Origin of the sequence: Sphingomonas sp. GC_Shp_6 (assembly GCF_026540835.1) — a bacterium.
GTDB lineage: Bacteria > Pseudomonadota > Alphaproteobacteria > Sphingomonadales > Sphingomonadaceae > Sphingomonas.
Genome location: NZ_JALNUO010000004.1, coordinates 165,601 through 353,689, shown reverse-complemented (window position 1 = coordinate 353,689; position 188,089 = coordinate 165,601). Strand labels below are relative to the sequence as shown.

The 188,089-nt window shown below is 67.7% G+C and carries 199 protein-coding genes and 6 tRNA genes (1 of these 205 cut by a window edge); 123 read left to right on the top strand and 82 right to left on the bottom strand.

The features are described from left to right. The coding region (locus OXQ95_RS08140; protein WP_267381105.1) for a hypothetical protein at nt 1-779 on the top strand (779 nt) is incomplete at its 5' end. Between the two features lie 341 nt (nt 780-1,120). On the opposite strand, the gene OXQ95_RS08135 is transcribed toward OXQ95_RS08140, so the two are convergent. The 3 genes from OXQ95_RS08135 to OXQ95_RS08125 form a co-directional block, all read right to left on the bottom strand. Beyond that, the gene (locus tag OXQ95_RS08135) at nt 1,121-1,300 is read right to left on the bottom strand and encodes a hypothetical protein (protein WP_267381104.1); all 180 of its coding nucleotides are present in this window, start codon (nt 1,298-1,300) and stop codon (nt 1,121-1,123) included. A 103-nt stretch (nt 1,301-1,403) separates the two neighbouring features. Next, nucleotides 1,404-2,615 (bottom strand): S1/P1 nuclease, encoded by a 1,212-nt coding sequence (locus OXQ95_RS08130; protein ID WP_267381103.1) that lies wholly within the window; start codon nt 2,613-2,615, stop codon nt 1,404-1,406. A gap of 324 nt (nt 2,616-2,939) precedes the next feature. Next, nucleotides 2,940-3,377, bottom strand: coding sequence for an HIRAN domain-containing protein (locus OXQ95_RS08125; protein WP_267381102.1), 438 nt, complete (start codon nt 3,375-3,377; stop codon nt 2,940-2,942). A gap of 170 nt (nt 3,378-3,547) precedes the next feature. On the opposite strand from OXQ95_RS08125, the gene OXQ95_RS08120 reads away from it, so the two are divergent. From OXQ95_RS08120 to OXQ95_RS08100, 5 genes are all read left to right on the top strand, one after another. Continuing rightward, a complete protein-coding gene (locus OXQ95_RS08120; RefSeq protein ID WP_267381101.1) occupies nt 3,548-3,730 on the top strand; it encodes a hypothetical protein in 183 nt (60 codons plus the stop codon). Between the two features lie 322 nt (nt 3,731-4,052). Next, nucleotides 4,053-4,238: a hypothetical protein gene (locus OXQ95_RS08115; protein ID WP_267381100.1), complete on the top strand. Its 186-nt coding sequence runs from the start codon at nt 4,053-4,055 to the stop codon at nt 4,236-4,238. A gap of 106 nt (nt 4,239-4,344) precedes the next feature. Then, entirely contained in the window at nt 4,345-4,983 is a 639-nt protein-coding gene (locus tag OXQ95_RS08110; RefSeq protein ID WP_267381099.1) for an SOS response-associated peptidase family protein, read from the top strand. Next, the gene (locus tag OXQ95_RS08105; protein WP_267381098.1) at nt 4,980-5,360 is read left to right on the top strand and encodes a hypothetical protein; all 381 of its coding nucleotides are present in this window, start codon (nt 4,980-4,982) and stop codon (nt 5,358-5,360) included. The genes OXQ95_RS08110 and OXQ95_RS08105 overlap by 4 nt, the downstream gene beginning before the upstream one ends. A gap of 63 nt (nt 5,361-5,423) precedes the next feature. Next, nucleotides 5,424-6,008, top strand: a complete 585-nt coding sequence (locus OXQ95_RS08100; protein WP_267381097.1) for a glutathione S-transferase N-terminal domain-containing protein — start codon at nt 5,424-5,426, stop codon at nt 6,006-6,008. Between the two features lie 114 nt (nt 6,009-6,122). Here OXQ95_RS08100 and OXQ95_RS08095 read toward each other — a convergent pair whose 3' ends face one another. Together OXQ95_RS08095 and OXQ95_RS08090 are read right to left on the bottom strand one after the other, a co-directional pair. Next, nucleotides 6,123-6,311, bottom strand: coding sequence for a hypothetical protein (locus tag OXQ95_RS08095; protein ID WP_267381096.1), 189 nt, complete (start codon nt 6,309-6,311; stop codon nt 6,123-6,125). A 77-nt stretch (nt 6,312-6,388) separates the two neighbouring features. Continuing rightward, nucleotides 6,389-6,727, bottom strand: coding sequence for a low affinity iron permease family protein (locus OXQ95_RS08090; RefSeq protein ID WP_267381095.1), 339 nt, complete (start codon nt 6,725-6,727; stop codon nt 6,389-6,391). Between the two features lie 211 nt (nt 6,728-6,938). On the opposite strand from OXQ95_RS08090, the gene OXQ95_RS08085 reads away from it, so the two are divergent. After that, nucleotides 6,939-7,775 (top strand): flagellin, encoded by an 837-nt coding sequence (locus tag OXQ95_RS08085; RefSeq protein WP_267381094.1) that lies wholly within the window; start codon nt 6,939-6,941, stop codon nt 7,773-7,775. Nucleotides 7,776-8,257: 482 nt separating this feature from the next. On the opposite strand, the gene OXQ95_RS08080 is transcribed toward OXQ95_RS08085, so the two are convergent. Next, on the bottom strand, nt 8,258-8,866 hold the full coding sequence (locus tag OXQ95_RS08080) for a hypothetical protein (protein ID WP_267381093.1): 609 nt from the start codon (nt 8,864-8,866) through the stop codon (nt 8,258-8,260). A gap of 35 nt (nt 8,867-8,901) precedes the next feature. On the opposite strand from OXQ95_RS08080, the gene OXQ95_RS08075 reads away from it, so the two are divergent. Beyond that, nucleotides 8,902-9,066: a hypothetical protein gene (locus OXQ95_RS08075; RefSeq protein WP_267381092.1), complete on the top strand. Its 165-nt coding sequence runs from the start codon at nt 8,902-8,904 to the stop codon at nt 9,064-9,066. Between the two features lie 21 nt (nt 9,067-9,087). Here OXQ95_RS08075 and OXQ95_RS08070 read toward each other — a convergent pair whose 3' ends face one another. The 3 genes from OXQ95_RS08070 to umuD all read right to left on the bottom strand — a co-directional run bounded on the left by OXQ95_RS08070 (nt 9,088) and on the right by umuD (nt 11,742). Beyond that, nucleotides 9,088-9,612, bottom strand: coding sequence for a TspO/MBR family protein (locus OXQ95_RS08070; RefSeq protein ID WP_267381091.1), 525 nt, complete (start codon nt 9,610-9,612; stop codon nt 9,088-9,090). Between the two features lie 439 nt (nt 9,613-10,051). Then, nucleotides 10,052-11,320: a Y-family DNA polymerase gene (locus OXQ95_RS08065; RefSeq protein ID WP_267381090.1), complete on the bottom strand. Its 1,269-nt coding sequence runs from the start codon at nt 11,318-11,320 to the stop codon at nt 10,052-10,054. Continuing rightward, entirely contained in the window at nt 11,317-11,742 is a 426-nt protein-coding gene (umuD, locus tag OXQ95_RS08060; RefSeq protein WP_267381089.1) for a translesion error-prone DNA polymerase V autoproteolytic subunit, read from the bottom strand. The genes OXQ95_RS08065 and umuD overlap by 4 nt, the downstream gene beginning before the upstream one ends. 115 nt (nt 11,743-11,857) lie before the next feature. Here umuD and OXQ95_RS08055 point away from each other — a divergent pair, with 115 nt between their 5' ends. The 3 genes from OXQ95_RS08055 to OXQ95_RS08045 all read left to right on the top strand — a co-directional run bounded on the left by OXQ95_RS08055 (nt 11,858) and on the right by OXQ95_RS08045 (nt 14,074). Next, nucleotides 11,858-12,094, top strand: a complete 237-nt coding sequence (locus OXQ95_RS08055; protein ID WP_267381088.1) for a hypothetical protein — start codon at nt 11,858-11,860, stop codon at nt 12,092-12,094. Nucleotides 12,095-12,449: 355 nt separating this feature from the next. Beyond that, on the top strand, nt 12,450-13,592 hold the full coding sequence (locus OXQ95_RS08050; protein WP_267381087.1) for a transposase: 1,143 nt from the start codon (nt 12,450-12,452) through the stop codon (nt 13,590-13,592). Between the two features lie 218 nt (nt 13,593-13,810). Then, nucleotides 13,811-14,074, top strand: coding sequence for a hypothetical protein (locus tag OXQ95_RS08045; RefSeq protein ID WP_267381086.1), 264 nt, complete (start codon nt 13,811-13,813; stop codon nt 14,072-14,074). On the opposite strand, the gene OXQ95_RS08040 is transcribed toward OXQ95_RS08045, so the two are convergent. Next, a complete protein-coding gene (locus OXQ95_RS08040; protein WP_267381085.1) occupies nt 14,058-14,306 on the bottom strand; it encodes a helix-turn-helix transcriptional regulator in 249 nt (82 codons plus the stop codon). The two genes, OXQ95_RS08045 and OXQ95_RS08040, sit on opposite strands and share 17 nt — an antisense overlap. Nucleotides 14,307-14,441: 135 nt before the next feature. Between OXQ95_RS08040 and OXQ95_RS08035 the strand changes: the two genes are divergently transcribed. From OXQ95_RS08035 to OXQ95_RS07995, 9 genes are all read left to right on the top strand, one after another. Next, on the top strand, nt 14,442-14,717 hold the full coding sequence (locus tag OXQ95_RS08035; protein WP_267381084.1) for a hypothetical protein: 276 nt from the start codon (nt 14,442-14,444) through the stop codon (nt 14,715-14,717). 4 nt (nt 14,718-14,721) lie between these two features. Continuing rightward, on the top strand, nt 14,722-15,015 hold the full coding sequence (locus tag OXQ95_RS08030) for a hypothetical protein (protein ID WP_267381083.1): 294 nt from the start codon (nt 14,722-14,724) through the stop codon (nt 15,013-15,015). Between the two features lie 4 nt (nt 15,016-15,019). After that, a complete protein-coding gene (locus OXQ95_RS08025; protein ID WP_267381082.1) occupies nt 15,020-15,610 on the top strand; it encodes a hypothetical protein in 591 nt (196 codons plus the stop codon). Between the two features lie 3 nt (nt 15,611-15,613). After that, entirely contained in the window at nt 15,614-16,258 is a 645-nt protein-coding gene (locus OXQ95_RS08020) for a hypothetical protein (protein WP_267381081.1), read from the top strand. A 1-nt stretch (nt 16,259) separates the two neighbouring features. Further along, on the top strand, nt 16,260-16,520 hold the full coding sequence (locus OXQ95_RS08015; protein ID WP_267381080.1) for a hypothetical protein: 261 nt from the start codon (nt 16,260-16,262) through the stop codon (nt 16,518-16,520). 1 nt (nt 16,521) lies between these two features. Next, nucleotides 16,522-16,755 (top strand): hypothetical protein, encoded by a 234-nt coding sequence (locus OXQ95_RS08010; protein WP_267381079.1) that lies wholly within the window; start codon nt 16,522-16,524, stop codon nt 16,753-16,755. Then, the gene (locus OXQ95_RS08005; RefSeq protein ID WP_267381078.1) at nt 16,755-17,021 is read left to right on the top strand and encodes a hypothetical protein; all 267 of its coding nucleotides are present in this window, start codon (nt 16,755-16,757) and stop codon (nt 17,019-17,021) included. Before OXQ95_RS08010 ends, OXQ95_RS08005 begins: the two co-directional genes overlap by 1 nt. Nucleotides 17,022-17,127: 106 nt before the next feature. Then, the gene (locus tag OXQ95_RS08000; RefSeq protein WP_267381077.1) at nt 17,128-17,598 is read left to right on the top strand and encodes a hypothetical protein; all 471 of its coding nucleotides are present in this window, start codon (nt 17,128-17,130) and stop codon (nt 17,596-17,598) included. Between the two features lie 331 nt (nt 17,599-17,929). Then, nucleotides 17,930-18,280 carry a hypothetical protein gene (locus OXQ95_RS07995; protein WP_267381076.1) on the top strand — a complete coding sequence of 117 codons (351 nt, stop codon included), beginning with the start codon at nt 17,930-17,932 and terminating at the stop codon, nt 18,278-18,280. A gap of 234 nt (nt 18,281-18,514) precedes the next feature. Here the strand turns inward: OXQ95_RS07995 and OXQ95_RS07990 are convergent, their stop codons facing one another. After that, nucleotides 18,515-18,751: a hypothetical protein gene (locus OXQ95_RS07990; protein ID WP_267381075.1), complete on the bottom strand. Its 237-nt coding sequence runs from the start codon at nt 18,749-18,751 to the stop codon at nt 18,515-18,517. A gap of 335 nt (nt 18,752-19,086) precedes the next feature. Here OXQ95_RS07990 and OXQ95_RS07985 point away from each other — a divergent pair, with 335 nt between their 5' ends. Both OXQ95_RS07985 and OXQ95_RS07980 read left to right on the top strand, forming a co-directional pair. After that, nucleotides 19,087-21,552 (top strand): FecR family protein, encoded by a 2,466-nt coding sequence (locus tag OXQ95_RS07985; protein WP_267381074.1) that lies wholly within the window; start codon nt 19,087-19,089, stop codon nt 21,550-21,552. Between the two features lie 166 nt (nt 21,553-21,718). Next, nucleotides 21,719-22,174: a hypothetical protein gene (locus tag OXQ95_RS07980; protein WP_267381073.1), complete on the top strand. Its 456-nt coding sequence runs from the start codon at nt 21,719-21,721 to the stop codon at nt 22,172-22,174. 28 nt (nt 22,175-22,202) lie between these two features. Here the strand turns inward: OXQ95_RS07980 and OXQ95_RS07975 are convergent, their stop codons facing one another. From OXQ95_RS07975 to OXQ95_RS07960, 4 genes are all read right to left on the bottom strand, one after another. After that, a complete protein-coding gene (locus OXQ95_RS07975; protein WP_267381072.1) occupies nt 22,203-22,877 on the bottom strand; it encodes a hypothetical protein in 675 nt (224 codons plus the stop codon). Between the two features lie 195 nt (nt 22,878-23,072). Then, nucleotides 23,073-23,148, bottom strand: a tRNA-Thr gene (locus OXQ95_RS07970). 19 nt (nt 23,149-23,167) lie between these two features. Next, a complete protein-coding gene (locus OXQ95_RS07965; RefSeq protein ID WP_267381071.1) occupies nt 23,168-24,040 on the bottom strand; it encodes a hypothetical protein in 873 nt (290 codons plus the stop codon). Further along, nucleotides 24,037-25,353, bottom strand: coding sequence for a replication-associated recombination protein A (locus OXQ95_RS07960; RefSeq protein ID WP_267381070.1), 1,317 nt, complete (start codon nt 25,351-25,353; stop codon nt 24,037-24,039). The genes OXQ95_RS07965 and OXQ95_RS07960 overlap by 4 nt, the downstream gene beginning before the upstream one ends. A gap of 145 nt (nt 25,354-25,498) precedes the next feature. Here OXQ95_RS07960 and OXQ95_RS07955 point away from each other — a divergent pair, with 145 nt between their 5' ends. After that, the gene (locus tag OXQ95_RS07955) at nt 25,499-26,101 is read left to right on the top strand and encodes a PadR family transcriptional regulator (protein WP_267381069.1); all 603 of its coding nucleotides are present in this window, start codon (nt 25,499-25,501) and stop codon (nt 26,099-26,101) included. Then, on the top strand, nt 26,098-26,388 hold the full coding sequence (locus OXQ95_RS07950; RefSeq protein WP_242096851.1) for a DUF2218 domain-containing protein: 291 nt from the start codon (nt 26,098-26,100) through the stop codon (nt 26,386-26,388). Before OXQ95_RS07955 ends, OXQ95_RS07950 begins: the two co-directional genes overlap by 4 nt. Before the next feature lie 7 nt (nt 26,389-26,395). On the opposite strand, the gene OXQ95_RS07945 is transcribed toward OXQ95_RS07950, so the two are convergent. The 3 genes from OXQ95_RS07945 to OXQ95_RS07935 are packed head-to-tail and all read right to left on the bottom strand — an operon-like array spanning nt 26,396 to nt 28,959. Continuing rightward, nucleotides 26,396-26,995, bottom strand: coding sequence for an isoprenylcysteine carboxylmethyltransferase family protein (locus OXQ95_RS07945; RefSeq protein WP_267381068.1), 600 nt, complete (start codon nt 26,993-26,995; stop codon nt 26,396-26,398). 27 nt (nt 26,996-27,022) lie between these two features. Next, nucleotides 27,023-27,277 (bottom strand): hypothetical protein, encoded by a 255-nt coding sequence (locus OXQ95_RS07940; protein ID WP_267381067.1) that lies wholly within the window; start codon nt 27,275-27,277, stop codon nt 27,023-27,025. Then, nucleotides 27,274-28,959 carry a M1 family metallopeptidase gene (locus OXQ95_RS07935; RefSeq protein ID WP_267381066.1) on the bottom strand — a complete coding sequence of 562 codons (1,686 nt, stop codon included), beginning with the start codon at nt 28,957-28,959 and terminating at the stop codon, nt 27,274-27,276. Before OXQ95_RS07935 ends, OXQ95_RS07940 begins: the two co-directional genes overlap by 4 nt. 92 nt (nt 28,960-29,051) lie before the next feature. Between OXQ95_RS07935 and lon the strand changes: the two genes are divergently transcribed. From lon to OXQ95_RS07920, 3 genes are all read left to right on the top strand, one after another. After that, complete coding sequence (gene lon / locus OXQ95_RS07930) at nt 29,052-31,451, top strand: endopeptidase La (RefSeq protein WP_267381065.1); 2,400 nt, start codon at nt 29,052-29,054, stop codon at nt 31,449-31,451. Nucleotides 31,452-31,595: 144 nt separating this feature from the next. Continuing rightward, nucleotides 31,596-31,868 carry an HU family DNA-binding protein gene (locus OXQ95_RS07925; protein WP_242096856.1) on the top strand — a complete coding sequence of 91 codons (273 nt, stop codon included), beginning with the start codon at nt 31,596-31,598 and terminating at the stop codon, nt 31,866-31,868. Nucleotides 31,869-31,931: 63 nt separating this feature from the next. Further along, nucleotides 31,932-32,006: transfer RNA gene (locus tag OXQ95_RS07920), tRNA-Val, on the top strand. 48 nt (nt 32,007-32,054) lie between these two features. Here OXQ95_RS07920 and ppk2 read toward each other — a convergent pair. Next, a complete protein-coding gene (gene ppk2 / locus OXQ95_RS07915) occupies nt 32,055-32,816 on the bottom strand; it encodes a polyphosphate kinase 2 (RefSeq protein WP_267381064.1) in 762 nt (253 codons plus the stop codon). Nucleotides 32,817-32,982: 166 nt separating this feature from the next. Here ppk2 and OXQ95_RS07910 point away from each other — a divergent pair, with 166 nt between their 5' ends. The 21 genes from OXQ95_RS07910 to OXQ95_RS07810 all read left to right on the top strand — a co-directional run bounded on the left by OXQ95_RS07910 (nt 32,983) and on the right by OXQ95_RS07810 (nt 50,356). Then, nucleotides 32,983-33,819, top strand: coding sequence for a type II secretion system protein N (locus OXQ95_RS07910; protein WP_267381063.1), 837 nt, complete (start codon nt 32,983-32,985; stop codon nt 33,817-33,819). Nucleotides 33,820-33,860: 41 nt separating this feature from the next. Beyond that, nucleotides 33,861-36,062 carry a type II secretion system secretin GspD gene (gene gspD, locus OXQ95_RS07905; protein ID WP_267381123.1) on the top strand — a complete coding sequence of 734 codons (2,202 nt, stop codon included), beginning with the start codon at nt 33,861-33,863 and terminating at the stop codon, nt 36,060-36,062. Nucleotides 36,063-36,258: 196 nt separating this feature from the next. Then, entirely contained in the window at nt 36,259-37,764 is a 1,506-nt protein-coding gene (locus OXQ95_RS07900) for an ATPase, T2SS/T4P/T4SS family (protein ID WP_267381062.1), read from the top strand. After that, nucleotides 37,757-38,983, top strand: coding sequence for a type II secretion system inner membrane protein GspF (gene gspF, locus OXQ95_RS07895; RefSeq protein ID WP_267381061.1), 1,227 nt, complete (start codon nt 37,757-37,759; stop codon nt 38,981-38,983). The genes OXQ95_RS07900 and gspF overlap by 8 nt, the downstream gene beginning before the upstream one ends. A gap of 18 nt (nt 38,984-39,001) precedes the next feature. After that, nucleotides 39,002-39,484, top strand: a complete 483-nt coding sequence (gspG, locus tag OXQ95_RS07890; protein WP_267381060.1) for a type II secretion system major pseudopilin GspG — start codon at nt 39,002-39,004, stop codon at nt 39,482-39,484. Between the two features lie 61 nt (nt 39,485-39,545). After that, the gene (locus OXQ95_RS07885; RefSeq protein ID WP_267381059.1) at nt 39,546-40,064 is read left to right on the top strand and encodes a GspH/FimT family pseudopilin; all 519 of its coding nucleotides are present in this window, start codon (nt 39,546-39,548) and stop codon (nt 40,062-40,064) included. Next, nucleotides 40,054-40,428 carry a type II secretion system minor pseudopilin GspI gene (gene gspI, locus OXQ95_RS07880; RefSeq protein ID WP_242096861.1) on the top strand — a complete coding sequence of 125 codons (375 nt, stop codon included), beginning with the start codon at nt 40,054-40,056 and terminating at the stop codon, nt 40,426-40,428. The genes OXQ95_RS07885 and gspI overlap by 11 nt, the downstream gene beginning before the upstream one ends. Before the next feature lie 2 nt (nt 40,429-40,430). Further along, entirely contained in the window at nt 40,431-41,063 is a 633-nt protein-coding gene (gene gspJ / locus OXQ95_RS07875) for a type II secretion system minor pseudopilin GspJ (RefSeq protein WP_267381058.1), read from the top strand. Further along, nucleotides 41,053-42,033, top strand: a complete 981-nt coding sequence (gene gspK, locus OXQ95_RS07870; RefSeq protein WP_267381057.1) for a type II secretion system minor pseudopilin GspK — start codon at nt 41,053-41,055, stop codon at nt 42,031-42,033. Before gspJ ends, gspK begins: the two co-directional genes overlap by 11 nt. After that, nucleotides 42,030-43,100, top strand: a complete 1,071-nt coding sequence (gspL, locus tag OXQ95_RS07865; RefSeq protein ID WP_267381056.1) for a type II secretion system protein GspL — start codon at nt 42,030-42,032, stop codon at nt 43,098-43,100. The genes gspK and gspL overlap by 4 nt, the downstream gene beginning before the upstream one ends. Continuing rightward, complete coding sequence (gene gspM, locus OXQ95_RS07860) at nt 43,097-43,573, top strand: type II secretion system protein GspM (RefSeq protein WP_267381055.1); 477 nt, start codon at nt 43,097-43,099, stop codon at nt 43,571-43,573. The genes gspL and gspM overlap by 4 nt, the downstream gene beginning before the upstream one ends. Continuing rightward, a complete protein-coding gene (locus tag OXQ95_RS07855; protein ID WP_242096866.1) occupies nt 43,570-44,289 on the top strand; it encodes a type II secretion system protein N in 720 nt (239 codons plus the stop codon). Before gspM ends, OXQ95_RS07855 begins: the two co-directional genes overlap by 4 nt. A 48-nt stretch (nt 44,290-44,337) precedes the next feature. Continuing rightward, nucleotides 44,338-44,414: transfer RNA gene (locus OXQ95_RS07850), tRNA-His, on the top strand. A 37-nt stretch (nt 44,415-44,451) separates the two neighbouring features. Continuing rightward, the gene (locus OXQ95_RS07845) at nt 44,452-45,501 is read left to right on the top strand and encodes a Glu/Leu/Phe/Val dehydrogenase dimerization domain-containing protein (protein ID WP_242096867.1); all 1,050 of its coding nucleotides are present in this window, start codon (nt 44,452-44,454) and stop codon (nt 45,499-45,501) included. Between the two features lie 79 nt (nt 45,502-45,580). Further along, the gene (ccmC, locus tag OXQ95_RS07840; RefSeq protein WP_242096868.1) at nt 45,581-46,306 is read left to right on the top strand and encodes a heme ABC transporter permease CcmC; all 726 of its coding nucleotides are present in this window, start codon (nt 45,581-45,583) and stop codon (nt 46,304-46,306) included. Further along, entirely contained in the window at nt 46,303-46,431 is a 129-nt protein-coding gene (locus OXQ95_RS07835) for a hypothetical protein (protein WP_267381054.1), read from the top strand. The genes ccmC and OXQ95_RS07835 overlap by 4 nt, the downstream gene beginning before the upstream one ends. Beyond that, a complete protein-coding gene (ccmE, locus tag OXQ95_RS07830) occupies nt 46,428-46,862 on the top strand; it encodes a cytochrome c maturation protein CcmE (protein WP_267381053.1) in 435 nt (144 codons plus the stop codon). Before OXQ95_RS07835 ends, ccmE begins: the two co-directional genes overlap by 4 nt. Beyond that, nucleotides 46,859-48,775, top strand: a complete 1,917-nt coding sequence (locus tag OXQ95_RS07825) for a heme lyase CcmF/NrfE family subunit (RefSeq protein ID WP_267381052.1) — start codon at nt 46,859-46,861, stop codon at nt 48,773-48,775. Before ccmE ends, OXQ95_RS07825 begins: the two co-directional genes overlap by 4 nt. Beyond that, the gene (locus OXQ95_RS07820) at nt 48,772-49,299 is read left to right on the top strand and encodes a redoxin family protein (protein ID WP_267381051.1); all 528 of its coding nucleotides are present in this window, start codon (nt 48,772-48,774) and stop codon (nt 49,297-49,299) included. Before OXQ95_RS07825 ends, OXQ95_RS07820 begins: the two co-directional genes overlap by 4 nt. 38 nt (nt 49,300-49,337) lie before the next feature. Continuing rightward, a complete protein-coding gene (locus OXQ95_RS07815; protein ID WP_267381122.1) occupies nt 49,338-49,718 on the top strand; it encodes a cytochrome c-type biogenesis protein in 381 nt (126 codons plus the stop codon). Continuing rightward, the gene (locus tag OXQ95_RS07810; protein WP_267381050.1) at nt 49,718-50,356 is read left to right on the top strand and encodes a hypothetical protein; all 639 of its coding nucleotides are present in this window, start codon (nt 49,718-49,720) and stop codon (nt 50,354-50,356) included. Before OXQ95_RS07815 ends, OXQ95_RS07810 begins: the two co-directional genes overlap by 1 nt. Here OXQ95_RS07810 and OXQ95_RS07805 read toward each other — a convergent pair whose 3' ends face one another. Together OXQ95_RS07805 and ald are read right to left on the bottom strand one after the other, a co-directional pair. After that, complete coding sequence (locus OXQ95_RS07805) at nt 50,357-50,575, bottom strand: DUF3072 domain-containing protein (RefSeq protein WP_242096873.1); 219 nt, start codon at nt 50,573-50,575, stop codon at nt 50,357-50,359. Nucleotides 50,576-50,610: 35 nt separating this feature from the next. Next, a complete protein-coding gene (gene ald, locus OXQ95_RS07800; RefSeq protein WP_267381121.1) occupies nt 50,611-51,717 on the bottom strand; it encodes an alanine dehydrogenase in 1,107 nt (368 codons plus the stop codon). Nucleotides 51,718-51,941: 224 nt separating this feature from the next. Between ald and OXQ95_RS07795 the strand changes: the two genes are divergently transcribed. From OXQ95_RS07795 to OXQ95_RS07785, 3 genes are all read left to right on the top strand, one after another. Continuing rightward, nucleotides 51,942-53,816 carry a potassium transporter Kup gene (locus tag OXQ95_RS07795; protein ID WP_242097060.1) on the top strand — a complete coding sequence of 625 codons (1,875 nt, stop codon included), beginning with the start codon at nt 51,942-51,944 and terminating at the stop codon, nt 53,814-53,816. Then, nucleotides 53,813-54,331 (top strand): 2'-5' RNA ligase family protein, encoded by a 519-nt coding sequence (locus OXQ95_RS07790; protein ID WP_242096874.1) that lies wholly within the window; start codon nt 53,813-53,815, stop codon nt 54,329-54,331. The genes OXQ95_RS07795 and OXQ95_RS07790 overlap by 4 nt, the downstream gene beginning before the upstream one ends. Before the next feature lie 53 nt (nt 54,332-54,384). Further along, a tRNA-Met gene (locus tag OXQ95_RS07785) sits at nt 54,385-54,461 on the top strand. Here the strand turns inward: OXQ95_RS07785 and fdhD are convergent. The 3 genes from fdhD to OXQ95_RS07770 form a co-directional block, all read right to left on the bottom strand. Continuing rightward, nucleotides 54,418-55,134, bottom strand: coding sequence for a formate dehydrogenase accessory sulfurtransferase FdhD (gene fdhD / locus OXQ95_RS07780; protein ID WP_267381120.1), 717 nt, complete (start codon nt 55,132-55,134; stop codon nt 54,418-54,420). The genes OXQ95_RS07785 and fdhD overlap by 44 nt on opposite strands. Nucleotides 55,135-55,253: 119 nt before the next feature. Then, nucleotides 55,254-55,769, bottom strand: a complete 516-nt coding sequence (locus OXQ95_RS07775; protein ID WP_267381049.1) for an NTP transferase domain-containing protein — start codon at nt 55,767-55,769, stop codon at nt 55,254-55,256. Next, entirely contained in the window at nt 55,766-58,051 is a 2,286-nt protein-coding gene (locus OXQ95_RS07770) for an FdhF/YdeP family oxidoreductase (RefSeq protein ID WP_242096876.1), read from the bottom strand. The genes OXQ95_RS07775 and OXQ95_RS07770 overlap by 4 nt, the downstream gene beginning before the upstream one ends. 121 nt (nt 58,052-58,172) lie before the next feature. On the opposite strand from OXQ95_RS07770, the gene trxB reads away from it, so the two are divergent. After that, on the top strand, nt 58,173-59,141 hold the full coding sequence (gene trxB, locus OXQ95_RS07765) for a thioredoxin-disulfide reductase (protein WP_242096877.1): 969 nt from the start codon (nt 58,173-58,175) through the stop codon (nt 59,139-59,141). Between the two features lie 10 nt (nt 59,142-59,151). Here the strand turns inward: trxB and OXQ95_RS07760 are convergent, their stop codons facing one another. The 3 genes from OXQ95_RS07760 to OXQ95_RS07750 all read right to left on the bottom strand — a co-directional run bounded on the left by OXQ95_RS07760 (nt 59,152) and on the right by OXQ95_RS07750 (nt 60,910). Next, nucleotides 59,152-59,919 (bottom strand): hydrolase 1, exosortase A system-associated, encoded by a 768-nt coding sequence (locus OXQ95_RS07760; RefSeq protein ID WP_267381048.1) that lies wholly within the window; start codon nt 59,917-59,919, stop codon nt 59,152-59,154. Beyond that, complete coding sequence (locus tag OXQ95_RS07755; protein WP_267381047.1) at nt 59,907-60,572, bottom strand: hypothetical protein; 666 nt, start codon at nt 60,570-60,572, stop codon at nt 59,907-59,909. Before OXQ95_RS07755 ends, OXQ95_RS07760 begins: the two co-directional genes overlap by 13 nt. A gap of 65 nt (nt 60,573-60,637) precedes the next feature. Continuing rightward, nucleotides 60,638-60,910 carry an acyl carrier protein gene (locus OXQ95_RS07750; RefSeq protein ID WP_267381046.1) on the bottom strand — a complete coding sequence of 91 codons (273 nt, stop codon included), beginning with the start codon at nt 60,908-60,910 and terminating at the stop codon, nt 60,638-60,640. Between the two features lie 85 nt (nt 60,911-60,995). On the opposite strand from OXQ95_RS07750, the gene OXQ95_RS07745 reads away from it, so the two are divergent. The 12 genes from OXQ95_RS07745 to OXQ95_RS07690 all read left to right on the top strand — a co-directional run bounded on the left by OXQ95_RS07745 (nt 60,996) and on the right by OXQ95_RS07690 (nt 76,275). Continuing rightward, nucleotides 60,996-62,498, top strand: coding sequence for an AMP-binding protein (locus OXQ95_RS07745; RefSeq protein ID WP_267381045.1), 1,503 nt, complete (start codon nt 60,996-60,998; stop codon nt 62,496-62,498). Beyond that, on the top strand, nt 62,495-63,724 hold the full coding sequence (locus OXQ95_RS07740; protein WP_267381044.1) for a pyridoxal-dependent decarboxylase, exosortase A system-associated: 1,230 nt from the start codon (nt 62,495-62,497) through the stop codon (nt 63,722-63,724). The genes OXQ95_RS07745 and OXQ95_RS07740 overlap by 4 nt, the downstream gene beginning before the upstream one ends. An 86-nt stretch (nt 63,725-63,810) precedes the next feature. Beyond that, nucleotides 63,811-64,458, top strand: a complete 648-nt coding sequence (locus OXQ95_RS07735) for an XrtA/PEP-CTERM system exopolysaccharide export protein (RefSeq protein WP_267381043.1) — start codon at nt 63,811-63,813, stop codon at nt 64,456-64,458. 10 nt (nt 64,459-64,468) lie between these two features. Beyond that, the gene (locus OXQ95_RS07730) at nt 64,469-65,980 is read left to right on the top strand and encodes an XrtA system polysaccharide chain length determinant (protein WP_242096884.1); all 1,512 of its coding nucleotides are present in this window, start codon (nt 64,469-64,471) and stop codon (nt 65,978-65,980) included. Further along, nucleotides 65,977-66,915 (top strand): AAA family ATPase, encoded by a 939-nt coding sequence (locus OXQ95_RS07725; protein ID WP_267381042.1) that lies wholly within the window; start codon nt 65,977-65,979, stop codon nt 66,913-66,915. Before OXQ95_RS07730 ends, OXQ95_RS07725 begins: the two co-directional genes overlap by 4 nt. Then, the gene (locus OXQ95_RS07720; protein WP_242096886.1) at nt 66,912-68,513 is read left to right on the top strand and encodes a hypothetical protein; all 1,602 of its coding nucleotides are present in this window, start codon (nt 66,912-66,914) and stop codon (nt 68,511-68,513) included. Before OXQ95_RS07725 ends, OXQ95_RS07720 begins: the two co-directional genes overlap by 4 nt. Nucleotides 68,514-68,524: 11 nt before the next feature. Beyond that, nucleotides 68,525-69,826: an AAA family ATPase gene (locus OXQ95_RS07715; RefSeq protein ID WP_267381041.1), complete on the top strand. Its 1,302-nt coding sequence runs from the start codon at nt 68,525-68,527 to the stop codon at nt 69,824-69,826. Nucleotides 69,827-69,830: 4 nt separating this feature from the next. Further along, the gene (locus OXQ95_RS07710) at nt 69,831-70,658 is read left to right on the top strand and encodes an XrtA system polysaccharide deacetylase (RefSeq protein ID WP_242096888.1); all 828 of its coding nucleotides are present in this window, start codon (nt 69,831-69,833) and stop codon (nt 70,656-70,658) included. After that, nucleotides 70,655-71,683: a FemAB family XrtA/PEP-CTERM system-associated protein gene (locus OXQ95_RS07705; protein ID WP_267381040.1), complete on the top strand. Its 1,029-nt coding sequence runs from the start codon at nt 70,655-70,657 to the stop codon at nt 71,681-71,683. The genes OXQ95_RS07710 and OXQ95_RS07705 overlap by 4 nt, the downstream gene beginning before the upstream one ends. Continuing rightward, complete coding sequence (locus OXQ95_RS07700) at nt 71,680-72,855, top strand: TIGR03087 family PEP-CTERM/XrtA system glycosyltransferase (protein WP_267381039.1); 1,176 nt, start codon at nt 71,680-71,682, stop codon at nt 72,853-72,855. Before OXQ95_RS07705 ends, OXQ95_RS07700 begins: the two co-directional genes overlap by 4 nt. Nucleotides 72,856-72,857: 2 nt before the next feature. Next, on the top strand, nt 72,858-74,387 hold the full coding sequence (xrtA, locus tag OXQ95_RS07695; RefSeq protein ID WP_267381119.1) for an exosortase A: 1,530 nt from the start codon (nt 72,858-72,860) through the stop codon (nt 74,385-74,387). A 1-nt stretch (nt 74,388) separates the two neighbouring features. Next, nucleotides 74,389-76,275 (top strand): XrtA/PEP-CTERM system amidotransferase, encoded by a 1,887-nt coding sequence (locus OXQ95_RS07690; RefSeq protein WP_267381038.1) that lies wholly within the window; start codon nt 74,389-74,391, stop codon nt 76,273-76,275. 7 nt (nt 76,276-76,282) lie between these two features. Here the strand turns inward: OXQ95_RS07690 and yihA are convergent, their stop codons facing one another. From yihA to OXQ95_RS07660, 6 genes are all read right to left on the bottom strand, one after another. Further along, the gene (gene yihA, locus OXQ95_RS07685; RefSeq protein WP_242096892.1) at nt 76,283-76,918 is read right to left on the bottom strand and encodes a ribosome biogenesis GTP-binding protein YihA/YsxC; all 636 of its coding nucleotides are present in this window, start codon (nt 76,916-76,918) and stop codon (nt 76,283-76,285) included. Beyond that, complete coding sequence (gene yidC, locus OXQ95_RS07680) at nt 76,915-78,615, bottom strand: membrane protein insertase YidC (RefSeq protein ID WP_242096893.1); 1,701 nt, start codon at nt 78,613-78,615, stop codon at nt 76,915-76,917. Before yidC ends, yihA begins: the two co-directional genes overlap by 4 nt. A gap of 16 nt (nt 78,616-78,631) precedes the next feature. Continuing rightward, nucleotides 78,632-78,844, bottom strand: a complete 213-nt coding sequence (gene yidD, locus OXQ95_RS07675) for a membrane protein insertion efficiency factor YidD (protein ID WP_242096894.1) — start codon at nt 78,842-78,844, stop codon at nt 78,632-78,634. Further along, the gene (gene rnpA, locus OXQ95_RS07670) at nt 78,841-79,161 is read right to left on the bottom strand and encodes a ribonuclease P protein component (RefSeq protein WP_267381118.1); all 321 of its coding nucleotides are present in this window, start codon (nt 79,159-79,161) and stop codon (nt 78,841-78,843) included. The genes yidD and rnpA overlap by 4 nt, the downstream gene beginning before the upstream one ends. Before the next feature lie 2 nt (nt 79,162-79,163). Continuing rightward, the gene (gene rpmH / locus OXQ95_RS07665) at nt 79,164-79,298 is read right to left on the bottom strand and encodes a 50S ribosomal protein L34 (RefSeq protein WP_242096896.1); all 135 of its coding nucleotides are present in this window, start codon (nt 79,296-79,298) and stop codon (nt 79,164-79,166) included. Nucleotides 79,299-79,387: 89 nt separating this feature from the next. Continuing rightward, on the bottom strand, nt 79,388-79,687 hold the full coding sequence (locus OXQ95_RS07660) for a hypothetical protein (RefSeq protein ID WP_242096897.1): 300 nt from the start codon (nt 79,685-79,687) through the stop codon (nt 79,388-79,390). Between the two features lie 99 nt (nt 79,688-79,786). On the opposite strand from OXQ95_RS07660, the gene OXQ95_RS07655 reads away from it, so the two are divergent. The 4 genes from OXQ95_RS07655 (at nt 79,787) to OXQ95_RS07640 (ending at nt 82,812) form a co-directional block, all read left to right on the top strand. Further along, nucleotides 79,787-81,295 carry a YifB family Mg chelatase-like AAA ATPase gene (locus OXQ95_RS07655; protein WP_267381037.1) on the top strand — a complete coding sequence of 503 codons (1,509 nt, stop codon included), beginning with the start codon at nt 79,787-79,789 and terminating at the stop codon, nt 81,293-81,295. A gap of 275 nt (nt 81,296-81,570) precedes the next feature. After that, nucleotides 81,571-82,092 (top strand): 50S ribosomal protein L10, encoded by a 522-nt coding sequence (gene rplJ, locus OXQ95_RS07650; RefSeq protein ID WP_242097064.1) that lies wholly within the window; start codon nt 81,571-81,573, stop codon nt 82,090-82,092. Nucleotides 82,093-82,156: 64 nt separating this feature from the next. Continuing rightward, nucleotides 82,157-82,534 carry a 50S ribosomal protein L7/L12 gene (gene rplL, locus OXQ95_RS07645; protein WP_242096911.1) on the top strand — a complete coding sequence of 126 codons (378 nt, stop codon included), beginning with the start codon at nt 82,157-82,159 and terminating at the stop codon, nt 82,532-82,534. A gap of 193 nt (nt 82,535-82,727) precedes the next feature. Continuing rightward, nucleotides 82,728-82,812 (top strand) — tRNA-Leu (locus OXQ95_RS07640). Between the two features lie 9 nt (nt 82,813-82,821). On the opposite strand, the gene OXQ95_RS07635 is transcribed toward OXQ95_RS07640, so the two are convergent. Next, entirely contained in the window at nt 82,822-84,066 is a 1,245-nt protein-coding gene (locus OXQ95_RS07635) for a TetR/AcrR family transcriptional regulator (RefSeq protein ID WP_242096912.1), read from the bottom strand. Between the two features lie 154 nt (nt 84,067-84,220). Here OXQ95_RS07635 and OXQ95_RS07630 point away from each other — a divergent pair, with 154 nt between their 5' ends. Genes OXQ95_RS07630 through OXQ95_RS07610 form a run of 5 tightly spaced genes read left to right on the top strand, consistent with a single transcriptional unit; the run spans nt 84,221 to nt 89,221 of the window. Next, entirely contained in the window at nt 84,221-85,504 is a 1,284-nt protein-coding gene (locus OXQ95_RS07630; RefSeq protein ID WP_267381036.1) for an acyl-CoA dehydrogenase family protein, read from the top strand. Continuing rightward, complete coding sequence (locus tag OXQ95_RS07625) at nt 85,504-86,586, top strand: Zn-dependent alcohol dehydrogenase (protein WP_267381035.1); 1,083 nt, start codon at nt 85,504-85,506, stop codon at nt 86,584-86,586. The genes OXQ95_RS07630 and OXQ95_RS07625 overlap by 1 nt, the downstream gene beginning before the upstream one ends. Then, the gene (locus OXQ95_RS07620) at nt 86,583-87,638 is read left to right on the top strand and encodes a phosphotransferase family protein (RefSeq protein ID WP_267381034.1); all 1,056 of its coding nucleotides are present in this window, start codon (nt 86,583-86,585) and stop codon (nt 87,636-87,638) included. The genes OXQ95_RS07625 and OXQ95_RS07620 overlap by 4 nt, the downstream gene beginning before the upstream one ends. Before the next feature lie 3 nt (nt 87,639-87,641). Continuing rightward, nucleotides 87,642-88,412: an SDR family oxidoreductase gene (locus OXQ95_RS07615; RefSeq protein ID WP_267381033.1), complete on the top strand. Its 771-nt coding sequence runs from the start codon at nt 87,642-87,644 to the stop codon at nt 88,410-88,412. Nucleotides 88,413-88,423: 11 nt separating this feature from the next. Next, nucleotides 88,424-89,221 (top strand): SDR family oxidoreductase, encoded by a 798-nt coding sequence (locus OXQ95_RS07610; RefSeq protein ID WP_267381032.1) that lies wholly within the window; start codon nt 88,424-88,426, stop codon nt 89,219-89,221. Nucleotide 89,222: 1 nt separating this feature from the next. Here the strand turns inward: OXQ95_RS07610 and OXQ95_RS07605 are convergent, their stop codons facing one another. The 6 genes from OXQ95_RS07605 to OXQ95_RS07580 form a co-directional block, all read right to left on the bottom strand. After that, nucleotides 89,223-89,630 (bottom strand): BLUF domain-containing protein, encoded by a 408-nt coding sequence (locus OXQ95_RS07605; RefSeq protein ID WP_242096918.1) that lies wholly within the window; start codon nt 89,628-89,630, stop codon nt 89,223-89,225. Nucleotides 89,631-89,705: 75 nt separating this feature from the next. Further along, nucleotides 89,706-90,584, bottom strand: coding sequence for an acyl-CoA thioesterase II (locus OXQ95_RS07600; protein WP_267381031.1), 879 nt, complete (start codon nt 90,582-90,584; stop codon nt 89,706-89,708). A gap of 11 nt (nt 90,585-90,595) precedes the next feature. Beyond that, entirely contained in the window at nt 90,596-91,723 is a 1,128-nt protein-coding gene (locus tag OXQ95_RS07595) for an acyl-CoA dehydrogenase family protein (RefSeq protein WP_267381030.1), read from the bottom strand. 99 nt (nt 91,724-91,822) lie between these two features. Then, nucleotides 91,823-93,007 carry an acyl-CoA dehydrogenase family protein gene (locus OXQ95_RS07590; protein WP_267381029.1) on the bottom strand — a complete coding sequence of 395 codons (1,185 nt, stop codon included), beginning with the start codon at nt 93,005-93,007 and terminating at the stop codon, nt 91,823-91,825. Beyond that, complete coding sequence (locus tag OXQ95_RS07585) at nt 93,004-95,019, bottom strand: 3-hydroxyacyl-CoA dehydrogenase NAD-binding domain-containing protein (protein ID WP_267381028.1); 2,016 nt, start codon at nt 95,017-95,019, stop codon at nt 93,004-93,006. Before OXQ95_RS07585 ends, OXQ95_RS07590 begins: the two co-directional genes overlap by 4 nt. Before the next feature lie 22 nt (nt 95,020-95,041). Next, entirely contained in the window at nt 95,042-96,262 is a 1,221-nt protein-coding gene (locus OXQ95_RS07580) for a serine hydrolase domain-containing protein (RefSeq protein WP_267381027.1), read from the bottom strand. A 164-nt stretch (nt 96,263-96,426) separates the two neighbouring features. On the opposite strand from OXQ95_RS07580, the gene OXQ95_RS07575 reads away from it, so the two are divergent. From OXQ95_RS07575 to OXQ95_RS07565, 3 genes are all read left to right on the top strand, one after another. Beyond that, nucleotides 96,427-98,148, top strand: a complete 1,722-nt coding sequence (locus OXQ95_RS07575; protein WP_267381117.1) for a class I adenylate-forming enzyme family protein — start codon at nt 96,427-96,429, stop codon at nt 98,146-98,148. A gap of 233 nt (nt 98,149-98,381) precedes the next feature. Further along, nucleotides 98,382-99,506 carry an AI-2E family transporter gene (locus tag OXQ95_RS07570; RefSeq protein WP_242097066.1) on the top strand — a complete coding sequence of 375 codons (1,125 nt, stop codon included), beginning with the start codon at nt 98,382-98,384 and terminating at the stop codon, nt 99,504-99,506. A 44-nt stretch (nt 99,507-99,550) separates the two neighbouring features. After that, a tRNA-Asp gene (locus OXQ95_RS07565) sits at nt 99,551-99,627 on the top strand. Nucleotides 99,628-100,025: 398 nt separating this feature from the next. Here OXQ95_RS07565 and OXQ95_RS07560 read toward each other — a convergent pair. The 4 genes from OXQ95_RS07560 to OXQ95_RS07545 all read right to left on the bottom strand — a co-directional run bounded on the left by OXQ95_RS07560 (nt 100,026) and on the right by OXQ95_RS07545 (nt 101,522). Then, nucleotides 100,026-100,232: a DUF2842 domain-containing protein gene (locus OXQ95_RS07560; protein ID WP_267381026.1), complete on the bottom strand. Its 207-nt coding sequence runs from the start codon at nt 100,230-100,232 to the stop codon at nt 100,026-100,028. After that, on the bottom strand, nt 100,229-100,762 hold the full coding sequence (locus OXQ95_RS07555; RefSeq protein ID WP_267381025.1) for a 5-formyltetrahydrofolate cyclo-ligase: 534 nt from the start codon (nt 100,760-100,762) through the stop codon (nt 100,229-100,231). Before OXQ95_RS07555 ends, OXQ95_RS07560 begins: the two co-directional genes overlap by 4 nt. A gap of 191 nt (nt 100,763-100,953) precedes the next feature. Then, nucleotides 100,954-101,262 (bottom strand): cell division protein ZapA, encoded by a 309-nt coding sequence (locus OXQ95_RS07550; protein WP_242096926.1) that lies wholly within the window; start codon nt 101,260-101,262, stop codon nt 100,954-100,956. Beyond that, nucleotides 101,262-101,522: a hypothetical protein gene (locus OXQ95_RS07545; RefSeq protein ID WP_267381024.1), complete on the bottom strand. Its 261-nt coding sequence runs from the start codon at nt 101,520-101,522 to the stop codon at nt 101,262-101,264. Before OXQ95_RS07545 ends, OXQ95_RS07550 begins: the two co-directional genes overlap by 1 nt. Before the next feature lie 144 nt (nt 101,523-101,666). Here OXQ95_RS07545 and gap point away from each other — a divergent pair, with 144 nt between their 5' ends. The 3 genes from gap to OXQ95_RS07530 all read left to right on the top strand — a co-directional run bounded on the left by gap (nt 101,667) and on the right by OXQ95_RS07530 (nt 104,333). Further along, nucleotides 101,667-102,674, top strand: coding sequence for a type I glyceraldehyde-3-phosphate dehydrogenase (gap, locus tag OXQ95_RS07540; RefSeq protein WP_267381023.1), 1,008 nt, complete (start codon nt 101,667-101,669; stop codon nt 102,672-102,674). 61 nt (nt 102,675-102,735) lie between these two features. After that, nucleotides 102,736-103,146 (top strand): MOSC domain-containing protein, encoded by a 411-nt coding sequence (locus OXQ95_RS07535; protein ID WP_267381116.1) that lies wholly within the window; start codon nt 102,736-102,738, stop codon nt 103,144-103,146. Beyond that, nucleotides 103,143-104,333, top strand: coding sequence for a phosphoglycerate kinase (locus OXQ95_RS07530; protein WP_267381022.1), 1,191 nt, complete (start codon nt 103,143-103,145; stop codon nt 104,331-104,333). Before OXQ95_RS07535 ends, OXQ95_RS07530 begins: the two co-directional genes overlap by 4 nt. 1 nt (nt 104,334) lies before the next feature. Here OXQ95_RS07530 and OXQ95_RS07525 read toward each other — a convergent pair whose 3' ends face one another. Beyond that, on the bottom strand, nt 104,335-104,832 hold the full coding sequence (locus OXQ95_RS07525; protein WP_242096930.1) for a TlpA disulfide reductase family protein: 498 nt from the start codon (nt 104,830-104,832) through the stop codon (nt 104,335-104,337). A 142-nt stretch (nt 104,833-104,974) separates the two neighbouring features. On the opposite strand from OXQ95_RS07525, the gene OXQ95_RS07520 reads away from it, so the two are divergent. From OXQ95_RS07520 to OXQ95_RS18705, 28 genes are all read left to right on the top strand, one after another. Continuing rightward, entirely contained in the window at nt 104,975-105,874 is a 900-nt protein-coding gene (locus OXQ95_RS07520; protein WP_267381021.1) for a fructose bisphosphate aldolase, read from the top strand. A 6-nt stretch (nt 105,875-105,880) separates the two neighbouring features. Further along, nucleotides 105,881-106,243, top strand: a complete 363-nt coding sequence (locus OXQ95_RS07515) for a hypothetical protein (RefSeq protein ID WP_267381020.1) — start codon at nt 105,881-105,883, stop codon at nt 106,241-106,243. Then, nucleotides 106,240-106,368 carry a hypothetical protein gene (locus OXQ95_RS07510; RefSeq protein ID WP_267381019.1) on the top strand — a complete coding sequence of 43 codons (129 nt, stop codon included), beginning with the start codon at nt 106,240-106,242 and terminating at the stop codon, nt 106,366-106,368. Before OXQ95_RS07515 ends, OXQ95_RS07510 begins: the two co-directional genes overlap by 4 nt. Nucleotides 106,369-106,377: 9 nt before the next feature. Next, entirely contained in the window at nt 106,378-107,058 is a 681-nt protein-coding gene (gene thiE, locus OXQ95_RS07505; protein ID WP_267381018.1) for a thiamine phosphate synthase, read from the top strand. A gap of 72 nt (nt 107,059-107,130) precedes the next feature. After that, entirely contained in the window at nt 107,131-108,183 is a 1,053-nt protein-coding gene (locus OXQ95_RS07500) for a L,D-transpeptidase (RefSeq protein WP_242096934.1), read from the top strand. Between the two features lie 4 nt (nt 108,184-108,187). Then, a complete protein-coding gene (locus OXQ95_RS07495; protein WP_267381017.1) occupies nt 108,188-108,799 on the top strand; it encodes a M23 family metallopeptidase in 612 nt (203 codons plus the stop codon). Between the two features lie 64 nt (nt 108,800-108,863). Next, nucleotides 108,864-109,427 (top strand): elongation factor P, encoded by a 564-nt coding sequence (efp, locus tag OXQ95_RS07490; protein WP_242096936.1) that lies wholly within the window; start codon nt 108,864-108,866, stop codon nt 109,425-109,427. Nucleotides 109,428-109,570: 143 nt separating this feature from the next. Then, nucleotides 109,571-110,383: an inositol monophosphatase family protein gene (locus OXQ95_RS07485; RefSeq protein ID WP_242096937.1), complete on the top strand. Its 813-nt coding sequence runs from the start codon at nt 109,571-109,573 to the stop codon at nt 110,381-110,383. Nucleotides 110,384-110,497: 114 nt separating this feature from the next. Continuing rightward, a complete protein-coding gene (ndhC, locus tag OXQ95_RS07480) occupies nt 110,498-110,872 on the top strand; it encodes an NADH-quinone oxidoreductase subunit A (RefSeq protein ID WP_242096938.1) in 375 nt (124 codons plus the stop codon). After that, nucleotides 110,863-111,411 (top strand): NADH-quinone oxidoreductase subunit B, encoded by a 549-nt coding sequence (locus OXQ95_RS07475; RefSeq protein WP_242096939.1) that lies wholly within the window; start codon nt 110,863-110,865, stop codon nt 111,409-111,411. Before ndhC ends, OXQ95_RS07475 begins: the two co-directional genes overlap by 10 nt. Then, nucleotides 111,408-112,259: an NADH-quinone oxidoreductase subunit C gene (locus OXQ95_RS07470; protein WP_267381016.1), complete on the top strand. Its 852-nt coding sequence runs from the start codon at nt 111,408-111,410 to the stop codon at nt 112,257-112,259. Before OXQ95_RS07475 ends, OXQ95_RS07470 begins: the two co-directional genes overlap by 4 nt. A 32-nt stretch (nt 112,260-112,291) precedes the next feature. Further along, nucleotides 112,292-113,527, top strand: coding sequence for an NADH-quinone oxidoreductase subunit D (locus OXQ95_RS07465; RefSeq protein WP_242097068.1), 1,236 nt, complete (start codon nt 112,292-112,294; stop codon nt 113,525-113,527). Next, nucleotides 113,527-114,195 (top strand): NAD(P)H-dependent oxidoreductase subunit E, encoded by a 669-nt coding sequence (locus OXQ95_RS07460; protein ID WP_267381015.1) that lies wholly within the window; start codon nt 113,527-113,529, stop codon nt 114,193-114,195. Before OXQ95_RS07465 ends, OXQ95_RS07460 begins: the two co-directional genes overlap by 1 nt. Beyond that, on the top strand, nt 114,195-115,499 hold the full coding sequence (gene nuoF / locus OXQ95_RS07455; protein ID WP_267381014.1) for an NADH-quinone oxidoreductase subunit NuoF: 1,305 nt from the start codon (nt 114,195-114,197) through the stop codon (nt 115,497-115,499). The genes OXQ95_RS07460 and nuoF overlap by 1 nt, the downstream gene beginning before the upstream one ends. After that, entirely contained in the window at nt 115,499-117,493 is a 1,995-nt protein-coding gene (nuoG, locus tag OXQ95_RS07450) for an NADH-quinone oxidoreductase subunit NuoG (RefSeq protein ID WP_267381013.1), read from the top strand. The genes nuoF and nuoG overlap by 1 nt, the downstream gene beginning before the upstream one ends. After that, entirely contained in the window at nt 117,490-118,536 is a 1,047-nt protein-coding gene (gene nuoH, locus OXQ95_RS07445) for an NADH-quinone oxidoreductase subunit NuoH (protein ID WP_242096944.1), read from the top strand. The genes nuoG and nuoH overlap by 4 nt, the downstream gene beginning before the upstream one ends. Then, nucleotides 118,533-119,015 carry an NADH-quinone oxidoreductase subunit NuoI gene (nuoI, locus tag OXQ95_RS07440; RefSeq protein ID WP_242096945.1) on the top strand — a complete coding sequence of 161 codons (483 nt, stop codon included), beginning with the start codon at nt 118,533-118,535 and terminating at the stop codon, nt 119,013-119,015. The genes nuoH and nuoI overlap by 4 nt, the downstream gene beginning before the upstream one ends. Nucleotides 119,016-119,058: 43 nt before the next feature. After that, nucleotides 119,059-119,670: an NADH-quinone oxidoreductase subunit J gene (locus tag OXQ95_RS07435; protein ID WP_242096946.1), complete on the top strand. Its 612-nt coding sequence runs from the start codon at nt 119,059-119,061 to the stop codon at nt 119,668-119,670. Beyond that, the gene (gene nuoK / locus OXQ95_RS07430; protein ID WP_242096947.1) at nt 119,667-119,972 is read left to right on the top strand and encodes an NADH-quinone oxidoreductase subunit NuoK; all 306 of its coding nucleotides are present in this window, start codon (nt 119,667-119,669) and stop codon (nt 119,970-119,972) included. The genes OXQ95_RS07435 and nuoK overlap by 4 nt, the downstream gene beginning before the upstream one ends. 5 nt (nt 119,973-119,977) lie before the next feature. Then, nucleotides 119,978-122,116: an NADH-quinone oxidoreductase subunit L gene (gene nuoL, locus OXQ95_RS07425; protein ID WP_267381012.1), complete on the top strand. Its 2,139-nt coding sequence runs from the start codon at nt 119,978-119,980 to the stop codon at nt 122,114-122,116. Then, nucleotides 122,113-123,636, top strand: coding sequence for an NADH-quinone oxidoreductase subunit M (locus tag OXQ95_RS07420; protein ID WP_267381011.1), 1,524 nt, complete (start codon nt 122,113-122,115; stop codon nt 123,634-123,636). The genes nuoL and OXQ95_RS07420 overlap by 4 nt, the downstream gene beginning before the upstream one ends. Continuing rightward, on the top strand, nt 123,636-125,081 hold the full coding sequence (gene nuoN, locus OXQ95_RS07415) for an NADH-quinone oxidoreductase subunit NuoN (protein ID WP_267381010.1): 1,446 nt from the start codon (nt 123,636-123,638) through the stop codon (nt 125,079-125,081). The genes OXQ95_RS07420 and nuoN overlap by 1 nt, the downstream gene beginning before the upstream one ends. A 2-nt stretch (nt 125,082-125,083) precedes the next feature. Next, the gene (locus OXQ95_RS07410; protein ID WP_267381115.1) at nt 125,084-125,797 is read left to right on the top strand and encodes a biotin--[acetyl-CoA-carboxylase] ligase; all 714 of its coding nucleotides are present in this window, start codon (nt 125,084-125,086) and stop codon (nt 125,795-125,797) included. A 73-nt stretch (nt 125,798-125,870) separates the two neighbouring features. Further along, nucleotides 125,871-126,668: a type III pantothenate kinase gene (locus OXQ95_RS07405; protein ID WP_242096951.1), complete on the top strand. Its 798-nt coding sequence runs from the start codon at nt 125,871-125,873 to the stop codon at nt 126,666-126,668. A 39-nt stretch (nt 126,669-126,707) separates the two neighbouring features. After that, on the top strand, nt 126,708-128,342 hold the full coding sequence (locus tag OXQ95_RS07400) for a ribonuclease J (RefSeq protein WP_267381009.1): 1,635 nt from the start codon (nt 126,708-126,710) through the stop codon (nt 128,340-128,342). 16 nt (nt 128,343-128,358) lie between these two features. Then, nucleotides 128,359-128,640, top strand: coding sequence for a DUF1467 family protein (locus tag OXQ95_RS07395; RefSeq protein ID WP_242096953.1), 282 nt, complete (start codon nt 128,359-128,361; stop codon nt 128,638-128,640). A gap of 258 nt (nt 128,641-128,898) precedes the next feature. Continuing rightward, nucleotides 128,899-129,162, top strand: coding sequence for a hypothetical protein (locus tag OXQ95_RS07390; protein ID WP_242096954.1), 264 nt, complete (start codon nt 128,899-128,901; stop codon nt 129,160-129,162). Continuing rightward, a complete protein-coding gene (locus tag OXQ95_RS18705; RefSeq protein ID WP_276588930.1) occupies nt 129,159-130,793 on the top strand; it encodes a methyl-accepting chemotaxis protein in 1,635 nt (544 codons plus the stop codon). Before OXQ95_RS07390 ends, OXQ95_RS18705 begins: the two co-directional genes overlap by 4 nt. Here the strand turns inward: OXQ95_RS18705 and OXQ95_RS07380 are convergent. After that, entirely contained in the window at nt 130,769-133,033 is a 2,265-nt protein-coding gene (locus OXQ95_RS07380; protein WP_267381008.1) for a hypothetical protein, read from the bottom strand. The genes OXQ95_RS18705 and OXQ95_RS07380 overlap by 25 nt on opposite strands. A 112-nt stretch (nt 133,034-133,145) precedes the next feature. Between OXQ95_RS07380 and OXQ95_RS07375 the strand changes: the two genes are divergently transcribed. The 4 genes from OXQ95_RS07375 to OXQ95_RS07360 all read left to right on the top strand — a co-directional run bounded on the left by OXQ95_RS07375 (nt 133,146) and on the right by OXQ95_RS07360 (nt 137,207). Next, the gene (locus tag OXQ95_RS07375; RefSeq protein ID WP_242096956.1) at nt 133,146-133,439 is read left to right on the top strand and encodes an Hpt domain-containing protein; all 294 of its coding nucleotides are present in this window, start codon (nt 133,146-133,148) and stop codon (nt 133,437-133,439) included. Nucleotides 133,440-133,517: 78 nt separating this feature from the next. After that, the gene (locus tag OXQ95_RS07370) at nt 133,518-134,711 is read left to right on the top strand and encodes a hypothetical protein (protein ID WP_267381007.1); all 1,194 of its coding nucleotides are present in this window, start codon (nt 133,518-133,520) and stop codon (nt 134,709-134,711) included. A gap of 34 nt (nt 134,712-134,745) precedes the next feature. Further along, nucleotides 134,746-135,825 (top strand): DUF2336 domain-containing protein, encoded by a 1,080-nt coding sequence (locus OXQ95_RS07365; protein WP_267381006.1) that lies wholly within the window; start codon nt 134,746-134,748, stop codon nt 135,823-135,825. Continuing rightward, on the top strand, nt 135,822-137,207 hold the full coding sequence (locus OXQ95_RS07360) for a HAMP domain-containing sensor histidine kinase (protein ID WP_267381005.1): 1,386 nt from the start codon (nt 135,822-135,824) through the stop codon (nt 137,205-137,207). The genes OXQ95_RS07365 and OXQ95_RS07360 overlap by 4 nt, the downstream gene beginning before the upstream one ends. Here the strand turns inward: OXQ95_RS07360 and OXQ95_RS07355 are convergent. Genes OXQ95_RS07355 through gltX form a run of 3 tightly spaced genes read right to left on the bottom strand, consistent with a single transcriptional unit; the run spans nt 137,172 to nt 140,100 of the window. Continuing rightward, nucleotides 137,172-137,378: a hypothetical protein gene (locus OXQ95_RS07355; protein ID WP_267381004.1), complete on the bottom strand. Its 207-nt coding sequence runs from the start codon at nt 137,376-137,378 to the stop codon at nt 137,172-137,174. The two genes, OXQ95_RS07360 and OXQ95_RS07355, sit on opposite strands and share 36 nt — an antisense overlap. Next, nucleotides 137,378-138,661 carry a citrate synthase gene (locus tag OXQ95_RS07350; RefSeq protein WP_267381003.1) on the bottom strand — a complete coding sequence of 428 codons (1,284 nt, stop codon included), beginning with the start codon at nt 138,659-138,661 and terminating at the stop codon, nt 137,378-137,380. The genes OXQ95_RS07355 and OXQ95_RS07350 overlap by 1 nt, the downstream gene beginning before the upstream one ends. Before the next feature lie 20 nt (nt 138,662-138,681). After that, complete coding sequence (gene gltX, locus OXQ95_RS07345) at nt 138,682-140,100, bottom strand: glutamate--tRNA ligase (RefSeq protein WP_267381113.1); 1,419 nt, start codon at nt 140,098-140,100, stop codon at nt 138,682-138,684. 85 nt (nt 140,101-140,185) lie between these two features. Here gltX and OXQ95_RS07340 point away from each other — a divergent pair, with 85 nt between their 5' ends. Continuing rightward, entirely contained in the window at nt 140,186-142,381 is a 2,196-nt protein-coding gene (locus OXQ95_RS07340; RefSeq protein WP_267381002.1) for a ComEC/Rec2 family competence protein, read from the top strand. Here OXQ95_RS07340 and lexA read toward each other — a convergent pair. Genes lexA through OXQ95_RS07310 form a run of 6 tightly spaced genes read right to left on the bottom strand, consistent with a single transcriptional unit; the run spans nt 142,372 to nt 147,105 of the window. Then, entirely contained in the window at nt 142,372-143,040 is a 669-nt protein-coding gene (gene lexA / locus OXQ95_RS07335) for a transcriptional repressor LexA (protein WP_242096963.1), read from the bottom strand. The genes OXQ95_RS07340 and lexA overlap by 10 nt on opposite strands. A gap of 55 nt (nt 143,041-143,095) precedes the next feature. Next, nucleotides 143,096-144,277, bottom strand: coding sequence for a gephyrin-like molybdotransferase Glp (glp, locus tag OXQ95_RS07330; RefSeq protein ID WP_267381001.1), 1,182 nt, complete (start codon nt 144,275-144,277; stop codon nt 143,096-143,098). After that, nucleotides 144,274-144,741, bottom strand: coding sequence for a cyclic pyranopterin monophosphate synthase MoaC (gene moaC, locus OXQ95_RS07325; RefSeq protein ID WP_267381000.1), 468 nt, complete (start codon nt 144,739-144,741; stop codon nt 144,274-144,276). The genes glp and moaC overlap by 4 nt, the downstream gene beginning before the upstream one ends. Continuing rightward, nucleotides 144,738-145,514 (bottom strand): indole-3-glycerol phosphate synthase TrpC, encoded by a 777-nt coding sequence (trpC, locus tag OXQ95_RS07320; RefSeq protein ID WP_242096966.1) that lies wholly within the window; start codon nt 145,512-145,514, stop codon nt 144,738-144,740. The genes moaC and trpC overlap by 4 nt, the downstream gene beginning before the upstream one ends. Continuing rightward, nucleotides 145,511-146,506 (bottom strand): anthranilate phosphoribosyltransferase, encoded by a 996-nt coding sequence (gene trpD / locus OXQ95_RS07315; RefSeq protein ID WP_267380999.1) that lies wholly within the window; start codon nt 146,504-146,506, stop codon nt 145,511-145,513. The genes trpC and trpD overlap by 4 nt, the downstream gene beginning before the upstream one ends. Further along, nucleotides 146,503-147,105: an aminodeoxychorismate/anthranilate synthase component II gene (locus OXQ95_RS07310; protein WP_242096968.1), complete on the bottom strand. Its 603-nt coding sequence runs from the start codon at nt 147,103-147,105 to the stop codon at nt 146,503-146,505. The genes trpD and OXQ95_RS07310 overlap by 4 nt, the downstream gene beginning before the upstream one ends. Before the next feature lie 30 nt (nt 147,106-147,135). Between OXQ95_RS07310 and OXQ95_RS07305 the strand changes: the two genes are divergently transcribed. Then, nucleotides 147,136-147,666 carry a hypothetical protein gene (locus tag OXQ95_RS07305; RefSeq protein WP_346731925.1) on the top strand — a complete coding sequence of 177 codons (531 nt, stop codon included), beginning with the start codon at nt 147,136-147,138 and terminating at the stop codon, nt 147,664-147,666. Nucleotides 147,667-147,681: 15 nt separating this feature from the next. On the opposite strand, the gene trpE is transcribed toward OXQ95_RS07305, so the two are convergent. Both trpE and OXQ95_RS07295 read right to left on the bottom strand, forming a co-directional pair. Beyond that, on the bottom strand, nt 147,682-149,187 hold the full coding sequence (gene trpE / locus OXQ95_RS07300) for an anthranilate synthase component I (protein WP_267380998.1): 1,506 nt from the start codon (nt 149,185-149,187) through the stop codon (nt 147,682-147,684). Further along, nucleotides 149,168-151,123: a peptidylprolyl isomerase gene (locus OXQ95_RS07295; RefSeq protein WP_267380997.1), complete on the bottom strand. Its 1,956-nt coding sequence runs from the start codon at nt 151,121-151,123 to the stop codon at nt 149,168-149,170. The genes trpE and OXQ95_RS07295 overlap by 20 nt, the downstream gene beginning before the upstream one ends. A gap of 112 nt (nt 151,124-151,235) precedes the next feature. Here OXQ95_RS07295 and tpiA point away from each other — a divergent pair, with 112 nt between their 5' ends. Next, on the top strand, nt 151,236-151,985 hold the full coding sequence (tpiA, locus tag OXQ95_RS07290; RefSeq protein WP_267380996.1) for a triose-phosphate isomerase: 750 nt from the start codon (nt 151,236-151,238) through the stop codon (nt 151,983-151,985). A 19-nt stretch (nt 151,986-152,004) separates the two neighbouring features. On the opposite strand, the gene OXQ95_RS07285 is transcribed toward tpiA, so the two are convergent. The 3 genes from OXQ95_RS07285 to rimO form a co-directional block, all read right to left on the bottom strand. Continuing rightward, nucleotides 152,005-153,372, bottom strand: a complete 1,368-nt coding sequence (locus tag OXQ95_RS07285) for a leucyl aminopeptidase family protein (RefSeq protein ID WP_267380995.1) — start codon at nt 153,370-153,372, stop codon at nt 152,005-152,007. Nucleotides 153,373-153,374: 2 nt separating this feature from the next. Continuing rightward, the gene (locus OXQ95_RS07280; protein ID WP_267380994.1) at nt 153,375-154,844 is read right to left on the bottom strand and encodes a serine hydrolase domain-containing protein; all 1,470 of its coding nucleotides are present in this window, start codon (nt 154,842-154,844) and stop codon (nt 153,375-153,377) included. Between the two features lie 1,070 nt (nt 154,845-155,914). Then, a complete protein-coding gene (gene rimO, locus OXQ95_RS07275; protein WP_267380993.1) occupies nt 155,915-157,243 on the bottom strand; it encodes a 30S ribosomal protein S12 methylthiotransferase RimO in 1,329 nt (442 codons plus the stop codon). Nucleotides 157,244-157,396: 153 nt separating this feature from the next. Here rimO and OXQ95_RS07270 point away from each other — a divergent pair, with 153 nt between their 5' ends. Next, nucleotides 157,397-158,482, top strand: a complete 1,086-nt coding sequence (locus OXQ95_RS07270; protein ID WP_267380992.1) for an anhydro-N-acetylmuramic acid kinase — start codon at nt 157,397-157,399, stop codon at nt 158,480-158,482. A 43-nt stretch (nt 158,483-158,525) separates the two neighbouring features. Here the strand turns inward: OXQ95_RS07270 and OXQ95_RS07265 are convergent, their stop codons facing one another. The 4 genes from OXQ95_RS07265 to OXQ95_RS07250 all read right to left on the bottom strand — a co-directional run bounded on the left by OXQ95_RS07265 (nt 158,526) and on the right by OXQ95_RS07250 (nt 162,734). Beyond that, nucleotides 158,526-158,897 carry a hypothetical protein gene (locus tag OXQ95_RS07265; protein ID WP_267380991.1) on the bottom strand — a complete coding sequence of 124 codons (372 nt, stop codon included), beginning with the start codon at nt 158,895-158,897 and terminating at the stop codon, nt 158,526-158,528. 86 nt (nt 158,898-158,983) lie between these two features. Beyond that, a complete protein-coding gene (locus OXQ95_RS07260; RefSeq protein WP_267380990.1) occupies nt 158,984-160,162 on the bottom strand; it encodes a VWA domain-containing protein in 1,179 nt (392 codons plus the stop codon). 4 nt (nt 160,163-160,166) lie between these two features. Further along, nucleotides 160,167-162,107, bottom strand: coding sequence for a CocE/NonD family hydrolase (locus OXQ95_RS07255; protein ID WP_267380989.1), 1,941 nt, complete (start codon nt 162,105-162,107; stop codon nt 160,167-160,169). A 63-nt stretch (nt 162,108-162,170) separates the two neighbouring features. Further along, on the bottom strand, nt 162,171-162,734 hold the full coding sequence (locus tag OXQ95_RS07250; protein ID WP_242096981.1) for a CHAP domain-containing protein: 564 nt from the start codon (nt 162,732-162,734) through the stop codon (nt 162,171-162,173). A 179-nt stretch (nt 162,735-162,913) separates the two neighbouring features. On the opposite strand from OXQ95_RS07250, the gene OXQ95_RS07245 reads away from it, so the two are divergent. After that, nucleotides 162,914-163,090, top strand: a complete 177-nt coding sequence (locus OXQ95_RS07245) for a hypothetical protein (RefSeq protein ID WP_267380988.1) — start codon at nt 162,914-162,916, stop codon at nt 163,088-163,090. A gap of 15 nt (nt 163,091-163,105) precedes the next feature. Here OXQ95_RS07245 and OXQ95_RS07240 read toward each other — a convergent pair whose 3' ends face one another. Next, nucleotides 163,106-163,960, bottom strand: a complete 855-nt coding sequence (locus tag OXQ95_RS07240) for a MoxR family ATPase (RefSeq protein ID WP_267380987.1) — start codon at nt 163,958-163,960, stop codon at nt 163,106-163,108. 73 nt (nt 163,961-164,033) lie between these two features. Further along, nucleotides 164,034-164,699, bottom strand: coding sequence for a hypothetical protein (locus tag OXQ95_RS07235; protein WP_267380986.1), 666 nt, complete (start codon nt 164,697-164,699; stop codon nt 164,034-164,036). Between the two features lie 208 nt (nt 164,700-164,907). On the opposite strand from OXQ95_RS07235, the gene OXQ95_RS07230 reads away from it, so the two are divergent. From OXQ95_RS07230 to OXQ95_RS07215, 4 genes are all read left to right on the top strand, one after another. Continuing rightward, the gene (locus OXQ95_RS07230) at nt 164,908-167,163 is read left to right on the top strand and encodes a S9 family peptidase (RefSeq protein WP_267380985.1); all 2,256 of its coding nucleotides are present in this window, start codon (nt 164,908-164,910) and stop codon (nt 167,161-167,163) included. Between the two features lie 7 nt (nt 167,164-167,170). Beyond that, a complete protein-coding gene (locus tag OXQ95_RS07225; protein ID WP_267380984.1) occupies nt 167,171-167,887 on the top strand; it encodes an MgtC/SapB family protein in 717 nt (238 codons plus the stop codon). A 62-nt stretch (nt 167,888-167,949) separates the two neighbouring features. Next, nucleotides 167,950-168,975, top strand: a complete 1,026-nt coding sequence (locus OXQ95_RS07220) for an aspartate-semialdehyde dehydrogenase (protein WP_242096987.1) — start codon at nt 167,950-167,952, stop codon at nt 168,973-168,975. Between the two features lie 109 nt (nt 168,976-169,084). Then, a complete protein-coding gene (locus tag OXQ95_RS07215) occupies nt 169,085-169,840 on the top strand; it encodes an alpha/beta fold hydrolase (RefSeq protein WP_242096988.1) in 756 nt (251 codons plus the stop codon). Between the two features lie 150 nt (nt 169,841-169,990). Here the strand turns inward: OXQ95_RS07215 and OXQ95_RS07210 are convergent, their stop codons facing one another. The 7 genes from OXQ95_RS07210 to OXQ95_RS07180 form a co-directional block, all read right to left on the bottom strand. Then, complete coding sequence (locus OXQ95_RS07210; RefSeq protein WP_267380983.1) at nt 169,991-170,515, bottom strand: hypothetical protein; 525 nt, start codon at nt 170,513-170,515, stop codon at nt 169,991-169,993. Nucleotides 170,516-170,574: 59 nt separating this feature from the next. After that, complete coding sequence (locus tag OXQ95_RS07205) at nt 170,575-172,011, bottom strand: AMP nucleosidase (RefSeq protein ID WP_267380982.1); 1,437 nt, start codon at nt 172,009-172,011, stop codon at nt 170,575-170,577. 81 nt (nt 172,012-172,092) lie between these two features. Beyond that, nucleotides 172,093-172,572, bottom strand: coding sequence for a peroxiredoxin (locus OXQ95_RS07200; protein ID WP_242096991.1), 480 nt, complete (start codon nt 172,570-172,572; stop codon nt 172,093-172,095). 121 nt (nt 172,573-172,693) lie between these two features. Then, the gene (cysS, locus tag OXQ95_RS07195; protein WP_267380981.1) at nt 172,694-174,136 is read right to left on the bottom strand and encodes a cysteine--tRNA ligase; all 1,443 of its coding nucleotides are present in this window, start codon (nt 174,134-174,136) and stop codon (nt 172,694-172,696) included. Nucleotides 174,137-174,243: 107 nt separating this feature from the next. Continuing rightward, nucleotides 174,244-175,140 carry an intradiol ring-cleavage dioxygenase gene (locus OXQ95_RS07190; RefSeq protein ID WP_267380980.1) on the bottom strand — a complete coding sequence of 299 codons (897 nt, stop codon included), beginning with the start codon at nt 175,138-175,140 and terminating at the stop codon, nt 174,244-174,246. Between the two features lie 93 nt (nt 175,141-175,233). Next, nucleotides 175,234-176,643, bottom strand: a complete 1,410-nt coding sequence (locus OXQ95_RS07185; RefSeq protein WP_267380979.1) for an ATP-binding protein — start codon at nt 176,641-176,643, stop codon at nt 175,234-175,236. Further along, the gene (locus OXQ95_RS07180; RefSeq protein WP_242096995.1) at nt 176,627-177,358 is read right to left on the bottom strand and encodes a response regulator; all 732 of its coding nucleotides are present in this window, start codon (nt 177,356-177,358) and stop codon (nt 176,627-176,629) included. The genes OXQ95_RS07185 and OXQ95_RS07180 overlap by 17 nt, the downstream gene beginning before the upstream one ends. Before the next feature lie 239 nt (nt 177,359-177,597). Here OXQ95_RS07180 and rpsU point away from each other — a divergent pair, with 239 nt between their 5' ends. After that, entirely contained in the window at nt 177,598-177,804 is a 207-nt protein-coding gene (gene rpsU / locus OXQ95_RS07175; protein ID WP_088331195.1) for a 30S ribosomal protein S21, read from the top strand. A 102-nt stretch (nt 177,805-177,906) separates the two neighbouring features. Beyond that, nucleotides 177,907-178,509, top strand: coding sequence for an FKBP-type peptidyl-prolyl cis-trans isomerase (locus OXQ95_RS07170; RefSeq protein WP_242096996.1), 603 nt, complete (start codon nt 177,907-177,909; stop codon nt 178,507-178,509). A 236-nt stretch (nt 178,510-178,745) separates the two neighbouring features. On the opposite strand, the gene wecC is transcribed toward OXQ95_RS07170, so the two are convergent. Continuing rightward, nucleotides 178,746-180,032 (bottom strand): UDP-N-acetyl-D-mannosamine dehydrogenase, encoded by a 1,287-nt coding sequence (gene wecC, locus OXQ95_RS07165; protein ID WP_267380978.1) that lies wholly within the window; start codon nt 180,030-180,032, stop codon nt 178,746-178,748. Beyond that, entirely contained in the window at nt 180,016-181,143 is a 1,128-nt protein-coding gene (gene wecB / locus OXQ95_RS07160) for a UDP-N-acetylglucosamine 2-epimerase (non-hydrolyzing) (protein WP_267380977.1), read from the bottom strand. Before wecB ends, wecC begins: the two co-directional genes overlap by 17 nt. A gap of 110 nt (nt 181,144-181,253) precedes the next feature. Between wecB and galU the strand changes: the two genes are divergently transcribed. Continuing rightward, complete coding sequence (gene galU / locus OXQ95_RS07155) at nt 181,254-182,123, top strand: UTP--glucose-1-phosphate uridylyltransferase GalU (RefSeq protein WP_267380976.1); 870 nt, start codon at nt 181,254-181,256, stop codon at nt 182,121-182,123. Here the strand turns inward: galU and moeB are convergent. The 7 genes in view from moeB to OXQ95_RS07120 are tightly spaced (at most 16 nt apart) and all read right to left on the bottom strand, a layout consistent with a single transcriptional unit that may run on beyond the window. Beyond that, complete coding sequence (moeB, locus tag OXQ95_RS07150; protein WP_267380975.1) at nt 182,120-182,878, bottom strand: molybdopterin-synthase adenylyltransferase MoeB; 759 nt, start codon at nt 182,876-182,878, stop codon at nt 182,120-182,122. The two genes, galU and moeB, sit on opposite strands and share 4 nt — an antisense overlap. Then, nucleotides 182,875-183,294, bottom strand: a complete 420-nt coding sequence (locus tag OXQ95_RS07145; RefSeq protein ID WP_267380974.1) for a hypothetical protein — start codon at nt 183,292-183,294, stop codon at nt 182,875-182,877. The genes moeB and OXQ95_RS07145 overlap by 4 nt, the downstream gene beginning before the upstream one ends. Continuing rightward, on the bottom strand, nt 183,291-183,734 hold the full coding sequence (dut, locus tag OXQ95_RS07140) for a dUTP diphosphatase (protein WP_267380973.1): 444 nt from the start codon (nt 183,732-183,734) through the stop codon (nt 183,291-183,293). The genes OXQ95_RS07145 and dut overlap by 4 nt, the downstream gene beginning before the upstream one ends. Next, on the bottom strand, nt 183,731-184,909 hold the full coding sequence (gene coaBC / locus OXQ95_RS07135) for a bifunctional phosphopantothenoylcysteine decarboxylase/phosphopantothenate--cysteine ligase CoaBC (protein WP_267380972.1): 1,179 nt from the start codon (nt 184,907-184,909) through the stop codon (nt 183,731-183,733). Before coaBC ends, dut begins: the two co-directional genes overlap by 4 nt. A 9-nt stretch (nt 184,910-184,918) precedes the next feature. Then, nucleotides 184,919-186,037, bottom strand: a complete 1,119-nt coding sequence (locus OXQ95_RS07130) for a hypothetical protein (RefSeq protein WP_267380971.1) — start codon at nt 186,035-186,037, stop codon at nt 184,919-184,921. 16 nt (nt 186,038-186,053) lie between these two features. Then, nucleotides 186,054-187,601 (bottom strand): 2-polyprenylphenol 6-hydroxylase, encoded by a 1,548-nt coding sequence (gene ubiB / locus OXQ95_RS07125; protein WP_267380970.1) that lies wholly within the window; start codon nt 187,599-187,601, stop codon nt 186,054-186,056. A gap of 16 nt (nt 187,602-187,617) precedes the next feature. Beyond that, nucleotides 187,618-188,089 carry the 3' portion of a class I SAM-dependent methyltransferase gene (locus OXQ95_RS07120; protein WP_267380969.1) on the bottom strand. The gene runs 272 nt beyond the window's last position, so the window shows 472 of its 744 coding nt (coding positions 273-744); its start codon lies beyond the right edge, outside the window; the stop codon is at nt 187,618-187,620.

Here is a 188,089-nt window from a genome sequence, read left to right as displayed (position 1 = left end):
GTGAGGTGGATCGTATCAATCCCGCGTATCGAGATGCGCGCAATGCTTATGCGGGCCCGGTGCAGGCGCGGGATGCCATGGGGCGTGGGCAGGACGCGTTTTCGTTGAACCCAAACGAGCTTGGCATTCAGGTCGCGGGCCAAACCCCGGAGCATCTATCGCAGATGCAGCTTGGGTATCGAAGCGCCCTTATGGATGCCGCTGACCGCCTGCGCTACAGCAGCAATCCGTTCGACGCTACGCTTGGCACGCCGGCCGCAGAGCAGCGTCTTGGGACGCTTTACCCGAATAATCCGGGTGTCTCAAACTTGCTGCGTCAGCGGGACCTCGAAAGCGGGATGCAGCAGACCACGAACGCCATCCTAGGCAATTCCCGGACCGCCCGTAATCAGATTGCAGATCAGGCATTTGCATCGAATCCGCTTATCGACGGCGCAATGCACGCTGGCACGGCAATGATCACCCACGGCGCGTCACTGCCCGCAACCGCGACTCGCTTTGCCGGCACCGGTATTCGCGACGCACTGAATTTTGGCATCGGCAGCCGTGCTGTTGCGAAGGCGGACGACATCGCCCCAATGCTCATGACGCCCGACCCAGCGAACGGGCTCGCCACGGTCCGCGACTTGTTGGATCGCGATCAGGCTTATCAAGCGTTTGTCGCTGCAACTCGACCCAAGCGCCTGGGCATGTTCGGCACGGCGTTTGGCAGCCAAGCGGCGACCGCACCGTTCACCTATTCGGCACCATCACCGTCCAGCCAACCGCCATTCCAGTGACAATCAGGACTATGATCGCAAACCAAAGCACTCGCTCGGTGCGGATGATCATTAGATCCGGCACGTAAAGCCCGCGCCAGTTTCTGCGGGCGACTCGCGTTCTCGGCCCAATCTTCCATGTGCGGTAGTTCCGCAGCGCAGGCTCCACAAGCGCGCGGAAAAGCGCGATGCCGATTGAAGTTGCGACGATAGATGCGATATTCACGGACTTGGAATACACCATGATGGTGATCCGCGCCACGGTATCGCTGACTAAGATTTATCGAGCAAATATGACGCGGCGGTGCTCGCATCAGGCATCATATCACTGGCCGCCGCTTGTCGGCGGCCAGTGATCATCACTATTGGTGCGACCCATAATGGTGGCTGCCAGTGCGGCTGGTATAGTGGCCGCCTTTATGGCTGGAGCCACCATAGCCACCCGAATAATGCCCGCCATGGCTACTGGTATGATCGCCACCGCCATAGTGCGGGCCGCCTCGCGCATCAGCTGCGCCAGCAAGCAGCGACACGGCTGCCATGATGATCAATGCCTTCATTTTTCTGTCCTCCCGTTCGACTCGGCTTTCGCCGGCCAACTGGGAGTGAGCCATTGTAAGCGTCCAATGACAAGCAGCTAACGGTTCATTCTGACACAAGACCGCTGCTGCGTTTCCTGATACATCCCCGGCGGAACCGCTGCCGGTCTTTACCATGCAACCTCTTGGCATCAGCCTCGGCGGAACATGCCAGTGACTCCGGTGTGCGTCCGGCTTGATGCTCCCGCGACATAGGCGCCGGTGCACTTGTCGGGCCTGCCGAAACGACGGTGCTTACTGGCACGGTGACATGGGCAAGGGCCGCGTTCAGCACGGCCGCCAGCCGCACGCCAGCCTTCTCAAGCTGAAGCGATGCAGCAGCTTCAGCCTTGGCCGCATATCCGTCGGGAAGCGCGATCGGGGCCACGTCGCTTTGACAACCAGGCGGCGAACCGATGGTGTAGGCCGTCGAGCGTGCGACCTGGAACGCCTCGTTCGCCCATGTCGCCGGATCATTACTCCGCCATTGTGTCCGCTCGGCTGGCGTGATCCGGGCGCGCAACGTGGCTGCCGCAGCTTCCGCATCCTTGCCAAGTGCGGCCTCTACGACTGCGGTATCCCAATAGGAATGAAGGTTCACAGTGCGGGTGCCGCCCAAGCTGATCAGCACGCAGTTGCCGCCACGGTCGTGGTTATCCGATGAATGAAGCGGCTGGTGCACATCGCCGACGAAATGAAGCAGGTATTTGAGTGCGAGCAGGCGTTCCGAGGGCGTCGTGGTCGGTGCGGACAGCTCTGCGGTGAACTCGCGGATCGTGTCGACGACGCAGTCCTTCGCAGGACCAGTGCTCGCAGGCTGATTCGGGGCAGGATGGTCGAAACATGCTGTGTCGACGCCGGCTGAGCCATCCAGTTCGGTGTCGACGAAATGCCACTGCGCGGTCTCGCGGTGGCCGGCGCTACGCCAGGCATCTGCCCAAGTGGCTCGCGAGACCATGTCGGGACCGGTCAGCGTGTCACTGTCGCTGGCGAGGATGGCATCGACCTTGGTGCGGACTTGCGGCGTCATATCCGCGCGAGCGATCGCCGCCACGATCTGATGGCCCTCGTATCCCCAGGCGAATGCAGGCGAGGCGAGCAAAATTGCCGAAGCGGCAATGGCGCGAGCAGGGAGATTGTGACGCATGCCGACGCATTGCCACGACGACGAGCGCGGTAAAAGAAGCCATGGCACAGCTCCGCGCCGATCCTCTCGCATGTGCGCCAGACCGGTTAAACGAAACTTTAGCCGCCTGTGCGAGTGCGGCGTGATGAGCATGCACGATCTTCGCGGCTTCAAGCCCGCTCCGCTTGCGATCGAGGAACGCCGGGACAGCCGCTCACCGCTCCACCTCCCGGCGTTCCTACTAAGCCCCGGGGGCATCCGTGAAGCCGTTCTGGTCACGGACATTTCCACGCTTGGATGCAAGATCGTGGGTGCCGCCCCGGTAAAAGTCGGCCGCTATCTCGGCCTTCATGTCCCAGGAATGGCGCACTACGCCGGTTGGGTCGCGTGGCAGTCACGCGAGGAATTCGGCTTGGACTTCAGCAACCCGCTACCCGCAGCCGTCGTTGATCACATAACGCGGCTGGGGCTCGCGGATCACGCTCCCCAAGCCGGTCCATCTTCGTCCGGATAGAAGGCATCTTCATCCATGACCGGCGTTCGTCGTGCAGGACACGGCCGGGCGGGCGGAAGCGCGCTTAGCGGAGCCGGCGGAAGTGTTGGCGCACCACCACCGAAGCGGATCCGGACATAGCCGGCGTCGCCATAGAGCCCCTGGAAAATGACCTCGTGTTCCTCGCCGCTGCGAATCCGGCCTCCGATCCAGCCGGCTCGTTCGGCTGACAGGTACCCGAGCTGCACGTTTCTGGCGCTCCAAACGCTGATGGCATTCGGATCATGCGGGTTCTTCGGCTCGAGCTGTAGCCGCACCGGCTCGCCCGGCGGGCAGAGCAGCAGTTCCATACGGCGATTGCTTTTCGACTTGTCGTCGTTGGCAAAGTCGATGCCGACGACGGTGAGTGTCAATTCCTGCATAGATCGAGCGGTAGCCTCTTGTCGCGCCCGTCGGAAGCCGGATGCTGTCGTGAACAGGCGGCACGACACGGTGTCGACGCCGTAGGTAGCGCCGACGCGTTATTGATACCGGAAGGGAAATTCTTGACTCAGGCTTCGTTGCGGCTGCGAATGAACCGGGGAGACCATCCATGAACCTAAAGAGCCTGCCGCCTGCTGTCCGCGCACTTGTTGAAGCGCTCAGCGAACCAGCGACCGAGGAAAAGTATGAGATCGTCGACGTCGAAGAGGATGGCGATACCGTCACCGTGACATTCAGCCGCGACATCGGCTTTGATGATGGCGAGCCCGGCGGCGACGACGACGACAGCTAAACAGGACAAGGGCCCCGCCAAGCTCGCAACGGGGTGATTAAAGGACCGCCTCGCTCTCGCCGATTGTCATCCGCCGCCAATCACGCCGGGGATGGACGAGTCGATTGTTCCGCGTCACGTTGCCCGCCACAGGAGTAAACGATGCCTATGACCCCCGATGAAGCCGAGCCCGGCATCCCGGAACCCGGCCCTGAGAAAGCCGCGGTCGAGGATCCCGAACGACAGGACGGTGCGTTCTGATCACCGTCCAGATCATGCGGTCAGCCATGCTTCTTTCCAACCGTAGCTCCGCAATTTGCCCCGATGGACGGCATCCACCGCAATGACCGAAGATCAGGAACGATGGGCCGAGGCGCTCGCGGTCATCAAGCAGCACGGCGACGAGGCGCCAATTCACGTTGCCGTTCGCGTGGGCGAAGTCGCGCGAGCTGGCGACCAGCTTGGGATCGATCGGTGGAAGGCGATCGCATACCGGCTGGACCAGTTGATGCAGGCGCAGATGCAATGACCCGGATCCGTCACGTGCTCCGACGCGTCGAGATGGGGATCGTTGCCATTCTCGTCGCAGGCAGCCTGCTAGGGCTTCTCGATGGCTTCGTGGGCCTGTTCCGCTGATGTGCAATCGTGCGCGAAATAGAGGCGAGCCGGAGACACTGTTCGAACGCTTCAGCGCGAATTGGGCCGAGGACGTCGTCCGGCCGAACGCCGATCCGGTCGAGCTATACCCCCGCTCCAAAGCCTATGTGGTTCGGACAGAGCGCGACCGACGTGTGCTTGATGTCATGTCTTGGGATGTGCTGGGCGGCCAGGCCGCGTGGCCGATGACCAACGTCCGCAATCTCGGCCTGCCGCAGTGGCGGCGTCTGTCGGCGCTGCCGGCGAACCGTTGCCTCATCCCACTCACCGAGTTTTGCGAATGGACGCCCGACAAGCATCAGGTCGGTGAGGGCAAGCCGGTCAAGGGAGAGATGTGGTTCGACGTCACTGACCAGTCAGTCTTCGCGGTAGCGGGCTTCTGGCAGCAGACGGCAAAGGGTGCTGGGTTCACGATGGTGACCTGCGATCCAAACGAACTAGTCGGGCCGATCCACCCCAAAGCCATGATCACCATCTTGAAGGAAGCCGACTGGGATCGATGGCTCGGCGGATCGTATGAAGAAGTGATCGGTTTACAGAAGCCCTACGACGCCTCGGCCATGACGGTCCGGGGGCCAGTCTTTCCGACCCGCGACCCGCAAAGGACCTTGCTGTGACCGACACCACGCCGATCGATCAGGATTTCGCTGGACTCCCGGATGCCGTGCGGGCCGAGATCGAAGGCGCACAGGGCGTCGGGCTTCATCATGCACCCGCACAAGGCGAGGATCCTGATCCGGCGGTTGCCGGCGCAGCCTTCCACCATCCAGAGACGGATACGGCCGGCACGACCTGGGAGCCGAACTGGGAGCCAATCGACACCTACGCGGAAGGCGACGTGGTGATGCTCGACGATGGCGAACGCAAGATTCTTGGTCGCCGCGAGATGGGCATGTGGATGGAACTGGCTGCCGGCGAGGAAGTGGCTCAGCCGGACTTCTTCCCCATGCTTTGGGCCGTCGCACCCGAGCAGGTGAAATATGATCTGATGTAGGCCGGGACGTCGATACGCTGACCAACCATAGACCCTCTGTGCAACCTCCAAGGTATTCCTATCATGAAGCTTTACTATTCGCCCGGCGCATGCAGCCTGTCAGACCACGTCGCTCTTCATGAGACTGGCCTGTCGTTCGATCACGAGAAGGTCGACCTGAAGACCAAGCAGACCGAAAGCGGTGCCGATTTCCTGGCCATCAATCCCAAGGGCTATGTGCCTGCGCTGACGCTCGACAGCGGCGAGACGCTTAGCGAGAACGTCGCGATCCTCGATTGGATCGCGCATCAGGATGGTGCGCTGAAGCCGAAGGGCGCGCTCGGGCACACGCACCTGCTCGAGGCGCTGGCGTTCATCTCGACCGAGATTCACAAGGCTTTCAAGCCCTTCTTCGCCGGTGCGAGCGACGAAGATAAGGACAAGGCCGGCCAGATGATCCTGAAGCGAATGGGTTATCTCGCTGACACGATGCAGGGCGACTATCTGTTCGGCGCCGACCTCAGTGCCGCTGACTGCTACTTGTTCGTGATGTTGCTGTGGGCACGCAAGAACGGGCTGGACGTGCCGACGAAGCTCGCCGCCCTTCGTGATCGCATGCTGGAGCGCCCTGCCGTGCAGAAGGCGATGAAGCACGAAGGACTGATCTGAACGGGGTTTCAGCTTGGGCGAGGCGGCTAGCGGATCGCCAGTCGCCCAGGCTGGTGCCGCCTTACCATCCCGGCCGAACGTTGCGGGGTCACAAGCTGAACCCCGCGCCGTCGTTCACATCGGCTTTGCGCCGGCCGATCCGCACTTCGCGAACTGACCCTTGGCGTTCTTGCAGCGGATCGGCTTGGCAGCGGCCTGCGGGCATTTGGCGAAGTGGCCCTTGGCGTCGCGGCAAGGAGCGGCAAACGCGGGGGTGGTCGCGATGGCGACCGACGCAGCAGCCAGAAGCAGATTGCGGATCATGTTCGTCTCCACGGCCGGTGAGTCGGCGATGTCAGGCTAGTCCGAGCACAGCCCGCGGTCGAGCGGCTGCATCAGCTTTACTCGTCCGAGTGTCGCTCTGCCCGTAAACGGTCGATCTCCTCCTCGGCCGCATGCTCGACGCCAGCGACTTCGTTGCGGGCACCCTGCATCGCAACGATCAACTCGTCGATCTTCAGGTGTAGCGCATTGTCCCGTCGGCGCTGTTGGTTCAGCACCATCTGCGTAAGCACGAAGCCGCCGATCGTCAGCGCGGATGCCAGACCGTCCTCGGTGCCGCCGACCACGAGCCAAACGACGCAGCCGACCAGCACGCCCAACTGAACCAGCGGGTTGGCCGCGAAGTCGGATGCCGCGGTGGAAATCGTGACCAATCGGTGGCGGAGTTCGTTCAGCATACCGGCTTCCAGCTCCACAGGGTGCTACCAGTTAGGCCAATCGCGCCAGGCCGGTGCGGCTTGCCCATTGGCATTATCATTCATGATCTCAATGCCGAAGCGGTCGGCAGAATCTTTCCGGCAGCGGCTAAAGTCTGCCGGCGGAGTGCCGTTTTTGCATACAGCGGCTCGGCTTCCGGTGGGATGCACGAGGCTGAAACGGAGATCCAACATGACTGTCATCGGCACCAACATCGCAGCACTGCGCGCCACCAACGCTTCGACGAGCGCCCAGATGGCCCTGTCCACGTCGATGCAGCGCCTGTCGACCGGCAAGCGCATCAACAGCGCGAAGGACGACGCCGCCGGCCTCGCCATCAGCGCGTCGATGACCGCACAGATCACGGGCATGAACCAAGGCATCCGCAACGCGAACGACGGCATCTCGATGGCGCAGACTGCGGAAGGCGCGCTGGACGAAGTCACGAACAACCTGCAACGGATGCGCGAACTGGCGGTGCAGAAGACCAATGGCACCTATTCGGCTAGCGACATCACCAACATCACAGCCGAGCAGAACGCGCTCGCCGCGCAGATCACCAACACGCTGACCAACACCCAGTTCAACGGCCAGAACCTGTTCACGGGCACCGCCGGCACGAGCGGGGCTGTGAATATCCAGGCCGGCGCGAACGCCTCCGATGCAATCTCGCTTAATCTCGGAAGCAACCTGAACACCGACAGCACGATGGCGGCGGTCGTCACCGACACGGCCGGCGTCGGCACCGCCAACGCGTCGGCCACGCTCGCCAATTTCGACTCGGCGATCGCCACGATCTCCAACCGCCGCGCGAACCTCGGCGCATCGCAGAACCAGCTCCAGTCGGCGGTCAACAACCTGACCAGCAATGCGACCAACCTGTCGGATGCGCGCAGCCGGATCGAGGACACCGATTTCTCCTCGGAGACGACCGCGCTCGCCAAGGCGCAGATCCTGAGCCAGGCCTCCACCGCGATGCTGAGCCAGGCCAACCAGAGCTCGCAAAGCGTCCTGAAGCTCCTGCAGTAATCCCAGGGATCTGATCCCGGCACCGCCCCCCCCATATGGGTGCCAGGATCGGACATCACGCGGCAACGCGTTGGCAGAATGCCCCCGGCAATGGTCTCGCCGGGGGCATTTTCATGTCAAATCTCGGAAAGTTTGGATTTGGCTTCAGCTATCTATCACCGGCGTTTCGTCAGGCCGTGGCTGGGAACGACGGGCGGTAAGCCACGCGTAACATTTTCGGTGTAGGGCGCCTATGTCAGGTCGGTGCCTCGCCCGCCGTAAACGGACAGCACGGGCGGGGCACTGGTCTGCTTGACCTCACGCCAAGATCAATCATCATGCAGGCGACCCTCCGGGTGTCGCAACGGGGTGGCCCGTGTCTCGTCACGAACGCGGGCCATTTGCGTGTTCTCAGTCGTCGACGGCCGCGCGTTTCAGCCGCGATGATGCTGAACAGATTAAGATGAAGAACTCATCATGCGTGAATTAAGCGCCCGGTCCTATCACCTCTTAGAATTCCAAAGTCGCATTGCTTTGTCATATGCGCGACGCAGACGATCCACATCTTCTGTTAGGTGCCCGACCTCTTCTTCATGGGCGGCATCGATCTGCCGCCGCTCCCGATCCAGAGCCTCTTGTCGCTTCCGCCATTGGCGGTCGTCGTCGTCGTGGCGTGATCGCGCCTCCTCGATCGCCTTTTCGGCCGCATCGAGCGCTGCGCGGTTCGGTAGGGGCGGGCGCGGTGGCTCCGCGGCCTTCGGCGTCACAGCCGACCGCGACCGCCGTCGTTGGTCGGATTCCTCATCTTGATCGTCGCGCGACCTCGCCCCTTCCCGCTTCGGCATCTTTGCCGCTTCCAACTGCTCGTCGGCCGTTCCACGCAGCTTCCTGATGACCACGCCAGGAGATGCTAGCGGCTCAGTCGTGAGCGCCTCGTCGGTGACGACTTCAGCGATACCACGCGCGAACAGATCTGCATCGCTCCCCCAGGCCTGGAGTGCCGCCTTCTGGCTCGATGCGGCGACATAGGCGTCGTGGAAACCGATCGGGGTGCGATAGACCTTCAGCTTGGGCACGCGCGGGACTTTCAAGCTGACGAGGTTGGAACGCAAGCGATCTGTTAACCCGTGACATCGAAGGCATCTGCATGACCAATTGCGACGAACTCATCGACGATCTGCACGCTAGCGTTCGGACCCATGTCCACCTGGCCGCGATCGCTGAGGCAGCCCCGGTGGCCGAGATGCACATCGATCTGGCGCTCTTTAATGAGATGCAGGCGCGCGTCGCCGAGGAGATTTGCGAAGATTGACGATGCTGGGCGCTTCAAACGCTACACGGGCTCGTCTGAGTGATTGCGGCGCCAGATCTCCTCCGACAGCAGCGTTGCAAAGCTCACCCACGCTACCAGCGGCATGCCAGTTCGCGCTGCGGTTTCGTCCACGCGACTGGCAGCAGCGACGTAGCCCATCGCGTTAGCGCCGAGCGCAGCCGATGCGATCGTTCCCCAACCCGGCGCACGGTTGCCGAAGAACACCTTGCTCCACCCGCCGACGCCGATCTGGTTCCCTGACCAAAGGGTCAGTGCCGTGGTTCGGGCAGGCGAGGGTTCAGCCCGGAGCAGCTTGTAGCCGCCATATGCCAGCGCCGCCTGGATGCCCGCCCATGCGATGCCGTAGGCAGGTGCGGGAGGCGTAAAGCCCGGCTTGTCGAGACGCTTATACCAGCGCCGCGTATTTGAATGGTCAGGTGTCGGACTTGAGCGGCGCCCTATCAGCGCGGCGGCTGTAACGGCTCCGATCGCCAACCCTGCCGCGAGCACCGGAGACATACCGCCTCGTTCGTCCAAATCAGCCATGCCGCAATCTCCTTCATCGCGACCAGCACCTCACCCGTGCTTTGGGTTCCGCGGCAGGCCAAATTGATCCGCCGGTGCTCGTCTCTACCTGCTGCTGGATGGTCGCATTCTTGCACGGGCCGGTGCTAGAACCGAGCAGTGGGAGCGAGACGGGTGACACAATGTGGCAAAGGCATTCTTGATGGCAGTCGACTGCGACGGCTGCAGCTACTCCAGCGTGATTGCGCTTGGATAGCGATAACGGTGCGGTGTTCATTGGCTCTGCCGCGGGCTGGCGCCACGAGACAATGAAGCGCCCGGCTGGCTTGTGGATCTACATGTTGCGCGGTGCAGCGATGATCATCGCCTCCGGGGTCTCGCTGCTGTTTCGACGACGGCGATGATAGTCGGCGTCGAGGAGAACCGCGGATCGGCAGCGCGTAGCGGACGCTGACATCACCTATCGTGCGATTACGACCGGCACCTCGTCCAGCCGCGTTGTCCATGCCGGCGACTTGTTCTCGGATCGCGCCTTCCAGCCCCGCTTGAAGCCCTGCACCGCAGGAACAGCGGAGAACGTGCCGAAACGGTCGTTGACTGCATCTAGCGCTGTCATCAGCCGCTCGCGCCTAGCCACATCGCCTTCGAAAAGCGTGCGGGGCCGGAGATCCGCCGCGATCAGATCGTCGAGCAGGATCCCCGCCTTGCTGAACTCGTACCCGTCCCGCCAGGATGCTTCGACGCCGCGGCGGGCAGCCGCCAGCAGCTCCAGCGAATCGGCTGTCATGGGTTGCAACGATACCCGTCTCGCCGCGCTGTATTGCGGGCGATCACGCTTGTGCTTGTTGGTGTGGAAGAACACCGTCAGCTGCCCGGCCACGAGCCCGTGCGATCGCAGCTTCTCGCCGGCCCGCATCGCATATTGCGCGACCGCACCCATCAGCGCCTCCATATCGCGGATGTAGGTGCCGAACGACCGGGTGACGGCCATGCCCTTGCGCTGTGGCTCCACCATCTCGACCGCGCTCGCCGGCACACCCTGAAGCTCGGCTACGAGGCGCTCGAGCACCACGGTGCCGACGCCGCGTGCCTGCTTCATCTGCATGTCGCGCAGGTGACCCGCCGTCGTCACGCCGAGTGTCGCGAGCTTGCCGGCGGTAGCGCGTCCTACGCCCCACACGTCGCCGACGGGAAAGCGGTCGAGAACCCAGTTCCGCATCACGTCCTCGCGCAGATCCGCCACGCCGTCGAACAGCGGGTTCTTCTTCGCCGCCGCGTTCGCGAGTTTCGCCAGCGTTTTCGTCGGGCCGATGCCGACGCAGGTGGGGATCGTGGTCCAGCGCCGGACCTGATCCCGCATCCCGTTGGCATGGTTCACCAGATCGCGATCGGCGAAGGCGGTCAGGTCGACGAAGCTCTCGTCGATGCTGTAGATCTCCACCTCGCTCGCGAAGTCCTCCACCGCAGCAAGCACACGGCGCTGCATGTCGCCGTAAAGGGTGTAGTTGCTGCTCATGACCCGCATACCGTGCCGATCAAGCCGATCGCGGATCAGGTGGATGGGATCGCCCATCTTCACGCCGAGCGCCTTGGCCTCCGCTGACCGAGCGATGGCGCACCCGTCGTTGTTACTGGCGACCACCACCGGCACACCGACCAGCGCGGCATCGAACGCGCGCTCGCAGCTGACATAGTAGTTGTTGCAGTCGATCAGCGCGATCGCACTCATGCCCGGTATCTACGCGCCAAGCCGACCACCACGCCCCAGATCTCGACATGCTCGTCCACAATGATCGCGGGGAACCCGTCCGCTTCCGGCACGAGCCACATCCGATCACCGCGGCGGCGGAGGCGCTTCATCGTGCGGTCGCCATGGACAAGCGCCACCACGATGTCGCCGGACCTTGCTTCGACCGCCCGGCTGACGACGACCAGATCGCCGTCTGCGACACCAGCCCCAACCATCGACTGCCCCGACACGCGCATCACGTAGCTGGCGGCCGGATGATCTATGAGCCACGAGCCCAGGTCGATCGGCTCTTCCATGTCGTCCTGGGCGGGGGAGGGGAAGCCAGCCGGTGTCCTGCACGTGAGGAAGCGCACCTCGGAGGGGACGACCTCGAACGGAACGTCGTGGAGAATCAGTGACATTCGAATGGCCTCTCGTCGTGACCCCTAGCTAAGCCGGCAAGCGGTCGTTCCGCAAGAACATTGCGAGAACATCGGTTGCGTGCGATGGCTTGGTGCGCAAACTGAGGAGCCTGTGATGACCGATTCTGACAACGACGTAGCTGCTCCCCATGTAGCATTCGGCCGGTGGCTGCTCGCCCAGCGCGATCGGGGAGATTGGGTCGATGGGATCGCTGACGCCGCCAGAGCAGACCGCAACTTCCCCAAGGAGGGTGACCCTGAAGCCGTTCGCAAGCACCTGCGCGGTCAGCAGGCCGATGGTGATGCTTTCGCGGCTGTTGATGACGCCGAGAATGACTGGATGGCGATCTGAGATCCTGATTTGATCGCAGCCGTCCAGGCTGTCGGCAATTCAGCCAATCGTAACGAGAACACCGTCTTAATCGGTGTGCAGATACGTTGCTCCAATGACGGCGCCCTTTCTGCCAGCGACTTTCAGCCTTGATCGGGCACACCCGCTTGGCCGCGTGCGCCGTCTTGACGTTACTCTAATCACCCGCCCGCCATGTCCGCAGTGCGGACTGCACGGTCGGATCCACAGCCGCGGTTTCCTCCATGGCGATCCGTGGCTCGTCCGCGATTTGCCTCACGGCGCACCTGTAGAACTGCATGTGCGCCGACGGCGATACGAGTGCGCGGTCTGCAAAAGCCGGCCCGGCGGCCCTACGGTGCAGACGTTCACCGAGCGCGGGCCTGACACGCATCCCCGCTATGACATGACAAACCGGCTCTACGATCACGTTGTCGGGCTTCTGCCGCGCGAGCCTTTGAAGGACATTGCCTTTCGGACCGGTGTTCCGGCCGGAACGCTCTGGCAGATGGCTATCGAATTGAGCCAGCGCCTTGATCGCGGGCATCGATTTCCGACGCCTGCCGTGCTCGCCATGGATGGCATCAAACTTCGCCACATCGAATATATGGTCGTTGCGGACGGGCTTACCGGGCAGCCAATCGGGCTCATCAAATCCATGCAGGCGGAGCCGGTCCGCGCGTGGGTCGAGGACCGCCTCAACGTTCCCTCAGTGAAGACGTTCGTTGCCGATCTCCATTGCACCAATACCAGCGTTGCGCGGCTGAAGCTGCCGAATGCCCTGTATGTTGCCGACAAGTGGCATGTGGTTCAGCGCTTTCAGAAGGTGCTGTCACAGGTCATCAACCAGGAAATCGACCGGTTGCGGAAGTCGGGGAACGCGGCGGCGGCCAGCACGATCTACGATTTCAAACCCGGTCTGATGGCAGTGAACAAGAAGCTGCGACGCAGTCGGCGGATAGCCAAGGGTGGCGCTCACACGCTGAATTTCTACGATGACCTTCTGCCGATCCTCAAATCGCAGCCTCGCATACGGCGTGCGTTCTGGGCGCGCTACGATTTCATTCGGTTCTATCAGGCACCAAGCCTCCAGCATGCGCTTCCCTGGCTCGCTCAGTTCCGCCGCCATACGGAAGGGTTCGCCGGGTTGAAAAGCTACAAGACGTTCATGGCTCACCTCGACTCGAACTGGGATCTGATCGTCAACTATTTCCCGACGGTTACGCTGCGCTCCGATGGGCGGTGGCGCGGGGTAACCACTAACGCGCTCGAACAGCACAACGGCCTGATCAGGAAGCGCGTGCGTGCTCGCAACGGGGTGCAGAATATGGATCTGCTGCGCCTCATCAGCGTCTATGGCAGCCGCCGGATCGGCCAAGACATACTGTTGTGCGCAAACGCAGCGTGCGATGTGGCGATCGGTCCTGTTTATGGCCCACCGGCTTCATGGGAGATGCGGGCAGCAGCAGGGGTGCATTGGCGCTGCCCCGCCTGCCGTTAACCATTTACCCCACAGCGGGGTCGCGCGCGCGGGGGGCTGCTCCCACCGTAGCACTGTGGGGTAGACGGTTAACAAGAAGCTCTCCGTTCGCATCTGCAATGACGGATATGGACGCTGCCAGAGCCGGGTGTCAGCCACCAGGCTTATGGCCTGCAACAGCAAGAATATTGAGGAGGAAAGGTGGTGGTTGGTAACCACTGAAGAAAGGAAAAATAGAGATGAGCAATCCAGTAGATTGGCGTGCGAAGCCCCGCACGACGAAGCCGAATGCCAGGCAGAAGCGGAACGGTCTGTTCCTTGATGCGCATCCGATCTGTCAGCACTGCGGACAGGAGAAAGCCGACGAGGCGCATCATCTGATGAGCCACGGACATCCTGATCGGTATGACTGGAAACACATGCGCGCGCTGTGCGCACCCTGCCACGTCGAGGTTCACCGTCCGACGGTGACCATCTCGATCGTAGTCACTCCGGAAAAGTAGGAGCTATCCGGACGCCTTCACCGCCTTCTAGCGACATGTCGCCAGCAGCGATGAAGGCGATCCCGGCCGCCATCAACGTTGAGTGGATCGCGCCGAGCGTGGCCCACGTTACCGATTGGCCGCTTTCGAAGCGCTTCACCGTCGCAATTCCGACCTTTGCCCGCTTTGCGAGTTCGACCGCAGACATCCCCGCCAGGATGCGAGCGGCGCGGCATTGGTCATGAGTAATCATCTGATGCTCATAGCATCGGCGAACGCTTGCGAACCACCACGAACAGTGATACCGATAGCATCAGTCAGCAGCCGGACATGGAGATTGAGCCCTCCACGCCCGGCCTGACCACAACCGTCTGTTGAGGAGACGACAATGGCTATGCAGACCCTACCAGCCGACGTGCGCCCGGCCAAGATCGCACACACCTCGTCGAGCATGAGCGAATCCACAGCCCTAGCGGTCGAGATGGCGCGCTTGCACCTCCGTACGGGCAATCCCGGCGCCTACGCCCGCGCCTTGGCCGGCGTGCACCGCGCATCGACCACGCGCCAGCAGGACAGCATCGAAGCAGTGATCGCTGCGGATGGCTGCGAGCGCCTGTTCACCACGCATGCCGTCAACGGCTGCCTCATGGCGCGGGAGGGCTGAACCGATGGCCAATATCGTATCTGCATCTTTCGCCACATTACTGACCCGCTTCCGACGGCAGTGTGAAGACCTTGAAGCCGCCGAGGATGAGCGCGACGTCGATCTGCTCGCCAACGCCAGCCAAGAGACGCTGGTCGAGCTGTCCCGCACTCGCGCGGCAACCGCTGCCGACATGGCCGCCAAGATAACGGCGGTGCTCGATCGTCAAGGAGACTTCGGCGTCGTGCCGCTCTCCTTCGTCCGTGAGATGCTGCTGGACGCGAATGCGCTTGCGGCAAACGTTGCTCAGGAGGGCTGATCCTATGGCCATCACCAAAACCCGCCGCTCGTTCCTTGGCGCTGCTATGGCCCTGCCAGCCGTCGCCATTGTTGCCCCGGCGCTCGCCACGAAGCCCGTTGCCAATACCGCCGAATGGGATCGGTTGTGCGCCATGCTCCAGGAGGCGCGGGATGCATACTTGTCGGTTTCGGCGGAACATAGCCGGTGCGAGACGCGGAAGTTTGCAGCGTTGGCGGCAATGCGTCCCGTGCCGAGCGAGCCCGAGGCCGATGCCTTTGATATGGACGAACCGCTGGCCGCGTACATCGCGCGAACGAAGACGCCCGAAAATCAGGCTGCGTGGCAGCAATACGAGGAAGCGAAGAAGGCTTGGAACGACGAGCGGGCCGCCGTCGCTGCCGGTGTCATGGGGGGCGCCGATCAACGTTGGGAAGCGGCGATCGAGCGGCGGGACAAGGCGATGGCCGCTATTTGGGACTATCCCGCCACCAGCCTTTCGATGCTGCGCGCCAAAACGGAATTGCTGGCGCGGGAATACGATGGCCAATTCGAAGAACGCGAGATTGCCGCGCTGGTCGCCGACATTCGCCGCCTTGCCGATCGGGAGGGCTGAGCCATGCAGACCGAAACTACCCGCCGCGCGCTCCTCGGGGGCGCTGGTTTAGCCGTTGCAATCGCCGCTACTCCCGTCGCCGCTGCCGGCCTGACCGGTGGCCTTGGACGCAGTGCCATGCGGCCCGAGTTTGTCGCGGCTCACTCCGCCATCGCGACGGCGGAAGCTGAGATGCAAGCGCATCATCCGACGTTCGACGCAGCCCGCGAACGCTACCTAGTGGCTTTGGAGGCTGTCCCACACGTCAAGTTTTACCATGGCGCCGGCTTGGACGGATCGGGCATCGGCACCCTCTACACGACCGCCGACGAGTCCATGACGCGTGTGTGCGCGAATCTCGTGGACACGTATGGTCGGGCTACGAGCCCGCATGTTCGAAAGCTGGTGGCTGCGAAGACGTGGCGCGATCGCAAGATCGAACGCCTATCGCGCCAGACGGGCATGGACGCGGCATACGATCGCGACGGTGAGCTAGGCAACGCTGTGACCGCTGCCGAGGATCGGTTTGCCGGCATGCGGCCCATGTCGATCGCCGAGCTGCGTTTAATGCTCCAGACGGCCAACGATCGGGACATGTGGGCCAATACCGGCGTGCCCCAGCTTCTTTCGGCAGACGTGTTGCGTCTTACCAGCCCGGAGGGCCTCTAACATGGGCGCTGACATGCAAATCGCCCGGCGCTTCCTCGCAGCCGGGGGTCGCTTCATCGTCACCCCCGATGGCAAGCCCGGCTTCGGGATGGATATGGCGCCGCTTGTGTCGCCAAAGACGCCTGAGCGGGAACGTCGCCGCCTCAAACGCATCGCCCGCGCTGCGTGCAATTTGGTCGAGAGGCGTGACGTCCAAGTCGTGGCCATGGTTCGGCAGGCGGGCACCCCGTTTGGCGCTTGGATCGTCTGGGAGGGCTGCTGACATGGCGACGCAGCTTCACGCACCGAGCACGTTCGACCCCGCAGCCTGGCTGTCGTCGCTGGTGAATATCGGCGGCGGCTACGCCCTCGCATCCGGCCGCAAGCTCTGGCTGGTGGTGGAGCATTGCCCGGCAGACGAGCTCACCGACGTCATGGCCCAGGTCGTTGGCCACCCCGGCCGGATCGAGGCGGTGCGCACCACCATCGAGCGCCGGCAGAACGGGGAGGCGATGTGATGGGCCAGCTGTCCGCACCATCGCCGTTCCCGCGCCGCGCACCAAAGCCGTGGCCGCGGTCATGTCAGCGGCGATGGGCGCGCCCGAACCACGGCGCGTCGGCGGTGCATCTGCTGACGATGATACCATCGCTGCCCCGCCCGCTGCTTGCTCGGCTCACCACAAGCATGATCGACCGGATGGACGCGATCGACGGTGATCCAGACCTCGAGTCGCTGCGTGACGACGACGAAGACACTGCCGATCAGGAGAATGTCCACGACTAGCCCCCACGCGCAGCATGCGCGGCCAACACCCGCACAAGCCTATATGCCCTCGGTTCGTCGAGCCGGGGGCAGCAGGCGTGTCCATGCCTTCAACGACAGCTTGGCGGTGGCCGATGCGTTTGTGGAAAGCGGATGGTGGATCCCGATCTATCGCCGGGCCTTCCCGTCGCTCGTCAGCGCTGTCGCCGTCAAGCAGGACGGTTGGGCGCAGCGTGGCGGCATCGACCGCCTGCTGACGCTCGAATGCGGGCGGACCTATACCGTCGACGAGAAGGTGCGATCGTCCGACTGGCCCGACGTGTTGCTCGAGCGCTGGTCCAACGAGCGGATGAAGACGCCGGGCTGGGTGCAGAAGCCGTTGGCGGCAGACTTCATCGCCTATGCGTATGCGCCGGCCGCGACGTGCGTGCTGTTGCCCGTGCCAGCGTTGCAGCGTGCTTGGCGGCAGCATGGCAGGCAGTGGATTGGGCTCTACGGGACTCGGCGGGCGGCAAACGAGGGGTATGCGTCGGTCAGCGTCCCGGTGCCGCGTGGGGTGCTGATGCAGGCCATAGTCGAAGCCATGTTCGTGTCGTAATCGGTGATTTGCGCTGGGGGAGGGCACAATGCGTATCAAATCTGTTTCCGGGATGATCCAGGCGATTCCTCAAGCGATGCCCGCAACCTGATCGTTAATCTGGGTTGGCGGGACGTTCACCGCAGCGAGCAGCGTCATACGCTTCTGCCAGAAGCGCGCTCACCAGCGTATGATCTGCCGCCTCGGCCAGCCGTAGCGCCGTCTCAATCGCGGCACATAAACCGCTGGCTACAGCGTGGGGTTCTCGGTTCATGTGTGCGACTTACATCCAAACTGAATGTTTGTGGTGATTAATAGCGACGATCGAGAATTTTCGATTTAGACCTCCATCATGTTTGGCGACCAGCGGCGCGGCGACATCGCCCGCAACCTCTTACGTGTCCGTGCCGAGCGAAGGAATTCGTTCCCGTCGGAGCTTTTCGATGAGCATGCGTGGAACCTGCTCCTCAATTTATTCGCCGCGCTGACCGAAAATCGGACGGTGTCTGAATCCGAACTTATGCGACGATCGTCAGTGTCGGAAGGGGCTGGCCGCAGGTGGATCAGGCACCTTATAAAGGACGGGCAGATCGAAGATCGTGACGATGGGAAGGATGTCGCTCTCACGCCGGTGGCGGTCGAGAACATGAGGACGTTTCTTGATCGAGCCCAAGTGATCCACGGAACACCCGTAGCGTCCTGATCTGGCTCGCAAGTCCCTGTTGGTGAGCAAAAATTGATGCAGGCGATCGCAAAGGCGTTGTTTGTGAGCTAATGCTCAACCCCTGTCGCTCCGCCTTCTTCGCGTTCTTGCCATGCCTTGGAAGTTCTGCGCGATTCACCCAATAGGCTTCGTAGACCATCGAGCGAGCAGCCTAAGCGGCGGCACGCTGATTGGTAGGTGACGTTGGCCACCGGTGGCTCCGACGTCGGATCGTCAGCTGGCATGCGCCTGAACGCCCGCTGCGCCAAAGACATCTGGCTGACAGGGAAAATCGTTCCCCAAAGACGAGTTGGTAAACTTCGCTTCTCGCACACCCTCTTCACAACAATGCGCGAAGATAGCGGCTCGGTTCAGGTGAGCTTTCCGCTCAGCATCGTCAGCTGCTCGATCCGCTGCCGCCAATTCCAAATCGACCTGACGTTCACAATCGCCAATCGTAAATTCGCTCATTGGACCTGCTCCGCGACGTCCCAGTGTGACGGCCAGATTTACGATCGTTGCCGACATTTAGATGCAACCTAGATTGCCAAGGTGCTCGCGTGATCCGGCGTTCCAACCGTTCTGGCGACTTCATCTGATCTCGAAGCTACGATTAAGGCTTCAGCGACTTTATTGGAGCGTGGGGCCTGCTAACGGGGACATGCGAGACCCGAAGCAGCTGACCGGGCGGCCGATACAGCCGCCAGCACCTAACAGCCTGTTAACCATTCTCCCAAGTCGTTGAGAAACCCTGTCCTTCTATCCAGCACGCTTGGTCCGCCTCGCGAGCCACGTAAGGGGATCCAATGCAGTTTCGCTGGCTCATCACGACAGCCATCCTGGTGCCTGCGGCTGCATCTGCCACGCCGCCGCGCTGGGTATTTAGCGAGGCTTCGGGCCCCGTCACGATCCTACACGCTGGTGTCACAAAGGTGGCATCGCGAAGCGGCTCGATCGAACCAGGCGACATTGTTCGCACTGGGCCAGGTGGTCGGGCCGTGATCGCTCGCGGCCAGGAATATGTGCTCGTCGCCCCCGCCTCGCAGGTCCGCCTGCCCGCCGTCGAGCAGAAGGGTGCGATCGCCCAGCTGGTGCAGGATGCGGGCGACGTCGTGTTCATGATCCGTAAGATGGCAACGCCCCATTTCGAGGTGAAGACGCCTTATCTCGCCGCTGTGGTGAAGGGGACAACGTTCAGCGTCAGCGTCGGCGAGAGCGGCGCATCCGTGAAGGTTTTGGAAGGCGCGGTGGATGTGGGCACCAATAACGGCGGCGCACATGAGTTGCTTGGTCCAGGCGGCAAGATCACTGTAGATGCGAGCCGACTGACGGCGCTTCGAGTGATGACGGCGGGTATCGAGCGTATCGTGCGCAGCAAGGACGATACAGGTCCGGCAGTTCCCACGATTACGGCTCGCAAGGCGACCGCCACGACCAAGCAAGCTGACCGACCGATCGTCACCACGATCAGTGAACCCGCCGTCTCGCTCAGCTCCCTGACTGGCGGTCTTGTCAGCGACGACTCACCTAACGTCATTCCTGTAAATCGCAGCACAAGCGCCATCCCAACGGTCGCATCAGCCAATGTGAAAACGGCGGGTTCGGTCACCCCTGACATGGTGATGGCGGTATCCCATTCTGCAAACGTGGACGCCGAAGTGGCCGTTAACACGGCAGTCGCGCAGGAAGCCGTTGCACAAGAGGCTAAGGTGCTTGCCGCTCAACGGCAGGCGCAAGCCACGACTGAAGCCGCTGCCGCGCAACAGGCGCTTGCACAGCAGCAGGCGGCTGATGCTGCCGCAAGGCAGGCTGCCGCCGACGCAGCAGCACGCGCGGCAGCAGCGAGCCAGCAGGCTGCCGCCGCTCAAGCGGCAGCGGCTCAGCAGGCTAGTGCGCAAGCAGCGGCACAAACAGCGGCAGATCAGGCTGCGAAGGCAGCTCAAGCCGCCGCGGCACAACAAGCAGCGGCGCAGGCTGCCGCAGCCCAACAGGCGGTGGCTGACCAGGCCGCCAAGGCAAACGCGGACGCTGCAGCGGCGGCTGCTCAGGCCTCGGCAGTGCAGCAGGCAGCAGCGCAGGCTGCCGCGTCGCAGGCAGCCAAGTCGGCCGCAGACGCTGCAGCGCAGGCGGCTGCCGTTCAGGCTGCCAACGCTCAACAAGCGGCCGCACAGGCTGCGGCGACTCAGGCCGCCCAAGCAGCGGCCGAGGCAGCCGCACAGCAGGCGACCGCCCAAGCTGCCGCTGTACAACAAGCTGCTCAACAGCTCGCAGCGGCGCAAGCTGCTCAGGCGGCGGCAGCGGCGCAGCAGGCAGCGACGGCTCAAGCTGCTGCCGCACAACAGGCCGCCGCTCAGGCAGCCGCTTCGGAGGCGTCGAAGGCCGCCGCGGATGCAGCTGCACAAGCAGCGGCCGCACAAGCCGCGGGCGCACAGCAGACTGCAGCGCAACTGGCAGCGGCACAGGCCGCTAAAGCCGCAGCTGACGCGGCAGCCCAGCAGGCTGCTGCTCAAGCCGCGGCCGCGCAACAAGCCACTCAGCAAGCCGCGGCGGCGCAGTTGGCGCAGCAGGCCGCAGCCGCACAGCAGGCCGCTGCTGCCAAGGCGGCCGCCGAACAGCAAGCCGCAGCGCAGCAGGCAGCTGCCCAAGTGGCGAAGGCAGCCGCGGATGCGGCTGCTCAGGTTCAGGCCGCACAAGCTGCAGCCGCACAACAAGTAGCGGCACAACAGGCAGCTGCAGAGGCAGCGAAGACAGCCGCCGACTTGGCGGCCAAGCAAGCTGCAGCCCAAGCTGCAGCCGCTGCTCAAGCCGCTCAGCAGGCGGCCGTTGCACAGGCTGCTCAGCAGGCCGCAGCTGCTCAACAGGCCGCTGCAGTTCAGGCCGCCGCGCAGCAGGCTGCTGCCGCTCAGGCTGCGGCGCAACAAGCGGCTGCCCAACAAGCTGCCGCTCAGCAGGCTGCCGCTCAGCAGGCAGCGGCCTCACAAGCTGCAGCTCAACAAGCTGCGGCCCAAGCCGCTGCGGCCCAACAAGCAGCAGCAGCGACTGCCGCCGCGCAAAAAGCTGCCATCGCTCAGGCTGCCGCGGCTCAGCAGGCGGCACAACAGGCTGCCGCCGCTTTGGCAGCTAACGTTCAAGCCGCTGCGGCCGCTGCTGCAGCGGCGGCCGCTCAGACGGCTAGCGCGATCACCAACGGCATCCTTGGTCCTGGAAAGGACAACGGCAACGGCAATGGTGGGGTCGGCAATATGAAGGGCATTGGTAACCAGAAGCACTGAGCACGCTTAAAGGCTCACCAATCCGCCGGGGCGCCCGGCTAAAATTTTAACTGGCCGCCGCAAGGCGGGGAGATATGCGGGCGCTCCATCTGAACCGTGGACGCGCAATTCGTCATGCTTTTGGCGGTTGACGGGTCTACACGACGAACGGTTTCGGGGTTTCCAAATGGTCGATAAAAGCTGGGGTGGGGCCGCAACGGGCGACTTCCGGGAGCGGACGAACGAGAGCCCGGCGGAACGCGCTGCCAAGCGCGCTCAGGACCGCCAAGCACGTGCTGAGGAGCGGGCGGGGCTGGTGTCGCAGCGGCTGGAAGCCCGGGCCACGATTCGCGAAGCGGATATGGTGGCCCGCGAGCAGATCCGCATCGAACGTCGCGAACGAGAGCAGCAGACTGCCTCAGGTGATCCGCATGCTGCCGCCGCCAAGCGCCACCGGACTTCCGGCCGCAAGGACGTCGTGAAGGAGCAGCGCGACACCCGATCCTATTCGACCGTCGTTGACGAGGGCAGGATCCGAGAACTGGCAAAGCGTGGCGCGTCGGCGTCGGGGCTGGCGGGCGCGTTCGGCATCACCGAGGCTCAGGTAGCGGCCATTTTGTCCGGTGAAAATGATCAGGCTTGATCGTTTTCGCCCGCGCGGGGAACGGGCTTCAATCGCGCTCGGCGCTGACGCCCGCAATCGCCATGATGCTCGCGACTTCGATTCGCACGCCGCCATCGATCGTCTTGCGGACGAGCCGGCCGCTCTTCATCAGTTCGTTGACCTTTGTGCGGCCGATACCGAGAGCGGCTTGGGTTTCAGCAATCGTGGCCAGCAGCGCGCCAGGACGGATTGCTGAAGTCTGCGGCGATCGCCGTTTCGGTTGCTCCGGCGCAACGCTGACGGGCACTTCGATCGTCTGATCGACGACCACCTGGCCAGCTGGTGCGGGCGGTGTGGGGCGCGCAGGAGCAATACTCATCGACGGCCGTCCGCAATGCGCGTCGATGATGCGCTGCAACCCAGCGAGGTGAAAACTAACATCGGTAATGATCACCCCGGGGTGGCCGCCGATCAATCCGGACGCGGCGAGACGCACCGCGCCGCCAGTCCACACGTCGTCGTCAGCTCCCTCGCAGATGATCCGTTCCCAAAGATCCATGGGTATGACACCCCCGCGGACGGCTGGTGGACCTTTGAGTCCAACGATCTGGATCGATGCCGCGTAGGATTTCAACAGATCCGCTCTGGCGTGGTCGCGAATCACTCGCTTCGCATGCGGGATGCCGGCTTCTTCCAAAAGCGAGGCCGCTTTGCGGGCCGGGGTCGAATAGGGCGCTGCCACGAGATTTTTGCTCCACCGGCTGAGAGACCGACGATGCCCGGCAACGGTGAAGATGATCTATACAGCCTCGAAAAGGTGCGCCTTTGTTCGCCGATGTTCGGAGATCACCGCATCAAAACGTGGGAACGATCGGCGAAAAATCTAGTGGCACAGGGGAGAAAGCCTAGAAAAAACAACGCAATAGCATGTGAGAGATGGTGCCGGTTGCAGGAATCGAACCCGCGACATCCAGTTTACAAAACTGGCGCTCTACCAACTGAGCTAAACCGGCATCCGTGCGTCTCCATGCTTCACCGCACGCCGAAGGTCCAGCCCTCCGTCTGCGCGATCGCGTCGGTCATGCCGGGCGGCGCCCAGAGCCGGGGATCGGCGGCGTTGGCGCGCAGCCAGGTCGCGGTAAGGATCGCGTCGGTCGAATGATCGTCATAGCGTGCCAAGGCGGCGTGGGGCGTCGTGCCGAACGCGGCCAGCGCCGCGTCGAGCGCAGCGGCGTCGCGGATCTTGCTGCGGCCCTTGCGCATGCCCGACGCGCGCGCGGCGATCGCGGTGTAGATCTCGACCACGACGAGGCCGGCATCCGGGACGCGGTCGAACGGCCAGACGGCGGCCCGGTCCGCCAGATGGTGGAGCAGGCGCATGCCGGCGAAGCTCGCCTTGGCCACCTGCGCCGCGCCGATCGCATCATAGACGGTGGAGGGCTTGCGCGTGCCGTCGGTCGCGCGTTCGCAGGCGCGCCAGTGGAGGAAATCGGCCTTGGGTCCGTCCGCCGCGCCCAGATAGAAATGGCGTCCGCGCTGCGCTTCGAGGAACGTGGCCGCGCCCAGATCGGCATCGTCGCTCGCGCGGTCGACGAACGCCCATAAGGCCCGCGCGTCGCGCGTCGGCGGTTCGCCCGGCAGGTGCGCGCCGCGCTCGACGAAGGGCGCGGAGAAGCTGAAGTCGAAGCCGACGAGCATCGGTTCACCCGCATGCGCGACGAGCCAGTCGAGAATGGCGGTGCGCGACCAGGCGCGATCCGGCGGCGGCACCAGCATGGGCGCGGCGCTGCCCGCGGTGCAGGTCGCGAGCGCGATCCCCTTGTGTCGGCTGCCCTTCGCGCCCGACCAGTCGATCGCGGCGAAGCGGGTGAAGCGGCCCTGCGGCGGGCGGACGCCCGTGATCACCGCTCGCGCTGCCGCAGCGACTGCCAATGCGCGAGCCGCTCGGCGATGCGGCGTTCGTGGCCGCGGTCGGTGGGTTCGTAGAAATGCTGCGGGGGAAGTTCGGCCGGCCAATAGTTCGCGCCCGAAAACCCGTCCGCCGCATCATGGTCATAGGCATAGCCCTTGCCATAGCCGATATCGCGCATCAGCTTGGTCGGCGCGTTCAGGATGTTGTCGGGCGGCATCAGCGATCCGGTTTCCTTCGCCGATCGCCACGCCGCCTTCTGCGCCTTGTACACCGCGTTGGATTTGGGCGCGACCGCCAGATAGACGCAGGCCTGCGCGATCGCGAGTTCGCCTTCGGGGCTGCCGAGAAAGTCGTAGCAATCCTTGGCGGCGAGGCACTGGACCAGCGCCTGCGGGTCGGCCAGCCCGACATCCTCGATCGCGGCACGCGTCAGGCGGCGCAGCAGATAGAGCGGCTCCTCGCCCGCGGTGAGCATCCGCGCGAGATAATAGAGCGCGGCGTCGGGATCCGAGCCGCGGATCGATTTGTGGAGCGCGCTGATGAGGTTGTAATGGCCCTCGCGATCCTTGTCGTACACCGCCACGCGGCGCTGGAGAAAGGCGGAGAGGCCGGCCGAGTCGAGCGGCTCGGGCAGATCGACCGAGAAGAGCGTTTCGACCTGGTTGAGCAGGAAGCGCCCGTCGCCGTCCGCGCTGGCGACCAGCGCGTCGCGCGCGGCGGTGTCGAGCGGCAGCGGGCGCTCCATCTCGGCCTCGGCGCGATCGATCAGCAGTTCGAGCGCGGCGCGGTCGAGCCGGTGGAGGATCAGCACCTGCGCGCGGCTGAGCAGCGCCGCGTTCAGCTCGAACGACGGATTTTCGGTGGTCGCGCCGACGAGCGTGACGGTACCGTCCTCGACATAGGGCAGGAAACCGTCCTGCTGCGCGCGGTTGAAGCGGTGGATCTCGTCCACGAACAGCAATGTGCGCTTGCCCATCCGCGCATGGTCGCGCGCCTCGGCGAACGCCTTTTTCAGCTCCGCCACGCCCGAAAACACCGCTGAGATCGCGACGAAACGCAGATCGACCGCATCGGCGAGCAGCCGCGCGATCGTCGTCTTGCCCGTGCCCGGCGGGCCCCACAGGATCATCGACGACAGCCGCCCCGCCGCGACCATCCGCCCGATGGCGCCCTCGGGCCCAGTGATGTGATCCTGCCCCACGACCGCGTCCAGCGCGCGGGGCCGCAGGCGATCGGCGAGCGGTGCGTTCTCGTGGAGCGGTTCGGCGGGAGCGGCGGGTTCGAAGCCCGCGAAGAGATCGGCCATGCCCTCATGTAACGCTTTTCGACGGCGCGGGGAGGGGGACGCATGACGCTCCGGTCGGCTAGCTCAAAGATATATCTAGAGGGATCTTGACTCTTATTAACGGAGATATATCTTGGAGCCATCACGATACATGGAAGGAAAGACGATGTTTCACATGCACGGCCGCGATGGCGGCCCACGGGGCGGACGCTTCGAGCGCGGGCCCTTCTCGATGAGCTGGGAAATTCATGGCGAGCGCCATGGCGGCCGGCACGGTGGCGGGCGCGGCGATGGCGGCGGGCGCAGCCGGCGGATGTTCGACGGCGGCGAGCTGCGGCTCGTTCTCCTGAAGCTGATCGCCGCCGCGCCGCGCCATGGCTATGACCTGATCCGCGAGATCGAGACGATGACCGGCGGCGCCTATGCGCCCAGTCCCGGCGTGGTCTATCCGACGCTGACGTTGCTGGGCGACATGGGGCTGATCGCCGAACAGGCGTCCGAGGGCGCGAAGAAGCTTTTCGCGGCGACCGAGGAGGGGCGCACACATCTGGGCGAGAATGCCGACCAGGTCGAAGCGCTGGTTGCGCGGCTGACCGGCTTGGGTTCGGAACGGTCGCGCCCCGATCACGCGCCGATCCGCCGCGCGATGGGCGCGCTGCACCAGGCGACGCGCGACCGGATCGCCCGCGGCGACTTGAGCGAGGATGCGCTTCACGATGTGGCGGCGCTGATCGACGAACTCGTCCGGAAGATCGAGCGCTTCAAGTGAGCGTCTCGGTCGCCCGCGTGCCGACCCGTTCGGCCAGCCGCTATCTCCAGCAGCTCGCCAAGCATTGGAGCCACAAGATGACGGTCGTGTTCTCCGAGCAGGAGGGCACGATCGACTTCCCGAGCGGCGCGCGGCTCGCGATGCGCGCCGAGAGCGAGAGCCTCGACGTGATCCTCACCGTGCCCGAGGGCGAAGACGTGGAGCGGATGCGCGAGGTGGTGGCGAGCCATCTCGATCGCTTCGCCTTTCGCGAGGCGCCGCTGACGTTCGACTGGCGGCCGGGGTGATGCGCCGTCAGAAGACGCCGGGCACGAAGCGCTTCACCCGCGCGGCATAGGCATCGTAGCCTTTGCCGAACTGGCGGCGGAGCAGCGCTTCCTCGTGGCGGATGCGGAACCAGGTGCCGATCGCGTAGAGCGGCAGGCCGACGATCAGGTTGCGCGTATGGCCATAGGCGACCGCCATGGCGATCGTCAGCAGGAACAGCGCGACATAGATCGGGTGGCGCACCACCGCGAAGGGGCCGGCCTGCACGAGCTGGTGATCGCTGCGGGTGCGCGCGACGAGGCTCCAATTGGCGCCCATCGCGAGCGCCGACGCACGGAACAGCGCCGCCGCGCCGAGCATCAACCCCAGCACGACCGCCGCCTCGGCCAGCGCCTTGGCCCCGAGCGGATCGAGATCGACGATGATCGGCCCCAGGCCGCCCGCGGCGATCCCGCACCCCTGTACGCCGATCCAGAACCACGAGGCACGCGCCCGCGTTTCCGCGACGGTTGTGGCGCGGCGCGCGCGGCGCCGCGCGCCCAGCAGCGCGACGAAAAACAGGAGGAAGCCAAACGCGAAGGCGGCGAGCCCCGGCAGCCCGACGGCGTCGACGGTCCAACGGATCATGCGCCTGTCCCCCTCATGCGTACCGTTCTATTGCGGCAACACACCACGCGCAAGCGGCCGCAGCCTTGACGCCAGCAACACCCCGGCGCCGATCTGCAACAGCCCATAGGCGCGCCGGCGGGCGGGCGCCCCGCCGAACGGCTTCACCAACGCATCGACCGCCGCAACATCGGATCGCCACAGATCGACATGCCGGCGCGGCTGGAGCAGCCCGAGCAGGCCATCGCCAATCATGAACACCGCCGCCATCTCGGCGGTGCGGCGCAGCGCGAGTCTTGTCATTTCTTCTTCTGGGCGGTCTGCCATGCCTGATACTCCTCGACGGCGATCGAGCGCTTCAACACGCGAGCCGCGGGATCGATCACGACATGCGCATCCGCCGGCACCGAAAGGCGGCCATGGCCGTCCGTCATCCGCACGCGCATGATCCGTTCGCCGATCTGCACCTCGACGGGCATCGGGAAGGGGGTGCCGGCCGCCGTCTTCCACGCCAGCGCCAGCGTGTTGCCCGTGCGGGTCTGGATCAGTTCGGGAAGCGCGGCCTGGCGCAGATAGGCATCGAAGAACCAGCCATAATCCTTGCCGGTCACGCGCCGCACGAAGGATTCATATTCGCGCGTCGAGCCGAAGCGCGGCGCGAAATTGCCCGGCTTCGGATCGGTCCGGCCATAGACTTCGAGCCGGGTGACGGCGGCGAACGCCGCATCGCCGATCAGCCCGCGCAGCGTGTGGAGCATCCACGCGCCCTTGTAATAGATGTCCTGACCCGGCCCGCCCTTGCTCGTCTCGTACACCTGTTCCTCTGTGCGCAGCGTGCCCGACACGATCGGCTTCAGGTTCGCGATCTGATTGCGTTGCGCGTCGAGCATCACCGCATAACGGGCCTCGCCCTCGCGCCAGCGGCCATAGAGCGGCTGCATGTAGCTCTCATAGCCTTCGTGCAGCCAGTAATCGTCCCAATTGGCGGCGGTCAGCTGGTTGCCGAACCATTCATGGCCGAATTCGTGATGGAACAGCCAGTCGAATCCCTCGGGCGCCTTGGCATAGCCATTGCCGTACGCGTTGATCGTCTGGTGCTCCATGCCCTTGTGCGGCGTTTCCACCACGCCGACCTTTTCGTCGGCGAAGGGATAAGGCCCGACGACGCTTTCGTAGAAATCGAGTGTTGGTGCGAATTCGGCGAACAGCGCCGCGGCCTGCTTCTCCTCGCCCGGCAGATACCAGTACATCATCGGGATCATGTTCCCGAAACGGCTCTTGTAAGTGCCGCTGATCTCCTCATAGGGTCCGACGTTCAGCGCGATGCCATAGGTGTTGGGGTGGCCGGCTCGCCAGTTCCACCGCGTCCGCCCGTCGGCCAGCGTATCGACGCCCAGCAGCACGCCGTTCGACGGCGCCTTCAGCCCCGCGGGCACGGTGATGTGAAGCGTGGCCACGGCCGGCCGGCCTTCGGGAAAATCGAGGCACGGCCAGAAGATGTCGCAGCCGATCCCTTCCGCGGTCGTGGCGAACCAGGTCCGGCCGTCCGGCGTCTTCGACCAGACCATCCCCGAATCCCACGGCGCCTTCACCGCGACATGGGGCGTGCCGCCATAGACGATCCGCACCGTCACCGATCGCCCCTTGGCGAGCGGGTGGGGTAGGGGGACGAACAACTGCCCTTCCGGGTTCGACCAGGTCCCGGACGCGAGCGGCACGCCGTCGATCGCGATCGCGCTGACGGGCAGGTTCCGGTCGAGATCGATCACCAGCCGGTTGAGCAGCGCGGTCGCGGTGAAGGTCAGCGTGGCGATGCCCTCGAGCGCCTCGCGGTCGGGCAGTATCTCGAATTGCAGGTCGGCGCTGTCGAAGCGCATGATGCGCTGCTCGGACGGCCGCGCGCCGCCCGAGATCGCGGTCTGTGCGGTGATCGCGGGCTCGCCCTTGGCGGGAAGCGCGGCAGCGAGAAGGAGCGGGAGGAACATGGAGAAGGGAATAGGCGGCGATTGATGGAATCGCCATACTCCCCATATACCGAGCCAATGCCGCTTCCCGTTGAAGCGGCCCCGGAGTTCGCATGACCCAGACCTACCCCGTGCTTCCGCTGCGCGACATCGTCGTTTTCCCGCACATGATCGTTCCCCTGTTCGTCGGCCGCGACAAATCGGTCGCCGCGCTGGAAGCCGCGATGGCGGCCGACAAGGAGATCTTCCTGGTCGCCCAGCTCGACCCGGCCGAGGACGATCCCGATCGCGAGGACCTTTACGAGGTGGGCGTGACGGCCACCGTGCTCCAGCTCCTGAAGCTGCCGGACGGCACCGTCCGCGTGCTGGTCGAGGGCAAGCTGCGCGCGCGCCTCGACGAACTGGCGGCGGCCGAGGACGGCCATTTGACTGCCACGGTCGTGATGCTCGACGAGCGCGAGGCCGAGGGTATCGAGGTCGAGGCGCTGATGCGATCGGCGGTCGACGGGTTCGAGTCCTATGCCAAGCTCAACAAGAAGCTGCCGAGCGAGACCGCGCAGCAACTGGGCGAGATCGTCAAGGCCTCGCAACTGGGCGACGCGATCCTCGCCAACATCCAGGTGAAGGTGGCCGACAAGCAGGCCGTCCTCGTCGAGGTCGATCCCGCCAAGCGGCTGGAGATGGCGCTGGCGCTCATGGAGGGCGAACTCGGCGTCCTGCAGGTCGAGAAGAAGATCAAGAGCCGCGTCAAGCGTCAGATGGAAAAGACGCAGCGCGAATATTATCTCAACGAGCAGTTGAAGGCGATCCAGCGCGAACTCGGCAATGACGGCGAGGAGGGCGATGGCGACGAGATCGCCGAGCTGACGCAGAAGATCGCCACGATGAAGCTCAGCAAGGAGGCGCGCACCAAGGCGACCGCCGAGCTGAAGAAGCTGAAGACGATGGCGCCGATGAGCGCCGAGGCGACCGTCGTGCGCAATTATCTCGACGTGCTGCTCGGGCTGCCCTGGGGCAAGAAGTCGAAGATCCGCAAGGACATCGCCGCCGCGCAGGGGGTGCTGGACGAGGATCATTACGCGCTCGAGAAGGTGAAGGACCGGATCGTCGAATATCTCGGCGTGCAGGCGCGCACCAACAAGCTGAAGGGGCCGATCCTGTGCCTCGTCGGGCCGCCCGGCGTCGGCAAGACCTCGCTCGGCAAGAGCATCGCCAAGGCCACGGGGCGCGAGTTCATCCGCCAGAGCCTCGGCGGCGTGCGCGACGAGGCCGAGATCCGCGGCCATCGGCGCACCTATATCGGCTCGCTGCCCGGCAAGATCGTGACCAACCTGAAAAAGGCCGGCACGTCGAACCCGCTGTTCCTGCTCGACGAGATCGACAAGCTCGGCCAGGACTTCCGCGGCGACCCGGCCTCGGCGCTGCTGGAAGTGCTCGATCCCGAGCAGAACGCGAAGTTCAACGATCATTATCTGGAGATCGACGTCGATCTGTCGGACGTGATGTTCGTGTGCACCGCCAACACGCTCAATCTGCCGCAGCCGCTGCTCGACCGGATGGAGATCATCCGGCTGGAGGGCTATACCGAGGACGAGAAGGTCGAGATCGCCGAGCGGCATCTGGTCGCCAAGCAGATCGAGGCGCATGGGCTGAAGCCCGGCGAGTTCACGCTGACGCCCGAGGGGCTGCGCGCGCTCATTCAGCGCTATACGCGCGAGGCGGGGGTGCGCACGCTGGAGCGCGAGATCGCCAAATTGTGCCGCAAGGCGCTGCGCCAGATCCTGGAGGGCAAGACGGCGAGCGTGACGGTCACGCCGGACAATCTGTCCGACTATGCCGGCGTACAGAAATTCCGGCATGGCCTCAGCGAAACCGAGCACCAGATCGGCGCGGTCACCGGCCTCGCCTGGACGGAGGTGGGCGGCGAATTGCTGACGATCGAGAGCGTCACCGTGCCCGGCAAGGGGAGCGCCAAGATCACCGGCAAGCTCGGCGACGTGATGAAGGAGTCGATCGAGACGGCGTTCAGCTATGTGAAGGCGCGTGCACCCAGCTATGGCATCAAGCCCAGCCTGTTCCAGCGCAAGGACGTGCACGTCCATCTGCCCGAAGGGGCGGTGCCGAAGGACGGCCCCTCGGCCGGCATCGGCATCGTGACGTCGATCGTCTCGACGCTGACGGGCGTGCCGATCCGCAAGGAGGTGGCGATGACGGGCGAGGTCACGCTGCGCGGCCGGGTGCTGCCGATCGGCGGCCTGAAGGAAAAGCTGCTCGCGGCGCTTCGCGGCGGGATCGAGACGGTGCTGATCCCGGCGGAGAACGAAAAGGATCTGGCCGAGATCCCGGCGAACGTGCGCGAGGGGCTGACGATCGTGCCGGTGGCGCATGTCGACGAGGTGCTGCGTCTGGCGCTTGTCGAGCCGCTGATCGCGATCGATTGGACCGATGCGGACGAGCTTGCCGCGCTGCCGCCTGCGCCGATCGCACCGGTGGGTGGGGAAATGCACCACTGAGCGTCATCCGGCGCACGATCCGCCACGTTTCGTTACGGGAACGTGGCGGATTCGTTTGACTTGGGGCAGTACGCTCGCATTATTGGGGTTCGCGTGCGCGCCCCGACTCCGGCGCGCGCCAAGCATTTCCGGGGGTAATCGAGTATGAACAAGCAGGAATTGATCGGTACGGTCGCGGACACGTCCGGGCTCACCAAGGGTGACGCGAGCAAGGCGGTCGAGGCGGTGTTCGACGCGATCTCGGCTGCGCTGAAGAAGGGCGACGAGGTCCGCCTGGTGGGTTTCGGCACCTTCACCATCTCGAAGCGCAAGGCGTCGACCGGGCGCAATCCGCGCACCGGCGAGCCGATGACGATCAAGGCGTCGAGCCAGCCCAAGTTCAAGGCGGGCAAGGGGCTGAAGGATTCGGTAAACTGATTTTGCGATTTTGCGGGCTGGACAGCGGGCGACGCCCCGCGTAGAGGCCCGCTTCCCGGTTTCGGGCGCGTAGCTCAGCGGTAGAGCACACCCTTCACACGGGTGGGGTCACAGGTTCAATCCCTGTCGCGCCCACCATGATCCGGCCCGTCGAGCATCGCTCGGCGGGCCGTTCTGGTTCCAGGCTCAGCGCGCGAGCCGTCCGTCCTCCAACGCTGCCGTCTCGAACGGGAACAGCAGATGCGGCGAGGGCTCGCCCACGTCGTGCGCGATGTCGGCCGGGGCGACACGGTGCAGGATATGACGGATCACCGCGCGGCGCGCGCGTTTCTTGTCGTCGGCGCGCACGCAATACCAGGGCGCGAGCGTCGTGTGGGTGCGCGTCAGCATCGTGTCGCGCGCGGCGGTATAGGCATCCCATTTCTTCTGCGCGACGGCATCGAGCGACGAGACCTTCAGCGCCTTCAGCGGATCGTGCGTGCGCGCGTCCAGCCGTGCCTTCTGCTCGTCCTTGTCGATATCCAGCCACAGCTTGATGACGTGGATCCCGCTTTCGACCAGCATCCGCTCGAATTCGGGGGCGTCGCGCAGGAACTCGGCCTGCTGCGCGGGGGTGGAATAGCCCATCACCACCTCCACTCCCGCGCGGTTGTACCAGGAGCGGTTGAAGATCACGAGTTCGCCCGCCGTCGGCAGATGCGCGACATAGCGTTGGAAATACCATTGGCCGAGTTCGCGGTCGGAAGGCTTGGGCAGTGCCACCACGCGCGTGTTGCGGATCGAGAGATGCTCGACGATCCGCTTGATGGTGCCGTCCTTGCCCGCCGCATCGCGCCCCTCGAGCACCACCACGATCCGTTCGCCGCTCTCGGCCGCCGCCATCTGGGTGCGCACAAGGCCGAGCTGCAGTCGTTCGAGCTTGCTGAGGAAGTCGGTCTGGTGGCTCATTGGGGTCCTTCCGGCGGAATGAATGCGAAAGGATAACGTGGATCGGCCCCGAAGGTCGCAAAGTCGTCATGGCGGCATGCCAGGGATCGGGAAAGAGAATGGCGCGAAGCCTTTGCGATCGGACGGTTCCATGGCAGGGGTGTGAAGTGCGGTTCGGGATGGGCAGATGCGGCTGAGAATGGATGCGCGGATGCGGCGCGTGCTGGCGCGCGTGCGGCCCGCCAACGTCTATTCGCTCGCCGAACTGGCGCTGCTCGCGCTGCTCGGCATCCAGGCGGCGCGGCTCGTCTGGGTGGTGGTCACCCCGGTTGCGCCACTCGGCGACTGGCGTCCGCTGGCGCCGGTGACGGCGGGTGCGCCGATCGACATCCTCACCGGCTTCGATCCCTTCTTCCGGTCGAGCGCGGCGGCGCCCGCCACGGTCACCGCGCTCAATCTCACGCTGTTCGGCACGCGGCTGAACGACGCGACCGGCCGCGGCTCGGCGATCATCGCAGGCGCGGACGGCGTGCAGCAGAGCGTCGCGGTGGGTGAGGAGATCCAGCCGGGCGTCCGGCTGAAGATGGTGGCGTTCGACCACGTCACGATCGATCGCGGCGGCACGAGCGAGGACCTGTTCCTCGACCAGTCCGGCGCGGCGCCGGCCGTCCCGCCGGTCGCCGCGGGCGCGCTTCCGCCACCGGGCATCGGCGCGCCGCCCGCACCGCCCGCGCAGGGCGTTCCGGTCGCGAAGCTGCGGCAGGAGATCGGCTTCATCCCCCGGATCGACGCGGGGCGGATCAGCGGCCTCGTCGTCCGGTCGTCGGGCAGCGGCGCGCTCTTCCGCCAGGCGGGGCTGCGCGACGGCGACGTCGTCACCTCGATCGGCGGCCGGCCGGTCACCGGGCCGCAGGATATCGATCGGCTCGTCACCGATTTCGCCGGCGGCGGCAGCATCCCCCTCATCGTCGAACGCGGGCGCGACACGCTGCCGCTTTCCATCATGGTCGCACCCTCCAAATGAACCCACGCTATCTGATCCCCGCGTTGCTGCTCGCGCCCGTCATGGCGGTCGCGCCGCTGGCCGCGCAGACGACGCTCAACGTGCGCGACGCGGATATCCGCGCCTTCATCGCCGATGCCGCTAAGGTGACGGGGCGCACCTTCATCATCGACAGCCGGGTGCAGGGCAAGGTGACCGTCGTCACCGACCGGCCCCTCAGCCGCTCCGAATATTTCGAGGTGTTCCTCTCCACGCTGCGCGCCAACGGGCTGGTCGCGGTGCCGACCGCGGGCGGCGCGTTCCGCGTCCAGCCGCTCGACAACGCCGCCACCCAGCCGAGCCGCGTCGGCGCCGCGGGCGCCAACCGCAATGCCTATGTCACCGAGATCGTGCGGCTCCATTCGATCGACGCGACGTCGGCGGTCGATACGGTGCGGCCGCTGGTGAGCGCACAGGGGTCGGTAAGCGCGAATCGCGGCGGCAACAGCCTGGTGATCGTCGATTTCGCCGACAATATCCGTCGCATCCGCGAGGTGCTGCGCCGGATCGACACCGATGGCGCCGCGACCCGCGTGGTCGCGCTGAAGAACGCCAACGCCAAGGAAATCGCGACCGCGCTGCAGGGCTTGGCCGGCAGTGCGACGGGAACGGCCGGCGGCGGCGCGGCAGCGGGATCCAACGGCAGCGGCGTGTCCGTCGTGGCGGTCGAAAGCTCGAACGCGGTGACGCTGCGCGGCGATCCCGCGGCGGTGGCGCGGCTCGCGCAGGTGGCGGCCGATCTCGACCAGAAGGCGCGCAGCGGCACCGACATCCGCGTGGTGTTCCTCGAAAACGCCGATGCCGAGCAGTTGCTGCCCGTGCTCCAGCGGCTCGTCGGCCAGTCGCCCGACACGGTCGCCGAGACGACGCTGTCGCGCGGCAGCTTCCAGACCTCGGGCAGCAATGGCTCGGGCACCGGCGCGGTGACCCAGGTGGCGCAGCAGCCGGTGACGCTGCCGCAATCCTCGAGCACCGGCGGCGGCACCGCGACGGGCCAGCAGGCGGCGGTCTCGACGCAGGGCGGGCGGACGGCCGCGGTCGTCACGCGCTTCGCCGGCGCCAACGCGATCGTGATCGCCGGCCCCACCGAGGTGCAGCGCCAGCTCGCCGAAGTGATCCGCCAGCTCGATATCCGCCGCGAACAGGTGCAGATCGAGGCGATCGTCGCCGAAGTGTCCGACGCCACCGCCAGCCAGCTCGGCGCGCAGCTTCTGCTCGGCAATCTGAAAGGCGGCGCGTTCGCCGCCACCAGCTATTCGAACGCGGTGCCCAACTTGCTGACCATCGCCGGCGCGGTCGGTGCGCGCGCGCTCAACACCACGACCACGACGATCAACGGCAGCACCGTCACCACCAGCACCAACAGCACGATCAGCGACACGCTCGCCCAGTCCGCGCTCACCTCTATCCTCGGATCGACCGGCGGGTTCATCGGCGGCGCGGGCAAGGTGGGCGATACGATCATCGGCGCGATCATCAACGCGGTGAAGAGCGACACCGCCTCCAACCTGCTCCAGGCGCCCCACCTCGTCACGCTCGACAACCAGCAGGCGCACAGCCTGGTCGGGCAGGAGATCCCGATCACCACGGGGCAGGCGCTGTCGCTCGCGTCGAACAATCTCGACAACGCGTTCCGCACCGTGCAGCGCGAGAATGTCGGCATCCAATTGGACGTGAAGCCACAGATCAGCTCGTCGGGCGCGCTGAAACTCTATCTGCGGCTCGAGGTCAGCTCGATCGCCGGGCCAGTGTCGGCGAGCAATTCGGAGCTGATCCTCAACAAGCGCGGTATCGAGAACACCTTCGTGGTGGACGATGGCCAGATCGTCGTGATCGGCGGCCTGCTGAGCGACGAGGAGCGCCGCACGATCGAGAAGACGCCGGTGCTGGGCGATCTGCCGGTGCTCGGCAACCTGTTCCGATCCAAGGCTAAATCGCGAACGAAGACCAATCTGATGATCTTCATCCGCCCGACCATCCTGCGCACCGCCGAGGACAGCCGGCGGATTACCGAACAGCATTATGGCTATCTGCGCGGGCTCCAGGCAGAGGGCCAGCCGGGCGTCGAACCGTCGATCGACGAACTCGTCCGCGACTATATGAACGCCGCACCGCCGATCCCGCATGCGCCGATGCGCGGCAGCATCGAAGATCCGCGGGTCGCCGTCCCCGTGGTCACCAGCGCCGGCGCCCATGCGCGCGCGCGGGCGGAGCGGACGAAGTGATGAGGGCCGACGCAGCTCGTTCCCCGGCGCTGCTCGTTCCCCGGCGAAGGCCGGGGCCCCGGTGGGGGACGGCAGAGGCAAGCCGTTGCGCGTCGTCACGGGAGCCTTCCCACCTGAGCCCCGGCCTACGCCGGGGAACTGGTCTTGCGATCGCATCCTTCCCTGATTCGGCAACAGGACGGGTGAAAGCAGGCTGATGGCCACGCAGCCCATCCCGATCGCGCCCACGATCCCCTATGCCTTTGCCCGCAAGTTCGGCGTGGTGGCGGATGGCGACGCGATCGCGATGCGCGAGGGCGCCGATCCCAAGGCGCTGCTCGAGCTGCGCCGCCATCTCGGCCGGCCGTTCGACGTGCGGTTCGTGGCGCCGCCCGCGTTCGACCGGCTGCTCTCCGACGCCTATGCGATGGACGGGCAGGCGACGGCGCTCGCCGCGGTCGGCATGGGCGACGCGCTCGATCTGCTCGCGGGCGATCTGCCCACCGCTGAGGATCTGCTCGACACCGCGGACGACGCGCCCGCGATCCGGCTCATCAACGGCGTGATCGCCGATGCCGCGCGCAACGGCGTGTCGGACATCCATATCGAGCCCTATGAAACCGGCCTCGTCGTGCGAATGCGGATCGACGGCGTGCTGCGCGAGACGCTGCGGATGCCGCCGCACGTCGCCCCCGTGGTGGTCAGCCGGATCAAGGTGATGGCGCGGCTCGACATCGCCGAACGCCGCGTGCCGCAGGACGGGCGGATGGGGCTGACATTGGGCGGCAAGCTGCTCGACGTGCGCGTCTCCACGCTGCCGAGCCGCGCCGGGGAGCGCGTCGTGCTGCGCATCCTCGACAAGGACAATGCCGGGATCGACCTGGAGGCGCTGGGGCTGACGCCCGCGCTCTATGCGCTGCTCAAGGAAGCGCTGGCCGAGCCGAACGGCATCCTGCTCGTCACCGGCCCGACGGGATCGGGCAAGACCACCAGCCTCTATGCCGCGCTGCGCCTGCTGAACGACGGCAGCCGCAACATCCTGACCGTCGAGGATCCCGTCGAATATGCGGTCGACGGCGTGGGACAGACGCAGGTCAATCCCAAGGTGGGCCTGACCTTCGCCGCCGGGCTGCGCGCGATCCTCCGCCAGGATCCCGACGTGGTGATGGTCGGCGAAATCCGCGATCGCGAGACGGCGGAGATCGCGGTGCAGGCCTCGCTCACCGGGCATCTGGTGCTGTCCACCGTCCACACCAACGACGCGATCGGCGCGATCACCCGGATGCGCGACATGAAGGTGGAAAGCTTTCTGCTGGCCTCCACGCTGCGCGCGGTGATCGCGCAGCGGCTGGTGCGGCGGCTCTGCCCCGCGTGCCGCCAGCCGGTGCCCGCGCGCGCGACCGTCGCGCCGCTGCTTGGCATCGCGCCCGATGCCACCGTCTATGTGGCGCAGGGTTGCGAGCAATGCGGCCAGTCGGGCTTCAAGGGCCGGATGGGCGTGTTCGAGGCGGTGCGGGTGGACGAGACGATCCGCCGCTTCATCAACGACGGCGCCGACGAAAGCGCGATCGCCGCGCACGCCTTTGCCCGGCTGCCGAACATGGCGGCGGCGGCGCGCGATCTGGTGCTGAACGGGCTGACCACCGCCGAGGAAGCCGTGCGGGTGTCGCGTCGCGATGCAGTGGACGTGGACGAAGCGCAGGCCTTGCCCGTGAATGGCTGATTTCGATTATCTCGCCATCGATACGCGCGGGGCGGAGAAGCGCGGGCATGTCGCGGCGGAGACGATCGATGCCGCGCGCGGCGTGCTCGACGGCCGCCGCCTCTATGTCGTGCGGATCGAGCCCGGGGCGCCGCCACAGGCCTCGCGCGGGCGGCCGTTGTTCGGGTTGCAGCTCGGCACGCCCAAGATGTCGGGCAAGCAGCTGACGCTCTTCACCCGCCAGCTCGCGACGCTGAACCGCGTCTCGCCGCTCGAGGAATCGCTGCGCACGATCACCCGCCAGACCGAGCAGGACGGCGTCCGCGCGATCGTCGAACAGGTGCATGCGGGCGTGGTCGAGGGGCGCCGGCTGGCGGATGCGATGGCGCGCGCGCCCAAGAGCTTCCCGGCGCTCTACCGCGCGATGGTGTCCGCGGGCGAGAGTTCGGGTTCGCTGCCGACGATCCTCGATCGGCTGGCGGCGCTGCTCGAACGCCAGGCCGAGATCCGCGGCAAGCTCATCACCGCGCTTGCCTATCCCGCGATCCTCGCGGTGGTCGCGATGGGCGTGGTGGCGGCGCTGATGATGTTCGTGGTGCCGCAAGTCGTCGAGCAATTCGACAATGTCGGCCAGCAACTGCCGTTGTTGACCCGGATCGTGATGGGGGCGTCGAGCTTTCTTGTTCATGCCTGGTGGATGATGCTGTTGGGTGTCATCCTCGCCAGCGCCGGGCTGTGGCAGGCGCTGAAAGAGCCCGGCCTGCGGCTCGCCTTCGACTCCTGGCTGCTGCGCATCCCCCTGCTCGGGCGGCTGCTGCGCGACCTGCACGCGGCACGGATGGCGCGCACGCTCGGCACCATGGTCGCGAGTCGCCTGCCGCTGCTCGACGGGCTGAACCTCACCGCCAGTACGATCCACAACCGCCGCTTGCGGGTCGCCTCCGACGAGATCGTCGAGGCGATTCGCGGCGGCGGCAGCCTGTCGGCCGCGATGCGGCGCACCGGCGTCTTTCCCCCGCTGCTCACGTATCTCACCGCGAGCGGCGAAACGGCGGGGCGACTGGACGAGATGCTGGAACGCGCCGCCGATTATCTCGAACGCGAGTTCGACCGCTTCACCGCCACCGCGCTTTCGCTGCTCGAGCCGGCGATCATCGTCGTGATGGGCGGTATCGTCGCGACGATCGTGCTATCCATCCTGCTGCCGATCCTGCAGCTCAACACGCTTGCGGGGCAATAGGCGCCAATGAGGTTTCCCATGACGGCCAATCATGATCTTCGCCCCCGCGGGCGCCGCCCGTCCGCCGCGTCGCGCAAGCCCGGGGAGGGCGAGAGCGGCTTCACGCTCGTCGAGCTGATGGTCGTCATCGTCATCATCGGCCTGCTCGCGACCATCGTGGCGCTGAACGTCCTGCCGTCGGGCGACAAGGCGCGCGAGGAAAAGGCGAAGGCCGATATCGCGCAAATCGAGGGGGGGCTCGAACTCTACAAGCTCCAGAACCTCAACTACCCGACCACGACGCAGGGGCTGAACGCGCTGGTCGTGGCGCCCGCCGGCCTTGCCGATCCGTCGCGCTACCAGCGTGGGGGCTATCTCAAGAAGCTGCCCAACGATCCCTGGGGCCGGCCGTATCTCTACGCCTCGCCCGGCACGCATGGCGATGCGGACGTGTGGACCTTCGGCGCCGACGGCAAGGAAGGCGGGCAGGGGATCGATGCCGATATCGGAAGCTGGCAGTAACCCGTCCGAACGGGGCTACGCGTCTCTTGGGCGTTCCACCGAACACGGCTTCACGTGCTCGGTGCGTTCCGCCGAACACGGCTCCGAGTCGCTGGAGCGTTCCGCCGGACACGGCTTCGAGTCGCTGGAGCGTTCCGCCGAAAACGGCTTCACGCTGGTCGAGCTGATGGTCGTCGTGACCATCATCGCGCTGGCATCGGCCGCGGCGGTGCTTGCGATGCCCGATCCCCGCGGCCGCGTGCTGGACGAGGCGATGCGCTTCGCCGCGCGCGCCCGATCGGCGCACGATGCCGCGATCGTCGGCGATCGCCCGGTCAGCCTCTGGGTGACGACGGGCGGCTATGGTTTCGACCGCCGCGTCGCGGGGCGATGGCTGCCGCTGGCCGAGGCGCCGCTCAGGGTGGCGAGCTGGAACGACGGCACCCGCGCCGTGGTGCCGGACGAGGGCGGGCGGACACGGGTGACGTTCGACTCTACGGGGCTGGTCGACCGGCCCGCCGATGTCCGCCTGACGCGCGCCGGGGCCGCGGCGGTGGTGCGGATCGGCGCGGACGGCAGCGTGCGCGCCGATGCGGAGTGAACGCGGCTTCACGCTGATCGAGGTCATGGTGGCGCTGGCGGTCTTCAGCCTCGCGGTGCTGGCGCTGGTGCGGCTGGAGAGCGCGACGATTCGCGGCGCGGCCACGCTCGACGGCAGCCTCGTCGGCGACATGGTCGCGCGCAACGTCGCGATCGAGGCGCTGACCGACGCGCGCGCGCCGACGATCGGTGTGGTTCGCGGCGGCGAGGTGAATGGTGGCCGCCAGTGGAACTGGACGCGCACCGTGACGCCGCTCGGCGATGCGCGGATCGTGACGATCGACGTGGTCGTGACCGATCCGCGCGGCCAGGTGCTCGGCCGCGCGTCGCTCGTGCGACCGCCCGATCCGGCGACGGGCGCCTGAGGATGGGCGAGGGTCCTGCCCGGAAGCCATGCGCGGCGGATGCGGGCTTCACGCTCATCGAAGTCATGGTCGCGTTGCTGATCTTCGCGATGCTGGCGCTGGCGGGCACCGCGATCCTGTCGTTCAGCATCCGAGCGCAGGCGGCGACCGGCGCGAAGCTCGACGACAATGCCGCATTCAACCGGACCGTCTCGGCGCTGGCGGCGGACTGCGCCCAGGCGATCGTCCGCCCGACGCGCGACGAGCGCGGGGCGGTGCTGCCGGCCTTTGCGGGCGAGGCCGGGTCGACGGTGGCGCCGATGCTGCGGATGGTGCGGGGTGGCTGGTCCAACGTCGATGGTGCCGCGCGGCCGAGCGAGCAGAAGCTGGCCTGGACGCTCGACGGCCACCGCCTCGAGCGCATCGTCTGGCCCCAGCTCGACGGGGCCGCGCCGCTCGTCGCCGCGCCGATGCTCGATCATGTGATGGCGGTGGCGTTGCGCTATCGCTTTCGCGGCGCGTGGAGCGACCGTTGGGACGGCAGCAACGGCATCCCCCTGCCGCAGGCGATCGAAGTGCGGATCGTTCGCGACGACGGCATGCAGTATCGCGCGCTGATGCTGGTCGGCACCGGCTATGTGCCCCGTGCCGGCTGATCGCGAATCCGAGCGCGGCGCGGCGCTGCTGACGGTGCTGCTGATCGTCGCCGTGGTCGCGGTAATGGCGGGTGCCGCGCTCGAGAAGCTCAGGCTCACCACCCGACTGGCGGGCAACGCCGCGGTGACGGGGCAGGCGCGCGGTTGGGCCTATGCCGCCGAGACGATGGCACTATCGCGCGTGTCGTCGCTGCTGGCGCGCAGCCCGGATCGGGTGACGTTGGCGGGCGGCTGGAGCGACCAACCCTATCCGCTGCCGCTGCCCGGTGGTGGACTGGCGACCGCACGCGTGACCGATGGTGGCAATTGCTTCAATCTCAACGGGCTCGTCTCACAGGCGGCGGTGGGCACCTATGTCATGAACGAGACGACGCGGACGGAGTTCGCACGTCTGATGCGGCTGCTGCAGGTTCCGGCGGGCGCCGCCGAGCAGATCGCGGCTTCCACGGCGGACTGGATCGACACCGATCAGCAGCCGCAGTCGAACGGCGCGGAGGACCCCACCTATCTGGCGCGGGCGGTGCCGTATCGGACCGCCGGTACGCTGATGGGCGATCCGAGCGAACTGCGCGCGGTGGCAGGGATGACGCCCGAGATCTACGCCACGCTGCGCCCCTGGGTGTGCACGCTACCGATGCCGCGGCCATCGCGGATCAACCTCAACACGCTGTCGCCGGAGCGCGCGCCGCTGATCGCGATGCTCGCGCCCGATACGCTTTCGGTCGGTGCGGTTCAGGCGCAGCTCGTCAAACGGCCGCCACAGGGCTTCGCCGATTCGGGTGGCTTCTGGCAGGGGCTGGCGCAAAGCGGCGGCGAGGCGAAGCAGGATCAGACCGGCGTGACGACGACATGGTTCGATCTGCGCGTGGACGTGAGCCTGGGAGGCGCCATGCTGGTCGAACATGCGACGATCGACGCGACTCGGCTTCCCGCGCGGCTCGTATCCCGGCAATGGGGGGACGAACCGTGACCACGCTCCTCTTCCTTCCCTCGGGCGATGCCGAATGGCGCTGGATGCGAGTCGCGGATGCGCGCGTGGAAGAGGGCCTCGGCATCCCCGCCGACCATGCCCCCGTGATCGCGATCGCGCCCGCCGAAGCGGTGACGCTGCATTGGGCGGAACTGCCGATGCGATCGACGGCGCAGGGCATCGCGGCGGCGCGGATCCTGGCGGGGGAGGCCAGCGCCTCGCCGCTGGCCGAGCTGCACGTCGCGGTCGGGGACGAGGGCAGCGCGGAGCGGCCGATCGGCGTGGTGGGTGCCGCCACCATGCACGCATGGCTGACAATGCTCGCCAGCGCGGGGATCGATCCGCTGGCGATCGTGCCCGCGCCCATGCTGCTGCCGCGCCCCGAGCAGGGCTATGTGCGCGCCGAGCTTGGCGGAAGCGGCGTGGTCCGCGGGTCGAGCAGCGGGTTCGCCGACGAAGACCGGCTGACCGAACTCGTCACCCACGGCATCGCACCCGAGACGCTCGATCGCACGACGCTCGCGGCGAGCGTGGCGCGCGTGGCGGATGCGCCTGGCCTCGATCTGCGGCAGGGGCCGTTCGCGCGCCGCAAGCGCTTCGCCATCGATTGGGCGCTGGTGCGTCGGCTCGTCTGGCTTTCGGTCGCGGTGCTGAGCGTGACGCTGGCGATCGATCTGGTGAAGATCGCGCGCTACGATTTCGGGGCGGATGCGCTCCAGGCGCGCGCCGATGCGCTGGCAGGGCAGAGCCTGCCGCGTGGCGAGACGGTGACCGACCCGGCGCGCCAACTGGACGAGCGGCTGGCGCGGGTGCGCGGACCGGGGCAGGGCTTCAGTGCGACCACCGCCGCGGTGTTCGCCGCGGTGCGCGGTTTGCCCGGCGTCGATCTCACCGCGCTCGATTTTCAGGCGAATGGCGACGTGCGGATCGGCGTGGCCACCGATCGCGAATCGGCGGCGACCGATCTGAAGCGTGCGCTGGAGGCGGCAGGCTTCACCGTCCGCGCCGGTGTGTTCCAGTCCAACGCCGGCCGTGTGACCGGCGAGATGACGGTATCGCCCCGATGAGCGCGCTATCCACCTGGTTCGCGGGGCGGTCGCCGCGCGAAAAGCGGCTGTTGCTGGTGATGGCAGCGCTCGCTGCGCTTACCTTGCTATGGGCGCTCGTCATCCGCCCCGTCGGCGACGGGTTGTCGAACGCGCGCGAGCGCCACGCCGATGCGGTGGAGCGGTTGGGCGAGACCCAGGCGCGGATCGATGCGCTGCGTCTGGCGACGCTTCACCGGCGCGTGCCGATCACCGGCGGACTGGCCGATACGGTTCGCGCCCGCGCCGAGGCGGCGGGGTTCGTCATCGCCAGCCTCGATCCGGCAGGGCCGGACCGGGTGAAGATCGGCATCGCCTCGGCGCGACCGGGTGCGCTCACCGCCTGGCTCGCACGCAGCGAAGCGGCCGGCATCCTGGTCGATTCGGCGACGCTGACCGACAATGGCGATCGCACCGTGGGCGCGACGCTCGTGTTGAAGGTGCGCGCGTCATGACCCCGATCCGCCTGAAGACGCGGCCGACGGCATTGCTCGGCGCGGTGTTCGTCGTGACCTTGGTGCTCCTGCTGCCGATGCGGCTGGCGCTCGGCATGCTGGGTGCGGGCGAGCAGGGGCTTTCGGCGCGCACGGTGTCGGGCAGCCTGTGGTCCGGAACGCTGCGCGATGCGCATTTCGCCGGGCTGCCGCTCGGCGATCTCGACGCGCGCGTCTCGCCGCTGGCGCTGCTGGTCGGCCGTGCGCGCGTGGCGCTGGATAGCCGGGGCGCCGCGCGACCGGTGCATGGTGCCGCCAGTGTCAGCCGGCACGGCTTCGGCGTCGAGTCGATGAGCGCGAGCCTGCCGACGGGAACGCTGTTCGCGCCGCTGCCGGTCGCCGGGCTCGATCTCGACGCGCTGACAGTGCGGTTTCGCGACGGTCAGTGCATCGCAGCCGAGGGGCGGGTGCGGGCGGCCTTGTCGGGCAGCGTGGGCGGGATCGTGCTGCCCGCCAGCGTCGCTGGCGACGCGCGCTGCGACGGCGGCGCCTTGCTTCTCCCGCTGGCGAGCCAGGCGGGGACCGAATCGGTGGCGTTGCGGATCACGGGTGCGGGCACCTACCGCGCCGCGCTGTCGATGCGCCCGGCCGATGCCACCGCGGCGCAACGGCTCGAGGCCGCCGGGTTCACCCCGGCAGGGGGCGCATATCGGCTTTCGATCGAAGGACGTTTCTGATGTGCTTGACGCGGGCCAAGCGCAGCCGCTAGGGGCAGCGCCTTCGCGGCGATCGTAGTTCAATTGGTTAGAGCGTCGGCTTGTGATGCCGGATGTTGCGGGTTCAAGTCCCGTCGGTCGCCCCATTTTTTCCCGACGACCTCCCTTTACGGAAGATGGCGCATGACCAGCGGCTGGGGCTTCCCCGATTTCGACGACCATGAGGGCGTCCATCTCTTCACCGATCCCGCATCCGGCCTGAAGGCCGTGATCGCGGTCCATTCGACGGCGCTCGGGCCAGCGGCGGGCGGTGCGCGCTTCTGGCATTATGCCGACAGTTCGGCAGCGATCACCGATGCGCTGCGCCTCTCGCGCGGCATGAGCTTCAAGAACGCGATGGCCGGGCTGCCCCTCGGTGGCGGCAAGGGCGTCGTGCTGGCCGATGCGCCGGGTGCGACGATCAGCACGCAGCAGCTCGAAGCCTTTGGCCGTGCCGTCGAATCGCTCGCCGGGCGCTACGTGACGGCCGAGGATGTCGGCATGTCCGAAGCGCGGATGAAGGTGATCGCCAGCCAGACGCGCTATGTCTCCGGCCTGCCGGTGGAGAGTGGCGCGGCGGGCGGCGATCCGGGGCCCTATACCGCGCTCGGCATCTATCTCGGCGTGAAAGCGGCGGCGAAGCGTGGCCTCGGCGCGGACGACATGCGCGGCGTGCGAGTCGCGATCCAGGGTGTCGGGTCGGTCGGTGGCGGTCTGGCGCGGCTGTTGGCGAAGGACGGCGCGGTGCTGACCCTCGCCGATGTCGATCAGACCCGTGCCGAGGCGCTGGCGGCCGAGCTGGGCGCGAGCACCGCATCGGCGGAGACGATCCTCGCCACCGATGCGGATATCGTCAGCCCGAATGCGCTGGGTGCGATCCTCGACGCCGGAACCATCGCCGGCCTGAAGGCGAAGGTCGTGGCGGGCGGCGCGAACAACCAGCTCGCCGAAGCGGCGGATGGCCGCCGCATCCACGAGCGCGGCATCGTCTATGCCCCCGATTACGTCATCAACGCCGGCGGTATCATCAATGTCGGCCTGGAATATCTGGGCCAGGGCGACGAAGCCGAGGTGAAGGCGCGGATCGCCCGCATCCCCGATCGACTGACCGAAGTGTGGGACGAAAGCGACCGGACCGGCGCACCGGCCTCGGAAGTGGCCGATATGCTGGCCAAGCGCCTGATCGGGCGCTGAGAAAAGGCGGATCGGGCCGACGCCGATCCGCCAAGTCCGAGGTGACAGCCTCCGGTCGTTCCCATATGGCGGAGGGATCGTGCCCAGCCTTCACGCCTTTGCCAACCCCGCCCGGTTCCTGACGATCGCACGGCCGCTGACGCCCGTGCTCTTCTGGGCCGGCGTCGCGCTGATCGCGCTGGGCTGCTGGGCGGGACTGACGCAGACGCCGCCCGATTATCTTCAGGGCGAAACCGTCCGCATCCTCTACATCCATGTGCCCGCCGCCTGGCTCGGCATGGGCGGATGGAGTGGCATCGCGCTCTCCTCGATCGCCTATCTCGTCTGGCGGCATCCGCTGGCGAGCGTCGCCGCGCGGGCCATCGCCGTGCCGGGGGCGACCTTCGCGGCGATCTGCCTGGTCTCGGGCTCGATCTGGGGGCGGCCCACTTGGGGGACGTGGTGGCAATGGGACGGGCGGTTGACGTCGATGTTGCTGCTGTTCTTCGTGTATCTCGGCTATCTGGCGCTCGCGCGGGCGGATGCGGAGCGGGGCGGCGACGGGCGTATCCCGGCGGTGTTCGGCATCGCCGGTTCGGTGCTGCTGCCGATCATCCGCTATTCGGTGGTGTGGTGGAACAGCCTCCACCAGGGCCCCAGCATCGGGTTGACCGGCTCCACGATCGATCGATCGATCCTCTGGCCTTTGCCGATCATGCTGGCGGGCTTCACGTTCGTCTTCGCCGCGATCGTCCTGATGCGAATGCGGACGCTGCTGGCGCTGGCCAAGGCCGAGGCACGGATGCGACGGATGGCGCGCGCATGAACCCCTGGCCTTTCGTGGCAGCCGCTTACGGCGTAACGCTGGCGGGTGCCGCGGTGCTGGCGATCGTGAGCATGGTCGCCATGCGCCGCGCCGAACGCGCCGCTTCCGACCGGCGCGATCGATGAAGGCACAGCATCAGCGTTTGACGCTGTCGCTGCTGGCGCTGGGTGCGGTCGCGGCGGCGGGGCTGCTCGCGCTGTCCGCGCTGAAGGATCAGGCGTCGTTCTTCTACGCGCCGTCCGACGTGCGACGCGACGGCCTGCCGCTCGGCCGTGCGGTGCGTCTGGGCGGCATGGTCGAGGGTGGATCCGTGCGCCGCGCACCGGACGGCGTGACCGTCCATTTCGTCGTGACCGATGGGCGGGCGACGACCCCGGTCACCTTCGCGGGCATCGTGCCCGATCTCTTCCGCGAAAAATCCGGTGTGGTCGCCGAGGGCCAGTTCCAGCCCGGCGGTGCGTTCATCGCGACCAATCTGCTCGCCAAGCATGACGAGAAATACATGCCGCCCCAGCTTGCGGGCAAGATGCACGAGACGAAGACGCTGGAGCCATGATGGCGGAAGCGGGACTTGCCGCCTTGTGGTTTGCCGGTGCGCTGGCGGCGCTGCAACTGGCGATGGCGGCGATCGGGCTGCGGCGCCGGCGCGACGACGTCATGGCCGCCACCCGCGCGGTGGCGGTGGTGCAGGGCGTGCTTGCCACGCTGGCGATGGCCCTGCTGATCGGCGTCTTTCTGGCGTCCGACATGTCGGTGAAGCTGGTCGTCGAGAACAGCCATTCGGCCAAGCCCTGGATCTACAAATTCGCCGGCTCCTGGGGCAATCATGAGGGATCGATGCTGCTCTGGGTGACGATCCTGGGGCTGGCGGGCGGCGCGGTCGCGGTGCTGGAGCGGCGCTTGCCCGAGCGCACGCTGATCGCCACGCTGGGTGCGCAGGCGGCGATCGCGCTCGGCTTCTACGCCTTCCTGCTCTTCGCCTCGAACCCGTTTGCGCGGCTCGCGCCGGCGCCGGCGGATGGCCTGGGGCTGAACCCGTTGCTGCAGGATCCCGGCTTGGCGTTCCACCCGCCGACGCTCTACATTGGCTATGTCGGGCTGTCGGTGGCCTTTTCCTTCGCGGTCGGTGCGCTCGTCACGCGCGATGTGGGGCCGGTGTTCGCCCGCGCGATGCGGCCCTGGGTGCTGGGCGCATGGATCTTCCTGACGCTCGGGATCACGGCCGGGTCCTATTGGGCCTATTACGACCTCGGCTGGGGTGGCTGGTGGTTCTGGGATCCCGTCGAGAACGCTTCGCTGATGCCGTGGCTGGCCGCGACCGCGCTGCTGCACTCGGTCAGCGTGCTCGCCACCCGTGACGGGCTGCGCGCGTGGACGATCATGCTCGCGGTGGTGGCGTTCTCGATGTCGATGATCGGCACGTTTCTGGTGCGGTCGGGCATCCTGACGAGCGTCCATGCCTTCGCCGTCGACCCCACGCGGGGTGCGTTCATTCTCGCGCTGCTCGGCCTCTATATCGGGGGCGCGCTGGCGCTGTTCGCCGCGCGCATCGGCACGGTGCGGATCGGCAACACGTTCGAACTCGTGAGCCGCGAAGCGGGGCTGGTGCTCAACAATCTGCTGCTCAGCGTGATCCTCGGGCTCGTGCTGATCTTCACGCTTTATCCTCTGGTGGCGGCGGGCTTCGGCGTTCAGCTATCGATCGGGGCACCCGTGTTCGATCGCTTCATCGGCCCGATCGCGCTGCTGCTCGTGATCGCGATGGCGGCTGGGCCGTTGCTGCGGTGGCGCCGTGACGACGCATCCGAATTGATCGAGCGCCTGTTCTGGCCGATCGCGGTGGCGGGCTGCGCGGGCGCGGCGCTCGTGCTGTTCGCGCCGATGGGCATCCTGCCGCTGGCGGGCCTGTCGCTGGCGGCGGGGTTGGCGGTGGCGAGCGTGGCGCCGCTCTGGAAACGCAATCCGCGCCGGACGCCGCTCTTCACCTATGGCATGGTCGTCGCTCATCTGGGCATCGCGGTCAGCCTGGCAGGGATGGCGTGCGACAGCGCGTTCACCGAGGAGACGCTGGTGGCGGTTCATGTCGGAGAGCCGGCCCGCGTCGGTCCCTATCTCGTCACGCTCGATGGCATCGGCCCGGTGATCGGCGAGAACTGGTCCGGGCTCGAGGCTAAGCTGACCGCGACGCGTGGCGACGACGTGATCGTCCTGCGTCCGCAGCAGCGTTATTTTTCCGATCCCCCAACCACGACCAGCCAGTCCGCCATCGCCACGCTGTGGGATGGGCAACTCTATACCGTTCTGGGGGCGGCGGACGGCACCGGGCGCTGGCAGCTCCGCTTGTGGTGGAAGCCGTTCGTCACACTCATTTGGCTGGGCGGTGCGCTGATCGCGCTGGGGGGCGCGCTTTCGCTTTTCGGGCGGCTGCGGCGCGAACGGCGATCGGCCGCGCGGCAGGCCTGGGCATGAAGCGGCTCGCGCTATGGGCGCCGCTCGGCGTGTTCGCCCTGCTGCTGCTGGTGGTGGCGAGCGGGCTGATCCGCCCCGGCGACCGCACGATCCATTCGGCGTTGGTCGGCCAGCGGCTGCCCGTCTTCGCGCTCGCACCCGTCGCGGCGGGTAAGCCGGGGCTGGCGACCAACGTTTTCGGGCATGGACGCCCCCGGCTGCTCAATGTGTTCGCGAGCTGGTGCGTGCCGTGCGTCGCCGAGATCCCGCAATTGATGCGGCTGAAGGCGATGGGCGTGGAGATCGACGGCCTGGCGATCCACGACACGGGCCCGGCGATCACGGCGTTTCTGCGCACCAACGGCGACCCCTATTCACGGATCGGCAACGACGTCGATGCGCATGTGCAACTGGCGCTTGGATCCTCGGGCGTCCCCGAAAGCTTCGTGATCGACGGCGACGGGCGGATCGCGATGCAGAAGGTGGGCGACATTCGGCCCGAGGACGTGGCCGAGATCGCGGCGGCGGTGGAGAAGGCGCGGTGATCCGCGTGGGCGCTACTCTTCGGGCGATGGTCACGGCCATGGGGCTGTGCTTCGCTGCGCCCCTTGCGGCGGAACCGGCCAGCACCACAGCCTATGCGAACACCCAGCTTGCCGATCCGGCGCAAGAGGCAAGCGCCAAGGCGCTGATGACGACGTTGCGCTGCGTCGTGTGCCAGGGCCAGTCGATCGCGGACAGCGATGCGGCGATGGCGGGCGACATGCGGGCGCTCGTCCGGCGGAACATCGCCGCGGGCGCGTCGCCCGAGTCGATCCGCGGTTGGATGGTCGCGCGTTACGGCGCCTATGTGAGCTATGATCCACCCTTGTCCGGATTGACCTGGCCGCTCTGGGCGGCCCCGTTCGTGCTGCTGGGCCTCGGCGGTTGGATCGCCCGCGCCAGTTTCCGGCGCCGCCGCTGATGGGGTGGCTGTGGCTCGCACTGATCGGTGGGGTGGCGATGGGAGGGCTCATCGCGCTCCGCGTACCCCGCACGCTGTGGTCGTTCGCCGGCGCGGCATTGATGCTCGCGGCCGCAGGCTATGCGCTTCAGGGCAGTCCCAATCTGCCGGCGCATCCCGCCATCACCGACGCGCGCGTCGCGCGCGACGATCCGGGGATCATCGATCTGCGCGACCGGATGTTCGGCCGGTTCACGAATGACGGGGCCTATCTGATCGCCGCGGATGCGATGCTCGGGATCGGCGATCGGAAGGCGGCGCTTCAGGCCATCCTCGGCGGAATTCGCGCCGTACCCAAAAGTGCGATGCTCTGGACGGCACTCGGCGGGTCGCTCGCGATGCGTGACGGCGGCGTGGTGTCGCCGCCGTCACGGTTCGCGTTCGATCAGGCGATGCGGCTGGCGCCGCGTCATCCCGGGCCGCCCTTCTTCGCCGGGCTGGCCTATATCCGCAGCGGGGACTTCATGACGGCCCGCGCCTGCTGGAGGCGGGCGCTGCGACTGGCGCCTGCCGGCGCCTCGTATCGCCGCGATATAGCGATGCGGCTGTCTCTGCTCGAAAATTATCTCGCGAGAATGCCGAGCCAGCCGCCCCGCTGATTATTGGCCGCGGCCGGTCTTCGCCTGCAATTCGTCGATCCGCTTCGACGCATCCGCCTTGGTCAGCGTATCGTCGAACGCTTCGCCGGCCTCTTCGCTCAGCGTCTTCAGATAGCTGGCTTGGGCGCCGGTCATCGCTTCGCCGCCGGTGGTCCAGTCGTCGGGATCCTTTTCCGCGTTGCCGGTCGGATGGTCCTTGGGGTTGGGCTGTTCGGTCATGTCAATTCCTTCCGATGACCCAACCCCCATGTTCCTTATCCGTTCCACGCTTCGTAAGGCAGGTCGAGATCGTCGGCCACGGCCTTGTAGGCGATCTTGCCCTTGTACACGTTGAGGCCAGCAGCGAGATGCGGATCGGCTTTCATCGCCGCTTCGGCGCCGAGCGTCGCGAGCTTCAGCGCGAAGGGCAGCGTCGCGTTGTTGAGCGCGAAGGCCGATGTGCGCGCGACCGCGCCGGGCATGTTGGCGACGCAATAATGGATCACGCCGTCCACCTCGAACACGGGATCCTCGTGCGTGGTCGCATGGCTCGTCTCAAAACACCCGCCCTGATCGATCGCGATGTCGACCAGCACCGATCCGCGCTTCATCGTCTTCAGCATCTCGCGCGTGACGAGCTTGGGCGCGGCGGCACCGGGCACCAGCACGGCGCCGATCACCAGGTGCGCGTTCTTCACCGCCGCGGCGATCGCCGCCTTGGAGGCATAGGCGGTCTTGATCTGGCTCGAGAAGAACATGTCCAGTTCGGCCAGCCGATCGTTGGAGATGTCGTAGATCGTCACGTCCGCTCGCATGCCCACCGCCATCTGCGCGGCGTTCACACCCGAAACGCCGCCGCCGAGGATCGCGACCTTGGCGGGCGCGACGCCTGGCACGCCACCCAGCAGCACGCCGCGGCCGCCCTGTTCCTTTTCGAGATAATGCGCGCCGACCTGAACCGACATGCGGCCCGCCACTTCGGACATCGGCTTCAGCAGCGGCAGGCCGCCCCGCGGCGCGGTGACCGTCTCATAGGCGATGCACGTCGCGCCCGACTTCATCAGGCCCTCCGCCTGCGGCTTGTCGGCGGCGAGGTGCAGATAGGTGAACAGCAGGTGACGCGGCTCGAGCATCGCGATCTCGCGCGCCTGCGGTTCCTTCACCTTCACGATCATGTCGGCGCCCGCGAACACGCTGGCCGCATCGGGCAGGATGGTCGCGCCTGCCGCGACATAGGCGGCATCGTCGAAGTCAATGCCGGCCCCGGCGCCCGTTTCCACCACAACGTCATGACCCGCCGCGACGAGTTCGGCGACCGACGGCGGGGTGAGACCGACCCGGTATTCGTGGTTCTTGATCTCCTTGGGAACTCCGACTCGCATCATATTCTCTCCATCGATCCTGTGGGTGGGCCTATAGCGGGGCGGCTCGCCCCTGTCCCGTTGCAGTGGGACGGATGGGCATCTATATCAGGCGCTTACAGCCGGGGGGCGATTTCGCGAACCATGACCATGATCCCAGCCTTCCCGAGCACCGCGTCGCTCCGGTGAGCACGCCCCTAATCGCCGCCACCCCCGCGGCCCGCCCATCGGGCGAACCACAGGCCATGCCCGGCCATCATCGCCCCGAGGCCCTCGGCAAGCTCGCATTGGGCGCGGTCGGCGTGGTGTTCGGCGACATCGGCACCAGCCCGCTCTACGCCTTTCGCGAGACGTTCGCGGGACACCACCGGCTGACGCTCGACTCGTTTCACATCATGGGCGTCATCAGCCTGATCTTCTGGTCGATGATGATCGTGGTGACGCTGAAATATGTCGCGATCATCATGCGCGCCGACAACCGTGGCGAGGGGGGCAGCCTAGCGCTCCTCGCGCTGATATCGGGTCGCACCAAGACGAAACGCTGGACGCGCGGCATCGTGCTGCTGGGGGTGTTCGCGACCGCCCTGTTCTACGGCGACAGCATGATTACGCCGGCCGTGACCGTGCTCGGTGCGGTCGAGGGGCTCGCGATCGCCGAGCCTTCGCTCGGCGGGCTGGTGCTGCCGGCGTCCGTCGCGATCCTGATCTTCCTGTTCACCATCCAGCGCAACGGCACGGCGCGGATCGGCCTGATCTTCGGCCCGGTAATGCTGCTTTATTTCGCGACGATCGCGGTGCTGGGCGTGTTGAGCATCGCCAAGACGCCTTATGTTATCGCGGCATTGTCGCCTCATTATGCGATCGAGTTCTTCGCGCTCGATCCGCTGCGCGCCTTCCTCGCGCTCGGTTCGGTGGTGCTGGCAGTCACGGGGGCGGAGGCGCTCTACGCCGATATGGGACATTTCGGCCGACGACCGATCGGGCTTTCCTGGCTTGTGTTCGTGCTGCCGGCGCTGATCCTCAACTATATGGGCCAAGGCGCGCTGCTGATCCGTGAAGGCGCCGCGGTGCTGCACAGCCCGTTTTACGAACTGGCGCCCGACCGCCTGCAGTTGCCGCTCGTGATCCTCGCGACCGCGGCGGCGGTGATCGCAAGCCAGGCGGTGATTTCGGGCGCCTTCTCGGTCACGCAACAGGCGATCCAGCTCGGGTTCATGCCGCGGTTGCGGATCGAGCATACGAGCGCGCAAACCGAGGGGCAGATCTATGTGCCGCTTGTCAATTGGGCGTTGATGGTGATGGTGATCCTGCTCGTCCTCTTCTTCCGCACCTCGTCCAATCTCACCAGCGCTTACGGGATTGCGGTGACGGGGGCGATGTTCATCGATTCGTGCCTGTTGTCGGTCGTGCTGTTCCGGCTGTGGAACTGGCCGACCTATGCGGCGCTCCCGTTGCTCGGCCTCTTCTTCCTGGTCGACGGCGCGTATTTCACGGCGAACCTCACCAAGGTGCCGTCGGGGGGCTGGTTCCCGCTGCTCGTGGGCTTCCTGATCTTCACCTTGCTCACGACCTGGTCGAAGGGGCGCAAGCTGATGATCGACCGGATGCACGAGGCGGCGATGCCGATGAAGGTGTTCATCGATTCGGCGGCGTCGTCGGCCGCGCGGGTGCCCGGCACGGCGGTGTTCATGACATCGGCCCGGGACGGCGTGCCGCACGCGCTGCTGCACAATCTGAAGCACAACAAGGTGCTCCACGAGCGCATCGTGCTGCTGACCGTGTCCATCGCGGGCCAGCCCTATTGGGCCGAGGGTGACCGTGTGCGGATCGAGCCGCTCGGCCACGGTTTCCACCGGATGGTGATGCATTATGGCTTCATGGAGGAACCCGATGTTCCGGCGGGTCTGAAGCAAGTCAATCAGTGCGGCGCGGCGTTCAAGATGATGGACACCAGCTTCTTCCTGTCGCGGCAGACGCTGCTGGCTTCGGACAAGCCGGGCATGATGCTGTGGCGCGAGAAGCTGTTCGCGTGGATGCTGCGCAATGCGGAAACGGCGATGGAATTCTTCCGTCTGCCGACCAACCGCGTGGTGGAGCTGGGCAGCCAGATCGAGATTTGACCGACGCGACCGCTCCTGCTCCGATCATCGTGACCGCGCTGTTCGGGCGATCCGATCAGGGCTGGCTCGACGGCGCGCGCCGCGAGCATTTCCCGCCCGAGCGCAACCAGCTCGATGCGCATCTGACGCTGTTCCACCATCTGCCGCCGTCGATCGAATCGGAGCTGAAGCATCGACTGGTGCAGGAAACCCGCGGGATCCGGCCGCCGCCCGCGCGCGTGTCGGCGCTGATGCCGCTAGGCCGCGGCGTGGCCTATCGGATCGATTCGCCCGAGCTCGCCGCGATCCGCGTCCGGCTGGTCGACGCGTTCGCCGGGCTGCTGACGCCGCAGGATGCGGGCGGCTGGCGCCCGCATGTGACGATCCAGAACAAGGTGACGCCCGCTGCCGCGAAGGTGCTGCTCGCCGCGCTCAACCGCGATTTCCGCGCGCGCGATGTGGAGATCGTGGGGCTCGGCACCTGGTGGTATCGCGGTGGCCCTTGGGAAGCGCTGTCGCGTCACATGTTCGCTTGACCGAGCGAAACGCGGTTCCTATAGCCCGCGCCTCGCAGTCGCGAGCCCATTGGGGCGAAGTAGCTCAGTTGGTTAGAGCACGGGAATCATAATCCTGGGGTCGGGGGTTCAAGTCCCTCCTTCGCTACCAAATCTTCGGAAAACACGCCGTGCGGATCGTTCGCCACCAGGATGGCGTCGCCGCGTGCAAGCGCGAGCAAGGTCAGGCCGTGTGCGCGCGCGTGATCGATGGCGAGGCTCGTGGGGGCGGACACCCCGACGAGCATGCCGACGCCGGCGACCAGCGCCTTGTCGATCATCTCGAAGCTCAGGCGCGAGGTGACCAGTAGGAAGGCGGGCAGGGGGCGTGACTCCATCGCCAGTGCGCCCACGAGCTTGTCCAGCGCATTGTGGCGGCCCACATCTTCATAGGCCGCGACGATCCTGCCATCGGCGTCGCATGCGGCGGCGGCATGCGTGGCGCCCGTGGCGGCATTCAGCGGCTGATGGTCGCGAAGCGCGGCAAGCGCGGCGAAGATCGCGGCGACCGGGGTGTCGGGCCGGGGAGGCACTTTCGTCACCGGGCGGCGAAGCTGTTCCAGGCCGGCGATGCCGCACAGGCCACACGAGGTATCGCTGGTGCGGTGGCGCACCCGATCGTGGATGCGGCCCCGGCAGCGCGCGGATAGTGCGACGCGGACGATCCAGCCGGCCTCCGCTTCGAATGGTTCGACCGCGATCACGTCGGCTGCGGTGTCCGCCAGCCGTTCGGTCAGCATGAAGCCGATCGCGAACGGCGCGAGATCGGCGGGCGTCATCATCATCACCGCATAGCCCAGCCCATCCACCTCGATCGCGACCGGCGCTTCGATCGCGATGCTGCGTTCCGCACGCGCGGAGCCATGGGGGAGCAAGCGGATGACGGCTTCGTTTCGCGCGACGGTCACAGCGCGAGAAGATCGTCGCGCGTGTTGATGTTGGGAATGGGCGCGGACGCCTCTACCGGGATGCCGCCGATCGTCCGGGCGAAGAACCGCACCGACGGACTGGTCGGCGCCGAAGATTGCAGCAGCGCCACGAGTTCGTCCAGAGCTGATACCGGCCACACGCCCAGCACCGGCGCATCGACGCAATAGGAGGGCAGGCGCCGCAGGAGTGCCGGGATCAGGGCATCGGGTATCGCGGGCATGTCACAGGCGATCGTCAGCACCGCGGCGAAGCCGTACCGGGCGGCGTGATCCAGCGCCCCGGCAATGCCCCCTAGTGGCCCCAATCCCGGTCCGGGCACGTCGGCGATCCCGTGCTCGCCCCCGACATGAACGACCGTCTCCACATGAGGTGCGATCGCTGCGGCGGCATGCTGGGCGAGCGTATTTTCGCCCAGCATCGCCGCCGCCTTGTCCGATCCGAAGCGCGACGATCGCCCGCCGGCGAGCACCGCGCCAAGAATCCGTGTCATGGGTTCAGGCGGATCCGCACCGGAACCGACTTCGCGGCCGGCACATGGCTCTCGATCGCATGATGTTCGAGCGCGATCAGGATGTTGAGCTCGGGATAATAGCCGCCGATGCAGCCCGCAGGGATGTCGTACTCCACCACGCGCAGGCCATCCACGACGCGCTCGTGCCCGTCCTGGGCATCGCTTTCCAGCCCGATCGTGTCGCCGTCGCTCAAACCCAGAGCCAGAATGTCGGCGCGGTTCATCATCGCGACCTGGCGCGTGCCCTTGATGCCGCGGAACCGGTCGTCATAGCCATAGATCGTCGTATTGAACTGGTCGTTCGACCGAAGCGTGACGAGGCGGAACCGGCCGTCCTGCTCGGCGAATCCGGTCGCGTTCAGCGCGCGGGGCACGTTGAATTCGGCCTTGCCGCTCTTGGTTTCCCATTTGCGGTGCGAAGCCGGATTGCCCTTCCAGAAGCCGCCGGGAACGAAGAGCTTGTCGTTGAAGTTCGCGAACTTGTCAGGATAGCAATTCTCGATCGCGTTGCGCACCTTGCCGTAATCGCCGACCCACTCGTCCCACGGCACGTTGGGGTTGGGCGCGATCGTCGCCTTGGCGATGCCCGCGACGATCGCGGGTTCGGAAAGCAAGGTGGGCGCAGCCGGCGTCGCCTTGCCGACCGAACCATAGATGTGGCTGAACGAATCCTCGATCGAGACAGCCTGTCGCCCGCCCGCCTGCATGTCCTGCTCCATGCGGCCGAGGCATGGCAGGATCCAGGATTCCTCCCCCGGCGTCAGGTGCGATTTGTTGAGTTTGGTCGCGATGTGAACCGTGATCGGCAGCTTGGCCCAGGCTTCCTTCATGCGCCCCTGATCGGGGATCGCGCGGAGGAAATTGCCGCCCAGCTGGACGAACCCCTGCGCTGTGCCGGCGAGGATCTCGCGGCAGCTCTCGACCGTGTCCCAGCCCTTCTCGGTCGGAGGCTCGAATTCGAACAGCGCCTTCAGCCGCTCCACGGGCGCGAGTTCGGTCTTCTCGGTGATGCCGACGGTGCGCTGGCCCTGCACGTTGCTGTGGCCGCGGACCGGGCCTGGGCCTGCGCCCTCACGGCCGATATTGCCGCGTAGCAGCAGGAAATTGATAATCATGTACAGGCTGTCCATCCCGTACCGATGCTGGGTGATGCCCATGCCATAGACCGCGATCACGCGCTCGGCCTTCATATAGACACGTGCCGCATCCTCGATCGCCGACCGGGTGAGGCCGCTTTCGTGGACGATGTCGTCCCAGGTCGCTTTGCGCGCGAAGGTCGCGAAATCCTCGAAGCGGACGGTGTGCTGCTCGATGAAATGCGCATCGACCACGCGGGGCCGGCCTTCGGCCTTCGCCCGGTCGTCCGCCTCGATCACGATCTTGCAGATGCCGAGGATCGCGGCGATGTCGCCGCCCGCCCGGACCTGATGATATTGCGAGGAGATCTGCGTCGAGCTGCCCGTCGCCATCTCGATCGGGTTCTGCGGATTGGCGAAACGCTCCCAGCCACGCTCCTTCAAGGGATTGAAGGTGACGATGTCGACGCCGCGCTTGGCGCAGTCGCTGAGCGTGTGGAGCATGCGCGGAGCATTGGTGCCGACATTCTGCCCGAAAGCGAAGATCGCATCGCACTTCTCGTAATCTTCAAGCTGGATGGTTGCGACCGGCGATCCGATCGCGTTCTTCATGCCGACCGACGTGGTCTCGTGGCACATGTTCGAACTGTCGGGCAGGTTCTGCTGACCCCACATCCGCGCGAACAGTGCGTACATGAACGAGGTTTCCAGGCTCGCCCGGCCCGAGGAGTAGAGAATCACCTTTTTGGGATCGCACGTCTTCAGCTTGGTGCCGATGGCGGTGAACGCCTCGTCCCAGCTTGCCGCCACATATTTGTCGGTCGCCCGGTCGTAACGCATCGGATGAGTCAGGCGCCCGGCCTGTTCGAGATCGTAATCCGGCCAGAGGTCGAGTTCGGACACGGTGTGCTTGGCAAAGAATTCGGGTGTCACGCGGTGGCTGGTCAATTCCCACGCCGTCGCCTTCGCGCCGTTTTCGCAGAATTCGGCGATGTGCGGCTTGGCGGGCTTGCCCCAGGCGCAGCTCACGCACATCACGCCTTCGGGCTTGTTCTGCCGGCGCAGCGCGTCGAGCGTCGCCGGGCTGATGCCTTCCTTCGGCAGGACTTCGGCCATGCCCTTCATCGAACCCCAGCCGCCAGCCGGTGCCGTGTATTCCTTGATGACGATCTTCTCGTCGGCCATGGTGATTCCCTCAAACGCGCTTCGATGCCCAACGAAGCATCGCGCCATCGGATGCAGAGCGCCATTCAAATCGGTGATGCAATTGCCTAGATCAGCGCCACGCCATGTCAGGAACCGAACGATGACCACCCACACCACGCGCATGCTCATCCTGGGCTCGGGCCCTGCCGGCCTTTCCGCCGCCATCTACGGCGCGCGCGCGGGGATGGCGCCGATCGTGGTGCAGGGCATTCAGCCCGGCGGCCAGCTCACGACGACGACCGACGTGGAAAATTATCCGGGCTTCAAGGACGTGATCCAGGGCCCCTGGCTGATGGAGCAGATGCAGGCGCAGGCGGAACATGTCGGTACGCGGATGATGTGGGACACGATCGTGTCGGTCGACCTGACGAAGCGGCCCTTCCGCCTCGTGGGGGACGGCGGCGACATCTATGAGGGCGAGGTGCTCGTGATCGCGACCGGCGCGCAGGCCAAATGGCTGGGGCTCGACAGCGAGGAGGCCATGAAGGGCAAGGGCGTCTCCGCCTGCGCCACCTGCGACGGGTTCTTCTATCGCGGCAAGAAGGTCGCGGTGATCGGCGGCGGCAACACGGCGGTGGAAGAGGCGCTCTACCTCACCAACCATTCGCCCGACGTGACGCTGATCCACCGCCGCGATTCGCTGCGCGCCGAGCGGATCCTCCAGGAGCGGCTTTTCGCGCACAAGGGCGTGAGCGTGCTGTGGAACAAGGAGGTTCGCGGCTTCGTGGACGGGGGCGGCAATGCCGGGCTCGTCGCGCTGGAGCTGGAGGATACGGTCACCGGCGAGCATAGCCGCCTCGATGTCGATGGCGGGTTCGTCGCGATCGGGCATCATCCGGCCACCGAACTCTTCCGCGGCCATCTCGCGCTCGATCCGGATGGCTATATCGCGGTCGAGACCGGCAGCACGCGGACGAGCGTCGAAGGCGTGTTCGCGTGCGGAGACGTGGCCGACAAGGTCTATCGCCAGGCGGTGACGGCGGCCGGAACGGGCTGCATGGCGGCGCTGGATGCCGAGCGGTTCCTCGCCGCGGCGGAATTCGCCGAAATGGCCGAGGCGGCGGAATAGCCTCGCGCGATCACGCCCCGTCCAGATGGCGGCGGATCGCGGCTTCCAGCGCTGCGCCCGCATCGCCGGCAAAGCTGTGCGATGCGGTATCGATCACGTCGATCGCCAGGCCGCGTCCCCGCGCCGCATCGGCAAAGGCGATCGCGGTTGCGTCGCCCGTGGCAAGCAGGATCTGCGCATCGTCGCCCCATGCCGTGATGGCGGCCAGGACTCGCGCGGCCAGATCGTCGGGTTCGCGTACCGACAACTTGCGCAGGCCGAGCAGCAGTTTGCGGGCATCTACCCCGCCGCGCAGCATCCGCCACCAGGCGCGCGGATCGCGCAGGCGCTGGGCATAGCGGGCGCGGATCGCGGCGGCAGGGGGCAGGGCGTCCCCGCTCTCCACCACCCAGGCATTGGCAAGAACGATCCGGTCGATTCCCGTCGCCCGTCCGAACAGGGCAAGCGCGCTGGCCGCATCGCAATTGCCGAAGCCCACCAGCCGCCGAAGATGCGGTGCGGTCGCGCGGAAGCACGCCGCCGCCGCCGCCATGTCGTCGGCCGAATCCGCATAGCCACCGTTCGCGCCACTCGAGTCGCCCGTGCCCCGGCGATCGTAGCGAAACACCGGGATGCCCATGGCGGCGAGGCGCTGGGCGAGCATCGCCATGCCGCGATGCGCCCCGGCGCGCACCTCGTTGCCGCCCGAGACGATCAGCAGTCCGGTGGTGCCTGTGGCCTCGTCGAGCGTTCCGACGAGCGTCTCGCCAGCGCACGGAAAGCGGATCAGCCGGCGCACGCGGCGATCCAACCGGCGATATCCTCGGCGAGCCGCTCCGCCAGCGCGGGATCGTTGGCGGGCTCTGCCCGTCGCCAGAGCGGCGTACCGGGAAGCTTCATGGTGGCGTCGCGCGGATCGGTCTCCAGGCGGATCGTGCGGACCGGCGTCCGGGGCGCGGGGTCGGACGGTCTGGCGACGGCCAGCTCCGCCAGCATCGCTCGCGATAGCCGGTTGCCGGCATAATCGGCATCGCCGTCGATCATTGTATCGCGATCGTGCCGTGCGTCGGACGAAAGACCCGCCTGCCGGACGCGGCGAAGATCGCGCAAGACCGCCTCGCCCGTCATCGGCGATAGATACCATCGTGCCTTTGGGGCCGCGTGGCTGTCGAGCAAGACGCCGCTGCGGATGCCGATCGCATGGATCGGGCGGTCACGGCCGAGCCGTTCGGCCAGCGCTTCATAGGCGCTGCGCATCATCGCGATGTCGGCGTCGCAGATCGCCGTCAGGCTCTCGCCCGTGCCCGGGAAATCCGGCAACACGCTGCCGATCCCGCGCCGGGCGAGTTCGCGCAGGATCGTGGTCGTGAACTGCCGCGTTCGGTTCGCTTCCTCGAACAGCGGCAGCGCAGCGATGACGAGCGGGCCGGTATCGGGGCCGAAGCGGAGCATGGCCTCGTAGCCGCCCGGCCAGACATAGCCATCGATGCCGGGATCGTTCGAAGGCGCGCCTTCCGTCAGATCAGCGCCTTCTCGCCGGCAAAGGCGACGAGCGCGCCGAACGTCTCCAGCATCTCGCCATCCACCTCGTCGTCCTCGATCAGGATACCCAACCGGTCCTCGAGTTCGGTGAGTACGCCTGCCACCGCCATCGAGTCGAGCTCGGGCAACGCGCCGAACAGCGGCGTGTCGGGGCGGAACGCGGCGACGCGTTCGGGCGACAGGCCGAGGATGTCGGCGAGCACGCCGCGGACGGTCGCATCGACCTGGGAAGTGCCTTCGGGGATCACGCGCGGCCTCGCGGAGGGTTGCAGATGGCAACGCGTTAAAGCGCGGGGGTGAATTCGGCAACGGCTTGGCGCTATGAGGAATCCGATGATCGCGCTCGACCCAGTCCCGCAACGGATCGATCGGCTGCCTTCGTGCGGCCGTGCGGACGATATGGCGTTGCTCGACAAGGCAGGGGCGATGACGTTCGCCGAGCTCGAAGTGGCGGTGGCATCCGCTGCGGCGTGGCTCGTGGGGCAGGGTTTCGCACCGGGCGACCGGGTGGCGACATGGCTGCCCAAGACTCGGCTGGCATGTACCATGCCGCTGGCGGTCGCCCGCACGGGGCTGGTGCACGTGCCCATCAACCCGGCACTCCGGCGCGCGCAGGTGGCGCATATTCTGGCCGATAGCGGTGCGTCCCTGTTGGTGAGCCAGCCGTCGCGAGCCGCGACGCTCGAGACCGGGGATGTGCCGCCCGGGTGTCGGCTGATCGATGAATCGAACGTGCCTCTTGCCGGATATTCCTATCCCGGCGACGATGGGGATGCCGGCGCGCTCGCTGCGATCCTCTATACCTCGGGGTCGACGGGATTGCCCAAGGGCGTGATGCTGAGCCATGCCAATCTCTGGCTGGGTGCGGTGGCGGTGGCGCATTATCTGCGGCTCACGCCAAAGGACCGCGTGCTCGCGGTGCTGCCGCTCAGCTTCGATTACGGTCAGAACCAGCTCTTCTCGACCTGGCGCGCCGGCGCGTGCGTCGCGCCGCTCGACTATCTCGCCGCGCGCGACGTGGTGAAGGCGGTGGAGCGGACCGGGGCGACGACGCTGGCGGGCGTGCCGCCGCTCTGGGTGCAGTTGCTCGAAGCGGACTGGCCACCAGAGATCGCGGGACGGCTGAAGCGGCTCACCAATTCAGGCGGCGCGTTGACACCGCGCCTCGTCCAAGCGTTGCGCGCGCGGTTTCCGGCGGCAGACCTGTACGCGATGTACGGGCTGACCGAGGCGTTCCGCTCCACCTATCTCGCGCCGGCCTTGATCGATACGCATCCCGACGCGATGGGCGCGGCCATACCCTTTGCCGAAGTGATGGCCGTCCGAACCGATGGCGCCCGCGCGGCTCCAGGCGAGCCGGGCGAACTCGTGCATGCCGGGCCGTTGGTCGCGCAAGGCTATTGGCGCGATCCCGAACGCAGCGCCGCGCGCTTTCGCCCGGCGCCGGATTTTGCCGAATCGGGCGGCATGGCGGTATGGTCGGGCGATACTGTAATCGAAGGCGCCGACGGCCTGTTCCGGTTCGTCGGCCGCGAGGACGAGATGATGAAATCGGCGGGCAACCGGATCAGCCCCGCCGAGATCGAGGCTGCGGTGCTGGCCGGCGAGGAAGCGCGCGAGGCGGTGGCGGTCGGCGTGCCCGATCCGCGCTTGGGGCAGGCGATCGTCGTCGTGCTGGCGGGTGATCCGGCGCGCGAGCCGGAACTGCGCGCGCGGCTTCGCACCGCGCTGCCGAGCTTCATGCAGCCGCAACGCTATGACTGGCGACCCGCGCTGCCCCGCAACGCGAACGGCAAACTCGATCGTGCGGCGATCCGGGCCGAGGTGACCGCGTGAAGCCGACCGGGCCGCTCCCACCCGAATTCGCGCATCAAACCGGCGTCTTGCACATCGCCGGTCGCAGCGCGGAAGACTGGGTGACGGAAGCGGGTGACACGCCGCTGTTCGTCTATGACCTGGCGATCGTTGCGGCGCGGATCGCGCGGTTCCGCGCCGCGATGCCCGCGATCGATCTCCATTACGCGATCAAGGCCAATCCGCATCCCGGTCTGCTCGGCGCGATCGGCGGGTTGGTGGATGGGCTGGACGTCGCATCGGCAGGCGAGTTGCGCGCCGCGATCGGCGCGAAGCCGGCGGCGGTGATCAGCTTTGCGGGCCCGGGCAAGCGCGACGACGAACTGGCGCTGGCGATCGGTGCCGGCGCGACGCTCAACGTCGAATCCGAAGGCGAGGCGGCGCGGGCGCTCGCGATCGGCGAACGGCTCGAGATCGTGCCGCGGCTCGCGATCCGCGTGAACCCGGACGTCGAACTGCGCGGATCGGGAATGAAGATGGGCGGCCGCCCGTCGCCGTTCGGCGTGGATGCGGTGCGCGCCGCGGCGCTGGTGCGGACCGTGCGCGCGGGCGGCGCGGATTGGCGCGGGTTTCACATCTATGCCGGCTCTCAGGCGCTGGATGCGGGGGCGATCATCGAGACGGAGGCCGCGACCCTGGCGCTTGCCGCCCGGCTGGCGGACGAGGCGGGCGCCGTGCCGCCGCTGGTCAATCTGGGCGGCGGGTTCGGCGTGCCGTATTTCGCGGGCGATCGGCCGCTCGCGGTCGAGGCCGTGGGTGCGGCGCTCGGCGAAGCGCTGGCACAGCGGCCCGAGGTGCTGGCGGGCAGCCGCTTCGCCATCGAACTCGGCCGCTGGCTGGTCGCGGAGGCGGGTGTGTATCTCACCCGGATCGTCGATCGCAAGGAAAGCCAGGGCGAGACGTTTCTCGTGGTGGATGGCGGCCTCAACCACCAACTCGCCGCCAGCGGCAATTTCGGGACGGTGGTCAGGCGCAATTACCCGCTCGCACTCGCGAGCCGGATGGGCGCCGGGGCGGACGAGACGGTGTCGGTCGTCGGCCCCCTGTGCACCCCGCTCGACCGGCTGGGCGACCGGGTCGCGCTGCCGCACGCGGCGGCCGGCGATCTCGTTGCGATCTTTCTCGCCGGCGCTTATGGAGCGAGCGCCAGCCCGGCGGCGTTCCTCGGGCATCCGCCCGCGGCCGAGCTGCTGGCCGGCCATTGCTAAACGCTATATTCACCTCTCCCGCTGCATAGCCGATCCCGATCATGCGTGCCGCCTCGGCGGGGCATGAAATCAGGAGAATCAAGGCCATGCGCTTGTCCATGCTGTCCCGTACCCCGCTGATCGCCGGGCTGGCCGCGTCGGCCCTGACCGGTTGCGTCGACGGCAACAACGCCCGGCCCGAGCTGCCGCCGGCGTCCTATGTGGCCAGCAAGGAACAGGCGGGCGAGGAATATGTCATCGGCCCGCTCGACCAGCTCAACATCTTCGTCTGGCGCAATCCGGAGCTATCGGCCAAGGTGCAGGTGCGTCCCGACGGCCGCATCACCACGCCGCTCATCAACGACATGCCCGCGGTCGGCAAGACGCCCGCGATGCTCGCCGACGACATGAAGGCGGCGCTGGGGCAATATGTGAAGGACCCGATCGTCTCGGTGATCGTGGAGAATTTCTCCGGCACCTACAGCCAGCAGATCCGCGTCGTGGGTGCGACCGAAAAGCCCGCATCGATCCCGTATCGCGCGAACATGACCTTGCTCGATGCGATGATCGCGGTGGGCGGCCTCAGCCAATATGCGGCGGGCAACAAGGCCCGGCTCGTCCGCTACAACCGCGCGACCGGCAAGCAGACCGAATATCAGCTCCAGATCTCCCGCCTGCTGAAGCGCGGGGATTCCTCGGCCAATGTCCGGCTGGAGCCCGGCGACGTCATCATCATCCCCGAATCGATGTTCTGAGGCCGATCGGATGGGTGGAATCTATGACGAGATGCGGCTTGCGCTGCATGCGATCTGGACGCGGCGCTGGCTCGCGCTCGGCGTCGCGTGGGGCGTGTGCCTGGTCGGCTGGCTGGTGGTGTCGCAAATCCCCAGCCGTTACGATTCGCACGCCCGGGTCATGGTGCAGATGCAGTCGGTGCTGCCCGCCTCGGTCGACAATCCCGCACCCAGCCAGCAGAACAGCGTCGACACGATCCGCCAGACGCTCGTCTCGGCGGTGAATCTCGAAAAGGTCGTTCGCGGCACCGATCTCGCCAACACGGTCGCGAGCGACCGCGACGTCGCCGACCGGGTCGCGAGCCTCGCCCAGAACATCAAGGTGACCGCGCAGCAGGACAATCTGTTCGAGATCACCACCACTGCGTCCAGCCCCAAGCTGGCGCGTACGATCACGCAGAAGCTGATCGATATCTTCATCGAGCAGAATCTTGCCGGCGACCGATCCAGCAACGGCCAGTCGCTCGCTTTCCTCGACAAGCAATTGGCGCAGCTGCAGGACAAGCTGCAGGACGCCGAGACGAAGCGCGCCGATTTCCAGAACCGGTATCTGGGATCGATGCCGGGCACCGGCTCCGTCGCGGACCGGATCGGCGCGGCACGCACGCAGATGGCGCAGATCGACGCCGATCTGGGTGCCGCGCAATCCGGCGTCGCCGCGGTCGCGGGGCAGATGGCGGGCGTGGCGCCGACGCTGCCCGGCACCGCCGGCGGTGCGGCCGGCCCGGCCCGGGCGCGGGTCATCGCGATCCAGGGCCAGCTCGCCGATGCGCGGGCGCGTGGCTATACCGATGCGCATCCGGACGTGATCGCGCTGAAAAGCCAGTTGGCGGCGGCGACCGCAGCGGCACGCGGCGAGCCGGTTTCGGGCGGCGCCGCGGGCACGCCCAATCCGTTCTACCAGTCGCTTCAGTCGATGCAGGCGGAAAAGCAGAGCCAGGTCGCGGCGCTGCGTATCCGCAAGAGCCAGCTCCAGTCGGATCTCGATCAGCTCAATTCCAAGCTCGCGGGCGATCCGCAGGTCGCCGCCGAACAGGGCGATATCGATCGCCAATATCAGGTGACGAAGGACGCGTATGCGCAGTTGCTCGCCCAGCGTCAGCAGATCGCTCTGCGCGGCCAGGCCCAGTCGCAGACCGACCAGGTGAAGTTCAGCGTGATCGATCCCCCCACCACGCCGCACACGCCGACCGCGCCCAACCGCATGCTGCTGCTGTCGGGCGTGCTGGTGGCGGGCATCGCCGGCGGGATCGGCGCGGCGTTCGCGCTCGGCCAGTTGCGGCAGACCTTCGCCACCACCACGCGGCTGGAACGCGCGACCGGCATGCCGGTGATCGGCGCAATCGGTGAGGTGGTGACGCGCGCCCAGTCCGAGAAGCGCGCGCGGGGAATGAAGATGTTCGCTGGCGGCCTTGCCGCGCTGGGAGCCGCCTATGTGCTGCTGCTCGGTGTCGAAGTGCTTCAGCGGGGAATGGCGGCATGACGAAGATCCATCCGAAACGCGCGCCTTCGCTGCTCGAACGCGCCGCCCAGGTCTATGACTTCAGCGAGCATCTGCGGCGGCAGGACGACGCGCCGATGCCGCCGATGACACCGGCTTTGGTGCCTCCCGTTCCGCCGGTCGAGCCGGTCTTTGCCGCCGACGTTCCGGAGGAATTTCGCGCTTCGCTGGCGCGCGGCGAAGTGGCGGCGATCGACCGGATGATGCTCGCGCAGAACGGCATGATCGTGCCCGGCGCGCCGGTCGGGCCGCTCGCCGAGGAGTTTCGGCTGGTCAAGCGCCAGTTGAACCTCGTGCGCCAGCGGATCGCCGAAAGCGACGCACCCGCCAAGGCGCGGACGATCCTCGTCTGCTCGGCGCGTCCGCGTGACGGCAAGACCTTCACCGCGATCAACCTCGCGCTGTCGCTCGCCGCCGAGCGCGATACCGAAGTGCTGCTGGTCGATGCCGATTTCGCCAAGCCCGACATCATGGCGCAGCTCGGCGTCGACGAGGGATCCGGGCTGCTCGATGCGCTCGCCGATTCGCACCTCGATGTCGAGACGCTGATCGTACCCACCGATGTGCCCAATCTGTCGCTGCTCCCCGCTGGCACCAAGACCTCGACCGACACCGAATTGCTGGCCAGCGCCCGCACCCGGGCGGTGCTCGCGCGGCTCTTGTCGGCCAATCCCAACCGGTTGGTAATCTTCGATTCGCCACCCGCTCTCGCGGCGTCGCCCGCCTCGGTGCTGGCGATGCTGGTGGGGCAGGTGATGCTCGTGGTCCGCGCCGATCTCACGCCCGAAAGCGAGCTGCGCGCCGCCGTGCAGTTGCTCGACGGGTGCGAGCATATCCAGCTCGTCCTCAACGCGGTGTCCTTCGTGCCGGGCGGCGCCCGGTTCGGCAGCTATTACGACCAGGAGTCGTCCCAGTGATCCGTCCCGTCCTTCTCGCCACCGCCGCGATGCTCGCGCTGCCGTCCGTCGCCAACGCGCAGGACCGGCCGCGGACCAGCGTCACGCCCTATATCGAAGTGAGCCAGACGCTCGACGCCGATCTCAAGGGCGGCGACACCGTCACCTATACGAGCGTCGCTGCGGGCGTGGACGCGGCGGTGACGACCGCGCGTATCAACGGCCAGATCAGCTATCGCTACGAGCACCGCTTCGGCGAGGGCCATGATCTGGGCGACGACGATATCCACACCGGCCTCGCGCGCGTCGACGCCAAACTGACGCCGGCGCTGACGTTCGAGGCAGGCGGCATCGCCACGCGCGCGCGTTCCGACATCCGCGGGGCGGCTCCGGGCGTACTTGTCGGCAATGTCGACAACGTCAGCCAGCTCTACGGCGTCTATGCCGGCCCGACGCTCGCCACCCAGTTGGGCGTGGTGAACGTGGGGGCTGCCTATCAGATCGGCTATACCAAGGTCGAGACGCCCACCTATGCCGGGCCGATCGACGGCCAGCGCCTCGATTATTACGATCATTCGCTGGGCCAGCTCGCGACCGCCACCGTCGGCATCGCGCCGGGAACGGTGCTGCCTGTCGGCGTGACGCTCAGCGGCCTGTACGAGCGCGAGGATGGCGCGCAGCTCGGCCAGCGCTTCGAGGGGTATCACGGGCGCGGCGACGTGCTGCTTCCCGTCTCGCCCAACGTCGCGCTGACCGCCGGTGTCGGCTATGAGCGGATCGAGGCCAGCCAGCGCGATCCGCTGTTGACGGCCGGCGGCACGCCCGTGCTGGATGGCAATGGTCGATTCGAGACGGATCCCAATTCGCCGCGCCGAATCGCCTACCGCACCGATGGCGTCTATTATGATGCGGGCGTGGTATGGCGACCCGACCGCCGCACGTCGGTGGAGGCGCATGTCGGCCGCCGCTACGGATCGCTCAGTTATACCGGCACGGCGACGTACCAGGCGTCCAAGACGGTCGGCTTCGCCGTGAATGTCTATGACAGCGTCCAGACCTTCGGCCAGCAATTGCGGCAGGGCGTGGCGGCGTTGCCGACGAGCTTCGTTTCCAATCAGGATCCCTTCTCGCAACAGTTCAACGGCTGCGTCTTCGGCACGAGCGGCGGAGCGCCCGGCGGTTGCCTCGATTCGGTGTTCCAGTCGATCACCACCGCCAGCTATCGTGCGCGCGGCGTCGATGCGGTGGGAACGATCACCCGCGGGCTTTCCACCTTCGGCGTGGGTATCGGCTACGCCAACCGGCGCCTCTATGCGCCGACCGGCGGCTCCGGCATCGTGGTCTATGGCGACGAGGACGAGAGCTATTACGGTCAGCTCTTCTGGGCGCGCAGCCTGTCGCGCAACTCGGGGCTCGATGTGAACGCGTTCGTGGATTATTACACCACGCAGCTTTCGGGCGGGGAGGGCACCTGGTCCTATGGGGCGACGGGCAGCTATTATCGCAATTTCGGCCGCCTGAGCACCACGGCTTCGGTGGGGCTCTACAGCTTCAAGGTGGGCGACCTCTCCAGCGACGTGTCGCTGCAGGCGCTTCTCGGCGCGCGGTATCACTTCTAGGAACGTCAGCGATGTACGACGATCATTTCGGATTGACCGGCCGGCCCTTCCAGCTGACCCCCGACCCGCGTTTCTGGTTCGAGACCGACACCCACCGGAAGGCGATGGCCTATCTCGGCTATGGTCTCGCGCAGGGCGAAGGCTTCATCGTCATCACCGGCGATATCGGTGCGGGCAAGACGACGCTGGTCGGCCATCTGATGGATACGCTCGATCAGCAGCGCCTGAACCCAATCAAGATCGTCTCCACCGCGATCGAGGCATCCGATCTGCTGCGCATCGTGGCGACCGCGCTCGGGGTGCAGACGAAGGGCATGGAGAAGGCCGATCTGCTGATCGCGATCGAGCGCGGACTTCACGCGGTTGCGCGGGCCGGCAAGCGCACGCTGCTGATCGTCGACGAGGCGCAGGCGCTGCCGGTCGCCAGCCTCGAAGAATTGCGCATGCTGTCGAACTTCCAGGCCGGCGGCCATGCGATGCTGCAGATCGTGTTGCTCGGCCAGCCCGAGTTCCGCGACCGGCTGCACGGCGAGGATCGCCTCGAACAGATGCGCCAGCGCGTGATCGCGATCCACCATCTCGATCCGATGGAGGCGCATGAAGTCTCCGATTACATCGCACACCGGCTTGCGGTGGTCGGCTGGACCGGGCGGCCCGATTTCACCGAGGATGCGTTCGATGCCTTTTATCGCGGATCGGGCGGGGTGCCGCGCCGGCTGAACCTGCTCGCCGGCCGGACGATGTTGCACGCGGCGATCGGCGGCATCAACCTGATCGACGGCGCGACCGTGGATGCGGTGATCCGCGATCTCCATGCGGATCTGCCGATGCCGATGCCGATCGGGGCACCGCTTGCGGATGCGCCCGCGCCGATGAAGCCCGAACCCGTCGAGCGCCTCCCCGCTCCGGCAGCGGCGGCGCCCGTCATCGTCACGCCGATGCCGGCACCCGCGTCGGCAACGCCCGTCCGCGAGGCGCCGGCTCCGACGGAAGAGGTGAAGCGACCGTCCTGGTTCGAATCGGCCACCGCGCCCGTCGCGCGTCCGGCGCCCCGCGTTGTGTTGACGCCCGAGCCCGAGCCCGAGCCGATCGTCGTCCCACCCGAGGCCGAGGCAGACTGTGCGCCCGAGTCGGAGGCCGAGCCGGCGGTGGTTTCACCCGATCCGACGCTCGTCGCGCGGATCGCGGCGCTCGAGGCGCAGGTCGAGCAGCAGGAGGTGGCGTTGCGCCGCGTGCTGACGCTGCTGGTGGATTGGGTGGAGACCGACGCGCAGCGGCCGCCTTATGCGCCGATCCGCAACTTCGCGGCCTGACGCCATGCTCAACGGCATGTCGGTCGATGTGGAGGACTGGTTCCAAGTCGGTGCCTTCGAACGGGTGATCGACAAGGCGGATTGGGATGCGCTCGCGCCGCGCGTTGAGCGCAACACCGATGCGGTGCTCGCGCTGTTCGAGGATGCGGGCGTCAAGGCCACCTTCTTCACGCTCGGCTGGGTCGCGCATCGCTATCCGGCGCTCGTCCGCCGGATCGTGGATGCGGGCCATGAGATCGCCAGCCATGGCTGGGATCATGCGCGCGTCTTCACGATGGATGCGGCCGCCTTTCGCGCCGACCTTGCCAAGGCGCGCAGCGCGATCGAACAGGCGGGCGGCGCGGCCGTCACCGGCTATCGCGCGCCGAGCTTCTCGATCGATCCGCGCACGCCCTGGGCGCATGCGGTGCTAGCGGAGGCCGGCTATCGCTATTCGTCCAGCGTCGCTCCGGTGCGCCACGACCATTATGGATGGCGCGAGGCGCCCCGCTACGCCTTTCGACCACTGCCCGACTCCGCGCTGATCGAGGTGCCGGTGACCGTGGCGGAGTTCGCAGGGCGGCGGCTTGCGACCGGGGGCGGCTTTTTCCGCATGTTGCCCGCAGCGATCACGGATTATGCGGTCCGGCAGGTGAACGCCGAGGCGCAACCGGCGATGTTCTATTTCCATCCCTGGGAGATCGATCCCGGCCAGCCGCGCGTGGCGAATGCGCCGTTGAAATCGCGCATCCGCCATTATGCGCGGCTGCGCGCGATGGCGGGCAAGTTGCGCGGACTGATGGCGCGGCACGATTGGGGACGGGTGGACGCGGCCATCGGCGCCGCCGCGTGACTGAGTCGATCGGCGTGCGCGCGGCGGATCTGCGCCATGACGCCGACCGGATTGCTGCTTTCGTCACCGAAACGCCCGGCGCTACGCCGTTTCACCTGCCGGCGTGGAGCATGGCGGTCGAGGTCGGATGCGGCCAGCGCGCGCGCTATCTGGTCGCCGAACGGGGCAATGGTGCGATTGCCGGCGTGCTGCCGTTGACCGAAATGCGCTCGCCCCTGTTCGGGCGCGCGCTCGTTTCGACCGGTTTCGGCGTCGATGGCGGCATCTTGGGGGAGGGCGTTGCGCCATTGGCGGCGGCGGCCTGGACGCTGGCGCAGCGGATCGGCTGCCCCGGCGTCGAGCTTCGCGGCGGTGCGCTGCCTGAGGAATGGGATGTCGATGCCGACAGCTATCTCGGCTTCGCGCGCGACCTTGCCGGCGATGACGCGGCCGAACTGCTCGCCATTCCCCGCAAGCAACGCGCCGAAGTGCGCCGCGCGCTGGGCATCGACCTGGAGGTCGTGACGGGCGACACGCCGGCGCTGCTGCGCGAACATTACCGCATCTATGCCGAATCGGTCCGCAACCTGGGGACGCCGGTGTTTCCGGCCCGCTTGTTCCGCGAAGTCGCCGGACGACTCGATGCCGATGTGCTCACCGTCCGCCACGAAGGACGGCCGGTCGCGAGCGTGCTCAGCCTGTATTTCGGCGGGACCGTCTATCCTTATTGGGGTGGTGGCGGTGCGGCGGCGCGAGCCCTGCGCGCCAACGACCGGATGTATTTCGCGCTGATGGCGCATGCGCGTGCCCGTGGGGCGACGCGGTTCGATTTCGGCCGATCGAAGACCGGAACCGGTGCGGCGGCGTTCAAGAAGAATTGGGGCTTTGCGCCCATGCCCCGCCATTACGCCACGCGAAGCGCGGGGCCGCGCCGCGAGGTGAACCCGCTCAACCCCAAATACGCGGCGATGGTCGCGGCGTGGAAGCGCCTGCCGCTGCCGATCGCCAACCGCCTCGGCCCCTGGATCGCGCGGGGGCTGGGGTGAGCGACATCCTCTTCCTCGCGCACCGTGTCCCGTTCCCGCCCGACCGCGGCGACAAGATCCGCAGCTATCACGTGCTCCGTCATCTGGCGGCGCGTGCGCGCGTGCATTTGGTGGCGTTCGCCGACGAATTGGCGGATCGCGACCCGCCGCCCGAATTCCGCGCGATGCTGGCAAGCTGCACCATCCTGCCCCGCCGCAAGGCACGGGGCCGTGCGGCGATCGAAGCTTTGGTGAGTCGACGCCCGGCCTCGCTCGCCGCCTTCGCCGACAAGGCCATGGCCGCCGCCGTGGCGGATGTGCTGGCGAACCACGACATCGCGCGGATCTATGCCTTTTCCGGGCAGATGGCGCAGTATCTCCCGATGGCGCGCATGCCCGTCGTCATGGACTTCGTCGATGTCGATTCCGCCAAGTTCGCCGGCTTCGCGGCCCGGGCGCGGGGCACGATGCGCTGGCTGATGGCACGCGAGGCGCGGCTGCTCGGTGCCTATGAACGCGCCGTCTCGCAGCGCGTAGCGGCCAGCCTGTTCGTCAGCGAGGCGGAGGCCGCGCTGTTCCGCTCGGGCGGCGCGGTCGGAACGGTGAAGGTCGTCGAAAACGGGATCGACACCGCGCATTTCGATCCGGACGGTCGCTTCGATCGGATGTCGGAGGATCGCCCCTTGATCGTCTTCACCGGGCAGATGGATTATGCGCCGAATATCGAGGCGGTGACGGGCTTTGCGCGTGACGTGATGCCGCTGGTCCGCCGGCGCCACCCGCAGGCGCTGTTCGCGGTCGTCGGGCGAGCCCCGACGGCAGCGGTGCGTGCGCTGGCCGGCGAGGACGTGATCGTGACGGGCACCGTACCGGATACGCGCGGTTGGCTGGCCGCGGCCGATCTGTGCGTGGCGCCGCTGGCGCTCGCGCGCGGCATCCAGAACAAGGTGTTGGAGGCGATGGCGATGGCGCGTCCGGTGATCGCTTCCTCCGCCGCGGCGCAAGGCATCGATCATGCCGGTACGATCCGCATCGCCGATGATCCCGCGGATCTGGCCGATAGCGTCTGCGCCGTGCTCGACGACCCCTGGGCCGCGGCGACCCTGGGGCAGGCGGCGCGGCATCAAGTGATCGCGCGCTACGCCTGGGATGCGCGGCTCGCGCCGCTCGATGCGCTGATGGGCTTCCAGTGACGCTGGCGCTGACCGCGTCGAAGGGGCGTTCGATCGGCGCATGGCCGGGCCATGGTGGCGCGCTCCTGTTGGTCGCCGCGTTGATCGTATCGCTGTTCTACCGCGATGCGCATGCGCTCGTCCGCATCTGGTGGACCAGCACGACGTTCGGCCACTGCCTCTTCATCGGCCCCGTCATCGCCTGGCTGGTGTGGCAGCGCCGGGCCCAACTCGCCCGCCTCACCCCCGCCGCATGGTGGCCGGGCCTCGCGCTCGTCGCGGTGGGCGGGGCGGGGTGGTTGATGGGAGAGGCGGCGACGGTGTCGTTCGCGCGCCAATTGGGCCTGATCGTCATGCTGCAGGGCGCGGTGGTCACGCTGCTCGGGCCCCAGGTGGCACGCGGGCTGCTCTTCCCGCTGGCTTATGCGCTGTTCCTCGTGCCGATGGGCGAGGGGCTGGAGAGGCCGTTGCAGAACGTGACGGTGGCGATGGTGATGCCGATGCTGCGCGCGGTCGGCGTGCCCGCCAGCGTGGACGGCGTGCTGATCCATGCCGGACGCTATTATTTCGAAGTGGCCGAGGCCTGTTCGGGCGCCAAATTCGTCATCGCGATGATCGCGTTCGGCGTGCTGGTCGCGAATGTGTGTTTCGTCTCCTGGCGGCGGCGGGCGATGTTCCTGGCCGTCAGCCTGATCGTGCCCGTGCTGGCGAACGGCGTGCGGGCGTTCGCCACGATCTGGGCGGCGCAGCTCACCTCGCTGGAGGCGGCGACCGGGTTCGATCACATCGTTTACGGCTGGGTGTTCTTCGGGCTCGTGATGGCGGCGGTGCTGGGGATCGCTTGGCGGTGGTTCGATCGTGCGCCCGATGCGCCCGCCTTCGATCCGGTCGCGCTCGATCGGCCGGTCGGGCACCGCATCGATCTCGGCCTTGCCGCGCTGCTGGTGCTCGCCACCGCCGTGATCTTTCCCGCCTGGAGCGGTGCCGTCGCGGCCCGTGCGCAGGCGTTGCCCAACCATATCGATCTGCCCGACGTCCCGGGCTGGCATCGCGCGTTCCTCAGCACGCGCGCGCCCTGGGAGCCGTTCCATCCGGGGGCGGACCATCATCTCTTCGGCCGCTATGCCGACGATCGTGGCGATGCGGTGGACGTGGCGATCGCGGTCTATGGCGCGCAGGCACAAGGGCGCGAACTGGTCGGCTTCGGTACGGGCGTGCTGCGCGAGGAGGATCGCTGGGTGCGGATCGCGGACATGCCGCCGATCGACGGCGGCTCGGCGATGCGGATCACCGCGCCGGGCCCGGGCCGGCAGGCGGTGGAGCGGATCGTCGCGACATGGTATCGCGTCGGCGATGTCACGACGCACGACGAGAGGCTGGTGAAGGTGGCGACGATGCGCGCGCGGCTGTTCGGTGGCCCGCAACGGGCCGTCGCGGTGCATCTGTCGGCCGAGGTGCTGCCCGGCCATGATCCGGTCGCCGCGATCCGGGCGTTTCGCGTGGCGCTCGGCCCGATCGACGCGCTGGCAGACCGTTCCGCGGGCATGCGCTGAGATGTGCGGCATCGCCGGGATCTTCCATCCCGGAATCCCCAAGCCGGTCGATCCGCAGCGCATCGCGCGGATGATCGACGCGCTGGCGCATCGCGGGCCCGATGGGGAAGGGGTGTGGACCGCGCCGGGTGTGGGGCTGGGTCATCGGCGTCTGTCGATCATCGATCTGGCCGGCTCGCCCCAGCCGATGCGCGACGATGCGCTGACCGTCACCTATAATGGCGAGATCTACAATTTCGCCGAGCTGCGCGCCGAGCTCGAAGAGCGGGGCGCGCGTTTCCGGACGGCGGGCGATACCGAGGTGCTGCTGCACGGCTGGCGCGCCTGGGGGCCGGGGCTGCTCGACCGGCTGAACGGCATGTTCGCCTTCGCGATCCACGATGCCGATGCGCAGGCGCTGTTCCTCGCGCGCGACCGGCTGGGGGTGAAGCCGCTCCATTGGGTGGAACTGTCCGACGGCTCGGTCGCCTTCGCCTCCGAACTGAAGGGGCTGCTCGCCCACCCGTTGCTCCGCCGCACGCCCGATCTGCGCGCGGTCGAGGATTATCTGGCGTTCGGCTATGTCCCCGACGATGCCTGCCTCGTCGCGGGAGTGCACAAGCTGGCGGCCGGGCATTTCCTGCTGATCGCGCGCGGCAGACCCGTGCCCGCGCCCCGCCGATGGTGGGATCTGGATTTCTCGAACCGCGCACGCGGCTCGGCGGCGGCGCTGGGCGACGAACTCGTGGCGCGGATGCGCGACGGAGTGCGCTCGCGGATGGTCGCGGACGTGCCGCTCGGGGCGTTCCTGTCGGGCGGCGTGGACAGTTCGGCGGTGGTCGCGCTGATGGCGGAGGCATCGCGCGATGCGATCACCACCTGCACGATCGGCTTCGACGAAGCGGGGCATGACGAGCGTGCGCATGCCGACGCCGTCGCGGCGCGCTTTGCGACCGACCACCATGCGCGGGTGGTGCGGTCGGACGATGCCGGCCTGATCGACACGCTGGTCGCTGCGTTCGACGAACCCTTCGCCGATGCCTCGGCGCTTGCCACCTATCAAGTATGTGCGCTCGCGCGCGAGCGGGTGACGGTCGCGCTGTCGGGCGACGGCGCGGACGAGGCGCTGGCCGGGTATCGCCGCTACCGGTTCCAGGCTGCCGAAGAGCGGGTCCGTGCGCTGATGCCCGCCGGCCTGCGCCGCGATGCGTTCGGCGCACTGGGGCGCTGGTATCCCAAGGCGGATTGGGCACCGCGCCCGTTGCGCGCGAAATCCACCTTGCTCGCGCTCGCGGCCGATGGCGACGAGGCCTATGCGCGGGCGGTGGGCGTGACCACGCCCGAATGGCGGGCGCGCCTGTTCTCGGCGGAGGCCCGTCGCGCGCTCGGCGGCTATCGTGCCGAAGACCGCTATGTGGCGACGATGCGGGCGGCGCCGGCGCGCGATGCGCTCGACCGTGCGCAATATGCCGACATCAAGCATTGGCTGCCGGGCGATATCCTCACCAAGGTCGACCGCACCAGCATGGCAGTCGGGCTGGAGGCGCGCGAGCCGCTGCTCGACCACCGGCTGATCGAATTCGCGGCCACGCTGCCGGTGTCGATGCGGCTGCGCCACGGCCAGGGCAAGTGGCTGATGAAGCGCGCGATGCGGCCCTATCTGCCGCGCGAGATCCTCTATCGGCCCAAGATGGGGTTCGTCACGCCGATCGGTGCCTGGTTCCGGGGGGCGCTCGCCGACGAAGCCGCGGCGCTGGCGCGATCGCGGACCTTGAACGACACGGGATGGTTCGACATGGCCGCCATCGGCGCGATGGCGGCCGAACATCGCAGCGGGCGCGGCGAGCATGGGCGGACGCTCTGGCAGCTCGTCATGCTGGAACGGAGCATGGCGCGGCTGTTCGGTTGAGCGGCGCTCAGCCCACCGCCTCGATCACCGCCGCGCGGAGTTCGGGGATGCCATAGCCGGTTTCGCTCGAGGTCTGCAGGATGTCCGGATGCGCGGCGGGACGCTTGCGCACCTCGTCCGCCATCGCCGCCAGCGTGACGGACAATTCGGTCGGCTTCACCTTGTCGGTCTTGGTCAGGACCATGCGATAGCTGACTGCGGCCTTGTCGAGCATCTCCATGATCTCGCGATCGACGTCCTTGAGCCCGTGACGCGAATCGACCAGCACCAGCGTGCGCTTCAGCACGTCGCGACCGCGCAGGAAGTCGTTCACGAGGAACCGCCACTTCTTGACCATGTCCTTGGGCGCCTTGGCAAAGCCATAGCCCGGCATGTCGACCAAGCGAAACGCGAGCGGATCGCCCACGTCGAAGAAGTTCAGTTCCTGCGTGCGCCCCGGCGTGTTGGACGTGCGCGCGAGCGCGTTGCGGCCGGCCAGCGCGTTCAGCAGCGACGATTTGCCGACATTGGAACGCCCCGCGAACGCCACCTCGGGTACGTCGGGCGCGGGGATATATTCCAGCGTCGGCGCCGATTTCAGAAACGCGATCGGCCCCGCGAAGAGCTTGCGCGCCGTCTCGATCTGCTCGGGTTCGAAGCTCATTTCGCCACCGGCGTCTTCAGCTGCGGATGACGTGCATAGAGCAGCTTCTGTTGCAGGATCGAGATGCAGTTGGTGGTGATCCAATAGACCTGCAGCCCGACCGCGAACGGCGCCATCACGAACATCAGCACCCAGGGCATGAACGCGAAGACCTGCTTTTGCGTATCGTCCATCGGCGTCGGGTTCAGGCGGAACTGGAAGAACATCGAGATGCCGAGCAGGATAGGCACGACACCGATCGCGATCATGTGCGGCGGCGTGAAGGGTAGGAGGCCGAACAGGTTCACCGGCGTCAGCGGATCGGGCGACGACAGATCCTTGATCCACAGGACGAACGGCTGGTGCCGCATCTCGATCGTGATCATCAGCACCTTGTAGAGCGCATAGAAGATCGGCACCTGGATCAGCGTCGGCAGGCAGCCGGCGAGCGGATTGACCTTCTCCTGCTTGTAGAGCGCCATGATCTCCTGCTGCTGGCGCGGCTTGTCGTCCTTGTAGCGTTCCTGGAGCGCCTTCATCTTCGGCTGGATGGCGCGCATCGCCGCCATCGAGGCGAACTGGCGCTGCGCGATCGGGAACATCACCGCGCGGATCGTCAGCGTCAGCAGGATGATGGCGAGGCCGAAATTGCCGACGATGTGGAACAGCCAGTCGAGATAGGTGAAGATCGGCTTTTCGACGATTTCGAAGTAACCCCAGTCGATCGCCTTGTCGAATTTCGGGATACCCGCGGCTTCGTAGCGCTGGAGCGTCTTCACTTCCTTGGCGCCCGCGAAGAAGCGCGTCGTCTGGGTTACGGCTTTGCCCGGCGCGAGCAGCTTGGGGCTGAGCGTGTAATCGCCCTGATAGGTGGTGTTCGCACCGGCGCGGAACTGGCCGTCGAACGTCGCGCCCTGATCGGGCACCAGCGCGGTCAGCCAATATTTGTCCGCAAAGCCGAGCCAGCCGCCCTGCGTCGAGAAATGCTGCGGCGCGCTGTCGAGATCCTTGAACTTGTACCCGTAATCCGCGCTGCCCTCGTGCACCGAGGTGGGGCCGGTATGATTCTGCCAGGTGGAGGCATCCTTCGAGACGCCCGACCGGTTGACGAAGCCGTACGGCGCAACCGGCACGGGTGCGGCGCCGGCGTTCAGCACCGTTTGCTGCACCGTGAACATGTAGTCGGAATCGACCGACAGCGTGATGCGGAAGCGCTGGCCGGTGGCGTTCGCCGCGTCGAGCGTCACGGGATGGCCGGGCGACAGCAGCGTTCCGGTCGCCTTCCACACCGTGTCGGCGGACGGCGGCTTCAGCCCCTCGTCACGCCAGCCGAATCCGGCGAAATAGGCTTCGGGCGCGCCGGCCGGGGAAAGGAGGCGGATCGGCGCGGAGTTCTTCGCGATCGTTTCCTTGTAATCCACCAGAACGAGATCGTCGATCCGGGCGCCCTTCAGGTTGAGCGAGCCCCGGATCTTGGGCGTCTCGATCCGGACGCGGGGCGTCTCGCCCAGCACGACCGCGCGATCCCGCATCGCGGCGGGGCCGTCAGCGGTCGGATCGGCGTTCGGGTTGGCGACGATCTTCGTCTTGCCGTCCGCGATCTTGGTCACGGGCGGATTGGCGGTCGGGAAGAATTTGCCCTGGATCAGCGGCCAGCCGAACAGGATCAGCGCCGCGATCACCGCGAAGACCACGAAGTTCTGACGATCGTCTTTCACGGCTAGGCCCCAATCTTCATGGAACGGGATCGGGTCCGTACCCGCCCCATGGATGACAGCGCGCGATGCGCTTTGCCGCCAACCAGCTCCCTCTGGCCGCGCCATAGCGGCGAAGCGCGGTGATTGCATAGGCCGAACAGGAGGGCTGGAACCGGCAGGAGGATGGCAGGATCAACGATGGCCCGAGCTGCCAACCCCGCGCGAGGAGGATCAGCAGGCGCGCGATCACCGGCGCACCTTGCCGAGCGCCTTGGCCAGTTCCCGCCGCAGGTCGCCATAATCGCGCTCGATCCCGCCGTTGCGGCCGATCAGAACGTGATCAGCGCCCGCGATGCCGTTTTCCGGCAGCAGTTCGCGCGCCAGCGATCGCAGCCGCCGCTTCATGCGGTTGCGCACCACGGCGTTGCCGACTTTCTTGGTGACGGTGAAGCCGACGCGCATCGTGTCGTCACCGTCCTTGCGCGCGCGCACCAGCAGGACGAATCCCGGCATCGGCGCCCGCTTTCCCCCGTTGGCCGCCAGGAAATCCCGGCGGCGCGTGAGGATGTTCAGGCCGACAGCTTCTTGCGGCCGCGGTTGCGGCGGGCGCGAATCACGCTCCGTCCGCCGACCGTCGCCATCCGTGCGCGAAAGCCGTGACGGCGGGTGCGCACCAGGTTGCTCGGCTGAAAGGTCCGCTTCATCGTTCATGTCCTGATCGTACGAATGAAAAGGGCCGCCACGCGGGACGGCCTTTGTTGGCGGCAGCGCATAGGCAAGACGGGGCGCCAAGTCAATTCGCTCCGGGCGGTCCGATGTCGCGGGTGCGGGCATGCCGCCGCCGCGCACTCGGCCGGCGCATGGCGCGATCGACCAGGTTCCCCGTCCGCGGCCAGCGCCGCTTCAGCCGGGCCCAGCGCACCTTGGCGCGGTAGGAGTTGCGCAGGATCAGGATCAGTCCGCCCGCGAACAGGAAGATCCCGCCCGGCCCGGGCAGCGGCCCCACCACCCCTGCGCCCACGATCAGGACGCCGCCGAGGACGAGCTGGGCGATCCGCATCGCGGGGTGACGGGGTGGGCGCATCGCCGCCATGTGGCTCCGGTGTGTTGCGGCGGCAAGACGGCGCCGGTGGCGCGCCCTGCAAAACCGCTTATGAACGGCGGCTGACGATGGGCATTCGGGGGTGTGCGCGTGGCGACGATTGTATCGACGGTGGCGTATCTGGGGCTGGAGGCGCGCGCCGTCGAGGTGCAGGTGCAGCTCATCCCGGGGCTCCCCGCCTTCAACGTCGTCGGTCTGGGCGACAAGGCGGTGGGGGAAAGCCGCGAGCGGGTGCGTGGCGCGATCGCAGCGATGGGCCTCGCGTTGCCGCCCAAGCGGATCGCGGTAAACCTTTCGCCCGCCGATCTGCCCAAGGAGGGATCGCATTTCGACCTGCCGATCGCGCTCGCGCTGCTCGGCGCGATGGGCATCGTCGATGTCGAGACGCTGGCGGACTATGTCGTGGTGGGCGAACTGGGGCTTGATGCGCGGATCGCACCGTCGCCGGGCGTGCTGCTCGCCGCGCTCCACGCATCGGCAGAAGGGAAGGGGCTGGTCTGCCCTGCGGCGCAGGGATCGGAAGCGGCCTGGGCCGGATCGATCGAGGTGGTCGCCGCGCCCGATCTCCTCGGCCTCATCAACCATTTCAAGGGTCACGGGCTGCTTCGCCCACCGGAACCGGGCGAGGCGGACGATGTCGTGCACGGGCCGGACCTGCGCCAGGTGAAGGGGCAGGAGACCGCCAAGCGGGCGCTCGAGATCGCAGCGGCCGGCGGGCACAACCTCCTGATGTGCGGGCCGCCGGGCGCGGGAAAGTCGCTGATGGCGGCGTGCCTGCCGGGCATATTGCCGCCGCTCGATGCGGCCGAGGCGCTGGAGGTGTCGATGGTGCAGTCGGTGGCGGGGACGCTCGCGAACGGACGCCTGACCCGCAATCGCCCGTTTCGCAGCCCGCATCATTCGGCCTCCATGGCGGCGCTGACGGGCGGCGGGCTGAAGGTGAAGCCGGGCGAGGTGAGCCTCGCGCATCTCGGCGTGCTGTTCCTCGACGAACTGCCCGAGTTCCAGCGTGCGGTGCTCGATTCGCTGCGCCAGCCGCTCGAGACCGGCATCGTGAGCGTCGCGCGCGCCAACGCGCATGTGAATTTTCCGGCACGCGTGCAGTTGATCGCGGCGATGAATCCCTGCCGATGCGGTCATCTGGGCGATGCGAGCCTCGCCTGCGCCCGTGCACCGCGATGCGCCGCCGATTATCAGGGCAAGATATCGGGCCCGTTGCTCGATCGGATCGATCTGCATGTCGATGTGGCGGCCGTCACCGCCGCCGATCTCGTCCTGCCGCCGCCCGGCGAAGGTTCCGCCGAAGTCGCAAGCCGCGTCGCCGCCGCGCGGCAGGTTCAGACGCGCCGTTACGCGAACGCCGCGGCACGGACCAATGCCGAAGCCGATGGTCCGCTGCTGGATGCGGTCGCGACGCCCGACGATCCGGGCCGCACGCTGCTGGCGCAGGCGGCCGAGACGATGCGGCTCACCGCGCGGGGCTATACGCGGATTCTGCGGGTGGCGCGCACGATCGCGGACCTGGCGGGCGCTGAATCGGTCGGGCGCACGCATGTTGCGGAGGCTTTGAGCTATCGCCGCCGGCCACCCGTGGCCTAGCGCCAGGTTGACGGGGGGCACCGATCTGCTATGGGCGCCCTCGTCCCGGTGGTTCGTCCGCCGGGTTCCGTCCAAGACAGTGGGTGCCGCGGGTTCGCCGTGGCTTAATTTCCCGCCGAGACGGGGATGAAGGATTTCACCGCCCGATCGCTTCCACGAAGCGTCGCCGGTCTGCCTCCCATGCCCCATCGAAGGACACCCCGGTGGGGTTCCGCTCCACCGGTCTTGAACCGGGTGACGCGTTCGCGCGTGTCGCCCAGAATGTGGAGAATGGCATGGATCGCGATCAGAAGACCGCAGCCGTCGCCGAGCTGAACCGCAATTTTGCCGAAGTCGGCGTGGTGGTCGTCACCCGCAACCTCGGCATGACCGTCGCACAGTCCACTGTGCTGCGGAACAAGATGCGTGACGCCGGCGCGACCTACAGGGTCTCGAAGAACAAGCTTGCCATCATCGCGCTCGACGGCACGGACTACGGCTCGATCGGCAGCATGCTGACCGGTCCCGTGGCGCTGGCCACCTCGATCGATCCCGTCGCGGCCGCCAAGGTGGCCGTGGATTTCGCGAAGACGAACGACAAGTTCGAAATCGTGGGCGGGGCGATGGGCGCGACTCCTCTCGACGTAGCCGGCGTGCAGGCGCTTGCGACGTTGCCCTCGCTGGATGAACTGCGCGCCAAGATCCTCGGCCTCATCGTGGCACCCGCCACGAAGATCGCCACGATCGCGCAGGCTCCCGCGGCGCAGCTCGCCCGCGTGCTGTCGGCCTATGCCGAGAAGGACAAGGCAGACGCCTGATCTTCGGATCTTCGTTTCGACCGACTGACACTTTGGGGCGATGCGCCCCGCATGGAGAATGAACATGGCAGACCTGAACGCGCTGGTTGACAGCCTGAGCGAACTGACCGTCCTCGAGGCGGCCGAGCTTTCCAAGATGCTCGAAGAGAAGTGGGGCGTTTCGGCGGCCGCAGCGGTTGCCGCACCGGCCGCCGGTGGCGGCGGCGCAGCAGCGCCCGCAGCCGAAGAGCAGACCGAGTTCGACGTGATCCTCACCGGCGACGGTGGCAAGAAGATCAACGTCATCAAGGAAGTCCGCGCGATCACCTCGCTCGGCCTGACCGAAGCCAAGACGCTGGTCGAGTCGGCTCCCAAGGCCGTCAAGGAAGGCGTGTCGAAGGACGAGGCCGCCAAGATCAAGGCGCAGCTCGAAGCCGCCGGCGCGACCGTCGAGGTCAAGTAAGCCGCAGCGGGCGTGCGCTGGCAACAGCGCGCGAAACTCGCAAGGCCGGCCGGCGGAGCACAGCTCCGTTCGACGTCATGGGATTCGGTCCCATGACGGCTCGCCGACGAAAAAGAAGGGCGGCTCCTTGCGGGGCTGCCCTTTTTCGTTGCTCCCGGCTATCCGCTTGCGTTACCCGGAGCGCCACGCCGATGCGGGTGTGGTGGAATTGGTAGACGCGCCGGACTCAAAATCCGGTTCCGCAAGGAGTGTCGGTTCGAGCCCGACCACCCGCACCAGACGCGCGCCTAGAGCGAGGCCGCGCGATCGTCGAACAGGCCGAACAGCATCGTCGAGGCGTACATGGCGATCGCCTGATCGCGCGGCATGGTGCCCGCCCATTTGCGCATGTCGAACGCCGCGTTCTGGAGCGCCATCAGCGCCTGCGCCGCGATCAGCGCGTCGACCGGGCGGCATGACCCTTGCGCGATGCCGTCCATGATCGTGCCCGCATAACGCCTGGCGGTCCGGTTCGATCGATCGAGCATGGCGGCGCGCGCCTCGGGCGGCAGGCCGCTCAGTGCGGTGGTGCGCAGCAGGGGGCCGCGTTCGGCGAACTGCACGTCGAGCAGGGTAGCGATCACGCTCGACAGCCGGTGCCACTCACTGCCGCCGACGGCGTCCGCGCGGGCCTGCGCGCCGGCGATGGTGTCGAAGCTGCGCCGGTAACAGGCGATGACGAGGTCGTCCTTGGCGTCGAGATGGTGGTAGAAACTGCCCTTGGTGACGTTCAGCTGCGAGGCGATGCGCTGCACCGACGCGCCGCGATAGCCCAGTTCGTTGATGAGCCGGGTGGCCGCCAGCAGGAACGCCTCTCGCCCCGGCTCGCGACCGTCATGCGCCAGTTCCAGCATCGTCGGCGACCAGCTCTCGCCGGGCGCGGCGATGCCGTTGGCGAAGACGTCCATCAGCCGCGCCTCCACCCGGCCATATTGATCGGGATCGTAGCGCGACAGCCAGACCGGGAGCCAGAAGGTGTTTTCGAGCAGCACATGCGCGCGTGCGCCGAACAGATCGGTCTGCGCGCGCGTGGAGGCCGTGCCCCATAATCCCCGCGTGGCGCGGAAGACGCGCTGCCAGCCTGCCATCAGCCGGGCGCGCACCGGATCCTCCGTGGCGCGCAGATCGGACAGGACCGCGAAGGCGGTCTCCTCGCCACGCTCGATCCGGGCGAGTCGGTCCATGTTGAGCGAGAGATAGCGCGCGACGCGTTCGCGCGCGCTGGGCGCGGTCATCGCCTCGTCGAGCATCGCCATCAGGCTGGCGAGCGTGTTTTCGAAGGCGGCGGCGGCAAGGTCTTCCTTGCGCTTGAAATAATAGGTGACGCTGGTCGTGTTGAGCCCGACCCGACGTGCGACATCGGCGAAGGTCATGCCCTTCGCGCTCTGTTCGTTGATCGCCTCGGCCGCCGCGGCCAGGATCGCATCGCGCTTCGCTCGAAAACGCTTCGTGCCCTGTTCGCCTTCGGTGGCACGCCCCTCCATCACGCTCATGCCGCGGACAGTATCAGCTTCGATTCGAAGGAACAGTGTTTTTTGCAGCAGGCGGTGCGCCGCGCCGCATCGGCGTCGAAAGCCGCGGCACGGCGCTTTACCGAAGATGCGGTACGGTCTAAGCGCGGTGGCGACGAGCGATGGAGAGGGTGCGATGGATTTCACGCTGAGCGAGCGCGAGACGTTTTTCCGGGACCGGGTCCGCGATTTCATCGCGCGCGAGATCGCGCCGCGCCAGGCGGATTACGACGCGCAGAGCCATGAGGGCGATCGGTGGAAGGTGCTGCCGGTGATCGAAGAGGTGAAGGAGAAGGCAAAAGCCGCCGGTCTCTGGAATTTCTTCATGCCGCCGCATTCCGGCCAGACGCATGTCGACGACAGTTTCGAATTCGAGGGCACGCAGCTTACGAACCTCGAATATGCGCTGTGCGCCGAGGAAATGGGCAAGATCGGCTGGGCCAGCGAATGCTTCAACTGTTCGGCGCCCGATACCGGCAATATGGAAGTCTTCCATCGTTACGGTACGCTGGATCAGAAGGAGCGGTGGCTGCGACCGCTGATGAACGGCGAGATCCGCTCCGCCTTCCTCATGACCGAGCCGGCGGTGGCGTCGTCGGATGCCACCAATATCGAGACCGCGATGATCCGCGATGGCGATCACTACGTCATCAACGGCACGAAATGGTGGTCGAGCGGCGTCGGCGATCCGCGCTGTGCCGTCGCCATCGTGATGGGCAAGACCAGCTTTGAGGGTTCGCGCCATAGCCAGCAAAGCCAGATCCTGGTGCCGATGGACACGCCGGGCGTGACGATCAAGCGGATGCTTTCGGTATATGGGTACGATCATGCGCCGCATGGTCACGGCGAGGTCGAGCTGAAGGACGTGCGGGTTCCGGTCGAGAACGTCCTGCTCGGCGAGGGGCGCGGCTTCGAAATCGCGCAGGGTCGTCTCGGACCGGGCCGCATCCATCATTGCATGCGCACCATCGGCGTCGCCGAAACCGCGATCGAGGCGATGGCGAAGCGGCTGCTCAGCCGGGTGGCGTTCGGCAAGCGGATCGCGGATCACTCGGTCTGGGAGCAGCGGATCGCCAAGGCGCGGATCGATATCGAGATGACGCGGCTGCTCTGCCTGAAGGCGGCCGACATGATGGACAAGGCCGGGAACAAGGCGGCGCAGCTCGAGATTTCGATGATCAAGGTGCAGGCGCCGAACATGGCGCTCCAGATCCTGGACGATGCGATTCAAGCGCATGGCGGCGGCGGAGTCTCGGGCGATTTCAAGCTGGCGCATGACTGGGCGGCGATGCGCACGCTGCGTTTTGCCGACGGACCGGACGAGGTGCACAACCGGTCGATCGCGCGCAACGAGTTCGGCAAATATGGCGCGCGGAACAGCGACCGGGTGTCGAGCGGCGATGTCGGAGCGAGCCGCTGATGAAGGCCGCGGTCCTGTTCGAAGCCAAGACGCCGCTCTCGATCGAAGACGTCGCGGTCTCCAAGCCGCTCGCGCACGAGGTGCTGATCCGGACGATGGCGGTGGGCGTCTGCCGGTCCGACCTCCACTTCGTCGACGGCGCCTACCCGCACGCGATGCCGACGATTCCCGGTCATGAGGCGTGCGGCGTCGTCGAAGCGATCGGCGACGAGGTGAGAAGCGTGAAGGTGGGCGATCACGTCGTCACCTGCCTCTCGGCCTTTTGCGGTCAGTGCGAGTTCTGCGTCACCGGCCGTATGTCGCTGTGCATCGATGCGAGCGTGCGGCGGCCCCGGGGCGCGGCACCGCGGCTGATGATGGGCGAGACGCCGATCGCCCAGATGCTGAACCTCTCCGCCTATGCCGAGATGATGCTGGTGCACGAACATGCGTGCGTCGCGATCGATCGCGACATGCCGATGGACCGCGCGGCGCTGCTCGGTTGTGCCGTCACGACGGGGGCGGGCGCGGTGTTCAACGCCGCGGCGGTCGTGCCGGGCGAAACCGTGTGCGTCGTCGGGTGCGGCGGGATCGGCCTTGCCGCGATCAATGCCGCGAAGATCGCCGGCGCCGGCAAGGTGATCGCGCTCGATCCCGTGGCAGAAAAGCGCGCGCTGGCCGAGAAGCTGGGCGCGACCCACACGATCGATGCGGGGAGCGAAACCGCCGCCGATGAGGTGGTCGCCATCAGCAAGGGCGGCGTCCATCATGCGATCGAGGCGGTCGGCCGTCCGCAATCCGCCGCCACGGCGGTGAAGGTGCTGCGGCGCGGTGGCACCGCTACGATCCTGGGCATGATGCCGCTGGGCGAGAAGGTGGGGCTCTCCGCGCTCGATCTGCTGGCCGACAAGACGCTGCAGGGCGCGCTGATGGGTCGCAACCACTTCCCGGTCGACATCCCCCGACTGGTGGATTTCTACATGCGCGGATTGCTCGATCTCGACACGATCATCGCGGATCGCATGCCGCTCGAACGGATCAACGACGCGTTCGACGAATTGCGCAAGGGCGACACCACGCGCAGCGTCATCACCTTCGCATGACCGACACGCGCTCCGCCACGATCCCGGTGGGCGAGAAGGACCGGCTGGACACGGCCCGGCTGACCGCCTGGATGGAGGCGAACGTGGCCGGCTTCGAGGGGCCGCTCACCTATGCCAAGTTCGCTGGCGGCCAGTCGAATCCGACCTACCGGATCGACAGCCCTTCGGGCGCCTATGTGCTGCGCCGCAAGCCGTTCGGCGAATTGCTGCCGAGCGCGCATGCGGTCGACCGCGAATATCGGCTGATCTCGGGGCTCCATCCTACCGGCTTCCCGGTCGCCAAGCCTTATGGCCTGTGCACCGACGAAGCGGTGATCGGCGCGATGTTCTACGTCATGGGGCTGGCCGATGGCCGCAATCTCTGGGACGGAACGCTGCCGGGTTACGCGCCGGCCGAGCGTACGGCGCTGTACGAGGCGATGTGCGATACGCTCGCCGATCTTCACAATGCGGATTACCAGGCCGCCGGTCTCGGCGATTACGGCAAGCCCGGCAATTATTTCGCACGCCAGGTCGAACGCTGGACGCGGCAATATCGCGCGAGCGAAACCGAGACGATGCCCGAAGTCGAGCGGCTGATCGAATGGCTGCCGCGCACCATTCCCGAACAGACGCGGACCTCGATCGTTCATGGCGATTACCGCATCGACAACATGATCTTCGCGCCCGACACGCCGCGGGTGATCGCGGTGCTCGATTGGGAGCTGTCGACGCTCGGCGATCCGTTGGCCGATTTCTCCTATTTCCTGATGAGCTGGGTGACCGAACCGGAAGGCCGGTCGGGCGTGCTCGGCCATACCGGTCCCGAGACGGGCATCCCGACGATCGAGGCGATGACCGCGCGTTACTGCGCCCGCACCGGTCGCGACGGCATCCCCGATCTCAACTGGTACTTCGCGTATAATCTGTTCCGCCTGACGGGCATCGTCCAGGGCATCAAAAAACGCATCGCCGCTGGCACGGCGTCGAGCGCGCAGGCGGAAGCATCGGCCGCCGGAGTCTACCGGCTCGCCGCCGCGAGCTGGAAATTCGCGCAGATGGCAGGAGCCTAGGCGATGACGACGACGCTCTTCGATCTGCACGGCACGGTCGCGGTCATCACCGGTTCGTCGCGCGGGATCGGCAAGGCATCCGCCTTCGCGCTCGCGGAACAGGGCGCGAAGGTGGTGATCTCCAGCCGCAAGCAGGACGCGTGCGATGCGGTCGCCGCCGAGATCGACGCGCGCTTCGGCAAGGGCACCGCGCTGGCGGTCGCCGCGAGCATCTCGGACAAGGCCGCGCTGCAGCATCTGGTGGACGAGACGCGCCGCTGCTTCGGCCGGATCGACGTGCTGGTCTGCAACGCCGCCTCCAATCCCTATTACGGGCCGCAAGCCGGGATCAGCGACGAGCAGTTCCGCAAGGTGCTCGACAACAACATCCTCTCCAACCACTGGCTGATCGCGATGGTGGCGCCCGAGATGCGCGCGCGCAAAGCGGGGAGCATCATCATCGTCTCGTCGATCGGCGGTTTGCGGGGCACGCCGATCATCGGCGCCTATGCGATCTCCAAGGCCGCGGACATGCAGTTGGCGCGCAACCTGGCGCATGAATTCGGCCCCGACGGGGTGCGCGTGAATTGCATCGCGCCGGGCCTGATCCGCACCGATTTCGCCAAGGCCTTGTGGGAAGACGAAGCCGCGGTGGCCGAGCGCAACCGCACCACGCCGCTCGGCCGGATCGGCGAGGCGCATGAGATCGCGGGCGCGGTCGTCTATCTCGCCGCGCCCGCCAGTGGCTTCATGACGGGCCAGGTCATGGTGATCGACGGCGGCGTCACGATCTGAGGGAGCGATCCATGCGTTTCGAGAACAAGTCGATCGTCGTCACCGGTGCCGGATCCGGAATCGGCCGCGCCACGGCATTGCTGTTCGCGCGCGAAGGCGGTCGCGTCATCGTCGCGGATCGAAGCGAGGGCGCGCAGGCCACGGTCGACAGGATCGCCGCCGATGGTGGCGATGCGCGCGCGATCCAGATGGACGCCGGCGACGAAGCGGACGTAATCCGCACGATCGCACTGGCCTGTGACAGCTTCGGCGGCCTTGACATCCTGTTCGCCAATGCCGGCATTTCCGGCGGCATGGCCAATCTGTTCGACACCGATGTCGCGCTCATCACCGAGGTGCTGCGCGTCAATCTGATCGGCCCGTTTCTGGCGATCAAACATGCGGCACCCCGGATCGCGGAGCGCGGCGGGGGCGCGATCGTGCTGACCGCGAGCGTGGCGGGGCTGCGATCGGGCGCGGGTTCGCCCGCCTATTCGGCGTCCAAGGCCGGTGTCATCAACCTGGCGCAGGTGTCGGCGCAGCAGCTTTCGGGATCGAACGTCCGCGTCAATGCGGTATGCCCGGGCCTGACCGAGACCGGCATGACGAAGCCCGTGTTCGACTATGCCCGCGAGGCCGACAAGATGGACCGGGTAGGGCGCCTCAATCCGCTTCGCCGTGGCGCCCAGCCCGAAGAGCTGGCCGAGGTCGCGGCGTTCCTCGCGTCGGATGCGGCGAGTTATGTCAATGGTCAGGCGATCGTGGTGGATGGCGGGCTGTCGTCCAGCCATCCCGTCACCCGGCAGGACTATGGCAGAACCGCCGCCTAGATCAGGCGGCGGTGTGGAGCTGGGCGAAGCTGGTGAAATAGGCGCGCAGATTGGCGTCGGTGATGGACGCCGTCAGTTGGGAGACGGTGGCGTGAAGGTCGTTCGAGACGGTGGTCGGGCCGGCGCGGCGATAGCCCATGCTCCACGCTTCGAAGCTTCGCGTCTCGATCCGGTCCTGCGACAGGAGCACGATCGCATGATGGCGTTCGTCCCGTGCGATGCGCGCATAGACGGTATCGACCGCGGACTCCTCACCTTCGAGCGCCTGAAGGAAACGCCGGCCGCCGGCGACGAGCATGCCCGTCACGCCCACCCGCGCATTGTTGCGCCGCGACGCCGTCAGGATCGACTCCAGCGTGGTGTCGTCCAGCGGCGTTCGTGTCGTGCTGATATAGAGTAGCCGCTTCATCCGTGACTCCCAAGTGATTGGGATCACCGTAAAATCACTGTTCGAATGAACCGTTAACGACGCCTTCAACCTGGATCAGTCGCGCAGCCGAATCAGGCCTTCCTGCGCCACGCTGGCGACCAGCCGGCCATCGCGCGTGAAGATCTTGCCCCGGTTGAACCCGCGCGCGTGCCCTGCCCATGGACTGTCGGTCGCGTAGAGCAGCCAGTCATCGGCGCGGAAGTCCTCGTGCAGCCAGAGCGCATGGTCGAGGCTTGCGGTCTGGAGATTGTGCGTCATCCAGTTGACGCCGTGCGGCAAGGTGCACGTGCCGAGCAGCGACATGTCGCTGGCATAAGCGAGGATCGCACGGTGCAGGGCCGGATCGTCGCCGATCGGTGCGCACAGGCGAAACCAGCTTGCCTGATGCGGTTCGCGAACCTCCGGGCGAAACCAGCTTCGGGGATGCACGGGGCGGATCTCGATCGGCCGGGCGCGCAGCAGGTGACGGCGGTATTTTTCGGGGATGTCGTCGATCGCCTCGGCGCGCAACGCGCGTTCCGACTGCAGCGCCTCGGGCGGCGGCACGTCGGGCATCGCGTCCTGGTGATGCAGCCCCTCCTCCGGCGTCTGGAAGGAGGCCGCCATGTTGAGGATCGGCTGGCCCTTCTGCATCGCGATCACGCGCCGCGTCGCGAAGCTGCGCCCCTCGAAATCCCGCACCACGCGGAAGAGGATCGGATGATCCTCGCTGCCCGGACGCATGAAATAGGCGTGCAGCGAGTGCGCCGCCTTGGGGCCGTCATTCGATCGCTGCGCGGCTTGCAGCGCTTGCGCGATCACCTGCCCGCCGAACACGCGACCGATGCCGCCGGGCTGGCGCTTGCCGCGATAGAGGTCGGTATCGATCTCCTCCACCTCGAGCAGTTCGACCAGCCCGTGCGCCAGGGCATCGGGAGATGCGTCGGCTGGCATGTCGGGCGCCATCAATAGCCCGCCGCGACCGCCAGCCGGTCCGCGTGAAAATTGGCATCGCCGAACACTTCGGCCAGCACGCGCGCGCGTTTCATATAGAAGCCGATATCATATTCGTCGGTCATGCCGATGCCGCCATGCATCTGCACGCCCTCCTGCACGCTCAGCGTGGTCGCGAGTGCGGTCATCGCCTTGGCCACCGATACGGCTTCGTCGGCACGGTCATGGCCGGCATCGAGCAGTTGCTGCGCCTTCAGCACCGCCGCGCGTGCGACCTCCATCTCGGAATAGAGATGCGCGGCGCGGTGCTGGAGCGCCTGGAAGCTGCCGATCAGCAGGCCGAACTGCTTGCGCTCCTTGAGATAGCCGACCGTCCGGTCCATCGCACCGCGGCCCACGCCGAGCAGTTCGGCCGACGCGCCCGTGCGCCCCGCCCGCAGCAGCCGGTCGAGCGGGTCGCGGCCGGCATCCACCTCGCCGATCACGGCATCGGCATCGACGGTGACGCCGTCGAAGCTGAGGCGCGCGGCGAGGCTGGAATCGGCGAGCCGCTCGGCATCGGCGAACAGCCCTGCGGCATCCTTGGGCACGGCGAACAGCGTCACACCGGCGGCATCGTCGGGGCTGCCGGCGGTGCGCGCGGCGACGATCAGCAGGTCGGCGACATGGCCGTGCACGACGAAGCGCTTCGCACCGGACAGGCGAAAGCCGTTGCCCGAACGCTCGGCGGTCATCGCGACCGTGCCGCGGTGCTTCGCGCCCTCGTCGATCGCGAGTGCCGCCACGGTTTCACCCGCGACGATGCCCGGAAACCAGCGCTCCGCCTGCGCGCTGCCCTTGAGCGCCTCGACGGCTGCCACCGACGTGGTGAGAAAGGGCGAGGGGGACAGATTGCGGCCGATCTCCTCGAGCACGATCCCGGCCTCGACATGGCCCATGCCGAGGCCGCCCTGGTCCTCGCCGATCAGGATGCCGGTGAAACCCATTTCCGCGAACTGCTTCCACAGATTGCGGCTGAAGCCCGTCGCATCCTCCGCATCGCGAAGCGCGCGCATATGGCTGACGGGGGCGGCCTCCGCCACGAAGTCGCGGATCGTGTCCTGGAGCGTGGTCTGATCGTCGTCGAGATAGAGAGGCATGGTCTTCTTTCTTTCGTCGTGCCCCGCGACGGGGGCATCTCCGGAGTGTCCGTGCACTGCCACGCCGGCGCATGGGCGGGCGTGGCAGCCGGGGGCGGCTCAGGCCCCCGGCAGTTCCAGGATCCGCTTGGCGATGATGTTCAACTGGATCTCGCTCGTGCCGCCCTCGATCGAGTTGGCCTTGGTGCGAAGCCAGGCGCGGGGCGCGGCGCCGCCATGGCTGGCTTCGCTGTCCCATTCGAGCGCGTCCGATCCGCCGGCCGCCATGATGAGTTCGTGGCGGCTCTTGTTCAGCTCGGTGCCGTAATATTTCATCATGCTCGGCTGGGCCGGGTGGGCACGGCCGGCCTTCAGCTCGTCGATAAACCGTTCGGACATCGCCCCGAACGCCTTGGCACGCACCTCGAAAAGCGCGATCGACGCGCGCAGCAGCGGATCGGCCAGCCGGCCGTCATGACCCAGCCCCACCGTCGCGATCGCGCCGATGACCAACGGGTTCTCGCCCTGGCCGCCGAGCCCCATGCCCGAGATCATCTCGCGTTCGTGGCCGAGCAGATATTTGGCCACGTCCCAGCCCTTGTTCTCGTCGTGAACGCGGTTGACCTTGGGCACCTCGACATTGTCGAAAAAGGTCTCGCAAAACGGCGAGTTGCCACTGATGAGCAGGATCGGCTTGGTCGAAACGCCGGGTGAGGCCATGTCGAACAGCACGAAGCTGATCCCGCCCTGCTTCGATTCCTTCGATGTGCGGACGAGGCAGAAGATCCAGTCCGCCTTGTCGGCGTAGCTCGTCCAGACCTTCTGGCCGTTGACGAGATAATGGTCGCCCTTGTCCTCCGCCGAGGTGGCGAGGCCGGCCAGATCGGAGCCGGCATTGGGTTCGGAATAGCCCTGGCACCAGCGGATCTCGCCTCGCGCGATCTTGGTCAGGTGGTCGAGCTTCTGCTCCTCGGTGCCGTATTTGAGCAAAGCGGGCCCGAGCATCGAGATGCCGAACGAATTCAGCGGATTGCGCGCGTGGATCGCGGCCATCTCTTCGCGCAGGATCTTGGTTTCGGCCGGGCTGAGCCCGCCGCCGCCATAGGCCTTGGGCCAATCGGGCACGGTCCATCCCTTGGCGGCCATGCGATCGAGCCAGTCCTTCTGCGCCGGGCTCGATGGCGTGAAGTTGCGGCCGCCCCAGCACACGTCCTTGTCGGTGCGGACCGGCTCGCGCATCTCGGGCGGGCAGTTCTCCGCCAGCCAGGCGCGGGTTTCCGTGCGGAAGGTGTCGAGATCGCTCACTTGATGGTTCCGTTCTTCAGGCTCTGCGCGACGGTGAAGCCGTGCTTTTCCAATCCCTTGACGACCTTGTCATAGCCTTCGGTCTTGGCCCAGAACATCGGGCCACCACGGTAGACGGGCCAGCCATAGCCATAGATCCACACGACATCGACATCGCTCGCGCGCTGCGCCTTGCCTTCTTCGAGGATCAGCGCGCCTTCGTTCACCATCGGATAGAGCGTGCGCTCGACGATCTCCTCGTCGGTGATCTCGCGGACATTGCTGCCCGATTTGGCGCGGAACTCCTCGATGATCTCGGCGACGCGGGGCGAGGGGGTCGGCTGCCGCTTCTCGTCATAATCGTAGAAACCGGCCTGTTTCTTCTGCCCCCATCGCCCTTCGGCGGCGAGCGCGTCGCGGATATTCTCGATCCGGCTCGGATCGCGATGCCAGCCGATGTCCACGCCCGCCAGATCGCTCATCTGGAACGGCCCCATCGGCATGCCGAACGCGACATGGACGCGGTCGATCTGCTCGGGGGTCGCACCCTCCATCAGCAATTTGTTCGCCTCGACCTGGCGCGGCATCAGCATGCGGTTGCCGATGAAGCCATAGGTGACGCCGGCCACGACCGCGACCTTCTTGATCCTCTTGGCGAGCGCCATGACCGTCGCCAGCACGTCGTCGGCGGTCTTCTCCCCGCGCACGACCTCCAGCAGCTTCATGACATTGGCAGGCGAGAAGAAGTGCATGCCGACGACGTCCTGTGGACGCTTGGTGCACGCCGCGATCTCGTCGATGTCGAGGTAGGACGTGTTCGAGGCGAGGATCGCGCCGGGTTTGCAGATCGCATCCAACTTGGTGAAGATGTCCTTCTTCACCTCCATGGTCTCGTACACCGCCTCGATCACCAGATCGCATTCCGCCAACGCGGCGAAATCGAGCGTCGGATTGAGCGCGCCCATCGCGGCTTCGACCTGCCCGGGCTTCAGCCGGCCCTTGGCAGCGGACGCCTCGTAATTCTTGCGCACCACGCCGGTGCCGCGGTCGAGCGCCTCCTGCTGCATTTCCACGATCGTCACCGGGATGCCGGCCGACAGGAAGTTCATCGCGATGCCGCCACCCATCGTGCCGGCGCCGATCACGCCCACGCGCTTGATGTCGCGCAGCGTGGTGTCGGCGGGAACGTCGTCGATCTTGGCGGCCTGACGTTCGGCGAAAAAGATATGGCGCTGCGCGGCGGACTGGACACCGGTCATCAGCCGCATGAACTCCTGCCGCTCGAACGCGATGCCGTCGGCGAAGCTCGAACCATCGGTTGCCTTTTCGACGCAGGCGATGTTCGCGGCGGGCGCTTCGAAGCCACGGAACCGGCGTGCATTCTCCTTCTTGAAGGCGGCCACCGCCTCCGGATCGGGCTGGGCGGTCTTTTCGGATGCGCGGGGCAGGGGGCGCTTGTGCGCAACTTCCTGCGCGAAGGCGATCGCGTCGGCGACGAGACTGTCCTCGCCGACGATCCGGTCGATCAGCCCGGCATCCAGCGCCGTCTTCGCCGAGATCGGATCGCCCTTCGCCGTCATCTCCAGCGCGAGCTTCACGCCCGCGATCCGCGGAATGCGCTGCGTGCCGCCCGCGCCCGGCAGCAGGCCGAGCTTCACCTCGGGCGTGCCGATCTTCGCCGACGGCACCGCGACCCGGTAGTGGCAGCCAAGCGTCACCTCGCATCCGCCACCCAGCGCCGTGCCGTGGATCGCCGCGACCACCGGCTTGGACGACGCCTCGATCATGTCCACGACCATGGGGAGGCCCGGCTCGACCGGCGGCTTGCCGAATTCGGTGATGTCGGCGCCCGCGAAAAAGGTGCGGCCGTCGCAGCGGATCACCATCGCGGCAACGCTGTCGTCGTTCACGCCCTGTTTGATCGCGGCTTCCAGCCCCTGGCGGACGGCGGCGCCCAGCGCGTTGACGGGCGGATTGTTCGACACGATCACGAGCACATCGCCGTGGCGCTCGGTGCGGATGGGGGACGTCATTCCTGCTCTCCTGTCATCGTCGTCAGATCAGCGCCGCGTAGATCATGGTCTTCAATTCGCGGCGAATGGGGTAAAGGCTGCTGGGGGCGAGCTGGGTCATGAACACCATGGTGACACGCTCGACCGGATCGACGAAGAAGGCGGTCGAAAACATGCCGCCCCAATAATATTCGCCCTGCGACCCGGGAATCATCGTCTTGGCGACATCGTCGTTAATCGCAAAGCCGAGGCCGAAACCGGTGCCGGCATTGGTCGCCTCGCTGAACAGAGACTTCGACATCGAGGCGAGATCGGACCGGCCGGGCAGATGGTTCCGCGTCATCAGCTCGAGCGTCTTGCGCCCAAGGATGCGCGCGCCGTCCAGCGTCCCGCCGTTCAGGCACATGGTGCAGAACCGATGATAATCGAGCGCGGTCGAGACGAGCCCGCCGCCGCCCGAAAGCAGCTGCGGCGGCCGGCTCCACGCGCTGGCGGCGCCACGTTCGAGCATGACGCGGCCCTTGATGGGGTCGAAGGTGTAGCAGTCGGTCAGGCGATCGACCTTGTCCGCGGGCACCGTGAAGCCGGTATCGTTCATGCCGAGCGGCGCGAAGATTCGTTCGGCGAAGAACCGGTCGAGCGGCATGCCCGATACGCGCTGCACCACGGCGCCCAGCACGTCGGTCGCGACCGAATAATTCCAGGATTGCCCTGGCGAGAATTCCAGCGGCAGTTCGGCCAGCGCCGCGACGAAGCCGTCGAGATCATGGTTGCCGTGCCAGCTTTCGATCTTGCCGGCGCGGTAGGCCGCATCGACGTTGGTGCGGTTCTGGAAGCCGTAGGTGAACCCAGCGGTATGGCGGAGCAGGTCGACCATCCGCATCGGCTCCGCGAGCGGGCGGGTCGAGAAGGGCACGCCGGCGCCCCCGCCTTGATAGACCGAGAGCTTGGCGAATTCGGGCAGAATGTGATGGACGGGCGTGTCGAGCGCCACCTTGCCGGCCTCCACCAGCATCATGAACGCCACCGAGGTGATCGGCTTGGTCATCGATGCGATGCGGAACAGCGACGTCTCGTCGACCGGGGCGCCCTGTTCACGCGCGGCACCGGTGCTGGAGAAATGCGCGATCCGGCCTTCGCGCGCGACGAGCAGTTGCGCGTTCGGCAATTTGCCGCTCGCCACATAGCGCTCCGCGAGCATCGCATCGATCGCCGCCAGGCGTCCGGCATCGAAGCCGCAGCTTTCGGGGTTTGCAGTCTGCACGCCATACCTCTGGTTCGAAGCGTCCTGGTCCTATTGCCTTGAGCGGCGCAGGAATCAACTCTAACCTTGCGATCAGAGCCCATGAGGCCAAACCCGGAATTCAACTTGGAGTGCGTGCCTTGGCCAGCGAACCGATCATCGCCCTCGATCCAGCATGGCCCGCGATGACGATCGCCGAAACCGAGCGGCTGCTCACGGCGCCGGGTCAGCGGTTCGAGATGGAAACCGTGGCGGTCGACGGGGTGGACACGCGGGTGTGGAAGAACGCGCCGCCCACGCTCGGCGGGATCGCCGCTGCCGCCAAGGCGCATGGCGAGCGGCTGTTCGTGATCCATGAGGACGAGCGCATCACCTATGACGCCACCCACCGTGCCACCGCGGCGCTGGCGCGGGCGCTGATCGCGCGCGGGGTGGGGAAGGGCGACCGGGTCGCGATCGCCATGCGCAACCTGCCCGAATGGCCGGTCGCGTTCTTTGCGGCGGTGTCGATCGGCGCGATCGCGGTCCCGCTCAACGCGTGGTGGACGGGCGCGGAGCTGGAATATGGCCTGACCGATTCCGGTGCCCGGGTGCTGATCGTGGACGGCGATCGCTACGCCCGGCTGGCGCAGGATCATGCCGCGCGGCCCGCCCTGGAACAGGTGCTGGTGACTCGCGCCACCACGCCGCTCGCATCGCCCGCCACGCGGCTGGAGGAGGTGCTGGGCCTGCCGCGCGATTGGGCGAAATTGCCCGACGTCGCCATCCCGCAGGCCGAGGTCGCGCCGGAGGACCCCGCCACGATCTTCTACACCAGCGGCACGACCGGGCGACCCAAGGGTGCGCTCGGCAGCCACCGCAATCTGACGACGAACATCCTGTCGTCGGGCTATGCCGCCGCGCGCACCGCGCTGCGCCGGGGCGAGATGCCGGCCCCCCCGGCGCCGCGGACGATGCTGACCGTCATTCCGCTGTTTCACGTCACCGCCTGCTCGGCCGGCATGATGGGCGCGATCGCCACGGGCAGCACGATGGTGTTCATGCGCCGCTGGGACACGGTGCGCGCGATGGAGATCATCCAGGCCGAGCGGGTGAACGTGACCGGCGGCGTGCCGACGATCGCATGGCAGTTGCTCGAACATCCCGATCGCGCGAACTATGATCTCTCCAGCCTCGAATCGATCGCCTATGGCGGTGCACCGTCCGCGCCCGAGTTGGTGCGGCGCATCCATGAGGAGTTTGGCGCGCTGCCCGGCAATGGCTGGGGCATGACCGAGACGATGGCCACGGTCACCAATTTCGGTGGCGAGGATTATCTGAACCGGCCCACCAGCGCCGGGCCGCCCGTCGCCGTCGCCGATCTGCGGATCAGGGACGAGACCGGCACGGTGGACCTGTCGACGGGCGAGATCGGCGAACTCTGGGTGCGCGGGCCAATGGTGGTGAAGGGCTATTGGAACCGGCCCGAAGCGACCGCCGAGACGTTCGTCGACGGCTGGGTGCGCACCGGTGATCTGGCGCGGCTGGACGAGGAGGGATTTCTCTACATCGTCGACCGCGCAAAGGACATGGTGATCCGCGGCGGCGAGAACATCTATTCGATCGAGGTGGAAAACGTCCTCTATGCGCATCCGGCGGTGACGGACGCCGCGCTGATCGGGCTGCCGCACCGGACGCTCGGCGAGGAGCCTGCCGCCGTCGTCCATCTCGCGCCGGGCATGACGACCAGCGAGGCCGAGTTGCAGGCCTGGGTGCGCGTGCGGCTGGCGGCGTTCAAGACGCCGGTGGCGATCCGGTTCGTGGCGGACACGCTGCCGCGCAACGCCAATGGCAAGATCCTGAAAAAGGATCTGAAGACGCTGTTCGACGATCGGACGGCAAGGGCCGGGGCCGAAGTTGGCACCTAGAGGGTCCGGCCGGCGGGATTGTTCGAGCGATGTCAAAGGTATAGCGCGAAATGGCGCCTGCCCCGATCGCGACCGCACGCCCATCAACGCCGATGGTGCTCGCCGCGATACCCGGCTAGCATGCGGCCATGGCCGACGATCACAGCAGCACCGAGGCCCATGCGCCGCCGGTCGGGGACAATATCCTGGGCATTCCCGCCGGAGTCGATGCCGCGGACGCGGTCCGCATCGCGATGCGGCGCGACCGGCTGCTGGCCTCGCTTACGCTGACCGCGGGCGTGGGGCTGGTGCTCGCCACGCCCTTCGCGCTCAAATCGGGATCGGAATTCTTCCTGCCGCTCACCGTATCGCTGGTGATCGCGGTGGCGCTGGTGCCCGTGCTCGAATGGCTGGAGCGGCGCGGCGTGCCGTCCGCGGTCGCCGCCATGACGTGCGTCGTCGCCTTCCTCGTCGCCGCCAATGTGGCGATCGCCGCGATCGTGGTGCCCGCCACCGATTTCTTCCGCCTGCTGCCGACGCGGATCGGCCGCATCCAGCACAATCTGGCGCCGCTGCTCGAACTCTATTCGAGCCTCGAGAAATATGTGAACAAGACGCTGCGCACCGTCGCGGCAGCACCCATACGCCAGGCGCCGAGCACCGCCACCGCGCCGCCCAGCTCGATCCTCGAACTCGCCGCGACATCGGCGCCGACGCTGATCGTGCAGTTCCTGTTCGGGCTGCTGATCGTGTTCTTCTTCCTGTCCGGCTGGACGCGGATGCGGCGGCGCACGATCACCGGCCGCACCAGCTTCGACGGCGCGATGGCGACGGCGCGCGTGATCCAGGAGGTGGTGGACGACGTCTCGGCCTATCTCGGCACGATCACCGTCATCAACCTGACGCTGGGCGTCATCACCGGCTTCGCGCTGTGGATGGTGGGCATGCCCTATCCCGCGATGTGGGGCGGGATCGTCGCCATGCTCAACTATATCCCCTATTTCGGCCCGGTGATCGGCGCGCTGCTGCTGGCGGTGGGCGGGCTGATGACCTTTGCCGACATCTGGCGCGCGCTGCTGCCGCCGGCGATCATGTACGGGCTGCACCTGATGGAGGCGAACGTCATCACGCCGCTGGTGGTGGGGCACCGGCTGACGATCAGCCCGATCATGATTCTCATCTCGCTCAGCTTCTGGGGATGGGTGTGGGGCACGACGGGCGCGCTGCTCGCGGTGCCGCTGCTCATCATCCTGCAGACCGTGCTGCGCGCCGCGGGCAAGCCCGATATCGCCGGTTTCCTGTTCGAACACGGCACGCTGGTGCAGCCGCCGCGCGGCCGTTCGCGCCGGGCGAACGAAAAGGATGAAACACTTGGTTGACAGGGTTGGAGGCCTCGCCTAGTTGGCGCCTCCACGCTGCTTCAGCGGGTGTAGCTCAGTTGGTTAGAGCGCCGGCCTGTCACGCCGGAGGTCGCGGGTTCGAGCCCCGTCACTCGCGCCAGCGCGCACGCAAATAGCGAAGCTGTTTGCGAGACGCGTCAGCGCGGCCGGCGGCGCCATGCCCCGTCCGACGATGCGGGCTTTGCCCGCTGCGCGATCCGCCCCAGCCGCGGGTTATTCTCACAAGCCATTCCTTGCTCACGCTCGCAATAACGGTCCAGCGACCCGCTGGGACTGTCGAAGCGTTCGCTCCGCAAGCACCGCGCCGCGCGGTACAGGCCCTTCGACAAGCTCAGGGCGAACGCAGAAGAGGTGACGTCTTCAAACCATCCCCGTTCGTGCTGAGCCGGTCGGAGCACCTGCTTCACAGCCAGCCCCCGCATTCGCTACACCCGGTGTTAACCAAGCGCGGCAACGCCTCGGAACTTCAGCGAAACCGCCCGCCACCCTGGGCGCCCCCTATCGCCAGCGCCCCGTCTCCATCCACCGCAGCAGCGGCTTGAGCGGCGCGATCCAGATCATTCCCATTACCAGATAGAACAGGAGCTGCGCGACCCAGTGCCAGCGGCCCACCATCGGCGACAGGCTGGCGACGAGCCCGCACCAGAACAGGATCAGCGCCAGGATCGCGAAGATTCCGGCGGGTTTTCGCCAGCTTGGCGTCATGGCACGATCCAGTCCTGTTCGGTGGCGATGGCGTGAAGTGGCACGTCCCATGGATCGGGCACGAGGCGGTCGACCCGCTGCACGCTCCACGCCACGCCGACGCGCCAGGCACCCGGATGGGCGGCGAAGGCGCGGTCGTAATGGCCCGCGCCCTGGCCCAGCCGATGGCCCGCGGAATCGAAGCCGAGCAGCGGGGTGAGGATGATCGCGGGCACGCGCTCGGCGGCCTCTGGCGCGGGTTGCCGCAGCCCGAACGGACCCGCGGCAAGCGCAATCTCCGCGTCCCAATCGAGAAACCGCAGCGGCGTCGCGCGATCCACGACATGGGGCAGCGCGAGGATGCACCCCGCGGCGCGCGCCGCCTCGAACAGCGGCGCTGGATCGGCCTCGCCCCCCACCGGCACATAGCCGGCGACGACGAGGCCCGGCGACAGGCGTTGCAGAAAGGCGTCGTCGACGCGAATCGCGCCGCCGGGATGCGACAGGCGCAGCGCGCGCAGGTGGCGGCGGAGAGCGACCTTGGCGCTCATGCGGGGTGGCTGCGGGGCGGGGTGGCGGGCCCACCATGGCCGTGTGCCGGGTTATCCACTGACGCACGGTACGTCAGGTGGGAACCATGTACGTCGGACCAGGGTCCGGGCAGGGACAGTCCCCTTTGGATGATGAATAGCCTCAGGGATAATAAAGGCTCGATACCGGGCAGAACCCGCCGCTTGCCTATCTAGGCGCTCGGCGGGGTTTGCTCAAGGGCGGCGGCAAGGCTTTCGAGCCGTTCGGCGATGCGCGCGAGCGCGGCCTCGCTCACCGCGGCGCCCGCCGGCGGGCGGTGGAGCGAATCGTCCAGATCGTCCGCGAGCATCATCGCCACGAAGAACATCGCACGTTCGGGGCTGAGCCCGCCCGCCGCACGCTGCGCCATCGGCCAGCGTTCGGCGATCATCGCGCCGAGCAGGTCGACGCGTGCCTCTTCGCCGTCGCGGCAGGCGACGCTGTAGCTGCGGCCGCCGAAGGACAGGGTTACCTCGGCCATCAGCCGGTGCTCCCGCGCGCGATCACGTCGTCGAGCGCCGCGACCGCCTCCGCCATCCGGGCCTTCAGCGCATCGTGGCGGCGCGCCAGCGCATCGGCGCTTGCCGCGCGTGCCGCGATCGCGCCCTCGATCCGGGCGATCGCGGCGTCGACGCGCGCGGCGGCCGAATGCGGGTCGTCGGAAATTTCGTCTGCCATCAGCCGGGGATAGGCATGGCGGCGGCGGCGGGCAACCGGCGATTGCGGCGGGGCGGTTGACATGCGACGAGCCGCCCGCGAAGGCGGGGCGCCGATCGCGCGGGCGCCGCGTGGCGCGCGCTGGCCGCGCCGTCACACCCCGGGTGCGCGAGATCGTCCGGCACGAATATATTGTGCAATATCAAAGGTTTGACGGGGAGTTCTGCCATGACGGTGAAGGTTGCGATCAACGGATTCGGGCGCATCGGCCGCCTCGTCGCGCGCGCGCTGCTCGAAAAGGGCGGCGAACTGGAACTCGTCGCGATCAACGATCTGGCCGACGCCAAGTCGAACGCCTGGCTGTTCAGCCGCGACAGCGTGCACGGCCGCTACCCCGGCGACGTGTCCGCGGACGGCAACGACCTCGTCGTGGACGGCAAGCGCATCCGCGTGACCGCCGAGCGCGATCCGGCGAACCTGCCGCATGCCGAACTGGGCGTCGAGATCGTGCTGGAATGCACCGGCTTCTTCACCGATCGCGCCGGCGCACAGAAGCATATCGATGCCGGCGCCAAGAAGGTGCTGATCTCGGCGCCGGCCAAGGGCGTCGATCTCACCGTCGTGTACGGCGTGAACGACGACAAGCTGGAGGCGGGGCACCACATCGTCTCCAACGCGTCGTGCACCACCAATTGCCTGGCGCCCGTCGCCAAGGTGCTGAACGACGCGATCGGCATCGAGCGCGGGCTGATGACGACCGTCCACGCCTACACCAACGACCAGAAGATCCTCGACCAGATCCATCCCGATCTGCGCCGCGCGCGCGCTGCCGCGATGTCGATGATCCCGACGACGACGGGCGCTGCGCGCGCCGTGGCCGAGGTGCTGCCGGAACTGAAGGGCAAGCTCGACGGCTCCGCGATCCGCGTGCCCGTGCCCGACGTCAGCATGATCGACCTGACCTTCACCCCCTCGCGCGATACGACGCGCGACGAGGTGAACGCGGTGCTGAAGGCCGCGGCCGAGGAGGGGCCCCTGAAGGGCATCCTCGTCTATACCGACGAGCCGCTCGTCTCGATCGACCTGATGCATTCGCCGCAAAGCTCGACGGTCGACAGCCTGGAGACCGCGGTGATCGACGGCAAGCTCGTGCGCGTGCTGAGCTGGTACGACAATGAGTGGGGCTTCTCGAACCGCATGGTCGACACCGCGACCGCGATGGCCGCGTTCGTCTGAGGCCGGGCTGGTGACGGGTCGCCTGATCGGCATCGCGCGCCATGGCCGCCCCAAGGGGCCGATGGAGACGGTCGAGACGGTCACGGTGACGGTGGAGGGCGGGATCCAGGGCGATTTTCGCGGCACGATCAAGCCTGGCGGCAAGGGCCGGCGGCAGGTGACGCTGATCGAGCGGATCGACTGGGAGGCGGCGATGGCGGAGGTGGGCCACACCATCGCCTGGTCCGAACGGCGCTCCAACCTGCTCGTCGAGGGGCTGGACCTGCCGCAGGTTCCAGGCGTCCGGCTGCGGATCGGCGCCGAGGTGGTGCTGGAGATCACGCGCGAAACCGATCCGTGCGAGCGGATGGAAGCGCTGGCGCCCGGCCTGAAGGCGGCGTTGCTGCCCGATTGGCGCGGCGGCGCCTGTGCGCGGGTGAAGGTGGGTGGCACGATCGCCATCGGTGATGCAATCGGGATCGAAGAACCATGACCAAGCCGTTCAAGACGCTCGATGATATGGGCGAGATCGCGGGCAAGCGGGTGCTCGTTCGCGAAGACCTGAACGTGCCGATGGCCGAGGGTCAGGTGACCGACGACACCCGGCTGCGCGCCACGGTCGCGACCGTCACGGAGCTGGCGGACCGGGGCGCGATCGTGCTGGTCCTCGCGCATTTCGGCCGCCCCAAGGGGCAGCGTCACCCGGACATGTCTCTGGCGATGGTGGTGCGTCCCTATGCCGGGTTGCTCGGGCGGCCGGTGCGCTTCGTCGACTGGGACGGCGCCGAGGATGCGGTGGCCATGATGCAGCCGGGCGACATCGCGGTGCTGGAGAACACCCGCTTCTTCGCAGGCGAAGAGACGAACGACCCGCAAGTGATTGCGAACATGGCAAAACTCGGCGATTTCTACGTCAACGACGCCTTTTCCGCGGCGCACCGCGCGCATGCCTCGACCGAGGGGCTGGCGCATGCGCTGCCCGCCTTTGCCGGCCGCGCGATGGAGGCCGAGCTCGACGCGCTGCAAAAGGCGCTGGGCGCGCCCGAGCATCCGGTGGCGGCGGTGGTCGGCGGGGCCAAGGTGTCGAGCAAGCTCGCGGTGCTGAAGCATCTGGTCGGGCAGGTGGATCACCTCATCATCGGCGGCGGGATGGCCAACACCTTCCTCGCGGCGCGCGGCGTGAACGTGGGCAAGTCGCTGTGCGAGCACGATCTGACCGGCACCGCGGATTCGATCCTCGACGCCGCGGAGCGCGCCGGCTGCACCGTGCATCTGCCGTACGACGTGGTGGTGGCGAAGGAATTCCGCGCCGACCCGCCGACGCGCACCGTCAACGTGCACGAGGTGGCGGCCGACGAGATGATCCTCGATATCGGGCCCGCGGCGGTCGAGGCGCTGGGCGACGTGCTGAAGAATTGCCGCACCCTGGTGTGGAACGGTCCGCTGGGTGCGTTCGAGACCACACCTTTCGACGTGGCAACGGTGGCGCTCGCGCGGATCGCCGCGGCGCTGACGCAGGACGGCACGCTCGTGTCGGTGGCGGGTGGCGGCGATACGGTGGCGGCGCTCAACCATGCCGGGGTGGCGGGCGACTTCACCTTCGTCTCGACCGCGGGCGGCGCGTTCCTCGAATGGATGGAGGGGCAGGCGCTGCCCGGCGTCGCGGCGCTGATGGGCTGATTCAGCCCGCCGGCGGCGCCTCGCGCAGCAGCGGCACGAGCAGCGCGTTCAGATCGTCGAGATCGAACGCGCCCGTCTTGGCGTAGCGGATCGTGCCGGCGCGATCGATGACATAGTTGGTCGGCAGCGCGCCCATCACGCCATAGGGCCCCTTGATCCGGCGCGCCGACTGGATCGTCATCTTCGCGAACAGCGGCTTCAACTGATAGGGCGACAGCGAATCCTCGGTCGCCACCGCGAACACGCGCAGGCCGTTCGGCTTGCGGAGCTGGTAATAGGAATCGAGCAGCGGCAGCTCGCGCTTGCACGGGCCGCACCATGTCGCCCAGAAGTTCAGCACCACCACCTGTCCGCGCAGGTCGGCCAGATGGACCTTGCTGCCGTCGATCAGCGTCATCTCGAATTCGGGCGCCGCGTCGCCGACGCGCGGCTCTTTCGCCGGCAGCGATGCCGATGACGCCAGCAGGAGCGCCGCGGCGATGAAGCCCATTCTCGTCATGATCGTTCCCCCGGCGCGCAGGATGATCCGCGGGGCCGCCGCCGTCAACACGGCGGCGTTGCGGCGAGCGGAGCGCGTCGATAAGGCGGGACCACCTGGCGGACGAGGGTGACCCCTTCGCGACCATCGAGAGGGATCGACCATGACTTCGCAGCACGACGTAATGATGGCGCAGATGGTGAGCGGTGCGGGCTTCATCGCCGCGCTCGACCAGAGCGGCGGCTCCACCCCCGGCGCCCTGAAGGCTTATGGCGTGCCCGAGGATGGCTGGTCGAACGACGAGCAGATGTACGACCTGATCCACCAGATGCGCGTGCGGATCATCACCGCGCCGTCGTTCACCGGCGCGCGCATCCTGGCGGCGATCCTGTTCGAGCGCACCATGGACGGCGAGGCCGACGGCGTGCCGGTGCCGACCGCGCTGTGGAACCGTGGCGTCGTGCCGATGCTGAAGATGGACAAGGGGCTGGAGGACGAGGCGGACGGCGTTCAGCTAATGAAGCCGATCCCCGGGCTCGATCCGCTGCTGGCGCGCGCCAAGAGCCTGGGTGTGTTCGGCACCAAGATGCGATCGGTGGTGAAGAGCGCCTCGGCTACCGGCATCGCGGCGATCGTCGCGCAGCAGTTCGAGATCGCGGCGCAGATCGCCGGCCACGGGCTGATGCCGATCCTCGAGCCCGAAGTGTCGCTCAAAAGCCCCGATCGCGCCGCCGCCGAGACGATGCTGCACGACGAACTGCGTCGTGGGCTCGATGCGCTCACGGGCGACGCGCGCGTGATGCTGAAGCTGACGATCCCGGCCGAGCCCGACCTCTATGCCGATCTGATCGGCCATCACCGCGTCGCCCGCGTCGTGGCGCTGTCGGGTGGCTATTCGCGCGACGAGGCCTGTGCCGAACTCGCCAAGAATCATGGCCTGATCGCGAGCTTCAGCCGCGCGCTGCTCGAGGATCTGCGCCACGGGATGGACGACGCCGAATTCGACCGCACGCTCGCCACCGCGATCGGCGCGATCTACCGCGCCTCGACCGTGAAGATGTAACCGCGGATGGAAGAGCAGCGGTTCGACTATCACCGCTCAGTGGCGCCCATGCTCTGGGTGCTGGCCGGGATCTCGATCCTCGAACTGCTGCTCGTCCATCTGCTCGTCTCGCTGCTGCTGAACGCGGCGGCGGCGGCATTGCTGTCGCTGCTCACGGCGGCGGGCGTGATCTGGCTGGGCGTCGCGATCGCCGCGATGAAGCGGCGGCCGGTGCTGCTCGATGCCGAGCGGCTGGTGATGCGCGTCGGCACGTTCAAGTCCGTCACCATACCGGTATCGACCATCGCTGGCCTCCGCACCGAATGGGACGCCCAGGCGCTGAAAGCGCGCACGCTGCTGAAACTCTCGCTCGTCGCCTTCCCAATGTGATCGTCGACCTGACCGAACCGCGCCCCGGCCGGCACGGAATCATCGCGATCGCGCACCGGCTGGACGATCCCGCCGCTTTCGTCGCGGCGATCGAGCGGCTTTCGCCGGCCCCTTCGAGCCGCTAGGCGGGCGGGATGACTGAAGACGATCCCCTGGGCCCGCTCGATCCCGAATTCGCCGCGGCCTTCACGCGCGACATCCGCCGGCCGCCGTGCCAGCTCTATCTCGTCTCGCCGCTCGCGGTGGGCGACGGCTTTCCCGATCGACTGGCGCGCGCGCTCGACGCCGGGCCGGTGGCGGCGTTCCAGTTCCGCGTGAAGGATGTCGACCAGCACGCCGCCGCGGCGCTCGCCGAGCCGCTCCAGCGGATCTGCGCCGACCGCGACGTGGCGTTCCTCGTCAACGACAGCGTGGCGCTGGCCAAACGGCTCGGCGCGGACGGCGTCCATCTGGGGCAGGACGATGGCGATCCGCGCGAGGCGCGGCTGGAACTCGGCCCCAACGCCCAGATCGGCGTCACCTGCCACGACAGCCGCCATCTCGCGATGGAAGCGGGCGAGGCGGGGGCGGATTATGTCGCGTTCGGAAGCTTCCATCCCACGGTGACCAAGACGACGAGCCACACCCCGGATCGCTCGATCCTGTCCTGGTGGGCGACGCTGTTCGAGATGCCGTGCGTCGCGATCGGCGGGATCACGCCCGCCAATGCCGCGCCGCTGGTGAAGGCGGGCGCCGATTTCCTCGCCGTCAGCCATGCGGTGTGGGGTGGGGACGAGGCCGCGGCGGTGCAGGCGTTCGCCGCGATCCTCGGCTGAAGACGTTTCGCCGCGGAAACAAGCGGCGGCCCCGGTTGTTGTCGCTCCGGATAAAATGCGAAGGGGTGGACGATGTTGCGTATGATGACGGCCTTGGCGACGGGGGCGGCTGCGATCGCCGCGGTGGCGATCCCCTTGGCGGCGCAGCAGCCGGCCGCGACGCCGGCTGCCGCCGCGTCCGCGCAGCCGACGCCGGGCGGAAAGCCCGCGCTCGATCCGTCGATCCTGCACGTTCAGGTGATCCTCGATCATCTCGGCTTCTCGCCCGGCATCCTCGACGGGCGCGAGGGCATGTCGCTCACCGCGGCGCTGAATGGCTTCCAGGAGAGCCGCGGCCTGCCGATCACCGGCAAGATCGATCCCGAGACGCTGAAGGCGCTCGCGGCCTATCGCGACATCCGGCCCACCGTGACGGTGACGCTCGATCCCGCGATCCTCGCCGGCCCGTACACGCCCAACATCCCGCATGGCGAAGACCAGCAGGCGAAGCTGCCGGCGCTCGGCTACCGCGATCCGATGGAGAAGCTGGGCGAGATGTTCCACACCACGCCCGACGTGATCCGCGAGCTGAACGCGCCGGGCACGAAGCTGGCGCCGGGCGTGAAGGTCGTCTTCCCCGACGCTGTGACGACGGGCCGCGCCTATGACCCCAAGCTGAAGCCGGAATGGCGCGAGACGCTCGCCATGCTGAACGTCGATTCGACCCAGCCCCAGGCCGCCAAGGTGGTCGTGTCCAAATCCAAGAAGGTGCTGCGCGTGCTGGATGCGCAGGGCAAGCTGGTCGCGCAGTTCCAGGTGACGACGGGCAGCACGCACGATCCGCTGCCGCTCGGCACGTGGAAGATCTACGGCGCCGACACCAACCCCAAATTCCACTTCAACCCCGCGCTGTTCTGGGATGCGAAGAAGGGCGAGAAGAAGGCGATGCTGCCGCCGGGGCCGAACGGCCCGGTCGGCGTGGTGTGGCTCGATCTCTCCAAGGAACATTACGGCATCCACGGCACGCCCGAACCCTCGCTGATCGGGCGGACCGCGAGCCATGGCTGCGTGCGGCTGGCCAATTGGAACGCGGCGCGGCTGGCCCTGATGGTCAAGCCGGGCACCCCGGCGGTGTTTGAGGAATAGCCGCGTGACTCGGCTCGGCTGGGGAATATTGGGGCTGATCCTGGTGACGCTCGTCGGCTTCCTGTCGCTCACCTCGTTCGGGGTGACCGACGGAAGTCGCATCCGTGCGGCGCTGACGCGGGCGCCGGCCCCGGTGCCCGCGTCCGTAGCTGCCGCCCCGGTGCCGGGCGGACCCGGGCTGATCGTTCCTGTCTCGGGCGTGGCGCGGGCGGCCTTGTACGACAGTTGGGGCGATGCCCGCGACGGCGGCACGCGCCAGCATCACGGCACCGACATTCCGGCGCCCGCGGGCACCCCGGTGATCGCCGCCGCGCCCGGTCGCGTCGAGAAACTGTTCCAGAGCGCGGCGGGCGGCACCACCCTTTATGTCCGTTCGCCAGACGGGCGCTGGACCTATTACTACGCGCATCTGGCGGGCTATGCGCCGGGCGTGCATGAAGGGATGGCGGTCAGGACGGGGGACTCGCTGGGCTTCGTCGGCGATACGGGCGATGCCGGCGCGGGCAATTTCCACCTCCATTTCGGGATGGCGCGGATGCAGCCGGGCGAGCATTGGTGGCAGGGGACGGACGTCGATCCCTTCCCCCTGCTTGCCGCCGGGCGGCTCCCCGGCTAAGGCGCCGCCTTCGGGTTTTTCGTGACAAGCGGAACGCCCCCTCGCTCTTTCCAGCAGGTATCCCATGAAGATCAGCGGCGTGGACATCCGTCCGGGCAACATCATCGAATATGAAGGCGGCATCTGGCGCGCGGTGAAGATCCAGCACACCCAGCCCGGCAAGGGCGGCGCCTATATGCAGGTCGAGATGAAGAACCTCATCGACGGCCGCAAGAACAACGTGCGCTTCCGCTCGGCCGAGACGGTGGAGCGTGTGCGGCTCGACACCAAGGATTTCCAGTTCCTGTTCCGCGACGGCGACGCGCTGACCTTCATGGACAAGGACAATTACGAGCAGATCACGCTCGACGCGGGCATTCTAGGCGACGCCGCGGCGTTCCTGCAGGACGGTATGGATGTCGTGCTCGAACTCTATGACGACAGGCCGATTTCGGTCGAGCTGCCGAGCACGATCGAAGCCACGATCGTCGAGGCCGACGCGGTGGTGAAGGGGCAGACCGCCTCGTCCAGCTACAAGCCCGCGGTGCTCGACAACGGCGTGCGCGTGATGGTGCCGCCGCATATCGGCGCTGGCACGCGGATCGTGGTCGACGTCTACGAGCAGACGTACGTAAGGCGCGCCGACTGATCCCCAGCCGCCTACCGTGCGGCTGTTTACTCCGTTCGTGCTGAGCTTGTCGAAGCACATGCCGTCAGGCGCCACCGCGCTTGGCAGGCCGTTCGACAGGCTCAGAGCGAACGGGGATACAATGTTTTCGCCAGGAGCGATCCATGCCTTCCCATTCCGGTATCATGACCGTCATCGAGCGCGCCGCACGCAAGGCCGCGCCGAAGCTGCGCCGCGACTTCAACGAGGTCCAGCACCTGCAGGTGAGCCGCAAGGGGCCGGCGGATTTCGTGTCCATGGCCGACAAGCAAGCCGAGCAGACGATCTACGAGGAACTTTCGCACGCGCGCCCCGATTGGGGGTTCCTGATGGAGGAGCGCGGCGAGGTGGCGGGCGATCCCTCCAAACCGCGCTTCATCGTCGATCCGCTCGACGGCACGTCGAACTTCCTCCACGGGCTGCCCCATTTCGCGATCTCGATAGCGGTCGAGGAGGTGTTGCCGAATGGCAAGCGCGAGGTGACCTCGGCGCTCGTCTACCAGCCGCTGACCGACGAGAGCTTCTGGGCCGAAAAGGGGCGCGGCGCGTGGCTCACCGACCAGCGGCTGCGCGTGTCGTCGAGGCGCGAACTGCCCGATGCGCTCATCGCCACGGGCATTCCGTTTCTCGGCCATGGCGATTTCGTCCAGTGGAGCCGCATCTTCGGTGCGGTCGCTCCCGAAGTGGCGGGTATCCGCCGGTTCGGCGCCGCTGCGCTCGACCTCGCCTGGGTCGCGGCGGGGCGATATGACGGCTATTGGGAATCGGGGCTGAAGCCCTGGGATACCGCGGCGGGCGTGCTGCTCGTCAAGGAGGCCGGCGGCTTCGTTACCGATTTCCGCGGCGGCGACCGCGCGAACGAGCGCAACGAGTATCTCGCCGCGAACGACCAGATCCATTCGCGCCTTCACAAGCTGGTGGCGGGCGCGCTGCGCTGATCGGGCGGGTGTCGGGCCGGTGGTGTTGCGAGTGATTCTCACGGCCTCCAGCCTTGCCCGCACCCGGCCATTTGCCTAAAGCCGACGCATCACTTCGCACCTGCGAGAAACCCTTTGGTCGACCTGTCGCAATATCTGCCCATCCTGCTGTTCCTCGGCGTGGCGCTCGCGCTGTCGAGCGCGTTCGTGCTGCTGCCGATGCTGGTGTCGCGCCTGACCGGCTCGCATAAGCCGACCGTCGCCAAGCTGTCCGAATATGAATGCGGCTTTCCCGCGTTCGAGGATCCGCGCAGCCAGTTCGACGTGCGCTTTTATCTCGTTGCCATTCTGTTCATCGTCTTCGATCTCGAGGCGGCGTTCCTATATCCTTGGGCAGTCAGCGTTTTTTCGCTGGGTTGGACGGCCTGGATCTCGATGATGGTGTTTATTGCAGAGCTTGCGCTGGGCCTTGCCTATGCCTGGAAGAAGGGAGCCCTCGATTGGGAGTAGAGCTCACGCCCGCACCCGCCGTTCGCGGTGAGGTGTTGCCGCCGGATCAGGGCTTCTTCGACAGCCTGAACGGCGAGCTGACCGACAAGGGTTTCCTCGTCACCTCGACCGAGGAGCTGTTTCAGTGGGCGCGCACGGGCTCGCTGTGGTGGATGACGTTCGGCCTCGCCTGCTGCGCGGTCGAGATGATCCACGTCAACATGCCGCGCTACGACCTCGAGCGTTTCGGCGCGGCGCCGCGCGCTTCGCCGCGCCAGTCGGACGTGATGATCGTGGCGGGCACGCTGTGCAACAAGATGGCGCCGGCGCTCCGCAAGGTCTACGACCAGATGTCGGAGCCCAAATACGTCGTCTCGATGGGCAGCTGCGCCAATGGCGGCGGCTATTATCATTACAGCTATAGCGTCGTTCGCGGTTGCGACCGGATCGTGCCGGTGGACATCTACGTCCCCGGCTGCCCGCCCACCGCCGAGGCTTTGCTATACGGTATCATGCAGCTTCAGCGGAAGATCCGCCGCAGCGGGAGCATCGAGCGATGAGGGCGCCGGCACCCGCCTGGGCCGCGGACCTGAACGGCGCGACGATCGAGGCCGCACGCGGCGCGATCGGCGCGGCTTTGCTCGACGCGGTTGAGCATGTCGGCGAGGTCGCGCTTCATGTGCGCCGCGACGCGCTGGTCGCGGCGATGATGGCGCTACGGGATACGCCGGGCCTCGAATATCAGCAGTTGATGGAAATCGCGGGCGTCGATTACCCCGATCGCGGCGCCGAGCGGTTCGAAGTGGTCTATTGCCTGCTCTCGCTCACGCGCAACCATCGTCTTCGCGTGCATGTCGCGGCGGACGACGAGAACCCGGTGCCGTCGGTGACGGGGCTGTGGCCGGTCGCCGGCTGGCTCGAGCGCGAGGTCTATGATCTCTACGGCGTGTTGTTCGCGGGCAACGCGGATCTGCGCCGGATCCTGACCGATTATGGTTTTCGGGGCCATCCGCTGCGCAAGGACTTCCCGATGACGGGCTATGTCGAGCTGCGATATTCCGAGGAGGAAAAGCGCGTCGTGTACGAGCCCGTGCAGCTCGCGCAGGATTTCCGCACCTTCGACTTCATGAGCCCATGGGAAGGCGCCGAATATGCGCTGCCCGGCGACGAGAAGGCGGCGCTGCCGGAGGCCAAGGGTGCGCCGACGCCGCTCTCGGCCGATGCGGTCGGCAAGGCCGATGCCGCGCAGAGCGCGACCAAGGCGCCTGCTGCGCCGAGCGAGGGCTATGCCAAAAAGGACGTGGGCGGCTCGGATCAGACCGGTGCCGGCCAGGCGGGTGCCGATGCGGCGCCCAAGCCGGTCGATCCCGACGTGACGCCCACCAAGGGCGCAGGACAGAACCAGTGAGCGATACCATCACCACCGACGCGAGCGGCGGCATCGGCACCTATGTCGATCAGGTGCTCCACGAGACCGATGCGGCCGATCCGACGACCGGCGACGTAACGATCCAGAACTACACGATCAATTTCGGCCCGCAGCATCCCGCCGCGCACGGCGTGCTGCGGCTGGTGATGGAGCTGGACGGCGAGATCGTCGAGCGCGTCGATCCGCATGTCGGCTTGCTCCACCGCGGCACCGAGAAGCTGATCGAGTACAAGACCTACACGCAGGCGCTGCCCTATTTCGATCGGCTCGATTATTGTTCGCCGCTCTGCATGGAGCATAGCTACGTGCTGGCGGTCGAGAAGCTGCTCGATCTGGAGGTGCCGCTGCGCGCGCAATATCTGCGCGTGTTCTTCGCCGAGCTGACGCGCATTTCCAACCATATGCTCAATCTGGGCTCGCACGTCATGGACGTCGGCGCGATGACGCCGAACCTGTGGCTGTTCGAGATCCGCGAAGACTGCATGAATTTCTTCGAACGCGCCTCTGGCGCGCGCATGCACGCCAATTATTTCCGGGTCGGCGGCGTGCACCAGGACGTGCCGCTGAAGCTGCTGACCGACATTGCCGACTGGCTCGACACGCGGCTGCCGCGCCTGTTCGAGGATGCGCTGAGCCTCGTGGTCGACAATCGCATCTTCAAGCAGCGCAACGTCGACATCGCGACGGTCAGCCGCGACGATGCGATCGCCTGGGGCTTTTCGGGCCCGATGATCCGCGCGGCGGGCATTCCCTGGGATCTGCGCAAGTCGCAGCCCTATGACGTGTACGACCGGATGGAGTTCGACGTGCCGGTCGGCACGCGCGGCGATTGCTACGACCGGTTCATGGTGCGCGTGGAAGAGGTCCGCCAGTCGGCGCGGATCATGAAACAGTGCCTCGCCGAGATGCCCGAAGGTCCGATCATGACGCTCGACCGCAAGGTCGGCCCGCCCAAGCGTGGCGACATGAAGCGGTCGATGGAAGCGCTGATCCACCATTTCAAGCTCTACACCGAGGGTTATCACGTCCCCGCGGGCGACGTATATGTCGCGACGGAAAGCCCCAAGGGCGAGTTCGGCGTGTATCTGGTCGCCGACGGGTCGAACAAACCCTATCGCTGCAAGATCCGCCCGACCGCGTTCAGCCACCTCCAGGCGGCCGACTTCATGATGAAGGGCCATATGCTCGCGGACACCACCGCGGTGCTGGGCGCGATGGACATCGTTTTTGGTGAATGTGACCGCTGATGGCTGAAGCACCCAAGATCCCCGACGAAGCCGAGATGCGCGCGCGCTGGGGCGGCTTTGCCTGGACCGACGCCAACCAGGCCAAGGCAAACGAGATCCTCGGCCGCTATCCCAAGGGACGCGAGCAATCCGCCGCGCTGCCGCTGCTCGATCTGGCGCAGCGCCAGGTGGGGGCGGAGACGCAGACGCAGGGATGGTTGCCCGTGCCGGTGATCGAGTTCGTCGCGCGCCAGATCGGCGTGCCCTATATGCGCGTGTACGAGGTTGTCACCTTCTACACGATGTTCAACCTGGCGCCGGTCGGCCGCTATCATGTTCAGGTGTGTGGCACGACGCCGTGCATGCTGGCGGGTAGCGACGACGTGCTGGCGGCGTGCAAGAATCGCGGACTGGTCAAGGGCGGCACCACCCCCGACGGCCTGTTCACGCTGACGGAGGTGGAATGCCTCGGCACTTGTGCGAACGCGCCGATGGTCCAGATCAACGACGATAATTACGAGGATCTGGATTATGATCGCACCTTGGCGGTGCTCGATGCGCTGACCAAGGGCGAGCACCCCAAGCCCGGCTCGACGATCGGCCGCCAGACGAGCTGCCCCGAAGGCGGCCCGACCTCGCTGAAGGCGATGGTCGATGCGAACCACGATTATCGGGGGGAGTGGGCCTGATGCTAGCCGACAAGGACCGCATCTTCACCAATCTCTACGGCTTTCAGTCCTGGAAGCTGGACGCGGCGCGTGTGCGTGGCGATTGGGATGATACCAAGGCGCTGATGGCCAAGGGCCAGGATGCGATCATCGACGTCATCAAGGCGTCGGGCCTGCGCGGCCGCGGCGGGGCGGGCTTCCCGACGGGCACGAAATGGTCGTTCATGCCCAAGGAGCCAAAGCCCGATCGGCCGAACTTCCTCGTCATCAACGCCGACGAGAGCGAGCCGGGCAGTTGCAAGGATCGCGAGATCATGCGCCACGATCCGCACAAGCTGATCGAGGGTGCGCTGATCGCCGGCTACGCGATGCGTGCGCGGGCGGCGTATATCTATATCCGCGGCGAGTATATCCGCGAGGCCGAAGTGCTCTTCGCCGCGGTCGCCGAGGCGTATGACGCGGGGCTGATCGGCAAGAACGCGTGCGGCTCTGGCTATGATTTCGACGTGTTCGTCCATCGCGGCGCGGGCGCCTATATCTGCGGCGAAGAGACCGCGATGCTCGAAAGCCTGGAGGGCAAGAAGGGCCAGCCGCGCCTCAAGCCGCCATTCCCGGCGGGGGCAGGGCTCTATGGCTGCCCGACGACGGTCAACAACGTCGAATCCATCGCGGTCGCGCCGACCATCCTGCGCCGCGGTGCGGATTGGTTCGCCAGCTTCGGCGCGGAGAACAACAAGGGCACCAAGCTCTTCCAGATCAGCGGCCATGTGAACACGCCCTGCGTCGTCGAAGAGGCGATGGGCATCACCTTCCGCGAGCTGATCGAGACGCATTGCGGCGGCATCCGGGGCGGGTGGGACAATCTGCTGGCGGTGATCCCGGGCGGATCGTCGGTGCCGCTGGTGCCGGCCGCCGAGATCATGGATTGCCCGATGGATTTCGACGGGCTGAAGAAGGTGGGATCGGGCCTGGGCACCGCGGCGGTGATCGTGATGGACAAATCCACCGACATCGTCCGCGCGATCAGCCGCATCAGCTATTTCTACAAGCATGAGAGCTGCGGCCAGTGCACGCCGTGCCGCGAGGGCACCGGCTGGATGTGGCGCGTGATGGAGCGGATGCGCACCGGGGATGCCGACCTGTCCGAGATCGACATGCTCCAGCAGGTGACCAAGCAGGTCGAGGGCCATTCGATCTGCGCGCTGGGCGATGCCGCCGCGTGGCCGATCCAGGGCCTCATCAAGCATTTCCGCCCCGAGATGGAACGCCGCATCACCGCGAACCGCGGCGGCGACCTGTCGCCGATGATGGAAGCCGCCGAATAATGCCAACAGTCAAAGTCGATGGCGTCGAGATCGAGGTGCCGCAGGGTGCCACCGTGCTGCAGGCCTGCGAGCTTGCCGGCAAGGAGATTCCGCGTTTCTGCTATCACGAGCGCCTCAGCATCGCCGGCAATTGCCGGATGTGCCTGGTCGAGGTGAAGCCCGGGCCGCCCAAGCCGCAGGCGTCGTGCGCGCTGCCGGCGGCGGACAAGCAGGAGATCTTCACCAATTCGCCGATGGTGAAGAACGCCCGCGAGGGCATCATGGAATTCCTGCTCATCAACCATCCGCTCGATTGCCCGATCTGCGATCAGGGCGGCGAATGCGATCTGCAGGACCAGTCGATTGCCTATGGCCGCGGCCATTCGCGCTATGACGAGAACAAGCGCGCGGTTACCGAGAAATATATGGGGCCGATCGTCAAGACGGTCATGACCCGCTGCATCCAATGCACGCGCTGCATCCGCTTCGCCGAAGAGGTGTCGGGCGTCGAGGAGATCGGCGCGATCTACCGCGGCGAGGACATGCAGATCACCTCCTATCTCGAAAACGCGGTGAAGAGCGAACTCTCCGGCAACGTGGTCGATCTGTGCCCGGTGGGCGCGCTGACCTCCAAGCCTTATGCGTTCGAGGCACGGCCCTGGGAACTGCGCAAGACGCTCACGATCGACGTGATGGATGCGGTCGGCACCAACATCCGGCTCGACAGCCGTGGCCGGCAGGTGCTTCGCTGCGTTCCGCGGATCAACGAGGACGTGAACGAGGAGTGGGCGACCGACAAGACGCGCCATGCGATCGACGGGCTGGTCCGCCGCCGGCTCGATCGCCCCTATGTCCGCGTGAACGGCAAGCTTCAGCCGGCGAGCTGGGACGAGGCGTTCGCCGCGATCGTCGCGGTGAATGCGGGCAGCAGCGTCGCCGCGATCGCGGGCGACCTGGTCGATTGCGAGACGATGTATGCCGCCAAGGCGCTCCTCGCCAAGCTCGGCTCGACGCTGCTCGAGGGGCGGCAGACGGGGATGGCGTACGATACGTCGAGCCTGGCCGCGGTGAACTTCAACACCACGATCGCGGGCACCGAGGATGCGGACGCGATCCTGCTCGTCGGCACCAATCTGCGCTGGGAAGCGCCGCTGGTGAACACGCGCGTGCGCAAGGCAATCAAGAAGGGCGCGAAGGTCTTTGCGATCGGGCCGGAAACCGACCTGACCTATAAGGTCGAATGGCTGGGCGACGATCTGGCGCTGCTGGGCGCGCTGCCCGATGCGGTGACCAAGGCGTTCGAAGGTGCGACCAAGCCGATGGTGATCGTCGGCGGTGCGGCCATGAAGGGCGGCCACGGTGCCGCGCTCGCGCTGGTGGAAACGCTGGGGTTGATAAAGGACGGGTGGAACGGCTTCAACGTCGTCCATATGGCGGCGTCGCGGATGGGCGGGCTGATGCTCGGCTATGCGCAGAAGGGCGGCATCGCCGACGTCATGGGGGCGAAGCTCGGCTTCTTCCTCGGCGCCGACGAGGTCGATTACACACAATTCGCCGGCTTCAAGGTCTACATCGGCCACCACGGCGACAAGGGCGCAGCCGCGGCCGACGTCGTGCTGCCGGGCGTCACCTATGCCGAGAAATCGGGTACCTGGGTGAATCTGGAGGGCCGCGTCCAGCGTGGCGAGCGCGCGGTGTTCGCACCGGGCGACGCCCGCGAGGACTGGACGATTTTGCGTGCGCTATCCGAGGCGATGGGCGCGACGCTGTCGTTCGACAGCCTGGCGGGGCTTCGCGAGGCGATGTACGCCGCGGTGCCCGCGCTGCGCGATCAGGCGCTCGTTCGGTTCGACTGGCAGGTGCCGGCGAACGACACCAAGGGCGAGGGCACGCTGGCGGGTTATCCGATCAAGGACTTCTATCTGACCAACGCGATCTGCCGCGCATCGCCGACGATGCAGCGCTGCTCGGCCGAACTGCTCCACGGCGAAGACTTCGCGGAGGCGGCGGAATGACCGAGTGGATCCAGGGCGGGCTCGGCTTCGGCTTCGGATGGTTCGTCGCGCACCTCATCTACATCCTCGTCATCGCGCTGCCGCTGATGCTGTCGGTGGCGATGATTATCTATGCCGACCGCAAGATCTGGGCGGCGATGGCGCTACGCCGCGGACCCAATGTGGTCGGGCCGTTCGGCCTGCTGCAAAGCTTCGCGGACGGGCTGAAGGTGTTCCTCCAGGAAACCATCATCCCCTCGGCGGCGAACCGCACCCTGTTCCTGCTCGCACCGATCATCACCTTCACGGTCGCGCTGATCGTGTGGGCGGTGGTGCCGTTCCAGGCCGGGGTGGTGCTGGCGGACATCAATGTTGGCCTGCTCTACGTGCTGGCGACCTCGTCGCTCGGCGTCTACGGCATCATCCTGGCGGGCTGGGCGTCGAACTCGAAATATCCCTTCTACTCCGCGCTTCGCGCCGCGGCGCAGATGGTGAGCTATGAGGTGGCGATCGGCTTCATCCTCATCTCGATCGTGCTGTGGTCGGGCACGTTCAACCTGTCGGGCATCGTGCTGGCGCAGAAGGGACTCTATGGCTGGGCGAACGGCTTCGCCGCCAACCCGCTGCTCTTCCCGATGGCGGTGATGTTCCTGATTTCGAGCCTGGCCGAGACTCAGCGCGCGCCGTTCGATCTGGCCGAGGCCGAGAGCGAGCTCGTCGCGGGCTACCAGACCGAATACAGCTCGATGAGCTTCGCGCTCTACTGGCTCGGCGAATATGCCAACGTGATCCTGATGTGCGTGCTCAATGCCACGCTCTTCTGGGGCGGATGGCTGCCGCCGCTCGACTGGGCGCCGCTCTATTACGTGCCCGGCATCGTGTGGCTGCTGCTCAAGATGCTCGGCTTCTTCTTCGTGTTCAGCTGGATCAAGGCAACCGTGCCGCGGTATCGCTACGATCAGCTGATGCGGCTGGGCTGGAAGGTCTTTCTTCCCGTCTCGCTGTTCTGGGTTTTCCTCGTCTCGGGCGTGCTGATGGCGATGCGCGTAGGGTTCGGATCATGATCGCGCGATATATCAAGGCGTTCACCCTCTGGGAGTTCGTGAAGGCGCATGCGCTGACGTTGCGCTACTTCTTCAAGGCGAAGGCGACGATCAACTATCCGTTCGAGCGCAACCCGGTGTCGCCGCGGTTCCGTGGCGAACATGCGCTGCGCCGCTATCCCAACGGCGAGGAACGCTGCATCGCGTGCAAGCTGTGCGAAGCGGTGTGCCCGGCGCAGGCGATCACGATCGAGGCCGAGCCGCGCGACGACGGTTCGCGGCGCACGACGCGTTATGACATCGACATGACCAAGTGCATCTTCTGCGGCCTGTGCGCCGAGGCCTGCCCGGTCGACGCGGTGGTCGAGGGGCCGAACTACGAATATTCGACCGAGACGCGCGAGGAGCTGATCTACGACAAGGCCAAGCTGCTCGATAATGGCGACCGTTGGGAAAGCGCGATCGCGGCGAACCTTGCCGCCGATGCGCCGTACCGGTAATGGCCGCGTCGTTCGAATCATGGGCAGTCGGGGGGCCTGAAGCGTGATCCAGGCATTCGCCTTCTATCTGTTCGCCTTCGTCGTCGTGGTGAGTGCCACGATGACCATCGCCTCGCGCAATCCGGTCCATTCGGTGATGTGGCTGATCCTGGCGTTCTTCAACGCCGCGGGGCTCATGGTGCTGGTGGGTGCCGAGTTCATCGCGATGCTGCTCGTCATCGTCTATGTCGGTGCGGTCGCGGTGCTGTTCCTGTTCGTGGTGATGATGCTCGACATCGACGTGGCGACGGTGCGCGGTGGCGTGGCGCGCTATTTCGGCATCGGCCTCGCCATCGCGGTGGCGCTCGCCGCCGAAGTGTTCATCGCGGTGGGCGCGTGGAGCACCGGCCCGATCCAGCTCGCGCGCCGCGCGGCGCCGATCGATGCCGCCGTGCCCAACATCCAGGCGATCGGCAATTTGCTCTACACGCGCTATCTGTTCGTGTTCGAAGGTGCGGGGCTCGTGCTGCTCGTCGCGATGATCGGCGCGATCGTGCTGACCCACCGCCAGCGCGGCGGCGTGAAGGCGCAGAACATCAGCCGCCAGGTCGCGCGCCGTCCGCAGGATGCCACGCGCAACATGAAGCCCGTCGTGGGCCAAGGAATGGATTTGTGATCGGGCTCGTCCACTATCTGGTCGTCGCGGCGATCCTGTTCACGCTCGGCGTGCTCGGCATCTTCCTCAACCGGAAGAACCTGATCGTCATCCTGATGGCGATCGAGTTGATCCTGCTCGCGGTGAACCTGAACCTCGTCGCCTTCTCGGCCTATCTGCACGATCTGGTCGGGCAAGTGTTCGCGATGTTCGTGCTGACCGTCGCGGCGGGCGAGGCCGCGATCGGCCTGGCGATCCTGGTGATCTATTTCCGTGGCCGCGGCACGATCGCGGTCGACGACGTCAACCGGATGAAGGGGTAACTCGGTTGATCGAGCTCATCGTTTTCCTGCCGCTGCTCGCGGCCGCCATCGCCGGGTTCGGCAACAAGGCGCTGGGGTTCACGCCGACCAAGTTGGTGACGACGGGCGCGTTGTTCGTCTCGTGCGCGCTCTCCTGGCCGGTGTTCATCGGTTATCTGTCGGGCCATAGCGCCGCGACCGTGGTGCCGGTGCTGGAATGGATCCACTCGGGCGACATGGACGTATCGTGGTCGCTGCGCGTCGACGCGCTCACCGCGGTGATGCTCGTCGTCATCACCAGCGTGTCCGCGCTCGTCCACCTCTATAGCTGGGGCTATATGAGCGAGGACCCGGACCAGCCGCGCTTCTTCGCCTATCTGTCGCTCTTCACCTTCGCGATGCTGATGCTCGTCACCGCGAACAACCTCGTCCAGATGTTCTTCGGCTGGGAGGGCGTGGGGCTCGCCTCCTATCTGCTGATCGGTTTCTGGTTCCGCAAACCCTCCGCCAATGCCGCCGCGATCAAGGCGTTCGTCGTTAACCGCGTGGGCGATCTGGGCTTCATGCTGGGCATCTTCGGCACGTTCCTGGTATTCGGCACGGTGTCGATCCCGGCGATCCTGGCCGCGGCGCCTCACATGGCCGGTTCGACGATCGGCTTTCTCTGGTTCCGCGCGGATACGATGACCGTGCTCTGCCTGCTGCTGTTCGTCGGCGCGATGGGCAAGTCGGCGCAGCTCGGCCTTCACACCTGGCTGCCCGACGCGATGGAGGGGCCGACGCCGGTCTCCGCGCTGATCCATGCCGCTACGATGGTGACGGCCGGCGTGTTCATGGTGTGCCGCCTGTCGCCGATGTTCGAGACGTCGCCCGTGGCGCTCGGCGTGGTGACCACGATCGGCGCGGCGACGTGCCTGTTCGCGGCGACCTGCGGCCTGGTGCAGACGGACATCAAGCGCGTGATCGCCTATTCGACCTGTTCGCAGCTCGGCTATATGTTCTTCGCCGCCGGCGTTGGTGCCTATGGCGCGGCAATGTTCCACCTGTTCACGCACGCCTTCTTCAAGGCCTTGCTGTTCCTCGGCGCGGGTTCGGTGATCCACGCGATGCATCACGAGCAGGACATGCGCTATTATGGCGGCCTGCGTAAGCAGATCCCGGTGACGTTCTGGGGCATGATGGCGGGCACGCTCGCGATCACCGGCGTCGGCATCCCCGGCATCTTCGGCCTGCCGCAGATCGGCTTTGCCGGCTTCCATTCGAAGGACGCGATCATCGAGGCGAGCTGGGCGGCGGGGCAGCCGGGCGTGTGGTTCGTCGGCGTGCTGGTGGCGCTCCTCACCAGCTTCTATTCGTGGCGCGTGATGTTCCTGACCTTCTGGGGCAAGCCGCGCTGGGCCGCATCCGAGCATATCCAGCATGCGCTGCACGACGCGCATGGTCATGGGCATGATGCGCACGGCCACGACGCGCACGGCCACGACGCGCACGGCCATCATCCGGACGAGGCACATGGCAATCCGGCGCAGGTGGAGGACTCGGGCGATCATCCGTCGGAACATGGTCCGTCGCAGCATGACCTGCCCGCCGGCACCGGCGGCTATCATCCGCACGAGAGCCCATTGCCGATGCTCGTGCCGCTGATCCTGCTGTCGATCGGTGCGGTTGCGGCGGGCTTCGTCTTCCACGGCTATTTCATCGAGCCGACCGCCGGCGAGGATTACTGGAAGGGCGCGATCGCGTTCCGCGAGCATCTGATGCATGCGATGCACGGTGTGCCCGTGCCGGTGAAGCTTTCGGCTACCGCCGCCATGCTGCTGGGGCTGTTCACCGCCTGGTATGCCTATATACGCGCACCGGATTTCCCGGCGCAGGTGACCGGGCAGTTCGGCATCCTCTACCGTTTCCTCCTCCACAAATGGTATTTCGACGAGCTGTACCATCTGATATTCGTGCGCCCCGCGTTCGCGATCGGACGGCTGCTCTGGCACCGCGGCGACGAGAAGACGATCGACCGGTTCGGGCCCAACGGCTCGGCCTGGGTCGTGCAGATCGGCTCGCGTGTCGCCGGCCGCTTCCAGACGGGATATGTCTACACCTATGCCTTCGTCATGCTGATCGGGCTGACCGCCGCGGTCACTTGGGCGATCGGATCCTTCCGATGACCGGTTTCCCGATCCTCTCCGTGATGCTGGCGATCCCCATGATCGCCGCCATCGTCTGCCTCTTCCTGTCTGCGGAAGGCGCGCGGCGGCTCGCACTTGCGGCCACGCTGGTCGACTTCGTGCTCGGCATCGTGATGTGGGCGCATTACGACATCGGCGGTGCGCAGTGGCAGTTCGTCGAACATGCCGATCTGTTCGGCAGCTTCGCCTGGGCGCTGGGCATCGACGGCTTTGCGCTGATGCTCATCATGCTCAGCGTGTTCCTGATGCCGATCTGCATCGGCGCGAGCTGGCGTTCGGTTACGAACCGCGTTCCTGAATATATGGCCGCGTTCCTGTTCACCGAGGTGCTGATGATCGGCACCTTCGCGGCGCAGGACCTGTTCCTGTTCTACGTGTTCTTCGAGGCCGGGCTGATCCCGATGTACCTCATCATCGGCATCTGGGGCGGCGCGAACCGGATTTACGCGAGCTACAAATTCTTCCTCTACACGCTGCTCGGTTCGGTCGTGATGTTCATCGCCATGCTCTACATGGCGATCGACGCAGGCACGACGAGCATCCCGCTGCTGCAGGCGCACGACTTCCCCGCGCATGTGCAGACCTGGTTGTGGCTCGCCTTCTTCGCGTCGTTCGCGGTGAAGATGCCGATGTGGCCGGTGCACACCTGGCTGCCCGACGCGCACGTGCAGGCGCCGACCGCGGGTTCGGTAATCCTGGCGGGCGTGCTGCTGAAGCTCGGCGGCTATGGCTTTCTGCGCTTTTCGCTGCCGATGTTCCCAGAAGCCTCGGGCCAGCTCACCTGGCTGATCTTCGGCCTGTCGGCGATCGCGGTGATCTACACGAGCCTCGTCGCGCTGGTGCAGAACGACATGAAGAAGCTGATCGCCTATAGCTCGGTCGCGCATATGGCGATCGTGACTATCGGGCTATTCGCGTTCAACCGGCAGGGGCTCGAAGGCGCGATGCTGATGATGCTCAGCCACGGCCTCGTCTCGGGTGCGCTCTTCCTGTGCGTCGGCGTGATCTACGATCGGCTGCACACGCGCGAGATCGCACGCTATGGCGGCCTCAGCATCAACATGCCGCGCTACGCGCTGTTCTTCCTGTTCTTCACGATGGCATCGATCGGGCTGCCGGGGACGAGCGGTTTCGTCGCCGAATTCCTGTCGCTGATGGGCACCTATCAGATCTCGACCTGGATCGCGCTGCTGTGCACGACAAGCATCATCCTGGGTGCCGCCTATATGCTGTTCCTCTACCGTCGCGTCGCGTTCGGCGAGATCCGCTCGGACGAGGTGCGCGGCATGGCCGATCTCTCGAGCCGCGAGCTGTGGCTGCTGGCACCGATCGCGGCGGTCGTGCTGTGGATGGGCGTCTATCCCGAAAGTTTTCTCAGCCCGATGCGCAAGGATATCGGCGTGCTGCTCGCGCGGGTCGACCGCGCGACGCCGCCGAGCGACTCCCGGCCGACATCCGGCCATCCCACCACGCCTGACGCGCATGCGGAGGCGCACTGATGGATTACGCCGCAAATCTGGCGATGACGCTGCCCGAACTCGTGCTGGCGCTCGGGGCGATCGCGCTGATGCTCGTGTCCGCCTGGGGCGGGCAGGGCTCGACCCGCGTGGTTTCGATCGCCTCGGTCTTCGTGCTGGCAGGAGCGGGGATCGCGCTGGTGGGGCCGGCATCGTCCGGCGCCTCGGCGTTCGGCGGCCTCTACCGTGCCGATGCGTTCGCCGCCTTCGCCAAGGTGCTGATCTATATCGCGTCGGGGGTGGCGATCATGATGGCGCCCGATTTCTTCCGCCGCACTGCGGGTGACGATCTGAAGCCCGAATATCCGGTGCTGATCCTGTTGTCCGCGGCGGGCATGGGAATGATGGTGTCGGCGGGCGACATGCTGACGCTCTATGTCGGGCTCGAACTCCAAAGTCTGGCGGCCTATGTGCTCGCGAGCTTCATGCGGCAGGACCAGCGTTCGGCGGAGGCGGGGCTCAAATATTTCGTGCTCGGCGCGCTGGCGAGCGGGATTCTGCTCTATGGGATCAGCCTCGTCTACGGTTTTGCCGGTACGACGCTCTTCAGCGGCATCGCGCAGGCCTATGCGGGCTCGCGGTCGCTCGGCCTGTTGTTCGGGCTGGTCTTCGTGTTCGCGGGCATCGCGTTCAAGATCTCGGCAGTGCCGTTCCACATGTGGACGCCCGACGTGTACGAGGGCGCGCCGACGCCGGTCACCGCCTTCTTCGCTTCCGCGCCCAAGGTCGCGGCAATGGGCCTCGCGGTGCGCGTTGCGGTCGGGGCGATGGGGCCCGCGGCCGACCAGTGGCGCCAGATCGTGATCTTCGCCGCGCTGGCCTCGATCGTGCTCGGCGCGGTGGCGGCGATCGGGCAGACCAACATCAAGCGGCTGCTCGCCTATTCGTCGATCAACAATGTCGGCTTTGCGCTCGTCGGCCTGGCGGCGGGCACGCCCGAGGGTGCGGCGTCGGTGCTGATGTACCTGACGATCTATGTCGCGATGACGCTCGGTTCGTTCCTGATCGTCCTCCAGATGCGCGCGCCCGACGGCACGCCGGTGGAAGACATCGCGGCGCTCTCCGGCCTGTCGCGGACGCGGCCGGGGCTCGCGGCGGCGCTGGCGATCTTCATGTTCAGCCTGGCCGGCATCCCGCCGCTGTTCGGCTTCTACGCCAAGTTCGCGGTGTTCCACGCCGCGGTCGCCGCCGGGCTGTTTCCGCTGGCGGTGGTGGGCATCGCGGCCTCGGTGATCGGCGCCTATTATTATCTGCGCGTGGTGAAGACGATGTATTTCGACGAGCCGGGCGCCGACTTCGCGCGGCTCGACAACCGGGTCGAGGGCGGGCTGATCGCGCTGGCGGCGCTGTTCAACTCGCCGATCGGCTATCTGGCGATACCTTTCCTGGGGGCGTGGAGCATGACAGCGGCACGCGCACTGTTCTGAGTATCGTCCGCACGGTCGCGGATACCGGATCGACCAACGCCGACCTGCGCGACCTGGCCGCGTCCGGCGCCGAGGACGGGCTGTGGCTGCGCGCCGAGCGGCAAAGCGCGGGACGCGGACGGCTCGGGCGGGATTGGGCGTCGCCGGCGGGCAATCTCTATGCGAGCCATCTGGTGCGGCTGCGACCCACCGATCCGCCCGCACCGACGCTGGCGCTGGTGGCCGCGGTGGCGCTCGAGGAGGCGGTGGACATCGTCGCGCGATCGCAGGGCCGGACGGTCGCGGCACGGCTCAAATGGCCCAACGATTTGTTGATCGACGCCGTCAAGGTTTCGGGCATCCTGCTGGAACGGGCCGGGGACTCTGTCGTGATTGGGATCGGCGTCAACCTGGCGCACCACCCCGATCTGCCCGATCGGCCGACCACCAGCCTGGCCGCACATGGCGTGGATGTTACGCCGGCCAAGCTATTGGAATCGCTTGCGGAGACGATGGGCCGCTGGATCGCGGCATGGCGCGCGGAGGGGCTCGCCCCGGTGCGCAGCCGCTGGCTCGAGCGCGCGCACCCGATCGGCACCGCGCTTGGCGTGAACCTGCCCGATGGCGATGCGGTAACCGGCGCGTTCGACGGGCTCGACGCGAGCGGTGCGCTGCTACTCCGCCTTTCGGATGGTGGACGGCGCATCGTCCACGCCGCCGACGTGTTTCTGGCATGAGCGCGGCGCCGGCCGACCGGACGCGGTGGCGCGGCGCTCGAGCCGACCCGCACGAACCGAAGGATTGACGCCGATGCTGCTCGCGATCGATGCCGGCAACACCAATGTCGTGTTCGCGCTCGTGGACACGGGGCTCGTCAAGGCGCGCTGGCGGATCGCCACCGATCCGCGGCGCACCGCGGACGAATATGCCGTGTGGCTCAGCCAGTTGCTGACGCTCGCCGGCTATGATCGCGGCGTGGTCGACGGCGTCATCATTGCCACCGTCGTGCCGCGCGCACTCCACAATCTGGAGGTGTTGGCGACCAAATATTTCGGCCGCGCGGCGCTGATCGCAGGGCGGGGTGCGGTCGAATGGGGCATCGCGATCGATGTCGACGAGCCTGCATCGCTCGGCGCCGACCGCGCGGTGAACACGATCGCGGCGCATGCGCTCCATGCGGGCGACCTGATCGTGATCGATTTCGGCACCGCAACGACGTTCGATCTGGTCGACTATTCAGGCGCCTACAAGGGCGGGATCATCGCGCCGGGCATCAACCTGTCGCTCGATGCGCTTGTCACGGCGGCCGCCAAATTGCCGCGGATCGCGATCGAAGCGCCCGAAGAGACCAGCGTGATCGGCCGTAACACGGCGTCGCAGATGCACATCGGCATCTATTGGGGCTATGTCGCGATGATCGAGGGGCTGGTACACCGCATGAAATCCGAAGTGGGCCGGCCGGTGAAAGTGATCGCAACCGGCGGATTGGCCACGCTTTTCGAAAAACAGACCGACGTGTTCGACGCGATCGAGCCCGATCTGACCATACAGGGGCTGGCGATGCTGTGGGATCGCGCCCATATCGAGACGGCAGCGCTCGCGCCGTGATGGCCCGCGGGCGCAACATCATTTCCTAGAAAGCAAAGAATGACTCCCAAGAACGAACTTCTCTTCTGTGCGCTCGGCGGTTCGGGCGAAATCGGCATGAACGTCAACCTCTATGGCACCGAAGGCAAATGGGTGATGGTCGATCTCGGCATCACCTTCGCCGATCCGGGCTATCCCGGCATCGACGTGATCCTGCCCGATCTGCAATTCATCGAGGAACGGCTGGATGATCTGGTCGGCATCGTGCTGACCCACGGCCATGAGGATCATATCGGCGCGCTGCCCTATCTGGCCGAGGATCTGGGCGTCCCGCTCTATGCCACGCCCTTCACCGCGGGGCTGATCCGCGGAAAGCTGGAGGAGGAGGGCATCGCCAACCGCGTGAAGCTGCGCGTGATCGAGCCCGGCACCGACTTCAAGGTGGGGCCGTTCGGTTTTCAGTTCGTGCCGATGTCGCATTCGATCCCCGAGGCCAATGCCCTGCTGATCGATACGCCGCACGGCCGCGTGTTCCACACCGGCGACTGGAAGATCGACGCCGCGCCGGTGATCGGCAACCCCGCCACCGCCGCGCAGCTCGCCGCGATCGGCGACGAGGGCATCGACGCGCTGGTGTGCGATTCGACCAACATCTTCAACGCCGACGCCTCGGGATCCGAGAGCAGCGTGCGCAAGGGGCTGGCGGAATCGGTCGCCAAGGCCAAGGGGCGCGTGCTCGTCACCTCGTTCGCATCGAACGCGGCGCGGCTGGTAACGCTGGGCGAGGTCGCCAAGGAGACGGGACGCAAGCTGTGCGTCACCGGCCGTTCGCTCGATCGGATCCTGAAGGTTGGCCGCGCCTGCGGCTATTTCAAGGATTTCCCCGAGACGGTCGATCCCGAGACGGCGATGCGGCTGCCGCGCAACAAGGTGCTGATCGTGGCGACGGGCGGGCAGGGTGAGCCGCGCGCCGCGCTCGCGCGCGTGGCCGACGGCAGCCACACCATCACGCTCGAACAGGGCGACACGGTGATCTTCTCCTCCAAGCAGATCCCCGGCAACGAAGTGGCTATCGGCCGCATCCAGAACACGCTGGCCGGCCGGGGCGTGTTCCTCGTCACCGAGCGCCAGGCGCACGTCCATGTCTCGGGCCATCCGGGCCGCCCCGAACTCGCGCAGATGTACGATTGGATCCGGCCCGACGTGCTGGTGCCCGTGCATGGCGAGATGCGGCACCTGATGGAGCATGCGCGCTTCGGCAACACCGAGGGCGTGCCGCAGAGCTTCGTGCAGACCAATGGCGACGTGATCCGGCTGGCACCGGGCCCGGCCAAGAAGATCGGCACGGCGGCGATCGGCCGGCTGGTGCTCGACGGCGACGTGATCCTGCCCGCCGACGGCAATTCGATCAACGAGCGTCGCCGGATCGCGATCAACGGCCAGATCTCGGTCGCGCTGGCGACCCGGGGCGGCCAGTTGATCGGCGATCCCGAGGTGCGCGTGCAGGGCGTGCCGGTCGAGGAGGATCGCGCGGCATTTCTGGTCGAGGCGGTCGATGCGGTGCGCGCCACGCAGCGCGGCGGCCCGCGCGACACCGAAAAGATGCGCGAGGCGATCCGGCTGGCGGTGCGCAAGGTCGCGGTGCGCTGGACGGGGAAGAAGCCGATCGTCGACGTCCTGATGATCCAGGCCTGAGGCGGGGCGGGCGGCAATGCGCTGGACGTCGGCGGTCGCGATCTACGTCCTGTTCTGGGCGTTTTCGGTGTTCCTCGTCCTGCCGTTCGGCGTCCGTACGACGGACGAGGTGGGCGGCGAACACATCCCCGGTCAGGCGGAGAGCGCGCCCCATGAGTTCGACATGAGGCGATTGGCGAAGCGCGTGACGTTGGTGGCGACGATCCTGTTCGTGCTGTTCCAGGTGAACTATCACTTCGAATGGATCACGCCGCTGTCGTTCGATTTCTTCGGGGCGCAGCGGGCGCTCGCCCGGTGACGGAAATGCCCGTCGCAGTTTAGAGCGGAGTGATATGAGCTTGATCGGATCACGAAATCCGTTCGTGCTGAGCTTGTCGAAGCACGCTTTCTGCGCGCGCCTTTGCATTCTGAACAGGCCCTTCGACTAGCTCGGGGCGGGCGGAATAAAGTAACGCCATCAAACTCTAGCGGATTGATTTACGCGGATTTTACCTGTGACGGGCATGAAGGGCGGATGCGATGCTCCCTTCCGGTCCTGTTTGCCCTTCAGGGGGCGGTGACGATCAGCGGTCTGTTCGCGCTGGCCGTCCAGCCGGCGCCCGATGCGGCGCTGCTGGCGGTGCCTCTGTCCGACGCTGCGGCGGACGGGATCGTCCGCATCGCGACGCACCATGGCGCGCAATTGATCGGCACCGGGCCTTTGGCCGGCTGGATCGTGCTGCGCGGAGGCGATGACGGGTTGCGCGGCGCGCTCCGCAGGATCGGCGTATTGCTGGTCGCGGCGCCGCCGGCCGGTTGCGGAACGGGAACGCCGGCATGATCGCGCTTGCCCCCGCTTTGTCCCATCCGGCCCTCGCAGATCTCACCGGGGTCGATCCCGTGATGGTCGATCGGCGCGCCCCGATCGCACCGATCGATCAACTGCGGCAGCGCGGGGTGGCGGGGATCGCGGTCGCGGGGTGGGCCACGCTCCTGGTGCTCGTCCTGACGAGCATGGCGCTCGGGCACGACTCGGCAGGCGGCGTCGCGCTGGTCGGATGCGCGCTCAATCTCGTGCCGAGCTGGGTCGCGCTGCGCGGCCGGTACGATGCCGAGGCCCGCGCGATCGTGGGAACGCTGGCCGCCTCGATGCCCGCGCTGCTCGTCTATGTGCTGCAGGGCCAGGCGTGGCAGATGGACGGGCACATGTATTTCTTCGTCGCGCTCGCCGCGCTGACGGTGCTGTGCGACTGGAAGCCGATCGCCATCGCCTCGACGCTGATCGCGGTCCATCATCTGCTGCTGGAATGGCTGGTGCCGAGCTGGGTGTTCGCCGGATCGGGCAATTTCGCACGCGTGCTGTTTCATGCGCTCGCGGTGATCCTCCAGTGCGGGATCCTGGGGTGCGTGACGCTTTGGCTAGAACGCCTGCTGAACGGCCAGGGGGCCGCAGTCGTGGCGAGCCGGGTGTCGGCGGCCGAGGCCGATGCCGAGCGGTTGATCGCGCGCGATGCGCTGCGTCAGGCGCGCGACGCGGAAGCGATGGCGCTGTCCGAGCGCAGCCGGTCCGACACGATCGAGGCCGACGCCAATCTGCGGCGCCGCGCCGAGGTCGAGGAGGTCGCCGCCCAGTTCGAGGCAAGCGTAGCGGGCGTGGTGGTGGCCATGGAGGCCGCCGCCGCGCAGCTCGAGGGGTCGGCGATCCATCTGAACGAGCTTGCGGGCGATGCCGGCCAACAGGCGAGCGCCGCGGCGGTCGGCGCGGCGGCGGCTACGGCCGACATCCGCCAGGTCGCGGCATCGATCGCCGATCTCGGCCAATCGGTCGGGACGATCGCGATCGCGGCCGAGCGGCAGGACACGCTCACGCGCACCGCGCATGATTGTGGCCTCGGTGGCGGCGAGACGATCGCGCTGCTGCGCGAACAGGCGGAGCGGATCGGGACGTTTCTCGAGGAAATCCGGCGCATTGCCAGCAAGACCAACCTGCTCGCCCTGAACGCCACGATCGAGGCGGCACGCGCCGGCGAAGCGGGGCGCGGTTTTGCGGTGGTCGCCAACGAGGTGAAGTCGCTGGCCGGCGACGCCGCACGCGCGAGCGGGCAGATCGGAATGCTGCTGGAGACGATCCGCACCGGCGTCGGATCGTCGACCGCGGCGATGAAGACGGTGACCGGCGTCGTGGCCGAGGTGGCGCAGGCGGCGGGCGGGATCGCGCTCGCGACGATCGACCAGCGCGGCTATGTCGAGGCGATCGGCGAAAGCGCCGCGCGGGCGACCGCCAGCGCGGACCATATCGAGCAGCGCGTCGGCGGGGTGGCCGCCGTCGTCACCACCGCGAACCTGTTATCGGCCGAGGTGCGGCGAAGCGCATCGGCGCTGTCGGCCAATGCGCGCGATCTCCGCTCGTCCACCGACCGCTTCGTGGATGCGCTGCGCGACGAGGCCTATCGCAGCCGTTCGATCGCCTGAGCCAGCGCCACGTACAATTTGCCCATATCGGACGAAAGCAGGGTAACGCCCAGCGGAGAGCCGTCGCGCTGCGCCAGCACGCCGCGCAGCATCGATTCGAAATCGTGGATGTAGCGGTTCACCGACTCGCGAAAGCCCGCATCGTCGTCGTAGAAGCGCGCGATGTCGCGCGCGTCGCCCGCGTCGAGGATCCGCACCGCACGCCGGGTGAACACCCCGCGGTCGCCCTTGAGATAGGCGGCCCAGGCGCTGTCGGACACCTCGATCGACAGGTTCTTGGTGATGTCGATCGAGGCGGAGTTGAGCGATTCGATCAGCAGCGAGGCGCGCCGCGCGAACGTATCGCGATCCGCCTCCTCGCGTTCGATCCGCGCATCCTCGACGCGCGTTTCGAGGATCGCGCTGTGATCGGCGATCGTCTGCACCTCGGCGGCGAGCCGCGCGGTCGCGCGCGTCGCCGCATCGACCGCGGCGTTCGTCGCATCGCCGATCGCGCGGACCTGACGCTCGACGGTGTCGCCGGTGACTCGGCGCATCGCCTGCGCGGCGGCGCCCTCCAACGCGGCGGCGGCCTCCGGGATCACGTCGGCGAGCGTCTCGCGCGCCTTGTCCGCCGCCGCCGACGCGGTGTCGCGGACGCGGAGCAGGGCGTCGATCAGCTTGGGCGCGGCCTCCTCCGCGAAGCGTTCGGTGCGCTCGATCGTCTCGTCCACCATATGGCCGATCGCGTCGGCCTTGCTGCGCCCGGTGGTCAGCGTCGTCAGCAGCGTGGCGGACAGGTGATCGAGCGTGCGGCGCTGCTCGCCGATCACGCCGGCGATTGCCTCGATCGCGTCGTGCGTGCTTTCCGCCGCCGTCACCAGCGCGAGCAGTTCGGGCCGCGCCTGCACCACGATCGCGCGGCTGGCGCCCACGCGCTGGTCGAGCCGGGCGAGTGCGTCGGGCAGCGTCTCGTCGATCTCGCGCGCCGCGGCGTCGAGCGCGATGAGCAAGGTTTCGGTCGTGCCGATCGTCCGCGTCGCCATCGTGTCGCCGGCGCGCAGCGCTTCGGTCATCGCCTCCGCCGATCCGCCGAGCGCGCTGATCGAGGCCGCGAGCATCTGCGACCGGTCGATTCCCTGATGGTGGAGCGAATCGATCTGGCGTTCGACGCGCGCGATCCCGCCTTCGAGGTCGCCGACCATCGCGTCGCCGGCCACGCGCTGCGACTCCAGCCGCTCGCCGATCCGCTCGATCACCGCCTCGGCGGCAGTCATCCGCGCCGCGAGCGCCTCGGCGCCGTCGCGCATCGCATGGTCGAGCGTCGCCTGATTGGCGCCCAGCATCGCGAGCATCGCATCGCCCTGAACGGCGATGCCGTGGCGCGCCTGGTCCACCGCATCGGCGGTGCGGTCCATCAGCGCGTCGACGGCGCTCGCCATGTCGCCGGTGACCGCCTCGAGCCGCGCGCCGGCCGTCTCGCTCGTCGCCTCCATGCGGACGATGTGCGCGGCCAGTCGCTGTGCCGCGCCGCCCGCCAGCGCCTCGGCCTCGCGCCCGCGTTCGGCGAGTGCCACGAGCTGTGCGTCGAGCGCGGCGGCATGTTCGCCCGCCGACAGCGCCGCCTGGTCGAGCGCGATGGTGACCGCTTCGATCTCGCCCTGCGCGCGCGGCAGCGAGGCGAGCAGCACGCCCAGACTGGCCTGCGCGTCGGTCGCGGCCGCCGTCAGCCGCGCGGTATGCGCATCGGCCTCGGCGATCTCCTGCCCCAGCGCGCGGCCGATCGTGGCGAAGCGATCCTGCGCGGCCTCGCCCGTTGCCATCAATTGCGTGATCTGTTCGGCCAGCGCGCGGCGGTTGCTATCGAGCGCGCGTGCGATCCCGGCCGCGCTCCGCTCCAGGCTTTCCGCTTCGGCACGCATGCCGCGGGCGGTCGCACTGAAACGCCGCGCCTCGGCCCGGCTCGTGCGCTGCGCCAGCAGCCAGAGAATGCCGATAAGCGCCGGAACGACCGCCAGCGCGGCCAGGAATTCGGTCAGCGCCACCGCATCGAGCGCCGCCAGCCGGCCGCGGCTGAGCCAGACCATCGCGGCGACCCAGCCGAGCGCGAGCGATGCCGCGGCCAGCGGCGCGATCCACCGGGGCGGGGGCACGGATTCGGGTTCGTCGTACACCGGTTCGGCATAGGGCTCGTTCGCCAGATCGAGGACGGGATCGAACCGCGCGTCGGACATCGACGGCTCGCCCAGTTCGGCACGCATGTCCACGATCGTACGAACCCCCTGATAGCCCCGGCGGCGTTTACCATGAATTTCCGGGGCGGGGAACGCCTGCGCAACCATGCCTTAAGGCTGTCCGGTGCAGGATGCGGCGATGGCCTATGATCCCGGAGCAATCGATGCCGCGCTGGCGGCCGCGGTGGGCGATGCGCCCGCGCTGATCGCTGAGCTGCGCCTGGCGTTTCGTGACAGCGCCGAACTCGCGCTCGCGGCGATGGCGCACGCGGAATCGGGCGATGCGTGGCGCGTTGCCGCCTTTCGGCTGAAGGGGCTCGCCGCGAGCTTCGGCGCGGTGCGGCTGATGGCGCTGGCCGGTGAAGCGGCGGCAGCGCCGGTGCACGACCGTGCGGTGCTCGCGAAATTGAAACGGGCGGTGGCGCGGCTGTAACCGCCGATCACGCGGGATCACGCGGCAGGGCGCATCGGACTCTATGCACCGCGGGCCGAAATGCTTAACAGCCGCTCCATGATTGCCGGCCTGCTGTTCGCGACCCACGATGCCGAAGATCGGCCCGCCACCCTTACCGCCACGCTGCCGTTCGGCGGCGTGACGTTGATCGAATATCAGGCGCGGCTGCTGATCGCGGCGGGGGCCGCGCAGATCGTCGTCGTCGTGTCGCGGCTCACCCCCGAATTGCTGGGCGCGATCAGCCGGATCGGTCGGCGCGGCGTCGCGGTCGATCCGGTGCGGTCGGCGGCGGAAGCGGCGGAGCGGCTCCATCCGCTGGCGCGCGTGCTGATGCTCGCCGACGGGCTCGTCACCAGCCAGGCCGCGGTGGCGTTGCTGGCAGGCGACGGGCTGGCGGCCGAAGGCGGCGATGCGTTGCTCGTGGTGGACGAAGACGACGCCGCGCACGGCTATGAGCGCGTCGGCGGCGGTCTTGCCTGGGCGGGCGCGGCGCGGCTGGATGCGGCGCGCATCGGCGAGGTCGCGGCGCTACCGCGCGACTATGATTTCCAGGCGACGCTGATCCGCGTGGCGGCGCAGACCCCGGCGCAGGTCATCGCGCTGCCGCGATCGGTGATGCGCGCCGGGCACGGCATCGAACAGGGCGCGCTGGGGCTCGATCGGCGGGGCCGTGCGGCGTTGACGGCGACGGTGTCCGATCGGCGCGGCTGGTTCGACCGCTATGTCGCGGCGCCCGCGATGCGGCTCGCGCTGCCGCCGCTGGTCGCGCGGCGGATCGGCGGCGCGGTGTTGGGCGTGACCGCCGGCGCGATCGGTGTAGTGAGCCTCGGCGCGATTGGCCTGGGGTTTGTCGCGACCGGTCTGCTGCTGGCACTGGTCGGCAGTATCGGCCTCGCGCTCGGCGCGACCATCGGCGACCTGCGCGACGAGGCGAGCGCACCGGCGATGCGGATCGCCGCGGGGGTGTTGCCGGCACTCGCGGCTTTGCTGCTCGGCTTCCATCAGAGCGCCGTCAGCGGCGACGGCGCGGCGCGCGTGATCGCGCTGGCGCTGGTGATCGCGGGTGCGCTGGCGGAGCGCGCGATCCGGCCGGCGCGCCGCTGGCTCGCCTGGGGCAGCCCCGGCGGCTATCTGCTGATCGTGGCGCTCGCCGCGCTTCTCGGGTTGCCCCGCGTCGGGCTCGCGCTGGCCGCGCTCTACGCGGCGGCGACGCTGGCGGGAGCGATCGAGGATTTGCGCACAAAGGCTTAGTGTCGTTTTAACGACGGAGCGGCTAGCAGGACGCATGTCGGTCGAACCAGACACCTCAGAGCCGCGCGGCGCCAGCGCCCCGGTCCGCGTGCGCGCCGCCCGATCGCGCGCCGATGCGCGACTGTCCGGTGCGATCGCGGATTATTTCCTCGCCGATTCGGATCGGCTCGACGATCGGACGCGGGCGATGATCGCGCGGCTGCTGAATGCGCTGATCGAGGGGCTGGCATTTGATATCCGCCGCCACGCCGCGCGCCTGCTCGCCACGCGCGGTGCGCCCGCGCTGGGCGAGGCGGTATTGAAGGCGCGCGGCGATATCGCTCAGCGGCTGACGCGCGCGGGGCTGCTGCGCGACCGTGCGCTGATGGACGAGCTGATCGCGCGCGTCCGCCAGGATCTGCTCGGCGACGCGCTGCCGTCGGCGGTGGGTGGCCCCGACGAGGCGAGCCTGCTCGTGCGGCTGATCGAGGGGCCGGATACGATCGTGGCGGCCACCGCGTCCGCGCTGCTCGCCGCCCAGTCGCGCCGGCGCTCGGCGAACATCGGCGGGACGGTCGCGCCGAACGAACTGCCCGCCGAGCTTCATCACCGCCTGGTCTGGTGGGTGGCGGCGGCGCTGCGCAGCGACGATGACGGCGCGGTCGACCATGCGCTCGCCGAGGCGGCGCAGCGCAGCCTGGGGGCGCATGACGAGGGCGAGCGCGTCGAGGCGGTGGCGATGCGCCTAGCCGCGGCGATCGATGCCGCGCCCGAGGAGCTCGCCATGTTGCTGACCGACTCGCTCGGCGATCGGCAGCCGGCGTTGTTCGCGGCGCTGCTGGGCCATGCGCTCGGCTATGATTACGACGCCGTCCGCGCGCTGATGATCGAGCCCGAGGGCGAGCGGCTGTGGCTGGCGCTGCGCGCGGTGGCGTGCGGGCGCGAGACGCTGGCACGCGTGGCGCTCGCGCTTTCCGAAGCCGATCCGCGCCGCGACATCGAGGCCTTCGCCGATGCGCTGGACGACATCGCTGCGGTGGACCCCCATGTCGCCCGCATGGCGCTGGGCCCGCTCGCGCTCCACCGGGACTTTCGCGAGGCGATCGACTCGCTCGCACGTTGTGAGACGCCATGAACGCACCGATCGCCCATCCCGTCGCGCATGCCGTAGTCGATGCCGATGGCCATCTGCTCGACGCCGATCCCGCCATCGTGACGCTGAACGCGCGCGCCGGCGGCACGGTGGGCGAGGCGCTGGCGGTGCCGCAGCTCGCGACGATCGCGCGGCTGGCGCGGCGGTTGGGGATCGTGGTGTCGCGCGGTGTGATCGTGTCGGACGACGAGGCGGATATCGATCTATGGGTGCGCGCGCAGCCGCAGGGCGACCTCATCCGGCTGTCGGTCAGCGGCTGGCGCGAGCTCCAGCCGTGGCGGAGCGGCCCGCGTGGCGCGCAGGCCGAACTGGATTTCCAGCATGCCGATGCCGACTGGCGCTGGGAGACGGACGCGGCGTTGCGCCTCACCTTTCTCAGCCTCGATGCGGGGCCGCGGCACGGCTTCGACGCGCTGGCGCTGCTCGGCCGCCCGCTGACCGCGCTGTTCGCGCTCGACACCGATGATGGCGAGGCGATCCCGCTGATCGATTCGCTTGCCCGCCACCGGCCGCTCGATGCGCAGCCTGCGCGGCTGAAGGGTTCGGGGCGGCCCCTGGTCCTCTCGGCCGTGGTGCGGCAGGATGCGCACGGCGCGTTCGCCGGCTTTTCCGGGTCGGTGCGGATGGCGGAGACTGCGCTCGCCGCGCCGCCGCAGCCCGAGCCTGCGCCACTATCCACCACCTTCACCGAAGGGCTGGACAAGGTGCTGCGCTCCCCGCTCGCGCGGATCATCGCCAATGCGGACAGCATCAACGCGCAGGCCGACGGCCCGCTGCGCCAGGATTATGTCGATTACGCCGCCGATATCGCGGGGGCGGGGCGCCACCTTCTGGGGCTGGTCGACGATCTGGTCGATCTCCAGGCGATCGAGCGCCGCGATTTCGCGCTCCCCGTCGAGCCGATCGACCTGGCCGATGTGGCGCGCCGCGCCGCCGGCCTGTTGTCGGTGCGCGCCGCCGATGCCGGGGTGACGATCAGCCGCCCGGCGGCGGGCGACGGGCTGTCGGCGCAGGGCGATTTCCGCCGGACGCTCCAAATCCTCGTCAACCTGATCGGCAATGCCGTGCGCTATTCGCCACCGGGCGCGTCGGTCGACGTGGCCGTCGCGCGCGCGCGCGGGCAGGCTATCGCGACGGTGACCGACCGGGGCAAGGGGATCGCGCCCGACGATCAGGCGCGAATCTTCGAGAAGTTCGAGCGGGTCGACACCAGCGAAGTCGGTGGCAACGGCCTCGGCCTCTATATCGCCCGGCGGCTCGCGCGCGCGATGGGCGGCGATCTCGATGTGGAAAGCGCGCCCGGCGAAGGCGCGCGCTTCACCCTCACGTTACCGGCGGCCGATCCGGCGCGCGGCGAGTATTAGCGCCAACCCGATCACCGCGAGTGCCGCACCGCGATCCGCCCAGGCCCGCTGTTCGAGCATGAAGCTCGAGGCGGGCCAATGGACGTAACCCAGCCCCTGGCCGATCCAGAGCAATCCCATCAGCGTGGCCAGCACGCCGATGACGATCAGGATCGGCCGGAGGCGTGCCATCACCGCTTGTCCGCCGGCACATATTCGCGCTGCGTCGGGCCGGTGTAGAGCTGACGCGGCCGGCCGATCTTCTGGTCGGGATCGGTAATCATCTCGTTCCACTGCGCGACCCAGCCGACGGTGCGGGCGAGCGCGAAGAGCACGGTGAACATGGACGTCGGGAAGCCGATCGCCGACAGGATCACGCCCGAATAGAAATCGACGTTCGGGAACAGCTTCTTCTCGACGAAATAGGGATCGTTGAGCGCCAGTTCCTCGAGCTGCAACGCCACGTCGAACACGGGATCATTGACCTTCAGCTCGGCGAACACCTCGCGCACCGTCTGCTGCATCACGGTCGCACGCGGATCGTAATTCTTGTACACGCGGTGGCCGAAGCCCATCAGGCGGAACGGATCGTTCTTGTCCTTGGCGCGCGCGATATATTCCGGGATGCGATCGACCGTGCCGATCTCGCGCAGCATGTTGAGCGCGGCTTCGTTCGCGCCGCCATGCGCGGGCCCCCACAGGCAGGCGATGCCGGCCGCGATGCATGCGAACGGGTTCGCGCCCGACGATCCGGCGAGGCGGACGGTCGAGGTCGAGGCGTTCTGCTCGTGATCGGCGTGGAGGATGAAGATCCGGTCCATCGCGCGCTCGATCACCGGGTTCACGACATAGGGCTCGGCGGGTACGCCGAACGTCATGCGCAGGAAATTGCCCGTGTAGCTGAGCGAATTGTCGGGATAGAGGAAGGGCTGGCCCAGGCTGTACTTGTAAGCCATCGCCGCCAGCGTCGGCATCTTGGCGATCAGCCGGTGCGAGGCGATGGTGCGCTGTACCGGATCGTGGACGTCGGTCGAATCATGGTAGAAGGCGCTAAGCGCGCCGACCACGCCGCACATGATCGCCATCGGATGCGCATCGCGGCGGAACCCGCGGAAGAAGGTCGCGAGCTGCTCGTGCACCATGGTGTGACGCGTGATCGTGCCCGTGAAGGCGTCGAGTTCGTCGGCGGTGGGCAGTTCGCCGTTCAGCAGGAGGTGGCACACCTCCATGAAGTTCGACTGTTCCGCCAGCTCGCCGATCGGATAGCCGCGGTGGAGCAGCACGCCCTCGTCACCGTCGATATAGGTGATTTCCGAGCGGCAGCTCGCCGTCGAGGTGAAGCCCGGATCATAGGTGAACGCGCCGGTCTGGCCATACATCTTGCGGATATCGACCACATCGGGGCCGATCGTGCCCGACAGGACCGGATATTCGAAGTCCTTGCCGTCGAGGGACAGTTTGGCTGCGTCGCTCATGATCGTGATCCTTCCTCGCTTTACGGAGCCATCCGGTCGGCGATCCGGGCCAGGCTCTCGTCGCGCCCGAGCAATGCGAGCACGTCGAAGATGCCGGGCGACGTCCTGCGTCCCGTCAGCGCGACGCGGAGCGGCTGGGCAGCCTGGCCGAGCTTCAAGCCCCGCTCTTCCGCCACCCGGCGTACCGCGTCTTCGAGCGCCTCCGTATCCCAGTGGTGCACCGCGTCAAGCGCGGCGTGCAGCGCCCCCAGCGTCGCCGGCGCGTCGCCCTCCAGCAGCGGGGCCGCATCGGCATCGATCGCGAGCGGTCGCGTGGCGAAGAGGAAGGCGGCGCCGTCCGCCAGCGCGTTCAGATTGGCCGCGCGCGGCTTCATCGACGGCATCGCGCGGGCAAGCAGGTCGACCGTATCCGGCCGGCCGATCCGCGCGGCGACGAGCGCCGCGAGCCGCGAATCATCCGCCTCGCGAATATAATGGCCGTTGAGATTTTCGAGCTTCTTCAGATCGAAGCGCGAGGGGCTCTTGCCCACGCCCGACAGATCGAACCAGGCGATCGCCTGATCCCGGCTGATGATCTCGTCATCGCCATGCCCCCAGCCGAGGCGCAGCAGATAATTGTCCATCGCCTCGGGCAGGATGCCGAGTGCGTCGCGATAGGCGTCGATCCCCACCGCGCCGTGACGCTTGCTGAGCTTTGCGCCATCCGATCCGTGGATCAGCGGGATGTGCGCATAGACCGGCTCGGGCCAGCCCATCGCGCGGATGATGGGCAATTGGCGGAACGCGTTGTTGAGATGGTCGTCGCCGCGGATCACGTGAGTCACGCCCATGTCGTGATCGTCGACCACCACTGCCAGCATATAGGTGGGCGTGCCATCCGAACGCAGCAGGACGAGATCGTCCAGCTCGGCATTCTGCACAGTCACCGCGCCCTGCACGCGATCGACGATCGTCGTTGCGCCCTCGGTCGGTGCCTTCAGGCGGACCACATAGGGCGCGCCATCGGGCGCTGCGTTTGGCGCGCGGTCGCGCCAAGGGCTGCGGATGCGCAGCGGCTTCTTTGCCGCCTCCGCCTCGGCGCGCATCGCGGTCAGTTCGTCCTGGGTCATGTAGCAGCGATAGGCATGACCGTTCGCGACCATAGCATGCGCGACCTCGGCATGGCGCTCGGCACGCGCGGCCTGATAGACGGGCGGCTCGTCGGGCGCGAGGCCCAGCCAGTCCATGCCGTCGAGAATGGCGTCGATCGCCTCCTGCGTGGAGCGTTTGCGATCGGTGTCCTCGATCCGCAGCAGGAACTTGCCGCCGTTCGCGCGCGCATAGAGCCAGTTGAACAGCGCCGTGCGGCCGCCGCCCAGATGCAGATAGCCCGTCGGCGACGGCGCGAAGCGGGTGACGACCGCGGCGTTGGGGGCGGCGGCGGACGGGGCTCCGCCAATCCCGGTATCGGTATCGGTTGCGCTCAAGCGCGCCTACTCCCAGACTGTTTGATCGATGGCCTCTTTCGCCGCGGCAGCCCCTAGCATGCGCGTTTCGCGCCGACAATTCGGCGCGCGGGCGGGCGATGCGCTCGAACGCTGGCTGGAGGCGGAGCGCGACCAGCTCGCCTTGTGGGTGCCGGTCGCGATGGGGGCCGGGGTGGCGGCGTGGTACGCGCTGCCCGATGCGGCGGCATGGACGGCGGCGGTGCTGGCGATGCTCGGTCTCGGCCTCATGGCGTTGGCGGTCGGCCGGGGCGGGCGCGCGGCGCGGGCGGCGGCGATCGCGCTGTTGATGGCGGCCTTGGGGGCGATGCTGATCTGGGCGCGCGCGGAGCGTGTCGCCGCCCCGGTGCTCGGCGCGCCCGCCATCGCCAGCTTCGCCGGCATGGTGGAGCGCGTCGAGCCGCTGCCAGCGCGCGACCTCGTGCGGCTGACGCTGGCGCCGCGCGCCGGTGCGACGGGCGTGGACGGCGAACCGGTCGCGCTGCCGGCGCGCGTACGCGTGAACCTCGCCACCGCCGACGCGCCCCGGGGCGTGACGCCGGGCGCGGTGGTGGCGCTGCGTGCGCGGTTGATGCCGCCGGCCCCCCCGACCGTGCCCGGCGCCTATGATTTCGCGCAAGCCGCCTGGTTCGCGCGGATCGGCGCGACCGGGCGCGGCTTCGCGCCGGTGCGGCTGGTGGCGGCCGGGGCGCCGGGATCGGGGCTGCGCGCCAGCCTTTCGGCGCATATCGAATCGAAGATCCCCGGCAGCGCGGGCGGCATCGCCTCCGCACTCGCGACCGGCGACATGGGCGCGATCACGCAGGACGATTCGGATGCGATGCGTAAGGCTGGGCTGGCGCATCTGCTCTCGGTGAGTGGGTTGCACATCACCGCCGCGGTGGCGGCGACGATGCTGATCGTGATGCGGCTGCTCGCGCTCAGCCCGACGCTGGCGCTGCGCGTCCGACTGCCGATGATCGCGGCGCTGGCGGGCGCGGCGGCGGCAATCGGCTATACGCTGCTCACCGGCGCGGAGGTGCCGACGATCCGGTCCTGCGTGGCGGCCTTGCTGGTGCTGGCGGCGTTCGCGCTCGGGCGGCAAGCGATGACGCTGCGGCTCGTCGCGACTGGGGCGGTGGTGGTGCTGCTCGCCTGGCCCGAGGCGGTGGCGGGACCGAGCTTCCAATTGTCGTTCGCCGCGGTCACGGCGATCATGGCGCTGCACGAACATCCGCGCATCCACGCGCTGTTCGGCCCGCACGAGGAGGCGCGGGGACGGCGGATGCTGCGCGAGGGCGGATCGCTGCTGCTTACCGGGCTGGTGGTCGAACTCGCGCTGATGCCGATCGCGGTGTTTCACTTCCATAAGGAGGGGGTGTACGGCGCGATCGTCAATCTGGTCGCGATCCCGCTGACCACCTTCGTCGTCATGCCGCTGGAGGCGCTGGCGCTGCTGTTCGACGGGGTGGGGCTGGGCGCGCCCTGGTGGTGGCTGACGGCGCGGTCGCTCGATCTGCTGCTGTGGATGGCGCGCGCCACCGCGGCGGCGCCGGGATCGGTCGCAGCCCTGCCGGCGATGCCGACCGGCGCCTATGCGCTGACGATCGTCGGCGGCTTGTGGATCGCGCTGTGGCGGACGCGGGTGCGGCGTCTAGGCGTCATCCCGCTTGCGATCGGCGCGCTCTGGGCGGTCACGACGCCCGCGCCCGATCTGCTGGTCACCGGCGACGGACGCCATGTCGCGATGCGCACGCCGGAGGGCGGCCTCGCGCTGCTGCGCGACCGCACCGGCGACTATACCGCGACGACGCTCGGCGAGAATGGCGGCGTGCTGGGGCTGCCCGAATTGCTGTCCGATCGGAACGACGCCCGGTGCAGCCGCGACGCCTGCATCGCCGATCGTGTGGCGGCCGGCCGCCACTGGCGCATCCTCGCGACACGCAGCGGCTATCGGCTGGAGGCGCCCGAGCTGATCGCGGCGTGCGCGACGGCGGACATCGCGATCAGCGAGCGCTGGTTGCCCAAGGCGTGCCGCCCGCGCTGGCTGAAGCTCGACAAGCCAGTGCTCGTGAAAACCGGCGGCGTGGCGATCACGCTTGGGCGCGGGGTCATGACCGTCCGCGATCCCGCCGATCGCCACCCCTGGCGCGATGCGCCGACGCTTACGGTCGTGCGCCGGGACCGTTGGCCCGCACGGCACGGCTGGCGTGTCAGCGATCCGCGCGCCCGCGAAGGCCGTTCGCCTCAATCGTAGCGGCGCAGGATCCCGGACAGTTTGCCCTGTACGCGCACCTGCGCGGGCGCATAGCGCTGCGGATCATAGGCGCGATTTGCCGGGTCGAGCCGGACCATCGCGCCCTCGCGACGGAAATATTTGAGCGTCGCCTCGCTGTCCTCGATCAGCGCGACCACGATCTCGCCGTCACGCGCCGTCTCGGTGCGGCGGATGAGCGCGTAATCGCCGTCGAGGATCCCCGCCTCGACCATCGAATCGCCCGAGACTTCGAGTGCATAATGTTCGCCCGAGCCCAGTAGCGCTGCGGGCACCGCGAGCATCGAACTGCCCTCGAACGCCTCGATCGGCACACCGGCCGCGATCCGGCCGTGGAGCGGGATCTCGATCACGTCGTTGGCGGCCTGCGGCACCGGCTTCAGCTCGGGCGCCTTGGCGGGCTTGGTCGCCGCCTTCTTCTCCGGCCGTTCGGGCATGCGTAGCACCTCGAGCGCGCGCGCACGGTTCGGCAGGCGGCGGATGAAGTTGCGCTCCTCGAGTGCCGAGATCAGCCGGTGAACGCCCGATTTCGATTTCAGGTCGAGCGCCTCCTTCATCTCCTCGAACGACGGAGAGACGCCCGTTTCGTTCAGGCGATCGTTGATGAAGCAGACGAGCTCGTGCTGTTTGCGCGTGAGCATGGCGATCCTCCGTCCAGAACAGACGTCGAACTTATACGGAACATAAAAATTGCCGTCAAGCGATGACGAGGATTTCCGCCGAGTCGCCGGCGCGGGCCGCGGGGGCATTCGCCGCGCGCACGATCAGGCAGTTCGCGCGCGCCAGCGTCAGCAGCATCGAACTGTCCTGGATCGACGACGCGTAGGCGAGCCCGTCGCGAAGCTGTCCGCGCAGATAATCGGTGCGCGCGTTGTTGGCCGGCAGATCCTCGCCGAGCGTCGTGCGAACGGTGGGCGGAAAGGGATCGGCCGCCCCGGCCAGATGCGCGACGAGCGGCTTCACGAACAGCACCGCGGTGACGAACGCCGAAACGGGATTGCCCGGCAGCCCGAGCAGCACGGCGTCGCCCAGCCGCCCCGCCATCATCGGCTTGCCGGGGCGAAGCGCGATCCGCCAAAAATCGATCGTTCCGCCCGCCGCCTCCAGCGCGGGGCGGACGAGATCGTGATCGCCGACCGACGCGCCGCCGGTGGTGACGAGCAGATCCGCTTCGACCGAGGCGAACGCATCGCGCAGCGCGTCGAGCCGATCGGGCAGGATGCCGAGATCGATCACATCGACGGGCAGGTCCGCCAGCATCGCAGCGAGCATCGCGCCGTTCGACTCGGGCAATTGCAGCCCCGTAAGCGTCGATCCCGGCGGCACGAGTTCGTCGCCCGTCGCCGCTACCGCCACGCGGACCCGGCGCCTTACGTGCAAAATGCCGCGGCCGCTCGTCGCCGCCACCGCGATCCGCGCGGGCGTCAGCCGCTCGCCCGCCGCCACGAGCCGGTCGCCGATGGTGAAATCCAGGCCCTTGCGCCGCGTGTTGCGCCCTTCGGTCATCGGGCCTTCGCCGTCGAGCATCACCCGGTCGCCGTCGCGCGCGGCCTCTTCCTGGATCAGCACGGTGTCCGCGCCTTCGGGCATGCCGGCGCCGGTGAAGATCCGCACCGTCTCGCCCGCGCCGACATGGCCGGCAAAGGGCCGCCCCGCCGCGCTTTCCCCGATCAGCCGCCAGGGGCCGTGCCGGTCCGCGAACCGGATCGCATAGCCGTCCATGGCGGACAGATCGGCTGCCGGCTGGGTGCGCAGCGCGGTCACGTCCTCCGCCGCCCAGCGGCCCGCTGCCTCGCGCAAGCCGACGCGTTCGGTGGGTAGGCGCGGCGACAGGGCGAAGAGCCGCGCCTGCGCCTCGGCGACGGGGACGAGCGTCACGCCTGCCAGTGCCCGGACTTGCCGCCGCGCTTGGCCAGCAGACGGACGCCGTCGATCGTCATCGCCTTGTCCAGCGCCTTGGCCATGTCGTACACCGTCAGCAGCGCGACCGAGACGGCGGTGAGCGCCTCCATCTCGACCCCGGTCTTGCCGTCCGTCGCCGCGGTCGCGGTCGCGGTGACGCCGCCGTCGTCGAGCGCGAGATCGATCGACACGCGGGTGAGAGGCAGCGGGTGGCAGAGTGGCACGAGGTCGCTGGTGCGCTTGGCGGCCATGATGCCGGCGACTCGCGCCACCGCGAGCACGTCGCCCTTCTTCACCGCGCCCGCCGCGATTGCCGCGGCGGCGTCGCGTGCCATGGAGATCCGTCCGGTCGCCACCGCCTCGCGCGCGGTGGCCGCCTTGGCGCCGACATCGACCATATGCGCGGCGCCGTCGGCGTCGAGATGCGTCAGGCCGGTCATCCGATCAGCGCGCGCGTGGCCGCCTCGACATCGTCGGCACGCATCAGCGCTTCGCCGACCAAGAAACAATGGATGCCGTGCGCGGCCATCGCGTCGAGATCGGCGCGGGTGGTGAGACCGCTTTCGGCGACGAAGGTGCAATCCTTGGGCGCATGGCGAACGAGATCATAGGTGCGCGCGAAATCGACGCTGAAGTCGCGCAGATCGCGGTTGTTCACGCCGATCAGCCGCGATTTGAGCTTCAGTGCGCGCTCCAGTTCGCGCGCGTTATGCACCTCGACCAGTATGTCGAGATGGCATTCGCGTGCCGAGGCCTCGATCTCCGCCAGCACGCCGTCATCGAGCGCGGCGACGATCAGTAGGATCGCGTCCGCGCCGAGCCCGCGCGATTCGGTCGCTTGCCAGGGATCGACCATGAAGTCCTTGCGGATCACCGGCAGCGAACAGGCGGCGCGCGCCTCGACCAGATCGGTGTCGCAGCCCTTGAACCATTCCTCGTCGGTCAGCACCGACAGGCACGCGGCGCCCCCGGCCTCATAGGCGCGGGCATGCGCGGGCGGATCGAAATCGCTGCGGATCAGGCCCTTGGAGGGACTCGCGCGCTTGATCTCGGCGATGAGCGCCGGGCCGGACTTCGCATCGAGCGCGGCGCGAAAGCCGCGCACCGGGGTGGCGGCGGCGATCCGCTCGTCGAGCACCGACAGCGGCGTCGTCGCCTTACGCGCGGCCACTTCGGCGCGCTTCGTCTCGAGGATTCGTTGCAGCATGTTCATCGGTAGGCGATCCATCGCTCGAGCAGCGCAAGCGCCGCCCCGTCATCCAACGCCGCGCCTGCGGCTTCGGCTCCGGCGGCCAGCGAGCCGCTGTGCCCCGCCACCATCAATCCCGCCGCGGCATTCAGCAGCACCGCGTCGCGGTATGCGCCGCGCTCCCCCTCCAGCAGCCGGCGGAGGGCCGCGGCGTTATAGGCCGGATCGCCACCGCGGATCGCAGCAATCGGGGTGCGGGGCAGGCCGGCATCCTCGGGCGCGACGCGTGCGGGCAAGGCGACGCGACCGACCGCGCGGACGACGCTGGGGCCGGCGGCCGACAATTCGTCCAGCCCCTCCTCGCCCGAAACGACCAAGGCCGCCTCGGTGCCGAGCTGTTCGAGCGCGTCGGCATAGACGGCCACGTAATCGGGCCGCGCGATCCCGATCAGCTGGCGCGTGACGCCCGCTGGATTGGCGAGCGGGCCCATCAGGTTGAAGATCGTCCGCCGCCCGATGCGTATGCGGATGGGGGTGATGCGCGCCATCGCCGGATGGTGGTTGGCCGCGAACAGGAACGCGATGCCGATGGCGTGGAGGCTCGCCTCGGCCGAAGCGCCGGCGCGTTCCATGTCGAGGCCGAGCGCCTCCAGGGTGTCCGCGGCGCCCGCCTTGCTGGAGGCGGCGCGGTTGCCATGCTTGGCCACCGGCACGCCGCATGCCGCGACGACGAGGCTGACCGCGGTGGAAACGTTCAGCGTGTGATGACCGTCGCCGCCGGTGCCGCACACGTCGATCGTGCCGGCGGGCGCCGTGATCGGGATCAGCCGGGCGCGCAGCGCACGCGCGGCCTCCGCGATCTCGATGCTGGTCTCGCCGCGCTCGGTCAGCCCGATCAGGAACGCGGCGATCGCGTCGTCCGAGGCGCGGCCCTCGAGCAGATCCTCGAACGCGGCGCGCGCGCTTTCGCGCGACAGCGGCGTCGTCGGATCGGGCAGCAGCGTGGTCACCGTCATGGCCTGGGCGTCAGTCGTTCGGGCAGCGTGTGAGCGATGCCCGCCAGCCGCAGGAAGTTCGCGAGCATCGCATGGCCGTGTTCGGTGGCGATGCTCTCGGGGTGGAACTGCACGCCGTGGATGGGCAGCGTCGCGTGGCGGAAGCCCATGACGATGCCGTCCACCGTGCGGGCGTTGACGACGAGCGTGTCGGGCGCGTCGTTCACGATCAGCGAATGGTAGCGCGTCGCGGTGAAGGGCGAGGGCAGGCCGGCGAACAGCCCGGTGCCGTCATGGTCGATCGGCGAGGTCTTGCCGTGCATCAGCCCGCCGCGCTCGACCCGGCCGCCGAAATGCTGGCCGATCGCCTGATGGCCGAGGCACACGCCCAGCAGCGGCCGGCCGCTGTCGGCGGCCGCAGCGACGAGGTCGAGCGAGATGCCCGCCTCGTTGGGCGTGCACGGCCCCGGCGACAGCAGGAATGCCTGGGCCCCCGAGGACAGCGCCTGCCCAGCGGACATCGCATCGTTGCGCACCACCTCGACCTCGGCCCCCAGCTCCATGAGATAGTGGACCAGGTTCCAGGTGAAGCTGTCGTAATTGTCGACGACGAGGATCATGGGGCGCGCTTGTAGACGAAGGCGCCGGGCGTGCAACGGCTGGTTGCGGTGGTGAAATCCGCACGCGCGCTGGCGGTGGTGGACGGCGCACCCATATTCGTTGCGGAGCTATGCGCGTTTTGCGACGTTACGCCTTCAAAGGAGAAGCTCATGTACCGGACCCTGCTCGCCGCCGCCCTCATTCTCGCCCCCGGACTGGCCGCCGCGCAGGACCAGCAGGCGGCCACCGGACAGCCGCCCAAGCGCATCCGGAGCGTGTCGCTGCTGCCCGACCAGAAATGCCCCGCTTCGACCGCGACCGAGGTCGTGGTGTGCAGCCCGATAGGCAACCCCTACCGCATTCCCAAGGCGCTGCGCGACACTGGCCCGATCGCCGCCTCCAACCAGAGCTGGGTGAACCGCACCGCGACCGCGGACCAGATCGGCCGAGTCGCCGGAGGCCTGCCGGACACCTGCTCGCCGGTCGGCACGGGCGGGCAGTCTGGCTGTTCGATCCTGCGCAACCAGGAATATGCCGCCGATCGTCGCGCGCAAAAGGCTGGCGCCGACAGCGTTCCCTGAGCTGCCGGATCTAACTTACTGGCCGAAGCCCGGATCGGCTGCCCGCGCGGTCGCGTCGCGGGCGGCGGCCAGGATCGCACCCGCCTTCGCCTCGCACTCGCGCTGTTCGGAGGCGGGATCGCTGTCTGCCACGATCCCGGCGCCAGCCTGCGCATGGACGACGCCGTCCTTCACCACGGCGGTGCGCAGCACGATGCACGAATCCATCGATCCGTCGGGCGAGAAATAGCCGACGCCGCCGGCATAGGCGCCGCGGCGTTCGGGTTCGAGTTCGCCGATGATCTGACACGCGCGTACCTTGGGCGCACCGCTCACCGTACCCGCCGGAAAACCCGCGAACAGCGCGTCCAGCGCATCCTTCTGCGGCGACAGCGTGCCCACGACGTTCGACACGATGTGCATCACATGGCTGTAGAGTTCGACGGTATAGCTGTCGGTCACGCGCACGCTGCCGGGCGCGGCGGCGCGGCCGACATCGTTGCGGCCGAGATCGAGCAGCATCAGATGCTCGGCGCGTTCCTTGGGATCGGCGAGCAGGCTGGTGCGGTTCGCGTCGTCCTCGGCCGACGTGCGTCCCCGCGGCCGCGTGCCCGCGATCGGGCGGATCGTCACCTCGCCGTCGCGCACCCGCACCAGGATCTCGGGGCTCGACCCGATCAGCGCGAAGCCCGGCAGATCGAGATGGTAGAGGAAGGGCGAGGGATTGATCCGCCGGAGCGAGCGATAGAGTTCGAAGGGCGGCAGCGCGAAATCGGTGCTGAAACGCTGCGCCAGCACGACCTGAAAGATATCGCCCGCGACGATATAATCCTTCGCGCGCGCCACCATCTCGCCATAGCGACCGGGGGGAAGCGCCGGGGTGTAGACCGGCTCCGCCAGCGGCGCGCGTACCGGCGGGGGCAGGGGCGTGTTCGCCAGCCGGGCGGCCAGCGCGTCGAGCCGCTCTTCCGCTTCGGCGACGATCGCGGCCGGGTCGCGCTGCGCATCGGGCCAGGCCGGCGCGACCGTGTAGAGCGTGTCGGCCAGCCGATCGAACACCAGCACGACCGAGGGCCGCACGAACATCATGTCGGGCAGGCCCAGCGGATCGGCCACGGGCTGTGGCAGCGTCTCGACCAGCCCAACCGTCTCATAGCCGAAATAGCCGACCAGGCAGGCGAGCGCGCCCGGAAGCCCCTCGGGCACCTCGGCGCGGCATTCGGCGACCAGCGCGCGCAAGGCGGCGAGCGTGGGAATGCCTGCCGGTTCGAAAGCACCGCGATCGGTCGCCCAATGGCGGTTGATCGCGGCGTTGTCGCCCTCGGCGCGGAAGACGAGATCGGGGGCGAGGCCGATCAGACTGTAGCGCCCACGCGTCGCGCCGCCTTCCACCGATTCGAGCAGGAAATCGCCGCGCCCGGGCTCGATGAGCTTCAGCGCCGCCGCGACCGGCGTCTCGGTATCGGCCACTGCGCGCCGCCAGAGCAGCGCCGGGCGGCCGCCCTGCAGCGCGGCGTGCGCGTCAGTTGGCAGCGGAGCCACCCTGGCCGAGCAGCCCGGCGCGCACGCGGGCGACCGCGGCGGCGTCGATCTTCACGCCCATCTGCGCGCGGACGGCCTTGGCGAACTGCTCGACATATTCGCGGCCCACGCCGCGCGCGAGGTCGCTGCGCGTGGCGAGCAGCATCGCCTGGTTGCCGGCCGCATCGCCCGGCACGATGGTGTCGAGCTTGATGACGTACCAGCCGGCGCCGTTCGGCGCCTCGAGCAGCTTGGCGCTGCCCTTGGCCATCGAGAACATCAGCGCGAGAGGCGGCGGCACGCCCTGGGGGTTGGCCGCCAGTTGCGCGCGCGACGCGGCGATCGGGCGCGACGGCGGCAGCGCCGTGCCGCTCTGCGCGAGCGCAGCCTGGAGCGGCGTGCCCTTGTTCACGCTGGCCAGCACCGTGCCCGCCACCTTGCGCGCGGCGATGCGGGCGCGATCGGCCTGGATGTCGGCGGCGACCTGTGCCTTCACCTGCGCCAGCGGACGCGGCGCGGCGGGCACGATCCGGCCGAGCGCCACGACCGCGAAGCTGCCATCGGCGCCGGTCTGCACGAGCTGCGGCGCATCGCCGTCGCGCGCGGCATAGCCGGCGGCATAGACCTGCGCGAGCGTGGGGTCGGGCTTGGCCTCGGGATGATCGGGATCGACGCCCGTCTGGAGGACGCCGGGCGTGGTCTGCGGGCTGAGCTTCTGATCGGCGATCACCTCGTCGAACGTGGCGTTCTTGCCGAGCGAATCGTCGATCGAGTCGTGGATGGCGGACAGCGCTTGGAGCGTCTTGGTCTTGCCGAGTTTGGTCGCAAGCGCGTCGTGCGCCTGGGCGAGCGTCTTGCCCGGATCCTGCCGCACCGCCTCGACGCGCGCGACCGTCCAGCCGAGCGCACCGCGGATCGGGCCGACCACCGCGCCCTTGGCGGCGGCGAACACCGCATCCGCCACGGCGGGGGCGGTCGTGCCGGCATAGGCCGGTTTGGTCACGTCGGTCTGGGTGGAGGCTTCGAGCCCCGCCGCGCGGGCGGCGTCGGCGATCGGCGTGCCGGCCTTCACCTTGGCGGCGATGGCGTTGGCACCCGCCTGGTCGATCGTCACGACCTGGACGATCGTGCGCTTCTCGGCCGGCGCGAAGCGGGCCGCCTGCGCCTTGTAGGCGGCAGCGATCTCGGCATCGGTGGGCGTCGCGCGCGTCTTCATCGCATCGGCGGTGATGACGGCATAGCGGATCACGCGGCGCTGCGGCACGGTGTAGCGCGCGGCGTTGCGCTGATAGAAGGCGGCGATCTCGCCGTCGGTCGGCATAGCGCCCTTGGCCATGGCGGCGGCGGGGACGAAGCCGATCGAACCGGCGCGCTTTTCGAGCAGCAGCGAGGCATAGGGCAGCGCCAGTTGCTGCGGCACCTGCGTCGCGCCCATGTTCGGCTGGATGAGCTGTTGCGCCAGCGTGTCGCGCGCGATGTCGCTGCGAATCTGCATGTCGGTCAGGTGGCGCTGCTGGAGCAACTGCTGATAGATCTGCGGCGAGAATTTGCCCGTGGGGCCCTGGAGGCCGGGGATGCTGGCGATCTGCCCGTCGACCGCGCGGCGGCTGACGACCATGCCCTGATCAGCGCCGAACTGATCGAGCGCGAGCGAGGTGACCGAGCGTTCGAGCGTGCCGTCGAGCCCGCCCTGCGTGACGAAGGTCGCCATGTCGAGCGTCGGCTGCTGCTGGCGGAACGTCTCCATCTCGTTCTGCACGCGGGCGCGCAGTTCGGCGGCGGTCAGCGTCGTCTTGCCCACCTTCGCCACGTCGTCCGCGGTCATCCCGCCCGCGCCGTTGGTGCGCAGCCCGGTCACGTCGCCCGCCGCGAACGCCAGCGCGATCACCCCGAGCACGATGAAGGTGACGACGATGCCGGCCTTGGAATTGATGATGCGGCGAAAGAAACCGAGCATGGACGACCGATCGTGATGGAGAATGCTCCGCCGCTTTAGGGGGCAGGGCAGCGGGCTTCAAGCGGGCGCCTGCATGCGCTACCGGGCGGGATCGAACGAGAAGGGGATGGGAATGGCGCGTCGCAAGCTGGTGGCCGGCAATTGGAAGATGCATGGATCGCTCGGCAGCCTGTCGGAGCTGGACGGCGTGGCGGCGGCGGCGCGGCAGGCGCCGGGCATCGACGTCGCGGTGGCGGTGCCCTTTACGCTGATCGCGCCCGCCGCGTTGCGCGTGCCGGGCTTGGCGATCGGCGCGGAGGACGTGCACGAGGCCGAGCGGGGCGCACATACCGGCTGCGTCTCGGCGGCGATGGTGAAGGAGGCAGGCGCCACCTTTACGCTCGCGGGGCATAGCGAACGCCGCGCCGATCAGCACGAGACCAGCCACGACGCCTGGGCGAAGGCCGCGGCGGCGCACCGCGCGGCGCTTCGCGTCATCCTGTGCTGCGGCGAGACCGAGGCGGAGCACAATGCCGGCCGCGCCGAGCGCGTCGTCCAGTCGCAGATCGAGAAATCGGTGCCCGACGATGCGGATGGCGACTGGTTCACGCTCGCCTATGAACCGCGCTGGGCGATCGGCACCGGCCGCACGCCGACGCTGGAGCAGATCGGGGCGATGCACGCGATCGCGCGCGCCAAGCTGGCCACGATGATCGGCGATCGCGCACAGGCGGTGCGGATTCTCTATGGGGGATCGGTGACCGGCGACAATGCGGGCGCGATTCTTGCGGTCGAGCATGTCGACGGCGCGCTGGTCGGCGGCGCGAGCCTCACCGCGGCGAAGTTCGTGCCGATCATCGAAGCGGCGGCGGTTGGCGCCTAGGCCGCCGCCGCCGCCACGCTCAGCCATAGCGCGCCTTCAGCACCGCGAAAGCGGCGCGCAGGCCGTAAGCCTCGCCACCCTTGGGCCGGCCGGGCTTTGCGGTTGGGCGCCAGGCGAAGACGTCGAGATGCGCCCAGGGTATGGTGGCCGGCACGAAGCGGCGCAGGAACAAGGCGGCGGTGATCGCGCCGGCAAAGCCGCCATCGGGCGCGTTGACGAGGTCCGCGACGTCCGATTTCAGCAGCTCGTCATAGCCGTCCCATAAGGGCATCCGCCACAGGGGATCGGTCTCGGCCGTGCCCGCCGCGATCAGTTCGGCGGCCAGCGCCTCGTCATTGGCGAAGGTAGGCGGCAGGTCCGGCCCGAGCGCCACGCGCGCGGCGCCGGTGAGCGTGGCGTAGTCGAGGATCAGCGCGGGCTTGTCCTCCACCGCCCTGGCCAGCGCGTCGCCCAGCACCAGCCGCCCCTCGGCATCGGTGTTGGTGTTCTCGACCGTGAGCCCCAAGCGCGTCTTCAGCACATCGCCGGGGCGGAAGGCGTCGCCGGCGATGCTGTTCTCGACCGCGGGGATCAGCAGGTGCAGCCGCACCTTCAGCCGCGCGGCCATTACCAGACCGGCGAGCGCCAGCGCATGCGCCGCGCCACCCATGTCCTTCTTCATCAGCCGCATGCCGGCCGAGGGCTTGATGTCGAGCCCGCCGGTGTCGAAGCACACGCCCTTGCCGACGATCGCGATCCGGGGATGTTCGGGGGCGCCCCATTCGAGTTCGATCAGGCGCGGCTCGCGGCCCTTGCCGGCGGCCTGTCCCACCGCCTGGATCATCGGATAGCCCTGCACCAGCGCGTCGCCGCGCGTGACCGTGACGGTCGCGCCATGGCGTTTCGCCAGCGCCTCCGCCTCGGCCTCCAGCGTGGCGGGCCCCATGTCGGACGCGGGGGTGTTGACCAGATCGCGCACCAGCGCGGTCGCCTGCGCGATCCGCACGCTTTCGTCGATCGCGGCCGGATCGGTGGTGAGCAGCACGCGCGGCCCCGCATCCTCCGCCTTGCGATAGCGGTCGAAACGGTATTGGCCGAGCATCCAGCCGAGCGCGCCCGCCGCCGCGTCGCCGCCCGTCAGCCGGTAACGCCCTTCGGGCAGCGCCTCGGGCAGTTTGGCGAGGCTCCACGGCCCCGCCTCGGCGATCGCGGCGACCATGTGCCAGTCCGTATCGCCGGCGATCAGGATGTGGCTGCCCGGCTTGCCGGTGAAGCGCTGCGCCGCCACCGCCATGCGGGTGGCCGCCGGCTGCCGCGCGAGCCAGGTGTCGAACTCGGCCGCCGTGACGATCTCGATCGCATGCGCGCTCTGCCCGCGATCGGGCTGGAGGAGGGTGGCGTAATCCATCGTCAATTCACCGGGCTCAGCAGAAATTGTTCGTAGCGGCCGGACCAGCCGGGTTCGGCATAGGTGGCGAGCGCGAAGCTTCGGTCGCCATAGGTGACGCGGTAGTTGCGGTTGACGAAGCCGCCGCGCAGCCGGGGCTTGCCGCGCTGTTCGAAGACGCCGGGCACCCCCAGCGGCGCGAGGCTGGTGCGATAGTCGCCGAGCGTCACCGGGGTGAAGTAATAGTTCGCATCGTCGGTCAGGCGGGTGCGATCGAGCGTGCCGTTCGTCAGTTGCGCGAGCAGCGCCTTGGCGCCCGTCAGCGCGGCCGCGTCGCCGGCGTCGGGCGCGGCGGGCGGCAGCACGACGGCGGCGATCCCGCTGGCAATGGCGGTGAAGGCGTCGCCCGACCAGCTGTTGGTCAGCACCACGATCGCCGCCTTGTCGTCGGGATAGACGATGTTTTCGCTGAGAAAGCCGACCGCCTCGCCGCTATGCTCCACGATCCGCCGGCCGTCGCGCGTGCCGATCGAGACGCCGAGGCCATAGCCGGTGGTCGTGCCGTCGGCCAGCTTCACCGGCGTTTCCTGCGCCTGCCAGTCGGCGGGGGTGAGCAGCGTGCGGTCGAGCCGCGCGATATCCCATTTGGCCAGATCGGCGGCGGTCATCGCCAGTTCGCCCGCGGCATAGAGCCAGCCGCGCGCGGGCGGCTGCACGGCGCGCACCGGACCCAGCGCGGCGCGGCCATAGCCCTGCGGATAGGCCTTGCCGATCGCCAGATCCTGGTCGATCGGCGTCATGCCCAGCGGCTTGAAGATATGGGTTTGCAGAAAGGCGAGCAGCGGTTCGCCCGAGACCTTCTCGACGATCAGGCCGGCGACGACATAGCCGGTGTTCGAATATTGCCACTGCGTGCCGGGCGCGAAATCGAGCGGCTTCTTCGCCCAGCGATCGACAATGCCCTGCGGGGAGACCGGCGTCGCCATCGCCTTGAAGCTGTAATCCTGCGGCCAGTAATCCTGCAGTCCGGAGGTGTGGCTGAGCAGTTCGCGGATCGTGATCGTGTCGCCGCCGCTGATGCCGGGCAGATATTTGGCGACGGTGTCGTCGAGGCTCAGCTTGCCCTGGTCCGCCAGCAGCAGCACCGCGGCGGCGGTGAATTGTTTGGAGATCGACGCGATCTGGAACGGCAGCCGCGCATCGGCCTGCGGGATCGCTTCGGACGCCTTGCCATAGGCCGTGGCCAGCACGATCCGGCCGCCGCGCACCACCGCGATCGACACGCCGGGCGTGCCCGTCTTCGCCAGCGCGGTCGCGACGACGCCGTCGATCCGCGCGGTTTCGGCCGGGCTGAGCTGCTGCGCCGTGGCGGGCGCGGCGAGGACGAGAAGCCCGGCCAGCGCGAGGCGAAGTGGAGGAAGTGGAGGCGTGCGGCGGGTGTTCCACTTCGCTGCAGGGGGCGGGGCGGATCGACGGGGCTGGGACGCATTCATCGCGCCAGTCTGGCATGGGATGCGCCTGTAGGACAGACCCCGCGCGCGTGTTTCCCGGCGAAGGCGGGGTGGTAAACACGAGGTCTGATTGGACGATGTTTTTTAGGGATTGGTCCGGTCATGCGTCCGCCGATGCTCACGTCGATGGTTGGCGGCCGGATGTCGCAGAGCGTTGGCTCAGTCCCGACGTCCGGTTAGCGCTGTACGTCTTAGTTTAGGTGGGGAGTGCTCGGGCAGGTTTCGGGAGCGGCCATGGCCAAAGCAGACATTCCGCAACGGCCTTATGCAACAGCTAAGTCTTTGATCTCACGGCCGTAGCGCACCGTTGCGGAGGGAAACCCTTTCGCAACAACGAGTCCTATTCACTGTATCGTGATTCGGTCGTATGCTGCGGTATGGAACCGCTTCTGATCGGTGCTGCTTTGATAGGCGGCCTGGGCGCTGGAATAAACTATATCATCGCCAGGTGGGCTCCTCCTGCCGCTGGTCGCGTTGCTTTGTTTATGTCCATAGTCTCGATGTTGGGCCTCTTAATCTATTGTGGTATTAGATTTGGGCTGGCCATACAAACGAATGACATGCGGTATGTGGGCGCCGATATGGCGCTAGGAATTGCGCTGATCATCACGTTGGTTTGGGTGCCGAGCGTCTGCTTGGGGGCATGGAAGGGGCGATCCGAAAGGTAAGCAAGTGACTGATCGGCGTTGCAGAAGGTAGCCTTTTTGCAACGGGAACGACGACCGCTTACAGGCGCGATGAAAAGCGCCGCGAACGGCGACATTTGGGCGTTTGCCGCCCGGCAGCTTTTACCCCCGCGAGAAAGAGTTGAGCCAGTTGGTATCGAATGGCATCGACCCATCGCCGCCAACCCGACCGCTCCTATGGTCACGAGACGGTAAGGACGGCAGGCGGCGTGTGACGAACGATGGTAGACGGTGTCGCTCCATCCGATGTCGTGTTTATAGCCGGCGAGGGCTGGGGCCCACTCGGGAAGGTCCATGCAACATGCGCGGCGCGTCGTCACGATCGTGCTCCAACTGGGCCCCGGCCTTCGCCGGGGAACGATGGAATTATACCGGCACGCCGTACAGATCGTGGTCGTCGGCATGCTCGATCGCGACGGGCACGATGTCGCCCACCGCCAGATGGCCGGCGTCGCGCAGGAAGACCTCGCCGTCGATTTCGGGCGCATCGGCCTGGCTGCGGCCGGTGGCGCCGCCCTCGTCGTCCACCGCATCCACGATCACCGGCAGCGTCCGGCCGATCTTGGCGGCGAGCTTGGCGGCCGAGATCGCGGCGGTCTTTTCCATGATCCGGGCGTAGCGTTCTTCCTTCACCGCCTCGGGCACGGGATCGGGCAGCAGGTTCGCGCTGGCGCCCGCCACGGGTTCGAAGCGGAACGCGCCGACGCGGTCGAGCTGCGCCTCGTCCAGCCAGTCGAGCAGATACTGGAAATCGGCCTCGGTCTCGCCGGGAAAGCCGACGACGAAGGTGGAGCGGATCGCGATGTCGGGCGCGATCGTGCGCCAGCGATGGATGCGCTCCAGCACCTTGGCATCGTTCGCCGGGCGCTTCATCCGCTTCAGCACCGCAGGCGCCGCATGCTGGAACGGAATGTCGAGATAGGGGAGCACCAGCCCCTCCGCCATCAGCGGGATCACGTCGTCGACATGCGGATAGGGATAGACGTAATGGAGCCGCACCCAGGGCGCGATCCGGCCCAGTTCGCGCGCCAGATCGGTCATGTGCGGCACGACTTCGCGGCCCTTCCACGGGCGCGGGGTGCGGCGGATGTCGATGCCGTAGGCGGAGGTGTCCTGGCTGATGACCAGCAGCTCCTGCGTGCCCGCCGCGACCAGCTTTTCCGCCTCGCGCAGGATCGCGTCGGGCCGTCGGCTGACGAGATCGCCGCGCAGCGACGGGATGATGCAGAAGGAGCAGCGATGGTTGCACCCCTCCGAGATCTTCAGATAGCTATAGTGGCGCGGCGTCAGCTTCAGCCCGGCATCGGGCACCAGATCGAGATAGGGCGACAGGCCCGGCGGCGCGGCTTCGTGCACCGCCTCCACCACCTGCTGATATTCGTGCGCGCCGGTGATCGCGAGCACCTGGGGGAAGCGCGCGCGGATCGCCTCGGCTTCCTTGCCCATACAGCCCGTGACGATGACGCGGCCGTTCTCGGCCATCGCCTCGCCGATCGCCTCGAGGCTTTCCTCCTTCGCCGAATCGAGAAAACCGCAGGTGTTGACGAGCACGACGTCGGCGCCGGCATAGTCGGCGGACATCGCATAGCCGTCCGCGCGGAGCTGCGTCAGGATGCGTTCGCTGTCGACGAGGTTCTTCGGGCAGCCGAGCGAAACCATGCCGACTTTCGGCGGGGAGGGGAGGATGGTGGCCATGGGAGGCGCCGCACATAGGCGATCGGTGGCGATTTTGCCACTCTCGCTTCACTTCATGGGGCAGGCGGCGGCGTTGGCCGCAAACCGCCTGGCGGATCGATCGACAGCGGTGCGATCGCGCGCCATGGAAAGCGGCGTCTGGAGGAGCGGGATATGCGTGCGATCGGCCTTATGTCCGGAACCTCGCTCGACGGGATCGATGCGGCATTGATCGAGACCGATGGCGAGCGCCAGGTGATGCCGATCGCCTTTCGCGGCGAGCCCTGGTCGGATGCGGCGCGCGCCGAACTGGCCGAGGCGACGCGGATAGCGCTCACCTTCGAACGGCCGCGCGCCAGCCCGCCGATCGTCGCGGCGTCCGATCTCGTCACGCGGGCGCATGTGTTCGCGGTGCGCAAGCTGATCGCCGAGGCGGGGCTGACGCCCGCCGACATCGACGTGATCGGCTTTCACGGCCAGACGATCGCCCACCGCCCCGATCGCGGCTGGACCTGGCAGATCGGCGACGGCGCGCAGATGGCGAACGCCTGCGCGATCGTCACCGTCTCCGATTTCCGCTCGGCCGACGTGGCGGCGGGGGGGCAGGGCGCGCCGCTGCTGCCGGTCTATCATGCCGCACTCGCCGCGGATCTGGCGGGGCCGGTGGCGGTGCTGAACCTGGGCGGCGTCGCGAACGTCACCTGGATCGGCGACGGCCGCGTGATCGCGTTCGACACCGGGCCCGCCAACGGGCTGATCGACGATTGGGTGGGGCAGGCGACGGGCGCGCGGTTCGATGCGGAGGGGGCGCTCGCCGCCACGGGGCGCGTGGACGAAAGCGTGCTGGGCGCGATGCTCGACCACCCGTTCTTCGCCGAGCCCGGCCCCAAATCGCTCGATCGCGGCGACTTCACGATCCAGCCGGCGCGCGGGCTGTCGGCGGGCGATGGCGCGGCGACGCTGACCGCCTTCACCGCCGCCAGCGTGGCGATCGCGATCGACCAGTTGCCGCAGCGCCCGGCGCGGCTGCTGGTGGCGGGCGGCGGCCGGCACAATCCGACGCTGCTGGCGATGATCGCCGCGCACACCGGGCTGACGCCGGAGCCGACCGACCGGCTGGGGTGGAATGGCGATGCGCTGGAGGCGGAAGGCTTCGCCTATATGGCGGTGCGCACGCTGCGCGGGCTGCCGATCAGCTTTCCCGGAACCACCGGCGCGCCGAGCGCGATGCCGGGCGGGGTGGTGCACCGCCCCGGCTGAGCCGCGATCCGCCGCCCCGGAACGCCGGGGCGGCGGAGAAGGATCAGGCGGCGTCCGCCTTCTTGTCGGGCTTGCCCTTGGGCGCCGGCTTCTTGCCCGGACCCTTGCGCTTGGGCGGCTTCTCGCCGGCGGTCTTGCGCGCCAGCACGGCGGGCACCGCCACCGCGGCGGCGATCCCGGCGACCACCGCCGCGCCGAGCGCGATGGTCACGGCCGGATGCGCGCCGGCCGCATGCTTCACCGCACGTGCGCCGTCCCTAGCCTTGTCCGCCGCGCCATGATCGGGCTCGTCGTCGTGCCGCGGCGCGGGCTTCGCTCCATCCTTGTGCTCGTGCCCGTGGCCATGCTCGGGTTCGTGCTCGGGATGCGGATGAGCCTTGGCATGCGGCATGGCGGATGCGGGAATGGACGACATGGGGACGCTCCTGATACGATGGGTGACCCGATACGGTGGGCGGGGCGACAACCTGCGGGTAACACAGGTTGTTCCGCGCGGCGAACTCACCGTTTGCGCGTCAGTTCGCGCATCGCCGCGTCCAGCCCGGCGAGGCTCAGCGGATACATGCGATCGGCCATCAGGTCGCGGATGATCCGGATGCTTTGCGAATAGCCCCATTGCTCGCGCGGGATCGGGTTCAGCCACACCGCGGCGGGATAGGTGGTCGTCAATCGGTGAAGCCAGGTCGCGCCCGATTCCTCGTTCATATGCTCGACCGAGCCACCGGGATGCGTGATCTCATAGGGGCTCATCGACGCGTCGCCGACGAACACGCACTTATAGTCATGGCCGTATTTGTGGAGCAGATCGGCGGTCGGCGTGCGCTCGGCGAAGCGGCGCCGATTGTCCTTCCACACGCCCTCATAGGGGCAATTGTGGAAGTAGAAGAATTCGAGATTCTTGAACTCGCTGGTCGCGGCCGAGAACAGCTCCTCGCACAATGTCACGAACGGATCCATCGATCCGCCCACGTCGAGAAACAGCAGCAGCTTCACCGCATTGCGCCGCTCGGGCCGCATTCGCACGTCGAGCCAGCCATGGCGCGCGGTGCCGTCGATCGTGCCGTCGATGTCGAGCTCGTCCGCCGCACCCTCGCGCGCGAAGCGGCGCAGGCGGCGCAGCGCCACCTTGATGTTGCGCGTGCCGAGTTCGCGGCTGTTGTCGAGGTTGCGGAACTCGCGCTGGTCCCAAACCTTCAGCGCGCGCTTGTGAACGCTCTCGCCGCCGATCCGCACGCCCTCGGGATTGTAGCCGCCATTGCCGAAGGGCGAGGTGCCGCCGGTGCCGATCCACTTGCTGCCGCCCTGATGGCGCTCGCGCTGCTCCTCGAGGCGCTTCTTCAGCGTCTCCATGATCTCGTCCCAGGATCCGAGCGACTGGACCTTGGCCATCTCCTCCTCGCTCAGGAACCGTTCGGCGATCGCCTTCAGCCAGTCGGCGGGGATCTCGGCACCCTCCGGCCCAAAGCGGGTGGCGATGCCGCGGAACACCTTGGCGAACACCTGGTCGAACCGGTCGAGCAGCCCCTCGTCCTTCACGTACACGGCGCGCGAGAGGTAGTAGAAATCCTCGGGCGTACGGCCGATCACCTCGGCGTCGAGCGCCTCGAGCAGGAGCAGATGCTCCTTGAGGCTGGCCGGGATCCCGGCCGCGCGCAATTCGTCGAGAAAGTCGAGGAACATCGGATTACTTCACGCCCCCCGCCATGGCGGCGGCGGCCGGCACGACGGGCAGTTCGATCGCGCTCGCCTGGGCCGGGCCATGATAGACCGCGATCGTCGCCTTGCGGTAATCGCCGGGCTTCGCGTCGAAGATGTTGGGCACGAAGGTTTGCGGGTTGCGGTCGTAGAGCGGGAACCAGCTCGACTGGACCTGCACCATGATGCGGTGGCCGGGCAGGAACACATGGTTCACGTTCGGCAGCACGATGGCATAGTTGAGCGGCCGGTTGGGCGTGATCGGCACGGCATGTTCGGGGCTCTGGCGGTAACGCCCGCGCAGGATGTCCATCGCGACCGCGAGCTGATAGCCGCCCATTTCCGGCTTGGCGGGATATTCGGCCGGGTAGACGTCGATCAGCTTGGCGACGAAATCGCCGTCGGTGCCGGTCGTGCTCGCGATCAGATCGACCACGGGCGCGCCCGAGATGGCGACCGCCTCCTTCAGCACGGGTGTCTCGTAGCTCAGCACGTCGGTCCGGTCCGAGAAGGGCCGCTGATCGTCCACCAGCCACTGCCGCCAGGTCGATCCGGTCGCATAGGTCGGGCGGATCGGGCGGATGCGATAGGGGATCGGCTTGGCCGGATCCGAGACGTAATCGTCATGGCCGTTCGCCGTGGGGGCGGTGGGAGCGAGGCCCCCGGCGGGCTGGAACCAGTAACGCTGCATCGGCGCGGCGCAGGTGCCCGTGCCCGTGCCCGCGCAGACGGGTGGCCAGGCGGCGAGCCTCTGCCACCGGTTGGCGCCGGTCTGGAAGGCGAGCACGGGGGGCAGATCGGCGACTGGCGCGCCGGGCTTCAACTGCGCGTCGAGGAACGGCAGCAGGATGTTGGTGCGAAACCACAAGGCGGTATCCGAATCGAAGCGAATCGCGCCAAGCGTCGATCCATCGCCGTTCCAGCCGCCATGCGCCCAGGGGCCGATCACGAGATGTTCGAGGCCCGCCGGCGCCACCTTGGCCAGCGCCTGATAGGCGGCGACCGCGCCGAACATGTCCTCCTGATCCCATTGCCCCGCCACCCAGAGCGTGGGGACGGTCTGCGGCAGACGCGGCAGGATCTCGTCGAGCGCCTGCGCCTTCCAGAACGAATCATAGGCCGGATGATCGTGCATCCGCCGCACCCAGCCGAGCTGGTCGAGCCCCCGGCTCTTCACGAAATTGCTGGCCGAGCCCGCGCGCAGGAAGGTGTCGTAATCGTCATACGCGTCGCGCCACAGATCGGCGCCGCTGCCCTTCACGCTGTCCTGGCTGAAATAATAGTCGTAGCCGATCAGCCGGAACGCACCGCCGTGGAAATCATCGTCGTTGTGATAGGTGTTGATGACCGGGTTCATCGGCACCGCCACCTTCAGCGCCGGGTGCGGGTTGACGAGGGCCATCGCCGCCATCATCCCGTCATAGCTGGTGCCGATGATGCCGACGCGGCCGTTGTTGCCGGCGACGTTCTTCACCAGCCAGTCGATCGTGTCGTAGGCGTCGGTCGAATGATCGACCTTGGTGCCGTTCAGCGGGCCGATCAGCGGCCGTTCGTTGACGTAATCGCCGCCCGATCCGTATTTGCCGCGAACATCCTCGTACACGCGGATATAGCCCGCATCGACGAGCGTCGAATCGAAGCCGCGCGCGAGCATGTCGGCATGGCCGCTCTCGTTGTGGCTCAGCTCGCTTTCCGCGCCATAAGGGGTGCGCTGGAGCACGATCGGCGCGTCGGTGAGCCCCTTGCGGCGCAGGATCACGGCGTGCAGCTTCACGCCGTCGCGCATCGGGATGTCGACCGACTGTTTGTCGAAATCGAAGCCGGCATCGGCGGTCTTGAACGTCTTGGGGATGTCGGCGGGCAGCGACTGCGCGCCCGCGGCACCCGCCAGCAGCAGCGCCGTCGCCGCGATCGTCAGCCTTGCCCGCATGTGCCGTCCTCGAACCAGTGTCAGACGAACGCCGTGACACAGGGACGGTGGTGGAAACAAGCGTCAGCGCACCGCGTAACGCCCGCCGCCGGGAACATAGGCATCGATCAGCGCACCGACATCGTCGGGCGCGCGGCCGGACAGGCCCTCGACGGGGCGGGAGTGGCCATAGACGAAGCCCTCGACCGGATAGACCGTGCTGCCGAGACCGTTCGAATCGCGGAACCAGACCTTCACGTCGGACCAGTCGTTGCCGGGCGACACGTCGAACAGCGTCACGTCCTGTTCGGTATGGCCGCGTTCGCCGTTCTGGCGCGACCAATTGGCATGGGTGAGCATCACCACGCGGCGTTCGACGATCCGGCTGACCACCGCCACATGGCCGAGGGGGAGGCGGCCGCTGCGCGCGAAGACGATGACCGCGCCGACGCGGGGTCGATGCCCGCGGTCGTAGCGGCCTTCCGCCTGGCTCCACCATGTCCAGGCATCGCCATAGATGTCGATGCCCGAGGCCGCGCGCGCGAACGGCACGCATTGCCCGACATAGCCGAGGAGCGAGGCCGCCGACGCGGCGGGGGTGGCCGCGGTGGCCAGGAGGAGCGCGATTTCGGTAAGCCACTGTCGCATCACGCTTGTGTAGAGGCGCCGACCTCACCGCCCGGTTGCCGATCGTGGTTAACGATGCGTTGCGGGCGGAACCGCGACGCGCGCTGCGTGTTCAATCCCGCGAGCCCGGTGACCGTCCGCCCCCTCCCCCCAAAGGCCGGCGGTCACCGGGTTTCCTGTCAGTATCGAGGATCGGCGCGTTGCCACCAGCCAACAAGGATCAGCGCGAACGCGTGGCCGCGATCGGCAAGGCCCTGCGCAAGGGCATCGCCACGCCGACCGACACGCTCATCACCGGCGACATCCCGCTGCTGCTCACGCGATTGTCGCAGGTGTCGCGGCCATCGTCCCACGACGCGAGCGAAGACGAGGGCTGACGGGGGGGGGCGCCGTCAGGGACGGTTCGTCTGACGCTTGGCCATGAAGGCCAGGCGTTCAAACAGCATCACGTCCTGCTCGTTCTTGAGCAAGGCGCCGTGCAGCGGCGGGATCGCCTTGGTGGGATCGCGGTTCTGCAGCACCTCGAGCGGCATGTCCTCGTGCAGCAGCAGCTTCAGCCAGTCGAGCAGTTCGGACGTGGAGGGCTTCTTCTTCAGGCCCGGCACGTCGCGCACGTCGTAGAACATGTCCATCGCGCGGGTGACGAGCAGCTTCTGGATGCCGGGGAAATGCACCTCGACGATCCGCTGCATCGTCGCGCGATCGGGGAACTTGATGTAGTGGAAGAAGCACCGGCGCAGGAACGCGTCGGGCAGCTCCTTTTCGTTGTTGCTGGTGATGACGACGATCGGCCGCTCCACCGCGCGCACCGTCTCGCCCGTCTCGTACACATGGAACGCCATGCGATCGAGTTCCTGGAGCAGGTCGTTCGGGAATTCGATATCGGCCTTGTCGATCTCGTCGATCAGCAGCACCGGGGGCTTGTCGCGGGTGAAGGCCTCCCACAGCTTGCCGCGGCGGATATAGTTGCCGATGTCGTGGACGCGCGCGTCGCCCAGCTGCCCGTCGCGCAGCCGCGCCACCGCGTCATATTCGTACAGGCCCTGCTGCGCCTTGGTGGTGGACTTGACGTTCCATTCGATCAGCTCGGCGCCGACCGCCTCGGCGATCTCATAGGCGAGCACCGTCTTGCCGGTGCCGGGTTCCCCCTTCACCAGCAGCGGCCGGCGCAGCGAGACGGCGGCGTTGACCGCGACCTTCAGATCGTCGGTCGCGACATAATTCTCGGTGCCTTCGAAGCGCTTCATCGCCGAAACTCCCTGCGGATCTGTCGTCCGCGATAGGGGCTGCGGGCCGGCGCGTGCAAGCCTTGTGCGGGATCTATGCCCGGTCGCGCGCGCTGCAGCGCGCGTCGAGCAGGTCCCAGAAGCCGCGATGTTGTGCAAAGAGCTGCTGCGCACCGAACACGATCGCGCGTTCGCACGCCGGGGTGTCGCCCAGCCCGGCGATCACCATCGCGGTTTCGGCATCGTCGGGCAGGCGCTCGGCGGGCGGCGTCTCGCCGAAGCGTTCGGCGGCGCGGTCGAGCACCCGGCGCGTCGCATGCCAATCGAGCATCAGCGCCGCCACCGCCCCCGTCGCGCAGCCCCCGCGATCGGAGCCCGCCAGCATTTCGAGCGCATGGCGCTGGGCGGCGAACGCCCCTTCGGCGACCGCCTGGCCGGGGGTGGAGGGCAGGGGGCCGACCGCCGCGGTCAACCGGGTGAGATAGGCGCGTTCGTTGGCGAAGGCGCGCGATGCCGCCTCCAGCCAGTCATGCGCGGCACGCTGCGCGCCGCGGTTCAACGCCGCGTCGATCATGCCGGGATAGCGGCCGTGCACCACGCACAGCCCATGCACCGCATCCGCCAGATCGCGCTGTTCGACACGGCCGTCGAGCAGCGCGCGCACATGCGCATGATTGGCGACGCCGTCGGTCTCAGCGAGGCGCAAGACCAGATCCCAGGCATTCGCCTGCCGCGCGGAAGTTGCTGTGTCCGAGTTCATCGTGTCGTTCCTGATGTGCCGCGGCATTTTCGAGGGCGCCGCGCTGGGTCGGGGCGATCCTCCTCCCCCCCGTCTAACCGAAGCACGTAAAGACGGGGTTTATGCCGCGTTTACCCGATCGGCGCTGGCGTCGCGGACTTTACGCGGTGCGCACCGCCCGCGATAAGGCGCGCGAGCGGAAGCCAATTTCGCGGCTGGAGACGAACGGATGCGCGCATGGATGCTGGCTATGGCTCTCGCTTCGGTGGGGAGCGCCGCTTTGGCCGCTGACGTGCCGCCCATATCCCAGCCGCTGACGCTCGACCGCGTGTTCGGCAATCCCGATCTGTCGGGCACGCAGCCGCGCGCGCTGCGCCTGTCGCCCGACGGCACGCTGCTCACCGCGCTGCGGCCGCGCGCCGACGAGCGCGAGCGGCTCGACCTGTGGGCCACCGACACGCGCACCGGCGCCGAGCGGATGCTGGTCGACAGCCGCAAGGTGGGCAGCGGCGCCGAACTCTCCGAAGCCGAGAAGATGCAGCGCGAGCGGGCGCGGATCGGCGGTTCCAAGGGAATCGTCGCCTATGACTGGGCGCCCGACGGCAAGACGATCCTCGTGCCGCTCGACGGAGATCTGTATCTGGCGTCGCTGGACGGCACCACGCGCAAGCTGACCGATACGCCGGGCGGCGCGCTCAACCCCGTCGTGTCGCCCGGCGGCCGCTATGTCAGTTTCGTGCGCGATCAGAATCTCTGGGCGATCCCGCTCGCCGGCGGCGCGGCACGGGCGATCACCACCGGCGGCGCGGGCACCGTCCATTTCGGCGAGGCGGAGTTCGTCGCGCAGGAAGAGATGGACCGCCGCACCGGCTATTGGTGGTCCCCCGACGAAGCGCACATCGCGGTCGAGCGGTTCGACGACAAACCCGTCCACGTCTTCACGCGCACCGCTATCGGCGCGTCGGGCACCAAGGTGTACGACCAGCGCTATCCCGCTGCGGGAACGCCTAACGCGCTGGTCGAGCTCTATGTGATGAAGCCGGATGGCGGCACGCCGGTGAAGGTGGATCTCGGCACCGATCCCGACATCTATCTGGCGCGCGTCGACTGGCTGCCCGACGGCTCGGCGCTGCTCGTCCAGCGCGAGAGCCGCGACCAGAAGAAGCTGGAGATGCTCCGCGTCGATCCCACCACCGGCAAGAGCGTGGTGCTCTTCACCGAGAAATCGGGGGCCAAGAGCTGGCTCAACCTGTCCGACGCCTATCGCCCGCTGAAGAATGGCGGGCTGATCTGGCGTTCGGAGCGTGACGGCTATGGCCATCTCTATCTGTTCGCCAAGGGCCGCTGGACTCAGCTCACCAAGGGCAAATGGGTCGTCACCGGGCTCGTCGGCGTGGACGAGGCCAAGGGGCGGTTGTTCTTCACGGGCAACAAGGACGATGTGCTGGAGCAGCAGCTCTATTCGGTCGACATCGCGCACCCCAATGTCATCACGAAGCTGACCGAGGCGGGCTGGTGGAACGGTGCGACGATGGATGCGGCGGCCAGCCGCCTGATCGTCTCGCGCTCCAGCCCCAACCAGCCGACGCAAAGCTATCTGGCGGATGCGGACGGCAAGCGCCTGTCGTGGATCAACGAAAATGCGGTCGTGGCGGGCCACCCCTATTACCCCTATCTCGCCAGTCATCAGCCGACCAAGTTCGGCACGTTGAAGGCCAAGGACGGCACGACGCTCTATTACGAGATGATTACCCCACCGCTCGTGCCAGGGAAGAAGTATCCCGTGTTCTTCCAGCACTATGGCGGCCCCGGCACCGGCCAGCAGGTGACCCGCGGCTGGCAGGGCGCGCTGCCGCAATATCTGGTGAGCCAGGGCTGGATCTTCTTCCAGATCGACAACCGCGGCTCGTACAACCGCGGCAAGGCCTTCGAGGACCATATCTACCACGCGATGGGCACGGTCGAGGTGGAGGACCAGCTTGCCGGGGCGAAGTTCGTCAAGGCGCTGCCCTTCGTCGATCCCGACAAGGTGGCGACGTTCGGCTGGTCCTATGGCGGTTACATGTCGCTGAAGATGCTGGAGAAGACACCGGGCGTCTATGCCGCCGCCGTTTCCGGCGCGCCCGTTACCGACTGGCAGCTCTACGACACGCATTACACCGAACGCTATCTGGGCGATCCCGCGAAGGATCCGCAAAGCTATGCCACGTCGCAGGCGTTCCAGGACGCAAACCTCATCAAGGATCCGCTGCTGCTGATCCACGGCATGAGCGACGACAACGTCTTCCTCGACAATTCGCTGAAGGTGGTGGCGCGGATGCAGGCCACCGACACGCCGTTCGAGATGATGTTCTATCCGGGCTACACCCACCGCGTCGGCGGGCCGGGGATCAGCGAGCATCTCTGGAACACGATCCTGAACTTCCTCGATGCCAAGGTGAAGGACAAGCCGGCCATGGCCACCGCTCCGCGCCCCGCGCGGTAACGCGCGCGTGCGGTTCCTCGCGACCTTTCACCTCTGGCCGTTCCTCGACACGGTCGTCAGCTATCTGGCGGCGTTCGTCTTCGGCACGCTGATCGGCGCGGAGCGGCAATATCGCCAGCGCACCGCAGGGCTGCGCACCAACGCGCTCGTCGCGATCGGCTCGGCGGCGTTCGTCGATCTCGGCCAGCGGCTGGGCGGTGACGTCGAATCGATCCGGGTGATCGCCTATGTCGTCTCGGGGATCGGCTTCCTGGGCGCGGGCGTCATCATGAAGGAGGGGATGAACGTCCGCGGGCTGAACACCGCGGCCACGCTCTGGTGTTCCGCCGCGGTCGGTTCGATCGCGGGCAGCGACATGCTGGCGGAGGCGGCGCTGCTCACGCTGTTCGTCCTGGTGGCCAACACCGCGCTTCGGCCGCTGGTCGATGCGATCAACCGCGTGCCCATGGTGGGCCGCACGATCGAGGCGACCTATAGCGTGACCGTCACCGCCGCGGCGCTGGACGCCGGGCCGATCGGCGACCTGCTCGTCGAACATCTGGAGGCCGCGCAACTGCTGGTGGCCGAACTCGACGTGATCGAGCGTGGCGAGGACCGGGTGGAGATCGCCGCCACGCTGGTGGCGACCAACGTGGCCACCAGCGAACTGGACGCGATCACCGATCATCTCGCGCGGGTGCACGGCATCGTTCACGCGACCTGGCAGGCGCGCACGCACGATTAGCAAAGCGGTTGGACGCCGCCGCGCAATGACGCTACCGGCGCGCATCATATCGGGAGAATGTCATGGGTTACCGGGTCGTGGTCGCGGGGGCGAGCGGCAATGTCGGACGCGAGATGGTCAACATCCTCGCCGAGCGCGAATTCCCGCTCGACGAGATCGCCGTGCTCGCCTCGTCGCGCAGCCAGGGCGACCAGATCGAATATGGCGACACCGGCAAGATGCTCAAGATCCAGAATATCGAGCATTTCGATCCCGCCGGATGGGACATGGCGCTCTTCGCGATCGGCTCCGAGGCGACCGCGGTCTATGCGCCGAAGTTCGCCGCGGCCGGGTGCACCGTGATCGACAATTCGTCGCTCTACCGGATGGACCCGGATGTGCCGCTGATCGTGCCCGAGGTGAACGCCGCGGCGATCGACGGCTACAAGGCGAAGAACATCATCGCCAATCCGAATTGCTCGACCGCGCAGATGGTCGTCGCGCTGAAGCCGCTCCACGATGCCGCCACGATCACCCGCGTGGTGGTCGCGACGTACCAGTCCGTTTCGGGCGCGGGCAAGGCGGGGATGGACGAGCTGTTCGAACAGAGCCGCAACATCTTCGTCGGCGACCCCGCGACCGCGAACAAGTTCACCAAGCAGATCGCGTTCAACGTGATCCCGCATATCGACAGCTTCCTGGACGACGGATCGACCAAGGAGGAATGGAAGATGGTCGTCGAGACCAAGAAGATCCTCGACCCCAAGATCAAGGTGACGGCGACGTGCGTGCGCGTGCCCGTCTTCGTCGGCCATAGCGAGGCGCTGAACATCGAGTTCCGCGACGAACTGTCGGCCGAGGACGCCAAGCGGATCCTGCGCGAGGCGCCGGGGATCATGCTGATCGACAAGCATGAGGACGGTGGATACATTACGCCGATCGAGGCCGCGGGCGACGACGCCACCTATGTCAGCCGCGTCCGCGAAGATCCGACCGTGGAAAGCGGCCTGTCGCTCTGGTGCGTCAGCGACAATCTGCGAAAAGGTGCGGCGCTGAACGCGGTGCAGATCGCCGAACTGCTCGGGCGGCGGCATCTGAAGAAGGCGTGAGGGCAAGTGGCCGTCACGGTCGATCCTCGGCCGACGGCCCCCGAGCGGCGGTTGCGCGCTATGGGGCGAAGCGCCTATCGCGCGCGGATCATCCCAGCCGAGACCCGTGATGGAACCCAGTTCGACCCGTTTCTTCGACAGCTTCGACGGCACCCGGCTCGCCTGGCGCGAGATGGGCGAGGGGCGGCCGGTGGTGCTGATCCACGGCTATTTCTCCGACGCCGCGACCAACTGGATCCGCTATGGCCATGCGGCGGCGATCGCGGCGAAGGGCTTTCGCGTCGTTATGCCCGATCTGCGCGCGCATGGCGAAAGCGCGAAGCCGCACGACCCCGCGGCCTATCCGCGCGATGCGCTGACGCGCGATGGCCATGCGCTCGTCGCGCATCTGGGGCTCACCGATTATGATCTCGGCGGTTACTCGCTGGGCGCGCGGACGGTGTCGCGGATGCTGGCGACGGGGGCCACGCCGCGGCGCACGATCTTCTCGGGCATGGGGCTGGAGGGGCTGATCGACACCGGCCGCCGCGCCGGGCATTTCCGCAACATTCTCACCCATCTCGGCCAGCATGCGCGCGGCACCCCCGAATGGCTGGCCGAGGCGTTCCTGAAGACCACCAAGGGCGATCCCGTCGCGCTGCTGGGCATTCTCGACACCTTCGCCGATACGCCGCTCGCCACGATCGAAGCGTTCGTCCAGCCAGCGCTCGTGGTGTGCGGCGCGGAGGATGCGGACAACGGCTCCGCGCCGGCGCTGGCCGACGCGCTGCCCGATGCGCGCTATGTCGAAACGCCGGGCGGGCATATGAGCGCGGTGACGAAGCCCGAACTGGGGCGGGCGATCGCCGCCTTCGTCTCCGCCTAGGGCGTGATGACGCCACGTTGATCCGGTCGCCCTGAGCTTGACGAAGGGCCAGTGCCGCATGCGAAGCCGCGCGTGGAGAGCGTGCTTCGACAGGTTCGGGACGAACGGATCCGGAGACCGGATCAACCTGACGTCATCAAACCCTGTGGCTTATTCGGGCACCGTGCCTTCGTCGGCGATCCCGGCTTCGAACGATCTGGACGAATCGCTGCCATCCGCCTGATGCGCGCCCTTGCCTGCGGGTGGGGGCGGCGGTGTCGCGGCCTTGGGCTTGGGCGTGCTGCCCTTGAGCGTGAAGAGCGCGGCGGCGGCCGCACCGGCAGCGGCGAGGCCGCCCGCGATCGCGGCGGCGCCCCATTTGCCGCCCAGCTTCTCGGTCGCTTTGGCCGCGCCGGACTTGGCCGCCGGTTTGGCGGGGGTGCGCGGAGTCGCGCGCTTGGTGGAGCGCGGCTTCGGCGTCTTCGCGGCCGCTGGCTTGGTGGTGGCGGGCTTGGCGGCCGGTTCCGATGCGGCGGCCGCCGTGGTCGGGGCCTTTGCGGCGGATGGCTTGGCGGTCGCGGTGCGTGGCGCGGCGGCCTTTACGCCGGTCTTGCGCGGCGCGCGCCGCGGCGCGGTGGGCTTGGGCGTGACCGACTTGGGCGTGTCGTCCGTCGGCGGTTCGGGGGTGTCGGCCATCATGCTACTCCCTGATTGATTGCGCATCCGAAACGCACCACCCGCCCATCGGGTCCGGATCAGCGGAACGGCGGCTCGTCGAACGCCCGCAGCTTGCGGCTGTGGAGCTTGGGACCTTCGCGGCGCAACTGCTCGCACGCTTCGATCCCGATCCGCATATGCTCGCTGATCGCGCGTTCGTAGAAACGGTTCGCCTGGCCCGGCAGCTTCAGTTCGCCGTGCAGCGGCTTGTCGGACACGCACAGCAACGTCCCGTAAGGCACGCGAAACCGGTAGCCCTGTGCCGCGATCGTCGCCGATTCCATGTCGATCCCGACAGCGCGTGACAGCGAGAAGCGCAGCGCCGAGCGCGAATAGCGCAGTTCCCAGTTACGGTCGTCCGTCGTCACGATCGTGCCGGTGCGCAGGCGGCGTTTCAACTCGTCGCCCGACTGGCCCGAGACGATCTCGGCGGCCTTGGCCATCGCCACCTGCACCTCGGCGATGGCGGGCACCGGGATCTCGGGCGGCAGCACGTCGTCCAGCACATGATCGTCGCGCAGATAAGCGTGCGCCAGCACGTAATCGCCGATCCGCTGGCTGGGGCGCAGCCCGCCGCAATGGCCGATCATCAGCCACGCCTCGGGCCGCATCACCGCCAGATGATCGCAGATCGTCTTGGCGTTGGAGGGGCCGACGCCGATGTTCACCAGCGTGATGCCGGTGCCGTCCGCTGCCATCAGGTGATACGCGGGCATCTGGTGGCGCCGCCACGCGCTGTCGCTGATGAGCGCGTCGGGATCGTCGCCCGCGCGCATCATCACCCCGCCCGCGCCCGACAGCGCGGTGTAGCGCGATCCGTCGCCCAGTTGCGCCACCGCCCAGCGAACGAATTCATCGACATAGCGGTGATAGTTGGTGAACAGCACGAAGCGTTGCGTATGCTCGGCAGGCGTGCCCATATAGTGCCGCAACCGCGCCAGGCTGAAATCGGTGCGCAATGCGTCGAACAGCGCGAGCGGCCGGGTGTCGTCGTTCGCGATCCACAGGCCGTCGGCGATCTCGTCGCCGATATGCGCCAGTTCGGTCGCGGGAAAATGCCGCGCGAGGTCGGCGGCGGACACCTGATCGAGGCTGAGCGCATGGCCGGGATCGAGCACATAGGGGAAGGGGATTTCCTGCCGCCCTTCGACCGCCTCTACCGCAACGTCGTAATCCTCCATCAGCAGCGTCAGTTGCTCGATGAGATAATCGGCGAACAGGCCGGGCTTGGTGACGCTGATCCGGTAGTCGCCCGGCGTCACCAGCCGCCCGAACGAGCGCATCGGCGCCGGGCGGCTGTCCTGCCCGCGATAGGTGAGGCGGATTTCGGGATAGGCGAAGCTGCCGTCCGAGCGGGCGACCGGATCGGGCACGGTGCCGGTAGTGAGATAGGCGGTGAGCGCCGCTTGAAGGCGCTCCACCGAGGCGCGGTAGAGACGGTCGAGTTCGGCGACGATCCGGGATGCGGAAACCATCGCGGATCGTTACGCGCGCCACATGACGCTGGCAAGACGGGGGACAAGTCGGGCGCCGGCCGCGGCCGACGCCCGATCGGCTCAGATCTCCTCGAGCAGATGCTCGGCCGAGCTCACCTTGAATTCGCCCGGTGCCTCCACGTTCAGCTGGGTCACCACGCCGTCCGTCACCAGCATCGAATAACGCTGGCTGCGCGTGCCGAGGCCGAAGCTGGAGCCATCCATCGTCAGGCCGATCGCCTCGGCGAAGGTGCCGTTGCCGTCCGCCAGCATCGTCACGCCGTCGGCGTCGTTCTGCTTCGACCAGGCGCCGAGCACGAAGGGATCGTTCACCGCGGTGCACGCGATCTCGTCCACGCCCTTGGCCTTCAGCGCATCGGCCTTGTCGAGATAGCCCGGCAGGTGCTTGGCCGAGCAGGTGGGGGTGAACGCCCCCGGCACCGCGAACAGCGCGACGGTGCGGCCGGCGAAATAGCTGTCGGTATCGACCTGATCGGGGCCGTCGGGGGTCACCTTGACGAGGGTGGTGGAAGGAATGCGGTCGCCGACGCTGATCGTCATGAGGAATCTCCGTGGTCGCCGCGGGGTGGTGCGGCGGCGCCTAGTTCGGGCGCGCGGCGTCGCTTTGCAAGCGTTCGCCGCATGGCCGAGGCAGGGCAGGCGGTGATTCGACGGCAGCGAGCTACGCCAGCCGCCAGTCCCAGCCGAGCGGATCGCCGTCCATCACCTCGACGCCATCGGCGATCAGCCGGTCACGGATCGCATCGGAGCGCCGGAAATCCTTGGCGGCGCGCGCTTCGCGGCGTTCGGCCAGCGCCGCGGCGATACCGGCCTCGTCGATCGTCGCCTGCGCCGGACGGACGCGCAGCGCCGCGCGCGTGAGGTTCGCCAGATCGAGCCCCAGCACCGCGTCGAAATCGGCCAGCGCGGCCATGCGGTCGGCCGCGGCGATCCGCTTGTCGGCCAGCATCGCATCCAGCACCGGCAGCGCGCGCGGGGTGGCGAGATCGTCCGAGATCGCCGCGTCGAGCTGCGCGCGATAGGCGTCGGCGCTCCCTGTCGCGGGGCCCGGCGGCCGGTCGCGCAGCGCCGCCACCGTTTGCGCGAGCCGCTTCAGCCGCGTGGTGGCCGCGGCGAGATTATCCCACGAGAAATCCAGCTCCGACCGATAATGCGCCTGAAGGCACATCAGCCGATAGGCGAGCGGGTGGAAGCCGCGATCGACCAGCGTCTTGAGCGTCAGGAATTCGCCGGCGGATTTGGACATCTTTCCGGTGGCTTGCACCAGGAAGTTGTTGTGCATCCACAGGTTGGCGCCGGTGTCCGCGCAGCCGCAATGCGCCTGGTTTTGCGCGATCTCGTTGGGATGGTGGATCTCGCGGTGATCGATCCCGCCGGTGTGGATGTCGAAGCGTTCGCCGAGATATAATTTGCTCATCACCGAGCATTCGAGATGCCAGCCGGGCGCGCCGCGGCCCCAGGGCGAATCCCATTCCATCTGCCGGTTCTCGCCCGGCGCGCTCGTCCGCCAGATCGCGAAATCCTGCGGATGGCGCTTGCCCGCCACCGCCTCGATCCGCCCCTCGCGCGCGTCGTCGCCGGAGCGTGCGAGGCGCCCGTAATCGGGCACGGTGCTGGTATCGAAATACAGGCCGTCGGGCAGGCGGTAGCAATGCCGATCCGCGATCGCCTCGGCGAACGCGATCATCTCGGCAATGTGGTCGGTCGCCAGCGGAAAGCGCGCGGGCGGCCGGATGTTGAGGTCGGTGAGATTCTGCTTGAAGGCTTCGGTGTAGTGCTTTGCGATGGCCCAGATATCCTGGTTCGCCGCGCGCGCCGCGGCCTCCATCTTGTCGTCGCCGACATCCGCATCCGAGGTGAGATGGCCGACATCGGTGATGTTGATGACGTGGGTGAGCGTGCCCCAGCCCATCGCGGCGGCTTTCCACGTCAGCGTGCGCGACAGCGTGTCGGTGAAGACATAGGCGCGCAGATTGCCGACATGCGCGTAATTGTAGACGGTCGGCCCGCACGAATAGACGCGCAGGTCGGCGGGATCGATCGGCGCGAACGTCTCGGTCGCGCGGGTGAGGCTGTCGTAGAGGGCAAGGGGCGTCATCGGCATGGCCATAGCGGGCCGCCGCGGCGCCCGCAAAGGGGCCCCGGCCAGACAGGGGGGACTGGCCGGGGCAGCGCGGCGACAGGGGGAACGCCGCGCATCTCGTGTGGCGGCTAGCGCGCGATGCCGATCACCGCGGTGGCGGTATAACCGGCGGCGACGCTGCCGCTGAAGCTGGGGGTCTGCACCGCGATCTGCGCGGCGGTGTTGTCGCCGAAGACATTGTCGTTTGCGGTGGTCACGCTGGCGAAATTGGTCTTGCTCGACGGATAGGTGGTGGTGTCGGAGAACACCGTGTTGCACACCGCGGCCGGCATCGCGAACTGGCTGGTGAGCAGCGCATATTTGCCGCTCGTCGCCGCGGTCAGGCTTGAATATACCTCGAAATGCATGTGCGGGTAGCGGCCCGAATAACACCCCGGAAAGATCGTCGTGAAGCTCACCTGCCCCGACGCGTTCGTTACCTGGACGCCGCGCAGATAGCTTTCGGCGGGCGCCGAATAGAGCGAGTAATTGCCCTGCCGGTCGCAATGCCACAGATAGATGGCATAGCCAGCGAGCGCGCCGCAGCTCGCATTCACGTCGACCAGCGTGAGCGTGAGCGTCACCGCCACGCCCGTTGCGACCGTCGTCGTGCTGATGAAGCTCGAGCGGATGTCGCTGCGCACGATGCCCGATACCGGCAGGATGTTCGAGGTGGAGCCGCTGGCGGTGTTGGTGCCGTCGGCGGGATAGGGGCCGGCGGTTTCCGTCGGGTCGGCGATGCACGCACCCGTCGCGGTCGTCGTGGCCGTGGGCGTTGCGGTCGGCGTGGCGCTGGCGGTCACGACGCTGACGCTGCTGCTCGTCTCCGTCTCGCCGCTGCTGCCGCCGCCGCAGCCCGCCACCAGTGCGGCGGTGCCGGCACCGGCGAACCAGCGGAGCGCACGGCGACGCTCGATCAGCCGGTCCATGACGCCCAGATCATGCGCGAGGCCGTGGTCGTGATCGTCGTCGTCGTGGTGATGCATGATGGGCCCCCGGGGCGTTGCTGTCCCGATCGGCTATCATGGCCCCGCATCTCGCCGCGATGTCGGCGCGCTGCACGAATGTTTCGCGATGTGTCAGTCGGACAGGGGCAGCGTCACGCGGGCGATCGCCCCGGTAACGCCGTTCTCCAGCGTCGCGGTGCCGGCGTGGCGCGTCGCGATCGACCGGACGATGGCGAGGCCGAGGCCGGTGCCCCCGGTCGCGCGGTTGCGCGATTTCTCGCCGCGGACGAACGGATCGAACAGCCGATCGGCTGCGGCGGGATCGATTCCCGGTCCGTGATCGGCGATGGTCACCACCACCGATCCGCTCTGCAGCGCCCAGGCGACATCGGCGCGATCGCCGTAGCGCACCGCGTTCTCGATCAGGTTGGCGAAGAGCCGGCGGAGCGCGACGGGTTCGCCGCGCACCCGCACCCGGGCCCCCGGCACGATCGCGACCGGAGCACCACCCGCCGCCATATCGTCCACGAGCGAATCGAGCAGGCTGCCCAGATCGACTCGCAAGGCGGGCCGTTCGCCCGATTCGTCGCGCGCGAAGGCGAGTGTCGCGGCGATCATCGCGCGCATCTCGTCGATATCCGCCGAGGCGCGGCCATGCGCGGGCTCGGGCAGTTGCTCGATCCAGAAGGCGAGGCGGGCGAGCGGCGTGCCCAGATCATGCGCGATGCCGCCGAGCATCGCGGTACGCGCCTCCGCATGGCCGGCCAGCCGCGCGTGCATCGCCTCCACCGCGCGCGTGAGTTCGCGCACCTCGCGCGAGCCGCCATGGGGAAGCGGCGGCAGCGCGGCGCCCGCGCGCGCCTGTTCGGCGGCACGCGCCAGCCGCCGCAGCGGCCGCGAGATCGCACGTGCGAGCGCAAAGGCGGGGATGGAGAGCGCGAGGACGGCCGCGAGCATCGCCGCCATCGTCACCCAATGCCACCGCGTGAGGAACGGGCGGTGCGCGCTCTGGATCACGCGCCAGCCCCGACCCGTGTGAAGCGCGATGGTGAAATCGCCGACCAGGAACGAATCTGCGGCGAACCGGTCGTCCTCGGCGAACACGCGCACGTCCGCCGGTACGACGCCCAGCAACGCCGCGATCGCAGCCTGCCGGCGCGGATCGGCACGTTCGCCGTCGCGGGGTAGGGGCGGGGCTGCGCGCGTCGCCAGCCGCAGGTCGATCGTGCGCGCGGGTGGGCGCATTCGATCCGGCGGCCCGGGTAAGTCAGGCGGCCCGGCCGGCCCAGGTGGCGGCCGCATCTCGGAATCGCGCCATGGATCGGCGGCCACCGCATCCGCGACCTGCCCGGTGCGCAGCGCGCGCGCCACCCCGGCCAGCGCATAGGGGCGCGGCATCGGCGGCGGCCCGCTGAAGGTGACCGCGATGAACACCGCGGTGGCGACCAGCACCGAGGCGATGACCAGCGCGAAGATCGGCCATACGATCGTCCGGCCGCCGGCTGCTCCCGTCGCGCCCGCCGGCTCAGCGGCGCTCGACATCGGCCGTGAACATATAGCCTTCGTTGCGGACGGTGCGGATCAGGTCGTCGCCGCCGCCGGCGCCGTCGCGCGCCAGCTTGCGACGCAGCCGGCTGATCTGCACGTCGATCGCGCGATCGAAATGCTCGGCGTTGCTGCCGCGCGAATGGTCGAGCAGGAAATCGCGGCCGAGCACCCGGCGGGGATGTTCGACCAGCGTGATGAGCAGCCGGAACTCCCCGTCCGACAGGTTGATGACCACGTCGTCGGGATCGAAAAGCTGCCGCGCCACCGCATCGAGCCGCCAGCCGGCGAAGCGCAGCATCGGCCGCGAGACGCCCACGGGAACGGCGGCTTCGCCCCGATTGGGGCCGCGGCGCAGCACCGAGCGCACGCGGGCGAGCAGCTCGCGCGGGTTGGCGGGTTTGGCGATATAATCGTCCGCGCCCATCTCCAGCCCGACGATCCGGTCCACCTCTTCGCCGATCACCGAGAGGATGATAATCGCCGGGCTGGTCGAGCGGTCGAGCGAGCGGAGGATGCTGAGCCCGTCCTCGCCGGGCATCATGACGTCGAGCACCACCAGCGCATAACGATGCCGGGCGAGCGCCGCGCGCATCGCGCCGCCGTCTTCCGCGGTATCGACGATATAGCCGTGCGCGGCGAGGAACCCGGCGGTGAGTTCGCGGATGCCGGGATCGTCGTCGACGATCAGAAGGCGGGTTTCGAGATCCATGGCGGCATCGGGTCCGGCCTGAACGGAAAGGGGCGCTTGCATGAAGCGGGCGTGGCGCCCTTGCGTATCGCGGACATTGCAGTCCTGCAAACTTCCTCTTTCGGGTGACAGGTGTGGCGGTTGCGCCACAGGCGGCGGTTTTCCTTGAAACCGCGTCGCGGCGCTGGTAGGCGCAGCGTTCACACGCCGCGGAGGGCTTCGCGGCGGCTATAGCTATTCGACCGGAGCTTCACGGGTTTATGCAGATCATCGTTCGCGACAACAATGTCGACCAGGCGCTGCGGGCGCTCAAGAAGAAGCTGCAGCGCGAGGGCGTCTATCGCGAGATGAAGCTTCGCCGGCATTACGAGAAGCCGAGCGAGAAGCGCGCCCGCGAGCGCGCCGCCGCGGTGCGCCGCGCCCGCAAGATGGACCGCAAGCGCGCCGAGCGCGACGGCGCCCGGTAACACCGGCGCCCGCACCGCCGCGCGATCCGGCGCGACGGTGCGATCTTTGCGACCATAGGGGCTGCGCCACGGGCGTGGCTCCGGCAGCCTCGGGATCGACTCATGTCCACCGTCACCGCCGTTCCGCTTCGGCCCGTCAAGCGCAGCTATCTGATCTATCTGTGGATCGGCATCGCGCTGGCGGTGATCGGGGCGGTGGCGCTGGCGCAGCAGAGCGATCCGGCGCTGCTGCGCGAATCGCGCGGCAGCAACGTGGTGACGACGGCATCGGGCCTGAAATATCAGGTGCTGGCGCCGGGTGCGGCCACCGGCCCCAAGCCGACCGACGCCGATGTCGCGCTGGTGAACTACGAGGGCCGGCTGATCGACGGCAAGACCTTCGACAAGTCGCAGCAGCCGACTCCGATGCCGGTGTCCGCCGTCGTGCCCGGCTTTTCCGAAGCGTTGAAGCTGATGGGCAAGGGGGCGAAATACCGCTTCTGGCTGCCGCCGTCGCTCGGCTACGGCCCGAACGGTGCGGGTCCTATTCCGCCCAATGCCACTTTGGTGTTCGACGTCGAGCTGATCGATTTTCTGCCCGCCGCCGTCGTCCAGCAAATGCAGGCGCGCCAGCGGATGATGCAGGGTGCGGGTGGCGGCATGCCTGGCGGCGCGATGCCCGGCGGCGCCGTGCCGGGTGGTGCTCCCGCCCCCGGCCAGCCCTGAGCGGACGATCCTGAGCGGACGATCCTGATCGGATGAGCGGGGCGCTCCACCTGGGTGGAGCGCCCCGTTTTCGTTTTACGCGACGCCGTCAAACGTTGATGGCATGAGCTTGATCCCACCAAGAGATCCGTTCGTGCTGAGCCTGTCGAAGCATGCTCTCCACAGGCGTGCCTTTGCCGTCGGAACAGGCCCTTCGACGCACTCGGGGCGAACGGATCGAATTAACGTCTTCGGCTCTAGCTCGCGAGGCGCAGCCGCCCGGTGGGTGCGGGCTGATCGGGCCAGATGCCGCGCGTGTCGAGCACCGCGATGCCGGCGCGTTCCTCGGCGGGCACCGACCGGAACACGTCGTGATCGACGAGCACGATCATCGTCGCGCAGGTCTCGATCGCCAGATCGATATCGGCGAGCGTCGCGCCCGTGCCCGCGAACGCCGCTGGCAGCGTGGCGGCATAGGGCTCCACCACGCGCACGCGTTCGCCGAAGCGTTTGGCCAACGCCAGCGAGACCTTCAGCGCGGGGCTTTCCCGGAAATCGTCGATATTCGCCTTGAACGCGAGGCCCAGGCACGCGACCGGACCGGGTGTCGCCTCGATCAGCGCGGCGGCGCGCGCGATCACATGATCGACCTTGGCGTCGTTCACTTCGCGCGCGGTGCGGATCAATGGCGTGTGCGCCGGATCGGCATGCACCAGGAACCAGGGATCGACCGCGATGCAATGTCCGCCGACGCCGGGGCCGGGCGACAGGATGTTGACGCGCGGATGACGGTTGGCCAGGCGGATCACGTCCCACACGTCCACCCCCATCGTGTCCGCCACCAGCGAGAGTTCGTTGGCAAATGCGATGTTGACGTCGCGATAGGCGTTCTCGGCCAGCTTGGTCATCTCGGCGGCGCGCGCCGTGGTGGTGACGCAGGCACCGCGCACGAAGCGGCGGTAGAAGGCCAGCGCCTTCCTCGCGCAACGCGGCGTGATGCCGCCGATCACGCGATCATTGTCGATCAGCTCGACCAGGATGCGGCCGGGCAGCACGCGTTCGGGGCAATAGGCGATCGCGATATCCGCCTGCTCGCCGGTGCGGCCGGGGACGCGCAGATCGGGGCGCAGCGTCGCCAGCAGATCGCGGACCTGTTCGGTGGTGCCGATCGGCGAGGTCGATTCGAGGATGACGGTGTCGCCCGCCTTCAGCACCGTCGCCACGCTGGTGGCGGCCTGAAGGACATAGGCGATGTCGGGGCGGTGATCGTCGGCAAAGGGCGTGGGCACCGCGATCACGAATATGTCGGCCGGCGCGATGGCGGTCGACGCGCGCAGGCTGCCGCGCGCGACCACGCCCGAGACGAGGCCGTCGAGATCGACCTCCTCGATATGCACGCGGCCCGAATTGACGGTGTCGACCACGCTCTGCGTGACGTCGACGCCGAGCACGCGCGCGCCGGTCCGCGCGATCACCGCGGCGGTGGGCAGGCCGATATAGCCGAGGCCCAGCACCGTGACGGTCAGTTCAGTATCCGAAATCATCCGCCACGATCCTTGCGATACGCGCCGCGGCGTGGCCGTCGCCGAACGGGTTATGGGCGCGGGCCATCGCGGCATAGGCCGCCTTGTCGTCCAGAAGCGTGAAGACTTCGGAAACGATCCGATCGGGGTCGGTGCCCACCAGCCGCGCGGTGCCGGCGGCGATCCCTTCCGGGCGTTCGGTCGTCTCGCGCATCACCAGCACGGGCTTGCCGAGCGCGGGCGCCTCCTCCTGCACGCCGCCCGAATCGGTCAGCGCCAGATCGCATAGCGACAGCGCGCGGACGAAGTGCGGGTAATCGAGCGGCGCGATCCGTGCGACGTTCTGCCGGTCGCCGAGTACGGCATCCATCACGCGGCCGACTTCGGGATTGGGGTGCATGGGGAACAGCACCGCGAGATCGTCGCGCGCGGCGATCCGCCCGATCGCCTCCGCGATCCCCGCCATGCCGTCGCCGAAATTCTCGCGTCGGTGCGTGGTGACGAGCACGATGCGTTTGCCCGCGAACCGCGCGGCGATCGCCTCCAGGTCACCGGCGATCGCGGGATCGGCCGCGATCCGCGCGCGCGTCCAGTCGAGCGCGTCGATCACCGTGTTGCCGGTGATGTGCACGGTCGCAGGGTTCAGTCCCTCGGCGATCAGCGCGGCGGCGGCGGTGTCGGTGGGGGCGAAATGCCGGTCGGCGATCGGGGCGACGATGCGGCGGTTCACCTCCTCGGGCCAGGGGTGATAGATGTCGCCCGAGCGCAGCCCCGCCTCGACATGGCCGACCGGCACGCGGCGGTAATAGGCGGCGAGCGCGCCGGCCATCGCGGTGGCGGTGTCGCCCTGCACCAGCACCCGATCGGGCCGCTCGGCATCCATCACCTCGCCCAGCCCGGTGAGCAGCCGCGCGGTGAGCCGGTCGAGCGATTGCCCCGGCTTCATCACGTCCAGGTCGATATCGGGCGTGAGATCGGCGATGCGCAGCACCTGATCGAGCAGCCCGCGATGCTGCGCGGTCACGCAGGTGCGCACCTGCAGCCCCGGCGTCGCCGCAAGCGCGCGCACCACGGGAAACAGCTTGATCGCTTCCGGACGGGTGCCGAAGATGACGAGAACGGTCTTGGTCATCCGCCTGCCTTAGCCGCCGGTGTTTAAACCCGGGTCAATGCGCATCAAATTGCGTGCGCCGTCTATGGGCGATAAGCGGTCGCGAGACAATTTGCCGAGATGGGTAGCGAATGACGATCAAGCGTGTGCGCAAGGCGGTGTTCCCGGTGGCTGGTCTCGGTACGCGCTTTCTGCCTGCAACCAAGGCGATGCCCAAGGAGATGTTGACCGTCGTCGACAAGCCGCTGATCCAATATGCGGTCGAGGAAGCGCTGGCGGCGGGGATCGAGCAGATCATCTTCGTCACCGGCCGCGGCAAATCCGCGCTCGAGGATCATTTCGACATCTCCTACGAGCTCGAGGCGACGATGCGCGCGCGGGGCAAGTCGCTCGGCGCGATCGAGGGCATCCGGATGCCGCCGGGCTCGCCCGTCTATATCCGGCAGCAGGAGCCGCTCGGGCTCGGCCATGCGGTATGGTGCGCGCGCCATATCGTCGGCGACGAGCCGTTCGCGGTGCTGCTGCCCGACGAGCTGATGGTCGGCACGCCGGGCTTCATGGCGCAGATGGTCGAGGCCTATGACCAGGTGGGCGGCAACGTCATCGGCGCGCTCGAGGTGGCGGCGTCGGAAACCGACAAATACGGCATCATCGCACCGGGCGAGCGGCGCGGCCGGCTGACCGAGGTGAAGGCCCTGATCGAGAAGCCGGCGGCGGGCGCGGCGCCGTCCAACCTGATGATCCCCGGGCGCTACATCCTCCAGCCCGAGGTGATGCGCATCCTCGACGGTCACGAGACGGGTGCGGGCGGCGAAATCCAGTTGACCGACGCGATGGCGCAGCTGATCGGCCGCCAGCCTTTCCACGGCTTCACCTTCGACGGCCGGCGCTTCGATTGTGGGGACAAGGCAGGCTATATCCACGCCAATCTGGCGCTGGCGCTGGCGCGCGACGATATCGGCCCCGACGTCCGCGCGTTCGCGCAGGCGCTGCTGGCCTAACTGCCACAGCCCGCGCAGCCGGGGTCCTTGGGCAGACGCAAGGTCCGGAAGCGGAGCGCGAGCAGGTCGACGAGCAGCAGCTTGCCCGCGGCTTCGTCGCCGAAGGGCGCGATCGCGCGCATCACCTCCAGCGCAGCGAGGCTGCCGAGGATGCCGGTAACGGGCCCAAGCACGCCGTCCTCGGCGCAGCTCGTCTCGGCGCGTTCGGGGGCCTCGCCGACGAAGCAGCGATAGCAGGGCAGGACGGCTTCCCAGCCGCGATAGACGCCCAATTGTCCCTCGAACTGCCCGACGGCCGCGGACACGAGCGGGATATGTGCGGCGAACGCCGCATCGGCGACCGCGAAGCGGGTGGCGAAATTGTCGCAGCCGTCGAGCACCACGTCGACACCGGCCAGCAGCGTGGCAGCATTGGCCGGGTCGATCCGCACCGCCACCGGCTCCACGGCGACATGCGGGTTGATCCGCCGGGCGGCGGCGGCGGCGGCCTCGACCTTGGCCGTGCCCGCGTCGTCGCTGACGAAGATCGTCTGGCGCTGAAGGTTGGAGGGCTCGACGCGGTCGTCGTCGATCAGCCGCAGATGGCCGACGCCGGCCGCGGCGAGATACTGGATCGCGGGCGAACCGATGCCGCCAGCGCCGACGATCGCCACGCGCGCCGCCTTCAGCCGGGTTTGCCCCGCGCCGCCGAATTCCTTCAGCACGATGTGGCGGGCGTAGCGATCGAGTTCGTCGTCGGAGAGCGGTGGCGTCATGGCCCCCATGTGAAGCTGAGCGTGGTGCGATACCAGCCCTCGCCGCCCGCGCTCCCCGTATCGATGTTGCTGCGCGCCATGCTGAGCAGGATGCCGGCGGCATATTGCTCGACCGTGGGGCAGCCGATCGCGCGGGGCACGATTCGCTTCACCTGCCCCGCGGGCGAGGCGAGCACGGCGAAATCGACCGTCAGCATCGTGCCCGTCCATGTGCAGCGCCCGGCCGCGATCTCGCTCGCGACATAGGCGGCGGCCTCGGGCGCCTGCGCGACGGGCCGGCGCAGCATGAGCGGCGGCAACCGGCTCCAGTCCTGCGGCGGCGCGAGCATGGCGGGGACGGGTGCCTGGGCCGCCGGCGCGGCCGACGCCTGCGGGAGCACCGCCTGGAGGGTCAGCAGGATCGCGGCGATGGTCATCGGCCGGTCGAGCCGAAGCCGCCGGCACCGCGCGCGGTGTCGTCCAGCGCGCCCACCTCGTCGACCGTCGCCGGGGTGACGATCGCCGGGACGAGCTGCGCGATCCGTTCGCCGCGCGTCACCACGAAGGGCTCGCTGCCGAGATTGGCGAGGATCACCTTCACCTCGCCGCGATAGTCGCTGTCGATCGTGCCGGGCGTGTTGAGGCAGGTGACGCCGTGCTTGAGCGCCATGCCGGAGCGGGGCCGCACCTGCACCTCATGACCCTCCGGAATGGCGATCGCGAATCCCGTCGCCACCGCCGCGCGTCCGCCGGGCGCGAGCGTCAGCGTCTCCGCGGCGACGATATCGAGCCCGGCGGCGCCCGACGTGGCATAGGCGGGCAGCGGCAGATCCGCGCCATGGGGCAGGCGCTGGAGGCGGAGGCGGATGGCTGTCATGAACGCTCCAGTTCGGTGGCGATCCGATCGACCAGTCGGGCAGCGACGGCGGACTTCGCCAGCCGCTCCCAGCTTTCGGTGCCCTGCCCGGTGACGAGATGTACGCTGTTGCTGTCGGTTCCGAAAACGTCGGACGAGACGTCGTTCGCGACGATCCAGTCGGCACCCTTGCGCACGCGCTTGGCGGCGGCATGCTCCAGCAGCGAGTCGGTTTCCGCCGCGAAGCCGATCACCAGCCGGGGCCGCTGCGCGCCGCGTGCCAGCCCGGCGAGGATGTCGGGGTTCTCGACCAGCGTCAGGGTAGGAGGGGCATCGCTCTTCTTCACCTTTCCCGCCGCGGGGGCGACGTGCCAGTCGGCGACCGCGGCGACCATCACCGCCATATCGGCGGGGAGCGCGGCATCCACCGCCGCCGCCATCTCGCGCGCGGTCTCGACGTCGATCCGCGTCACGCGGGCGGGGGTGGGCAGGGTCACCGGGCCGGCCACCAACGTGACGCGCGCGCCTGCCTCGGCCAGCGCGGCGGCGATCGCGAAGCCCTGTCGGCCCGACGAGCGGTTGGCGATGTAGCGGACGGGATCGATCGGCTCGTGGGTCGGCCCCGCGGTGACGAGCGCGTGCCGGCCGGCGAGGCGCCGGTCGGGCGCGAGCATCGCCGCGATCGTCTCGGCGATCCGAGTGGGTTCGGGCAGGCGCCCCGGGCCGAATTCGCCGCACGCCATCGCGCCCTCGTCGGGCTCCATCACGCGCACGCCGTCGCCGCGCAGGCGCGCGACGTTGCGGCGGGTGGCGGCATGAGTCCACATGCGTACATTCATCGCCGGCACCGCGAGCACGGGCTTGTCGGTGGCCAGCAGCAGCGTGGTTGCGAGATCGCCTGCCAAGCCGCCCGCCATCCGGGCGAGAAGATCGGCGGTGGCGGGGGCCACCACCACCAGATCGGCCTCGCGGCTGAGCTGGATATGACCCATCTCCGCCTCGTCCTTCAGATCCCAGAGGCTGGTATGGACCTGGTCCTCGCTCAGCGCCGCGAGACTCATCGGCGTGACGAAATGGCTGCCGCCCTCCGTCAGCACGCACCGCACCGCATGGCCGCTCCGCTTGAGCAGGCGGATCAGTTCGAGCGCCTTATAGGCCGCGATGCCACCACCGACGATCAGGAGGACGCGTTTCATGCCCGCATCTTAGCGCAAGACGCGCGTCACGGTAATCCGTCGCGTGTCGCCGGCCGCGGCGATCAGGTCGCGCATGCCATCGGGCACGAACGCCAACCCCACCAACAGCGTCGGCGCGACGAGCAAGCCCCAGTAGAAGGTGTCCGTCCGCCCGAAGATGCCGAGGATCGCGGCATAGGCGAGGAACAGCGCGAGCATCCGCGCCGCGAGCGGGTCGCGCCACGCCGCCCAGCCGAACAGCGCGAGCCCGACGAGCAGCGATCCGAGCCACAGGGGGGCAAGATCGAGCGCCGTCGCGATCGTCATCGTCTTCACGAAAAAGCCGAAGCCGAGCATGCCTGCCCAGCCAGGCGACGCCGGATCGAGCGGCCGAACCACCGCCGCCACGGCATGCGCGTGAAGCGCCAGCGCGACGCCTAGCACGGCGATCGCGCCGACCCATGCCGTCGCCTCGCGCCGATCGCCGCCGAGCCAGGCGAACGCCGCCATGATCGCGAGATACGGCGCCGCGGTCTCGCGGATCAGCACCGCGGCGAGCCCGAACGCGACCGCTTCGAGCCAGCGGCCGGGGCGCCACAGCGCCAGGCTGAGCGCGACGAGCAGCCCTGCCCAGATCTCGTGGAAATAGGCGAGATCGGCTTGAACGAACGCGACCATGCCGCCCGCGAGCAGCGCCATCGCCACGATCCGCGGCGGGGGCCGCGCGAAGGCAGGCTTCAGCCGCGCATACCAGGCGAGCATCACGCCCAGCGCCAGCCCATAGAGCAGGATCCTGACCGCCACGCGCGGCAGCAGCGAGAGCACCACGGCGAGCGTCGGCAGGCGGAAGGTGACGAACGGGCGCAGCGGATAATTGCCGATCCGCAGTGCGTCCGCAGCGACGGCATAATAATTGCCGCCATGGCGCACGCCGTCGACGATCGTCTCGTAGAGCACGACATCGGCCTGATCGTCGCCGCGCTTCGCCGGATCGTGGCTCGCCGCGGGCGGCCCCGGCGTGGCGAGCGCCAGCCATGTCGCCAGCAGCAGCAGAGCGAGCAGCGCGAGCCGGATCCGTGCCTGCGTGCGTGTGAGCGCGGCGAAGCGCGACGGGATCGCGAGCCAGAGGGGGCCGGAGGGACGGCGCACGCTTTGCCTTCGCGGCCTAGCGCAGCGCCGCGAAGGTGGCGATCACCCCGGCCGCGGCGCTCAGCGCGGCGAGCAGCGCATAGCGCCAGCCGCCGCCGATCCGCACCACCTGCACCTCGGCAAGCGGCAGATCGGGCGGCGCGCCGCCGGGCGCGGGATAGCGCGCCTCGATCCGGCGGACGAGTTCGGGCAGCCGGGCGATCGTGCGCAGATCGGTGACGATCCGGTCCGCCACCGCCGCCTCGGGGCCCAGCTCGCCGCGAATCCATTCGCGCACAAAGGGTTCGGCGGTCACCCACAGGTTGATGTCGGGATCGAGCCGGGTGGCCACGCCCTCGACCATCACCATCGTCTTCTGCAGCAGCAGCAGATGCGGCTGAGTCGCCATGTCGAATTCGCGCGTGATCGAGAACAGCCCGTCGAGCATCATCCCGATCGACATGTCCTTCACCGCCATGCCGCGCATCGGCTCGCCCACCGCGCGCAGCGCCGTGGCGAACTCGGCGACATTGTGGTGCGCGGGCACATAGCCCGCCTCGAAATGGATCTCCGCCACGCGTTTATAGTTGCCGGTGATGAGGCCGTAGAGGATCTCGGCCAGCCACACGCGTGCGCGCCGGTCGATCCGGCCCATGATCCCGAAATCGATCGCGGCGATCCGCCCTTGTCCGTTGGCGCCGGGCAGCGCGAACAGATTGCCCTGGTGCATGTCGGCGTGGAAGAATCCTTCCGCGATCGCCTGACGCAGAAAGGCGTGGACCAGCGTCTCGGCCAGCTTCGTCATGTCGTATCCGGCCGCGACCAGCGCATCGCGGTCCGACAGCTTGATGCCGTCGATCCATTCGAGCGTCATCACCTTGGCCGTGGTGCGCTGCCAGTCGATCGCGGGCACGACGAAATCGGGCTCTGCCGTCATCAGCTCGGCGAGTTCGGAGGCGGAGGATGCCTCGCGCATCAGGTTCAGCTCGCGCAAGGTCCAGCGCTTGAACGTCTCGATCACCAGGCGCGGTCGCAGGCGGCGCGCGTCGCCGCCCATCGCCTCCAGTTGCGCGGCGGCCCATTGGTAGGTGTCGATCGCGCGGGTGAAATCGGCTTCCACTCCGGGCCGCAGCACCTTGACCGCCACCTGCCGCCCGTCGGTGGTGACGGCGCGGTGGACCTGCGCGATCGAGGCGGCGCCGATCGGCTCCTCGTCGATCGTGGCGAACAGTTCGGCGGGGTCGCGGCCGAAGCTCGTGCGCATCGCCGCGTGGATCGTGGCATAGGGCACGGGCGGCAGCCGGTCCTGCAGGCGCAAGAGATCGTGCGCGGCATCCTCGCCTACCAGATCGGGCCGCGTCGCCAGCGTCTGGCCCAGCTTGATCGCGGCCGGGCCGATCGCCTGGAAGGCATCGGCGTAACGCGGCACCTTGGGCACGCGCGCACCGATCCGCGCGATCCGCGCCAGCCGCCGCACGCCGGCAGGCGCGTTCGGATCGCGCTCCAGTCCCAACAGCGCGCCGTGGCGCGCCAGCGTCCGGCCCCAGCGGAGCAGCCGCCAGCCATGAACGACCGACGACGTCATGCGAACGGGGCTCGGGTCAAATCTTCCAGCCGCTGTGGATCGCGACGAGGCCGCCGAGGATCGGCTCGACGCGCGTGTTCACGAAGCCGGCGTCGCGGATCATGCCTTCGAACTTCGGCATGTCGGGAAAGCGGCGGATCGATTCGATCAGGTAGCGATAGCTGTCTGCGTCGCGCGCGAGCAACTGGCCGAGCTTGGGCACCAGCTTGTGCGAATAGGCGTCATACACTTCGGCGAAGCCCGGCCACTGCGTCGTGGAAAATTCGAGGCAGAAGAAGCGGCCGCCGCGCTTCAGCACGCGGTGCGCCTCCTTCAGCGCCTTGGGGATGTCGGTCACGTTGCGGATGCCGAACGCGATCGTATAGGCGTCGAAGAACCGATCGGGAAAGGTGAGCACCTCGGCGTTCGCCTCGGTCCACACCAGGCTGCCGGCATTCTCGTCCGTACCGCGCTTCTGCGCGCGGGCCATGCCGACCTCGAGCATCGCC

Bases quoted from the DNA above. Each gene is read 5' to 3' on its own strand.
- OXQ95_RS08135 (WP_267381104.1), bottom strand. From the start codon at position 1,300: ATGGCAGCCGTGTCGCTGCTTGCTGGCGCAGCTGATGCGCGAGGCGGC.
- OXQ95_RS08130 (WP_267381103.1), bottom strand. From the start codon at position 2,615: ATGCTCATCACGCCGCACTCGCACAGGCGGCTAAAGTTTCGTTTAACC.
- OXQ95_RS08125 (WP_267381102.1), bottom strand. From the start codon at position 3,377: ATGCAGGAATTGACACTCACCGTCGTCGGCATCGACTTTGCCAACGAC.
- OXQ95_RS08120 (WP_267381101.1), top strand. From the start codon at position 3,548: ATGAACCTAAAGAGCCTGCCGCCTGCTGTCCGCGCACTTGTTGAAGCG.
- OXQ95_RS08115 (WP_267381100.1), top strand. From the start codon at position 4,053: ATGACCGAAGATCAGGAACGATGGGCCGAGGCGCTCGCGGTCATCAAG.
- OXQ95_RS08110 (WP_267381099.1), top strand. From the start codon at position 4,345: ATGTGCAATCGTGCGCGAAATAGAGGCGAGCCGGAGACACTGTTCGAA.
- OXQ95_RS08100 (WP_267381097.1), top strand. From the start codon at position 5,424: ATGAAGCTTTACTATTCGCCCGGCGCATGCAGCCTGTCAGACCACGTC.
- OXQ95_RS08095 (WP_267381096.1), bottom strand. From the start codon at position 6,311: ATGATCCGCAATCTGCTTCTGGCTGCTGCGTCGGTCGCCATCGCGACC.
- OXQ95_RS08090 (WP_267381095.1), bottom strand. From the start codon at position 6,727: ATGCTGAACGAACTCCGCCACCGATTGGTCACGATTTCCACCGCGGCA.
- OXQ95_RS08085 (WP_267381094.1), top strand. From the start codon at position 6,939: ATGACTGTCATCGGCACCAACATCGCAGCACTGCGCGCCACCAACGCT.
- OXQ95_RS08075 (WP_267381092.1), top strand. From the start codon at position 8,902: ATGACCAATTGCGACGAACTCATCGACGATCTGCACGCTAGCGTTCGG.
- OXQ95_RS08070 (WP_267381091.1), bottom strand. From the start codon at position 9,612: ATGGCTGATTTGGACGAACGAGGCGGTATGTCTCCGGTGCTCGCGGCA.
- OXQ95_RS08065 (WP_267381090.1), bottom strand. From the start codon at position 11,320: ATGAGTGCGATCGCGCTGATCGACTGCAACAACTACTATGTCAGCTGC.
- umuD (WP_267381089.1), bottom strand. From the start codon at position 11,742: ATGTCACTGATTCTCCACGACGTTCCGTTCGAGGTCGTCCCCTCCGAG.
- OXQ95_RS08055 (WP_267381088.1), top strand. From the start codon at position 11,858: ATGACCGATTCTGACAACGACGTAGCTGCTCCCCATGTAGCATTCGGC.
- OXQ95_RS08045 (WP_267381086.1), top strand. From the start codon at position 13,811: ATGAGCAATCCAGTAGATTGGCGTGCGAAGCCCCGCACGACGAAGCCG.
- OXQ95_RS08040 (WP_267381085.1), bottom strand. From the start codon at position 14,306: ATGATTACTCATGACCAATGCCGCGCCGCTCGCATCCTGGCGGGGATG.
- OXQ95_RS08035 (WP_267381084.1), top strand. From the start codon at position 14,442: ATGGCTATGCAGACCCTACCAGCCGACGTGCGCCCGGCCAAGATCGCA.
- OXQ95_RS08030 (WP_267381083.1), top strand. From the start codon at position 14,722: ATGGCCAATATCGTATCTGCATCTTTCGCCACATTACTGACCCGCTTC.
- OXQ95_RS08025 (WP_267381082.1), top strand. From the start codon at position 15,020: ATGGCCATCACCAAAACCCGCCGCTCGTTCCTTGGCGCTGCTATGGCC.
- OXQ95_RS08020 (WP_267381081.1), top strand. From the start codon at position 15,614: ATGCAGACCGAAACTACCCGCCGCGCGCTCCTCGGGGGCGCTGGTTTA.
- OXQ95_RS08015 (WP_267381080.1), top strand. From the start codon at position 16,260: ATGGGCGCTGACATGCAAATCGCCCGGCGCTTCCTCGCAGCCGGGGGT.
- OXQ95_RS08010 (WP_267381079.1), top strand. From the start codon at position 16,522: ATGGCGACGCAGCTTCACGCACCGAGCACGTTCGACCCCGCAGCCTGG.
- OXQ95_RS08005 (WP_267381078.1), top strand. From the start codon at position 16,755: ATGGGCCAGCTGTCCGCACCATCGCCGTTCCCGCGCCGCGCACCAAAG.
- OXQ95_RS07995 (WP_267381076.1), top strand. From the start codon at position 17,930: ATGTTTGGCGACCAGCGGCGCGGCGACATCGCCCGCAACCTCTTACGT.
- OXQ95_RS07990 (WP_267381075.1), bottom strand. From the start codon at position 18,751: ATGAGCGAATTTACGATTGGCGATTGTGAACGTCAGGTCGATTTGGAA.
- OXQ95_RS07985 (WP_267381074.1), top strand. From the start codon at position 19,087: ATGCAGTTTCGCTGGCTCATCACGACAGCCATCCTGGTGCCTGCGGCT.
- OXQ95_RS07980 (WP_267381073.1), top strand. From the start codon at position 21,719: ATGGTCGATAAAAGCTGGGGTGGGGCCGCAACGGGCGACTTCCGGGAG.
- OXQ95_RS07960 (WP_267381070.1), bottom strand. From the start codon at position 25,353: ATGGCCGATCTCTTCGCGGGCTTCGAACCCGCCGCTCCCGCCGAACCG.
- OXQ95_RS07955 (WP_267381069.1), top strand. From the start codon at position 25,499: ATGTTTCACATGCACGGCCGCGATGGCGGCCCACGGGGCGGACGCTTC.
- OXQ95_RS07945 (WP_267381068.1), bottom strand. From the start codon at position 26,995: ATGATCCGTTGGACCGTCGACGCCGTCGGGCTGCCGGGGCTCGCCGCC.
- OXQ95_RS07940 (WP_267381067.1), bottom strand. From the start codon at position 27,277: ATGACAAGACTCGCGCTGCGCCGCACCGCCGAGATGGCGGCGGTGTTC.
- OXQ95_RS07935 (WP_267381066.1), bottom strand. From the start codon at position 28,959: ATGTTCCTCCCGCTCCTTCTCGCTGCCGCGCTTCCCGCCAAGGGCGAG.
- lon (WP_267381065.1), top strand. From the start codon at position 29,052: ATGACCCAGACCTACCCCGTGCTTCCGCTGCGCGACATCGTCGTTTTC.
- OXQ95_RS07925 (WP_242096856.1), top strand. From the start codon at position 31,596: ATGAACAAGCAGGAATTGATCGGTACGGTCGCGGACACGTCCGGGCTC.
- ppk2 (WP_267381064.1), bottom strand. From the start codon at position 32,816: ATGAGCCACCAGACCGACTTCCTCAGCAAGCTCGAACGACTGCAGCTC.
- OXQ95_RS07910 (WP_267381063.1), top strand. From the start codon at position 32,983: ATGCGGCTGAGAATGGATGCGCGGATGCGGCGCGTGCTGGCGCGCGTG.
- gspD (WP_267381123.1), top strand. From the start codon at position 33,861: ATGGCGGTCGCGCCGCTGGCCGCGCAGACGACGCTCAACGTGCGCGAC.
- OXQ95_RS07900 (WP_267381062.1), top strand. From the start codon at position 36,259: ATGGCCACGCAGCCCATCCCGATCGCGCCCACGATCCCCTATGCCTTT.
- gspF (WP_267381061.1), top strand. From the start codon at position 37,757: ATGGCTGATTTCGATTATCTCGCCATCGATACGCGCGGGGCGGAGAAG.
- gspG (WP_267381060.1), top strand. From the start codon at position 39,002: ATGACGGCCAATCATGATCTTCGCCCCCGCGGGCGCCGCCCGTCCGCC.
- gspI (WP_242096861.1), top strand. From the start codon at position 40,054: ATGCGGAGTGAACGCGGCTTCACGCTGATCGAGGTCATGGTGGCGCTG.
- gspJ (WP_267381058.1), top strand. From the start codon at position 40,431: ATGGGCGAGGGTCCTGCCCGGAAGCCATGCGCGGCGGATGCGGGCTTC.
- gspM (WP_267381055.1), top strand. From the start codon at position 43,097: ATGAGCGCGCTATCCACCTGGTTCGCGGGGCGGTCGCCGCGCGAAAAG.
- OXQ95_RS07855 (WP_242096866.1), top strand. From the start codon at position 43,570: ATGACCCCGATCCGCCTGAAGACGCGGCCGACGGCATTGCTCGGCGCG.
- OXQ95_RS07845 (WP_242096867.1), top strand. From the start codon at position 44,452: ATGACCAGCGGCTGGGGCTTCCCCGATTTCGACGACCATGAGGGCGTC.
- OXQ95_RS07835 (WP_267381054.1), top strand. From the start codon at position 46,303: ATGAACCCCTGGCCTTTCGTGGCAGCCGCTTACGGCGTAACGCTGGCG.
- ccmE (WP_267381053.1), top strand. From the start codon at position 46,428: ATGAAGGCACAGCATCAGCGTTTGACGCTGTCGCTGCTGGCGCTGGGT.
- OXQ95_RS07825 (WP_267381052.1), top strand. From the start codon at position 46,859: ATGATGGCGGAAGCGGGACTTGCCGCCTTGTGGTTTGCCGGTGCGCTG.
- OXQ95_RS07820 (WP_267381051.1), top strand. From the start codon at position 48,772: ATGAAGCGGCTCGCGCTATGGGCGCCGCTCGGCGTGTTCGCCCTGCTG.
- OXQ95_RS07815 (WP_267381122.1), top strand. From the start codon at position 49,338: ATGGGGCTGTGCTTCGCTGCGCCCCTTGCGGCGGAACCGGCCAGCACC.
- OXQ95_RS07810 (WP_267381050.1), top strand. From the start codon at position 49,718: ATGGGGTGGCTGTGGCTCGCACTGATCGGTGGGGTGGCGATGGGAGGG.
- OXQ95_RS07805 (WP_242096873.1), bottom strand. From the start codon at position 50,575: ATGACCGAACAGCCCAACCCCAAGGACCATCCGACCGGCAACGCGGAA.
- ald (WP_267381121.1), bottom strand. From the start codon at position 51,717: ATGCGAGTCGGAGTTCCCAAGGAGATCAAGAACCACGAATACCGGGTC.
- OXQ95_RS07795 (WP_242097060.1), top strand. From the start codon at position 51,942: ATGCCCGGCCATCATCGCCCCGAGGCCCTCGGCAAGCTCGCATTGGGC.
- fdhD (WP_267381120.1), bottom strand. From the start codon at position 55,134: ATGATGATGACGCCCGCCGATCTCGCGCCGTTCGCGATCGGCTTCATG.
- OXQ95_RS07775 (WP_267381049.1), bottom strand. From the start codon at position 55,769: ATGACACGGATTCTTGGCGCGGTGCTCGCCGGCGGGCGATCGTCGCGC.
- OXQ95_RS07770 (WP_242096876.1), bottom strand. From the start codon at position 58,051: ATGGCCGACGAGAAGATCGTCATCAAGGAATACACGGCACCGGCTGGC.
- trxB (WP_242096877.1), top strand. From the start codon at position 58,173: ATGACCACCCACACCACGCGCATGCTCATCCTGGGCTCGGGCCCTGCC.
- OXQ95_RS07755 (WP_267381047.1), bottom strand. From the start codon at position 60,572: ATGCTCCGCTTCGGCCCCGATACCGGCCCGCTCGTCATCGCTGCGCTG.
- OXQ95_RS07745 (WP_267381045.1), top strand. From the start codon at position 60,996: ATGATCGCGCTCGACCCAGTCCCGCAACGGATCGATCGGCTGCCTTCG.
- OXQ95_RS07735 (WP_267381043.1), top strand. From the start codon at position 63,811: ATGCGCTTGTCCATGCTGTCCCGTACCCCGCTGATCGCCGGGCTGGCC.
- OXQ95_RS07730 (WP_242096884.1), top strand. From the start codon at position 64,469: ATGGGTGGAATCTATGACGAGATGCGGCTTGCGCTGCATGCGATCTGG.
- OXQ95_RS07725 (WP_267381042.1), top strand. From the start codon at position 65,977: ATGACGAAGATCCATCCGAAACGCGCGCCTTCGCTGCTCGAACGCGCC.
- OXQ95_RS07715 (WP_267381041.1), top strand. From the start codon at position 68,525: ATGTACGACGATCATTTCGGATTGACCGGCCGGCCCTTCCAGCTGACC.
- OXQ95_RS07710 (WP_242096888.1), top strand. From the start codon at position 69,831: ATGCTCAACGGCATGTCGGTCGATGTGGAGGACTGGTTCCAAGTCGGT.
- OXQ95_RS07690 (WP_267381038.1), top strand. From the start codon at position 74,389: ATGTGCGGCATCGCCGGGATCTTCCATCCCGGAATCCCCAAGCCGGTC.
- yihA (WP_242096892.1), bottom strand. From the start codon at position 76,918: ATGAGCTTCGAACCCGAGCAGATCGAGACGGCGCGCAAGCTCTTCGCG.
- rpmH (WP_242096896.1), bottom strand. From the start codon at position 79,298: ATGAAGCGGACCTTTCAGCCGAGCAACCTGGTGCGCACCCGCCGTCAC.
- OXQ95_RS07660 (WP_242096897.1), bottom strand. From the start codon at position 79,687: ATGGCGGCGATGCGCCCACCCCGTCACCCCGCGATGCGGATCGCCCAG.
- rplJ (WP_242097064.1), top strand. From the start codon at position 81,571: ATGGATCGCGATCAGAAGACCGCAGCCGTCGCCGAGCTGAACCGCAAT.
- rplL (WP_242096911.1), top strand. From the start codon at position 82,157: ATGGCAGACCTGAACGCGCTGGTTGACAGCCTGAGCGAACTGACCGTC.
- OXQ95_RS07635 (WP_242096912.1), bottom strand. From the start codon at position 84,066: ATGAGCGTGATGGAGGGGCGTGCCACCGAAGGCGAACAGGGCACGAAG.
- OXQ95_RS07630 (WP_267381036.1), top strand. From the start codon at position 84,221: ATGGATTTCACGCTGAGCGAGCGCGAGACGTTTTTCCGGGACCGGGTC.
- OXQ95_RS07625 (WP_267381035.1), top strand. From the start codon at position 85,504: ATGAAGGCCGCGGTCCTGTTCGAAGCCAAGACGCCGCTCTCGATCGAA.
- OXQ95_RS07620 (WP_267381034.1), top strand. From the start codon at position 86,583: ATGACCGACACGCGCTCCGCCACGATCCCGGTGGGCGAGAAGGACCGG.
- OXQ95_RS07615 (WP_267381033.1), top strand. From the start codon at position 87,642: ATGACGACGACGCTCTTCGATCTGCACGGCACGGTCGCGGTCATCACC.
- OXQ95_RS07610 (WP_267381032.1), top strand. From the start codon at position 88,424: ATGCGTTTCGAGAACAAGTCGATCGTCGTCACCGGTGCCGGATCCGGA.
- OXQ95_RS07605 (WP_242096918.1), bottom strand. From the start codon at position 89,630: ATGAAGCGGCTACTCTATATCAGCACGACACGAACGCCGCTGGACGAC.
- OXQ95_RS07600 (WP_267381031.1), bottom strand. From the start codon at position 90,584: ATGCCAGCCGACGCATCTCCCGATGCCCTGGCGCACGGGCTGGTCGAA.
- OXQ95_RS07595 (WP_267381030.1), bottom strand. From the start codon at position 91,723: ATGCCTCTCTATCTCGACGACGATCAGACCACGCTCCAGGACACGATC.
- OXQ95_RS07585 (WP_267381028.1), bottom strand. From the start codon at position 95,019: ATGACGTCCCCCATCCGCACCGAGCGCCACGGCGATGTGCTCGTGATC.
- OXQ95_RS07575 (WP_267381117.1), top strand. From the start codon at position 96,427: ATGACGATCGCCGAAACCGAGCGGCTGCTCACGGCGCCGGGTCAGCGG.
- OXQ95_RS07570 (WP_242097066.1), top strand. From the start codon at position 98,382: ATGCGGCGCGACCGGCTGCTGGCCTCGCTTACGCTGACCGCGGGCGTG.
- OXQ95_RS07560 (WP_267381026.1), bottom strand. From the start codon at position 100,232: ATGACGCCAAGCTGGCGAAAACCCGCCGGAATCTTCGCGATCCTGGCG.
- OXQ95_RS07555 (WP_267381025.1), bottom strand. From the start codon at position 100,762: ATGAGCGCCAAGGTCGCTCTCCGCCGCCACCTGCGCGCGCTGCGCCTG.
- OXQ95_RS07550 (WP_242096926.1), bottom strand. From the start codon at position 101,262: ATGGCCGAGGTAACCCTGTCCTTCGGCGGCCGCAGCTACAGCGTCGCC.
- OXQ95_RS07545 (WP_267381024.1), bottom strand. From the start codon at position 101,522: ATGTCAACCGCCCCGCCGCAATCGCCGGTTGCCCGCCGCCGCCGCCAT.
- gap (WP_267381023.1), top strand. From the start codon at position 101,667: ATGACGGTGAAGGTTGCGATCAACGGATTCGGGCGCATCGGCCGCCTC.
- OXQ95_RS07535 (WP_267381116.1), top strand. From the start codon at position 102,736: ATGGAGACGGTCGAGACGGTCACGGTGACGGTGGAGGGCGGGATCCAG.
- OXQ95_RS07530 (WP_267381022.1), top strand. From the start codon at position 103,143: ATGACCAAGCCGTTCAAGACGCTCGATGATATGGGCGAGATCGCGGGC.
- OXQ95_RS07525 (WP_242096930.1), bottom strand. From the start codon at position 104,832: ATGACGAGAATGGGCTTCATCGCCGCGGCGCTCCTGCTGGCGTCATCG.
- OXQ95_RS07520 (WP_267381021.1), top strand. From the start codon at position 104,975: ATGACTTCGCAGCACGACGTAATGATGGCGCAGATGGTGAGCGGTGCG.
- OXQ95_RS07515 (WP_267381020.1), top strand. From the start codon at position 105,881: ATGGAAGAGCAGCGGTTCGACTATCACCGCTCAGTGGCGCCCATGCTC.
- thiE (WP_267381018.1), top strand. From the start codon at position 106,378: ATGACTGAAGACGATCCCCTGGGCCCGCTCGATCCCGAATTCGCCGCG.
- OXQ95_RS07500 (WP_242096934.1), top strand. From the start codon at position 107,131: ATGTTGCGTATGATGACGGCCTTGGCGACGGGGGCGGCTGCGATCGCC.
- efp (WP_242096936.1), top strand. From the start codon at position 108,864: ATGAAGATCAGCGGCGTGGACATCCGTCCGGGCAACATCATCGAATAT.
- OXQ95_RS07485 (WP_242096937.1), top strand. From the start codon at position 109,571: ATGCCTTCCCATTCCGGTATCATGACCGTCATCGAGCGCGCCGCACGC.
- OXQ95_RS07470 (WP_267381016.1), top strand. From the start codon at position 111,408: ATGAGGGCGCCGGCACCCGCCTGGGCCGCGGACCTGAACGGCGCGACG.
- OXQ95_RS07460 (WP_267381015.1), top strand. From the start codon at position 113,527: ATGGCTGAAGCACCCAAGATCCCCGACGAAGCCGAGATGCGCGCGCGC.
- nuoF (WP_267381014.1), top strand. From the start codon at position 114,195: ATGCTAGCCGACAAGGACCGCATCTTCACCAATCTCTACGGCTTTCAG.
- nuoG (WP_267381013.1), top strand. From the start codon at position 115,499: ATGCCAACAGTCAAAGTCGATGGCGTCGAGATCGAGGTGCCGCAGGGT.
- nuoH (WP_242096944.1), top strand. From the start codon at position 117,490: ATGACCGAGTGGATCCAGGGCGGGCTCGGCTTCGGCTTCGGATGGTTC.
- nuoI (WP_242096945.1), top strand. From the start codon at position 118,533: ATGATCGCGCGATATATCAAGGCGTTCACCCTCTGGGAGTTCGTGAAG.
- OXQ95_RS07420 (WP_267381011.1), top strand. From the start codon at position 122,113: ATGACCGGTTTCCCGATCCTCTCCGTGATGCTGGCGATCCCCATGATC.
- nuoN (WP_267381010.1), top strand. From the start codon at position 123,636: ATGGATTACGCCGCAAATCTGGCGATGACGCTGCCCGAACTCGTGCTG.
- OXQ95_RS07405 (WP_242096951.1), top strand. From the start codon at position 125,871: ATGCTGCTCGCGATCGATGCCGGCAACACCAATGTCGTGTTCGCGCTC.
- OXQ95_RS07400 (WP_267381009.1), top strand. From the start codon at position 126,708: ATGACTCCCAAGAACGAACTTCTCTTCTGTGCGCTCGGCGGTTCGGGC.
- OXQ95_RS07395 (WP_242096953.1), top strand. From the start codon at position 128,359: ATGCGCTGGACGTCGGCGGTCGCGATCTACGTCCTGTTCTGGGCGTTT.
- OXQ95_RS18705 (WP_276588930.1), top strand. From the start codon at position 129,159: ATGATCGCGCTTGCCCCCGCTTTGTCCCATCCGGCCCTCGCAGATCTC.
- OXQ95_RS07380 (WP_267381008.1), bottom strand. From the start codon at position 133,033: ATGCGTGCCGAACTGGGCGAGCCGTCGATGTCCGACGCGCGGTTCGAT.
- OXQ95_RS07375 (WP_242096956.1), top strand. From the start codon at position 133,146: ATGGCCTATGATCCCGGAGCAATCGATGCCGCGCTGGCGGCCGCGGTG.
- OXQ95_RS07370 (WP_267381007.1), top strand. From the start codon at position 133,518: ATGATTGCCGGCCTGCTGTTCGCGACCCACGATGCCGAAGATCGGCCC.
- OXQ95_RS07365 (WP_267381006.1), top strand. From the start codon at position 134,746: ATGTCGGTCGAACCAGACACCTCAGAGCCGCGCGGCGCCAGCGCCCCG.
- OXQ95_RS07360 (WP_267381005.1), top strand. From the start codon at position 135,822: ATGAACGCACCGATCGCCCATCCCGTCGCGCATGCCGTAGTCGATGCC.
- OXQ95_RS07355 (WP_267381004.1), bottom strand. From the start codon at position 137,378: ATGGCACGCCTCCGGCCGATCCTGATCGTCATCGGCGTGCTGGCCACG.
- OXQ95_RS07350 (WP_267381003.1), bottom strand. From the start codon at position 138,661: ATGAGCGACGCAGCCAAACTGTCCCTCGACGGCAAGGACTTCGAATAT.
- OXQ95_RS07340 (WP_267381002.1), top strand. From the start codon at position 140,186: ATGCGCGTTTCGCGCCGACAATTCGGCGCGCGGGCGGGCGATGCGCTC.
- lexA (WP_242096963.1), bottom strand. From the start codon at position 143,040: ATGCTCACGCGCAAACAGCACGAGCTCGTCTGCTTCATCAACGATCGC.
- moaC (WP_267381000.1), bottom strand. From the start codon at position 144,741: ATGACCGGCCTGACGCATCTCGACGCCGACGGCGCCGCGCATATGGTC.
- trpC (WP_242096966.1), bottom strand. From the start codon at position 145,514: ATGAACATGCTGCAACGAATCCTCGAGACGAAGCGCGCCGAAGTGGCC.
- trpD (WP_267380999.1), bottom strand. From the start codon at position 146,506: ATGACGGTGACCACGCTGCTGCCCGATCCGACGACGCCGCTGTCGCGC.
- OXQ95_RS07310 (WP_242096968.1), bottom strand. From the start codon at position 147,105: ATGATCCTCGTCGTCGACAATTACGACAGCTTCACCTGGAACCTGGTC.
- OXQ95_RS07295 (WP_267380997.1), bottom strand. From the start codon at position 151,123: ATGCTCGGTTTCTTTCGCCGCATCATCAATTCCAAGGCCGGCATCGTC.
- tpiA (WP_267380996.1), top strand. From the start codon at position 151,236: ATGGCGCGTCGCAAGCTGGTGGCCGGCAATTGGAAGATGCATGGATCG.
- OXQ95_RS07285 (WP_267380995.1), bottom strand. From the start codon at position 153,372: ATGGATTACGCCACCCTCCTCCAGCCCGATCGCGGGCAGAGCGCGCAT.
- OXQ95_RS07280 (WP_267380994.1), bottom strand. From the start codon at position 154,844: ATGAATGCGTCCCAGCCCCGTCGATCCGCCCCGCCCCCTGCAGCGAAG.
- rimO (WP_267380993.1), bottom strand. From the start codon at position 157,243: ATGGCCACCATCCTCCCCTCCCCGCCGAAAGTCGGCATGGTTTCGCTC.
- OXQ95_RS07270 (WP_267380992.1), top strand. From the start codon at position 157,397: ATGCGTGCGATCGGCCTTATGTCCGGAACCTCGCTCGACGGGATCGAT.
- OXQ95_RS07265 (WP_267380991.1), bottom strand. From the start codon at position 158,897: ATGTCGTCCATTCCCGCATCCGCCATGCCGCATGCCAAGGCTCATCCG.
- OXQ95_RS07260 (WP_267380990.1), bottom strand. From the start codon at position 160,162: ATGTTCCTCGACTTTCTCGACGAATTGCGCGCGGCCGGGATCCCGGCC.
- OXQ95_RS07255 (WP_267380989.1), bottom strand. From the start codon at position 162,107: ATGCGGGCAAGGCTGACGATCGCGGCGACGGCGCTGCTGCTGGCGGGT.
- OXQ95_RS07250 (WP_242096981.1), bottom strand. From the start codon at position 162,734: ATGCGACAGTGGCTTACCGAAATCGCGCTCCTCCTGGCCACCGCGGCC.
- OXQ95_RS07240 (WP_267380987.1), bottom strand. From the start codon at position 163,960: ATGAAGCGCTTCGAAGGCACCGAGAATTATGTCGCGACCGACGATCTG.
- OXQ95_RS07235 (WP_267380986.1), bottom strand. From the start codon at position 164,699: ATGAACTCGGACACAGCAACTTCCGCGCGGCAGGCGAATGCCTGGGAT.
- OXQ95_RS07230 (WP_267380985.1), top strand. From the start codon at position 164,908: ATGCGCGCATGGATGCTGGCTATGGCTCTCGCTTCGGTGGGGAGCGCC.
- OXQ95_RS07220 (WP_242096987.1), top strand. From the start codon at position 167,950: ATGGGTTACCGGGTCGTGGTCGCGGGGGCGAGCGGCAATGTCGGACGC.
- OXQ95_RS07215 (WP_242096988.1), top strand. From the start codon at position 169,085: ATGGAACCCAGTTCGACCCGTTTCTTCGACAGCTTCGACGGCACCCGG.
- OXQ95_RS07210 (WP_267380983.1), bottom strand. From the start codon at position 170,515: ATGGCCGACACCCCCGAACCGCCGACGGACGACACGCCCAAGTCGGTC.
- OXQ95_RS07205 (WP_267380982.1), bottom strand. From the start codon at position 172,011: ATGGTTTCCGCATCCCGGATCGTCGCCGAACTCGACCGTCTCTACCGC.
- OXQ95_RS07200 (WP_242096991.1), bottom strand. From the start codon at position 172,572: ATGACGATCAGCGTCGGCGACCGCATTCCTTCCACCACCCTCGTCAAG.
- cysS (WP_267380981.1), bottom strand. From the start codon at position 174,136: ATGCCGATGACGCCCCTTGCCCTCTACGACAGCCTCACCCGCGCGACC.
- OXQ95_RS07190 (WP_267380980.1), bottom strand. From the start codon at position 175,140: ATGCATCACCACGACGACGACGATCACGACCACGGCCTCGCGCATGAT.
- OXQ95_RS07185 (WP_267380979.1), bottom strand. From the start codon at position 176,643: ATGTCGAGCGCCGCTGAGCCGGCGGGCGCGACGGGAGCAGCCGGCGGC.
- OXQ95_RS07180 (WP_242096995.1), bottom strand. From the start codon at position 177,358: ATGGATCTCGAAACCCGCCTTCTGATCGTCGACGACGATCCCGGCATC.
- rpsU (WP_088331195.1), top strand. From the start codon at position 177,598: ATGCAGATCATCGTTCGCGACAACAATGTCGACCAGGCGCTGCGGGCG.
- OXQ95_RS07170 (WP_242096996.1), top strand. From the start codon at position 177,907: ATGTCCACCGTCACCGCCGTTCCGCTTCGGCCCGTCAAGCGCAGCTAT.
- wecC (WP_267380978.1), bottom strand. From the start codon at position 180,032: ATGATTTCGGATACTGAACTGACCGTCACGGTGCTGGGCCTCGGCTAT.
- wecB (WP_267380977.1), bottom strand. From the start codon at position 181,143: ATGACCAAGACCGTTCTCGTCATCTTCGGCACCCGTCCGGAAGCGATC.
- galU (WP_267380976.1), top strand. From the start codon at position 181,254: ATGACGATCAAGCGTGTGCGCAAGGCGGTGTTCCCGGTGGCTGGTCTC.
- moeB (WP_267380975.1), bottom strand. From the start codon at position 182,878: ATGACGCCACCGCTCTCCGACGACGAACTCGATCGCTACGCCCGCCAC.
- OXQ95_RS07145 (WP_267380974.1), bottom strand. From the start codon at position 183,294: ATGACCATCGCCGCGATCCTGCTGACCCTCCAGGCGGTGCTCCCGCAG.
- dut (WP_267380973.1), bottom strand. From the start codon at position 183,734: ATGACAGCCATCCGCCTCCGCCTCCAGCGCCTGCCCCATGGCGCGGAT.
- coaBC (WP_267380972.1), bottom strand. From the start codon at position 184,909: ATGAAACGCGTCCTCCTGATCGTCGGTGGTGGCATCGCGGCCTATAAG.
- ubiB (WP_267380970.1), bottom strand. From the start codon at position 187,601: ATGACGTCGTCGGTCGTTCATGGCTGGCGGCTGCTCCGCTGGGGCCGG.